Origin of the sequence: Nitrospina sp. 32_T5 (assembly GCF_052156635.1) — a bacterium.
Lineage (GTDB): Bacteria > Nitrospinota > Nitrospinia > Nitrospinales > Nitrospinaceae > Nitrospina.
This window is the reverse complement of the sequence record NZ_JBQKUO010000004.1, coordinates 56,437-287,122: the sequence shown is the minus strand read 5'-3', so window position 1 is coordinate 287,122 and position 230,686 is coordinate 56,437. Positions and strand designations below refer to the sequence as shown.

Genomic DNA, 230,686 nt, shown 5'->3' with positions numbered 1-230,686 from the left:
TCGATATTGAGTCCTGCCCGGACCAGTCCTTCGAACTGTCCTTTATCGTCGATGACTTTTTTAGAAACCGTCAGGATGTACCCGTTGGAGCTTTTGTCGTAGTGAATATCCTCGAAGGAAAGACTGTCCTGACTTTGGATAGCCTTTTGATACCAGGTTTCATCCCCCTGGTAGAAATCGGTGGTGCGCGGGTAGGTCCCCATGATGACTCCGTACCGGTTGACGGCAAAAATCTCGCTGAACACGAAAAACTTGAATTTATTGTTCAGGAACCGGATCTTGTTTTCGAATTCGCGGGAAAGGGGATTGAGCAGGATGTTGCGGATTTCCGGGGTGCCCAGTCCCTTTTTCCAGCTTTCATCAACCCTTTGGATGAAGGCTTCCCGGTCCGGCATGGAGGCGTATTCCTGGTTCGACCGTTCGAACAGGCGGTCGAGAAACATGTCGAGTGGTTGCAGCTCCACTTCCTCGACCCGCAAAAAGAGACTGCGGTCAAGGGTGTCCATGGCTTCTTCAACCAGGTCGTGAAGCTCGGTGCCGATGCGGTTCTGCAGGACAACTTCAAACCGCTGGAGGAGGGAATAAACAGACAGGCCGATGGCAAAGCTGATACCGATGGCAAACAGGTATATCTTGTTTTTCAATTTCATAACTCAACGTGCTTGAAAACGTAAAACAATCTAAAACGATTCCCCACAGCCGTATCGCTTCGCTATTATATGAGTAAGTTAAATGGTGCGCCGACTTCGGGTCAATCTAAAAAAGCTGTAAATGAAAACGACTTTAAATATAGAATTTGGTATAACCGATACTAAAAAATTGATTGAATCAGGAGGGGGTGAAATTTTTTTCAAATTGGTTGGATTTAATTTCAGGAATTCGGAATGCCTTGGGAATATGCTACCTAATAAAGTTATTTTATTAGGAGGAATTTCCTACATTATGTACACAAACTTTTCAACCAGGGGTTGGATCGAGGAGCAACCTTGAGCCGTCACGATGCGATCGTCGGCTAGAACCGGCACTTCTTCGCAGGGGATGCCCTGGTTTTCGAGTTCCGATCGGGCGGCGGAATCCCCGGGGCAGGCCGCCCGGCCCGGTAACAGGCCGGCTTTTCCCACGACCACAATGGAGGTACCGATGGCAGCAATGATGCTGCCGGCGCGGTGATGGTCGACCAGGATCTGCGGCACAATGGGGTCGTTCCACAGGGATTTGGCCGCCCCCTTGCCTCCGGTCAGCACGATGGCGTGGTATTTTCCGGAAACCCCTTCCTGCTTGTTCCAGTCGATGATCGTGCCGTCGGGGGTGAACCGCTCCTTCTTCATGCCGGTTGCCTCCCGTCCCGATTTGGACAGGACCACGACCCGCGCTCCTGTGGGTTTCAGGGCTTCGAGCAAACCCAGAAGTTCGTCTCCATCGAACTGGTTATTGGGCATGATGATAAGGATGTTTTTTCCATCAATTGACATAGGCTATCCAAAACAATTGAATTTATATAAATTTTGTATAAAATGAGGCGTTGCCGATTGGAAAATGGTGATTTAAAATGCCTCTTTCTTTTCGTGATGCCGAAATTATTTGAGTCCGTTATTTCCGAGGTCAGAATGATTCAAAAGAACCTGATACTGGTAGTGGACGATGATCCCGACAGCTGCCAGATTTTAAATGAATTCTTTCATTCCCTGGATTACAGGGTGGAAACGGCTGAAGATGGACAGGCCGGCTTGAAGAAATTTTTCGATAGCAAGCCCTGCCTCGTGGTTCTCGATGTACGCATGCCCATCATGGATGGTTACCAGATGTTGAAACGAATCCGGGAAATCGATTCCGACACTCCGGTGATCATCGTATCCGCCCAATCCTACCTGGACGGTGTTGAAGAATGCATGAAGCAGGGGGCAACCGATGTTCTTCACAAACCCATTGAGCTGGTTCAACTTGAAGAAAAGGTGACCCGTTACCTCAAGAAGTAGCCCTGCCCCTTGTAGATGTCACTCCCTAAAAGAGGTTGTCTCAGGTATATGAAAGAGGAACCAGGTAAACCTGTTCTGTATCTTCCTGTTTGATAAAGGATTTTGTGGTGGGGCATTGAAACGGGTTGGCCAGCACATTTTTGACATCCGTCGGAAGGTCCTTCCCCTCCCAGAATTCTTCCACACTTTGCGTATTGTCCGGGCCGTTTTCAAGCAACACGTGGTGGCGGGTGGGGTGCACGTCCCCGCAGGCATCGCACACGCTGTGAACTTCATACTTTTTCATTATCCACTCCCTACCAGAGAAAAAAGATTTCCTGAAAAGACAGGCATTCGAATTGTTTCCTTTATTTGCCCTCTTTGTCAAGAGGACCCAATCTTCTATTTCGGGGGATTGAACGGGATCTCCCGGGTGAATACGGGAGGGTGACGCGAATCGAAATGAGCCTCGGCCACCAGCACGCCGCGCCGGTCGTCGCCCTTGATCACCAGTTGGCGTCCGGCTTTGTTCAGGTGGGGTTGTCCCGGAACGATCAATGTGTCCTTAGGGATGAGGGGGATGCGGAGGGATTTGGCGGCCTCGACTTCATCTCCGTGACCATTCTCCGAAGGCGGCCAGTTGGCCTTGCCAACCGTGGAAAACATCCATTTCACAAATTCGGTCGGGCGCTGGTCGGGGAACATCGCGGAAAACGAGGAGCGGGAGACCTGCCGCGGAGAGGACAGGTATCGCACCACCTTCACCGCCTGCTCCAGTCTTGGATAGGCAGGGGGATTCGTCCAGTCAATGAACAAAAGGGGAACGACCAGCAAAAACCCCAGCGCACCCCAGATGGCAAACGCCTTCGCTCCCTCACCTGCAGATCTCATCTTCCCCTCCAACCCGGTTCATTCGACAAAATTCAGTTTCGCAGAATCTGTAAAAGAATCAATATGGATTTATAAGGAAGAAGAGAGGGGCCGCCAATCAATCCATGTCCTGCTTGAGAACCTGGAGCAGTTCTTTCTGTGCCAGAGGATTGGTGGACAACTGGTCCAGGAACCGCAACTCGAAAATCACCTGCCTGTCCTTGATCCAGATCTTGGGGAAGGGCGTTTCGATTTCGTTGAACACGTATTCCCGCTTGCCTACCTTCATGATGGCCCGGGGGGAAGGGGGTTCGAAACCGAATGCGCTGGTAAAAGGAATTTCCTGTTCCTTCAGGAAGGCTTCCAGCTTGCCCTCGCTGTCGGCCACCATCAGCTTGTGGTCCCTCGCCCATTCACGAAACGATTTGAACATGTCCCGGGGAAAGGCGGTAATGGGAATGGTGTCGAGGTGTTCCCAGCGCTCTCCCTTGTTCACTTCAATGACCAGGTCGAAGTGCTGCAGGGTCTCGTGCACGTCGGGCAGGGTCACCTCGATGTCTGACTCGCACGCGCTTTCCGCAACCTGGGTAACGGGAACCGAGTTGGTATTCTGCTTGTGAAAAAGCTGACTGCGGACCTGGGTGCAGTTCGACGTTTTGTATTCGTTGGGAACACTCAGGGTGGCACCACCGAATTGATGATACTCGCTTTGCTGAGGCAAAGCAGAGAGGACAGGGGCAGGAAGAACCAGGATTGCAAACAGCCAGGGAAGAAGGCTTGTTGTACGGGAATGGGGTGGACCGGAACCGGGTGAAATAGGAAAACGAGCGGGCATGATCCTTACCTGGAAAGCGGTTGTTTCTGGCAATCATATCGAAATCAGGTTTCTGCGCATAGCGCAAAAATGGGGCAGAATCGGCTTTTCAAAGCGAAAACTTTGAAATTATTTTCCTAATGCATTTTGTAATAAGCGTCCTTTTAAGACGGAAAGGAATGAAGAAAAACTCCTTTCAAAGTGTCTGCGGAATAATTCGAACAAACTTATAAAAATATTACAGAAGCGAACCGAAGTTCCAGCGAGGTGAAGGCCGTTCCAACGTCTCAAAGAAGGTGACCCTGTCAGGTTGCTTCTGTTAAAATCGAAACCTTTATATTGGCTTTCAAGCCGACACCACAATTCGTTTTCATGTTGTTCTTCGACCTGCTCTCTTTCTCTGAGTTCTTTTCGAAATGAAACTTTTTTCTGTTTCCTTCAAGGCGCTGGTGTTGTTCCTGTTTTCCGTGACAACGGTGCTTGGCGGACAGGCCAATCCGGAAGTGATCGTCTCTCCTTCCACCGGAATCGAGCTGGTGCGCATACCGGGCAGCTGTTACATGATGGGCGATGACCGGGGTAACGATTACGAACGCCCGGCTCACGAGGTGTGTGTCGGTGACTTCTACATCGGGCGCTACGAGGTGACGCAGGAGCAGTACGAAAAGTTGATGGGCAGGAATCCATCGAAGTACAAAGGACCCCGCCGCCCGGTGGAGCGCATCTCGTGGAACGATGCTGAGGAGTTCATCCAAAAGCTCAACGAAACGGAAAGCACGGATGTGTACCGCCTGCCCACGGAAGCGGAATGGGAACGGGCCGCACGGGGCGGCACCACCACGCGTTATTACTGGGGAGACGAAATCGACAACGACTTCGTCTGGTATTACGGTTCGGCCGAGTTCCAGACGCATCCCGTTGGAACGCGCAAGCCGAACCCCTTCGGATTGTATGACATGCTGGGGAACGTGTGGGAGTGGGTGAACGACTGGTACGATCCGGAGTATTATTCCAAAAGTCCGCGTGACAATCCCAAAGGACCCGAAACCGGACGTTTCAAAACCCGCCGCGGCGGAGCCGTGACCAACCTCGTCACCTATGTGCGCTCAGCCACCCGCTACCGGGGTCCCCCCGGTCATCGGCATTACATACTGGGCTTTCGTGTTGCCCGCTCCGTGGAGGGAGAGGGCGGTCGTTAAAATCCAGTTTGAGGTTTCGATTTCACATCAAATGGTGTACGGTTTGGGGCATACCGTCATCGATAATCAATGGAGAGAAAGGGTTATGCCTTCCGAACACCAACGCCGATTTTCACTGGACAAGGTCGAGATCGATCCCGTCATCAAAAACCGCATCATGTCCGCCGATGGAGACGACCATGTCGGCGACTGGGATGGCGAACACATCGAGGACCTGGTCAAGGAACTGGACCGCATCGAGGAGAGGGTGGATCCCAGCTATTCCACTCTGCCGCACCGTGAAAACATCCCAAAGGACTTGCAGGACAAGGTGGAAAAGGATTATCCCGTCTGGGCCTGTGACCGTCACGGAAAGTGCCTGGTCGGGGAAAACTCCGACACCATTGAAACCGTCGAATCCATCCGTGCCCACTACGAAAAAGAATATGGTGGCGTGGACAAATTCCTCGAGAAGCTTCGTATCGAGCGGGAAAAATTCGAAGCGGAACTGCGCGCAAAAAATAAAGATATATAACCTTACCCCAAACGGGCTATAAAGTTGTCGTTGAAATTTAACGGCTTTTTGGCCCGGTCCCGGCTGGCTTCATCAATCCCCCCTGGTTGGCCAGTTTCCGATAACGGATAAGTCTTGACAGCCTTTGAATACCTGATATAAGGGAATTGGATTTAAAGATTTTCAGGGGGGGTTGTTATGCCGATCGGAAAAGTTAAGTGGTTCAGCAACAAAAAAGGTTATGGCTTCATCCAGTCAGAAGAAGGAAAAGACATTTTTGTTCACTACTCAGCGATTCAAGAGGAAGGTTATCGGTCACTCACTCAGGGGCAGGATGTGCAGTTTGAAATCAGCGACGGTCCCAAAGGCCCACAGGCTTCGAATGTGTTGAAGAAGGAAATCTAGTCCACCGGCCACAGCAAATCTGCAGGCGGGGCTTTGGCCCCGCCTTTTTTTATGCCCGGTTGTTTTGAAAGCATCGCACTCCCAAGGCGGCAACAAACAACACCCCGAAGGTGGCAACAATCATCGCACCGGTCGGCACATCCAGTGAAAAAGACAATGCCAGTCCGGCCAGGCTTCCCACCACACCAATCACCGATCCCAAAACGAATTGACGGTACAGGGTATTGGCAAACAACGTGGCACAAACCGCCGGTATGATGAGTAGGGTGAACACCAGGAAGATGCCTGCGGTTTTGATCGACACGGCAATCACCAAACCGAGCAGGGCGTAAAACACGAAATCCCACAAGGCACGGCGGTAGGACCCGGCGTCGGCGGTTTTTCGGTCGAACCAGGTTTCAATCGACTTCCTCCATTTCCAGGCGAGCAGGCCGACGATGCCGGCGGTTGCTGTCAGGGTGAGGACTCCTGTCCAGGTGATCCATAGAATGGAGCCGTTCAGCATGAACTGGATGTGTTCCGCGGCATGCGGCGCACGGTCGGCAATGATGATGGCGAGCGACGCGCCGACAACATACACAATACCGATCACCGCTTCCTGGGACACTTCGGGAAAGCGGTACTCGACCAGTGCAAAAAACAAGGCCCCCATGAGAATGAACAGCAGGGAGAGTCCTTGCGCCCCCCATGAGTGGGCATCCCATTCCAGTGCAAAACCCAGTGTCGCCCCCAGCGCCGCCAGTTGGGCGAGAGACAAATCGACAAAGATCACCTCGCGTTTCAGCACATGCAAACCGAAGTAAGTGAAGACAAGGGCGAGAATGATGCATCCGGCGGCAGGTGCGGCCATGAAAGTGAAGAATCCGGTCATGGTTGAAGGGCTCCGTTTATCTGGCGAACCAGAAAGTCGAAAAAATCGATTGTGCTCCGGGCTTCAGGCACGCCCCCAACCCCCGGAGGCAGGCTGAGGATACGCGCTCCGGTTTTTCCTGCAAGCAGCTCTGAAAAACGAAGACGGTAATAACTGGCCTGTAAAATGATCGTCACTTTTTGCGATTTCATTTTCTCCGCCAGTTGGGCGAGGTGAGCGGGAGTGGGCTGGACCCCGGGTTTCACCTCGACGGTACCGATCGATTCGATACCGAACCGCTGAAGAAAGTAATCCCATGTACGGTGGTAGGTGACGAGCCGTGCCCCTTTAACCGGGTCCATGATTCGCTTCCATTGGTTGAGTTTTTCCTTGAAGCGCTTCACAAACCGGTCGCGGTTGGATTCGAATTCGCTTTCGTGTTCCGGGTCGAGTTTGGCAAGGTGATCTGCAAGCAGGAACACCATGGGTTTTATGTTTTCCGGATCCAGCGTGTAGTGTGGGTTGCCGAAGGGATGGACATCGCCCATCGACCTGTCCACCGGACCTGTGGGTATCTGGATGGGATCGACAGCCAGCGACATGTCGAGCAGGCCCGGTTCGCCGAACCGGATTTTTGAATTGCGCGCTCCCTGGATCAACAGGGGCAACCAGCCCACCTCCAGATCGAGCCCCTGGTAAATCAGGAGATCCGCATCGTGCAGGGTGACCATGAGGCTCGGTTTGGCCTGCACGAAGTGCGCGTCCTGATAGCCGCGTGTGAGACTGGCGACTTCCACACGGTTTCCACCCACCTCGCGGACAAGCGATGCAATGTCCTCGGTGGTGGTGACGACCTTCATCGCGGCGTGGGCCGGGACCGCGCTCAGCAAAAGCAGGAGCGCGATCCCGAAAACCGCCACTGGAAGCCGATATTTGTACGATTGTGAGTTGCCGTCTCCTCTCATCGTATTCTTCCTCAATACGTGTGTGCGGGATGGGAACCCATCGAGAAGTTCAACTGCAACAGTACCTGTTGTTCCTCCGAGAATCCCTGGTCGAGATAATTGTACTGCAGGCGGATGGCGGAGAACTCGCTCGGCACGTAACCGACGAGCGCGGACCAGCGGTACGAGTCGTCAAAGTGTTGCGGCTGATGGAAGCCGACGTAGTCGTAACGGCCCTGCACCCACCAGCGTTCCAGAAACTGGTACTGCACCATGCTGTACATGCCGCCCCGGTTGAGGTCCGGGTTGGCGACGTTGGTGACGGGATTGGTGCCGGTCTGCTGAAAGGAGCCGATGTACTCCGTCTGCCAGATGAGTGTTTTGTAACGCGACCGCTTGGCGGGATTCCATTTGACCGTCATGTTGCCTCCCACCAGGTTGGTGCGGCCGCGCCCGGAACCGGCCTGGGCTCCCGCCTGGTTGCGTCCGGTGGCGAAGGAGCCTCCCAATTCCAGCGTGGTTTCCTCGTCCAGGTCCCACAGGTTTTTCAGGTGTGCCAGATAGAGAAAATCGTTATTCAATGGACCATTGAATTGAAGTTCATTGTCTCCCTGGACCACTTGAAATATGGCTTCCGAGTACCAGGGCACCGGTACAAGATAACTGGTTCCCACGCCGACCTCAAGCAGGCCTTCGTCCCCAAACAGGGTTTCATTGACCAGGGGCTGGTCAATGAATGGAAACTGATGGGTGTGAAGCAGGTTGTGCTTGCCAAAGCTGGTATAAAATTTTCCAGCACGAAGAGCCAGCCTGTCCATCAGCAACGCATCAATGAAGGATTCCTCGATTCCCACTTCGTCGCCTTCGAAAGTGGCACGGAAATTGGCGCGGAGATAGGTGTCTACGTTGGCGGTGAATTGAAGTTCCATCTCCTGGATTTTGAAGCCGGTCGAGTTTTCGTTGTTGGGATCGGCGTTTCCAATGGACCTGTACTGTCCGAGAAACAGGCCGTTGACGGATATGGCCGGGTTGAAAAACCTCGACAACCCTGTGGCGGTGGAGAATGAGGAGTCGGCGGAACTGCCGGTTCCTTTTGGCAGATTCTTGTAAATATCCGGCGTGGTGGTGCCGGATGGCTGGGTGCCGGGGGCCTGTTGCGGCGCGGTGGGCCCGGATGGCTGGGTCTCCAGCTTTTTGATGCGCCGTTCCAGTCGTTTGATCTGTTGTTCGAGTTTGTACGTTTCCGTATCGGTGGTTGCTTCCTGGGCCCAGGCGGAACTCGCCAGCAGGCAGGCACTCCACACCATAACGGAGAGCTTGAGCGGATTCATGCAAAACTCCTGAATTTGTTTGCAACACGCAGGGAATGCCACGCGTCCGGAAATGCCGGTCGCAGCACGGGCGTTGCGGTGAATGATCGTGGATCAAAAACCTTGAATGTTCAGGAGTGAAGGGGAGGGCTTCTTCCGGAGTGGCGGGTGGAGATTAGCTTGGAATGCGTTTCCTGGTAGAAAATGATCTGGGAAACGGTACCAAAATCCACATTCAACGGTGCGAGGGTGGGGATCAGCCCCGCATTGGAATGTGAAAAGTGGCAGGGAGAGCAATCCTGATGCAGGTCTTTCAGGTCAAATTCATGACTGTGCAGGTAGGGAGAAAAGCCCACCATGGTCGCAAAGCACAAGGTGAACAGTGCGGTCCATAGAAACTTCTGGTTTCGAATGAGGCTTTTTGTCGTCATGAGAATGTCCTTTACCGGACTATCCGGGTTGCGCTTAAGATGCACGCCCTCGTACAAGGATTCGGCTTAAATGAAAAAAAGATAATGGAGACGGTGCAGGGGAAGGGGCCTGAAAAGAGAAACCCCCCTCTTCCTGTGGAAGAGAGGGGCCTGACCTCTGGGGAGGAGTGAGCCCTGTCCTTGGCAGGATTGGACTCTGGAGAAAATCAATCTTCGCTGTAAAAGTGGTCTTCGTATTCCAGCCCACCGTACATTTCGTTCAGTAGTTTGCGATTTACGTCTTTCGGCTTGATCTGGAGGTTTTTCTTTTCCGGATCGAAAAAGCTTTCCCAGTATTTTTTGCTGAGGGCCTGCGTGGATACTTCTTTTTTTAATTTACCGTTGCGACCGAAGACTTTAACCGGATATAGCATGATTACCTCCTTCAGCTTAGGTGGGCGGAGCCTGATTTATTTGTTACCGGCAGTCGGGGCCGGGTACTTTATGATTTAAATGATTGCGCGGGACAGAATATGAAGTCCCCCCTTTATCTATTGTCATAATAAGAATTGAGAATTAAATAAGGGTTAAAGGAATATTAAAAAATTTTAATTTTAAATCAGCCATCCGCTTTGCGGGGAAGCGGGGGAGGGGGACTAAAAAATTTGCCGAAATGCTTGATTTGGGCGAAACAAACGGTTATTTTTTGAATCTAAATCTATGAATCTAGGCGGAATCTCAACCGGAATTTTTAAAAATTTATGACCTCGAAATCTCCAAAACCCCTTTGGGATAAAGCTTTTTGGGCCAAACCGCTTAGCCTGGCGGAATCCCTGAAAATCCGGGACGGCCTTTCTTCTCCACCACCGCAGCAGGTGCCGTCCCCTGTTTTGCAGGCCATCCAGTCCCGAATGAACCGAAACCGAATTCGTGGTATTTGCCTGAATTGACCGGGTTTTTTCCTCGTGAAATCCGGATTTGAATGGGGAAGGGGGGCGGTCGCCAAAAGGAATAGTTGTCTTCCAGGCAATAAAAAAAACCCCTGCCGGTTGAACCCGGCAGGGGGTTTTTGTTTTCGGGCCTATTTTTGTTTCATGGGAAGGGTCAGGGTGACTGTGGTTCCCTTTCCAGTTTCACTGCGAATGTCGATATCTCCTCCGTGATTTTTGACCACACCAAGCACCATCATTAAGCCCAGGCCGGCCCGCTTGCCGGCTTTCTTGGTGGTGAAGAAGGGGTCAAAAATACGATCACGGATCTCTTCCGGAATACCGCAACCCGTATCCTGGATATGGACTTTGACCTTGTCTTCCAGCTGTTCGGTGGCAAGGACAATTTTCCCGTTTTCGCCAGAAGTTGCCTCCACGGCGTTGCGGAACAGGTGTTCGAATGCAAGCTTCAATTGCGCCGCATTACCCTGGACCGTTCTCAAATTTGAAAAGGATTGCTCTTCAAGACGGATGGAGCCGTCCTGAGGAACGATGTTGGGTTCCTTCAAAATCTCTCTCAACAATTCATGAAGGTCAATTGCCTCCGGTTCCCCAAGCGGAGGGATTTCGCATCGCTGTAACCGTTCGCTGAAATCCGCAATGCGGCGGCATTCGTTGAGAGCAACCATCATGAGCCCTTTATGTATTTCCTCCATTGCGGCCCGGTCACTGAGCTGTTCCAGAATATTCTGAATTCCCTGGATTGGGTTGGTGATCTGGTTTGCAAGTCCAAGAAGAACCTGGGTGGCGGCCGCAGAGCGTTCTGAAGCAATTTGCTTTTCGTGGTGCTGGTTCATGGACTGGAGGTAGTAATCCATTCTTTCCTGAAACTCGGTTTTCATGCGGGCCAGTTCTGACTCCAGTCGATTCCGATTGGTGTTGTCGTTCAAAACACCGCAAACCCCGTAAAGGATGCCGGACGAATTTCGCATGGGATGCTTGATCATTGTGTAATTGTGGATTCCATCATCGTGCAGAATGGAATCCTGTGATTCGACATTCTGTCCTTTGTCCAGTGCTTGCCGATCGGATTCGGAGAGTATATCGGCAATATCTGCAGGAAAAATTTCATGGTCGGATTTCCCTATTAACTGGTCGCGCCGGACATGGAAGAGTTTCTGAAACGCCGTATTGGCAAGCAGGTAACGCCCGTTCATATCCTTGATGTAAATGGGCAGGGAAGCCTGGTTCAGAATATCGTTCAAGTGTCGCTCACTTTCCTGAATGGTTTCCTCTGCACGAATCTGCGGTGTGACGTCTCTTATAATATTCAGGCTCAGCTTTTCGTTTTGAACAAGGAAGGAACTTATGACCACCTGTGCAGAAAAAACGGTACCGTCTCTTTTTGTAAAGTGGGCGAGATTGCTTTTTTTCCGCGGATGCAGGCCCAATGCGCTTCCCTGGGTTCCCCCGGAAAATTCTGAACTGGACCCGTTGACCACGAGGTCGGTGTATTTCAGTTTACCCAGCTCACCCCGGCCGTATCCGAAAAGCTTGGTTGCGGCTTCATTGCCGTCCAGTAACTGGTTGTCCGAAAGGTTGACAAGCAGAATAGCGTCGGTCTCTGCTTCCATCAGCTTGCGGAACTTTTCCTCGTTCTCCATGGAAGCGATTTCAAATTCCTTACGTTTGCGGACGTCGTGAATGATCCCTACGAACATGCGGCGGTAACCCTGATAAATTTCGCGTACTGCGATCTCCATAGGGAAAGTCGAGCCATCCTTGTGTTGACCCAGAAATTCCCTGGGCTCTTTTCCGACCAAATTGCTTTTGCCCGTTTGCAAATAACGGGAAAGATAATTTCCATGTTCGCTTCGGTAAGGTTCCGGCATCAGGATACTGACATTGTGGCCGATAACTTCCGCGCTGCTGTAACCGAACATCGTTTCTGCCGTGCTGTTGATTGACTGGATGATTCCGCTTTCGTCAATGGTGACAAAGCCATCCACCGCCTGGTCGATAATGGATGAAAGGAGAGCTTCTCTTTGTTTGATATTGTTTTCGCGTTCGCGCATTTCGTGGATGTCCTGCGCGATGGCGATGATGGGGGCGTTCTCCTTTCCTCCCTCCTTCTCAAATATCAGGTTCCAAAGGAGAGTTCGTTTCTCAGAATCGTGTGCGGGGGTAAGATTTTCAAACTGATAAATCCCCTTATCTTTTAGCGTTTCCTGCGCCGTACTCTCCATCGCTTTCCAATCTTTACCTGGCATGATGTGCTCAAAGAAATTACGGTTTTCAACCTCCTGCCTGTTCCAACCCAGATTGGATTCCCCATCCGGGCCGACTTGGAGGATCTTGAAGTCTGTAGAAAGGATGATGGGAACCAGCCCGGACTTTTTCAGGATGGAGTCATAATAATTTTTGACTTCCTGTTTTTCCGTTTCCGCAAATTCCTTCAAGCTTTGCAATTCCCCTTCCAGTTTTGCGCGCAATTGCTTGATTTCTTCATCGGCTTTTGGATCATGAGAAATGTCAACTAGAACTCCAAACGCTTCCTTGGCTTCATTTCCGTTTTTAAAGAGAGCCAGGCTGATCAACCCTTTCTGGCAGTTTTCCTGCAAACCATTACCAAACGTCAGGGGAAGAATCAAAGTCGCCGAACCCTTCTCCTGGAGGGGATCAAGCACATCTCTCTTCAATTCAATTTCCTCACCCGGGGGGAACAGGAAGCTCAAGGATTGCCCTTGGGCGGCCTCTTCCAGGTAACCAGTCAATTCCTGGGCCCCCTGGTTCCACGACATGATGGTCCCCTGTGTGTTCATGGTGAAAAGTGGCAGATCCACTTTGTCCAGTCGCTGGTTCTGGTATTGGAGATCTTCTATCAGGTAATTCTTCTCTTCCAGGTCTTTTAGCATTTGCTGGTTTGCTATTTCCAAATTGCCCATGTCATGCTTCAGTTCCTTGAGTTCACCTGATTGCAAATCCAGTTTGTCCTGGATTCCTCGGAGTTCCTCCAGATCCGATTCCAACAGGGTCCGGGAAGCTTCCAGTACTTCCAGGTTTTCCTTGTATTTTTCCAAGTCCTTTTTAAGCTGGGTATATTCGGTTTCCACCCAGTTTTTAGCAACATGGGCCTCGTCCAGAGACTCTTGAATCTGCTGTATTTCCAGATCTTTGGAATCCACCAGAGACTGGAGGTTTTCCAGTTCTTCCTCGGATGGGGCATTTTCCCTGAATTCCTCGTAATCTTTTTGAAGACTCTGCAATTGGACGGTTTTTTCTTCCAAAAGAGCTTTCAAATTTTCGATTTCTTTCTTAAAGCTTTGAGCTTCGTTCTTATTTTCTACTTCAGGGGTTTTCTGGGTGAGTGTCTTTGAAGCTTTATAATTTTTTTCCGATATGGAATTTTGCGTTGATTCCAATTGCGATTTTAATTCTGCAATTTCCGCTTCTCTGTCTGCAATTTTCTTCTCCAAAACCGTGTGCTCAATTTTTACCTTTTCTTCCAGTTTTTCTTTGGTACGTAACTCGTTTTCAAGTTGAGCCTGAACCTTTTGCAGTTCGATGGATTTGTTGGAAAGCTGTTTTTCCAGGTTTGTGGCGAGTGCGGATTTCGCTTCGCCCGGTTTTTGACTTTGCAGGGCCTCTCGAAGTTTCTTTTCATCTTGCAGAGCCTGTTTTAGTTTTTGAAGTTCCTGGGTCTTGGAGGCGAGTTCTTTGTGGGCGGACTCTTCTTTGTTTGATATTTGGGACTCAAGTTCTTCTTTCGCTTTTTTAGTTTCCTCCAGTTTCGCCTGAAGGGCTTCAAGCTGCTCATCGTTCCCAATGGTATTGTTTTCGTTTTCCTGTAAAGCCTTTATCTGCTCTTCAAGGTTCTGCTTTGTCAGCTTTTCCTGTTCAAGAAGGTTATTCAGCTTTTTCAGCTCCAGGGTTTTGGTCTGGAGTTTTTCTTCCATTTCGGTTTGGGCCGATTTCAAATTGGCTTCGCTGGCTTTACTGAGTTTCAGCTTGTTCTCAAGTTCGGTTTTTACGGTTTCAAGACTGGTAATTCGTTCTTTGATCTCTTCACCCACTCGGCCCTGTAGTTCCAGGATGTCATCATCCTTAAGAGGCTCGTCAAAGCCAAGGCCCAGCTCTTCTTCATTCCAGTCCAAATCCGGGTCGCCGAAACTATTATCGATAGTGGGCGCACCACCGGAGGCCCCTTGGGGAGGGTGTAATAGATTGGACATTTGCCGGGCGATGATTTTCAGTATTTCGACCTCATCCGAGTCCCAAGATTTTTGTTCATGTATGGTTTCGAAACCAATGCATCCCAAAATGCTTTCATCTGAAACCAGTGGGACGAGGAGCAGGGATTTCGCTCCCTGTTTATTCAGAAATTTCTTTTCAGCGCCTGCTTCCTTGGGCAGTTCCCCTACGTTTGGTATGTGCAAGGCTTCCCTGTCGTTTAGTTTCTGGTTCAACCAGGGAAGTGTTGACAATTTGATTGGGTCCGAATCAGGTTCCATGTCAGGTTCGTCTGAAACCCAGATGTGCGTGTTGTTCATTGTTTGACCGTCTTCGGAAATCAAATTGATGAAACCATGGTCCACATTGGATAGAGTTCCGTAATCTTCAAGGACCTGATTCATTTTTTGGTTGAAATAATCCTGATTGGATAAATCGCTTGGTTTCAACGAAAGCAGGTTTTTTTCCAGGTCAAACCAGAACTTGAAACGAGCTTTTGCATGAGCGGTTTTGATCGCTTCCTGGTGGTATTTCTGCTTGTTTTCATTCAACTCGTTTGTCAGTTTTTTGATCTGTGGATCATATTTGGATTTGATCGTTTCCAAATCCTTTGTCAGGGATGTCTGTGCCGTTACGTCCTGCCCGGAAATGATGGTTCCATACACCTGATCCCGCTCATCCTTCAGCATGGCGGCTTGCCATTCGACCCTATGCTCCTTGTTTGATTTATCATGCACGGGGGTGGTGAACATTTTAAATTGTTTCGACGGGTCGTTTACAAAAGCAATGAATTCGCGCCGCAATACCTCACGCTCCTTGTTGCGGATGAGAAATGCCATCCAGTCTTTTCCAAGCAAATCCTCTTCTTTATAGCCAAGAAACTTGAGAGCTTTTTTATTGACCTGCATAATCTGGTTTGCGGTGTCCACGACAATCAAGATGGAATTGTCCACACTAAAGAATATGCGGGAGAGGGTTTTTTCCCCTGCCAAAGATTCTTCTACCAGCTTGACTTCTTCATGGAGTTGCCGAATTTTTCGAAAAGGAATGATCAGGGAAAGGCAGACGATCACCAGGCACGCGGTTATGAATTCCCACCGCTGGAAGACCGAATAATTCCCCGATTGGGAAAGGGTAGCCCCAAAGAGGAGTGGCTTGAGAAAATACTCCCAAGCTAACAAAAGGATAAGGGCAACGATCAGGGTGACCCCGACCTGCGCTCCAATTTGCTCATTCTTCTTCGACATGGAGGTTTCCTTAAATTATAGGACTTTGTCCATTGTGCACAGGGCTAACGGGTTGAAGCGTTTTCCCGGCCAATGTCCAAGGTTCCCTTTAAGGCATTTCACATCCCCTCCTTCTTAAGATCAAGAAAGATGCCGAAAAGGAACTCTTTTCACAGGGGCGGTGGCGAGCCGCTCCAAATGAAAAGTGAGATCACTTTTTATTTTAGGGTACCCTGAGTATAGCTAATAACACTTTGAAAAGCAACAAATTAGCCGGGTTCGGAAAAAATTTGGAAAGGGTTGGAGGAAGTTTTGTCAGACCGGGCCTTGCGGCACCCTTAGCTATAACATAAATCCTTTTATTATATGGAGTTAATGGAATTGGGGAGGGGCGATTCGGGTGTCGGTCGGTTTGGAAAATGGATAATGAACCGCCCGCGAGGGAAGGAAATTATTGAAAGTTCTATACTTAGCCTCACTCTGTGGGGGCGGGGACCGGTTCGTGGTGTGCGTAAAAAACACTTTTGGGGCTGACCCTCAGAATGAACCGCTCATCGGTCTGTGCCGGCACGATGACATTCAGCGAAAAACGCCATTGGGCTACCTTGTCGGATTGGTGGGGGCCGCCTTCAACCAGAATGGCGGATTGATGGGGATTGTTTACAAGCTGGAAATCGGTGGCCTCCTCAGGCCCTTCATTATACCGGTACACCCAGCCAAAGAGATGGCTGATGGTTTTTTCCCCGTCATTCCGGATTTTGAAGAGGATGAAATTCCGGGCCTCATCCAATTTGTAATCCCTGTCGTATGAAACCAGGCCCTGGGAAACGAATGGGTCCGATTTAGATTCGGGTGGCTGGGCAGACAGGGAGGTGGGGAGTAAGGTAAAAAGAATCCCTGCTGTCAGAAATTTTGCCATGCAAAATCGGTTTTGAATCGTCCGTTCTCTCTTTTCACCCTGGTGTGTCACCATGTGATCAAAAAAAAAGTTGTTGTTCGGGAAGCATCCCTTACACTAAAAATACTAAAACGACAGACCGGATCGAATCAAGAAATTATGAATCAGGGGACGACCCAAAATCAGAAATACAAAATTCTCTTTGTCGATACAGAAAGGAAGGTATTGGCGACGGCGAAAAAAATTTTCAGCCAGAGTGGATACCAGATTGAAGTGTGCGACGGCGCCATGCGAGCGGCGGATATGGTGGCAAACAATGGTCCCATCGCGGTCGTTTTCACGGATGAACGCATGCGGGGAATGCGTGGAACGGAACTTCTTGAAATTGTGAAGCGTGTCTCTCCCAACACTGTCAGGGTGCTCACCGCCGCACAGGTCGAAGATCACGTTGTAGAAGACATCATCAATAAAGCGGAAGTTTACCGATTCATAAGGAAGCCCGTCGATTTCAACGTCGCCCTCAAGGTGGCGAAGCAGGGGGTTTCGTTGTATGAACAGGCGGTGAGAAACGAGCAACTGGATCTGGCTCTTCACGAAATGGAAGCCGAGAAAGACAAGGTTGTCCGTGAGGCGGCCGGTCTTACGGCGCGAATCAACAAGCTTAAGCGGTCCACCCTCTACTGGTTCGCAGGTATCCTCCTCGTTATCGGGCTTGGGTTTGGTTTCAATTTTTATCAGGAATACCTCCGCCAGCAGGACCTTCAGGCCTCGAGCAACAATATGGGCAATTGGATTGCCTATAAAAATCATACGGCGCTGGACACGGTTAACAACCTGATGTGGATGACGCGCGATTTCCGCAATATTGAAAAACGGTACCCCACTTCCTGGCAGGAAGCGATGGATTGGGCGCAAAAAATGAATGCCCGGAACTACGCGGGTTATTCCGATTGGCGGGTACCAACGGTGGCGGAATATAAAAGCATTTTCGATCCGGACCGGACCAAACTGGCCTTCGACGGGAACCAGGAGTATCCCGTTGGATACCCGAAGCCCTTTGAAGGCGGCGGGGGATATGGATTCTGGACGAGCGAACGGGTCGGCGAGGACTCGGCCAAGTATTTCTTTTTTGTGGGGGGTTACGGCCGCACCGAGGCTCTCAATTATGGTGGGCCCACAATGAGCGTCCGGCTCGTTCGGAATTTGAAATAAACATTTCTAGCGGGAATGTCACCCGCCATGCTGCGCCAGCAATTGTTGCCAGCGCGGTCCTTCCACCAGTCGGCGCACCGTCAGCATGGCTTCCGGACCGAGATCCTTGCGCTGAAACAACACCCCGGGTGACTCCGGAGTGTGCGCCTGCCAATCGCCGGACTGCCACTGCTTCAATACCCCTTCCATAAGTTCCACTCCCAGCTTGATGGTTTTTCCGATCAGGGACTGTTCGTCATCGCCGGGGTCGATGTTCACCGTGTCCTTTGCGAGGATGGCGCCGGTGTCGATGCCAGGATCGATTTTCAATATGGTCGCCCCCAGGCAGTCCAGGCGTTCATCGTGAATGGGCCAGAAATTGCAGGATGAACCACGATACTCCTCAGTAAGTCCGACATGCAGGTTGAGGATGCGGCCGGGAAAAGCGTTTATGATTGGTTCGCCGACAAGCCCGCAGTCGAACAGAAGAATCAGGTCAGGGGCAGTGCATTGCAATTTTTCTAAAAATCCCTCCCTTTTCAATCCGTCTGGTTGCAGAGGTTCATAAACGGGACGATTGACGCCGGGCCAATTGCGGGCGGGGGCAAACTCGCGCTCTTCGTATTCCTTTCGCCGCTGGAAAAACCAGTCCCACGCTTTTTCGGCTTCGGTGGTGGTGGACGGAAGGGGGGGATAGTTTTTACTTTCGATAAAAACAGATTGCACAGGGTGACGGGCGTTGATGCGGCGTATAAAATATTCGTGCCGCAGGTCGTTGCCAGTGATCAGTGTGAGCCGGGGTGACTGCATGCGCGTTCCTTTGTTTCTCTATGAATCTCAGTCCGTGCAATTATAACAGAGGCGGTGGGGCTTCCAATCCGGGAATGGTACAATGATTCCGGTTTGTCGCGCCACCCTCCCCAATCCCGAGCGGAGCCGTCCTGTTGCTGAACATTCTCTGGGTTTCATTCTTTCTGGTCGCCTTCCTGGTTGCCCTCTTGAAATGGATCATGTGGGGTCAGGGGGACGTCTTTGTCTCCATCATGGGGGCGACCTTCGAGATGTCCCGTGTGGCATTCGAGATCGCGCTGGGCCTTGTGGGCATCATGAGTTTCTGGATGGGGGTCATGCGCATCGGCGAGCGAGCCGGAGTGCTCGACCTGTTCGTCCGCATCCTCCATCCTGTTCTCCACAAATTGTTTCCGGATGTACCCGAGCGTCACCCGGCCTTCGGCGCGATGGTCATGAATTTTTCCGCCAACATCCTGGGTTTGGACAATGCCGCTACACCGCTCGGACTCAAGGCGATGGACGAATTGCAGGAACTGAATCCGGAAAAGAATTCCGCCACCAACGCGCAGATTCTGTTTCTCGTTCTCAACACCTCGTCGGTCACGCTGTTTCCCGTTACTGTTTTCGTATACCGGGCCCAACAGGGCGCAGCCGATCCCACTGACGTGTTTCTGCCCATTCTGCTGGCCACATTCTGTTCTACTTTGGTTGGCTTGCTTTCCGTCGCGGCGGTTCAAAAAATCAACCTGAAAGATCCGGTCCTGCTGGCCTATCTGGGTGGACTGGTTGCAATGATGGGGGGACTGGTGCTGTATTTTTCACAACTCGACCAGGTTGCCATGCAGGAACAGTCGGCCCGTCTCAGCAATTTCCTTTTATTTACGGTGATCGTGGCATTCATGGTCTCGGCCCTGTGGAAGAAACAGAACGTGTTCGATATTTTCATTGATGGTGCGAAGGAAGGTTTTGAGGTAGCGATCAAGATCGTTCCTTATCTCGTGGCCATGCTGGTGGGGATCGCCGTGTTCCGGGCCAGTGGTGCACTGGAGATGTTGCTGGACGGCATCCGCTGGCTGGTGCTGGGCGTGGGTGGAGACACGCGCTTCGTCGATGCCCTGCCAACAGCGTTCATGAAACCATTGAGCGGCAGTGGCGCGCGGGGCATGATGATCGAGACCATGCAGACCTTCGGTGCTGATTCCTTTGCCGGGCGCATGGCTTCGGTGATGCAGGGGAGTACCGAGACCACCTTTTATGTTCTGGCTTTGTATTTTGGAGCGGTGCGGGTACGCCGGACACGCCACGCCCTGCCGTGTGCCCTGTTGGCCGATGCGGCGGGTATCCTTGCCGCCATTGTGATCAGCTACTGGTTTTTTGGCTGAGGCTCACTTCAATTCATCTCAACGCGTCGCAGGTTTCGAAAAACAGCCGCAGTGCCTCGCCCATGCCATTTCGCAGAAACCGAAGCCTTTCCGGGTCGACTGATAATTCTCTCTCATCAAACCACGGCTCTTTCAGGTACAGCTTGCGGTTCATCTCAATCTGAATCCAGGGAATCGGCCGATTGCCGTAGGTGCGGGTGATGTACCCTCCGGCGAACGGCTGGTTCAAGGTGACTTCCGTGGCTGGCAGCTGGAATACCTTCCTCAAACAATCCGCCAGAACGTTGGCAATGGCGTCCGGGCAGGTCTCGCCAAACCGGTTGCCGAGACAGAAGGTCGGGCGCGGTTTGCCCGCATCGGGTGAAATGGGGGGCGCAAACTCCGACATGGTATGGCAATCGAAAGCGATTTGCAGCTCCTTCTGCGTTGTCAACGTGTCTTCAATGAATCCGTGAAACGGCCGATGGAATGTTGCGATCAAATTTTCGGCCAGCGCGTCGTCCAGAGGCTGTGCGGGATCGTATACCGGAACACCAAAACAGGTGTGGGTTTTGACGACGCCATCCGGATTGGCAGGTGGACGGTCGCCTGAATCGCGGTTGAGGTCGACCACCGGCCGTGCGATGTCCGTGTCTTTCCAAACGCTCACCCGTTCGGACAACGCATAGATGTCGCGGGTGCAGGCATCGATGTCGTCGAACAGGTCTTTGGTAGAAAGGATGAAGCGGCCTGCAAGAAAATCAGGGACGCTGGTGCCGCCGTGGGGAACGGTGACCAGGCAGGGCAGGGTATCCATAAGATCAGTCAATGCCCGCGGCGCTACCATCGCGGCGGATTTCGGCAACACCCTGGAACGCATCGCACGTCTGCATTTTGACCACCGCGTGCACCGCGCCCAGATAAAATGCGTAAGGATCTTTGGGTGCCATTTTGTAGCCGGCTTTCTTGAGATACTTGACGACCTTGGAGGGAAAGCGCTCGGTTTCGTAACTGAGTGTGCCGCCCAGAGTGCAGTGCATGCGCGGGCGGATCATGGCCTGGTCGATGGGCAGGTTTCCGTCAATGATGTGAGTGAGGAACTGGCTCATGGTGGAGAAGATGCGGTCGCTTCCCGGACTGCCCGCCACCATCCACGGTTGTTTTTTGTAAAAGACGATCACCGGCGCAATGCTGCTCCACGGCACCGCACCGGGCCGCAGGTAATACGGGTGGCTGGGATCATGAACTTCCAGAGCGCTCATGTAATTGTTGTAAAGAAAACCCAGTCCCTTCGCCGCCGAGTGGCAACCATAAACGCGCTCGATCGATTGCGTGATGCCCACGGCGTTTCCATCCGCATCCATTGCAGAGAGGTGCGTCGTGTCCTGCCCGGTTTCGTACGGCTCGGCCAAAGGCAGGCTGGGGTCGATGACGTTGCGGATGGTGGAAGACAAACGATGAGCGTAGTCTTTACTGAGTATGCTCTTGTCGTCCGGGAGCTGCGGGTAGATGTTCGGATCGTACGGCCGTTCTTTGTGGTTCATCAACGCCTTGCGGAATGTTTCTGCGATGAAATGGAATGATTCCGGTGAACGGTCCCGCAGGAACTTGGACGGCAGGTTGTTGAGCATCTGCAACGTCAAAAGCAGGGTGCGGCCCGAGGTTGGCGGCGGACAGGTGAAAATCTGAGTTTTGCGATACCTGCGTTTGAGGGGTTTTCTCTCCACGGGCCACGGAATGTATGCGAGGTCCTCTTTGCGCAGAAACCCGTCGAAGGCGCGCATATCGGCATCGATCTGTTCCGCAATCTCGCCCTGGTAAAACGATTTGGGTCCGTTGTACGCCAGGTGTTCGAGCAGGTTGGCCAGGTCATTCTGCACAAACATTTCCCCGGGAACGTAGGGAGTCTTTCCATCTTTCAAAAAATACCGGGCTCCCCATTCGCAGACCGGTTTTTGAAACGTTTCCAGTTCGCGTTCCTGAAGCTGGCTTTGAAGGGGGGTGATGCGGTATCCCTGGCGGGCGATTCGGATGGCGGGTGCGCACACCTGTCGCCAGCTCAGGCGTCCGTAGCGGAAATTGAGATAGCCGAGGAAAGCAACGGTACTGGGCACCGTGGTGGCGCGGTGGCCGACCAGCAGGTTGTCGTCCTTGAAATGGTCGATGTGGGCGAGCGACGGCGCGCGGCTGGAGCCATCGACATAGATGACCTTGCCATTCAGGTGCAGTATGCCCGAGGACTGCCCGCCAATACCGCTTCCTTGCGGTTCGCAAACACCCAATGCGAGTGCGGAGGCCACTGCCGCGTCCACCGCGTTGCCGCCGGCCCCCAGCATGTCCACGCCGGCCTGCGTCGCGTCCGGAAATGCCGTGGCAACCATGCCTTTCCTGGCGATGGCGCTTTTACCGTCTGCCCGGGCCTCAAATCGTGTTTCGATTCGGTCGAGTTTCATTCCTTAAAGTCATTCGCGGAAAGGTAGATCAGGTATGCCAGGAGGATGGACCGGTCGAGCAGGCTGTCACGTACGACGTATTCGTTTCGCGTGCCCATGCCTCCGGAGATCGGTCCCATATTGCCCAGAACCGGTTTGTCCGGTGGAACGTGACAGAGGGATGTGGAAGAGGTGCCGTGCTCCTTCTGCAATCGAATTTCCAGATTCTTGGCGACTTTGCTGACCTGCTCGTAAAAGCTGGAGGTCGCTTCCGATTCCATCAAGGGCAGACGCAAAAGCGTGCGCGAGATATTGACCTTGATCGGACTGGTGGCGCTGACTTCGAAAGTTTTGTAAATCTGGTCCTTGAGTTGCTGGCTGAGGTCGGGCGACCGGAACCGGATGCGGAAATTGAGATTGGCAAAATCCGGGGTCGCTTCATCGAGCCCCTGGGTATTGATCGAAGTGATGGCAACAGACACATCCTCGTCCTTCGTGGTCATCTTGCGAAGAGCGTTGATCTTCTGTGTGAGGAATGAGATCAGGTCGGTCTGTTCCCCTTTGGTCTTGGATAATTTTCCCGGAGCGTACTTGATCTCCACGTTGTATTTCATGACGCCGGAGAACGATGTGGTTGCCTGACCGGAAAGGCCCGCCCCCTGTAAACCAATCACGTATTTCGATTTGTTGGACAGGTCTCCGATGAGACTTTTGGAAGTGCGCCCGCCGGCGGTTTCGTCGGAGATCAGCAGGATGCCGCATTTGACCTTTTTAAGCGACCGCGTGTAGCGTAAGGCCTGCAGGGCGCCGAGAAGGATGGCGAGTCCTCCTTTGCCGTAGTAGACGCCGGAACCGTAAAGTTTGCCGCGTTCTTCCTGGTAGGCAACGAAATCCTGGCTTGGAATGGGGTTGTCCAGCTGGCCGATCAACAAAACGTCGTTTTCTTCCCCGGTGTGATTGGAGAAGTATAAAACGTTGCCGAACTCCGCCTTGGTGTGCACTTCACGCTGGAATCCCATGCGGCCCAGATGGTTGGACACCCACTTACCAAGGGAATTGACTCCGTCCAGGTTGCGGGCGTAGGAATTGATTTCCACCATGTGCGCAAGGAAGTCTTCCATGGTGCTCACGTGGCCGCGAAGGTGACTGCGCAGGCGTACCGGCAAAGAAGTGGTCTGGCTCTTTAAAAGACTTTTAAAGAAAGACTCCTTTTCAGGAACTTCATTCATGTCCTTTTCGCCGAAATACCGCTCCACGGCGACATCAAGCATGCGGTTGATGAGGGTTTCGTAGGTATAACCCGCCACCTTGGCGGCATGGACATAAGACCCGGTGAGCCCGAGGCTCGCCATCGAGTTCAGTTCCAGCACGTACAGGTTGCCTTTGTCGTCCATGCGAAAATCCGCGCGGCAGAAATCGTACAGGCCTAGAGCGCGGGAGGCCGCTTTCGTGAGTTCGCCCATCTTCTCGGCGGTGGCGTCGTCCACCTTGGCGGGGCACACTTTTTCCTTCGGCTTTTTCATTTTCTCGTCGTAGGTCTGGATGGCGTTGGGATCGCCTTCCATATCGAATTCGACGATGGGCAGGACTTCCGGGTCGCCGTTGCCAAGCAGCCCGACGGCAAACTCGCGTCCCGGAATGAATTCCTCCACCAGCACCTGCTGGCTGTATTCCTTGACCAGGGTTTTGACCGTTTCTCGCAGGCGTTCGATATCGTGGACCACCTCGATACCCATCGACACCGCTTCCATTTTGGGTTTGACGATGACGGGGAAGGGGATGTCTCCCGGTATCTGGTCTTCACTGAAGAAAGACCAGTAGCGTGGGGTTGCCACGCCGTTGGCCTGAAACAAAACCTTGGATGTGATCTTGTCCAGGGCGATGCCGTGCCCCGCCGGACTGGATCCGACGTAAGGGATGCCCACCATTTCCAGCAGGGCAGGGACGTGGGTGTAGCGGCTGACCCCCTGTATGCCGTATGCCATGTTGAACACCATGCCGGGTTGCTCGCCGTGCATCACCTTGGGCATGAATTCATTGAGCTTTTCAATGAGATGAATGTTACCGTCGATGACACGGACGTTGTGTCCGCCTTTTTCCAGAGAACTCGCAACCCGCTCCACGGTTTTGGGGTTGTAAATTTCACGGTTCTGGGCACCGAAGACATTGATGACTTCCGACTGGTTTTTGTTGTAAATGACCGCTACTTTCATTGGACGTTCCCCGAAAAAGTGATATTTTGGGCAAAAGCTTCCAATGCACCCGTTCCAAGAATTTGAAACCTATTGTAACGCTATTCAGGTATTTTTGATGGTTGAATTTATTAATTCAATGAGGTGAATGGGTTATGGAGATCCTGCGTGAATGGATGAGCCAAAACTCGGGACCGGTCTGGGTGGAAGGCGGGTTCTGGGCCCTTCTGACATTTATCCTGTTGCTCTTTGTGCGGGGCCGCCTGCGCAGCATTTTTAAAAACAGGTACCAAAGGACCAAGGCACTGGGAGACCGCCTGGTCAAACGCCTTTCGGATAAAACCCACTGGCTTTTCCTGCTTGTGATCGCGCTCTATGTCGGAAGCCAAAAATGGCCCATCCCGGATGATCTGGCTGATCAGTGGACGCAGACCTCGTTTCTGCTGGGTCTCGTTCTGGTGGGGGTGTGGGGTCACAACGCCATCCTGCTCTGGGCGGAACAGGCGTACGAAAAAAAGAAGGATAAAGACGCATCCTTTGCCACAGCCCTGGGGGTGATCAAGTTCATCATCCTTCTCGGATTTTATGTGGTGCTGGCGCTGGTCGCGCTGGAAAACGTCGGGGTGGATATCGCGGCCCTGGTTGCCGGGCTGGGTATCGGCGGCATCGCCATCGCACTGGCGGTGCAGAAAATCCTGGGCGACCTGTTTGCCTCGCTCACCATCGTCATGGACAAGCCGTTCGTCATCGGCGACTTCATCATCGCCGGAACGGACATGGGCACGGTCCAGCACATCGGGCTCAAGTCCACCCAGCTCAAGAGCATTGACGGGGAGCGGCTGGTGATTCCCAATTCCGACCTGCTGGACAGCCGGATTCGGAATTTCCGCAAGATTCCGGAGCGCCGGCAGTTGTTTTTGATTGGTGTCACCTACGACACCACGGCAGACAAACTGGAGCGCATTCCGGGAATGATCCGGGAAATCATCAAGGCCCAGCCGGACACACGGGTGGACCGCATTCATTTCAAGGAATTCGGGCCGTACTCGCTGGATTTTGAAGTTGTCTACTGGTTGTTGAAGGGAGATTTCGAATTCAAGATGGACACCCAGCAGGCCATCAATCTGGCGCTGTGCCGAAAATTTCAGGCGGAAGGCATCGAGTTTGCCTTTCCCACGCAGACCATCCAACTGGACCCGGGCGAGAATCCGCCAACCGGGTTGCCCCCGGTTTGACAGTCTCCGGATTTCCCCGTATGATCCCGTTCTGAATTTTTCGAGAGAGGGGTTTATTTTTCGCATGCCGTCTGCGTCCAGCCCGAAACCCTTCAAGCAGTTTTGCACCCTGATTCTAACAACCTTTCTGGTGTCCATGCTTACCGCCTGCGCCAACCTGGGTGCGAACCGCATTGAAGGCGAGCGGTCCAATTACAATGTCGCCATCCAGCGCACCAACGATCAGCAATTGTTGCTGAACCTGGTCCGCCTGAAGTACCGCGATACCCCCTATTTCCTTGAAGTGAGCAGTGTGGCGGCGCAATTCACACTGACTACCAGCGCCAACGCCAGTGCGTCAGTGCCGGAAGCGGGCCTTTCCACCTTTGGATTCGGCGCGGGGGCGCAGATGCAGGAAAAGCCCACCATCACCTACTCCCCTTTGCAGGGGGACAAGTTCATACAACGGGTGCTCTCGCCCATCACCATGCAGACCATCACCCTTTTGTACCATTCCGGCTGGCGGGTGGACCGCCTGTTCCGCCTCTGTTTCCAACGCATGAACCGGATTAAAAACGCGCCCGGCGCTTCCGGACCCACGCCCGGCCGCGCACCGGAATTCGAGATGTTCACACGGGTGGTGTCCATCCTGCGTACTTTCCAGAAGAACGACATGATGGAATTGCAGTACATCGAGGAAAACGATGTTCCAATGATCATCATCAAGCTGGATCAGGACGCTCAGGAAACGGAAGACGCCCGCCTGCTGGCCGAGCTTTTGGAGGTGAACCCGGTACAGGGACGTTATTACCTGACCGCGGTGGACGATCCCCGGTACATCCGGGTGCAGACGCGGTCTTTGCTGGGCGTGATGTATTACCTGTCACAGGGGGTGGAGGTGCCGCCCGACCACGTCGATGAGGGCAAGGTGACCGTGACCTACAATGACGATGGAAGCCGCTTCGACTGGCAGAGGTTGACGGGCACGCTCCTGCGGGTGCGCCATGGGGAGGACTTCGATCCAAATGCGTTTGCGGTGGCCATCCTGCACCGCGGCACCTGGTTTTACATCGACGATTCCGACCTCAATTCAAAATCGACGTTCTCCCTGCTTTCGCAGATATTCTCATTGCAGGCGGGCAAGGTTCCGTCTTCGGCGCCGCTATTGACCCTGCCGATAGGACAGTAGACGCGGCGGGGTCAGTCTTCCCAGTTGCAGGACCGGGCCCAGGCTTCGTAACCACCCATCAGGCTGTGCACGTCCTGAAACCCCTGTTGACTGAAAAACATGGCGGCCTCGATGCTGGAAATACCGTGGTAACAGCAGACCACAAGGGTTTTGTCTTTTTCGAATTTTTCCAGACACTGCTCCACCGGCGTTCGGCTCAAGGGGACGGCATTCGGCACGTGCCCGGCATCGAACGAGGCTTCATCGCGGATGTCGAGCACGTTGACCGACGACCCTTCCTCAAGCAGGTCCTGCAGTTGCTGAACGGTCATTTGCTTGATTTCGGACATGGTTCGCTCCGTTGTTTACAGTGCTCCATTTGCCAGGGGTCCGGTTCGATTTGATACGGAGGGCGAACCGTTTTCTGGTAAGATTGGGGCATTTTCAAAACCGATTTTCGTTGCACTTTGCGTTTTTACACCGCCTGAAGTTGCAATTCAAGTTTTATCCGGAGGACTGACGAACATGGCCAATCAGCAACACGTGGATTTGATCAAAAAAGGAGTCGAAGGCTGGAACAACTGGCGGGAGGCAAATCCCGGCGAGGCAGTGGATCTTTCTGAGTCGGACCTGCGCGGCACCAATCTGTCGAAGGCCAACTTGAAGGACGCCAACCTGCAGGGCGCGAAGCTCCAGTTCGCCAACCTGAGCGGAGCCAATCTGGAAAACGCCAACCTCAACCAGGCGCGCATGCAGGAGGTGAACCTGAACGGAGCCCAGTTGCAGGGCGCCCAGGTCAAGGGATGCAACCTGATGGAGTCCTCGCTCATGCAGGCGAACATGGAAAACGCCGACTTGCAGGGATGCCAGTTCAACGAAGACGTGGAGTTCCACCAGGCCAACCTGAAAGGCACCAACCTGGTCGAGGCGTCGGGACTCAGCATCGGGCAGATCAAGGCAGCGCAGTACGACGCCAACACCAAACTGCCGGAATACCTGAGCGATGATACCGACGACGAAGACTTTTTGAATTCCTTTTTATGAGTGCGCTCTCAAAAGGGGAGCGTTCCGATGACTCGTTACCGAACATTCAGGAGAGGGCTATGAAAGCAAACGAAGGTGGAACGGTGTACCCGCACAACCTGTTGCGGACGGGAAACGATGAAGGCGACCTCAATTACATTTCCACCGGCATCTCCCGCCGGGACTGGCTGGCGGGGCTGGCCATGCAGGGACTGCTGGCATCGGAGGGAATGAGCGCGGACCCCACCCGCGTCACCGAACACGCCTACGAGATCGCCGACATCATGATCGCCAAAAGCATAGAGGACAAAAAGGAAAAGTGAGGGTAGGAAGGCAAGGAAACCACGTGGTTTTTACCTGCTAGTAAATGTCCTCGCGGTCGTCCGGCTCCAGGAACTTCCACTTGATCTCCGGAAACCGTTCGCCGATGCGGTCCTCGATCTGGTTGAACGCCTCGATCAGGTCCGTCACTTTCTGAATCTTTCCGGGATGGATCTTGATACTCAGCATCACTTCGTTGTCGCCGGTCTTGAGCGCAATGAAGTTCAGGATTTTCGCGCCGGGCAGGTATTCGCGGGTGATGGTCTCCACCTCGTGCCGGTAATCCTTGGCGGGAGCCTCACCGATGATCAGGCTCTTCACCTCCACCGACAGCACCACCGCGAGAATCACCAGCAACGCGCCGATGAGAATCGAGCCCAGTGCGTCCCACATGGGATCGTGCAACGCCCACGACAGACTGATGCACCCCGCCGCCAGCGTCAATCCCACCAGCGCCCCCAGGTCTTCCGTGAAAATCACCAGCAAGCCCGCCCGCGTGGTGCGCCGGTACCAGTGCCAGATAGGCATGCCGGGGTCGCGCTTACGCACTTCCTTGATGCATGCCAGAAAGGAATACCCCTCCAGCAGAATACCGAAAACAAGGATGCCGACGGCCAGGCCGGGGTTCGTCACCTCGTGCGGGTCCGCGATCTTGTGCGCGCCTTCGTAAATGGCGAACAGCCCGCCCATCGAGAACAGCAGGATCGCCACCACGAACGACCAGAAAAACGACTCGCGGCCGTAACCGAGGGGATGCGATGCCGTCGGCCGTTTGCGCGAACGTTTTTCGCCGATCAGGAGCAAAACCTGGTTGGTGCAATCGACGACGCTGTGGATGCCTTCCGCAAGCAGGGCCGCACTGCCGGAGATGGACGCGCCGACGAACTTGGCGACGGCGATGCCGAGGTTGGCGCCCAGCGCGATGACGATGACTTTTGTGGAACCGGATGCAGACATGCGACTTCAGTTAGAATGGGGACAGGACGACCAAAATGTGGCGGACACTATAACATGGCCAGCCGGGCGAAAAGAATTAAGGGGTTGAAAAGCAAAGCCTCACGAAACAAGAAAAGGTTACGGACCATTCCGTAACCTTTTTATGAAAAACTGGTCGGGGCGAGAGGATTTGAACCTCCGACCCCCTCAACCCCATTGAGGTGCGCTAGCCAGGCTGCGCTACGCCCCGACCCTTTTGATTTGGTGTGCGGTGTCCGGCCCCGCCCGTCCCGGTGGGAGGCCGTTCGAGCCCCTCTTGCTCCGGAAACTGCGCGCATTGCGCGGTAGCTTCGAGGGACCGCAGTGTGGTCTCAAAATAGTGGATGTCCCCAGATAAGTCAACACATTATCCCCCCTCGGCCTGACCGTGTCGGAATGGCTCCTACAATTTTGCTTGAAGCCGCCGGGTTCTGTGGTAGAATCCCCCAAACTTCGCAATTTCAATGGGCTTGGGGCCTTCCCCCCGGCTTTTTAAAATGAAAAAGAGGTGGGCATGAAAGTTCTCAAGGTTCGGGACCAGGCGGCCTTCAAAGCTGAGAAGATGAGCAAGGTCAGCCTGTTCGACACGGATCGGTTTTTCTGTGATGTCTATTGCCTGGAACCGGGCCAGGCGCAAAAAGTTCATGCGCACGAGGGCTCGGACAAGATATACTATGTCCTTGAAGGCAAGGGCCGGGTGACCGTCGGCGCGGAGGAGAAGGAAATGTCCGCGGATGAAATCACCCTCGCCCCCTCGGGAGAAGAACACGGGGTCGTCAACCACACCGACCGGCGGCTGGTGATGCTGGTCTTCATGGCTCCCAAACCGCAATAACGCGCCCGGCTTTGCGGCCCGCGGTACGGAATGTTTGAAACATGATCTACCTGGTTTTTCCATCGTCATGGCATCCTTCCCAGCCCTACCTGAGCCTGCCTGCGCTCAAGGGTTTTCTGCACCACAACGGCATCGATGACGTCGTCCAGCGCGACCTTGCCATCGAACTGCTCGACCACCTGTGCACGTGGGAAAAAACAAAACCGCTCTACGACCGCATCCTGAAACAGGCGCGCGAGCTGGGTTCCAAACCCTACCACACCGACCTCGAACGCGAAAAATACGAAAAGCTGATGGAAGCGCAGGAGATCATCCCGGCGCTCTGCGACCAGATCGACGCGGCGAAGGCATCCCTGCGTTGTGAGGAGTTCTACGAAATCGACCGCTACATGGAGTCGCTCAAAATCATCGACGTGTGGCTGGACAGCATCCTCGCTCCGTACTACCCGTCGCAGTTGACGGTCATCGGCAGTCAGCTTCGCTACTCGCCGTATTCCACCGAGGAGATTCTGCAATCGTTTCAGGACCCGAACGAAAACTTCTTCCTCGACCTTTACCGCGAACACTATTTGCCGGGAATCATAAAAGAAGACATCGACATCTTCGGCATCTCCATCACCTCCGTCGAGCAGGTGATCTCCGGGCTCACGCTGGCTTACCTGGTCAAGCAGGCGCGGCCGGAAATCCACATCACCGTCGGCGGCAGTATCTTCACCAAGCTGGTGGACGTGCTGGAAAAGGGATCGCCGCTGTTCGACTTCGTCGACAGCTTCATCGTGCACGAAGGCGAGACGCCTCTCCTGAAACTGGTTCAACAACTGCGCGGCGACAAGGACCTCACCCAGGTGCCCAACCTGGTTTATAAGGATAAGGAAGGAACCGTTCAGGTCAACCGCCCGTTCGGCAAGGAGGAGCTGAACGCCTTGCCGACGCCGGATTTCGACGGCCTTCCGTTCGACCTGTACCTTTCCCCGGAGCGGGTTCTGCCGGTCATGGGTTCGCGCGGCTGTTACTGGGAACGCTGTGCGTTCTGCTCGATTCCGTTCGACCACATCGATTTCCACGTACGCTACGCGGAGACGGTGGTGCAGGACTTCAAGAAGCTGAAAGAAAAATACAACTGCCGCTACTTCTTCTTCACCGACGAAGCCCTGCCGATCAATTTCCTGCGCACCTTCGCACAGAAGCTGGTGGAGGAAGAGGTCGATGTGCAGTGGACGGGAGAGTTGAAGTTCGAAAAGAGCTTGTTGCGCGACAACCGGCTGGAATTGCTATACAAATCCGGTTGCCGCAAACTGATCTTCGGCATGGAGTCGTACAACCAGCGCGTGCTGGATTTCATGCAGAAAGGTTGCCCGAAGGAAGTCATCGACCAGACGGTGGAAGAGTGCATCCGCATCGGCATGGGAATGCATTTCTACATCCTCGTCGGCTTCCCTACCGAAACGCGGGAAGAGGTGATGGATTCGGTCAACTTCGTCATGGACAACCGGCGCATTCTGGAATCGCCTGGTTTCTCCTGCATCGCGTCGCAGTTCGACCTGGAGAAGGGCACCCCCATCGCCAAGGATCCGGAAGCGTTCAAGGTGTACGGCCTTTCCAACCCGCCACACCACGATCTCGCCCTGGGTTTCAACCACAAGGTGCGCGAGGGATTGACGCCGGAGCAGGCGACCGAGTTGTACCAGGAGATCGTTCAGAAGATCAGCCGCGAGGTGATGACCTTCCCCCACAACTACTCGCTGGCCGACGGTTTGCTATACCTCGGTTACCACGACAAGGAAATCATCCAGGAACGGCTGGCATCGCTGGTCGTCTGATTTTCCACTCCCTCAGAAAAAAGCCAGAATCCCGAACGGCAACCCGAACAGCAACAGCATCACGATGGCGTTCGCCGCCTGCAGGATCATGATGTTATCGTGAATCGTGGACAGCAGAAACTCCACCCCCACACGGCGCACGGCGCTTTCGATGTCGGCGCGCGTCACCTCCTCGCCGGGTTTCTTCTTGATCTCCTCCATCATGTCGTCGAGAAAGAAAAACTTCAGCGCCTTTAAAATGATTCGGAAGATGAGCCCCTTGATGTAACTGATGGGACCGCCCTTGAGCTTGAGGTCTTCCAGGAACTTGTGGCCGATCTGGTCGAACTTTTCACCAAGCTCTTTTTTGGAGATGTTTTTGCTGAGGTTGGGGTAATAGGAAAAGACGCCCTTGACCAGGATGTCCAAAAGATCGTGCAGCCCGTTGACCGCTTCCTTCAGTTTTTTACCGACGGTGGCAAGCGCGCTCGCCACCAGTCCATGAAACAGGCCCAGAGGCAACAGCCAGACCAGTGTCAGGATCAACACCAGCCATTGGATGGCCATACTCCAGCCGGTCGGGTCCAGGAGCCACGTGTCCAGTCCCCAACCAGCAAGTCCGGCAAGGAACATCCCGGCCATAGAGAACAGGAAAAGGCTTTTAAAGGTACCGACCAGGAGGTCGCTGAAAAAGTTGCGCCAGTAGGTAACAAGTTGGGTTCGATCCATAACGCGTTTCAAATCACATGCGGGTGGGTGTGGGTTGCGGCGACGGCTGGCTGCTTTGCGGGCGCACGCGGGTTTCTGGCTCCATCGGTTCCGGCGGTTCACCCTGGCGCAGACTGGAGCTCAGGTTCATGAGACTGGGTATGAGAAACAGGGTGAACAGAGCACTGAAAAACAGTCCCGACAAAATGACGACACCGATGCCCCTGTAAATTTCGCTGCCCGCGCCGGGAAACACGACGAGCGGCATGAGCCCGAAGATGCTGGTGAACGTGCTCATGAAGATCGGCCGGATGCGATTGCTCACACTTTCCAGGATGGCGTCGCGATAGTGCATGCCGTCTTCACGAATGTGCAACAGCGCCTGGTAGATGATCAGGATGGCGTTGTTCACCACGACGCCAATCAGAATGATGAAGCCCAGCATGGTGAGAACGTCCAGCGGTTGCAGAATGAACTTGTTGAGCGCCCACAGGCCGAACACGCCGCCGACCGCCGCCATCGGTACGCTGAGCATGATGATCAGCGGAAAACCCCAATGCTGGAACAGGACTGAAAGCAACAGGTAGGTGATGACCAGAGCCAGGATGAAGTTGCCTCCCATCGCTTCCCGCGTTTTTTCCAGCTTGTCCGCGTTTCCGGTCAGCGTAATGGCGTAACCACCGGTCAGGATTCCCTGATCCTTCAGAGGCTGGATGATTTTCTCTTTAACCATGGCGATGGCATCCTCCAGCGCGATAGTCAGTGGCGGGGTGATTTCCAGCGTCACTGCCCGCTGACGCTCGAAGTGGCGGATCGTTTCGGTGCTGACGGTCTCCACCATGTCGGTGATGCTGCTCAGCGGGACCGCCTGTCCAAGGGGAGTGCGGATGATGAGGTTCGGGATGTCCTGGGTTTTGCGCAGTTCCATGTCCCGGCTCATGAGAATGAGGTCGATGCCGTCACGCGGCAAGTAGGGCGTCGCCACTTTGTCGGCATCCAGGTAAACTTCGTCAGCGAACACGCCATCCACCAGGGCCGCCACGGAGTAACCCAGTTCAGATGCATCGACGCCCATCTCCGCGGCCTGTTTCCAGCGGGGTCGAATCTGGATTTGCGGTTGACCCAGCTCGATGCCGGGATTGGGTCGAACCTGCGCGTCAGGCATGATCTCCTGCACCTTGAAAAACGAGTTGCGTGCGATTTCCGTGATGCGTACCAGGTCCGGCCCCATGATGTTCATCTCGATGCCGCGCGACCCTGTGAATGCGCTTGAGAATAAGGAAAGTTGTTTTGAAACGGCGATCATGCCCGGAACTTTTTTCAGTTCTTCCCGGAGCACGGGAATGAGGTCTTTAGCGCGTTCCGGGTCCTTGGCCTTGACTACGGTGAACAGGCGGCCGCGGCTGCCGATGAACAAAAAGTTGCGTACGGCCGGACCTTTCAGTTTCGCTTCCTCCGGGCTTCCCGGTTCCACCTGCCAGTATGGCGCGTAGTTTTGCTCCATTTCATTACCGATGCGGGTCATTTCCTGGATGTTGTACCCTTGAGGCGGAATCATCATGCCGATGATGACGTTCTGGTCGCCCTCCGGAAGGTATTCGGTTTTCGGCAACATCATCCATGCGAGGTAAGCTGGGACAGCCGTCAAGACAAGGATCACCACGGCCTGGCGCATTTTGGATTGAAAGATGAAGCGCAAAATGCGGACCACGCCTTCATTGAACCGGGTTGCCAGGGGCACCAGGCCGAACAGGTTGCGGAAGGAGGAGATGAAACGGCTGTTCGACGGGGCATGAATATTTTCGAAATTGAGCAGTTTGCGGCTCAACGCCGGGATCACAAGAATACTGACAATCATCGACAGGGTGACGGCGGCGCTGATTGCGACAGCGATGTCCTGGAACAACTGCCCGACTTCTTCTTCGATGAACAGGATCGGGATGAACACCGCGAGGGTTGTGAGGGTGCTGGCGAAAATCGCGCCCCACACCTCGCGCGCGCCATCGTGCGCGGCGTCGAAAGTGTCCTTGCCTTTCTGGCGGTGACGGTAAATGTTTTCGAGCACGATGATCGAGGCGTCCACCACCATGCCCACGGCGAAGGCCATGCCGGCCAGCATGATGACGTTGATGGTCTTGCCCATCAGGGTGACGACCAGGAATGAACCGATGACGCTGATGGGAATGGCTACAGCAACCACCAGGGTGCTGAAAAAGCTGCGAAGGAACACGAGCAGGATGATGATTGCGAACGAACCGCCCACCACCAGGTTGAACATGACCATATCGATGGAACGCGAAATGTACTCGGTTTTGTCCGCGGTCTGGTGCAGATGCATGCCCATCGGGTTCAGCACGTTGTCATTGAGGTCCTTCACCACCGCCTTGAGTTCCCCCATCACCTGCAGGATGTTGGAACCGATCTCCCGGCGTGCGTTTAACGAAATACCCGGAAGGCCGTTGTGGCGCACATAGTCGCGTAGTTCGTCATGCGCGAGCCGGACCTCGGCCACGTCCTTCACGTACACAGGCGTTCCATTGACATGGGTGAGGATGGTGTTTTCGACTTCTTCCTCGGATTGGAATTCTCCCGTGGTTCGAACGATGTAACGCCGTTTGCCTTCATCGAAATCGCCGCCGCTGATATTGCGGTTCTTTTTGCGCAACTCTTCACGGAGTTGGAAGATGGTGATTCCGCGTTCCGCCAGTGCTTCCGGATCGAAGACGACCTGCAGCTCGAGGGGACTGCCTCCGTACACCTCGCTGTCGGAAATCCCCGGGACGCGCTGAAAGCGGGTCTGGATCACGTCCTCCGCGAAGTCGCGGTAATCGTAAACGTTGATCTCTTTTTCCTTGCCGGGGAGTGGTTGCAGAACGAACCAGCCGATGGGCCGGTCGGAGATGTTGCTGGTCTTGATGATGGGCTGGTCCACGTCTTCCGGGTAGGTCTCGACCTGGTCGAGGGCGTTGGCGGTACGGACGAGGGCCATTTGCAGGTTCGTGCCCACCTGGAATGTCAGGTAGACTTCCGCGACGCCTGTCTTCGCCGTGCTTTCCATTTCCACCAGCCCGACGATGGATTTGAGCTGGGTTTCCTGCTCGTCGATGATCTCGCGTTCGATTTCTTCCGGGCTGGCCCCGGGCCATGTTGTGCGGATGCTCAGTTCCGGTTCGCTGATTTCAGGAATCAGCTGGACGGGGATGCGAAGGAGGGACATGATGCCGAACATGAGGATGAGGATCACCCCCACGGCCACGGTGACACCATATCTGAGGGATTGTTCGACCAGCTTCATGGCACATCAATTGATATGTTTGTTGATGATGCGGACTTCGGTGTCGGGTTTCAAACGCTCGTTACCATCTACCACCACCCATTCACCGGGCTCGATTTTGCCTTCAATGAATTCCACGGCAATCATGCTGTCTACCAGTTTACCCGTTTTAACCGTCACCTTGTAAGCCATCATTTTCTTTTCTTCGTTTTCCCGCACCACCCAGACGTTTGCCCCTTTGGGGGTGCGCACGATCGAGTCCTTGGGTACAAACAAGCGTTTCTCAAGGTCTTTCTGGTCGGGGGTGAAACGGACTTTCACCAGCATGCCGGGTGCGAGGGTGGGATTGGTTCCGGAAACCTTGATCCGGATTGGAAACGTGCGGGAAACCGGATCGCCCTGCGGTACTTTTTCAATGACGTTACCCGAAAAAATGAGGGATTTGCCGTTGGTGTCGCGGTTTTCCAAAATGATTTCGGCGGCGGAGCCTACCCGGATTTCGTTGAATTGAAATTGCGGAATATTGACTTCCACCTTAAGTGGACTGGCAGCGATCATGGCAACCGCCTGGTCACCCTTTTCCAGCCACTGACCGACTTCGGTGAGTTTTTTTGTGATGTATCCATCGAATGGCGCATAAATGGTGCCCTGCTGGATGTTGTCTTCGATCAAATGAATGCGCGCGTTGGCAGCCTCCAGGTTGGCTTTTTCCTGCTGGATGCGTTCGATGCGCGGTCCGGCGACCAGTTCTTCCAGCACCGAACTTTTTTCCTGCAGGAACGCCGCCGCCTGGTCGGCCTCCGCTGCGGCTTTGTCATAGGCATCGAGACTGAGGACGCCTTCATGGTACAGCTTTTGAATTCGCCGCAATTCATTTTCCGCCAGTGTAAGCCGGGCCTTGGCCTGTTGCACCGCATGCTGCGCCGCCTCTATGGTTTCCTGACGCGTTCCGGTCTCCAATTCCTGTAAAAAAGTTTCGATGCGGCGCTTTTCGGCGACAGCCAGATCACGTTCCAGAAGCAGGGGCCGGATACGCAACTTCACCAGCGGGTCGCCTTTTTTCACCCGGTCCCCTTCATTGAATAAAATGCGCTCGACGCGGCCGTCGATTTCCGCCGAAAGCTGGGTGGTGGCCCAGGGAAACACCGTGCCCGGAAGTTCGATTTTCTCACGTACGGACCGCTTGACCGCCTTGGCCACTCCGACGGGGACGGTGAAGTTGAACTGGCTCCAGCCTTGCGTGGGCAACAGGATCAGGCTGGATATCAATACAAGCGCCAAAAGGAGGAAACGGTTTCTACTACGAAGATTCGATTGTGAGCGGATGGATGAATTGATTAATGGATCGGTCACGGATATTTGGAGGATCGGTAGAAGTTTGAATGATCGATGGCTAAAATTGGATTTAAAACCATGAGCTTACAAGCATACCGCATTTGAGGCCGGGCTTGCATCAACGATTTTAATGTGCCTGTGAGGCCACCCGATAAACAGAAAATGGCCGTCAGGCCGTGACGTCAACGGTCAGGATCACATCCCCGCGTCGGTCTCCTTGTTTTCGGCCCTTATTGCGGATGCGGAGGCGGCCGCCTGGCTGAATGCCGGGCGGGATGGCTACCATCAGGTGCTCGATATTCTCGTCCACCTTGTAAGTCAGTTCCTTTTTCGTGCCTTTCCGAGCTTCATCAGAAGGGATGGCGATTTTGAAATGGAGGTTCAGCGCATTCTGGTGAGTGTCGGTCTCGGGTTTGACGAACAGGCCCTTTACCTTCTGGAACAGGCCAGGCTGGCCGGTGTCCTCTCTCCCCTCGGCCTGGCCCTGCGCTTTTCGGCGGCGGTTCATGGTGTACAGAGCGGTGCCGACCGATTGCAGGACCCACAATCCGGTTCCGATCCGGCCGATGGGACCGGGAATCATGCGGAGCATGCGGGCCAGGGTTCCTGCGGCGCCGGTGAACAACATGGTTTCGAAAAAACCGGTCCCGTGGCGAAACCCGGACTGCTGAAAATCGCGGTTCAGGTTGTTGAACATGTCGCGGCCGAAAGCCTGCCGGAACATGTTTTCGAAAATTTCCTGCTGGGTATAGTTGAATTGCTGACCCGACTGGCCACCGCCCAGGCGGCGGAACATATCGTACTCCTGGCGTTTTTTGGGATCCATCAGGACCCCGTAAGCTTCCGTAATGTCTTTGAACCGTTCTTCGGCTTTCGGGTCGTTGGGATTTCTGTCGGGGTGGGTTTCCACCGCGAGCTTCCGGTAGGCCTTTTTGATCTCTTCAGACGAGGCGGTTTCCGCGACGCCCAGAATCTGGTAATAATCTTTGGTTTGGGTTTTCATGGCTTCCGGAAAAGCCGGATCACATTCCCAATTGCTGTGGATACACCGCCTCGGCTACGGCCGGCCCTTCCAGCTGGGTGTTTCCCTGGACGGTTGCCAGGTGAAACGTTTCATCCTTGTGAAGCCTCTGTTTCATGTTCTCGAAATGAATCAGGACGGGTTTCGATTCGATGGTCCCCTCTGGCGACTGGGGCGCGATGATGAAATCCTCCTTCGCCAGAACATCCCGGTATTTCCGTTTCATGTTCATGGAGTAGGCGACGTAGCCAGGTATGGTTTCCGTTCCCAGGTAAGGCTCCTTGTTGATGACCTTGTAGTTTTCCGGTATGTACACGTTGGCGAAGTAGTCCTTGCCCAGCGAATGGTGGACGACGGTCTCGACTTTCAAAATACTCAAGGGACCTTCGACATCGGTCAAATTCATTTTGACGAAATACGTACGGTCGTGAAAATTCAGGTTTTCGAGAAAGACTATGCCGTACAGGATGTTGAATTTGAATTGCAGGAAAATGCCGAGACATATCCACCCAAAGATGGCCCAGAATTTTTTCAATTTTCCGCCCTTCGCTAAATGGTTCTATGATAAGGTTTAAAGACCGACTTGGAGCAGAAAACGGCTTGGTGGAAACGCGTTCCGCCCGCTTGGATTGGCTTTTTTTAATAATTATGAAATAAAAAAAAGCCAAAAGCAACTGTCCGGAAACGCCATTGCGGGACCGGAATTTTCCTATGGATACTGGGAACGATATGGAGTTGGACCGGGGTTATCTGATTGCGCTGGAGGGCATTGACGGCACGGGTAAGACCACGCAGGGAAACCTGCTGGCCGATTATCTGGAGCAGCGCGGTCTGCCTGTCGTGCGCCTTCGTGAACCGACGCAGGGGACGTGGGGGCAGAAAATCCGCAGAATTTTAACGGAAGGTCGGGGCGGCACAACCCCGGAAGAAGAATTGCAGTGGTTTTTGAATGACCGCAAAGAAGATGTGGAGCAGAACATCCGGCCCGCACTCGACACGAACAAGGTTGTGGTGATCGACCGTTATTATCACTCCACCGCCGCCTATCAGGGGGCGCTGGGGTTTGACCCGGTAAAAATATGTGCGGACAACGAAGTTTTTGCTCCGCGTCCCGACCGGGTTCTAATTTTTTCCGGTTTACTGGATACCAGCTTTGAACGCATCGCAAAAGGTCGGGATGGATTCAGTTCCTTTGAAAAAAAGGATTATCTTCAAAAAGTGCAGGCTATTTTTGACTCTTTCGAGGGTCCCCATATCCGCCGCATTGACAGTGATGGTTCGGTCGAGGCGGTGCACCGTCAGGTGGTGACTGTGGTGGATGATCTGCTCGGTATCGGGGAACCGCGATGAAGCGATTCATTATTGCCATTACCGGCGCCAGCGGGGTGTGTTACGCCAAGCGACTGTTCGATGTCCTGCAACCGATGGCGGAACTGCATGTGGTCCTTTCCGAGCGCGGGGTGGAACTGCTCAAACTGGAACTGGACCTCCTGCCGTCGTATTTCAAAAAAGAAAACGCGACAGTCTATAAGAATTCGAAGATCAACACATCCATCGCCAGCGGTTCGTTCAAAACCGACGGCATGGTCATCGTTCCCGCCAGCATGGGTACGGTGGGGCGCATCGCCGCAGGGATCTCGAGCAGCCTGGTGGAACGCGCGGCGGATGTGGTGTTGAAGGAAAAGGGGAAATTGATCCTGGTGCCGAGGGAGGCGCCGTTCAGCACAATCCACCTCAAAAACATGTTGGCGCTCGACCAGGCGGGCGCACTGATCCTCCCGGCCAATCCGGGATTTTACAACAACCCGAAATCGGTTGAGGATATCGTCGATTTCGTGGTCGCCCGCATCCTCGATCAATTGGGCGTCGATCAAGGCATTGTGCCGCCTTATTCGACCTGACAGGAAACAAGAACGAAATGATTTATCTGGACAACGCCGCCACCACACCGATGGATCCGGAAGTGATCGAGGTGATGACGAAGTCAATGCAGGAAGACTTCGGCAACTCCGGGGCGGTGTACCGCCTTGGCCACGACGCCAAACAGAAAATTCAGGAGGCGGAGGACCGGATCCGCGAAAGTTTGTGCATTCCGATGCGGTTCCGCATCATTTTCACCAGCGGCGGCAGTGAATCCAACAATCTCTTCATTAAAGGAACATGTTTTCCCGATAAGAAAGCGGCGTATCTGGGGCTGGAGCATCCCAGCGTAAAACAAACGCTGGACGCTTTAAAGGAATACGATAACGAACCGGTGTCTTTGCTGGAATACCAGAAGGACGGCAGGCTGGATACGGCTTCGATTCCCGAACTCAAAAAACAAAAGGTGCGCTGGTTGTTTTTATCGCACGTCAACAACGAACTGGGCAGCATCAACGATCCACAGATTATCACTCCTCTTTTAAAGGAACACGCACCGCAGACCCGGCTGTTCATGGACGGCGTGCAGGCGGTGGGCAAACTGCCGATCACCGAGGCCATGTGGGAAGGCCTTTCGGGCTATTCGGTATCGGCGCACAAGTTCCACGGGCCGAAGGGCATCGGTCTGCTGGTGGTCGATTCCCGTCTGAGTCTCAAGCCGCAGATCCACGGCGGCAAGCAACAGCACGGCATGCGCTCCGGGACTTTGCCGGTGCCGTTGATCGTGGGTCTTGCATGCGCGGTTCAATTGGCCGCCAACCGTGCATCATCCGTGAATAAAACATTTTCCATTTTGCGGGAACGGCTGGTGACGGGACTGAATGCGCTTGCATCCAGCAACTCCAACCTGAACTTGAAATTCAATTCTTCCATCGATCCGGACAATTCGTTTCAATCACCGGCCATTGTCAATTTCAGTTTCGCCCCGGTCGAGGGCGAAGTGGTCCTGCATCATCTGGAAGAGCAGGGCATTTATGTGGGCCTCGGTTCGGCGTGCAGTGCCCATTCGAAAGAGCCGTCTAAAATTTTAACGGGCATTGGGTGCACGCGGGAAGAAGCGCGGTGCAGTCTTCGCATCTCCTTCAACCACAGCAACACGGTGGAAGACGTGGACCGCTTTCTCGCGGCTTTCGCCCATGCACACGAAACTCTTTACCCCTCCTTTTCTCGTCGATTCGCCAACTCATGACACAAAATTGCACGATCCTGGTCCGGTACGATGAAATCGGGCTCAAGGGAAAAAACCGAAGTATGTTCATCAACCGGCTGGCCGACAACATTCGGCACGCACTGAAAGGATTGGACGGGGTCACGATTCAAAAACCGCACGGTCGCATCCGCGTGGACTGTCCTATGGAGGCGGCGGATACGGCGGCGCAACGCCTTGCGTGTGTTCCCGGTGCCGCTTCGTTCAGTCTGGGCGTGGCAATGGAGCCGGATTTCGAGAAAATGGCGGAGCTCGGTGTGCAGTGGATCGAACCCCTCCTGAATTCTGGAAAACATCTCAAGTTCTGCGTGAAGACAAAACGTGCGGACAAACGATTTCCTCAAACCTCAACGGAGGTCAATTACGAAGTGGGTTCGCGTATCCTCGGCCGGCTTCACGAACGCGGCCTGGAAGTCGATATCGACAACGCCGAGTTTACGCTGGAAATTGAAATCGGCCAGGAACATACCGTGGTGTTCAAGAACCGAATCGCGGGCCTGCGCGGATTGCCGGTCGGCAGTTCCGGGGAGGTTCTGGGGTTGATCTCCGGCGGCATCGACAGCCCGGTCGCATTGTTTCGCATCATGAAACGCGGATGCCGGGTGCATGGCATCTTCTTTGACAACCAGCCTTACATGGGACGCGGCGGATACGACAAGGTGAAGCGGCTGTGTCGGCAACTGAACCGTTTCCAGAGCCGGGCCCGTTTGTATGTGGTGCCGTTTGAAACTATCCAGGAAGCGATTCGCGACCACTGCCGCGCGCCGAATCGCGTGGTTCTGTACCGTCGCATGATGTACCGCATCGCACAGGCCGTGGCTGAACAGCATGGTTATCTTGGGCTGGTGACCGGCGAATCTCTGGGACAGGTTGCGTCGCAGACGCTGGAGAATCTCAACGCGGTGTCAGGGCTGGTGTCGCTCAGCGTATTTCGTCCACTCATCGGTACCGATAAAAACGAGATCATCCGCCAGGCGAAGGAACTGGGGACGTACGAAATAAGCATCGAGCCTCAACCCGATTGTTGTTCCGTGTTCATGCCTCCGAATCCAACGACGAAAAGCAAAATTCACGAACTGGAAGAGGATGAAAAACGTTATCCGTGGCAGGAGTTGATGCAGGGGGCCATCAGGAAAATGGAAATCATCGAGGTCGATGAACTAGGCTGATTTTGTGATGCGCTCCACTTGCAGGTCGTCCCGAGTTTCAGCAAGCAGGTCCTGGATTGTTTTATTCAACGTGGGATGAACCAGGTCCGGTGAGATTTCCGCCAAGGGTTCCAGCACAAACCGCCGCTCGGCGATGCCCGGATGCGGCACTTGCAGGTTTTCTTCCTTTATTGTGTCCTCATCGTACAGCAACAGGTCGAGGTCGATCTTGCGGGGCCCCCATTTTTCCCGCCGTTCCCGCCCCATTTCCTTTTCCATGTTCAATAGAACTTGCAGAAGATCCGCAGGGGAGAGGTCCGTTACCACCTGAGCCACGGCGTTGATGAACCAGTTCTGGTCGGTTTTTCCGTAGGGTTGGGTTTTATAAAGGGAGGAAGCAGTGTGGAGGTTCAACGCCGGGTGTGTCCGCAAGCGGTGAATCGCTTCCCGGCAGTGACCGGGAGCGTCTCCCATATTGGAACCGATGCCGATAAAAGCGGTGTGGGACATAACGGGTCCCTTAAATAAAACCGTCGCTAGAACTCAAACTTCACTGTGGACAAGCGCATTTTGATTTCCTGCATGATGCGCACTTCGTCGGCTTCATCCTTGGCGGCGAAAGTGGCGGAGAATCGGACGAAATTGCCGACGTCATCCCACGGCACGGTGGAGATGAGGTGTTCGGTGATCATATACTGTGAAAACGCTTCGGCGTTTTCGAATTTCGGCCCGCCCTGAATACCTTTCGGCGCTTTAACGTAAAGGAAGAAGGATCCACCCGGCATGGTGGCTTTGAAGCCGACTGAATTCAGACTGTCCACCAGAAGACGCAGGCGACGCTGGTATTTTTCCACTATGCGCTTTGTGATTTCAGGATGTTCCAGTGCGTAGATGCCGGCTTTCTGGATGGCCGCGAACTGGCCACTGTCGATATTGTCCTTGATGTTGGCGAAGCCTTTGACCACCAGCTCGTTGCCGACAATGAAGGCGATGCGCCACCCGGTCATGTTGTACGCTTTGGAATGTGAATGGAATTCCACGCCTACGTCCATTGCACCGGGAATCGAAAGGAAGCTGAGCGGTTCTGTGTCGTACGTGAGTGTCGCATACGCTGCGTCCTGCACCACCACGATGTCGTTTCCCCTGGCGAATTCCACCACCTCTTCATAAAATTTGCGGGTGGCGTTAGCCCCGGTCGGGTTGTTCGGATAGTTGATGCAAAGCAGTTTGGCGCGTTTCGCCGTCTCGGAGTCGATGCTTTTGAGATCGGGCAGAAAGTTGTTGTCCTCCGTTAGAGGAAGGTTCACCACCTCACCGCCGAGAAACTGCGTGTGTGTGCCCATTACCGGATAACCGGGAGTTGTCATCAATGTCACGTCACCGGGGTTGATGAAGATCAGCGGCATCATGGCCAGGCCGGGTTTGGAGCCGATGCTGTGGTTGACGTGTTTTTTAGGATCGAGCCCTGTCACGCCGAACGTTTTTTCCATATACCGCACTGCCGCTTCCTTGAATGCGTCGATGCCGTTGTCGGTGTAGCCGCGGTTTTCCGGTTTGCGCGCTTCCTGTTCCAGCGCGGCGATCACTCCGTTGTCGGCCATCTCATCCGGTTCGCCCACACCCATGTCGAACAGTTCCTTACCGGGGTTGGCCTCCAGTGCCGCGCGTTTGGCGCGCTTGATTTTCTCGAACTTGTAAATTTTGGTGTCTTTTCCGAATTGCGCCCCGCCGATGCGGTTTGCGAACTGGGACTGTATATAACTTTCCGACATGAATTGGGCTCCGGTATGTCTGTTTGAGTAGAGGTATGGCCTTCAAGAACGGCACAATTTAGCCAAATTTACGGAGGGTGTCAAGGCGGGGAAGGGCGCGTCACCCTTCCTCCAATTCCTCTTCCTCTATGGGGTCCTCCGCCGGAAGGGGAGCGTCAAAAAACTCATCCATCGCTTCCGCATCCATCACCAGGTTGGCTTCTTTCTGGCTGTAGCGCAGGTATTTGATGATTTCGGTGATCTCCTCATCTGAAAACTTTCCCTTCTGCGAAGGCATCTTGCCGGAACCGTTGTTGATGGTGTGGCGGATTTCCTGGTCGGAAAATTCACTTTTCACAAACACTGCATCGATCAGGTTGGGTGCCTTGGTGTGTCCACCCAGCGCGTCGGAACCGTGACAGTTGGAACAGACCGCGTGGAACAGTTCCTGGCCGCGTTTGTATTCCGCCGGAACGGTTTTGGTGGGTTGGGGAGCGCACGCCGCCAGCAGAAGGCCGCACAAGAAAACATTCAATGAAGTTCGGGTCCAGTCCATTCCTGCCTCCAATAGTAATGATCGGTTTTGGTGAACCGGTTCAATCGAGAGTGAACGCGATGGGCAGTTGGATCGTCATCGAGTCGCGGTTGAGCGCATGCGGGATGACGGGAAAAGGCGCGCCTTTTTTCACCGATTCCAGTGCAGCTTCATCCAGGATGCCGCTTCCGGAAGAAAGCGCCACGTGCAGATCCTGAACGGTGCCCCTGCGGGTGACCCTGAAATGTACCACGGGTTTCCCTTCCAACCCCCGCCGCCTGGCCAAACGGGGATAAAACTTGTATTTTGCGATCCGGTTTCGGATTTCCAGAATGAAACCGTTTTTCAGCGCTTCCAGGTCCTCTCCACCGGAGTGGGAGCTTGTGAATCTTTTGGATGCAAATTGGTGGGAAGCGGATTCGATATTTTCGGAATTAATCGTATCCGGTTGTTCTACCGGGGGAGGTGCCTTGCCGGATCCGTTTTCTGGAACCGTTCCCTTCGGGGGCTTTTTTGACCCCGTTTTCGGGCCGGTCCACGAGGCCGTGGGGATGTCAAGAAACGTTTTTTTATCGATTATTTCCGTGGTTCCTTCATGCGAGATGTGCCTTTGCCCGGTTTGTGTTGTCGGCTTGATGCCGGCAATGGTGTGAGTGGGTTGCACGGCATCGGTGTGACTGTCTCCCGCAGGTGCTTTCCAACCGTGTGACTGCGCGAGTGTGGGTTGTACCTGCAAGGGCGGGATGTAGTTCATTGGGGACTTTGGAAAAATTTCTTTTTTGTAAGCGATTCGGGCCTGGGTCTTGGGCCGAACGGAATTTATGGTGCTCACGGTCACGGGTTGGGGAGCCATCTGAACAATGGAATTGGCTATTGGAGAGTGGGGGGGCAAGAGCTCCGCCGGGTTCTTTTGTAATGTCGATGGCGAGAATGAATGGAGGGGTCGCATCTTGTCTGCCTTGTGTTTCGTTTTGAAATGCGGCGAGCGCATTTTTGCGGGGACCCCTTTGACGGGAAATTCTTTCGATTCAATGGAGAGGGGCTCCTTTTGCAGGGTTTCCTGTTGGTGATTTGTGCGGGAATCGGAGGGTGACGAGGTCACAAGCCGGACCTTCTGGACCATGAAGTTTTTATTTTCAACCTCACTTTTCCGGGATTTCGGCCAGAAGGTGAGACCCGCAAAAACCAGTCCATGCAAGACAAGAGAACAGGCCAGCGCCGACAGGAAAGCCCGCCTTAATTGAATGTGACCGTGGGTGGAAAACATGGCCTTCCTGTCAGTGAAAAGAATATTCGAATCCGGCATAACCGGAAATTCCCGCTGTTCCGAAGAAAAGCGACTCCTCGTATTTTTTATTGAGCAGGTTTTCTCCTCGAGCCGTCAGTTTGAGCTGTTTTGTCAACTGGTATCCCAAAGCTGCGCGCACGATGGTGCGCCCTCCGACGCGTCCGGTGCCGGACACCATGGCGCTCCGATACTGCGCCGTCACCAGCCAGTCGAGCAGGTTACGCCAGGTGTGGTGCAATGTGGCGGAAGCGGTATGACGCGGCCGCCTGACCAAAAGGGCGCCGGTGCTGGAGTCCACCGCCTGGTTCCACGTGTAGGCGGCGTTCACATCGACGTCATCCAGCACCTGCCAGCGGATGCTGGTCTCGATGCCCTGTGAACGCGCGCGGCCGATGTTCTCCGCGATGAACGTCGCCTGGTTGGGCTGGATCTGGTTTTTCAGATCCATGTTGAAGTACGTCACAGCCACAGCCACGCGATCGGACAGCAGGGCCTGCTCCACTCCGATCTCGAAACTTTCCGTTTCTTCCGGCTGGATACTGGGGTTGCCAAAAAAGGGAAACAGGATTTCATTGACCGACGGGGCGCGGAAGCCGGTGGCAAAGCCCCCCCGCAGACGGGTATCGGTCTCCAAAAAGCGGTAAGCCGCCTCGATTTTGTAGGTGAACTTGTTGGCGAAACGGGTGTTGATGTCTTCCCGCACGCCGGCGTTCAGCAGAAACCGGTCGTTGTGATTGAACTGAAATTGCAGGTAATAACCCTGGTTCTCATTTTGCAGGGCGATACCCTGGCTGGCATTGGCGGCATTGGTGGCCTGGTGCTCGAATCCGAAAACGGTCGAGATGTTTTCATTGATATACACGTTGTTCTGGACGTCCACCGTGTACGTTCTGTTGATAATGAACGAATCGCCGAAGGTGGGATCGATGGTATCCAGTTCGTCCACAAACACGCTGGGAGTGACTTTCAGGTCCCAGTTTTCGGTGAGCGCTTTCTGCAGGGGCAACGCGCCGTAAACGGTATCGTTGTTGATGTGATGCGGCAGGGTGTCGGAGAAGGTGAAGGTGAGGGGATTGAATCCGTCAAAGTGACTGCGCGCGCGGATGTAGCGTCCAATGAATTCGACCCGTCCGTCTTTAAGGAAGTTGTAACCCAGCCGGGTGGAGAATGTGCGGTTGGAATAACGGTCATTTTCCGTACCGCCGCGCCGTTCGTTGAATGCAGAAAAGCCCTCGCTGTCCGTGTTCGATGCGCTCAGTGAGTAATCGAAATTTTCATGGGACCCCGAACTGGTGAGCGTTTCCTTGAACGTCTCAAAACTGCCACCCTCGAACGACAGCGTGTGCGTTGGCTTCCCCTTGCCTTTGCGGGTGACGATGTTGATGACCCCACCGACGGCATCGGCGCCCCATAAGGTGCTTTGGGGCCCACGCAGGATCTCAATACGCTCGATGTTGTCCAACTGCAAATGGGCAAAACTGAAACTGCCGGTGGAGTTGGCCTTCACCTGAACCCCGTCGATCATCACCAGGGTCGATTGGGAATTGGCCCCGCGCATGAAAAGAGTGGTTGAACTGCCCAGCGGTCCCGTCTGCACGACATTGACACCCAGTTGCTCCTGAATGAGATCCTTCACCTGCATGTGTTTTTTCTTTTCTATTTCCTCACGCGTGATCACCGTATAGGACGCGGTCTGGTTTTCCGGTTTGGTCTGCGAACGGGTGGCGTGGATTTCGATCGGGTCCAGCATTTCCAGTTGCTTATCTTTTTCTTCGGCGATCGCGTAACCGGAAACCAACGGCACAAATAGGGAGATTCCTATTATGGATAATAGTTTCTTCATATTCTTATTCTGGTTCCTCTTAGTTTTTAATCAGTGCTTCAATTTGTTTCATGTCGATCGAGGTGTTCAGCCACCCAGCCAGCCGGTCCCATTGCCGTTCACGGAATAGTTGATAGTCGAACGGTTCTTTCACAGGGGGGATATTCCGTAAATGGCGGACTCGATTCAACAGCGCGTGGCGCAGGAGATCGTTGTCCAGAATGCCGTGCAGGTACGTACCGATCAGCGTACCGGTGCTGTCGCAGGCTCCCAGCGCATCCGTATTTTCTTCACCTTTTTTTTCGAACAGTGGGGCGCAGGTACCCGAAATCTCCGAGATGCCGTTATGGATTTCGTAACCCCACGCCGTGAGTCCGTGGTCGAACGCCGGTGAGTGGTTGGTGGTCAACCTCACCTGGCGCGTTATTTTTTCCGCCTGCATCGTGGTGGTGACAGGCAACAGGTCCAGACCATCGACCTTTCCCGCATTGCTTTCAATTTTTTCGGGATCGGTGAGCTCTTTACCCATCATCTGAAAGCCACCACAGATACCCAGCACCACGGTTCCATGGGCATGACAGCGATGAATGGCGCGGTCGAGTCCCTGCGTTTTTAGAAACCGCATGTCCTCCAGCGTGTTCTTGGTGCCGGGCAGGATAATGAGGTCCGGGGATCCCAATTGCGCCTCGGTCCACACATAGCGCACTGCCACTGTCGGGTCCTCCATCAAGGGGGAGAAATCGGTGAAGTTGGCAATGCGCGGCACACGCAGGATGGCGACGTCCAGCAACCCTGCGTCGGTTTTCATTTCCCCGTGCGTGCCGAATGGCAGGGAGTCTTCCTCGTCCACGAACAGGTTGTGGTCGAATGGAATCACCCCCAGCACGGGTTTGCCGACCAGGTCCTCGAACTGCTTGAGGCCGGGCTTTAAAAGTTCGACGTCGCCGCGAAACTTGTTGATGAGGAATCCGGCGACGTGGTCCTGTTCATCTTCACTCAACAGGTCGTAGGTGCCCTTCATCCAGGCGAACACGCCGCCGCGGTCGATGTCCCCTACCAGCAGCACCTTCGAATCCGCTTCCTTCGCCATCGCCATGTTGACGAAATCCATCTCGCGCAGATTGATTTCGGCAGGCGACCCCGCACCTTCGAGGATCACGAGATCGTGACACTGGCGCAGTGCGTTCAGCGCGTCGGTGACTTGTTGCAGGTACGCGGGTTTGCCCCGGTAATACTCTTTGGCGTTGCGCGTGTGCGCCGGGCGGCCCATAACGATGACCTGAGACAGGTTGTCCCCCGCCGGTTTCAACAGGACCGGGTTCATCTGGACGGTGGGGGCGATGCCGCAGGCCTCGGCCTGAAACGCCTGCGCGCGGCCGATTTCGCCGCCGTCCTCGCAGACGTAGGCGTTGAGCGACATGTTCTGCGCCTTGAACGGCGCGACCCTGTAACCTTTTTTGTAAAACCAGCGACACAGGGCCGCGGTGATGACGCTTTTGCCCACTCCCGATCCGGTTCCCTGTACCATCAAGGTTTTTGCGGTCATGATCGAATCACCTCTGCCGTTTTAAAAGCCAGACGAAGAACGGTCCGCCGAGAAGTGCCGTGATGACGCCGACGGGAATCTCCACCGGCGCAATGAAGGTACGGCCGAACGAATCGCACAGGATCAGAAAACTCGCGCCGAAGAAAAACGACGCCGGGATCAGCAGGCGCAGGTCGGGTCCGATCACCAGGCGCACCATGTGGGGAACGATGAGCCCGACGAAGCCGATGGGTCCGCTGGTCGCCACCACCGTGCCTGTAGTCAGAGAGGCCATCACAAATGCCAGCTTCTGAGTGCGTTTCACATCCACCCCCCGGCTCTGCGCCGAATGAACGCCGGCGCTGATGAGGTTGAGGTCGCGCGCGATGTAAAGCAGTCCGCCAAAACCGATCAGCACCAGTGGCAGAATCGACCACACCGTTTCGTAACTGGTGATGTCGAGGCCGCCCATCATCCAGCGCACGATCTGGAAGGACTGCGTGAAGTCGGACAGGTAATGGATGAACATGACCAGCGACGCGAAGAAGAAGTTCGCCGTAACTCCGGCGAGTAGAAGAACGCCCGTGGGGAAATCGCCGTGCCGCGTTTTGACCAGGCTGAATACCAGCAACATCGCCCCCAAGGCCCCCAGAAACGCGGCAATGGGAACCGACGAGAATCCGAGGAACACGAAGTTGAGATTGAGCGCGATGGCGATGACTGCACCCAGCGACGCACCGCTGGAAATGCCGAGGGTGAACGGCGCGGCGAGATCGTTGCGCAGTAACGCCTGCAGGACCGCGCCGGAGATGGCCAGCGCCCCGCCTGTGAGCGCGCCCAAAAGGATGCGCGGAAAGCGGGCGACGAATAATATGTTCGCGTCCACGTTTTCTGCGAACGGGATGTCGCGCGACAACGCCTTCATCAAGTTGACGCTGGTTGGGCCAATCAGCGGCGCGATTCCAAGGATCAAAAGAAAGAGCAGGAAGAACGCGGTGACCACCTGCACGTAGCGGCGCGGGGTGAGTCCGTGGGTGTGAGTCCACATCACGCATCCCCCGGAGAAATCAGGAAACTTCCATCGGCTTCATCACGATAGATGTTGACGCCGATCTCGTAAACTTCTTCCAGTATGGATTTCTGCAGGACTTCCTCCGGCGCGCCGTCTTTCACCACACGGCCCTGTTTCAGTAATACGAGTCGGCGGCAGTATTTCGAGGCGAGGTGCAGGTCGTGCATGGCGACGACGATGGTGACGTTCTGATTCTGGTTGAGGTCGTCCAGAATCCGTAACAGTTCCACCTGGTACTTGAGATCGAGCGCGGAGGTCGGTTCGTCCAATAGCATTGCCTCGGGTTCCTGCGCGATGGCGCTGGCCAGCATGACGCGCTGTTTTTCGCCACCGCTGATTTCGTTGAACAGCCGCTCGGCGAACACCGAGGTCTGCGTCTGTTCCAGCGCGCGGCGGACGATTTCGAAATCGGTTTCCCCCTCGAAGGTGAACGCGGAGAGATACGGATGCCGTCCCATCATCACCACCTCGCTGACCTTGAACGGAAACGGCATGTGGTGTTCCTGAGGAATCCACGCGATGGACTGCGCCAGTTGCTTGCGGTTGCAGGACTGGATATCGCGGCCGGAGAACAGGACGTGCTGACGGTCCGGTTCCAGAATGCCCGCCATGAGTTTGAGAAGGGTGGATTTGCCGGATCCGTTGGGACCGATGATGCCGACGAATTCGCCCGACGCAATGTCCAGCGACACCTCGTGCACGACGGGGTCTTTGTCGTAGGCGAACGAAATGCCCTCGGCGCGCAGGAGTGGTTGTGCGATTGCGGCGGTCATCCCTGTCCTCCCTGTGAGGTGGATTTCGGCAGTCGTCCGAATAATTCCGGGTGCAGGGCGCGGGCGAAGTCGTCGAGTATTTTCAGCAAGCGTGGCCCGGGAATGAGGATGTAGTCGGCTCCGATGAAATGGATGTTATTAACGGAAACCGCGCGGATGGTGGAAAAACGCCCCCACTCTTTAAGCCGTGCCGCTTTTTCTTTTGCGGTCATGTTCATGGCCGGTCCGGCTTCGATGATGACCTGCGGCGACTGTTGGATAATGTATTCCTTATTGATCTTCGGGTAGGGAGCGATGGTGTCGGTGACGATGTTCTCTGCCCCTGCGAGGGCGAACAGTTCGCCCAGAAAGGAACTGGGCCCGACTGCATACAGACTGCGTCCCGGCTCGTTGCTGTCGCCCAGTATCAGCAGGGCGGGTCTGGGAGCGTGTCCCTTCAGCTTACCCCGGTAGTCATCGATTCCGGACTGGAGGCGGTGGACCAACTTTTCCGCACGATCTTCAATCTGCAAAACCTCCCCCATCTTGCGCACCGACTCATAAATTTGCTGGAGGGTCTGCATTTCCACCCCGAGGGTGCGGATGCCGAGATTGAGGGCGTTTTTTCTGAGCGTGTGGCTGGTGGCCTGGTGGATGACAAGGTCCGGGTTCAGCGTGATCCAGCGTTCTAGACTGGGATGAAGAAGACTGCCGATTTTCGTGCGGGTGCAGGCCTCCGGTGGGTATTTGCAGAAGTTGGTGACGCCGACGACGCGGTCGCCCACACCCAGCTCGAACAAAAACTCAGTGATGGACGGCGACATCGAAATGATGCGTTGCGGCGCTTTCGGGGGGGAATCCGCAAGTGCGGACCCGGCATAAGCCAGCAACGCAAGCAGGCACACCACTGCCAACGCATTTCGGAAATTCGTTCCTGATGCGGAGAGCGATGAAAACAGCGATGGCTTGGGAAAGCGATTGATTGCCGGGCGCTCGGTCATATCCGGTTCCATACCGGAAACCTGGAAGGCCCAAACAAAAAATCCCTTTCCGGGTGGAAAGGGAAACAGGTCATGTCACCTTCACCTCTCAGGTCCCGGAGAGTGTGTGAAGCATATCCAGACAGGCTTTCTGGCTTCCGGATCGTCCTACTCCCCGCGCCTTCCCGTTCCCTGGAACAGTGGCAAGATGCGGGTGTCGTCCCCGGTTACAGCGGCGGCACCGCGACGGATTCGCACCGTCTTTCCTACATCTGAATACAGCGATTCAATTTGCGATCAGCATAGCAAAACGTTGGGGCAAGTCAACGAAATTCCCAGAAAGGGGGGAAGAGGTCAGGCTTCGAGGAACCGGATCAGGTCCTGGATGTTCTCGGCGCTCACTTCGTGCCCCTGCGGGGTTTCTTTGATGGTCAGGTTGTGACCGTGGCTTTGCATCTCGTCCAGTGCGTGCTCGGCCAGGAACGAAGGCACCACATCGTCGTTGGCGCCGAAAATGCCGAGAATCTGCGACGCGGCGTTTTTGGTGGTGATCTCGGGCAACTCCGGCAGGAAGCCGCAAATGGACGCCACCTTGTGCACGGGATGTTTGCCCATCAATGCGTACACCAGCGACGCCGCGCCGCCCTGGGAAAAACCCCACAGGCAGGTGTGGAATCCGTTGGCGACGTTCTGTTCCTTCATGAAGCGGTGGGTTTCGTCGACCATGCCCGCAGTGAAGTCGAGAAACTGGCTGACCGCTTCCTTCTGGCGGGGACCGTCCAGCCACCAGCTCCACACGCTGTTGCCTGCATCTACTGGGCCTTCCGGATAGACGGTGACGGTGTTGGTCAATTGCAGACGGTTGCCGTGGATCAGCATGTTCTCCGGAGTCGATTCCGCCCCGTGAAACCCGATGAGCACGTTCACCGGTTGGGCAGGATCGATTCCGGTCTGCCCGATGATGACTTTCTTTCCAAGCCAGGTCTGGTTCTGATATTGCATGTTCATGTGTCCCGTTTGATTTGAAGTTGCTGAATGAGATCGGCGGCCAACGCTTCGGCTTCCCCGCGCGTGGCGATGGTCCCCAGAACGCGAGCTTCCTCCACGCGGTCGAGTATGGTTTTGTAGGCTGGCGATGGAGACAGGTGAAACTTGCGAGTCAGCGTTTTCCCGTTCAACAGCGCGGGATGCTTTTGCGCGGGCCGGTAGGTGTTCAGGTAAAACTCCAGGATCCGGTTGAGCGCCAGCAGAAACGATTGAAGATCGTCGCCGGTCTCCATCTTAACAGCCGTGGCCAGAATCGCACCGGAAAAAATATCGTCGCCTGCCTGCCTGCACAGATTATAAATGCCGGAAAGATTCTCTCCCCTGATGTCACCCGCCAGCGTTTCGGTGTGCTCGACCAGATGGGCATGCACCGCGAGCGCCCGGTCGGTGAAGAGGATGTGGTCATTGCTGAGCCGCAGGTCTTTCAAAATGCGGACAGGAATGGTGTCGTTCCGGGCTTTCGTTCCGGTGATAAAGGTTTTCTGAATCGTATCCAGCGGACGCAGCAGAAGCGCAAGCTTGAGCAGAGCGCGTCGCGGCGAGATTTCCAAATGGTCGCGGAAGTAGCCGCGGTGTTTCGGAGAAATCTTTTCGGTCTCGGTGAGCAAAATCTCCAGCCGGTCCAGAATGCGGAGCTCCTCAAGTCCACTCTCAGGCAGGGGCCCACCGGGTTCGTTGCCGAAATGCAGGGCCAGCTCCGGGATGAGCGCGGACAGCAGGCCCGTATCGACCATTCGTTCGATATGCGAGTTGGGAGTGCCGAGCAGGATCAGCAACTCGTAGGACAATCGCTCTTCGGCGACGGTGCGGATGCGACCGCGGGTTTCGGTGATGCGCCGTGCGGTGGTTTCATCGATGTCGAAACCCAGCGTGTTGGCGAACCGGAACGCGCGGAGCAGGCGCAGGGGATCGTCTTCGAACACCGGACCCGGCAGGGCACGCACGTTACGGCTTGCGATGTCCGCCAGGCCGCCGAAGGGATCGAGCACCGTATCCTTTTTTTCGATGAAGTCTTCCAGCGGCTGGCCGAGGGCGTTGATGGTGAAGTCGCGGTGGACGAGGTCGTCTTCCAGCGTTTCTCCCTGCAGGGTGGAAAAATCGAAATACACGTCGCGTTCAATCACCACGCGATGCGTCTCGCGGTCAAGTGTGGAATCCAGGGGCACCAGGGTCAGCGAATGCGCTTCGGCGAAGCGCCGCGCCAGTTCCGGTGCGTTTTGGCAGGCGAAATCGAAATCGGCGCCGGCCTTGCCCATCACCCGGTCACGAAGAGTGCCGCCCACCACGTAAAGCGGGTGACCCGACTCGCGGCTCAGACGCAACAGGTTTTCAAGCTGGTTCTGGTAATCTCTGGACATGCGACCCTGAAGGAAATATCTGCGGGATATCTTAACAGATTCGAAAACGAAGGACAGGCAGGGGCGGGAGGGGAGCTGATTATTGAAGAGAGCCGGTCCTCAGCGGTCCCAACCGGATTTCAGCTTGATCTCGAGCGACACGAACATCGAGCCGTTTTTCTTGACCATGTGCAGGTCTGTGTGGGTCAGGTTGCTCATTACCTGGCGGATGTTTTCCGAGGGCTTGCTGGCCGGGTCTTTAACGAGGAAGGGCACCATGTCATCGATGGAATCGCGCACCTCTTCGCTGTCCACCACGTAGCCCAGGTATTTTGCGTCCACGTCGAGGTATTTCTTGACGAGTTTGCAGAGGGTGTCGCCTACCATGATGTCGCGTTTGCCGCGCACGCGGTTGATGACCAGTCCCGGAGAGAAGGTGCGGATGATGTCGTTGACCGCTTCCAGCGAATCCGGGTCGGTCTGCTTGATTTTGGCGCGAAGCTGGTCGATCTCGAAACAGTCCTCGCTCACCTCCGGGTTCCTGGAGAAATCGAGTGCGTGCTGGATTTCGGCGTTGGCCTTGAACTCCTGGCTGATGCGGCGGAACAGCACCGACTTGATGTAATTGAACGTGTTGGTGATGGATGTCATCTCCGGCGTGGACACCACCACCTGCCGGTCGGCGAGGTTGAAGAAGTCCACCGTGTGGAATCCCGTACCCGGACCGAGGTCGATGCACACCGCATCCGCTTTCAGGTTGCGTAGTACGTTGATGACCCGGTTCTGGTGTTTCTGGTTGATGTCCGCACTGCCCGGCAGGCTGCCTGACGTGCTCAGGAATTTCAGGTTCACCAGTCCGGTTTCCTGAAGCAGGGGAGAGGGGTCGTCCTCAATGCCGTCGTGCACGAAGAAGTCGCGGAAGCCGTAGCGCGGATTGCTGATGCCCACCAGCGCGTGCAGATTGGAGGCGCCGAAGTCGCCGTCCACCAGCACCACCTTCTGCCCGGTGAGCGCCATGGCCACCGCCAGGTTGGTGGCGATCACGCTTTTGCCGACGCCGCCCTTGCCGCCGCCGACGGCGATGATTTGACTGGAATGCTTCGTGGACAAAACGCTCACCTGCTTTCGTTAAAAGGGCTTGCCGACCCACGCCGGGCGGGCCGGGGCGTCCCGATGTTTCGTGAATGCGGATCGTTTCATTGTCACGCAACGGCAGAGTGAATTCAACCGAATGTGACCCGCCGCCCTTCTCATAACGGCCAAAAACCCAAAGGCTTGAGGACAGGGACGCAATTTATGTGAAGAAACACGCAAGCTGTATAAAATTTGAGAAGGGGGATTTAAATGAGCTAAAATTCAGTTAAGAGCGCAATTACGCGTATTTGGGTCAAACTCCTACCGGATCGTTCCCCCGCCGGCCGGGAGAATTCCCGGCAGTCCTTTGCCACTCGAGGTAATTTCTTGGAAAGCTTGCAGTTTTACCTGTTTTTTACCGTCATCATCCTGTTTTCGTTGACGGTGCATGAATACTCCCACGGCCGGGTGGCCTACATTCTGGGTGACAACACGGCGAAGCGGCTGGGCCGGCTCACCTTCAATCCCATCAAGCACCTGGACTTCTTCGGCGTCATCTGCTTCTACTTCCTCGGTTTCGGCTGGGCCAAGCCGGTGCCCGTAAATGGACGTAATTTCGAGAACCCGCACCGCGACATGATGTACGTGGCGGCGGCGGGTCCGGCGTCCAACCTGATCCTCGCCCTCATTTTCGGGTTCCTGGTGCGTGTCACGCCGCCGGAGCAGAACCTGTTTCTGTTCGCCATGCTGTGCTACGCGCTCTACATCAATGTGGCGCTGGCGATCTTCAACCTCCTGCCCATCTTTCCGCTGGACGGCGCCAGCGTGCTCAAGGGCCTGGTCTCGCAGGAGATGGCGGCGAAGCTGGCGGTGTTCGACCGCTACAGCGGATTCGTCCTGCTCGGCATCTTCCTTTTGGATTATTTTGCACAGACCGGGATAATTTTGGGTATTCTTAGACTCCCCATGGGGTTTATGGTAGAGTTTTTTACCCAAGAGGCGTTTCCCTATGTAAAACAGATCATTCGCTTCCTTTAATCCTTATCAAATTTCCGATTGATGTCGAAAAAACGCATTTTGAGCGGCATGCAGCCTTCCGGCCTGCTTCACCTGGGCAATTACTTCGGCGCGTTGAAAAACTGGGTGTCCCTGCAGGACGATTACGAGTGCTTTTACTTCATCGCCGACTGGCATTCGCTGACCACGCTGCATGAAAGCCCCGGCGAGATCCCCAGGTTCACGCGCGAGGTGGCGATCGACTGGCTGGCGGCGGGACTGGATCCGGAAAAGTGCACGCTGTTCGTGCAGTCGCGCATTCCGGAGCATGCGGAACTGCACCTGATTTTATCGATGATCGTGCCGGTGTCGTGGCTGGAGCGCAATCCCACTTATAAAGAAAAGCAGCAGGAAGTGAAGACCGTGGACATGAGTTCCTACGGCTTCCTCGGTTACCCGGTACTGCAGACGGCGGACATCGTGCTGTACAACGCGCACTTCGTGCCGGTGGGCATCGACCAGGCGCCGCACCTGGAGCTGTCGCGCGAGATCGTGCGTCGCTTCCAGCATTTCTATAAAAAGAAGGTGTTGATCGAACCGGAAGCGAAGATCAGTGAGGTGCCGAAGCTGAACGGAATCGACGGCAGGAAGATGAGCAAAAGCTACAATAATGCCATCTACCTGTCCGACTCGGAAAAGGAGATCACCAAGAAAATCCAGTCCATGCTCACCGACCCGCAACGGCTGCGGCGCAACGATCCCGGCGATCCGGACGTGTGCAACCTGTTCCCGTTTCACAAGCTGTTCTCGTCGGAGGAGAAGCAGGCGTACGTCGATGAGAACTGCCGGACGGCGGGCATCGGGTGCGGCGACTGCAAGGCCCTGCTGGCGGAGTCCATGCTGGCGGGGATGCGTCCCCTCATGGAGCGGCGGGCGGAGCTGGTGGCCAAACCGAAGGAAGTGGATGAAATTCTAGATGAAGGCACCGAGCGTGCCCGCAAGGTGGCGCAAAACACCATGCGAAAAGTGAAGGAAGCGATGAAACTGAAATGAAGACGGAAAACGGCGACACGAAAATGGATTACAAGGACACCCTGAACCTGCCGCAAACGGATTTCCCCATGAAGGCCAACCTCGTGCAGAGGGAGCCGGAAGTGCTGGCGGCATGGGAGGCGGAGGACATTTACCAGCGTATCCGCGAGGCGTCGAAGGGCCGCCCGAAATACGTCTTCCACGACGGCCCGCCCTACGCCAATGGCCACATCCACATGGGCCACGCGCTCAACAAGGTGCTGAAGGATTTCATCGTGCGCATCATGACGATGAAAGGATTCGACGCGACCTTCGTGCCGGGCTGGGACTGCCACGGCCTGCCCATCGAGCACCAGGTTGGCAAGGAGCTCAAAAGCAAAAAACAGGACCTGGCTAAGAATGAAGTACGCAAGCTGTGCCGGGAGTACGCCGCGCGTTTCGTGGAGGTGCAGAAGGAAGAGTTCAAGCGGCTGGGCGTGTTCGCCGACTGGGACAAACCGTACCTCACCATGAGCTTCGGCTACGAAGGCACCATCGTCCGCGAGTTTCTGAAATTCCTCGAATCCGGCATGGTGTACAAGGGACTGAAGCCTGTGCACTGGTGCACGCACTGCCGTACGGCTCTGGCCGAGGCGGAAGTCGAGTACGCCGATCACAATTCTCCGTCCATCTACGTAAAATTTGCTGTGAAGTCGGGGTGGAACAACCAGATCGAAGGCGTGGATGCGAAGAAGGCATCGTTCGTTATCTGGACCACCACGCCATGGACGCTTCCCGCCAACCTCGCCGTGTGCCTGCACCCGGACTTCGAGTACACCGCCGTTGAGATCGCGGGCGAGCAGTACGTCGTGGCGGCGGAGCGGCTCTCGGCTCTGATCCTCGAATGGGACGTCACCGATTACAAAGTCCTCGGTAAATGCGCGGGCAAGGAACTGGAAGGCGTCGTCTGCCAACACCCGTTCATCGACCGCGAGTCGCCGGTGATCCTGGGCGACCACGTCACGCTGGAGCAGGGAACAGGTTGCGTTCACACCGCACCGGGGCACGGTCAGGAGGACTACATCGTCGGCCTCAAGTACGGGCTCGACACATACAACCCGGTGGACGACGGCGGCGTGTTCAAACAGGAGGTCGAGTTTTTCGGCGGTCAGTTCGTGATGAAGGCCAACCCGGAGATCATCAAGAAGCTGGAAGAACTGGGCAAGCTGATCCGCCAGGACCGGGTCGATCATTCTTACCCGCACTGCTGGCGGTGCCGCACGCCGATTATCTTCCGCGCCACGGCGCAGTGGTTCATTTCGATGGACGACAAGGGCTTGCGCCAGAAAGCGCTGGCGGAGATTGACAAGACCCGTTGGGTGCCGCACTGGGGACGCGACCGCATTTACGGCATGATCGAGAATCGTCCGGACTGGTGCGTGTCGCGTCAGCGCGCGTGGGGTGTACCGATCACGGTGTTCACCTGTGTGCAGTGCGACACCACGCTCGCCGACATGGCGGTTTACGAACCCGTCATTGAGGCGGTGGAAAAAGAAGGCGCGGACTGCTGGTTCGAGAAAGACGTGAAGGACCTCCTGCCTGCGGGTACAAAGTGCGCCTGCGGGTCTGCCGAGTTCAAAAAGGAAATGGATATTCTGGATGTGTGGTTCGACTCCGGCGTCAGCCACGCGGCGGTGCTGGAACCGGACCCGAACCTGCAATGGCCGGCCGACCTGTATCTGGAAGGCAGTGACCAGCATCGTGGCTGGTTCCACAGTTCCCTGCTGGAAGCCGTGGCCACGCGCGGTGCGGCTCCGTACAAAACCGTTCTCACGCACGGTTACGTGGTGGACGGCAAGGGCAAGAAGATGTCGAAGTCGGCGGGCAATGTCATCGCCCCGCAGAAGATCATCGACCAGTACGGCGCGGAAATCCTGCGATTGTGGGTGGCGTCGGAGAACTACCGCGAGGATATCCGCATCTCCCACGAAATTTTAAAGAGGCTTACCGAGGCCTACCGGAAAATCCGCAACACGTTCCGGTTTCTGCTCGGTAACCTGAGCGACTTCGATCCGAAAACCGACCGTGTGCCCGTCGGCGAGATGGAGGAGATCGATCACTACATCCTGCACCGCTTCAAGAAGGTGAACGAACGCATTCAGAAAGCGTTCGAGGGGTACGAGTTCCACGTGTTCTACCACACGTTTTACAACTTCTGCATCGTGGACCTGAGCGCGTTCTACCTGGACATCCTGAAAGACCGGATTTACACCTACCCAAAAACCTCGCAGGGTCGCCGGTCGGGTCAGACAGCCATATACGATCTGTTGAAGGGCATGGCGCAGATGATGGCGCCGATCCTGAGTTTTACCGCCGATGAGGTGTGGAAGTACATGCCCGACGACGGCAGTAAAACGGAAAGCGTTCACCTGAGCGTGTTCCCGGATCTGTCCGGCGTCACATTTTCCGACGAACTGGCTACCAAGTGGGAGCGCATCAAGGAGCTCAAGGGCGAAGTCAGCAAGGCACTGGAGTTGCGCCGCCGGGAAAAGGTAATCGGGCATTCGCTGGACGCTTCGGTCTCCCTCGCTGCGCCTGAATCCATGCAGCCGTTGCTGGAAAGCGAACGTGAATCGCTCAAATATATTTTTATCGTGTCAGAGGTCGAGATGGTTCCGCAACTGGATGGCGACGCCTACCAGAGCGATGTGATCGAGGGGTTGAAGATCGGGGTCAAACCGGCTCCCGGAAAGAAATGCGAACGTTGCTGGAACTATTTTGTCGAGGCCGAAGCATCCGGAGACCATCCCGGAATCTGTCAACGGTGCGCGACCCATCTGGAAGCCGCCAAAGCCTGAGTTTCTTTTGAAGAACAAATACCTTCAGCTGTTTTTGATTTCCAACATTCTGATCATCCTCGATCAGTTCACGAAGTACCTCGTGGCTCTGCACATTCCGCAGAACATGTCGATCCGCATCATCGACAACTTTTTCAATTTGACGCACATCCGCAACCCGGGGGTGGCGTTTGGCCTGTTCGCCGAAAGCGAGTTGGAAATGAAGGCGACTCTGTTCATCATCTTTTCCGGGATCGCCATCATCGCCATTCTGGTGTTCTTTCACGAAACCCCGAGTCATAAAAAAATCGCGCTCCGGGGCCTGATCCTGATTTTTGCCGGGGCTATCGGCAACCTCATCGACCGCATTTTGTACAAGGAAGTGATCGATTTTCTCGATTTTCATTTTGGAAGTTACCACTGGCCCGCCTTCAACGTGGCGGATTCCTGCATTACCATTGGCGTGCTGTTCATGTTCATTGATATAATCAAGGATGGAACCGCACCGCAAAAACGGCAAGAGGACCCCACCTCTGAATCTGCCTGACAGGGAGAGCTCACGTGCATCCCATTCTGCTTGAGTTTGGTATTGTCAAAATCTTCACCTACGGCCTGCTGGTGGCGACGGGTTTCTTCGTCGGCATCGTTCTGGCGGCCCGTCAGGGGCAAAAGGAAGGGCTCGATTCCGGTCGAATCCTTGATCTGTGTTTTTACCTGCTGATCGCATCCATTCTGGGTGGGCGGTTGTTGTACGTGATCGTCGAGTACCGCTACTTTGCCTCGAATCCCCTGGAGATGTTGAAGTTCTGGAAGGGGGGGCTCGTGTATTACGGTGGATTGATGGCGGCGGTGGCGACGGCGTGGTACTTCATGCGCAAGTTCGATCTGCCTTTCTGGAAAACGGCGGATGTGCTGGCGCCTTCGATCGCCATCGGGCAGGCCATCGGCCGCTGGGGATGTTTTTTCGCGGGGTGCTGTTACGGCGTGCGCACCGACGCGCCGTGGGCCATCACGTTCACCAACCTGGATTCCCTGGCACCGCTCAATGTGCCGCTTCACCCCACTCAGATATACCTGTCACTCAATGCGCTCGTCATTTTTTTCGTCCTGCTGTGGGTGCAGAAGAAGAAACGCTTTGACGGACAGGTGCTCCTCACCTACGGAATCCTGTATTCCATCGGCCGCTTCATCATCGAGTTTTACCGCGGCGACGACCGCGGCTACGCGGTTCCGGAGATGCTGTCCACCTCGCAATTCATCGGGATATTCATATTCGGGTTGTCGCTGGTGCTTTGGGCCAAAAGGCGTGGTCAGGTTGCAAAACCCCTGTGAAGCGGAATGAGAATAGCGAGCGACCAGGATCGACTTGACTGGCATTTTAATGGAAAAATGAAGTAAAAAAATAAATGGTGCAGCCAATCACCAGGGCGGGTCCGCCCCAGATTTTCAGAGCGGCCATCTTTCCAACATGCGAGACCAGGTCTTCTTCGTGGCGGTTGCTGATCACAAAGGGGTAGTTGTATTCTTTTTTAAAAACCATTTTGGTTTTGGAGGCCAGTTCCTCCAGCTTCTTTTCGCTGTATTTGGTCGCAAGCTTTTTTGCAAGCAACTGTGCGCCTCGTTCCAGTTCGTAGTAATCCAGTTTGCCATCCCTGTTGGAATCCAGCTTATTCTGCAGATCCTTATTTTTGCGGATCATTTTCTTTGCTTCCACGAAAAAACGCGCACCGGGTTTTTTGGGACGAAGGGCTTTTAGATTGGAAGAAGCGTAACCCAAAACATACAACTCTTCACCGGGAACAAAACACCATTCCCGGAAATGGTAATCTTTGGAAAACAGGTAGGTAGTGTCCTTTAATTTGAATGACCCTATTTTTTTTCTGCTTTTTTTTAAGGACTGGTACAACTCCGCATCCATACCTGAAAATTGGTGGGAGGAGCATTCATAGTTTACTGTGTCACCGTCCCGGTGTACTTTCGCCCCTTCCACCAAAACCATGGCGTTGGCACCGCTGTCGTCGTCGATATAAAACCCGTCATCAGAAAAATAGCTGCCAATGGTCACCCACCGGCCACGTCTCCAGGTATGCTTTTTCAAAGGATCGAAAGAAATGGAACTGGGGCGCGAATCGGCTTCCCCGTCCTTGTCCCATTTTTGGATTTCAATGTGGTAAATGGCGCAGGGTTTGCCGCTGATAGGCCCGCGGACCAACTTGTCTTTTTCGGCGATGACTCGGCCTTTGACCTCGACATTAGTTCCAACCGCACCGGTATTTATCTTCGAAGTAGGTGTGTTTTGAATGGTCCGCTTGACTTTCAACTCCCGAAAACCAGTGCAAAAAAGGTATAACCCGATAGCGGCTCCCAATATACAAATTACAATGATTTCCAGTTCATCCCCGGAAAGACTGGACACCCCTCATCCTCCAAATGATGGTTAAAATTTTCAATCAAAACTGGGGAGCTTGATGTTGACCTTTACGTCGCGGCGTTCCTCTTCGGCCACTTCAAACATCTCTTCCTGCCGGTAATTCAGCATGCCGGCCACGAACACATCCGGGATTTGCTGGATGCGGATGTTGTAGTTGTTGACGCTGTCGTTGAAAAACTCGCGTCGGTCGGCCAGGGTTTCCTCCAGGTGCGAAATGCGATTCTGCAATTGCATGAAATTCTCGTTGGCCTTGAGCTCGGGATAATTTTCAGCCAGGGCAAAAACACTGCGAAGCGCCTCGCTGATCTGGTTGCTGGCCTTGGATTTTGCTTTCACTCCATCCGCGCGGACATAGCGTTCGCGCGCTTTCAGCAGGCGGTCGAGCATGCCTTTTTCGAACTGGGCGTAGCTTTCGCAGACAGAAATCAGTTTCGGGATTTCGTCGTAACGCTGCTTCAGGATGACATCGATGTTGGCCCAGGATTTCTTGATGTTTTCCTTAAGGGAAATGAGGCCGTTGTAGATCATGATGAAGTAACCGATGATCCCCAGCAGGCCGAAACCCAGGATTCCCAAAATCACGATTGTGGTCGTTGACATTCCACCCCTCCGATTAATTTTGATAATGAAATGGGAAATGGAAAGGATTCCTTCCGTGTTTTCAGGTTAAGGGAAGGGGGATGGTAAATCAAATAATTGGGGAAAAAATATACGATGTGTCTGGAGCTGCCGGAAACAAATACGTGATGAGAGGGAGGGGAATGGCGGAAAAACCGCTATTTATTTGGAAAAGGAAAGGTCGAACAGGTCGGCGATGGCCTTCTTGCCTGCGGCGTTTAAAAAACGGGTGCCCGTTCCGGCAAAATTTTTATCCCGAATTTTCGGGGTTGCTTTCTTCCAGGCGTCCCCCGTCCATTTGAACCACTGTTCCTGGTCCTGATCGAACACATAGAGTGGTTTGTTGAACAGCTTGGCCAGTTCGGCGCCCCAGCCGGTGCCGCCTTTCACCGTTTTGTCTTCAAGGATATGGCCCACCACGAACACTTCGCCCGCGTGGTTGACCATGTGCCAGATGCTTTGCAGGACTTTCCGAAACAGGGGGCCGTCCGTGTACTTGCGGTGCATGAGTTTGGAGACGTAAACCAGGCTGACGTCACCGTGTTTGAGTTCCTCCTGGGTGAGGAAGCGCGTCCCGCGTTTTCGGACGATCTTGTGGCCCTCAAAAGTGAAATGCACTTCCTCCAGGCCGAGGCGTTCGGCATTGGCACCGAACTCCGCCTCCGCGCCTTTCACACCCCCACTGAATAATGTGAAATCTTCCGGCTTCATAAACGACCAAAGGGCAAGAAAAAGAGGTGGAAACCGATTTGGACCGGTTTCCGCAAGCCAAAACAATGTATGCGAATCCACCTAAACTCTCAAGGATTTTCTTGGTTTGAGCGGATATAATGAGCAAAGGGGAGACGCTGCGGTCCACCCGGACGCCACAAAAGGAGCGATTATGAGCCACTTGTATATACCCCCCGACTGGAATGAAAATTCCCGAAGCATCACTCCGCAAACCCTGTTTTTCAATCGCCGCGATTTTCTCCAGGCGATGGCGGCCGCCGGTCTGATGGTTGGCGGAGCCATTTTTCCCGGCACTGCGCAGGCGCAGTCCAACTGGCTGGACCGCCTTCTGGGTGAGCCCGATCGAAAGCTCCAAACCGACTTCATTCCCATCCCTGGTTTGAAACGCAATCCGGCCTATACCGTTTCGCGGCCCATGACCCAGGAGACCGTAGCGCTCCAGTACAACAATTTTTACGAATTCACCTCGGTGAAAGAAGGCGTGTGGAAATTGATCGACGCTTTCAAGCCTCGCCCATGGCAGGTGGAGGTTTCCGGTCTTGTCAACAATCCCAAAACGTATGATGTGGATGACCTCATCAAGACCATGCCGCTGGAGGAACGGGTTTACCGCCATCGTTGCGTGGAGACGTGGGCGATGGTGGTGCCGTGGAATGGGTTTCCGTTAAGGGAACTGATTCGTCGTGCCGATCCCAAACCCGGGGCGCGGTTTGTGAAATTCACCAGTTTCCTCAATCCGCAAGTGGCCCCGGGACAGGAGCAGAGCCACCTGCCATGGCCCTACACCGAGGGACTGACAATCGCCGAGGCGATGAACGAATTGACGATCATGGCTACCGGGGTGTACGGTCATGTGCTGCCCAACCAGCACGGAGCGGGTATCCGGCTGGTGACGCCATGGAAGTACGGTTACAAAAGTATCAAGTCGGTGGTCAAAATCGAGCTTGTGAGCAAACAACCGGCGACCTTCTGGAATACACTGGTTCCCCACGAATACGGGTTCGTTTCCAATGTCGACCCGGAGGTTCCGCACCCGCGTTGGTCTCAGAAGAAGGAGAAGATGATCGGCACCGGCGATATTTATCCGACCGAAAAGTTCAACGGCTATGGAAAGTGGGTGGCCTCCCTCTACGCCTGACCGGGGCAGGGGATGGCGAAATCAAACCAGAAACCGGGCCAGAAAGGGATGGGGCTACTGGAAGTCCCGGAGGTCCTCTTCGTCGAGGATGCTTTCGTTGACCCCGTCTTCAATGATGGCGTCGGCCAGTTCGCCGAAACCACCGGGTTCGTAATTTTCCACATTTTCGTTGTCGAAGTCATCAAAATAGACTTTATGCTCATTTTCACACCATTCACGAATGGTGTTGCTGAAACGGAGGACCCGTTGCACGGCTTCCAGTTTATCCATATCCTAGTTCCTGCTGAGATCGGGGTTCAGTAATTTCAGTGTCGAGTGAAGAAATTTTTGGGGATCGATACCAGAATAATTATAATACGAAGTTTAGTGGTTCAAATTAACAGCATCCATATCGTAATTCAACCTGCGTTGAAAACGAAAAGGGGGGGACTTGGCGACCAAAATCAAAGACATGATCGGTTCCTGGGCGGCCTCGCCGCCTGTCTTGTATTATCAATTGAAGCAGGCCATGGACGATCCGGAGAGCAGTTTTAATGATTATTCCCGGATCATCAGTGCCGACCCCGCACTGACAGCGCGCCTTCTGAAAATCGTGAACAGCCCCTTTTATGGTTTTTCCTCTACGGTGGAAACCATCGACCATGCCCTCAACATCATCGGTACAGACCAACTGATGGACCTCGCTCTGGCAACGGTGGTTGTGAGCAAGTTCAAAGGGATCCCGCGAGACCTGATTAACATGGAGACGTTCTGGATGCACAGCATTGCCACCGGCATTGCGGCGCGTAAAATGGCAATAGCCGTGGGTATCGAGAACCCGGAACGTTTTTACCTGGCCGGGATGTTGCACGACATCGGCACCCTCCTTCCGCTCAAACAGCAGACCGAGGTGGCAAAGGGTGTGCTGGAACAGTGCAGGGAAACCAAAAAACACCTGTTCCTCGTGGAAAAGGAAACATACGGGTTCAGCCACGCCGAGGTTTGCCAGCTGTTGCTTATGGAATGGCAGCTTCCTCAGCGCCTTGTGGACATGGTGACTTACCACCACTTCCCCCTTGAAGTCAGTGACCCCGAAGTGAGGCGGGATTGCTGTATTCTCAACATGTCAGACATCATGGTTTACTTTTTGAAGATCGGCAACAGTGGCGAGCCCGCCGTGCCGCAATTGCTCCCCGATGTGCCGAAGCATGCCGGTGTGCCGAAGGATGTCATTGATAAAATCCGTGAAGAAGTCCCCAATGAGGTCGATGAAACTGTCAAAATGTTCATCTGAATTTTAGAACGGGCTGAGTGGGGGCGTGGGCTGGGCTCACGCCCCCTTTTGATTTTTATACAAACTCCTCCAAGTGTGATTCCGCCCTTTTCTCTCTCTTTGATTTTCAGTATATTTTTAATAGAACCATCCACTGACCGGGGAGCGCCATGAAACAATCCCAACCCAAATATTGCATCGGCCAGATGATCCACCACAAGCTTTACGATTATTACGGGGTGGTCCTCGGTGTCGACCCGGAATTCCAGCTTTCAGAGGAGTGGTACGAGAAAATGGCCCGCAGCCGCCCCCCGAAGAACCAGCCCTGGTATCACATAAAAGTGCACGGTGAGGACAGCCTGCGCTATGTGGCCGAACGCCACTTGGAATTGGACAAGAACGTCTTCAACTAGGCCCTTCGGGGCCCGCTCTGCCCGGGAGGGCCATTGCCCGCTTCTCCTTCATTATTTCTTTGGATTGTTGCATTGGGCCTGCTGGCATTGTTTGTGTGGGTGGGGGTGGGGTTGGTACTGGATCATCTCCCCTGGACTCTCATTGATACCTCGTCCCCCGGCAAAAAACAGGTGATTGCTGTGGTCTTGATTGTGCTGGGGGGGCTGAGCTATCTGTCCTTGCGGGAGGTCTTGAGGTATGTCTGGTGGGGGATTCGTTACTTGGTTGGGATGGAGTTCGAAGGCTTGTAGGCAAAAAAATGGCCCCTGCATCTGGGGATGCAGGGGCCTTAAATTTCGGCTGGATTACTGTTCCAGATGTGCGTTTTTGCGGTCCGGATTGCGGAACAGGGAGGTCTCTGCGCTCAACTCGTCGAGCGCCGGAAACGTCTGGTCCGGGTGGATCTGCTGAGCACGATCAAGCAGAAGCTCTTCGGATTCACGGCGGTCCGGATCCGGGATGCAGCAGTCTACCGGGCAAACTTCCTGGCAGGCTTCCTCACCATGGAAACCAACGCATTCGGTACACAGTTCCGGATCGATGTAGTAGAAATCGATCCCTCCCTTGGTACCATCGTCAATGGCGGCGTTTGGGCATTCCGGCTCACACACACCGCAGTTAATGCATTCATCAGTAATGATTGTTGCCATCGGCTGTCTTCCTCTAATGAATTAGTTAGATAGAAAAAATTTATAACCGAAGATTAATCCCTGTGAAAGGAGGAATTGAGTATTTTCTGTTTGGGCAGTGGGTTCGGGCTTACTTCAGAAACGCAGGCCTTACCTTAAACCGCTGAAATTGAAATTTCAATCCCTTTTATATATTTTTTTGCAGGGAAACCCCGGATTCGAAAAACAGGAAGCACCCCAACCTGCTTTCGCAACTGGGCTTCCTCAGAAAAATACTGATAACGTTTTTAGATATGGGAAGTTATCAGTATTTCAAGGGACCGTCAAGCCCCAAAAAATGGCCCCTTTTTCCCAAAGTTTGGAAACAGGCCGGTAATTACATTCATTTCCACCCACCCTAAAAACACCCGGCGGTTCCCATACTCAGATGCAGAAACCAACCCGGTGATTTTTCAAGGTCCGGTGGGTAAAAAATAAAGGAGCAAGGAAGCCTTCCTTGCTCCTTTTCTATTTGGTAGCGGGGACAGGATTTGAACCTGCGACCTTTGGGTTATGAGCCCAACGAGCTACCGGACTGCTCCACCCCGCAATAATACAAAAGGACACTCCGGAAAATACCGGAGGGTATTGAGTGAATATACCGATTCTTAAACTTTGTCAAGTGGGAAGCCGGACAGTATGCGCGGGAACCACAGGGATCCGGTTTTGTATTTCGGAAGCACTCAACGGCCATTGTATAAGAAAGATCCGGGAATAGCCACCCCTCATTTTTGCAGCGTGAACATTTGAGTGCCAACAACGCCCATTGTGTATTGACCGAGGCCGCCTATCACCGCAACCGTCCGCTCGCAGAAAAACCCGATATGGGTGGGATCATCCTTGTACCACCAGTTCCCGAAGTGGGATGTAGCGTCCGCTCGTTCGACGAATTCCGTGGTCATCGCTGTTGAAAATACCGCCACACCTCCGGGAACCATGACGTTCACAATCTCGCGGATTTCTTCCAGAGGGTTGGGCAAATGCTCTATGACCTCCACCGCAACCACCGCGTCGAAGGGACGAGGGTAGTTCTGCTCTTTCAGGAAGCCGTGCTCCATCGGGTCCAGAGCGGTGACATCGTAGCCCCGGATTTGCAGTTCCCGCGTCAACGCTCCCGACCCCGATCCGAAATCAAGCAAACGTTGATGAGGGATGCCCATTTCTCGCAGAATCTGTAACACTCCATCCGCCTGGTTTTTGAACAAATCCTCTGTCTGATCGTCCCATTGCATCTTGTAATGCCCCTCAGTCAGCTCGTTTGAAGGCAGGTGATTGGTAAAGATGTACCAGCATTGGGGACATTTATGGAAAACCCGTTCATCCCGGTAAAACTCGGGAGAGGGGGCCTGGCAAATCCGGCATTCTGGAGCGGAGGACGATTCAAGCACAGGTGGATTTTAACACCGGCAAGGATAAAGGCAAGGCGTTACAGGGAGGGCGCGGGTTCCTTCAACCCAAACGAAAACCGCGAGCCAGCACTCAACAAACAATCCGGTTTTGAAATTTCCGGACGCTGTGTATTATTGTAAAGATAAGGATTTGTGAATATTTATTCTTCCTTTGAGCCGGCCTCATGTGGACCAAACGCATTCTAATTTTTCTTCCCCTGCTGGTCGTCCTCCTCCTGCTTCAGTCGTATTTCTGGGTGCCCACTTATGACAAACAGGCGGCCGGCAACCCGGAACGCCTGCGCCAGTTCATCGAGACATCGATCGGCGACGCGGAAATCCTGAACCCCATTCTCAGCGCCGACACGGCCAGCAGTCGTATCAACGGCTTCGTGTTTGACGGGTTGATCGATTACGACGACCAGCTCAACCTGCGAGGCCGGCTGGCAACGGACTGGGTTATATTTGAAAACGCCTACCTGCAGATCCTTCCCGGTTTTCGTGTGGGAAGGCAAACGCTCGACACGCCGCAAGACTGGATTCAATTCATCCGCGAAAGCACCAAAGAAAAAAAAGCGTGGTGGGAGAACATCAAGTCGGTCACCGTTCAACCCGCCCGGCGTATCGACGATGCGCTTTCCCTGCCGGAACTGGGAGCGGACGGCAATCCGGTCATGAAAAACGGATTCCCCAAAATGACCGATGTGCGTTATCAGATCAAACGACCGGCGCGCATTCACTTCCAATTGAAAAACGTGGACCAGCATTTTTTCGTCCCGCTGGAAAAACTGTTTGGCGACAGTCTGTTCGCGGAGTACCCCCACGAGCGTTTTGTGAAAGCGGGTGATACGAAAGAAGCGGAGCGGCTGGCACGGCGTCACGCGGAAATCATGCCGGTTAAGGAGCACAACCCTGTCATCCGTTTTAACTTGAGGAAGGGAGTTCGTTTTCATGATGGACATGAATTCGATTCCGGGGATGTCCTGTTCACCTACCGGGCGCTGATGAACCCGAATAACGCCTCACCGCGAACCTCAGATTACGAACCGGTCAAAACCGCCGAGGTGCTGGGTCCGTACGAAATTCAATTCGTGTACAAGCGGTTGTTCTCACCCGCCATCACATCCTGGATGATGGGCATTTTGCCTGAGCACCTGTTGAACGCGGAAGTCCTCAAAAAAGAAGCGGAGGCGGCGGGGAAAACCCCCGAGGAAATCAAAAACCTGTCCATGCGGGACAGCGCTTTCAACCGGCATCCCATCGGCACCGGGCCGTTCCAGTTCGAACACTGGGAAGGGGACGTGGAGATTCGCCTGACGCGCAACGACGACTATTGGGAGGGCCCGCCGGAGTATGGCGAGTATGTCATGCGCATCATCCCCGATGCCATCACGCAGGAGATGGAGTTCTATGCCGGAGCGGCGGACAACTACAACGTCCAGCCGCACCAGGTGGTCCGGCTGAAGGATGATCCCAAGTTCCACAGCATCTCCACGGTGGGCAACAATTACTCCTACATCGGTTACAACCTGCGAAAGCCGCTGTTCGCCGACCCCGAAGTGCGGAAGGCTCTCGGCATGGCCATCGACGTGGACAAGATCATCCAACACGTCATGTACAACCAGGCGGAGCGGGTGACGGGACCGTTTGCCAAAGGCACGCAATGGTATGACGAATCGGTGAACCCGATTCCGTACGACCCGGAAGGCGCGCTGAAAATATTGAATGGCCTGGGCTGGAGGAAAAACGCCGACGGCTGGCTGGAGAAGGATGGCAAGGTGTTCGAGTTCAACCTCATCACCAATCACGGCAACCCCATCCGCAAAAACATCATGACCATCGTGCAGAACAACTGGCGCAAGCTCGGCATCAAGTGCAACACGCAGCTGTTCGAATGGGCGGTGTTCCTGAAAGATTTCGTCAACGCGCTCAAGTTCGATGCGCTGATCCTGGGATGGAGCATGGGATTCGATCCCGACCTGTATCAACTGTGGCATTCCAGCCAGACGCACCCGCGGCAGCTCAACTTCGTCGGTTATAAAAACGACGAAGCCGATCGCCTGATCGTCGCCATCCGCCGCGAGTACGACCAGCAGGTGCAGGAACAGATGACGCACCGGTTGCACCGCCTCATTGCCGCTGACCAACCCTACACGTTTTTGTTTGCGGGAAAATCCACGCTCCTGCTGGACAAGAAAATCGTCATTGTCGAGAAACAGCCCGACGGCAGCGAGGAATACAAAAAGATCCGTCCGGTGAAAGGCGGGCTGGTCTATTACCATTTCAACGACTGGCGCAAGCTCGCCGCGGTTCCCAGTTTCTCGCAGTGAGATGCCGTGTTCATTTCATGACGCCGCGCCCCAGAAAGATATCCACCGTCCCCTCCGTGTTGCTGACAACGGCGACGTCGTCCAACCCGTCGTTGTTGAAATCGGTGCTGATGATCGCCAGCGGCGTGCCTCCGGTGACGTAGTCGCGTACCGGAAAGCGGAACGCGCCGTTCGGGTGGCGCGTGATCAGGGAAAAGGAACTGCTCCTGGAATTGGCCACCACAACGTCTTTATGATGGTCGCCATCGAAGTCACCGATGGCGAGGGAGACGGGTCCGCCGCCGCCTGAAAAGGACACCGGGCGGCCAAACTTGCCGTTGGTGCCCATCGGAATGTAATACAGGTTGTCGCCCTTGGCGGAGGTGGCGACCAGGTCATACAGGCCGTCCCCGTTCATGTCTTCTTTCACCAGGGTGAGACAACGCAGTCCCTGGGCAATCCGCTCGCTTTGCCGGAAGGTGCCGCCGGAACTGCCGGTGAAAATGCGGATGGAGCTGGCGTTGCTGGACTGCACGGCCAGCAGGATGTCCTCGATCCCGTCGTCGTTGAAGTCCCCCGACACCCCGGAGCTGGAGCGCGATCCGGTCTCGTAAGTCTCTCCGCGTTTGAAGCGTCCGTCCCCGGTACCGAAGTGCAGTTCCAGTTTGCTGAATGTCAGGGTCACCGCCACGTCCTTGTGGCCGTCGCCGTTGTAGTCCCCGACGATGAGAGCCAATGGAACCGGACCCGTCGGCACCGACTGCATCGGATAAAATGTCCCCCCGCCTTTGCCGAGAAGGACCTGGAACGCTTCGCCGCCTTCGCTGTTGAAAAGCAGGTCCGGCGTATTGTCATGGTTGATGTCGGTGATGACAATGTGAGACGGCTCCACGGGCACCTGGAGGGTCTGGGGCGATTCGAAGGTACCGTCGCCCCTGCCGAACAGGAAGGTGAGGGTGTGGTCCTTGGAGTTGGCCACCACGAGATCCTGGTTGCCGTCGCGGTTGAGATCGCCGTGAGCCAGAAAGACAGGTCCCCAGCCCACTTTCACCGTGTTGTACGGGCTGAGGGCATCGGGGGGAGGTTCAGGCAGGGAAAGGTCGCAGCCGCTCCAAAAACCCACCAACCCCAGAATGAGGCCCAGCCAGAGGGTGGCAATCCGGTTAACGGTCCATTTCATGATGTGCCCTCCGGGGCCGGAAACGGGGGTTTTCCCCTTGCTTTTAAGGCCTTGTTGTGACAGTATTTACCAAATTTTATCTTACCCACATCCTCGCTCCGGCCGACGCGCCGGGGCTATAACTCATGAGGAGGTCTCAATTGCGAAGCTATCAGTCTGTCCTGATTCTGAAACCTGATCTCGACGAAGGCCATGTCGATCAGGCCGTCGAAAAAATCACCGCCCTCATCCAGAAACACAGCGGGGAAGTGCTGAGGCTGGAAAAATGGGGCAAAAAACGCCTCGCGTACAAAGTCAAAAAGAACAAATTCGGTTATTACCTCAATATTTACCACACCTGCGGCGCCGGGGAAATTCCCGCTCTTGAAAAAGAGTACAAGCTGATGGATGTGCTCATCAAGTTTCTTGTGATCGTGCTTGATGAAAAGGAACTCGAGCGGGCCATGAGCCGGGGAACGGAATCCGGCGAAGAGGGCGAGGAGTCCAAGGCATCCAGCGGGGAAGGGGAAAAGGAACCCAAAAAGGAAGCCGCTCCAGCCGCATCCTGATCCGGACGCCGGCACCGTCTTGAATCGTTTGGAAGGACATCACCTATGGCCAGTGTGAATAAAGTATTCCTGTTGGGCAACCTGACCCGCGACCCGGAACTGCGTTATACCCCAAGTGGAGCCGGCGTTGCCAGCTTTGGCCTGGCGGTCAACCGCCGGTACAAGGTCGGCAACGAAAACAAGGAAGAAGTTTGCTTCGTGGACATCACCGTTTGGGGCAAGCAGGGTGAAAACTGCGTCGAGTACCTCAGCAAGGGCAGCCAGGTCATGATCGAAGGCCGCCTTCAGTTCCGATCCTGGGAAACGGATGACGGCCAGAAGCGCAACAAGCTGGACGTGGTGGCCAACAACGTGCAATTCCTTGGAAAACCGGGCGGCGGCGGGGGCCGCAGCATGGACAGCTATGAGGAAGAAGACGGCATGGGTGTGAAAGACGATATCCCGTTCTGAACAACGACATTCGAATAAATTGAAAACAAAGGTAGCCAGAAAATCATGAACAAACCAAAAAAACGCGCATTCTTTTCACAGAAAATCTGTCGGTTCTGCGCCGAGAAAATCCAGCACATCGACTTCTACGACATCAAACTGTTGAAGCCGCTGATCTCGGAGCGGGGCAAGATCGTGCCGTCCCGCATCTCTGGCAACTGTGCCCGGCACCAGCGACAACTGACCACCGCCATCAAGCGGGCGCGCAATATCGCGCTGTTACCGTTCACGGTCGAGCATTGATTTGTGAATGACCCGCTGACACCCAGGGATCTGTTCCTGCCCTTCGGGATTCTGCTGGTCATTCTGCTCCTGGGAACCCTGGTGCCGCCGCTGGGTGTGGTTGGAGGCATTTTTGTACCGGTGCCACTGATCCTCATTTACCTGCGTTACGGCAAACAGGTGGGGCTGGTCTCCATCGCGCTTGTGTTCGTCGCGGTGCTGATGATGATGGGGATGAAGCAGGCGATCCTGTTCGTCACGGAATACGCCGTGGTCGCGGCCATTCTCGGTGAGACGGTGCGGCTGGGTTTCCCCTTTCAGCGCAGTGTGCTGTTTGCGGCGCTGGGATCGATCGCCCTGTCGGCAATGATGATCCTCGTGATCTCTGCGGGCCAGGAGTTGTCTCTGACCCAGCTGTTCGAGCAGGAATTCCGGAAGGGTGCGGACCAGTACATCAAGTCCCTCGAAGGGTCGGACGGAAAACCGGAAAACAAACAGATGCTGGAGGAGATGGCCGACCGGGTGGTCCACATGTTCGCGCTGTCGTTCCCGGCATTGCTGGCGATCGGTTCGCTGTTCGCCACCACGCTCAATTACCTGGCGGTGCGCTGGGTGTGGCTCCGGTTTTACAGGCTGGGCGGGCTGTTTGAAAATGCCGATCTCACCCGGCTGATGATCCCGGACAACTGGGTCTGGTTCTTCATCATCGGTACCGGATGCGCGGTTCTGGGAGAGGGGTACCTGCAGGCACTGGGACTGAATTTGTTCATTGTGCTGGGCGGGCTGTATTTTTTGCAGGGACTGGCCATCTTCCTGCATATATTGAAAGAGAAAAGCATCCCGAAGTTTTTCTGGTACCTGGCTTTTTTGCTGATTTTCACCCAGCCGCTGTTGATCGGGCTGGTCGGTGGACTGGGGTTGTTCGACATCTGGGTGGATTTCCGAAAAATCCGCACCCCACTGCCGGAACCGGAATCCGATGAGGACGACGACATCGGGCCGCTGGGATGAGACCATTTGAAACCGAAATCTGTAGTGCAAATTTGTTATTATTGCGTTGTGTCAATCAGGGAGTGTGAATCAAACGATGAAACTTTTACTTTTGGAAGAAGTCGACAAGCTGGGCCACCTCGGCGATGAGGTGGAAGTGCGCGACGGTTACGGCCGCAATTACCTCATCCCGCAGGGCAAGGCGATTCTGGCAACGGCCAACAACGTCAAGGAATTCCAACACCACAAGGGAATCATCCAGCGCAAACTGAAAAAGCTGAAAGGGGAGGCGGAAACCCAGGCGGAAGCCATCGGCAAACTGCGCATCCAGGTCAGCAAGAAAGTGGGCGACCAGGGCAAGCTGTTCGGTTCCGTCACGTCACAGGAAATCGCGGACCTTGTGGAAGCGCAGGGCATGCAGATCGACCGGCGCAAGATTCAGTTGAGCGACCCGATCAAGGCGCTGGGAGAGTTTGAGGTCCCCCTGAAATTGCACCCGGAAGTGACGGCGAAGATTCACGTCACCGTATCCGCGGAAGAAGAGCCCAAGGCGGATACGGAAGAAGAAACCGCCACGTCTGAACAGGCCGAAACCGAATCCGCCTGAAGCGGCGTTTTGCCGCCCCGGCGGGCCTTCACCCAACACTCGAACCGGAACCGCCCATGCCGGATGTCTCTGATATTTCCCTGAGGCGCCTTCCTCCTTACAGCGAGGAGGCGGAGCAGTATGTGCTTGCCGCCTGCTTCGGTTCCAATGACGTCTTCGCCCGCGCCCTGGAAATCATCGGGCAGGACGATTTCTACAAGGCCGCGCACCGGAAAATCTTCGGTGGCATGCAGGGCCTGTTCGAGGACAACGAACCCATCGACATTCTCACCTTGGCCGATCGCCTGCGGCGGGACCATGCCCTGGACCAGGTGGGCGGCCTCGATTACCTCGACTTTCTCGAGAACCTGGTACCGACGGCGGAAGCCATGGGCTACCATGCGCGCATCATCCGTGAAAAGAAAATCCTGCGCGATCTCATCGAAACCGCGACTGAAATCGTCACCCACAGTTACGAGGATTCCGACGGCGCGGAAGTGATTCTCGACCGCGCGGAACAATCGATTTTCCAGATTTCCGAGCGCCGCACCCGCAGGACGTTTTTCGGCATCAGCGAAATCATCAAGAGCAGTTTCGATTCCATCGAGAAGCTGTTTGAAAGCCCGGGGATGATCACCGGTATCGAGACCGGGTTCAAAGATCTCGATCACATGACCTCCGGTCTGCAGCGGTCGGATCTCATCATCATCGCGGGACGGCCCAGCATGGGAAAAACAAGCTTCGCGCTGGACATCGCCCGTTTTGCCGCCAGCAAACGAAAAGTGCCAACGGCCATTTTCAGTCTTGAGATGTCCAAGGAACAGCTGGGCATGCGCATGCTGTGCTCCGAAGCGCGCGTCAGTTCCGTGAAACTGCGCACCGGGTTTCTGGCGCGCGAGGACTGGCCGAATCTCACCGCCGCGGCGGGGCGCATCTCGGAGGCTCCCATTTTTATCGACGACAGTCCGCAGGTCAGCACACTGGATGTGCGCGCCCGCGCCCGGCGCTTGAAGGCCGAACACAACCTGGGGCTGGTCATAGTGGATTATCTGCAACTCATGCATGGCATCCAGAAGACAGAGAGCCGTCAACTTGAAATCTCCGAAATCAGCCGTGGCTTGAAAGGACTGGCCAAGGAGTTGGACGTTCCCATCATCGCGCTTTCCCAGTTGAGCCGCGCAGTGGAAAGCCGGACGGATAAGCGGCCCTTATTGTCCGACCTCCGCGAATCAGGTTCCATTGAGCAGGATGCCGATGTCGTGGCCTTCATATATCGGGATGAAGTTTATAATGAGAGTTCGGAAGATGCAGGCAAGGCTGAAATATTAATCCGCAAACAACGAAACGGCCCTATCGGAGAAGTCAAGCTTGCCTTCCTGAAAGAATTCACCCGCTTTGAAAACCTGGCCCATCATGAATTCGAGGCCCCCATGGTTGAAGCCTGATTCGGAACCTTTCATGAATCCATCCCACCCACGTCGCCTTTTATTGCCCGCACTCGCATTTCTTCTCACTGCAATTTTTGTATGGACCGTCCCGATTGAAGCCCAGGCGCCGCATATGGAGTGGGACCGGTTGTCCCCCTTGCAGAAAGGAGAGATCTATCTTCTAAGAAAAAAACCGGCGCAGGCTCTCGAAACCTTTCGCAATATCTGGCGGCAGGAACCGCACAACCATTATGCGGTGCGGGGCATTGTTCGTGCTTACCAGGTTGGGGACCAACTTGACGAGTCGCAGGTGTTCTTTCAGAAATTCGTGAATGACAATCCCGAAGCCGCACCGGCGTGGTATGGGCTGGGTTACACCTATTACCAGATGGGAAGGTATTCGGAATCGCAAGGCCCCCTGGAACGCGCGGTGGAACTGGACCCGAAACTCGCACTGGCCTGGAACGCTCTGGGCGCGGCGTTGACGCAGTTGAAAGATTACGAAACCGCTGTGAAATACGTGAAACGTGCGATCGATCTGCATCCTTCTGAAGTCATGTTTTTCCGCAACCTCAAAATGATTTATCAGCGCAAGGGAACACCCCGGGAATTTGAAAACGAATACCGGTATCATCTTAAGTCCGGCAATACAGCGGTGGCGAAGCAGTACGGTTTGGTCATGGCGCAAAACTTTCGTCAAAAAAGTTTTAGCGAATACGCTGGCGGGAACAAAAATAAGGCCATTGGACTGACCCGTGAAATGCTACAGGTTTACATGGAAATCAACCACATCACCGGGGTGGTCGCGGCGCACTTCAGCCTGGGGCTGCTTCTGGAGGAGACCGGGGCCTTTGAGGAAGCCCACTCGGAATACCGGGAGGTCTTAAAAATCAATCCGAACCACCTGCAGGCACGGGAAAAAATCCGGGCTTTGGAAGAAAAAAATAACTGATCCCATATTTTTGATAAGTTTTTGAATTTATGTTTGTTAGGTTTTATCCGCTAAGGATTAAGGATCGCCGATATTCAAAAACCATTGACAACAAAGGAAGTAAGCAATTAACCTTGAGACGATTTCGTCCGCAGAGGGGCTTTCTGCGCTTAAGGGCTTGAAAAGTAAAAATAAAAAGGAGGTATGGTGGATAAAGAAGTTTACACCATAGTGGTTTTTCCCGAAGCCACCGAAAAACCCAAGCGATTCCAGATTCCCAAAAAATTTGCCAGAGTTGCCTTGTACACGAGCCTGGTGTTGGCAGTGGGGTTTGGGGGTGCGTTCGCGTATCTGACCCAGCAGTTTCTTCAGTTCCGCGAAGATAAGGTGGAACTGGCCGAACTGAAGCGCAAAAGCAAAATCCAGAAAGTGCAGATAGAAAAATTCGGGAAGCGGGTGCGAACGTTTGAAACCGAAATGTCCCGGCTCGAAAACTTTGAGAAAAAGCTTCGCATCATCACGGCTCTCGACAAGGATTCCAAGCCCAGAGATGAAAACTGGGGTGTCGGTGGACCCCACGGTCTCTCCAATCACAGCATACGCACTGCTTTGGATAAGGAAGTGCAGGCCATGCTTGACAGTCTGGAAGGGGACCTGAATATCCTTACCAGCCAGGCGAAACTGCGCCAGGTTAGCTTCCAGGAATTGGACGAATTTTTCAAGAACCAGCGGTCGCTGTTGGCATCCACCCCGTCCATCTGGCCGACACGCGGTTGGGTGACTTCCGGTTTTGGATATCGAAAATCCCCGTTTACCGGCCTTCCCGAAAAACATGAAGGACTGGATATTGCTTCCCGCAAGGGTTCCGAAATCCGTGCGACTGCCGACGGCAAGGTCATTACGGCCGGGCGGCAATACGGTTACGGAAACCTGATCGAGATCGATCACGGTTATGGCGTGATCACCCGCTACGGACACAACTCCAAGAACCTTGTTAAAGTGGGTGACAAGATTGAGCGCGGCGACCTGGTCGCGTTGGTAGGCAACACCGGCCGCAGCACGGGGCCCCACGTCCATTATGAAATCATTGTGGACGGGATTCCGGTAAACCCGCGGAACTATATTCTGGAAGACTGATCCGGCTGACCCGTCTTCCGGCTCCACTCGTCTCATTTCCTCTTGGTGTGACGCACCCCGTGCAGCCTGCACAGGAGTCCACCTTATTTTATGACAGGCATTTCCCGCCGCTGGCCCCGCGCAGTCGAAAGACTGAGGAAGTCCGTGGGCCTTTTATGTTAATCTGTTCATCAAAATTCGAACCCGAACAGGACGAAAACGCCAATGGTATTAGGACTTATAAAAAAAATTGTCGGTACCCGCAATGACAGGGAATTAAAACGGATCCAGTCTTACGTGGACCAGATCAATGAACTGGAGCCAAGCATCCAGGACCTGTCCGACGACCAGTTAAAGGCGAAAACCCAGGAATTCAAGGAACGTCTCAAAGGCGGCGAGGATTTGAATGAAATTCTTCCCGAAGCATTTGCCGTAGTCAGAGAGGCCAGCAAGCGCACCCTCAAGATGCGTCATTTTGATGTTCAGTTGATTGGGGGCGTCGCCCTGCACGAGGGCAAAATCGCCGAAATGAAAACGGGTGAGGGGAAAACCCTGGTTGCGACGCTTCCGGTTTATCTCAACGCACTCACCGGGCGCGGGGTTCATGTTGTTACGGTCAACGATTACCTGGCCAAGCGCGACGCGGAGTGGATGGGCACCATCTACCGCTGGCTGGGTCTGGAAGTGGGCGTGATCTACCATGACATGTCCGAGGAGGACCGCAAAAAAGCCTATGCGTCGGATGTCACCTACGGGACCAACAATGAGTTCGGGTTCGATTACCTGCGCGACAACATGAAGTTTGCGGCGGAGGACTACGTTCAGCGGGAACTGAATTTCGCTATCGTGGACGAGGTGGACAGCATCCTTATTGACGAGGCGCGCACGCCGCTCATCATCTCGGGTCCCGGCGAGGAATCCACCGACAAGTATTACGTTATCAACAGTGTCATCCCCAAACTTCAAAAAGAAACTCACTACACGGTTGACGAAAAAGCCCGTTCCGTTGCGCTCAACGACGACGGCATCTCACTGGTTGAGAAGCAGTTGAACATTGACAACCTTTACGATCCGTCACACATCGACATCCTGCACCATGTTAACCAGGGATTGAAGGCTCACGCACTGTTCAAGAATGAGGTCGATTACGTTGTCAAGGACGGGAAGGTCGTCATCATCGACGAATTCACCGGACGCATGATGCCGGGACGGCGTTACAGCGACGGCCTGCATCAGGCCCTGGAGGCGAAAGAAGGGGTCGAGATAGAAAATGAAAACCAGACTCTCGCCACCATCACATTCCAGAATTACTTCCGCATGTACGACAAGCTGGCAGGCATGACCGGCACCGCCGACACGGAAGCCGAAGAATTCAACTCCACCTACGGCATTGAGGTTCTCGTGATTCCCACCAATCAACCCATGGTGCGCGACGATCAGGCTGACCTCATCTATCGCACCGAAAAGGAAAAGTTCGATGCCGTTATTGAGGAAATCCAGGAATGTTACGAAATAGGACGTCCTGCCCTGGTGGGCACCATTTCTATTGAGAAATCCGAACTGTTGAGCAAGCACTTGAAGCGTTGTGGTGTGCCGCACAATGTTCTGAACGCCAAGCACCACGAACAGGAGGCGGAAATCATTGCGCAGGCGGGACAACAGAAAGCGGTGACGATTGCCACCAACATGGCCGGCCGCGGTACCGATATTGTTCTTGGGGAAGGCGTGCCGGGTCTGGGGGGACTGCACATCATCGGCACCGAACGCCACGAAAGCCGCCGTATTGACAACCAGCTTCGCGGCCGCTCCGGCCGACAAGGGGATCCCGGTTCCTCGCGTTTTTATCTTTCCCTGGAAGACGATCTCCTTCGCATCTTCGGTTCAGACCGCATTTCCGGTTTGATGGGCAAACTCGGTATGGAGAACGGTCAGCCCATTGAGCACGCCATGGTCTCGCGGGCGGTCGAAAATGCACAGCGCAAGGTGGAGGCCCACAACTTCGAAATTCGCAAGCATCTTTTACAGTACGACGATGTCATGAACAAACAGCGCGAGGTGATCTACACCTTGAGGCGGGAGATCCTCACTTCGGCCAACCAGAAGGAGCTTCTGTTTGACATGGCCGATGAGGTGCTGGGCGAACGCATCGACGAGATGTGCCCGGAGGGGGTGTATCCGGAAGAATGGGACATCGAGCAGGTCCACAATTATACCGACCGGGTTTTCGGCGTGGGAATCACCAAAGCCAGCGATCAGGAACTGGAAGTCTGCGGCAAGACCCGGCTGGAGCTGGAGCATTGTACTGCCGCTCAACTGCAGGAAACCGTCCTCAATATGGCCATCGAGCGTTACGAAGCCAAGGAAGCGCAGGTGGGTGGGGAATACATGCGCTACCCGGAACGGATGATCATGCTTCAGGTTCTGGATAATTTGTGGCGCGAACACCTCCTTGGCATGGATCACCTCAAAGAAGCCATCGCCTTCCGTGGTTATGCACAGAAAAATCCGCTCAATGAATACAAGAAGGAAGGGTTTCAGTTATTCAGCGAAACCACCTTTCGCCTCAAGGAAGAAATCTGTGAGTTCCTGTTCAAGGCCCAGATCACCAAGGAGACGGTTTCCACGCTGGAAGAAAATCAGGAACGGGAAGCCCAGAAAGTCCGCGAACACCGCGGTGAGGGGGAAGGGGAAAGTAAAACCGAACCGGTTCGGCGGGATGATAAAAAAGTCGGCCGGAACGATCCCTGTCCCTGTGGAAGCGGAAAGAAATACAAAAAGTGCCATGGCCAGTGACGGCTGGACCGAGAGCAGGACTCAGGAGACTTCCAGGTTTTCCTGGCACTCGATACAAAGCGGCGTCAGCGGCATGATCTGAAGGCGCTTGACCGGAATGTTTTTCGAACACCCCTCGCACACCCCGTAGGTTCCCTTTGCCATCTTGAATAATGCCTCTTCAATCAGCTTCAACTCGTTGCGCTCGCGACTGGAAAGCTGAAACGCCATCTCCCGGCCTTCCAGGCTGGAAGCCAGGTCGATCTCATTGCTGAACGTGATCTCGCCGATGTTTCGCTCTACCTCCTGAGACGACTTGATCATCGTCATCAGTTCATTGCGCTGTTGGATTAATTGGGAGCGGATTTTGAGGATGATTGGATCGAGGTTTCGCGGCGGCGGCTCCTTGTGAACCGGCTTTTCCACGGGTTCTTCCACAACAGGAGCGGGTCTCGGTTTAGCCGGTGATTTCACTTTCCTTTGGGTCGGTGTGGGTACGGAGGCGGCTGCTTTTTTGGGAGCGACTTTTTTCTTTACCGGAGCGGCCTTTTTGGTGGTTGTTTTTTTGGCTTTGGTGGATGCTTTTTTTACCTTGGCTCTGGTTTTTTTCGTGGCTTTGGTGGTTGTCTTTTTTGCCGCTGTCTTCTTTTTTGCGGTTTTCTTTTTTGGTGTCGATTTTTTCTTAGCCTTGGACTTGGCCTTGGACTTGACCTTGGTTTTGGCTTTGGTTTTGGCCCGGGCTTTCGACCCTGAGGACTTTTTCTTCACCACTGCCTTCCTTGGGCTTGCAGATTTTTTCTTTTTAACAGCCACCGCGCAGTCTCCTGTTTCAGTAGAGGTGTGGGTACGTGTTTTGAAAAAGAAATCCTTTTGACACGTGGTTCCGCTTTAGAAATTGCCTATTTAACTCTGATTGCCTTGCAAACTCAAACTTTTTCTTACAGCCTGGCTTGCTGATTAACAGTAAATGTGTATAGAAAAGCCAAAAAAGAGTATCACTGGAGGCCTCAAAGTACAAGATTTTATTTACCTTATACGGATTTTCCGGTTTTCCGCCATGTGGTGGGATTTTTTCAAATTTCATAATCCACGACAACCGTGGGATGGCAGAGCTCCCGCGCAAGTTGAATGACCGGTTGGTGCACCGGGTGCCGGGCGTAGGACTCAAGCCCCTTCCTGTCGTCAAAGTGAGTTGTCAGAACCACGTCAAAGGACCGTTCCGACTCTTTAAAGTCACGTCCGACCTCTATGAACCGCAGGGTATCAATTTGGCCCTGCATGCCATTCAGCGCCTCGACCAGAGCGTCCACGTTCTCTGGGGTTTTTTCTTTCAGTTTGAACATGACGATGTGTTTGACCATCCGCATTCTCCATTTGGTGGGGATTGAGTTTTAAAGAAGGACAAGGGTACCCGTATCCCCTGTCTCAATCAAGCCTTCCGCGTTTTGAAGTGAAAATGGAAGGCGGGTTATTGTATGGTGATACAGGGCCTGAAGTTCAATCGATCGATTTATGGGTGAAACGATTCTATGTCGTGGTTGTTTGGTGCCGGATTGGGATTTTTGCGGGGTGGGCCGCTGGGAGCAGTGGTGGGCGGCGTGGCCCAGCATTTCCTGTCCAGAAAATTTCAGAAACTGGTTCGGAAAAGCCTGCCGGGGGTGAAGAACGAGCCGGTGTTCGTGGGTTGCATCATTGTGGTGATGACGAAGATTGCCATGATCAAGGGCGCTCTTCTACCACGCGAGGTTGAAACCATTTACCGGTTTTTTGTGCGCAACCTCAATTACCGCGAAGGGGACTTCGACGGCATCAATCGTGTTATCCGCGAAACTTACGAAAAAAATCCCGACCTGCAGCCGATCGTCGAGCAGTACAAGCAATCTTCTGAATCCAAATACCGCGCACTTCTTTTAACGCTTGCCTACCAGGTGGCGCTGGTGGAAAACTCCCTCTCCGAAGAAACTCAAAAGGAGATCAACGGATTGGCCCGCCTGCTGGAGGTATCTCACGAACGGCACAACGGCATCCGGGAGCAGTTTTCACTGGACAGTCTGGTGACGCCGTACGGCATCCTGGGCGTTCCGGTTTCCGCAACCGATGAGGAAATCAAAAGGGCGTACCGCCGAATGGCCGCGCAGTATCATCCCGATCGCGTCGCCCACCTGGGAGGGGAGGAGGTGGAGCTGGCGCACATCCGGTTTTTGCAGTTGCAGGAAGCGTACAAGGAAATCCGACGGATGCGGCGGTTCTGAGTTCAGGAACGGGACGAGGAAAAAAACGATTTCTTCGGCTTGCTTTGTTTGGGAGGGGTGTCGTTTTCCATGGAAGCCGTATCGGCTGGGGGAACGGGATCCGAAACGGCTGCGGAATTTTCTTTGGAAGCGGTCGATCCTGATTGGCCGTTGCCCGTCTTTTCGCCGTTCTGCGTTTCGGCATCGAAATCCGGCGGCAGTTTGCGCAGAATGACGGAATTGATTTTGCGCTTGCTCGCCTCTTTTACAGTCAAACGGCAGTCCTGAACGATCACCTGGTCGCCCGCGACGGGAATTTTCTCCAGCCTGTCGATCATCAGTCCCGCCACCGTTTCGTAATTGCCTTCGGGCAGATCCAGGTCCAGTTCCTCGTTGAGCATGGCGATCTCAATGTCTCCCTGCACCAGGTAACCGTCTTCATCGTATTTTTCATAATATTTCGGCGGCTCGTCGTACTCGTCCTCGATTTCTCCGACGATCTGTTCCAGCAGGTCCTCAATGGTGATGATGCCCACACACCCGCCGTGTTCGTCCACAACAATAGCCAGGTGAAGGCCGCGTTGTTGCAGTTCCTTCAACAGGTCGTCGAGTTTTTTGTTGGGTGGGATGTAGTACGCCGGGCGGATCAGGTCGGTGATGGGACTGTTGTCCGGCGGGATCGTTAACAGGTCGAAGGTATTGAGGATACCGATCAGGTTGAACATTCGTTCGTGAAATACGGGCAGGCGTGAAAAACCCGATTCCATGGCCAGCTTGTTGGCTTCCTCCACCGTCGCTGTGTCCGAAATAGCGTAGAGCTGGATCAACGGCACCATGCACTGCTCCACCGTAAGCTCGCTGAAATTGAAAATCCGGTGAATCATCACCCGTTCTTCCGGTTCCAGCTCGGAGGTGTTCGACTCCGGATGCGAGATGTGGCGGATCTGTTCGCGGCTCACCCTCGTGTAGCTGGGAACATCCGATTGCCGGAGGATTTTTTTATAGATGAACGCATTGAGGTGAGTGAACATCGCGTTGAACGGTGCCAGGATTTTGCCGACGATGTTGAGCGGATACACCATCGCCGACATGATGGCGTCGGAACGACTCTGGAAAATGAGCTTCGGGATGATTTCCCCGGCGAACAGGATGAACGGGGAGATGATGAGCATCGAAAGAAAATCCCCCCAGCTTCCAAATGTCGTGACCAGGTAGCTCGTGAAGACGGCGGTGGAACTGACCACGCAGACATTGGTTCCGAGCGAGGTGATGGCGAACAGTTGTTCGGGTGTTTGCAGGAGCTTGTTGATGAGGCGGGCGGATCGCACCCCTTCGCCGGCGAGCTGTTCCATGCGAATGCGGTTGACGGAGATCATGCCGATCTCGCAACCGGAGAAAAAACCTTCCAGCAAAATGAACACGCCCACCAGAAGCAGTGTGGTTCCCAGGTCCATCAGCCTGCGGCCTCCTCTTCAACCGTATTCGGTTCGGGCTTTTTCGTGGCGGTCACGGTGAGGTGAAGGCTCAAAATACGCGCTCCTTTCATCTTCTCCACGCGGAATTTGAAACGCTCGAAACTGATGGTTTCCGCAGAGCGGGGAACGCGGCCGAACAGGCCAAATACAAAACCGCCAATGGTGTTGAACTGTTCATCGGGCAACGAGGTGGTGAAGTAATTATTGAACTCCTCGATACTCAGCATGGCATTCAGGCGGTACCGTTTTTCCGTGATCTTGTGTATGAAGCTTTCCTCCCGGCGCATTTCGCTGTCAATCTCACCCACCAGCTCCTCCAGAACGTCCTCCAGTGTGACCAGCCCGTCGATGCTTCCGTATTCGTCCAGCACGATGGCCATGTGGCGTTGCGACTTGCGGAAATTCTTCAGCATGTCTTTCAGGTTCTTGGACGCGGGCACGGTGAGTGCCGGCTTGGCGATGTTTTTGAGATTGAATTTTTCCGGCGGCAGTTGCCGGAAGTTGGCCAAATCCTTGGTCAACAGCACACCGACCAGGGTTTCTTCGTCCTCTTCGAAAACCGGAACGCGGGAATAAAAGTTTTCGATGATCTGGGGCAGGATCTCGTCCATCTTCTGGTTCACCGTGATGTAGAACATGTCGATCTTGGGCGTCATGATCTCCCCCACGGTCTTCTGCCCGAATTCGATGACGTTGTGAATCAGTTCGCCTTCCTCGGCGTCGATGATGCCCTCGCCCTCGCCGATCTTCACCATGGCGCGAAAATCCGCATCGGTGATGATGCCTTCTTCTTCAAAGGTCGGGACGCCCAGGTAGGTGATGACTTTCTGGGCAAAGCGCACGAAAGGCTTCTGGATGGGTTGGACCAGGTAAGCGAACACTTTGAGGGGAAACGCCGCGAGCAGGGCGAACCGCTCCGCAAAGTTGAGGGCCATGGATTTCGGCAGGATTTCACCGAACAGCAGGATGAGGAAGGTGCCGATCCCGATGGCGATGGCGACACCCATGTCGCCAAAAATCGTCAGGGCAATGGAGGTGGCCAGTGCGGACACACCGATGTTGACCAGCTCATTGCCGATGTAAATGGTGATAAGCAGTTCGCGGGGCGTTTGCAGCAAGTCGCTGACCAGGTTCCCTGTCCGTCCGTGTTGGTCTTTGAGAGAGGCGACTTGAGCGGTGTTGAGGGAAAAGAAAGCCGCTTCGCACGCCGCGAAGAATCCGGAAAGCCCCAGTAAAGTGATCAGTATGACGGACCGGGGTAATATCGATGACTCGTCCAAAAGTTTTTTTATGCCCCCAAAAGGCCGGAACTCATTGCCTGAGCCCGGGAGATGCGTTCCCGCAAGGGATGAGGCCGTGGTTCAACCATTTTCTTTAAAGTGATTGAATCCCGCAGGCTTTCGGAGAGTTTGGCGGCGTCCGTTGGTGCGGACCCAAGTGACCCCTTGGCGGGCCGTGATCTCTCCGATTTGAGTCACAGGCGTTCCGTAATTAACAAACGACCCCATCAATTTTTTAACATCTTCAGATTTTAATGTAAATAACAATTCATAGTCCTCCCCACCCCCGAGAGCCAGTTCTCCAGCCTCCAAACCGTTTTTAATGCATGTTTTTTCAAAGGGTTTACTGAGTGGCAGAGCGGTCTCCCAAAGCTCCCCCCCGACTTCGGAGGCGCTAAGCAGGTGGCCCAGGTCCTGCGCCAGTCCGTCACTCACGTCGATCATCGACGTCACCCGCAACCTGGATTTCGCCAGTCTGGTGGCTTCCTTCACGCGGGCTGTGGGCTCGAGGTGCCGTTTGATGAGGTGTTTGCGGTCAGCGGTGCTCCCGGACCATTTTTTATCCGGGGATTGCAGGATCTGAAGGCCAAGAGCGGAGTCGCCGACGGTGCCGGTCATCACGATGGCATCGCCTGGTTTGGCCCCCTTGCGGGTGAACAGACGCTTTTTGTGGGTTTCCCCCACCATCGTCAAACTCAACATCCAGTGTTCGGGTGTGGACACCGTATCTCCGCCCAGGAGGTCCAGCCCGAACGCCTCACAGGCGCGGCCGAGTCCCTTGTAAAGCCGGTCGAGGAAGTTCACCTTTGTGGCTTTGGGAATACCCAGGGTGAGGACGGCAAAGCGTGGCGCCGCGCCCATCGCCGCCACATCGCTGGCGTTGACCGCGACCGTTTTCCAGCCCAGTTGCTCGGGTGTGGTGGTGTTGAGGTCGAAATGAACGGTTTCGATCAGCGCATCGGCGGTCACCACCAGGTAGTTGCCCCCGGGTTGGGAATACACCGCGCAGTCGTCGCCGATGCCTTTCACAACACGTCGCGACCGATGGGGTATGTGGGAGGCCAGCCGGGCGATCAGCCCGAACTCGCCCAAGCGATCGAGGTCCATTGCCTGCCCCGGGTACGGGTATCCGCTGTCACTGGTTTTCCTTGAAAAAGTCGCGGGCGAGGGAATCGAAATCCGCCTGCTTCTCGATTTTGATGGTCAGCTTGTCGCCCACCTGGAACCCGTTCTTCTGGAACGTATTCAAATCCAGCGTGATTTCGAATTCGTTGCTGGTCTCGTCGATCCAGATCTCGAGGTCCCTCTCATACTCCGCCTTATTGGGCGGAACCTTGATATGTGTGATCTCACCTTCAAACATGAGCATACAGTGAATCCTTTCTTGCAACGGCCCTGCAATGCCGCGCGGATAGAACGCTGATCGATGTGAAATGGTTTCGCGGGCCTCACGCGGAACAGCTGACCTGCATGCCGAGGTAAGGTTCCGGTGTGTCGCTTGCGTAGTGTTCGGGATCGATGCCCCATTCCCGGAACAACTCCGGCTGGTCCCCGAAGGGGTGCTTCAGGATAACCCGAAGCCGTTCGATTTCCGAATAATCATTTTCCTTGAGGGCCCGGTCGATGGCCTGCTGTGCAAGGTAGTTGCGCAGGATGAATTTGGGGTTGACGGCGTCCATCTCTTCCCTCTGCTCTTCGGGGGAGATGTCCTCCCGCTCCAGCAGGCGCGTGTACCGATCCAGCCACCCGTCAAGTTCGTCGGGGTTGTTGGGGAAATACGTGCGCAGGGCGTCGAGGGTGCCGCAACGGAACCCTGAAAGGGCTCGGAAAAAGTTGGTGTGGTCCGGTTTGTGCCGGGAGAGGAGCTGGATCAATCCACTGACCAGGTTGTCGAACTCGGAGTCGAGCACACTCAATCCCAGTTTCCGTCCCATCATCGTACGGTTGTAGTGGTTGAAGCGGGCGGCGTACTGTTCCAGCTCTTTCTGCAATCGTTCGGGCTCGACCAGGTGAGTCAGCGTTTCGCCCAGCTTGGCCAGGTTCCAGTGGCCGATCTGCGGTTGCTGGGCATAAGCGTATCGTCCGTGGATGTCCGAGTGATTGGGGATGAACATCGGGTTGTAGCGGTCCATGAAACCAAAGGGGCCGTAGTCGAACGTCTCGCCCAGGATCGACATGTTGTCCGTGTTCATGACACCGTGGGCGAAGCCGACGGACTGCCAGCACGCGATCATCCAGGCTGTTTTGTCCACCACCTGTCCGAACAGTTGGGCGTATTTGTCCGGGGCCGGTTTCAGCTGCGGAAAATAATGGTGGATGACGTGATCGGCGAGTTCGGTGACCTTTTCCGGCCGGTTGGTGTAGTGGAAGTAATCGAAGTTGCCGAAGCGAATGTGCGTCCGGGCGACGCGCACCAGCACCGCGGCGGGTTCCGGCAATTCGCGCTGGACCAGCTCTTGAATGCCGACCAACGCAAGGGCGCGGGTGGTGGGGATGCCGAGGCCGGCCATGGCCTCCCCGCACAGGTATTCGCGGATGGAGGAGCGCAAGGTGGCGCGTCCGTCAAAGCCGCGGCAAAACCGCGTCTGACCACACCCCTTGAGGTACACATCCCAGAACTCGTCCTGTTGGTTCTGGACTTCCCCCAGCAAAAGCCCGCGTCCGTCGCCCAGTTGCGGATTGTAGCTGCCGAACTGGAAACCCGAATACACCATCGCCAGAGGCTGGGCTCCGGGCAACATCCGGTTGCCGCCGAAGTGCTGCCAGAATTCAGGCCGTTCGAATTCCTGAATATCGAGGTCCAGCAGACCGGCGACGTCCGGATTTTTGGCCACGGGAAACGGGTTCGACACAGGAGTGGGGGGCTTGTACTGGTAAAACTCCCCGCCCAGGCGGACGAACCGGTTTTGAAAATTCAGTGTCTCCAGAGTCTGCAACAGCTTTCCTTAATAATCTTCCCGGACCTTGAAATCTTTCGAATAGTAGCCAACCAGATCCTTGATGGAAAGGATGCCCACAATCTTGTCGTCATCCGTGATTCCCAGGTGCCGGATTTTATTTTTCTGCATGTACCGGTTGGCCTCTTCGATCGGCATGAAGCGGTCCATGCTTTTGATCGGCGAACTCATGATCTCGGCGGCCTTGATTTCTTCCGGATTTTTTCCCTTCGACAGAACCTTCTGGGTGAAATCCCTCTCGGTCAGAATACCGATGTCTTCTCCATACTGTTCGATTATCAGACTGCCGACGTGGCTCTGTTCCATCAGTATCGCCGCGTCCTGAACCGAGGCATCCGAATCGATGCGCAGTACCGGGGACGACATGAAGTTTCCGACTTCTTCAAGAATATCTGTCATGGGATCCTCCTTTGCAAAAGTTGAAGGAGCGATGAACCCTGCGCTGGTGTTTAAGATGTGCCGTATTCAGGCAGGGTTTTTTGTATGACTGAAAACGTTGAATGAAATACAGGTTTTGATTAAGGGGGAGGGCGGGAAACGATACAACAGGAACGGATCTTCCCGGGGTCGAAAGCAAGCCCGTCTGAGAAGGGGAGGGACTATTCGTTATTTCGGACCAGCCACACATAATAGTTTTTGGCGGTGGTGTGGTGCCAGAAAATAGCACCGATATTAAAATGGATCAACCATGCGCCTTGTTCACCCTGCTGGCACATTTTTTTCTGATACCGGTCTTCCACCACGGATACTTTCTCGCAGGTGGTGGAGGTCCAGTAATAGTGCCCGCGTCCATCATCGAATATGGGGTTGATCCATGCCTTTTGTCCACTGACGTTTGCGACTCTCTCATTATACAACAGAGTTTTGAGCTCTGGTAAAGTCGGAACCCGCCACCCGGTCTTGCCCGACTGCTGTGCAGTCAATGCCAGGTCTTCCGCTTCCTTCAGGGAGTACTTTTTGTCGCGGATTCCGGCTTGCAGCCATTCCAGATTGTTGACCGTGTCCTTGACCGTGCCATCCCCGTTTTCTACAAACTTGGGAGTCGGGAGTTCCTCCAATCGGGTTTCGGACACCTTTTTGCACTCGACCAGCAACGGGGCGGCATTCGGGCATTGATTCAATATGTCAAAATGGCCCATGGTTTTCATCATGGAACACACTTCCTCCTTGGTGCAATCCGCCCAGACCAAAGACACCATGGAAAACCAGAGAATCAATCCGATTGCCAGAATACGCATTGTGCCAACTCCTTGAGGGAATGAAACGATTATTCAGGGTGATTCATCGAATTTGGCAAAGAATACTATATTTTCCGACATGAAGATACGCCAAAATTTCCCATTCCGGACCCCCGTAATTTGAGGATGTTCTTTCTATTTTTTATTTAGCCCGCGCAATGGAGAGAAATCAGTTTCTCAAAGAGGCGATGGCCTGATCGAGCGCCTCCAATGCAGCTTTACCGGGCATCTCCAGCATGAATTCTGTGCGCAACAGGGCATTGGCGGAAGGGTCGAGATTGATGTTGACCACCGGCGCACCCTGGTCGCGGAAATGCATGGCCAGGTAATCGTTGGTGGGCACTGCACCGGAACTTCCAATCAACAGCACTGCGTCCACCGGGTTTTTAATGAAGCGCGAAAAATTGACATCCTGCTCCGGGTGCCCGGTGTACTGCGCGTCGCCGAACATGAGGATGTGCGGACGCGCCACCGCGCCGCATTGAGGACACAGCGGAAAGTTCGACGCCTTCATGGTGTCATAATCGAGCCCGCAAAGCGGCACCGCGGGTTCGTCCCAGAAATCGTCACAGCACGGGCGCGTGCACTGCAGTCGCCACATGGAACCGTGGACTTCCTTCACCTTGTCGACCGGGGCTCCGGAGCGGAGATGATACCCGTCGGTGTTGGTGGTGTGGATGAAAGCGTTTTCAAACACCTCGTCCACCCAGCGGTTGAGAATGTGGTAACCGGGGTGCGGCCGGTTTTCATCGGCGTTGCGCCGTCGCCATTCATAAAATGCCCAGGCGTGTTCCAGCTCGTGTTCGAACGCCCACGGGTTGGCCAGGTCCTGCGCTTCCAGTCCCTTGGATTTGAACGGAGGAAAATTCTTCCAGTACCCCTCCTTGTCTCGAAAGGTGGGGATGTTGGAGTCGGCACTCATGCCGGCGCTTGTCAGGATCAAAATCGAGTTGGCCATCGAAAGCACTTTGGCACAACGAAGGAGTTGGCTAGAGGTTTCCATCCCATTCTCCGAAAAACTGTTGCAGATACTGTTCCATAAAGCGATGCCGCTCCTCGGCCAGGGCACGGGCCGTCGCGGTGTTCATGCGGTCCTTGAGCAGCAGCAGTTTTTCATAAAAGTGATTGATCGAGGGTCCCTTGTTTTTTTTGTATTCGCCGAAGCTCTGATGAAGCACCGGCTCCTGCGCCGGGTCGTGGATCAGCCGGTTCCTGTTTCCCCCGTAGGCAAAGGCGCGGGCGATGCCCACAGCGCCGATGGCGTCCAGACGGTCCGCATCCTGCACGCACTGACCTTCCAGGCAATCCACGGGCGTCGTCACCCCGGCTCCTTTGTAGGAGACTTTGGAGATGATGTCGCACACCCGTTCCACTGTCTCCTCAGGCAGATCGTCCTTGAGAAGGTTGCGGATGGTTTCGTAACCCTGCTGTTCTTCGCCGTTTCCCAGTTTCCAGTCGGCGACATCGTGCAGGAGGGCGGCGATCTCCACAACCGTACGGTCGGCGCCCTCGGCGTCGGCCAGTTTGCAGGCCATCTGCCACACCCGGTGGACGTGCCACCAATCGTGACCGGAGCCGTCGTCCGCGAAAAACGATTGTGCAAACTTCCGGGTTTTTTCAATGACGGCGGAGGACATCAGGCCACTCTTTCGGTTGGGGGTGGTGTATTTTGCGGAATCTTAATATACTCATTCACAATTTCAACATCTAATCGGCCAATTGGAAAGGAACCGGCAACGCATGGTGGGCCACACCCCTTTATCGAAAAGTATTCTTGAAAGCCGTTACCAGAAGGGCGACTCCTTTTTTCATAAGTTGAGCCCGGGCTGGAAGATCCTTACGGTGCTGGGTCTCCTTGGTTGGATTGCCCTTGCGGACCTGACGGTGCTGGTCGGTCTCACGATACTGGTCGTGCTTTGCACCATCAGCGCGGGCATCCCCCTTGCCACGTTGCTCAGGCTGCTCCGGTCATTGAGATGGTTGCTTCTGGTGATCGGGGTGTTCCCGATGCTGTTCACACCCGGCACCGTGATTCCGGCTTTGAGTTTCCTTCCGGTTCCCATTACATGGGAGGGTATTTATGGAGGGACCATGGCCTGCATGAAACTGACTGTGATGTTTGCGCTGTCGATCCTGCTCACCCGCACCACTCCGCCGATGAGTCTCATTGAATGCCTGCAAAGGTGGGTGATCCTTCCCTCGCCCGTTTGGAGACAGAAAATTCTGGACGTGTTCACGGTGGGATTGTGGTCGATTCAATTGATCCCGATTCTGTGCGTTGAAGCGGAGCGGTTCATTCTGGGCGAAATGGAACGGCGGCGGGAAGCGAACGCAGAAACGCAAAAGAAAATGGGTCTGCGTGATGCATGGTCGGCGGCGTTGCTTCTGGGACCGTTGGTCACGCACCTGTTTGGTCAGGTGGACCGTTTTGCGTTGGAGTTGCAGCAGGGAGGCGAAACCGTGCCAGAGCAGGGAGCGGCTTGAATGGAGCGGAGAATCAGCGGGGTCGGTGCAGACCGCATTCCTTGTGCTCGGGATTTTCCCACCACCAGCGTCCGGCCCGGATATCCTCGCCCGGTTCGATCGGCCGTGTGCACGGCGCACAGCCGATGCTCGGGTAATTCCTCGCGTGCAGGGCGTTGACCGGAATCTTGTTGTCCTGGATATACTGGTTCACCTGTGCCTCGGTCCAGTCCGCAAGCGGATTGAACTTGACGAGCGGGGGGTGGTCTGCATCCTCATGCGCTTTTTGAATGTCGCTACGCGTCACACTCTGCTCCCGGCGCACGCCCGTAACCCAGGCGTCTAGTTCGTTCAGGGCACGTCCGAGCGGTTCTACCTTGCGGATGCGACAACATTCCTTACGGTTTTCCAGGCTTTCGCGGAACGAGAACAGGCCTTTTTCCCGTTCCAGGGTTTCCACGGCGGTTGCGTCCGGGAAGTAAGCGCGAATGGGGATGCCGTACCTGGCGCGCGTTTTTTCCATAATTTCGTACGTTTCCTCGTGCAGGCGACCCGTGTCCAGCGTGAACACGGTGAAAGGTTTGCCAGAGCGGTGTGCGAGGTCGATCAATACCATGTCCTCCAAACCGAAGCTGGAAGCGATGCCAGCCCGCTCGCCGAAACGGTCCAGCGCCTCGTTCATGATCTCAGAGGCTGATTTTTGCTCAAATTCCTGCCAGTTCATACTTAAACTCCCGAATCGACGAACGATTATGTAAGACAGTGTACTACACTGCCGGGCGGGGAAAAAGAAACTGTATTATTTACCAAGGTTTACACCGGATTGCAAGGAACGCTTTTTCCCTTGACACCCTCATCAAATCTGTATATATAAGGTGATTCGAAGGGCTCCAAAGCCTTTATTTTTTCAGGGTCTAGGCGTATCCGGGCAGGGTATAAGACCTTGAAAATAATGGGCTTTTGGGGTACCCATTGCGCCAATGGGGACCGCAGTAGGAAGAGAAATAGTGGTAGATAGTTTGGCTGTGAGGCGACCTGTTCGTTGCAAGACCTGTTTCGGTCCACCCCAAACGGAGTGATCCCTCCATTTTCTTTTCTTTCCGGGTTTCTGGATAAGGAGCACCACCGCTAGTAGGCGGAAAACTGGCAGGGTTGAAACATGAAAAGCCGGTTGGTTACCAACATATATTTCCTGTTGGCGTTTGTCGCGTGTTTGATGTTCGGTTCAAGCGCGTTGGCCGGGCATTCATTGGGCAATGGTTTGCGTGTTCTGGAAGAGGTGGAATCGGGCCTTGTTGGGCTCGCGGAGCATACGTTGCCTTCCGTGGTCAGTATTTCGCCTTTCGTTCCGGAGGCGTCGGTGGGCACGCCGGAATCCCTGCGCAAGCGGCCGAACAATGCCGGCGCCGGTGTCATTGTTGACGGGCGAAACGGATACCTGATCACCAACGCGCATGTGGTGAGGAAGGCTGAAAAGATTAGGGTGACTCTTTACGACGGTCAGGAATATGTCGGAACCGTATTGGGGACCGACGAAGAAACGGACCTGGCGGTCGTTCATATCGATAGCGACGAGATCCTGCCGCAGGTGAGCCTGGGGGATTCGTCAAAATTGAAAATTGGCCAACTGGTTGTCGCCATCGGCAACCCCTATGGATTGAAAGAAACCTTGAGTCTTGGCGTGATCAGCGGTCTCAACCGGGAGAACATCAACCTTTCCCGTTACGAAGATTTCATTCAAACGGATGCCTCCATCAATCCGGGCAACAGTGGGGGGCCTCTCCTCAATATCCGTGGCGAAGTGATCGGAATCAATACAGCCATCATCAACTATGCGCAGAGCATCGGCTTTGCCATTCCCTCCAATGTCGTCAAAAACGTTTCACGCCAGATCATTGAGCACGGTGAGGTCAATCGCGGCTGGTTGGGTGTGGGTATTGAGAACGTTCCTGAAGACGTTGCCGCCCAGGTCAACCTCGCCAAAGGGCGGGGTGTGATGATCAACTCCGTTTTCGAGGGTCAGCCCGCCCACATGGCGGGACTCAAGGTGGGTGACATTATTTTGAAAATAGGGGGTTCCAATGTGGATTCCCCCAACGGGATGATCCGTCTCATCGGCAACGTTTCCCCCGGCCAGTTTATCAACCTCGATATCCTCCGCGATGGCGAGGAGCGAACGTATTCGATTCGATTGGGGCAACGCAAAGACCAGATGGAAATGGCGTCTCTGCAGCAAAACCCACTTCCCGAGCTTGGTTTCGAGTGGACGGAGCATGAAGCCGGAACCATGACGGGGGATCATGAAGATTCAGATAAGAAAAAAGAGGGCGTCCTTGTGACCCGGGTGGAACCGGGTGGGTCCGCGGACCGGGGCGGCCTGATGGTAGGCGACCTGATCACCGGCCTGAACGGCCAGGATGTGATCAATCGCGGTCATTTTGAAAGCATACTCCGGCAGAATCATGTGCGGGGGTCCATTTCGGTAACCGTTCAACGGGCCGATGAAGAAGTGAGCCTGACATTGAGCAGGAGCGAATAACCCGATGGGTTTTTCAATATAGGTTCCAAGATTCATTTATTATTTTTTAGCGGAAGAATCTTAGGAGGTAACTAATGGCAATCGCTAAATCAACAAAGTGGGTGGGGCAGCTTCTGGTTGTCCTGCTGGCCGCGCTGAGCCTGGGTATCACTCCGGCTCTCGCGAATCCCAAGCATGAGGGGCACGACGGCGCCGATCGTCCCGACTGGTTGAAGAAGCTCGAAGAGCAAGTCGACTACGAGGAGATGATGGAAGGCCTGGAAGGCAACCAGCAAAAGCTGGACAAAACCTTCCGCACCCTCATGGACAACCTGAAGGGCAAACTCCTGGAGCACGCCGTTCCCGCATCCTCAAGCGGTATGTTCCATGAGTCGTGGGCCGCGCATCAGTTGCAACAGGGCTACCTGTTGGGGCCGACGAAAGCTGCCAACAAGGTGTACCGGGGTGCACATTGTCCGGCAGGAGTGCCCACCAAGCACTACGATGTCAGCGCCATCAACGTGGAGATCACGTTGAACCAGTGGGGCGACTATTATCCTGGTTACATGTACGTGCTGTCCAAGGACATCGACAAGGTGCGTGCTGAGGAAGAAAAAAACGCCGCGGCGCGGGAAGAAGCCCTGGACCCAGGTGCGGTTCGGACCGGTCATCAGGGTGACGCCATCACCCCCATGGCCATTCGTGCCAACCAGGGTGACTGTGTGCGCATCACCTTCCACAACAAACTGGAGTATGAGTCTGCCGGTTTTCAGATCAACGGTTCTGCAATGATCATCAGCGAAACCGGCGAGCCGAACACGGCAGCGACCAAAGGTGCCATCATCGCCCCGGGTAAAACCCAGGAGTACGAGTGGTACATTCCGATCGACGAGCAGGAGGGCGGTCGCATGATCGTCAGCCACGCCGGCCGGGATCCCGCTTCTCTTGGTCTGGTGGGTGCGTTCATGGTTGAGCCGCGCGGTTCCGAGTACCTGAACCCGTGGACCGGTGAGCCTCTGGAAAACGGCTGGATGGCGATGATCACCAACAAGGACGCCAAAGACTTCCGTGAGTTTGTTATTTTCTACCACGAAGTCGGTGACGAGTCTTTCCGCCCGCTCAACCGCCACGGTGAGATGATCCCGCAGCGTGATCCGCAGACCGACTCGTATCGGCCCTCGGCGCGTGCGATCAACTACCGCAGTGAGCCGTTCGGTATCAACAACCTGGCAGTTCAGGAGAAGATGTTCCACTTTGAGGACGAATCCCTGGGCTACAGCTCGTACACCTTTGGGGACGCCCCGACCACGATTCCGCGGTCGTACCTCGGTGACCCGGCGAAATACCGCCTGGTGCACGGCGGTGGTGAGGTGTTCCACTCGCATCATCCGCACGGCGGCACCATCCGCTGGACGCGTTCCCCGAAACGGGAGCCGGGCCTCGAAAACCTGGTTACCGCAGCCTGGGACGGTCCCGTGAAATACCCGGTTGTCCGCACCACCACCGACCGCGTTGACGTGCAAGTCATTGGCCCGGCCGAAGTGGTGGACCTGGAGACCGAGTGTGGTTCCGGTTTGTGTCAGCGCCTGGCTGGTGACTTCCTGTTCCACTGCCACGTGGCGCACCATTACGTGGCCGGAATGTGGGGATACTGGCGTGTGTACAACACCCTGCAGGAGGGCAATTATCCGCTCGGTTCCACCGACGTGATGCCCCCTCTGCAGGAGCTGCCGGATCGCAAAGGCCGCATCCCTAGAGGTGTGACCTCGGACCAGCTGGTCGGCAAGACCATGGACTGGTTCGGCAAGCATTTCCAGATTGTTGATAAAGGCAATAGCGACTGGAACCGGGAATCCCCGGTCGTCAACGTGAAGGACTGGGTCAAGTACATGCTGCCGCCTCAGGGCAACCCGGGCCATACCGACGACGAGAAGGGTCAAATCCTGTCGTACGACGGTTCCGTACTGGGCTGGTCCTGGAAAGGCAATCAGGCTTTGTCCGAGAAGGAATCCACGTACAAGGTTCCCAAGTACATTTCTCCGCGCCCTGGCAAGCGGCACCCGCTTCAGTTCAGCCCGTTGACGGGCAAGCTGGCGTGGCCGCACCTGACGCCGCATTTTGGCAAACGCGTACCGTTTGCGCGGCATCATGGTGGTGCTCCGTGGCTCGAACCGTTCCACATGCTCCCCGATCCGAAGATTCTGCATTCCGAGTCGGGAAGTGGCCGGTCCGGTCCCAACGTGGAGAACTCGTCTCCCGCCAAACCCGGTGCGCACGGACGTTGGAGTCTGTGCCCGGAAGGTGCGGGACGCAAGCAGTACAATTTGCACTTCATCAACACGCCGATCGAAGTGTCGGGCGCCTATGGCAACACGCCTCCGGTTCTCGATAAGTACGGTCTGATCTACGTGATCGATGAAGATATGGCAGGGGTGAAAGCGGATCCGAAGAAAGCGATCCCGCTGGTCATCCGCGCCAACGTGTACGATTGTGTGGACGTGCTGTTGACGAGCGAATGGAATGACGATGACTTCACGAACTTCCAGATGTCGAAGGTGAACATCCATCCGCATTTCTTCCAGTTCGACAACCAGGCATCGGACGGCGTTATCACCGGTTTCAGTTACGACCAGTCGATGCGTCCGTACACGCAGTTCACCAAGAAAGAGAAGAAAGGGCATCATGTCGGTTTGCCGGTGCCCATGAACGCGAAGGTTTTGGAGGATACGAAACCGGGCGACAACACCGTGAAAATCAAGATGGCGGAGGGCGCGACCCCCTACCATGTTGGTGCGGACATCATTGTTGGCATCGAAGTGCCCAACAAGAAGGATGCGCGGTGGATCAAGAAAATCAGCCCGGATCCGAGCAAAGGCTTTGCTAAAGACGGTGTGTATACGATCACCTTCTCGGAGGGCATGAGCCATCCGCACAAGAAGGGTCAGATTGTTTCCACCGAATATGTGCGGTACCGCTGGTGGGTGGATGCGGACGTCGGACTGGTGTTCTGGCATGACCATGCCTTCGGTGCGACGACCTGGCCGCATGGCGGTATTGGATCGACGATCGTAGAGCCCTGGGGTTCGACGTATCACGATCCGAAAACCGGCAAGGAAGTACGCAGTGGCCCGGTTGTGGATATCCACGGCACCGAGCCGGTCGCGTACTCCCGAAGCGGTGCGTTCCGCGAAATCGTGGTTCAGTTGCACGATACGGTTCCGCACACGGCACAGCTGGTAAGTAAGGGCAACCCCCCGGGACTGTCGCGTGAGAACGCGATCGCCGCGGGTCAGTCGGTTTCCTTCCAGATGCCGAAAGACATGTTGGAAGTGGCGTTTCCGCATCTGAACGGCGGTACCCACACCACCGGCTCCGGTTTCAACTTCCGGGCGGCGTCCCTGACGTCCCGCCTGAGGGCGAACCCGAAAGCCGAATGGCTGTTCAGCAGTCTTAAACACCGCGATCCGGATACCCCGCAGGTTCGGGCGTATTTGGGTGACAGCGTTGTTTTCCGCCTGTTGCACGGCTTGATGAACGAGACCCATACGTTCGTTGTGTCGGGTCACGGCTACCGCCCCGAGCGGTACGACGGTGATTCCCGTGTGACGAACACGATCCATATCGGTATCGCAGAGCGGTACGATTTGGCCACGACGGCAGGCGGTTACCAGCAGATGGCTGGCGACTACCTGTTCTACAATGGCCGGACGTCCAAACTGTCGGAAGGCAGCTGGGGTATTCTCCGGGTCTACGATGAACTGCAGAAAGACCTGAAACTGTTGAACCCGCATGCACCAATTCCGAAATCGAAAACGGAATTGTGCCCGGCGGGCGCACCGGTGAAAAAGTTCAACGTGGTTGCTGTCAACAAGGAGCTCAAGTTCAACCCCAATGCGGATGACTACCTTGAGGTGGATTTCGAGCGCAAGCTGTTGCTGGCGAACCCGGAGGGCAAGGTGTTCATGCTGGAAGACGAAGTGAGCAAGGCTTCGGACGACGATGTGATGCCGCATCCGCTGACGTTGCGTGTCAACATCGGCGACTGTGTGAAAATCAAACTCACCAATCGTCTGGAGAAAAGCAACACTTCGTTGCATGTCAACAACATTGCGTTTGATCCCAAAGATTCCCAGGGGATCAACGTGGGCAACAACCCGGGAGACCAGACGGTCGCCCCAGGCAAGTCGAAGAATTATACCTTCTACGCGCATCCGGGATTCAAGATCAACGGATCGCTGATTTGGGACTTCGGCAACCTGGTTAGCAACATCCGGGATGGCCTGTACGGCGGTATCATTGTCGGCCCGCGGGGTTCCGTTTACCGGGATCCTGAAACCGGCAAGGACATCTCCCTGGGTAATTCCTGGAAAGCGGACGTCATCATCGATAAATCCTATCCGGAAAACGCGGATCTGGAGAACTATCGTGATTTCGCCCTGTACTTCCAGGACGAAGACAACATCATCGGTACGTCTTTCATGCCTTACCTGCAGAACGTAGCGGGCCTGACGGGCGTCAACTACCGGCTGGAGCCCTGGCTGTATCGGGAGTTCGAAGGTTGTGACTTCGGCAATATGTTCACGCCCTGCGTGGCTGCGGAAGGCGACCCGGCGACCCCGGTGCTCAAAGCTCATGCCGGAGACAAGGTGATGATCAACGTCTTCGGTGCCCACAACGAGCAGAACCAGATGTTCAACCTGGATGGCCACCAGTGGCGCCGTCATATGGACCAGGAAGGTTCCGATATGATCGACGTCGAGCAATTTGGTGGCGGTGAGTATATCCAGGCCCACCTGCGCAACGGTGCAGGCGGCACGTATCATAACCCGGGTACCTACCTGTGGTTGAATGCGCGGACGCCTTACCAGCAGGCGGGGCAATGGGGGTATTTCAAGGTCTTGCCGCAAGGCGACCGGTCGATCCTTCCCCTGGATGGAGCGACCCCCCAGGGCTTGAAATCAGCTCAAAATGTGGATGACAACAAACTGTCCATGCGATAGCATCGCTTGAGACATAAAAAACGAGGGGCCTCCTACCCGGAGGCCCCTTTGTTTTAAGTTTTTTCCATTTTGTGTTATGATTTCGGCTTTCGGTTTGAATCGAGCTGTAAGTTTTTGTGGGTTTCTGTTTCAGTTTTCAGTTAGTTTTTATTGCTTGAATGTTCAAGTATTAAGGAGAGAGAAGGAATGATTAAAAAAAGTTTGTTCCAGATTCTGGCAGTATCGACGGTGCTGGTCTTCTCGGCTTCGATGTCCATGGCAAAAAAGGGCGACTATGAGGAGGGCAGTGTCAGCAACGGTGGATCCATCAGTGGTGTGGTCAATTTCAAGGGAACGGTTCCCGATCCCATCATGGAAGACCTCAATAAAGGTAAAAACGTTGAGTTTTGTTCCACGCATCCTGACACCCAGGATGGCAACATCCGCCCTCGCCATAAAGTGGTTGTCAGCGGTGGCAAGCTGAAGGACACCGTGGTTTTCATCGAAGACATCTCCAAGGGCAAAGCTTGGGGTGGGACCATCAACTTCGATTTTGCCAAGTGCGACATTGAGCCGAAAGTAACGGCTGTACGCCGCGCTCCTCGTGGTGTTCGTGAAGGTATCATCCAGGTCACCAACCAGGACCCGGATATCCTCCACAACCCGCATGGCTATTCCGTAATGGGTGCCCGCCGCAAGACCCTGTTCAACAAGCCTCTGCCCAGCAAAGGCGACATTGCGGACGTCACCAAGAACCTGATGCGGATGCGCCCGGGTAAAGACCAGCATTTCTTCCTGCAGTGCGACCAGCACAACTTCATGGAAGCGGATGCTCGCGTTGTCTGGAATCCGTACTACGCTGTCAGCGGTGCTGATGGATCTTTCAAGATCGACCAGATTCCGGCCGGCAAGTACAAGGTAACCGCCTGGCACCCTTATGTAGGTGAGGTGACCCAGGAAGTGACCGTCAGCGGTGGTGCAGATGCGAAAGCGGACTTTACGTTGGAGAAGAAGTAAGCATTTCGCACGAGTAAAAATTAACAGCACCGGACATTGTCCGGTGCTGTTTTTTTTTTGACCCTTTTTTAATTTGTTTCCGGTTTCAGATGGTACGCCCAATTCCAACGAGGTGCACTCGGACCAGTGTTGAGCCTCAATGAGTCCGGGCCAAACCGCTTCTTTTTTGATTAACAAAAGAGCGGGAATAGGATATCCTCTGACCAGAAAGTCCTGAATTTGCACTGAGTTCGGTTTGTGGAACCCTTTGGATTTGTGAAGTGCACCAGAGCCGGGATGTCCAATCAGAAATTCCTATGTGATTTTTCATGCTACGAATTCTGAAATCACTCTTCCTCACAATTTTTATTTTGGCGGTTTTGCCATTTTCTGTAGGTGCCCAAGGCGAAATCGAACGAATCAAAAATAAATTCGATACCCTCATTAAAAAAGGCCGGCCCCTGTATCTGCACTACTGTGCGCACTGCCATGGCCTTTCTGGAAACGGCGATGGTTACAATGCCGAGCAACTGGAAAAATGGCCAGCCGAACTCTCCGACCCTGAATTTGTCCAGAAGAAGTCCAATGAGCAGCTTTTTCGAGCCATCAAACTTGGAGGGGAGGGCACACGCAAATCCCACCTGATGCCCGTATTCGGCCGCACGCTCTCCGAAGAGGAAATCTGGAGCCTCGTGGCTTACGTGCGGTATCTGGCCGGGGACCGTTCACAGCCGGTCAACCTTCCGGAGAATGTGAAAACCCAAAGGCCTCATGTTCCGTCCCTGGATTCCAAAGAAGTTGATGGATTCCGTTCGTGGTTTAAAAAGCATGGTAATGACCCCAAAGTGATTGGAGACGGGCGCTGGCTGTTTCGTGAAAAGAAGAGTTGTTTTGCCTGCCATACGGTCAATGAAGAAGGCGGGGTGGTGGGTCCGGATCTTTCCCGCGCCGGCTTCATGTACACACCGGAATGGATTTATGGCTGGATTCGCAGTCCGCAGCTGGTCAAACCCGAAACGAAAATGCCAACCATTGGTCTGGATAAACAAGAAGACCGTCTTATCACGGCATTTCTTTCCAGCCTCAGTGGAACGGAAATTCCCAAAGAGTGGAAAACCTATTTGGATAAAAAGGGGGATGCCGCCCGGGGGGAAAAGCTGTTTTACGATTCCAAAGGCAACGCCTATTGTTCCAAGTGCCACAGCATAGACGGCAAGGGCGGGAAGGTAGGGCCCGACTTGAGTTACGTGGGCGTCAGCCGGACGCGTCCCTTTATTCTGGAATCGATTCTCAACCCCCGGGAAGTGATCACCGTGGGTTATTCATCTGTGCTTATTCTTACCAAGAAAGGCCAGTTCCTGACCGGCGTTAAAATCAATGAAGACGACAAGTCGATCTATATCGTTGACAAGGAAGGGAACAGCATTCAAGTTGAGAAGAACGATATCAAAAAATATAAAACTCAGGATATCTCCATAATGCCCGGCAACTTTGGTGATATCCTCTCCCAGCAGGATATCCTCGATATTCTTGCATACCTGTCCACTCTGGAACCGCCCCAATCTCCGCCGGGAAAGAGCAACGTTTCGGTCGTCAACCGCTGATCAATCCAGTATCAGTTTGTACCAGCTTGAGACCGCTTTCCTGCTTCCCGATTCACCCTCGTTTCCATCCCAGGCGTTGAAAGCAATCGGCACTTCCTGTCCCGGTTGAAACTGAATGTCACGGTTCCTGTCGGACGTGGTGAGGGTGCGCTTCAGTACCAGCTGGTATTGCCCAAAGCGGAATGCCGCCTTGCCCTTCACTTCCTGGCTCATTCCCTTGCGGGACCATTGTGAAATGCTTTGCGCTGACCATTCCGTGACCTGATTCGGGTACGAAGTCCATTTCCAGAGCGTCACCGGATGGCCTGGCTCGCCGTTCAAAAAATGGGGCAGGATGTCGGAGTTCAGCGAAGCCGGAAACTGCAGTGCAAACCCATCCGGGATTTTTTGCGGCTCGGGCTTGGGAGGAGGCGGTTGGTCCGCCGGGTCCGCCTGCAGGTGAGCGGGCAGGGGAGGTGGAGGCGACTCCAGGACCTTTGCCGTTTCTTTTAGAATGGGGTCAAAGGTCGGGTCATCCCACCGGATGCGGAACGCGATTTCGCGTCCGTTGTGGACCGCCTGGACCCACAGGCTGTCCGTGGTGGTGAAGTAGGATTTGGGTTCTTCTTCCAGTTGACCCCCTAGCGGGAAATAGTAGGCCGTAACCGATTTCCACGCGGGGTCCTCCGGATCGTCGGGCAATGGACCCTCCACCCGTTCGGCGTGCATCTCATCCAGCACCTCCGGCTGAACCGCGGGCGAAAGAGTATATATGTAGTTGACGAGATCCCATACGGTCTCATCGGAATGTACGCGCGGTGACAGGCGTGGCATGGCGGTCAGTGACAATCCCGTCCGCAGAGTCTGGAAAAGGTCCCTGCGGGTGTGGCTCCGGCGGAAAAGCCAGGACTTGGTCAGGTTCCGCGGGCGCAACTGGTCCTTGGCGATGTTGACGATCTTGTGCGTGGAGGCGCCGTCGCTCCTGCCTTCCACCCCATGACAGCCGGAGCAGTTTTTAATAAACAATTTGCGCCCGCGCTCCTTGCTTTCCAGCGTAAAGGGTGCGGGTTCCGGAACCGGGATCACCTTGTGCGACTTTCCGCGTTTCTTGAATTTTTCAAATTTGCGTCCCAGGGATTTCAGGTAAAGCACCAGGCTTTCGCGGTCCACCTCCGGCAGGTGCTTCCATGAAGGCATGGTGGTGCCGGGCATGCCTGTAACCAGCATTTCGCGCAGGTCTTCATCCGTGGGGATTTTGCCGAAGGCGGTGGAGCGGAACTTGTAGTGACCCTTGGTGAAGTTGCGTGGCTGCGGGCTGGAAAAAGGGGCCGCGATACCTTTGCCGTCCCCTTTTGCTCCGTGGCAGTGGAGGCAATGCTTTTCGTAGACCTCGGTGCCCCGTTCCACGCTGGCTTTTTGGGGCTCATTGGGCACAAAGGGATACCGAACCGAATCGAAGAGATAGAGAACCACCTGCCAGATTTCCTCGGGTGTCAGTTTGCCTCCCCATGCCGGCATGGCGGACTCCCAGGGTTGATGCTCTTCAGGCAGTCCGCGGCCCCCTTTTGCGATCCGCCAGAAGGCGTAGTTCTCTCCCTTGTCCGGGTCGGCCACGAGCTTTCTCAGGTTGGCTGGAGCCGGACGGAACCGGTCCCCAAACACGCCCTGTCCGTCTTTCAGGTCGCCGTGGCACAGAAAGCAGTGGGTGAAGTACAGCTTGGCCCCGGCCTTTTTATGGTCCTTCAGTTTGGTTTTGTCGGCCCGGAGCGGGTTGTCCAGGTTGTGCAGGGAATAGGTGGTGGCCCCGACCGTGATGGTTTCCGGCAGGTCGGCACTCGTCGGGCTGGTGAACGCAAAAACCGGGCTGACGAGCAGGCTCACAAGCAAGGCGAGCCCCCCCAGCCCGGGCAGATACGTCCGTTGAAGTTTAACGATAACGGATGCAATCAACGGGTTACCCAGCGGAAAGTATGGTTCCGGATTGATTCCTCAACCCCTCAATGAATCGTTCCCGGCAATCGGGCGTCTTTCTTGATGCGTCCGGACTTGATCGTCTCGTAATAAGGCCGTTCGATTTCGTCTCCATTGAAATGGAAATCGATCTTCACGTCCTCATTCGGTCCGATCTTGATTTTCTGGGTCCGCACCTTCATCAGGTAATGCCAGGCATTGACGGTGTATTCCCCGGGGGGAATGTTTTCGATTTTGAAAGTACCATCGGCGCCGGTTTTGAAGAAGTAGGGATTCTGTACGCGGTAGCCCCAGGTCTGCATGAACTCGTGCATGCCGCAGATCATCTGAAAGATTTTATAGTGCTTCTGGAAATGCACCTTGCCTTCGGAGATTTCCTCTGCGGGAATGGGGATGTTCAGAATGATCTTGCCGCGTTCCTTCTGGTAAACCTGGCTGTTGTGCATCACCGCATCCTGGTTGTCCACGAAAAACGTCTCTCCCTGCCGGATCACGTTCACGTCCGGGTAGAATTTGCAATTCTCGGACAGGATGTTGATGGGCTTGGGCTCGAACGGTTTGCCCGCATCCACGTGCTCCAGCGTGATGACCACATCGCGCATTCCGCGGTTTTCATCCACGATGAAGTCGTAGAGAACGCGGTTCATTTCATCATCGGTTTCCACTTCGGCGCAGATGTCGAGGTTGGGGAACAGCACCAGGTGATAAACGCGGGGCTGGGGAATGGGGCCGTCCAGAATGGCCTTTCCGGAAACCGAGCCGCCGTTGTTCACTTCAATTTCCTGATAAGCCCAGGCAGAGGGGCCGAAACCCAGCATGAGGATAAACAGGGCGGTGAACGCGCAACTCATTTTAACGGAAAAATGTTTAATCCAATTTTCAAACATGGTAACGACTCAGGAAAGCTTAAGGTTATTGGTTCTGTGATACCTGTTCGGCCAACTCGGGAAAATCGAAATGAATTTCCTGATTGGCGCTGGAAACTTCAACTTCCCGACTCTGCGTTCCCAGAACTTCGTGCCAGACATTCAGGGTGTAATTTCCCGCAGGCACATTGGGGATGGTGAACGCGCCGGATTCCACGGTGGTGGAATAATAAGGGTTCGGGGTCACCACAATCCATGCCTGCATCCAGGAATGCAGGTCGCACTCGACTTTCACGATCTCCGCTTCTTCAAATTCCTGGATGTGTTCCTGCCCCGGAATGAACATCAGGTTGATCGGGTCGTTGTCGAAGGAATAGGTATGAATGTTGTGGTTGATCGGATCACTGGACAGGATCGTCAACTCGCTGCCCCGCGGCATGGCGACCACATGCGGTTCGTAGCGGCACTTCGTCTGATCCAGAACGAATTCGCCCGAGGCAGCTTTGCCTTTGAGGGCATGGCCTTTTTTCTCCGTCAGCCAGACCACGGCGTTCCGTACGTTTTTTCCTTTTAAAAGAAGGGTCTGACCGGCAAACTCAGCACCACACGCCTTGCTGTATCTTCCGGTTTTATGGATGGTCGCAGGGGGCGGCGTTCCGCTGAATGTGACCGTCCCTTTGAGCTCGGACGCGGACGCGGTTCCGACCAACGCAAACAGGCTGAGTGTGAGAAAAAAACCTTTAAACATATCGACTTAAGCCCTACAAAGGAGTATTACTAACGAATCATATCTCAATCCCCAGGCAAGTGCAAGGGGGGACTTGATTGGCGGCATTTCCTGATTTTCAGGCGCTTTTGTCAGGTTCGCGCGGCCCATCCCACTCCTAAAGTCTAACCTGTCTGCATTAAACGATTCTTAACCGGAGATGAAAAACACTTAATGGAAGACGGACCGGATTTGGCTTTGATTCAGCCTCTCCGTATTTTAAAATGATGAAAAAGGTGCCCATTTAAAGTGCAAATCCGGGCTCTCAACCGTAGCGTAAGGAAGGAATGAGGACACCATGAAAAAATGCGCCATTTTCGTCACAGCGTTGTTGTTGATCTGGCAGACTGCCTGGGCGGCGGTACCCAAAGCGGGAGACCCGGCCCCGGGTTTTTCCCTGACCTCTGTGGACGGCCAGCAGGTTTCGCTGGGCGACTTCAAGGGGAAGGTGGTTCTGGTAGGCATGTTCCACATATGCGTTCCCTGCATGAACCAGGCTATGGAATTTGAAAAAGTCCGTAAAGAACTTGGTGATAAGGTGGCCATCATTGGTATTAACACCAGTGGCGATTCCAAGGAAAAGGTCGTGGATTACCTTTCCCAGTTCCCGAGCCAGGTGGACTTTCCCTATCTGCTGGATCCCAACCACACCGTCCACCAGAAATATGTCCAGCGGGACATGCCGACCGTGCTGGTCATCGACTCCAAAGGTGTCATCCAGGCACGCAGCCCCGGGGTGGGTGCGGATCAGTTGATCCCATTTATTAAGAAATTACTTTAAATAAGTATTTTTAAATTTTTAATATTAAATGAAATAATTGATACCATGTTGTCCGGTGCGGTGCCCCGGCTCCCTTATCTTTGCCTTGTTTCTGGTCCTCATTCAGGGCGGGTGGTTGCTTTTACCTTCCGCTGCAGGTGCTTTCGACTGGCGCTATGAGGGGCGGTTTCTGGCCGCCTCGGAGTACCTGTGGGACGCGCCCCCTCTCTCCAACGACTTCAACCACCAGGTCCAGCTGAGAAACGGCCTCGTGGGCGATATCTGGAGCGACGACACCTCGCTCCTCGACTTTGAATTCACCTTCCAATCCGAATATCGCGGCGGAGCCATCGAGCAGGTGGGCCTGGTGGACGAATGGGACCTGGACGTGTTCCGCGGCTGGCTCCGCTTCGAAAAAGACCAGTTTCGTCTGCGGGGGGGACGTCAGGCCATCCTGTTCGGTCCGGGCCAGTTGTTCCGTCCCCTCGGTGTGTTCGACGACCGCCTCATATCCGGCGTCATTCCACAGACCACCGGCGTGGACGGCCTCCGCGCCACTTACTTCACCGGCCCCACCTCCAAAGTGGAAGGATGGGCCATTCCCGCACGTTTCAACGAACGCATCATTTGGGGACTGCGCGGCGAGCGCCAGATTGGTATTCTGGAGACGGGCCTCTTGCTTCAATACAAGCCGGTCACCGATCTTGAGTTTCTGCCCAGCCACAATTTGGAGTTGTTCCAGTTCGGGTACCATTTAAAAGGGACGCAGGTGATTGGATTCTGGAACGAGGGCCGGGTGGACATCGAGCAGAACAAGCCGGGGAAGCCGCTCCGCTTCGACATGGTCGCGGGGGTCGACTACACCTTTGACATCGGGCAGGGGCTGCACGTCCTGCTGGAATATTTTTTCCGTACGCAGGAACCCGGGTTCACCGTCGAAGACGTCAAGCGGGAACGCACCCTTCACGAGTTGGGATTGCTGATCGATCAGCCCGTCGGCATTGCCACCGTCTGGCGCTTCTTCGCGTTCTACGATATGCGGGACCGCAGTTTCCAGATCGCACCGCAGATCGAGCACAATGTGTTCGGCCAGGTCTATCTGTACCTCACCGCGTTGATCGGCGGCAGTGTGGAAGGCGACAACCGCACCGGCCGCCTGTTCCGGCAGACCCCGGTGTTCAACGGCACCGAGTCGCGGGTCGGGCTCACGCTGGTGTGGTTTCATTAACATTTCAATGGGAGTGCGTGCATGTTCTTGATGCAGGACGTGACCAAGGTGTACCGGGTGGGCGAGCAGGATTTCACCGCCCTGCACGGCATCTCCCTCGAAATCGAAAACGGTTCCTTCATGTCGTTCGTCGGGCCGTCCGGCTCCGGCAAGACCACCATCCTGAACCTGCTTGGCGGGCTGGACAGTCCCACCTCCGGCGAGGTGCGGTTTCAGGGCAGGGCGCTCAGTTCCATGTCCCGCGACGAGTTGGCCGCCTTCCGACGGGACCATGTCGGTTTCATATTCCAGTCTTACAACCTGCTTCCTGTCTACGATGTGTACGAAAACGTCCTGTTCCCCCTCCTCCTCATGGGTAAGGACGAAAACGAAGTGAGGCAGAAAGTGAGGGACCTGGTAGACCGGGTGGGCCTGTCGGAGCAGATCAACAAGAAACCGGCAACGCTTTCCGGAGGCCAATGCCAGCGCGTTGCCATCGCCCGGGCCCTGGTGAAGGAACCGGCGGTGGTGCTGGCAGACGAACCCACCGCAAACCTCGACGCTGAGAACTCGTACCACGTCCTTGAACTGATGCAAAAGCTCAACCGTGAGCTCGGTGCCGGCTTTGTGTTCAGCACTCACGACGAGAAAGTGACGCAGTACGTTCGCCGGGAAATCCGTCTCGAGGACGGATACGTAAAAACGGATGAGGTGCGCCAGGTGGGAGGCGAGGCGGCATGATCTACGACATGGCGTTCAAGAATTTCATTCGGCAGGGCATGCGCGCCTGGCTGAACGTGCTGGTTACCGCACTCATACTGATTGCCGTCATATTCTCGCTTTCCCTCCTCAACGGCTTCCAGGCACAGGCGTTGCGCAACATGTCCAGCACCGATGTTGCCGGGGGCCATTACCGCGTGCCCGGCTTCGACATCCTGGAGCCGACGGAGTGGGAGGACCAGACCCTGCAGGTCCCGGAACAGCTCGCGGACCTCCCACACTCGGAAAAAGCCGAGGTGCTCGTTCAGCAGGGGCAGTTGTTCCCCAACCGGCGCCTGTTCCCGGTGCAGTTGCGCGGCGTGGAAATGGAACAGGCCCTGCTTGAGCTGCCGCTGGAACCCCTCCGGCGTGAAAGTCCGGAGGTGGGATCGATCATCCCCGTCATTCTCGGAAACAAAATGGCGGAAAAATCACACCTGGCGGTGGGCGACGTGGTGGTGCTCAAGTGGCGCGACCGCCACGGTGCAGTGGATGCGCTGGACGTGCGGGTGGTCGATGTTGTGCCGCTCATCAATCCACGCATCGACGAAGGCGTGGTGTGGATGCGGCTGGATCACCTGCGCAAAATCACCGACCGGCCGGGCGAGGTCACCTGGGTGGCGGTGAAGGAGCCGATGGGCGTCATCGAGGGATTCGAGTTCCAGTCAGTGGAAATGCTGATGCACGATCTCATGACGCTTCTTCGTCATGACCGGAGAAACACGCGCATTCTGTGGTTCATCCTCATCTCGCTTGCCGCCATCAGTGTGTTCAATACACAGATTCTCAGCGTGTTCAAACGGCAGAAAGAAATCGGCACCCTCATGGCATTGGGCATGACGCCGCAGTGGGTGGTGCGACTGTTCACTCTGGAGGGAAGTTTCGCCGCGCTTCTCGCGGTGGTGGTTGCGGTTCTGCTCGGCGTTCCATTTTTCATCTGGTTTCAAGGTGTCGGTTTTGACGTATCGCACCTGAGCGAGACCGGGTTCCCGGTGCGCGAAAAAATATTTCTCGACATCAATCTCTGGGAAGTGATCACCTCCACCCTCATAACTGTCGCAATTGTCATTGCTGTTTCCTGGGCGCCGGTGAAAAAAATAGTACGGTTGGACCCGACGCAGGCGTTGCGCGGGAGGGCCATCACGTGATCCATTTCATCTTCAAAGGCATCCTGCGCGACAAAAGTCGTTCTCTGTTTCCGTTTCTCATCGTCACCGTCGGTGTGGCACTCATGGTGGGTCTCCTCGGGTTCATGGACGGAATTTTCATGGGGATGCTGGACATGTCGGCGAAACTGGACACCGGCCACCTGCGCTTCGTCAACAAGCCGTTTTATAAAGAAGAGCATCTCGTGCCCTTGGACCGGGCTCTGGCCGACCAGCAGGAAACCCGCGAGTGGCTGGAAGCCAACAGCGATCCGCGTATCGAGTGGACCCCGCGCATCCGCTGGGGAGCGTTGATGGATGTGCCTGACGAGGAAGGGAACACCGTGAGCCAGACGCCGATCACCGGCATGGCGGTTCAGCTTTTGAACCCGACTTCATCCGAGCGGGAGCGGCTCGATTTGAAGGCCTCCGTCATAACGGGGCGCGTTCCCGAAAACCCGCATGAGATGCTGGTGGGGTTTCAGTTGGCTGAATCTCTGGGGCTGAAACCCGGATCCATGGTGACCCTGCTGGGCCAGACCTTCGACGGCGGGCTCGCCACCGACAACTATTCGGTGACAGGACTCATTCAATTCGGTGTCACCGCCATGGACAAGAAGATGGCGCTCATCGATCTGGCCGACGCCCAGCACACGTTTTACATGGAGAACATGGTGACCGACTGGCTGGGGTACCTTCCCGCTTCGGTGCCGTATGATGAGTTTGTGGACATCAAGCAGGCCATCGAGGGAAAACTGCCGGACCTGCGGCAGAATCCGCCGGAACAGTGGGCGAAGGATGATTTTCCCATCGCACTCACCATCCTCGACCAGAGAAACATCGGTGAGATCGCCCGCAAGTTCGAACTCATCCGCGGCGTCATCGTGCTCATCTTCACCTTCCTCATGGTGCTGGTGTTGTGGAACGCGGGCCTGTTGAACGGCATTCATCGTTACGGCGAGATGGGCCTGCGTCTGGCGATGGGCGAGACGCACAAGCATCTGGTGGCGTCGATCACGCTGGAAGCGTTTGCGGTGGGGGTGCTGGGTTCCATTGCCGGGTGCGTGGTCGGGGGTCTCGTGGTGTTCTACCTGCAGGAGGTGGGGGTGGACATGGGCGATGCCATGGCCAAATCGGGTTTGATGATCAACGACATTGCACGCGGCCGGATCACGGTGGAGGGATTTGTGCGGGGCATCGTTCCGGGCATGACGGCAAGTGTGGCGGGCAGTCTGTTCGCCAGCCTCGCCATCTTCAAACGTTCCGAGGCCAATCTGTTCCGCGAATTGGAAGTGGGGTGACGATGAGCTGGAAATGCTGGATCACAAATACTTCGTTGGGGTGGGTCATGGTTTTAACATTGGTTTCCACGGCTGCGGGGCAAAACGGGATTCCCGAGGAATGGAAGAATCTCGATCCACAGAAGCTGGTCGAAGCCATCGATGCCAACCTGTGGTCTCCCACCAAATACGTCGAAGGACGGCTGATTGTGGACAACGGCCGCCGCGTGCGTACGCTTGAGATGAACACGTGGATGGAGGGCATCGTCAAATCGTTCAGTCATTACAAGTCTCCCCCGCGCGAGCGCGACACCAAGATGCTCAAGATAGACCGTAAGCTGTGGCTGTATACCCCGCAGACCGACCGCATCATACTCATTGCCGGTCACCTTCTGCGCCAGTCGATGATGGGAAGCGACCTGTCGTATGAAGACATGCTTGAGGATGAAAAGCTAAGCGATGCTTACATTCCCAAAATTGCGAAGGTGGAGGAATTCGAAGGGGTGAAAACTCTGGTGCTGGACCTCACTGCGAAGGACCCGGAAAAAACCTACCAGTTTCGAAAGGTGTGGACCGATCCGGAACGCAAGATCGTTCTGCGCGAACAGCGTTTTGCCAAGAGTGGAAAACTTCTCAAGATGATCGACTTCAAAGGCTACCGCATTATTGACGGCCGTCTGTTCCCGCGCAAGATGGTGTTCCGCGACATGTTGAAAGACAACACCAGGACCACCTACATGTTCGACCACATCGAGTTCAATTTGGACATCCCTGCAAAGTATTTTTCCAAACGGATTCTCAAACGGTGAGGATCAGTCGAACCAGTTCGGCTCCAGACTGCGCACGGCGGCGATGACATCGTCGGGCGAGTCCACCACCCGGGCCTCCGTACGTTTGAATTCTTCCCAGATGTGATCCTTGTTGAGGAGAACGATCGGTTTTCTGTATTCCAGCGCCAGTTGAACCTCCGAACGCGTACCGGGTCCACCGGGAAAGCCGATCACCACGTCTGACGTCAGCACGATGATGTGGTTCCTGCTGGCCACGCCTTTTCCCTGGATGCCCGACATGTGCAGGTGAGTGTAGATGGGAATGTCCACGAAGTCATTGGGGTATCCCGGAGGCGTTTTGTAGTGGCTGCGCATTGCCGCACGGTCGCAGGCGATCCCGGAGGGCAGGATGCCGATGACCTTTCCCTTGCGGTGCGACACCTGGCAGAAAGCCTGCGCGGTGGATTCCATCACGCCGCCCCCGCCGCCCGTCACCAGGTTGAATCCCTGTTCGGCGATCCACCGCCCGATGGGCCACGTCAGTTTGGCGTATTGATTGGTGCCGGAACCGATGATTCCGACCTGAACGTTCTTTTTAGCCATTCGTTTCTTTAATTTGCGAATCGTACCCAACCAGTGCGAGATAGGTGAGGAGCGATTCCAGATGCGCTTCCGAATTGCCCGATGCCGATTCGTAGTCGTGGGTTTTGAGCCGTACCTCGTCGCCGCGCCGCATCAAATGATACGCCAGTGAGGCCGTTTCCGAGACGCGTTGCTCCAGCACGCTGGAAGCCACCATCCTTTGCGTTTCCGGATCGATGATATTCAAAAACAGGGTGAAGCTGTGAAACCCTCCATGCGCGAACTCCTTGACGCGCAGGTTTCCGGTTTTGGCGCTGGATTTCCAGTGGACCGCGCTCAAGGTGTCCCCCGGGCGGAACTCGCGCAAGGCGTAAAGGTCGTCCCCACTCTGGCTGATCACCCCTTCACCTTCCTCCGCGATGTCTGTTGGGTCCGGCAGTTCCACCGGTTTGATCACCGGATACACCAGTGTTTCGACATCAACCGGAACCAGCTTGGTTTTCATGAAGAAGCCGAAGGGAAACCGCGTCCGAACCTGAGCGAACCGGATTTTCAGCGGGCCCCGTTTTTTTGCGGTCACCAGAGCTGTTTTCTCCAGCATATCTCCGGGAGGAATCTGGAAAAAATACAGGGGGGGAGCCACCGAGTACCGACCCAGAGAGTCTGCCGGGAATTCCACGTAACAGGAATACGACGATAATCGTTTTTTGCAATTCTGGACTTTGATTGGGACCGGGTAGGCGTCACCAGGGTAGATCGATCTGGGCAGACTGGCCCAAACCCGGATATCCCGCAACGTGTGCTCGGAAAGGATACCCGAAACCACGATGAAACTGCAACACATGGCAAGGATCAGGTACAGAAGGTTGTTGCCGGTGTTGATTGCCCCCAGCCCGACACCGAACACGAGGAAGATGAATCCACCACCCTCGCGGGTAAGGTGGAGCGTCCGGTTGTAAAACGAGACGGTGAAAACCGGTTTGTGCTCATTGGGCTGGTTCATGGAATCACCCCGCCGGGGAAGATGCCGGATGGTAGAAATGATGGTTTGATTTTAAACCGGAATTTCCATTTTATCGACGATTTCCATGATGACCGCGGAGGTGTCCGCCGCCGTGCGCTTGTTCATGCCGTGGTGGTTCTGCGGGATGACGCGGTGGCACAGGACGGGAATGGCGAGTTGCTTGATGTCGTCGGGAATGCAGTAAGTGCGACCGTGCACCAGGGCACGGGCGCGGGCGGCCTGTTGCAGAATCAATCCGCCGCGAGGACTGACACCCAGCGACAGGTGCTTCGATTCGCGGGTGGCCGTCACCACGTTCATGATGTAGTCGATCAGTACCGGTTCCATGGTCACCGCCTCCGCCTGCTTTTGCAGGTTCAACACATCCTCACGCGAGAGGATGGCCTTCACATCCTTGATATTGCGCGATGGAGACTGAGTACCGAGCAGTTTGCGTTCTTCTTCCGGATCGGGATACCCCATCGACAGGTACATCATGAAGCGGTCGAGTTGCGATTCCGGAAGCGGATGCGCCCCATGGCTTTCGATGGGGTTCTGCGTGGCGATCACCATGAACGGGTCTTCCAGGTCGTAGGTACGATTGTCCACCGATACCTGCTTTTCATTCATGGCTTCAAGCAAAGCACTCTGTGTGCGCGGCGATGAGCGATTGATCTCGTCCGCCAGCACCAGGTTGGCGAAAATCGGGCCACGGTTGAACTCGAATGTGTTTTCCTTCTGATTGTAAATGGAGACGCCGACGATGTCCGAAGGCAGGATGTCGTTGGTGAACTGGATCCTGCGGAACTCGAGGCCCAGGGATTTCGCGAGTGCGAAGGCCAGCGAGCTTTTGCCGACACCGGGGACGTCTTCGATCAACAGATGTCCCCCGGCAATCAGGGTGATGATGGTGTTTTCAATGACATCGGATTTGCCGATGATGACGCTTTCGATATTGGACTGGAGGCGGGCGATCGCCGCGGTCGTGGGACTCATGAGTTCAGCACCTCAAGAACTTTCTGCATGTCTTCCATCACCGCCCGCCGGTTTTCCAGAGTGTAAAAGCGGAGCAGGTATGCCGGATGAAACGTGAGCATCAGCTTGATGCCGTCGAATTCGTGCCAGGTGCCGCGTTCCTTGGTGATGGCCACCGACCGGCCCAGCAGGGTGGAGGCGGCGGGTTTGCCCAGCGCCACGATCACCCTGGGCCGGATGGCCCGGACCTGCTCAACCAGAAACGGTTTGCAGGCGTTGATCTCGTCGATCTCCGGATCGCGGTTGCCGGGAGGACGGCACTTGACGATGTTGCAGATATAGGTGTCTTTTTCGCGGTCGAGCTTCATGCCCTTTTCAATTATCTCGGTCAGCTTCTTTCCCGCCCGACCAACAAACGGAAGGCCCTGCGCGTCCTCATCCGCTCCCGGGCCCTCGCCGATGAACAGCAGTTTCGCGTTGGGATTTCCGGACCCGAAAACGATGTTCGTGCGTGTTTCCGACAGTTTGCAACGCGTGCATTCGCCCAGCTCGTTGCGTACTTCGGTCAGGCGGGTCATGGCATCGGGCTGGATCATGGTATTGCCGGCAGTGCGGGATTGAGGAACGGGAACGGAAGACGCGGGCATGGATGCGGGTGGCGCGGAAGCCCTCAAGGGGCCCACGGCAGAGGTCCGGAAAGAGGTTTCCAGTGCCTCCAGCAGGGGGACGCGGTCCATGCCCTGGTCCTTCAAAAAAACCAGGTAATCCTTCAGTTGTCGCAATAAAACGGCTCTTTCGGCTTCAACCCCCATAATAAAAAAGGATAGCAGAAGATGGAAGGCAGTCAACCGCTAAGGGCGGGGCCGGAACTTGCCCGGCGATTTATAATTGTTTTGGTTTCACGCTTTATTTATAATTTCCTCATCTCGAACAGGAGGCGACGATGTCCGGTCTCAAAAGCGCATGGGAACTCAGTCTGGAAAAATCCGACAAAATGGTCCCGGGGCTCAAAAACAAGAAAAAGCTGACCGACAAGCAAAAACAGGAAATTGACGCCATCCGCAAGGAACACAAGGCCCGGATTGCGGATAAGGAAGTGATGCTTCAGCACCAGCTGGACCGGCTTTCGGAGCGAACACGGCCCGAGGACCTGCATGCGGCCTCCGAGGAACTCAAACGGGAATTTGCGACAGAAAAGGAACGCCTGGAAAAAGAAATGGAGCAAAAAGTAGAGGCGATCCACGAGTCCCGTAAATGATCAAAGGGCCCGCCATTCCCCCCTTTTTCACCCTTAAAACCAGGAAACCTGAAATCGCACCCGGCTGCCCGGTGCGATGGTATTCAATATGAGAACGGAAAGCATGAAAGATATTGTCAAATACCTGGTGGTGCAGGCTCTCAACCGGGTCAAGGAACAGGGCGGGCTCACTTTGGACACGGTGCCGGACCTCGTCATCGAGGAGCCGAAGGACGAGTCGATGGGCGATTTCGCCACCACCATCGCCATGCAACTGGCCAAGCCGGAAAAGAAAAATCCCAGAGAGATCGCCCAGAAAATCTGCGAAGAAATCAGCACCGATGGCGGGCAGGTGGAGTCGGCAAACGTTGCAGGCCCGGGCTTCATCAACCTGAAGATGACGCAGGATTTTTTCCGCGACCAATTGAAGGAAGCCGCAGGAAAAGGCAAAGAGTTTGGACGCTGCTACGTTGGGGAAAACAAAAAGGTGCTGGTTGAGTTCGTGAGCGCCAACCCGACCGGTCCGCTCCACGTAGGGCACGGACGTGGTGCCGCGGTCGGCCATGCGTTGTCCTGCATCCTGAAAATGGCTGGATTTGTAGTGTCCACCGAATACTACATCAACGACGTCGGAAACCAAATGAACACGCTCGGCCGCTCCACATGGATCCGCTACCGGCAACTGCTTGGTGAAGACGTCGCATTTCCGGAGGAGGGGTATCAGGGCGACTACATTAAGGACATCGCCAAGGAGATTATCGAGCGCGACGGCAAAGCCCATCTCGAGAAAAAGGACGAAGACGCCCTGACTTTTTTCCGCCTTCATGCAACCGGCTCCATTCTCGAAGGGATCAAGGAGGACCTGAAAGAGTTTCGCGTCGAGTACGACCGGTGGTTCAGCGAGCAGATCCTGCACGAGGACAAGTCTGTGGACCAGTCCCTCGAGTGGCTGAAGGATAAAGGTTACATCTATGAAAAGGATGGAGCGACGTGGCTCAAGACGGCGGAGTTCGACGACGATTCCGACCGTGTCGTCATAAAAAACGACGGCGAGAGGACCTATTTCTGTGCCGACATCGCCTACCACAAAAACAAGATCGACCGTGGCTTCGACATGATCCTGGACCTGTGGGGGGCCGATCACCACGGCTACGTACCGCGCATGCAGTCGGTGCTCAAGATGATGGGTTTCGATGAAAACGTTTTCAAGGTTCTTCTCGTGCAGTTCGTCACCCTGCGGCGCGGTGGCGAGAAGGTGTCGATGTCCACACGCTCCGGCGAGTTCGTCACCCTGGCGGACGTGGTGAAGGAGGTGGGTGTGGACGCGACGCGTTTTTTCTTTCTCATGCGCAGTTCGGACAGTCATCTCGATTTCGACCTCGAACTGGCGAAAAAGGAAACTCCTGAAAACCCGGTGTATTACATCCAGTATGCGCATGCGCGCATTTGCAACGTGTTCCGCACCGCGGAAGAGCAGGGTTTCCGCCCCGAGGACTGGGCTGAAGGGGAGTTGTCACCTCTCACGGAAAACGCCGAGATCGCACTCATCAAGAAAATACTTGCTTATCCTGAGGTCATCGAAAAAAGTGCGGTGGCCCAGGAAGTACACCGCATCCCGTTTTACCTTCATGAACTGGTGGCGATTTTCCACAATTATTACGCCCACCACCGCATCGTGACCGACAATGCGGAGCTCACCCGAGCCCGGCTGTTTCTGATCCACGTTCTGCGCAACGTCATTGTCAGCGGGCTGACCCTCATGGGCGTCACCGCCCCAGAGAAGATGTAGCCCGGTTCCAGTAATACCGCTCCCCTTCGCAATCAGCGACCCGCAGGCATCAGGGGTCCATGGTTTTTAATAAAATTTGTTTAAATTTTAAAAAATCATGTTATACTTGTTCCACATTTAATCACATAAAATCAAAGACTTATAGGGCAAACCCGCGGTGGACCGCCAATGTGAGGGGCTGTCATGCATCTGAAAACCCGCTTCATCCTGATCCTGTTTTTCATCGCCATCGGTGCCGGTACCGGTTATGCCTGGCGCAGTGATATTTTTGCACCCTCCCTGGAAAGCGAGAATCTTTCTGAAGCAGTGAAGAAAGTACGGGCCATCAAACCCGATAACTTTAAAAGTAAATTGCAGGATGTGGTGCCTGGTCCCGAGGTCAAAAACGACTTCACGTTTTTCGACACGCTCACGGACGTCAGCCAGAACCGGTTTATTGACCTGGATGGAAACATTATCCAAATGGAAGGCTACGTACAGGAATCGCCGGTCGACGAGCTGGAAGTGGAAGCCGGGAAATCGATTTTAGGGCCGGAGGAGCCGGTAATAGCCTTACCCGAATCGGAACCGGTGCAGGTGGTGCAGAAGGAAACGGAGTTCAGCCTGGAAGAGAAAATCAGGGCACTCGAAGCGCTGGTTGAAGAAGAGCCTGAAACAACGCAGCAGAATAAACAATCCACCCAGAACGTAGAACTGGAAGCTGCGAAAAAAGAAAATACAGCCCGTTCATCCAGTGACGCGCGGTTCCAGGTTCAGGTCAGTTCATTCCGGGAAGTGGAGCGTGCCCGTGCGTTTAAAGAAGAGCTGCAGAATAAAGGCTATCCCGCGTTTTACACACAGGTGGCTTTGCCTGGTAAAGGGGTCTGGTACCGGGTGTTTTTAGGTGAGTTTGAAAGGCGTGGTGCGGCAGAGGATGCGGCGCGTCTGGCCCGCATGCGGGATTCTCTCCAAACCATGATCCTCACTCTTCAGTAGGAGAGTCCCCCACGTCGATGTATCGGTCGGTGTTGTTGAACTGCTGAAGAACCTCGACCGGGTCCATTTCCCGTTTGCCCCCGTAAAATCCTTCCTCATTCTCAAATACCGTGTTGAAGCGGTACCCCTTGGTGTCGTTCTGGTACAGTTTACGGCGTTCTTCCTCGCCCTCGAACGTGAAATCCAGTTTTGCGGTTTTCCCCTTTTCAATGGTGATGGTTCCGGTCTGGGTCGGGATGAATGGATGCCACGCCATCACTTCGTAGGTTCCGGGAGGGATATCGTGGATTTCAAAGTTGCCTTCTGTGTCCGTCACCGCGTAGTAGGGATTTGCCACCATAAGGCCCCGCGTCTGAATGAAGGGGTGCAGGTTGCATTTCAAAATCAACTCCGGCGCTCCCGGCTTCATGAACAGTGACCGCACCTGAGACGAGTGGGGCATGGTGTTTTTGTTCGACACCTGGTACTTGTACACACCATTGACCTCATAGAGCGCCATCTCGTGCTTGATGGGGTCTGTGTTTTCAAGCAGAAGGTCCTCGCCGTTTTTGAATCCGATCACATATTGGTCCGCCTGGCAACGGCTGATGGTGACATTGGTCATCTTGCGGGGAAACGGTTTTCCCTTTTCCACATTGAGGATCGCGATGACCGTGTCTTTCAAAGCCCCTGTGTCGTTCACCACGAAATCATGAAGGATGCGATGACCCTGGCCGTCTGAAATGCGGGAACAGTATTTTATGTTGGGGATGTTGATCAGGTGGAACACCCGGGGTTTGGGAATGGAGCCATTCATGCGCACCTTGCCCTTCAACGAGCCGCCGTCATCCACCGCCGCGATTTTGTATTCCGGTGTCAGCTCGAAGTAAAGTTTCCGTGCCAGCGTGTTGTTCCGGCGGTAGAGTTTGGTGACCTGGGCCAGTGCCTTGTCATGGGCGCCCATGTGTTCGTAGATGAGGCCCAGGTCGTAATCCGCAAACTTGAGCTGGGAATCCATTTCGAGCGCCAGTTCGATTTCTTTCGCGGCATCGGCCAGCAGATTGACCTTGACAAACGTCAAGCCACGAAGGTAACGGAATTCCGCATTGTCGTATCCCATTTGCAGGGCTTTTTCAAAAGCCAGCAGGGCTTCCATGTTGCGTTCCGAGCGGCTTAAAGCGACACCCAGATTGGCCTGAATCCAGTTGTTGTCCGGTTGCTCCTTCAGTGCTTTTTGGAATTCCTCCACCGCTTCCGGCCATTTTCCAAGCAGGCTCATTTCCTGAGCTCTTTTCAGGTGAGGGGTGGAATCGAAGTCACCGGCGAAACTGCCCGCGGGCAGGACCAGGCTGAACGCCAAAACCAGAATACAAACTTTCAAACGGAACATAAAACCAGGCCAACCAAATAAAAGTTATGGGTCTTCCAGTACCGCCCGCCAATCCAAGCCAACAATGGCAATAGGCTTGCCAAGCAGGTATCCGGTAACGGTATAATACCCTAAACCACGAATCAGTTTAAATGGGGAACCCCCATTGAATTCCCTTTTATTTAGAGAAGGAACACCTGTGAAGCAAACCCCGACTCCTGGTAAGAACGGAGGCGACAGTGGAATCGATCCATTCTGGATGCCCTTCAAACCCCATGTTTTGATTCCCGGACCCGTGGCTCAAACCATTGTAAGTTCCCAATGGACCGGGGACACGCGCATTGCTTCCCGAACGCTCCACAAAATCCGGCTGGAGGAAAACGCCGTGCTGGCGCTGCTGGAACTGAAACCGCAGGCTCCGGGTCGCCCGCTTGTATTAATGATGCACGGCATGGGCGGGTGCAGTGAGTCGGCTTACATCCGGCGGATCGCAAACAAGCTGGGGCAGGAGGGGTACGGCGTGTTCATGATGAATCACCGGGGAAGCGGGCCCGGTCTGGGCTTGTGCGACCGCCTGTTTAATGGCGGCTCCAGTGGCGACCTGAAAGCCGTCCTGCAGTTCATCACAGACCGTTATCCGGATTCGCCCCTGCTCGCGATCGGGTTTTCCCTGAGTGGAAATATCCTGCTTAAATACCTGGGAGAGGGGCACGATCCCATCCCGCAATTGCGCGCCGCTTTCGCAGTGAATCCTCCCGTCGATTTGAAAGCGGCCAGCCGCGCCATCAGTCACGGACCATTCGCCCGCACGTTCAACCGTTACTATCTGGGGCTCATGTACAACCAGTTGGATGCATTGCGTGAATGTTTTCCCAATGCCTTTGCCCCTGCGAAACGGGCGCGGTCCATCTGGGAATTTGATGAGCTTTATACCGCTCCCGTGGCAGGGTACGCTACGGTGGAGGACTACTACGACACGTGCAGTTCGCGTCAGTTTCTGGACCGAATCCGCACCCCCACGACCCTCCTGTGTTCGCAGGACGATCCCTTCATTCCGCCCTCGGTATTCGAAGGCATCGAATCCGCCACGCATGTGCGATTTGTGAATCCAAAGGGGGGCGGCCACATGGGATACATCGCTCGCAAATGCACTCCCTTCGGGGACCGGCGGTGGATGGACTACGTCTGCGTCGAATGGGTGCGGGCCCACACACCCAAAACGGAAAGGTAAGGGAATGGAAACGATTCAACCGTGGTGGGTGAACATGCGAAGTTTGTCGGCGGTGCGGTTGAAGTTCATGAAAAATCATTTTGGCCGGCCCAACAGGGACAAAGTTACCCGCTGGCTGCTGATCGGTACCCTGGGCACGCTGTTTCTCATTGCCGACTACGTTTTCTTCTACCGTATGGTGGCTTACCTCGACGGACTGCCCTTGCGCGTCGGGGAGGAACTGATCGTTCAGTTACTGAACGTGGTTTTCCTCACCTTGTTCGCCATGCTGTTGTTCTCGACCATCATAGCCGCACTGGCCATCTTTTACGTTTCCTCCGATCTGGAATTTCTGCATTCCCTTCCCATGGTGCCGGATGCGATCATTCACGTGCGGTTCGTGCAGACCCTTATCAACGCATCGTGGGTGGTGCTGGTGTTTTCACTTCCCATGTTCATCGCCTACGGATATTACTTCAAGGTCACCGCGTCCTATTACGTTTATCTGATTGCGTCGTTTCTACCGTTTGTGGTGTTGCCCTGCGCGTTGGGTGTGCTGGGCATCATGGTGTTGATGCGGTTTTTCCCTACCGACAAGGCGCATCAGATCCTTTCGTTTCTGGGCCTGTTTTTTGTCGCCGGACTGGTGGCCTTCCTCCGTTTCCTGTCGCCGGAAAAATTTTTCGACAAGAAAGTGTCGGATGAAGTCATCATCGACTTTGTCGAGAGTCTGCGCGTGCCGGAGTTTCCGTATCTGCCTTCCAGCTGGATCACGCGGGGACTGACGGCATGGACCGAAGGCAATATTGAAATCAGTTTTGGGCGTTTGGGTTTTCTGTATGCCGCCGCCGGGGTGGGGCTGGTCCTGTTTGCGGGGATCAGCCGCCGGATTTACTTTTCCGGCTGGCGCAGTTACCAGGAGGTGAAAAACGCCCCACGCACCAGGAAAAAAAACAACGGCCACCGGAAGCCTCTTCTTGCATACCTGCCCATCGGACCGATGAAGCAGGCGCTGATCTCAAAGGATCTCAAAGTGTTCGCCCGCGATCCGGCTCACTGGTCGCAAATATTCATTTTGCTGGTTCTGGTGATCGTGTACATCTTCAATATCATGAACCTGCCGCTCGATAACCTGGTTCTCAAGAACGTGGTTTCGGTGCTGAATATCGGGTTGATCGGCTTTGTGCTATCTGCACTGATTGCGCGCTTCGTCTTTTCGTCGATCAGTATTGAAGGAAAGAAAATGTGGACGCTCTACACCGCGCCGGTGGACATGCGCCATTTCCTCGTTGCCAAGTTCTGGATGTACTGGCCCCCGTTGCTGGTGGTGGCGGAAATTTTGACCGTGGCCTCCAATTACCTTTTGCAGGTGGATGCCTATGTGATGAAGATGTCAATTATAGGCGTGATGCTCATCACCACCGGGCTGGTTGGAATGGGTGTTGGCATGGGGGCGATGTATCCCCGGTTCGATCACGAAAACATGTCGGAGATTTCCACCGGCACCGGCGGCATCCTGTTCATGATCTCCAGCCTGGCCTACGTGATGCTGGTTCTGGTATTGAGCGCTCGTCCCATGTACGTTCACTTCAACGAAAAATTTTTGTTCAAGTTCGTGGGCGGCATCGAGGTTCCGGTTTTTTACGGCATGATCGTGGCGGTCACCGTACTGGTCACGTGGATTCCGATGAAACGGGGCATCCGCGCCCTGCGCACCATGGATATATAAAAGGTGAATCACTAGGTGTTGAATGGAACTGTTTCCTGAACTGGAAAACGAAAACAGCCGCCTGCCGCAGGCACCGCTGGCGGACCGCATGCGCCCTGCGGACTGGCAGGAATTGTTCGGCCATGAGCACCTGGTGGGAGAGAGCAGTCCCCTGCGCCGCCTCATCGAAAAGGACACAGGGCTGTCGTTCATCCTGTGGGGACCGCCGGGTTGCGGCAAGACCACCATCGCTCGCATCGTGGCCCGCGTCACTCAGAGCCAGTTTTTCGAGATCAGTGCCGTCAACGCCGGAGTGAAGGACATCCGCGACATCATCGAGACCGCGCAGAAATTGTGGAAAAGCCAGAAACGCCGAACCGTTTTGTTCATTGACGAAATCCACCGCTTCAACAAGGCCCAGCAGGACGCCGTTCTGCCCTACGTCGAGAACGGCACCATCCGCATGATCGGTTCCACCACCGAGAACCCGTCGTTCGAGGTGATCCCGGCGCTCCGCTCCCGATGCCAGGTGTTCCGGCTGGGTTACCTGAGTGCGGACGACGTGCGCGGCATCCTGGAGCGGGCGATGAAGGACCGCGACCACGGATTGGGTCGTTATCTGGTCGCTTTCGACGACGGCGCCCTGCACCTGATTGTCAGCCACGCCAACGGCGACGCCCGGCGGGCACTGAATGTGCTGGATTCCGCCGTCAGCTACCATCTGCAGAAAGACCCGCAAGCGGCGACCCCCGTGGACCGGGAGATGATCGAGAGCATCATCCAGCGCTGTGCCGTGCTTTACGACAAGGATGGGACCGAGCATTACGACCACGCCTCGGCGTTCCAGAAAAGTTTACGTGGATCGGACCCCGACGCGGCGATATACTGGCTGGCCAAAATGATCGCCGGAGGCGAGGACCCGAAGTTCATCGCCCGCAGGCTGGTGGTGACCGCCGCTGAGGATGTGGGCAACGCCGACCCGATGGCGCTGGTCGTGGCCAATGCTGCCGCCGATGCGGTGGAGCGAATCGGCCTGCCTGAAGCGCGGATTCCGCTGGCGCAGGCGGTCATTTATGTGGCGCGGGCTCCCAAGGACAACTCCGCCATCACCGCCATCGACAGCGCGCTCAGCGACATCGAAAACAAGGGGCTGGCCTACCCGGTGCCGGATCACCTGAAAGACGCGCATTACCGGGACGCTAAAAAATACGGGTATGGGGTGGACTACAAGTACCCCCACGATTACCCGGATGGCAAGGTCGATCAACAATACCTGCCCACCGAATTGCGGGGAAAAAAGTATCTCCCGGATGACAAACGGGACGAAACTTGATATATCAGATGGGTTTATCCGAATCACGGAAAGGTTTTTCAGCAGGATGACATCGCGAACCAAATTCAACACGGTAGAGGACATTTTCGAAGGCCGCCTGCGCGGCAACCAGGCCATGTTCAGCGGTCTCGGCCTGTCGGCGGAAGAGGCGCGCCTGTTATGGCAGTCGGAGCGCATGAAGGAGGTCAACTGGCTGGACCTGGACGACAACGATCTGGGTGACGAAGGCGTGCGCGAGCTTGCGGAATGCGGCCTTCTTGCCAACGTTCAGTACCTCAACCTCAATAAAAACGGTCTCACCGACCAGGGACTCCAGTATTTGGCCGAATCGAAATGCCTGCCTTTACTCAAGCGGCTGCATTTGAAGGACAACCCCATCGAAGGCAAAGGCGTGGTGGCGCTGTTCGAGTCGCAGACGCTGGACAATCTTTCGACCTTCCAAATCAATTCCGGCTGGACCTGCAGAAAACGTGAAGGCTGGCGGTACAACCCCCAGTTCTGAGTCTATGCTGGAACTCCCACACAGGTATCAGGTACACGTCCATATTGCGGGGGAGGACCGTCCCGGCATCCTTGCCAAAGCGCTGGAGTCCGTCGTGGAGTGCGAAGCGCTGGTGGTGGACATCAAGCAGTTCGTGTTCAGCGGACTGTTGAACCTCTCCCTCCTGCTTGAAAGCAGTGACAGTGAAATCCTTTTGCAGCTGGAAGAGAAATTTGCGGCTTACAGCAAACGATCCGGCCTCAAGATCAACGTCTATCCGTGGCGGCCGGGTTACCGTCCGGAAGCGCCGTATTGCCACCGGCTGGTGATCACCGTCCTGGGACGGCGCATCGGCACCATTGCCTTTCTCGAACTGACCCGCACCATCGCCGAACTCGACATCAACATCCCGCGCATCGAGCAACTGGATTACGGCGATCACCACGTGCTCGAAATCGTGGTGGGGGGAAAGCAGTTGCTGACCAACGTGGATGTGCTCAACGCGCTCCTCAAGTTCAAGGAAAACTTCGACGTGGACATTGCGGTGCAGGAGGACACCCTGTTCCGCCGCAACAAACGGCTGATCGTCTTCGACGCGGACATGACCTTCCTGCAATGCGAGGTGATCGACGAGTTGGGCAAGCTGGCGGGGGTGGGGGACCAGCTCGCGGCCATCACCCACAAGGCGATGAGCGGAGAACTGGATTTCACGGAGGCTCTTCGCGAACGCGTGCAGTTGCTGAAAGGCCTGCCGGTGGAAAAGCTGGAGGAATTGTTCGAGCGCATTCCACTGACGCCGGGAGCGGAGGACCTCGTCCGCATCGTCAAGCACCTGGGTTACAAGGTGGCGATCGTCAGCGGAGGATTCCAGTTTTTTATCGATAAACTGAAATCAAAATACGGCCTCGATTACGGCTTCGCCAACCAGCTTCAGATCAGGGACGGCAGGGTGACGGGAGAACTGGAGGGCGACATCGTCGATGCCCGCGCCAAGGAACGCATCCTGGAATCGGTGGCGGAAAAAGAAGGCCTGCTGGTCCAGCAATGCGTGGCCGTGGGCGACGGCGCCAACGACATCCACATGCTCGCCCGCGCCGGTCTCGGCATTGCCTTCAACGCCAAACCCATCGTGCAGAAACACGCGCAAGCCATCATCAGCACTTCCAACCTGGAACTGATCCTCTACTTTCTCGGAATCAGCGGCAACGAATTGCAGGAACTCCGGCAGGTCGTAAAGAGAAAGCCCGGCTGAAGAACAATTCATGTCTCCCGGTAATTCGGGTCGTTCAGGTTTTTCCGGGTGGAAAGCCGGACACTCTCTTCAGCCTCCAAAAAGTTCAAAAAGGTCCCGTTACAGACCGAAACTTCCAGCCTCACTCAACTTCCTTTTTACTGCAAATATGGAAAGAACTATATCTGGAGAAACCATTTCCCGGCAGTTGGGTCAGAATTCAGTTGCAATTTGGAGAAGCGGGATTATTCTGAGTGTATAATAAACTTCACGAGAGCATCATGGAATTGCACAAAAACGCACGTTTCTCCGAGCGCGGCTTCACACTGATCGAATTATTGATCGTGATCGCCATCATTTCCATACTGGCCGCCATCGCCATTCCCCAATTTGCTCAGTATAAGGAACGGGCGTACGACTCCGATTCCAAGGCCACTTTGCGGAACCTGTTCTTATCCTGCCGGGTGTACTGGGATGACAATGGGGGATCCAATTCCTGCGATCCCACCGTGGCCGCCGGACCTGAATATGGTTTTGTTAATCCGAGCGACATCACCTTGACCGCTTCCGGAACGGAAACCACCTTTGCCGGCACCGCGCAGCATAACGACAGCACCAATACCTACAACATAGACAGTAACGGCAGTATTAGTTGAAGCCCGAAACCCGGGAACAACGCTCCTCTTACCCTTTTGCAATGCACCCCGGCCACATTGCATTTCTTGCAGGGCCTGTCCTTGCGAAAAAAGGGGCATTGCGATCAAAAACCGGACCCTCCATCCCCCTTGATGATTTCCAGAAATTATCGGATAAGCTAATAGTTTATTCGCTCAACCACTTATTTTAATGCAGAATTTGTTTGCATCCCGTTGGAGGGGCCTTAATCTGGAAGTAGGAATAATGATTTCCGGGGCTTCGTGTATTCTTACCGAAAACGGGTTTTCAGCCAACGCGGCTTTACCTTGATCGAGGTTTTGATCACCATTGCCATCGTGGCGGTCCTTGCCGCTATAGCGATTCCCCAGTTCACTCAATACAAGGAACGGGCGTACGACTCGGATTCCAAATCCACCTTGCGGCATCTTTTCATTTCATGCCGGGTCTATTGGGATGACCAGGGAGGCACCAATACCTGTGACCCCGCCGTGGCCGCCAATCCCGCCTATGGATTCATCGACCCTCCCGACGTCACGGTGAATGGGTCCGGAGATGAAACCAGTTTTTCCGCCACCGCACAGCATCTCAGCAGTTCCAATACCTTCACCATCAATAATGATGGTGCCATCAACTGACAGGTTGGAGCCCCGCACTCCCATTTCTTGCTCAAGGCATTCTTTTTTTCTTAAAAGAGCCTCCTTGCCGATCGAGCCCCTGATAGTTTCAATCCATACCCTCCAGATTGCACATTCCCGAAAATTTTCAGTGGCCTGCCACCTGCTATTTCCCTTTTGTTAAAGACCATCGGAGGGACTCCATTACGTTGAGATGATTTTTATTGACCCATCATTTTAATTTTGATATTTCTAGAAATATGGAAATTTTAAATGCAGTAGCATCTTTGGCGGCCTTGGCACAGGAGAGCCGCCTCCAGATTTTCCGACTTTTGATCCAAGCGGGAAAAACCGGTCTTCCCGCTGGGAAGTTGAGCGAGGAACTGGATTTACCGCCTTCCACGCTGTCCTTTCACTTAAGCCAGTTGAAGAAGGGAGATCTGGCTCGGTGCCGCCGGGAGGGGCGAACCCTGTTCTACTCCGCAAATTTTGAAGCCATGAACGGGTTGATGGCGTACCTCACCGAAAATTGCTGTCAAGGGAACCCGGAAGACTGTGTCCTGCCGCCGACGTGCGAAGAAACGGACTAAGAAAAATGCAGTGCCCCCCGGTATCCAGAAAGCCCTGCTATAACATTTTGTTCCTATGTACGGGCAATTCCGCACGGAGCATCATGGCCGAGGCCATTTTGAACAACTGGGGCGAATGTTGTTTCTGCGCTTACAGCGCCGGGAGTCATCCCGCCGGAACCATTCATCCGCTTGCTTTTGAATTGCTCGTTCAACAGGGACATTTGATGAGCGCCCTGCGCAGTAAAAGCTGGGAGGAGTTCACCCGTCCCGGTGCGCCTGTCTTCGATGTGGTGGTCACGGTTTGTGACAATGCCGCTGGAGAGGTGTGCCCCGTTTGGCCGGGAAGTCCGTTGACCGCCCATTGGAGCCTGCCGGATCCGGCTGGATTCGAGGGGTCATATGCGGAACGCATGGACGTGACGGAACGGATTTATGAAGAATTGGAGCGCAGGATTGAAGTTTTGCTGGAGCCCTGCTTTGAAACGCTGGACACCGCACAACTGGTGGAACGGTTGAAAAAATCCGAAGCCGAATGCCTGGGGAGACGGGAATGAACGTTGTGCAAAATTCCACCGCTGTTTACAGTAAGAAAGCCCTTTCGATGGGATTTTTTGAGAAGTATCTGACCATTTGGGTGTTTCTCTGCATTGTGGCGGGCATCGTTCTCGGTCACTGGTTGCCGGGACCGTTTCAGTCCATCGGCCGGATGGAGGTATTCCGCGTCAACATTCCGGTTGCGGCGCTGATCTGGCTCATGATCATTCCCATGCTCCTTAAAGTGAACTTCAAGGCCCTGCATGAAGTGGGGGATCATTGGAAAGGCGTCGGGGTCACGGTTTTTATCAATTGGGCCGTCAAACCGTTTTCCATGGCGCTTATGGGCTGGTTGTTCATCGGACATCTGTTTGCCCCGTATTTGCCCGCGGGGCAGATTGAATCCTACATTGCGGGCCTGATCATCCTGGCGGCGGCGCCCTGCACGGCGATGGTTTTTGTGTGGAGCCATCTTGCCAATGGCGAACCGCATTTCACGCTGACCCAGGTGGCGCTCAACGATGTGATCATGATTTTCGCCTTCGCCCCCATCGTCGGTTTGCTTTTAGGATTGTCTTCGATCACCGTCCCGTGGGAAACCCTGACCCTGTCGGTAATTTTGTATATCGTCGTGCCTGTCATCGTGGCTCATTTCTGGAGAATGCATTTGTTACGGAAGGGAGGTGAAAGTGCGCTGAAACGGACGCTGGACACTCTGCATCCTTTTTCCCTGTCGGCGTTGCTGGCAACTCTGGTCTTGTTGTTCGGATTTCAGGGAAATCAGATTTTAGCGCAACCCATGATCATCGGTATTCTCGCGATTCCCATTCTGATTCAGGTTTATTTCAATTCCGGGCTGGCCTACATACTGAACCGGTACTTCGGCGTGGCCCACTGTGTGGCGGCGCCTTCGGCCCTCATCGGCGCCAGCAACTTTTTTGAGCTTGCGGTGGCGACGGCCATCAGCCTGTTCGGGTTTCATTCCGGTGCGGCGCTGGCGACGGTGGTGGGGGTTCTGGTCGAGGTGCCGGTCATGCTCTCCGTGGTGCGGATCACCAACGCCACCCGAACCTGGTACGACAAGCCGGTCAAAGCCCCGGTTTGATGGTCAGGAGAACTGACTGCCTGTCCCGGTGTGTGTCTGGATTGGTTTTTCAGGGGGTTACGGTTTTACGCAGTTCCCATCCCCGTTTCTCTATTTCCCGGTCAAAGGTTTCACCGCTGAGCGCCGAATCCACCGGCACCGCACCGCGTGGCAGTTGACCCTGGGCCGCCAGAATGGCGATGAGGGAGGCGTGCCAGCCGGTCAGCTTTTCCATGGCGGTGAACCCGGTATCCAGATCGGCTGTCTCCACCAGGTCCAGTGTGCAGGATGCCATCTTGTTGTTGGAGGTCCCTGTGCACTGCACCCGGATCAGGCAGATGTCCTGCACGTTTTCCGTATGAATTTTCTTTTCCAGAAGTTTATGGTAGAGGTCGCGCGGCGCAATCCGTCGCGCGTTCACGGATACCGGTTCCTCGCTGAACAGCCCCAGTTCCTGAAACGTGCGGAAATGTTCCCAGTGACCCAGATAACGGAGCGTCCTGTTTTCCAGCCGGCGCAGCTTGCCTTCAAATGTCCACGGCATGGTGCTCAATCCTCCGGCGGTGACCGCCGCTTCCAGCGTACCCAGCGGTTCGAACTCGATCAACTCCAGTTCGGTCAGGCAGGGCACTTCCGTCACCTGCCCGTTGCGAAGAAAGTGAGCGTGGCCGTCGTATTCATTGGTCAGGCCGTTGATGTGAAATAAAAGAGTGTAGTTGTATGGCGGCTGCGGGTTCAGCGGCAGGCCGCCGTCCCAGATGTGCAGTTCTTCCGGCTCCTCCACCAGTTCCATGGCGCGCACGCCCATGTTGATATTGAGGCCGGGCGCCATCCCGCAATCGGGTATGATGGAAACGCCCTGCGCCTCAGCACGGTCGCCCATCGCCAACTGCTTGCGCACGATTTCCGTATTTCCACCCATGTCCACCAGGCTGGACCCGGCTTCAATGGCCGCTTCGGTGATGCCGGGATTGTACTGAAACGGCACCGCGCTCACCGTGGCATGGATTCCTGTTAAGGCCTTGGACAGTGCCTTCCGGTCGGTAACATTCAGGGTGTTTGCATGAACGCATCGAGTGCTCAGTAAGGAGTTGATGCGTTCGGCGCCCTGCCGGGCGGACTGGGAATTGGAATCGAAGAGGGTAATGCCTGCCGCATCGCCAAAGCGGGCCAGGTCGTAGGCCGCGGCGATGCCCTGGCGTCCGGCGCCGAGGACGGCGTACCGATAGCTCATGGGATAAGAACATTCCTGGAAAATTTCGGGGACTCAGTCCAGAAGCACCATACCTATTTTGTGACCTTCCGTACAAGGTTGGAATTTTACCGCAAAATCCCAGCCGATATTCAACAAAGTTTGGGAAACGTCGATGCCGCAGGCCTGCAGGGTGGGGCGGGCTCGATCGGGATACTTGCAATTCGATTCGATGTTGCACACCTCGCACAAATTACAAGGCAGGGCGCCCATACCAAATGCCTTGAAAAACCCCTTCTCCCGCAATCGGGCTTCCAGGCTGAGTACCAGTGTGTGCACACCCTCCGAGTTCGATGCTTCGACTACCATTGCCCGGCCGTAATTCAAAAGAATGTCCGCCATTTCGTCACTCGTGGGAGTGAACGTGGGGCACGTATGGCGCTGGTTGAAACAGGAGCACCCGAACTGACATCGCAGGCGCACCCAGTGGCCCAGAGCGATTTCATGGACCGGGATCACCTTCGCGCGAGCACTGCCCAAAGCTTGCGCTTCCTGAATCATTTGTGATGCAGACACTCGGTCCGTGGGCAGGTTCTTGACGTTCGGCAAATCTGAAATCATGGAACTCCCTTGCAGGTGAGATGTCGAAGTGTGATGAAGGCGTGAATTGTATCAAAAAAGTATATGATATATTACAACATGGTTCACCGTAAGTGGGCCAGAACTTATTCTCCTTCTGGTGAGGTCCGGTGACTGCAGACCGGTCGATTGACTCCATTTGCCATTCCTCATTGACCCCGTCCAATAAATCTTCTGTTTTTAGAACGATTATTGCAGAATGAAATCAGAACGGACAAAACCACCTTTGATGTACCAAACACGTTATACAATGAATTCCGACAAGCCATGAGTCAATCCTGCGAAGCCGTGTTGTTCGATTGGGCGTATACCCTGGTCGACCTTGTTGATGAAGACGACCGTGTTCCTCTTAAAAAAGTTTTCGATCACCTGGCCAAAAAGGGGATCGTCCTTCCAGACTTCGAAAAAGCTTACCGCATCTGCCACGACCTCTTCTACAGCATGATCGCGGTGTCTCGTGAGTGTGGGCTCGAAGCGCGCTTCGAGATCGCCCTGCAAACCCTGTTCTTTCGCCACGGCATTACGCTGAACGGCACCACCATGCAGGAACTCATGACCTTGTACTATGAAGACATCTATTCCCGGCGCAAGGTGTATCCGGAAACGGTCGCGGTGCTCGAAGGCCTGAAACAACGGGGCATTCGCATGGGCGTTGTATCCAACACAACCAACCCCGGGTACATGAAGGACCGTGAGCAAGAAATGCTGGGCCTTCGCGATTACTTTGAATTTTCCATCTATTCGTCGGAAGTCCCCTTCAGAAAACCCCACCCGACCATATTCCAACTGGCCATCGACCGGCTCGGCCTGTCCCCCGAACGCATCCTGTTCGTCGGTGACAATCCGGTGGCGGACATTACCGGGGCTCATGCTGTGGGCATGCAGACCGCGTGGATCAACCGAGACCGCGAACCGGTGCCGCCGGGATTGAAACCGGATCATGTCCTTTCCACCCTGCACGATGTACCGAAGATCGTGTGTGCCGATTGAGCCATGCATCGATTCTTCGTTCCGGCAGACCAGATCGACGAAAAGCGTGTGGTTGTACGTGGCTCTGATGTCAACCACATCCGCAAGGTATTGCGCCTGGGTGAAGGCGACCACATTTTCGTTGTGGATGATGAAGGACGGCAGTGGCAGGTGAGGCTCACCGGCCTCGGTGCGAAAGAAGTGGAAGGGGAGGTGGTGACCGAGGTCAGCGTGGCTACAGAATCACCGGTGAAAATCGTGATGGGGCAGGCGCTCATCAAGGGCAACCGCTTCGACCATCTGGTCCGCAAGGCGGTGGAACTGGGCGTTCACCAGGTACTGCCGCTGGAAACCAGTCGGTGCGTAGCGCGGATCAAAAAACAGGAAGTGGAAAAAAAGCTGGAACGCTGGCAACGCATCGCCGAGGAAGCGGCCAAGCAGTGCGGTCGATCCAAAATCCCGCAGGTCGGACCCAACATCCCCGATCTGGAAAATTTTTGCGATCAGGTTGAGACCTGCGACCTGAAACTCCTGTTCTGGGAAGACGAGACCCGGGCGCGCCTGCGCGACGTTGACAATGGGGACAAGGCATTTGCGTCGATTGCCTTTGTGGCCGGCCCTGAAGGGGGTTGGGAGCCACAGGAAGTCGAGTTCCTGAAAAAACGCGGCTTCCAAACGGTGGGACTGGGTCCCCGCACCCTGCGCGCCGATTCGGTCTCCCTCGTCATCCTCTCCCTCCTGCAACAGCGGTGGGGGGATTTATGAACTCCGGTTTTCGTTTTGCCTCGCCCCGCGATGGTGGTACATTGCTCACGATGCCAACCTGTTCGCCCACGCAACCATGAGTTACCAGTTCAAGCTTCCCATTTTTGAAGGCCCGCTGGATCTGCTTCTGCACCTCATCAAGGAGCAGAAGATGGATATCCACGACATCCCCATCAACGAGATCACCAAACAGTACCTGGAATACCTCGACCTCATGCAGGATCTCAATCTGGAGGTGGCAGGGGAGTACCTGGTGATGGCGGCAGAGCTGACCCGCATCAAATCCAAAATCCTGCTCCCGGTGCAGAAACGTCCCCATGAGGAAGAAGATGACGAGGGCACCGATCCGCGCTCGGAACTGGCACGGCGGCTGCTCGATTACCGCCGGTTCAAGGATGCGGCCTTCAAACTGCGGCAGATGGAACACGAACGCCAGCAGATCTTCACCCGCCATGCTCCGGTGGAAATTGCGGAGCAGGATGAGGAAGAGACGGAGGAAACGCTGGTCGATGCCACGGTGTTCGACCTGTTCAGCGCGTTCAAAAAAGTCCTCGACCAGAAATCCTTCCACAAAGACTACGAAATCGAGATCACCACGCTGTCGGTCACCGACCGCATCCGCGGGGTGCTGGGCCGGTTGAACCAGGTGGAAAGCCTTTCCTTCGAGGCGTTGTTCGACGAAGCCACCACCAAGCAGGAGGTCATCGTCACGTTCCTCGCCATCCTGGAATTGATGCGCATGAAGCTGGCACGCTGTCAGCAGAGCAAGCATTTCGAAACCATCCGCCTGTACCTCGACTCCGACCGGGAAAAGCAGGAAGCGGCGCTTAAGGATTTCAAAGACCCGGAACCGCACACAACCCCGCCCGTCACAGACGAAGCCTCCTGACAAGAAAGAAAACCATGCCGGACGCCACGTGGGAACACTTTCCGCACGATGCGGACATGGGTGTGCGCGGCATCGGTCCCACGCTGGAATCGGCATTTGAGCAGGGTGCGCTGGCGTTGACGGCGGTCGTCACCGACCCGAAAGACGTCGCCGAAACAGAAGAAGTTCCCATCGCCTGCGAAGCCCCGGACCCGGAATACCTGTTTGTCGATTGGTTGAACGCACTCATCTACGAAATGTCGACGCGTCGCCTGTTGTTTTCCCGCTTTGAGGTGAGTATCTTGAACGGAATCCGGCTCACGGCCACGGCCTGGGGCGAGCCGGTGGACCGTGCCCGGCATCAACCTGCCGTCGAAGTGAAAGGGGCGACCTTCACCGCCCTCAGGGTCGAGAAGGAAACCCCGGAACTCTGGGTCGCCCAGTGCGTTGTCGATGTGTGAAATGAGAATCCCGTGCAGAAAAAACGTCTGAACAAAATAAGCGAAACCGAATGGTGGATCGAGCCCACCGGACCGATGCGCGTACCGGGGATCATCTATGGCACGGAAGACCTGGTCGAAGGCATGGACGACAAGGTCCACGAGCAGGTGAGCAACGTTGCCGCTCTTCCCGGCATTCAGAAGGCGTCGTACGCCATGCCTGACGCGCACTGGGGTTACGGTTTTCCTATCGGCGGCGTGGCGGCGTTCGACCCCGACGAAGGCGGCGTCATCTCCGCCGGCGGTGTGGGATTCGACATCTCCTGCGGTGTGCGCACCCTGCACACGGGGCTGGTGCGTGACGACATCGAACGCGTGAAAGAGACGCTTGCCGATTTGTTATACACCAATATTCCGGCGGGGGTGGGGAGCCGCGGGGCGATCTCGCTCGATCCCGAACAAATGGACGCCATGCTCGAAGGCGGTGCGCAGTGGGCCGTTGGCCTTGGCTGGGGCCGCGCCGAAGACCTGAAGGCCATCGAAGAGGAAGGCTGCATGCAGGGTGCCGATGCGAATTGCGTTTCACCGCAGGCCAAGAAGCGGCAGAAAGACGAGATGGGGACGCTCGGCTCCGGCAACCATTACCTCGAATTGCAGGAAGTCATCGATGTGTATGACGCCGACGCGGCAAAAGCCTTCGGTCTGCGGGAAGGCGACATTGTCATTTCCATCCACTGCGGTTCGCGCGGGCTGGGTCACCAGATAGGCACCGAGTTTCTGAAATCCATGGCCATCGCCGCACCCGGACACGGCATCCAACTGCCGGACCGCGAACTGGCCTGCGCGCCCATCAATTCCGAACTGGGCCAGCAGTACCTGGGGGCCATGCGTTCGGCGATGAACTGCGCCATGGCCAACCGGCAGATCATCACCCACCTCGTGCGTGAAACCTTCGAACATGTTCTGCCCAAAGCCGAGCTCGACCTGCTCTACGACGTCTCGCACAACACCTGCAAAATGGAACAACACCAGATCGACGGCAAAACCAAAACCGTTTTCGTTCACCGCAAGGGGGCGACGCGATCCTTCGGTCCGGGGCACCCTGATATTTCTGAAGCCTTCCGAAAGGTGGGCCAGCCGGTACTGATCGGCGGCACCATGGGCACGGCGTCTTACGTTCTTTGCGGCACCGACCGGACCATGGGGCTGTCGTTCGGCTCGGCGGTACACGGTGCCGGACGGCAAATGAGCCGGCGTCAGGCCACGAAGCTATGGAAGGGGCGGGCGGTGATCGACGACCTCGCCATGCGCGGCATCCTCATCCGCAGTCCGTCGCAACGCGGCGTGGCGGAGGAAGCCCCCGGTGCCTACAAGGATGTCAGCCAGGTGGTGGAGGCGGCGCATACAGCGGGACTGGCCCGCAAGGTGGCACGCGTGGAGCCCATTGTCTGTGTGAAGGGTTGAATTTGGCTTTTCTAGGGTCTTCAGGCTTTTTCCAGTAGAGTGGTTTTAAGTTATTGAAAATTTTGATATAATTTTTGGATGTTGAACTATCGAGGATCTTCCCGCCCCGTGACCAAAGTTTTCATTCCTTTCCTGATCCTGAGTTTCATCGTTTCCGGTTGCGCCAGTTACGGCAGTTACAAACCGGTGATCGATCCCAAAACCGGTTCTTCCCCACAGACGCTGGAAGTGGATTTAAAAGAGTGCAAGGCAATCGCCTCCCAGGCCGCGGAGACGGTGGAGGAAGCTGGCAAAGGTTCGGTTGTGGGTGGCGCCATTGGCGCATTTTTTGGCGGGCTGCTGGGCTTCATCACAGGCAACCCGGTTCGGGGTGCTTCGACCGGCGCGGTGATCGGAGGCGGTGTCGGGGGAGTGCAAGGCGGCGTGAGCGCCGAGGAAAAGTACAAGCGAGTGTACCGCAACTGCATGCGTAACCGCGGGCACACGGTCCTGGATTGACCCACCCCGAAAGCCGGTCGTTGTCTTATAAAACCTCCCGTCATGATGCCGCCATCCGGCGATTTCTATGGTGTCCTCCTGTTGTCCGGGATATAATGATTTTTGCTTGAAAACCGCTATAAAAGGCCCTGAATGGGGATGTTCCGACAAATTCGAGAAGATATCCAGGTAGCGATCGAAAAGGATCCCGCCGCGCGCAACACCTTTGAAGTGCTGGTGTGTTATCCCGGCGTGCATGCCCTCATTGCGTACCGCGTCAATCACTGGTTGTGGACGCACGGCATGAAGCTCCTTGCGCGGGTGACTTCTTATATCGCGCGCTGGTTGACGGGCATTGAAATTCACCCGGCGGCAAAGATCGGCAGGGGGTTCTTCATTGACCACGGCATGGGGGTGGTGATCGGCGAGACCTCCGAGATCGGTGACAACGTTTTCATGTACCACGGCGTGACTCTGGGCGGCCTCAGCATGAAAAAGGGCAAGCGACATCCGACCATTCAGGACAACGTGGTCATCGGCGCCGGAGCGCAGGTGCTGGGCCCCATCTCCGTCGGCAAGAACAGCAAGATCGGTTCCGGTTCCGTGGTGGTGCAGAGCGTGCCCGCGTATTCGACGGTCATCGGCGTGCCTGCTCGGGTGGTGTTCTCCGGTATCTCGGCCGATCAGGAAGACCCGGAGGAAATTTTCCGCGATCCCATGTCGCAGGCCATCGAGTACGTTCTGGACCGGCTTCCGCAGATGGAGCGAGACATCCGTGCCCTGCGGGATGCAGTCAACCTGGAGCACCCCGACCCCGAACCCGCGCCACCTCCTCAACCGGTACCGCTTTCGACGAAATCGAAAATCAAAAAAGCCTCCAACGAATCCTGACCCAAGAAGGTATGACCCGAGTGAGTCCCGGGGTGAAGGCAGGGCTTGCACCTCGCTTGCAACATTCCAAACGGTTCGTTCCATGAACGCTATTTATCTCGACCATAACGCCACGACACCTGTTCATCCGGATGTATTGGAAGCCATGTTGCCTCTTCTGAAAGAGGATTTTGGCAACCCTTCCAGCACCCATTCCCGCGGTCGTTCGGCACGCGTCAAGATGGACGAAGCCCGCGAGCAGGTCGCGGCACTCATTCACGCCGATGCTCGGGAGATCGTATTCACCAGCGGCGGCACCGAGTCCGACAACCTCGCCATTCTGGGCGCGGCACGGGCATTGAGAGACAAAGGGCGTCGCATCGTCACGGCCCGGGTGGAGCATCCGGCGGTACTCAATGCCTGTCTGGAATTGCAGAAAGAGGGCTTCGTCATCGACTACGCCCCCGTGGATGAATTCGGACGTGTCCGGTTGGATGGCCTGGAGGCGCTGATTTCGAATGAAACCATCCTCATCACCCTCCAGTCTGCAAACAGCGAAGTCGGCACCCTGCAACCCATCGAGGGCATAGGGGAAATCGCGCGCGACCGGGGAATCCTGTTTCATACCGACGCCGTACAAAGTGCGGGGAAAGTTCCATTGGACGTGAAGGAGGTGCCTGTCGACCTTCTTTCCATGTCGTCACACAAGCTGTATGGTCCGAAGGGCGTGGGAGCGTTGTACGTGCGGCGGGGACTTCCTCAGCTGGCGCCGCTGATTGTCGGCGGGGGGCAGGAAAAGAAGCGCCGCGGCGGGACCGAAAATTTGCCGGGTATTGCGGGGTTCGGCAGGGCGGCCGAACTCGCGGCAGGCGATTTGGAACAGGAAGGTGAACGGTTGCGTCAGTTGAAGCGGTGTCTGCGTGACGGGGTTTCGGTCTTGCCGGGGGTGCGGTTCTTTGGTCATCCCGATGAGTCCCTCCCCAACACGCTCAACTTGGGATTCGAGGGCGTCGATGGGCAGACGTTGATGATACGGCTCGACCTGGATCAAATATACGTGTCCACAGGCACTGCGTGCAGTTCCGGTTCCATCCTCCCCTCCGACGTCTTGACAGCGATGGGCGTGCCGGAAGAGCAAATGCGGCAGTCCATTCGCATCAGTTTCGGACGCAGCAACCGAATGGAAGATGTGGACCGGGTGGTGAAAGCGATAATCCGGGTTGTGACCGATATTCGTAAAAAGCAGAAGGTGGCCTCCTGATTCCTGGCACCTTCACGGAACCCATTTCCATTAGGGCATCCGTTGCGTTTCGTGATAAGATGCTGGGCAATTTAAAAGGTTGTTTTTATGGGTTTTATCCAACCAACTTTTCCGGGACCAAAACTTGGGAGTTCATCTATGCCTGACACGCTTACCACACCCCGCCTCATAGGCAGTTTTGCATTGGCCGCCGTCGTGTTTCTGACGGGCTGTCAATCCATGCCCTGGAACCAGAAAACCGAAGACGAACTGGCCTTGGAACAGGAGTTCGAACAGGACCTCGGTGGAACATTGGAGGACAGTTCGGCTGTGAACAAGAAAGAAGACCAGCTTTTTCCGGATTCCGGCAGCAACGAATCCACCCTGTCGCAGGAAGAAGAAGACTTTTTCGGCAAAAGTGCCGGCACCCAGGAAGTGAGCGGCCAGACGCCTGTGGAATCGCCGCAAACGGAGACCGCCTCCAATGAAGGGTTCGGCGGATTTTTTGGCGAAGAACCCAGCCAGCCGCAAGAGGACAATCTGGAAGATTACCTGCTGGAGGACAAGGATGAAGCGCTGGGTACCGAAAAGACCGTGGTGGCGCAAAACCCCGTCACCGAAACACCTTCAAACGAAGGGGTGAACCCGGGATTCGACAGCATCGACCAGAAAACAGACATTGAGGAAATGAAGGTAGACATCCAGATACTGCAAAGCCAGCAGGAAGCGCTCATCCAGCGCGTGAAGGAATTGCAGACCGTAATCCAGGACATGGAGCCTCGTCTTACGGCGACCCAGGAACGGCTGGAGACCAACCTCAACATGACCGCACAACAGACGATGGGGTTGGCTCCTGCCATTGAGACCTTGAAACAGCAGATTGACGCCCTGGGGACGGAAATCCAATCGATGAAAGATGCGGGCCCCATGACGCAGGCCAAACTCACTCCTCGCAAGGGCCCGGCCACCATGAAGAAAGCCACCGCCTACAAAATTCCGCAGGAATACACACAGGCGCTCAACGCTTATCGCAGTGGCCAGTACGACGAGTCGATCATGATGTTCCAGGAATACCGGCTGAAGAACCCACCCGCCGACCTGCAGGACAATATCATTTTCTGGCTGGGTAACAATTATTACCAGCTGGGCCGCTTTGACGAGGCCATTTCACACTTTGAAATCGTGCTCACCCAATATCCGCAAGGCAACAAAGTTCATGATAGCCGTTTTATGATGGGGGTCACCCTGCACAAGATGGGCGATACGGGCCGCGCTCTCGATACGCTGGAAAAAGCATTGCAGATGAATCCGCCTTCCGAGGTACGGGATAAAATTGAGCGGCATTTGATGGAAATCAAATGAATTCCGTTTGAATTACGGTCGTGCCAACACGGTTGATTTCCGGGAGAAGGGCACGGCACTGCGTCGGAATTTGCTGTTGAAGCGGTCTGGCTTTTAAGCTATTCTTTCGATTGTTCCGGCGTGGTTGCCGTTAGAAGGCCCAATCATTCCGGCATATCCGATGGCCCCGGGGTTATAAGACTCCGGACCCCTTCTCGCGGGGTTCGGCAACTCCACTGCACCTTTCACGCAACGACCACCCCGGCCGGGTCACCGAGCAGATCCAGACATTCTGTTATTCCAAGAGGGTTTTCAGGACTATTCCATTGCGGAAATGGGCGTCCGGGCTCCTTTTGTTTTGAGTGCTGAAGGACGGATTTCATTCCTTTTATTGGGATCGACAGCCTCCGGTATGCAAGGTATTCAGGGAATCCTCGTTTGAAATGGGTGGACACATGTCAGCGAAGCCGAGAGTTGTTGCGGTCATTCCGGCCCGCTGGGCTTCCACCCGGTTTCCCGGCAAACCCCTGGCACCGCTTTCCGGACGTCCCATGATCCAATGGGTTGTGGAACGCGCCCGGTCGGCTCCCTCCATTAATGATGTCATTGTGGCCACCGACGATGAACGCATTGTCAAGGCGGTTGAGGAATTTGGGGGCAACGCAGTCATGACCTCTGTTGATCATCCCTCCGGGTCAGATCGCATTGCCGAGGTGGTTTTAAAACATTCCTGCGACGTTGTGGTGAACGTGCAGGGAGACGAGCCCCTCATCCCACCGGAGGACATCGAACAGGTGGTTCAGATATTAATAAAAGACAAACAGGCGGCAGCCGCAACCTTGATGTCAGCCATTGATAACTACGAAGACGTGTTTGATCCCAACGTGGTGAAAGTGGTGACGGGCAGCGAGGGTCGTGCCCTATATTTTTCCCGTTCGCCGGTTCCCTATTTTCGGGATACCTGGCAAAGTCCGTCCCCTGACCGGATGAAAGACCAGCCGGTTCCGGAGCGCACGTGGTTCCGGCACATCGGCCTGTATGCCTACCGCCGCGATTTTCTTCTGGAATACACACGAATGGCTCCAACCCCGTTGGAACAGCGTGAGAAGCTGGAACAATTGCGGATCCTGGAGAACGGGTATTGTATAAAGGTGGGGGAGACGGACCGGGTTTCTATGGGTGTGGATTGCGAGGAGGATTTGGTTAAAGTGGAAAACTGGATCAAAGTGCACGAAAAGGATGGACTGGAACCGCAACCGGGGAGACGCTCTTGAGGAAAAAAACAAACGGCAAAAAAACCAAATACATTTTTGTAACCGGGGGCGTGTTGTCTTCCCTGGGCAAGGGCATCGCCGCCGCCAGCATCGGCAGTCTGCTGGAGTGCTGCGGTTACACCATCACCCTGCTGAAACTCGACCCCTACATCAATGTCGATCCCGGCACCATGAACCCGTTCCAGCACGGCGAGGTGTTCGTAACCCACGACGGAGCGGAAACCGACCTGGATCTCGGTCACTACGAACGCTTCACCCACGCCCGCATGACCCGTTTCAATAATGTCACCGCAGGCCGCATTTACAATGACGTCATCCAGAAAGAAAGGCGCGGCGAATACCTGGGAACGACAGTTCAGGTGATCCCCCATATCACCGATGAAATCAAGAGCCGCATCCGCGCGGTGAGCGAGGATGTGGATGTGGTGATTTGCGAAATCGGCGGTACGGTGGGCGACATTGAAAGCCTTCCGTTCCTGGAGGCCATTCGCCAGTTCCGGTTCGACCAAAGTCCGCGCCATGTCATCTATGTCCACCTCACCCTGCTTCCCTATGTGAAAACCGCTGATGAGCTTAAAACCAAACCCACCCAGCACAGCGTGCAGAAACTGAGGGAAATCGGTATTCAGCCGGATATCCTGTTGTGCCGCACCGAACGTCAGCTCACTGAAGATGTAAAAAAGAAAATCGCATTGTTCTGCAACCTCGAGGTGGAAGCGGTGGTTCCGGCGATGGATGCGGAATCCATTTACCAGGTGCCGCTCAATTTTCATAAAGAGGGGTTGGATAAGATCGTTCTCGAAAAGCTGGGACTCGCTGTGCATGAGCCGGACCTCAAGGAATGGCAGGTGATCAATGAATACCTTCAGAAGCCGGAAGGGGAGGTCATTATTGGCATCGTTGGAAAATACGTCGATCTCAAGGAATCGTACAAAAGTTTGATCGAAGCCTTAATTCACGCCGGAGTCAGCAACCGCGTGCACATTCGTATGAAATGGGTGTCGGCTGAAGACCTGGAAGTCGAAGGTGGCGGGGAACACCTGCGGGAGTGCGACGGCATTCTGGTTCCAGGCGGTTTCGGGGATCGGGGTTTTGAGGGCAAGGTGCAGTCGGCCCGGTTTGCACGTGAAAACAAAATTCCGTACTTCGGCATCTGTCTCGGCATGCATTCGGCGGTGGTCGAGTTTGCACGCAGTGTGGCGCGGCTTGAAAATGCGAACAGTGCGGAGTTCGTTCCTGAAACCCCTCATCCCATTATTGACCTCATGCCTGACCAGGAGTTGAACGGTGATAAGGGCGGAACCATGCGGCTGGGAGAATATCCCTGCCAACTTCGCAAGGGGTCATTTGCCTTCAAAGCTTACGGCAAGCGTGAAATTTCAGAACGTCACCGCCACCGTTATGAGTTCAACAACAAATACCGGTTTCAACTGGAAGAGGCGGGAATGCGCATCAGCGGCATTTCTCCCAACGGCAACCTGGTGGAGATCATAGAACTCAACGATCACCCGTGGTTCCTGGCCGGTCAGTTTCACCCCGAGTTCAAATCTTCTCCCCGCGAACCGCATCCGCTGTTCAACGAGTTTATTGCCCAGGCCCTGAAACGGCGGAAATCCCGTCAATCGTGATCCAGTGGAACGCTCAACACCACCCCGCCCATCACGTCATACAGTTTGAAATCATGCTTCGGGCTGTGGGGGTGGGCATTGTGGCACTCCACACAGGATGGCGTCACCGCCAGGTCCGGGTACACTGCCTGAAAGTACTTTTGTTCGCCCACGTGGGTGGTGCGGATGTAGGGCCGTAACGGGTAGGAAGCGACTGATTCGAGTCCCGCCCGTTCAAATCTGTTTGCCGCCCCGTTTTGAGGATTGATTGGCCACAGGCTGATCAACCTGTAATCCACCCCCAGCCGCAAGTTACGGATGAGATCCGACGCGTTCAGCATGAATTGGGCAGGAAGCAGCAGGGTGTTTTCCTCCCACCAGTTTTCGGACGCGTAGATCACATTTTCCTTCTGCAGGTGGTTCACCACGTGCCGGGCGTACACTGTGCGGTCCGCCTCCAGAATGGCATGGATGTAATCGGTCACCACCTCCGGTGGCACGTGATAGATCGTTTCGTTGTTTTCGCCCAGTGTCTGGTCGATTGGAAAGGCCAGCAGGATGCCCCCCATCACGTCGTTCAGCTTGAAGTCGCGCTTGGAGCTTTTCGGGTGACTGTTGTGACAACTGACACACCTTTTTGCGACGGCTTTATCCGGATAGACCGCATTGTAAATGAGCTTGTTGTCTTTTTGCTGGAGCCAGGTGTATGGCTTGTCCGGATTTTTGAAAACTTCCTCTAACCCTTTTTTCTCCTGGTTGTTTCTTGGTTTGTTTTTGGGATTGATGGGCCAGAGGCTCATCAAACGGAAATCCAATCCCACATTTTTGGAACGCACCCGTTCCGATGCCATCAGAAGAAATTGGGCGGGGAGGGGCAGGGTTTTGTCTTTTTGCCAGTTTTCCGTGGAATCCAGATTGACCGTTTCCTTCAAACGGTCCACCAGGTATTGGGAATAAATGGTACGGTCTGCCTCAATGACGCCGTGGATGAAATATGCGGCTTTCTCAGGGGAGATGCCAAGAGGCGTTTTGAGGACCACTGCGGAAGAATTTGGGAGTGGAAGGGCAGTGAGCACCCCCAACAGCAAGAAAAAAGAAAGAATTCGTACCCGCATGCGCATGGAGCCACCTCCTTAAGAGGCAGGGTAACTTGCCGTGAATTTATATCTCAATTATGACTGGAATCGGGGGGAATGAAAAGACCAATTTTGGCGGTTCAGAATTCACTCATGCATTTGATCACGTCGACCTTGCCGATCACGCCGACCAGCTTTCCGTCCTCGACAACGGGGAGTGTGTGGATGTCGTGGTTGGCCATTAGGGTGGCCACCTCATTCATATCCGTATCGGGCTCCACGGTAAGTACATCCTGCTGAAATATATCTTCCACCCGGGTGCCGGTGAATCGTTTGACCTCTTTTTCAAACTTTTCATCACTTTCCAGGTAGATGACTGCGTCGAACAGGGCGATGACGGTGGGTATGTGAAGGTTTTTGTTCTGTTCGATGAGATCTTTTTCGGTGACCACACCGATCAAAGTGCCGTCGTCGTCCACCACCGGGAATCCGTTGACCCGGTGTGCGAGAAACAGGTTGGACAGTTCGCGGAGGGTCAGGTCTTTTTTTACGGTCACCACCTTGCTGGTCATGACGTCGCGGGCTTTGAGCATTTTCCACCTCCGGTCAACGGAAAACCATCGTATCCGCGTTCACAGGTTTGGTGTGGAGTGGCGGGATTCGGCTTCGGACGTTCCCGGTTTCAGTCGCCTGAATACATCGAGCAACGTCAGGTAGGCATCGTTTACCCGGTCCACCAGTGTGAACGGAATTTCTCTATGCACTTTATATAATACATACGTTGTGAAGAAAAATAAAACGATGTTGGGTATCCAGACGGAAAGGAGTGCAGGGATTTCACCACCCTTTCCAAGGTTTTGACCAGATATGAGACCGACGTAATAAATCAGGATGATCGCCACGGCAACGACGAATCCGCCGGACTTGCCGGACCGGCTGGATTTGATGCCCAAGGGACCGCCGATCAAACCGAACAGGAGGCAGGTGAAGGGGATCGAAAATTTTTTACTCAGCTCCACTTCTTCAAACTGAGTGGGTTGCCCCGCTTTTTTCTTTTCCTGGATCAATTGCCATAGGTCGGCGACGGATTTGTCCTTGTGTTTGAAAATCCCGCTCTCCCGCATTTTGCCCGCGGTGGGCAGGTCCAGGTTCAGGTCATAGCGCTGGAATTTGATAATCTGGTACCGTGTACCGGGTTTATTGGCGTCGTGAATGGAACCGTTTCGCAGTTGCAGGTGGATGCGGTAGTTTTTCGGGTCGGAAACGATGGTTCCCTCGTCAGCGAGGATGATTTTGGCGTCGTTTTCGGCTGCATTGTGAGAAATGAAAATACCTCGCAGCTCGTGACTGCCTTCCTTGTCATTCACGAATACGGTGAGGCCCTCAAAGTCCTTGTTGAACACGTTGGGCTTGATATCGATATTGGCACGGGTGCGGACGATGTCGTACACCATCTTCTGAAACTGCTGGCCACCCCACGGCAGAAAATAAAACATGTTGAGGTTGGTGATGATGTAGGCAGCAAGGGAAAAATAAAAGACAGGACGAAGCAGGTAAAGAAAGCTCCAGCCGGATGCTTTCATCACCACATACTCATTGTCCGTGGACAATTGGTTGAACACCACGATTGCCGCCACCAGCACGCTGATGGGAATGGTCAGTCCCAGAAACCCCGGTGTGATATAAAAAATCATCCGCACCACTTCCGGCAGAGTCACCCCGCGGTTGAACACGAGATCGGTGATGAACAAGACCTTGTCCATAAACAGCACCATGGTCAACGCCAGTGTGCTGATAACAAAGATTTTGAGCATCTCGGTAAAAATGTAGCGGTGGATGATTTTCATGTTTGCTGGTAGAATCGGAATTAAATGGAAAGCTTTGTGGACGAAGTGGGCTTGTATGTTGTCCGTGGACCCCACTGAATTTCGATTATACTATCGATTCCTTTCCCGTGAACCAAAAACACATCCGAACTTTTTGAATTAATTTAGTTTATGCGCCTCCCGGACTGGCTGAAAACGCCGCTGCCCAAAAATCCGAAATTCTTCCACCTCAAATCGCTGGTGCGGCAACACGGTCTGCACACCGTGTGTGAGTCCGCTTCCTGCCCGAATATCGGCAAGTGCTGGGACCGCGGCACGCTGACCATCATGATTCTTGGCAACACCTGCACCCGCGCCTGCCGTTTCTGTGATGTGGACACCGGCCACCTGCAACCACCACGTATGGAAGAGCCGGAAGAAGTCGCTCTCATGCTGTCGAAACTCAACCTGCGTTATGTTGTGATCACGTCCGTGGACCGGGACGATCTGAAAGACGGGGGTTCGGCATTGTGGGCGGAAACCATCCGGCAAGTACGAAAACATTGTCCGGAACTCAAGGTCGAGGCGCTGATTCCGGATTTTCAGGGCGACAAAAGCGCCATTCAAACCGTATGCGACGCGACGCCCGATGTTCTCGCGCACAACCTCGAAACCGTGGCATCCCTGCAGAAAATGGTGCGGCCGCAGTGCCGCTACGAGTGGTCGCTCGACACGCTGTCCGTGGCGCGGCGTTCCGGCCTGATCGCCAAGAGCAGCCTCATGCTGGGAATGGGGGAGACGCACGATGAGATCGTTCAAACGATGAAAGACCTTCTCCATGCGGGTTGCCAGATCCTCACCCTCGGCCAGTACCTGCGGCCGACGCGAGATCATCTGGAAGTTAAAGAGTTCATCCATCCCGACCGGTTTGCGGAATACAAACGGATTGGCGAGGACATGGGATTTGACCACGTGGAGAGCGGTCCGCTGGTGCGGAGTTCATACGAGGCCGATCGTCAGGCCGGCGCCCTGGGCCTGGTCTGATTCCTACTTTCCCAGCTTGCCCAACCCCAGCGTTTCGCGCACCAGGCTTTTGACCACGAACAGGATGTTTTCCTTCCGCTCCGCCAGCCGCCTGAGGGTGTAAGGCAGCCACGCACTCCCGTACGGCACGTAAATCCGCACCCGGTAACCGAGATCAAGCAGGTGCTGTTGCAGATCCCGCCGTACCCCGTAAAGCAACTCAAAGTAAAACTGTTCAGGCTGGATGTTTTCCTTTTTGATGAATTTCAGCACTTCCCGGATCAGCGTTTCGTCGTGGGTGGCGATGGCGGGCAGGTACCCCTCTTTCAACAATACGCACGCAAGCTTCAGGAAATTCTCCCGGATGTCCTCCATGTCCTGGTAGGCGATGTCCTCAGGTTCCTTGTAAGCCCCCTTGCACAGACGGACGGAGATCTGTTTGTCGACCATGGTGGCGACGTCTTTCTCCGTACGGTGCAAATAGGCCTGCACCACGATACCCAGGCTGGGATGCGTTTCGTGCAGGTCCAGGCACATGTCGAGAATGCCCTGCGTCAGGTTGGAACCTTCCATGTCAAAGCGCACCGTGTTCTGGCCCGAGGCATCGATAACCGCTTCTACATTCTGCTTGCACAGGTTGTAGTCGAAGGCGAGACCCATCTGGCTTAGTTTCACCGACAGGTCCTGTGGGGTGGGGTGGGTCTCGATGGCTCGCAGGAGCGCGATGTATTCGTCCCGGGCATTGGCTGCCTGTTCGGGACTGTGGGTGTCTTCCCCCAGCACGTCGATGGTACAAAGGTACCCGTCCTCGTTGAGCCTGCAAATGTTCCTGAGAGCGGTGGCGAGGTCTTCCCCGGCAATGAACCGCCTGGCGAATGGATAGAGAATGCGCATGAGCTGCCTCCCTTAAAAGGAGATGGTGGATGCCCTCACTATTTAGATTCGCCAGAAACGGCAGGGGATTTCAAGTACTGGTTTTGCAGGGGGGTGGGAGGGGCAAACCCAAATTCAAAGGTCCAAACCAGCCAAATGCTTTCGACAAAAGGGGTTGAAACCTCCGAGAGGACAAAAAAGCTTGCGGGAAGTTCCGGAAAAATGTATTTTTAATCCTTTTTGGACCCGGTTTATCGCCGGGAACGCGTAACTCTTTCTACCTTTTGCGAGGACCGAATCATGGTGGTGGACTCCCTCAATTGCCTGCTGGTATGGGGTCTGGTCGGCGTGGCCGTACTGGGCTGTCTGTTTTACTACATCTCCGAGAAAAACAAAGCCAACAACGCCTGAATCCGTTTTCCCTTCCGGGATGCCTTCACCCCGGCCCCAACCTCATCTCCAGCTTTCACCCCACGGCGTGACACGCGGCATACGCGTTGCCTTTGACCTTCTGTTCCGGGTACTGTTCCAGACATTTTTTGCGCAGAGGCGATCCCTCGGGTTCGCTCTGGAAAATCGGACAGCGTGGATGGAAATGACAGCCCTGCGGCGGGTTGAGCGGCGAGGGCACATCTCCCACCACCGCTTCAAATGGCTTGCGCTCGCCCAGCGTCGGCACCGCTTTCAGCAAAGTCTGCGTGTAGGGGTGGAGCGGGTTGTCGAAAAGGTCTTTGGCCGGGGCGTATTCCACGATCCGCCCGAGGTACATGATCGCCACCACGTCCGCCATATACTGCACCACGCTCAAGTTGTGGGTGATGAACAGGTAAGTCAGTTTGTGCGCTGCCTGCAACTCCCTCAGCAGATTCAACACCTGCGCCTGAACAGAAACATCGAGCGCGCTCGTCGGTTCATCCAGAACGAGGAACTCGGGTTCCAGTATGAGACTGCGCGCGATGCTGATGCGTTGCCTCTGGCCGCCGGAAAATTCGTGCGGGTACCGCTCCATGGCCGAGGCCCCGAGCCCCACTTCCTTCAGCACCTTCGCAATACGATCCTTCCGTTCCTGCTCGGTCAGGTGAGGGAAGTGCACTTCCAACCCCTCGCCAACGATGTCTTCAATGCGCATGCGCGGCGAGAGAGACCCGAACGGGTCCTGAAAAATAACCTGCAGGGACTTTCGCATTTTTTTCATGTCGGCGTTGGAGAGCGCCATCAGGTCCTGTTCACGAAACCGCACCGTGCCCCGAACTTCGCGGTTGAGACGCAGGATCGATTCGCCCAGCGTCGTCTTGCCGCACCCGGACTCACCAACCAGTGCCACGGTCGAACCGCGCTGGATGTCGAGATCGACATGGTCCACCGCCTTCACATGCGCCGACACTGTGCGGAACACGCCCTTGCGCACGGGAAACCAGGTCTTGAGTGCCTTGATGGATACCAGTGTTTCCGGGGTGATGGGTTTCGGCGGTGCCGGGATGCGGGCCTTGTCTTCTTCCACGGCGGTGCCGGTTTTTGATTCGAACAGGTGGCAACGCACCGTGTGGCCGCGTTCTAGGGTGTAAATCGGGCTGTCCACGCGGCGGCAGACGTCCATGACGAACGAGCAACGGTCGGCGAACAGGCAGCCCTCGCCGTATTCGGTGGCGGGGGGCACCATACCGGGAATGGTGTTCAATAGATAAGGCTGGTCGCCTGCCTTGGGAATCGAGTCGAACAACCGCCGCGTGTACGGGTGCGACATGTTCGAAAAAACCTGCTCGCGTGTTCCGTGCTCAACGATGCGCCCGGCATACATGATGCAGATATCATCGGCCATCTGGTTGACGATGCCCATGTCGTGGGTGATGAGCAGGATGGCCATGCCCATCTTCTTTTGCAGATCGGCCATCAGTTTCAGCACCTGCGCCTGGATGGTGACGTCGAGCGCCGTCGTCGGCTCGTCGGCGATAAGCAGTTTCGGTTCACAGGCGAGGGCCATGGCGATCATCACTCTCTGCTTCATGCCGCCGGAGAGCTGGTGCGGATAGTCGTCGATGCGTTTCTCCGGGTCGGGGATGCCCACCTGCTCAAGGAGTTCGATGGACCGTCGGCGCGCGTCGCCTTTCTGCATTTCACGGTGGATGCGCAGGGCTTCCTCCAGTTGGTTGCTGATGCGGTAGAGCGGATTGAGCGACGTCATCGGTTCCTGGAAGATCATTCCGATGTCGTTGCCGCGGATGCCGCGCATGGTTTCTTCGTCGAGCTGAGTGAGTTCACGACGATCGAGATAGATATGGCCGTCGGGATGGAACCCGTTTTCGGCAATGAGACGCATGATGGAAAATGCGGTCTGGCTTTTGCCGCAACCCGATTCCCCGACCAGTGCGAGGGTTTTGCCGCGCTCCAGACCGAAGCTGATGCCGTCCACCGCTTTCGCCACCTGGCCGTTGACCACGCGGAAATAAGTTTTCAGGTCTTTGACTTCGAGCATCATGGGAGGGTCATTCCGCCTTTCTCGGGTCGAAGGCGTTGCGGATGCCGTCGCCGACAAACGTCAACAGGGTGAGCGTGGTGGTGAGCAGGAGAAACGTCGGGAGCAGGATCCAGATAGCCTGCAGGTTGTTTTTCCCCTGCGCCAGCAGTTCACCGATGCTGGGGGCGGGGCTGGGCACGCCCAGGTTCAGGTAATCGAGGCTCACCAGCGCCAGGATGCCTGCCGTCACTTCAAAAGGAAAAAACGTGATCACCGGAGTCAGTGAGTTGGGCAGGATGTGCCGGCGCATGATGGACGGATTCGACACACCCAGGGCGCGCGCGGCTTTCACGTATTCCAGGTTGCGTCCTTTCAGGAATTCGGCGCGGATGTAGGCGGCGATGCCCATCCACGCGGTGAGATTGAGGATGGCGAACAGCAGTAACGTGTTCGGGACCAGAAACGCGCTCAGGATGATGAGGATGTAGAGTCGCGGGATGGAGCCCCAGATTTCCGTCATGCGCTGGCCGATGAGATCGATCCAGCCGCCGAAGAATCCCTGAACACCGCCCAGAAGACAACCGATGATGGTGCCGGTCACTGCGAGCGACAGGCCGAATATCATGGAGATGCGGAATCCGTAGATGAGCCGCGCCAGCACATCGCGTCCGCGGTCATCCGTTCCAAGATAATGCCCGTCTTCCCAGGATGAGGCCAGGGTGCGGGAGCCGTCGGCGGACTGCACCTTGTACGGCGCGGCCAGCGCCACGCGCCCGGTCCGGCTTTCCGTCGGAATGTACTTGTAGTCGTAGCGCACCGGAGGCCAGATGGCCCACACGTTGTGTGGTTCACGGGATGGCGGCAGGGTGCTTTGTGTTGTTTCGGGTTTGGACTCCGATTGCGAAACAGGAGGCGAGGCCGCGTTGTTTTCTTCAAAGTCGCCGAGATCGAGGCTCAACGATCCGCCCGACTCTTCTTCAAAATCTTCCAGACCCAGCCCAGCCCCCCCGTCTTCCTCAAAGTCGTCGAGACCCAATCCCATTCCACTGTCCTTCCCGCGGATTTCGCTGAGCGTGCGGAACAGTTCCGGATCGAACGCCTGTTCTTCAAAATCGTCCATCGACAGCGCCAGTCCCTGTGTGTCCTGCTCCATCAATCGCGTGGAAGGTGTTGGTCGTGACATCGCTTCCGGTTCAGATGGAGGCTCGCCTCTCAGCCAGTTCATGAACGCTTTCGATTTGTAGTCCGGTTCCACCGGACGCGTACCACCGAAATCCTGTTCCGTGTACGTGATGAAAATCGGGAAATGTGGTTTGCCGTCCACCACCAAAAGGATCGGCCGAACATTGCACAACAGTTCCGCGGGAAGGGTGATGAGAAACGCAACCAGCAAGACCAGCATGCTGTAATAAGCGCGCTTGTCGTTTCGAAATTTGCGCAGTTTGGTTTGCAGGTCTTTGTTGATGCGGATCATGCCTCAGCCTTGCGTGTCTTCGAACGTGATGCGGCGGTCGATGATTACGTACGAGATGTCGGTCAGCAATTGACCCACTAGCGCCAGCAGGGAAAAGATGAACAGCGTGCCCAGTACGATGGGATAGTCGCGTTGGATGACCGCCTCATAAGACAGCCGGCCCAGGCCGTCGAGCGTGAATATCTGCTCGATCAACAGCGAACCGGTAAAAAACATGGCGAGGAAGCCGATGGGAAACCCGGTGATGAGTGGGATCAATGCGTTTTTCAGGATGTGCTTGTACAGCACGCGCTGTTCGGTGGATCCCTTGGCGCGGGCGGTGATGACGTATTGCTTCCGCATTTCCTCAATGATCGAGTTTTTGGTCAGGATGGTGAGCGTGGCAAAACTGCCCACCATGAAGCACAACAGCGGCGCGGCCAGGTGGTGCAGGTAATCGATCAGCTTCTCCCAGAAACTCCAGTCGGCATAACCCGGCACATCGGAGGACGTCAGTTTTCCGGACGGAATGAGATGCATGATGGCGCTGTCACCCGGCCCGAAAAATACGATTAGGAAAATACCCAGTACGAAACCGGGCGTGCTGTAACCGATCAGCACCACCAGGCTGGTCCATGTATCAAACGCCTGACCGTTTTTCACCGCCTTGGCGATCCCCAGCATGATGCAAACGATGTAGCTGACAAAGAAGCTGATGATGCCCAGCGATGCAGATACGGGAAGTTTTTCCTTGATGAGTTCCAGCACCGACTTGTTGCGGTAAAACGAGTCGCCGAACTGGAAAACCAGAAATCCGTCCCAGTTGGCGCGGGTGAAGAACCGGTCGGTGAATGGCGCTTCAGGGTTTTCGGGGTCGTACCAGATGAACGTGCGGAGATAGCGTTCCCATAACGGCCGGTCGAGATGATATATTTTCTTGAGCTGCTCCATGTGGCGCGGATCGAGCTCCTGCGCCTTGAGACTGCGGTTGTCCAGTGCCGCTCCTCCCGCTTCCCCAAGCACCCCGGCGTGGCCGCGCAGAAGGGATTTGACCTGGTCTATGGGCCCGCCCGGCACGAACTGCACAACGATAAATGAGATGGTGACAATGCCCACCAGGGTGGGGAACATCAGAAGAAGGCGACGGATGATGTAACTGAACATATTTGGTCAGGCCGGTTGGGAATTGGGATTCGTTACGGATGGCCCGCAAGCCTTTTCTGGAATTGCGGGACCGTGAAAAGTATATCAAGCCCGGATGGAGGGAACAACGCGGATTGGCGCGCTATTTATCGTCGCTGGAGGGAAGGGAGTCAGTTGACCGGAGTGCCTGCCTTGCGGGCGGCTTTCAGTTTTTCCGCTTTCGACTCGTCCCACCACCACCATTCGATCATGTTGTTCAGGATGGATGCCTGCGATGGGTTTTTCTTTGGGCGGGAGTATTTGTTCCAGTACACAAAGCGGTCGGCGCCGATGTACCAGTGGTGGACCAGGTAAAATTGATGAACCAGGACACGGTCGAGGGCCTGCACATGGTCCACGAGTTGTTTCCGGGTTTTGGCCTCGACGATGAGGTCGATCAACTCGTCGATGGCGGGGTTCTTGATGCCCGCGAAGTTGCGCGTACCGGGAATGTCCGCCGCCTCACTGCTCCACATACTGCGCTGCTCGTTGCCCGGCGAGCGGCTCTGCGCGTAGCCCATGACGATCATGTCGAATTTGAAGTCGCGCAGGATTTCCTCGTACTGTGCCACCTGAACCACCTTGAACGACATGTCGGCGCCGATTTTTTTCAGGTTGTTTTTGTAGGGCTCGACGATGCGCTCGAATCCCGGGCTGGCGAGGTGAAGCGTCCAGCGGAGGGCCTTTCCGTCTTTCATGCGCACCCCGCCGGGCCCGAGTTTCCAGCCCTCGGCATCGAGAAGTTTATTGGCGAGCGCCACGTTTTTCTCAAAGGGGATTCCCTGTCCCGGGGCGCCGACGGGTTTGGTGAACACGGTTTTGGGAACTTGCTCCGCTCCGTGTTTTTTTCTCAATTTCAGCAGCAATTCCAGTACCTGGCCTTTGGGCAGGCCGTGGGCTTTCATTTCCGGGTTGTTGTCGAAGTAGCAGTCGTTCCTCGTGTACTGGCCGTAAAACAGGTTCTTGTTGGCCCAGTCGAAATCGTACACCATGGCGATGGCGGCACGCACACGGCGGGATTTAAATATATCGTTGCGCATGTTCATGACGAATCCCTGCATGCCCGCCACCCTCTTGTGCGGCACCATCTCGCGAAGGTAATATCCCTTTTTCACGAAATCGCCCTGGTAGTCCAGTGCCCAGTCGCGTGAACTGGAAATCAGGTGCGCATCGAACTCTCCGCCCTTGAAGGCCTCACGCATGGCCACCGGATCGAGATAGATTTTCCATGTGATGCGGTCGAAATTATAACGTCCCCGGTTTTTGGGCAGGTCCTTCGCCCACCAGTCGGGATTGCGTTTGAAAGTGATGAATTTGCCGTACTCGTATTTCTCCACCACGTAAGGACCGGTTCCCACGGCAATTTCGTCGAAGTCCTCGCCAAATTTCTTGCCCGCTTTGCCGTAAATGTGTTTTGGGAAGATCAGCATCTGCCCGGTGATGAGCGGAAGTTCCTGGTTGAAGATGGCGAAGGTGTATTTGACCCGGTGTGTGTCCAGCTTTTCCACCTTTTCAATGTCATGGAAATACTGTTTGTAGAACGGGTGGTATTGCGGGTCCTTGATGAGCTCGAATGAAAATACGAAATCGTCCGCGGTCACAGGATGGCCGTCGGAGAAGGCGGCCTTTTTATGGATGTGGTAGATCATCGACATGCGGTCGTCGGCCAGTTCGACCTTTTCCACCAGGCTCCCGTACTGGGAAAAGGGCTCGTCGTCATCGTTCGAGCTGTCCATCGGGGTCTGGAAAACGAGATTGACCCCGGGAGCGGGAACCCCTTTCAGTGAAGCCGGGTTGAGCTTGGTGAAAGCCCCCTCGTCGCTCAGAATCAGGTGACCTCCCTTGGGCGCATGGATGCGGGCGTGGTCGTAGGGCTGGTCAGCCTTGTATTTCAATCCCTCAGGACCGTACAACGACAGCCCGTGCAGGGCTTCCGCCAGCGACTGGCCGGGCAAGGCCAGCAAGGCGGCCAAAACCAGTAAAAAACCGGTAAAATGAGGGCGCCGTGGGACGGGTTTTTTCGTGCGGGGAAGGCTTGGATTGGGCTGGTCTGGACTCATGGGTGTTCACTATAATGGATAAAGCAAGCGTTGCCAAGAGGACCCTTCGGAAGTCCGGATCGACTGGGGGTTCCGGCGAAGGAATTCGTTGAGAAGCCGGGCCGTTTTTGCTATCTTGGTTGGAATTTACCTGTCTAACCCATTCTAATGAAAGAGAATCCACTCAGTGAGTGCAAACATAAAACCTCGAACCACCCGTAAAATTAAAGTCGGTACCCTGACCCTGGGCGGCGACTCTCCGATTGCCGTGCAGAGCATGACCGCCACCCGCACACAGGACCTGGAAGCGACGGGCCGTCAAATCGAAATCCTCGAAAAAGCCGGCGCGGACATCATCCGCATCGCCGTGGACAGCAAGGAAGACGTGGAAGCGCTGAAAATTCTGCGCAAGGGATCGAAGGCGATCTTTTCCGTGGACCTGCAGGAAAACTACCGGCTGGCTCCCATCGTGGCGCCCTACGTCAACAAGATCCGTTACAATCCCGGCCACCTGTGGCACCTGGACAAAGACAAAACCATTAAGGAAAAAGTGGAGTTCATCGTCAACGCCGCCCGCGAGCACGACCTTGCCATCCGCATCGGCGTCAACTGCGGTTCCGTTGATCCCGATTACAAGGCGCGCTACCCGGAGGACAGCATCGAGGCCATGGTGCGCTCGGCGGTGGATCACTGCGCCATGATGGACGAGCTGGGCTTCGAAAACTACTGCGTGTCGCTCAAGGATTCCGACAGCAGCAAGGTGATCGAGGGCAACAAGCGCTTCGCCGAATTGCGGCCGGACGTGCCATTGCACCTGGGGGTGACGGAGGCGGGAATGCCGCCGGAAGGCATCATCAAAACCCGGATTGCGTTCGAACAGCTGATCCCGGCGGGCATTGGCGACACCATTCGCGTTTCCCTCACTGTGCCCGACGACGACAAGGGGCAGGAGATCGACGTCGGCCGCTCGATTTTGGATGACATCGAAAACGGCCGGTTCCGTTCGGTGCCGGAAAACTTTCTGGAGGGACTCAACATCATCGCCTGTCCGAGTTGCTCTCGCGTGGAGAACGGCAAGTTCGTCGACCTGGCTCAGGATGTGCGCCGCATGACGGAATACGCGGAGAAGTACAAGATCACCATCGCCGTGATGGGGTGCCGCGTGAACGGTCCGGGGGAAACCGACGACGCCGACCTCGGTCTGTGGTGCGGCCCGGCGCACGTCAATTTGAAGAAGAAAACGGAGACCGTGGGTGCTTTCGGCTACGATGAAATCCTGGGCAAGCTGAAAGAGGAACTGGACAAACTGATTGAGGACCGTTACGGCGCGAAGGAACCGAGCATTTCGTAAGGCCGGAGGAACTGAGACAAACTATGGATTACCAACTGGAAGAACTGGAAGGCCTTCGCCGCAAGATCAAGATCAAGGTGCCGCAGAACATCGTGTCCCAGAAGATCGACGGCGCTTACCGCGAACTGAACAAGCAGATCAGCATGCCGGGGTTCCGGCCCGGTAAAATCCCACAGAAAATCCTGGAGAAGCAGGTGCCCCTGCAGGCGATGACACAGATGTGGCAGGACCTGATGCAGGAGTACTACAACAAGGCGCTCACTGAGTCGGGCATCATTCCCGCCGGGCCGCCGGAGATCGACCACTCCGACATTGAGGCTATCGACCGTGACAAGCCGTTCACCTTCAGCGTGACGCTGGACGTCAAACCCCAACTGCAGTTCAAAAACTACAAGGGCCTCAAGTTCCCGCGCACCGAGTTCAAGGTCACCGACGCGGAAGTCGATACGGAAATCCGCAAGCAGTTGGAGCCGTTCGGGACGATGGAAATCATGCCGAACGACTACGAGGTCGGGTACGGCGACTTTCTGGTCATGGATTTTGAAGGAACGCATAATGGCGAGGTGCTGGAGGGCGGCACGGCAAACGGGTACGAGGTGCGTGTCGGGCAGAAAAAAATGATCGCCGGATTCGAGGATCAGTTGATCGGACACAAGAAGGACGATCCTTTCGACGTGAAGGTCCAGCTTCCTGCGGACTGGAACAAAAAGATGCGCCGCATCAGCATGCCGATTCCGGGGAAGGACGGTGAAGAACTTCCGGACACGGCCACTTTCCGCGTACACATCAAGCAGGTCAAAAAGCTCAATCTACCGGAGTTGACCGACGAGTTTGTGCAGGCGCAGGGCGAAGAATCGGTGGAGTCTTTTCGCCGCAAGATCAAAACCGGACTGCAGGCGCAGAAGGAACACCTGGAGGAAATGCACATCAAGCAGGACATCTTCGATTACCTGGTCAAGGAACACGATGTGGAAGCCCCGACATCCCTGGTTGACCAGGAGGTGGGGTTCATGATCGACGGAATGAAATTTCAGATTCAACAGTCGGGCATGAGCCTGGAGGATTCCGGTTTTGATGAGGAGCGGGCCAAAGAGGAGTGGCGCGAACGCGCGGTGTACAACACCAAGGGTTACGTCATTTTGGACGCCATTGCCAAACAGGAAAAGCTGAACGTCAAGCAATCCGACCTGGAAGCCGAATACCAGCGGCTGGCCGAGCAGACGGGTAAATCGATGGAAGAGGTGCGAAAAACCCTGATGAGCAATCAGGAGCATCTGAACCAGACCACCAGCCGCCTTCTGGGACAGAAAGCGCTGAACTTCATTTATTCCCAGTGCGAGTTCGAGTACCTGAGCGAAGAAGAAGCCCGCAAGCGTGCCGCCGAACGCAAACAGGAAGAAGAAAAGAAATGACCGCCCGCTCTGCCGCATGAAGGCGGACGGAACTTGAAAAGGCAGTCATGAAACTCTATATCAAAGTCATGAAGGACGGCGACCTGCCGCCGGGGAAATCCGCGATCGTTACAGTACGGGACCAGGAAATCGCCCTGTTCAATTACAAGGGCAAGTACTTTGCGGTGTCGAACAAATGCCCTCACAAAGGTGCGCCGCTGGGAGAAGGACGGATCGAGGAAGGCGTCATCATCTGCCCCAATCACGAATGGCGGTTCAGCCTGGAGACGGGCGGATGCCCGCAGAACCCCGAACTGAAAACGACGGTGTTTCCGGTGCGCGTGCACAAGGGCGTGGTCCGGATCGGCATCGACGCTGAAGAGGACAGGAAGGCAGTGGGCAAGGAAAAGAACGCCGTGCCCGAAGCCCTGAAATTCAAAATTCCCACCATCCAGAAACCGATCAATCCGGACGAAACGCTTTAACCCAGGCACAAGGGAAGGAGGGCGGCCCGGTCAGTCGTCGTCGGGGATCTCAACCCATTTGGGATCGCCGTGGGTTTTGTAGTTTTCGGTCCCGGCGAAGGTGCCTTCGTGGTAGATATTCACCTTGAACTTGCCGCCGCCGTAGGTCTCGCCGATGAAGGGGACGGGATCTTCCAGATGCATCAGGTCTTCCGAGCGGTACTTGCCGATCAGCTTGAACTCCATGCCCATGCCCACCGGGACCAGCGCGAAAAACTTCAGCTTGGTTTCGTGCAGGAAGCCCATCATGTCCACTTCCATATCGTTTTTGGTATAGTCGTCGCCCAGGCGGTGTTTGCAGCGTCGTTTCAGGTAGTCTTCGAGGAGGTTGAAGAACCACCAGTTCTGCCCTTTTCGCGTGTCGTGCAAAAACGGGTATTCGACAAATCCGTATTTATTGATGAATGGTTTTTTCGCCATCTTGTGTTCTCCGTGTAACGGGTCTTTCAGAATGCATTATTATATTGAGTTCTTAAATTTCCGGCAAGTTGCAGATGAAAGTTTTTGAAACCCTGTTCAAGGGGTACTGGCAGTTCGGGTTCAAAACCCGGTTGTACGATGGGCTTTGCCCGCAGGCCTATCACGATTCCATAAAAGCCGCGGCGGATAAAGTTGCCCCTGTTGAGGGTTTGGCCGTTCTGGATCTGGGATGCGGTTCCGGACTCCTGGTGAACCACCTTGGGGCAAACCGGAATGGAGGCCTGAAATACGTGGGCACCGATATCCTTCCATCCGGCCTGCAACAGCTCCGGCAGAAGGCATCGCTTCTTCCGTCGTTTCCTCCCGTGCGCACGTATCAGGCGGACATGCTGGCTGAGTGGCCGTTGAAAGCGGAAACCTTCGACTGTGTCGTCGCCCATTTTTCCGTGTATACGCTGGCCCGGGCCGAAGACCGGATGCAGGTGTACCGGCGTATTGCCGGGGTTTTGAAGACCGGCGGGCGTGCCATCATCTCCAATCCATCCGAGACCTACAATGCCCACCGAATCATCAAGCACAGTGTACGTTCGCAGAAAGGAAGGATGTCTTTGCTGGAACACCGGGTGAAACGCTTTCTGTTCTATCCCCTCACGCTCTTGCTCGGGCTGCGCCACATCCAGCATCAATTGGAAGCGGGAGTGTGGCATGCATACAATCGAGACGATTTTCGCCGGGAGGTTGAATCGGCGGGCCTTTCCGTGGAGGAGATCAAGCCGGTTTATGCGGACTCCGGTTACCTGCTGGTGGCGCGTAAACCCTGACCCTCTTTTCGAACACGGTTGACCAGGTTGTGCGCGAGCCGTGTCGGCTCCGGGATGCGGTAACGCGGCGAGACGTGGAGAACCCATTCGAGGGCCGAGGCAAGATCGATTTTGTGCCCCACCGAGACGAAAATGGGTTTGCAGTTTTCACGTGTTCGCAGGACCGCCCCCAGCGTTTCCCCGTTTTTTCCTTTCAATGGTGTGTGCGACCCCTTCTTTGTTCCGGGTTCGCGGTGTTCCCCGACCAGGCGACTTTTGGCACAACCCACTGCCGGGCAATCCAGAAACAATCCAAGATGCGAGGCCAGTCCCAAACCGCGCTGATGCGCGATGCCCTGTCCGTCCAGCATGATCAGATCCGGCGGGGGATCGATCTGCTCGAACACCTTAAGCAACAGCGGCGCTTCGCGGAATGACAGGAGGCCCGGAACGTAAGGAAAATCAATCACCCCTTTCTGTGTGTATTCCGCCACCACTTCCAGCGAGTTTGCATCCAGCACCACCACGCCCGCGTAAGCCGGGCCACGTGAGTGCGACAGGCTGATATCCGCTCCGGCGATGAGTTGCGGACGTTGTTTCAAATTGGCTGATGTGTTTATGCGGCGGGCGAGGGCTTTCTGGATGCTGATGGCCTTTTTGGGGGTGACATCCCAGCGGTGAAGTGAATGGATCTTCATGGGAGGCGATCCGGAATAGAAAGGGACGGGTCCGCCGGCCGTTGTTCTGGAAACCGGATTTCACGGGAAATGAGTGACTGTGTAAAAAGAAAGCCCCGCCAAAACGGCGGGGCGCTCTATTTTTACAGCCGTGCGGCTTTTTTCAATGCCGCAGCCTTGTCCGTCTTTTCCCAGGTGAACTCCTTCTCGGTACGACCAAAGTGACCGTACGCGGCAGAAGCCCGGAACCGGGGTTTCCTCAAGTCCAGCGTTTTGATGATGCCCGCCGGGCGCAGATCGAAATGTTCGCGGATGAGTTTTTCGATGCGATTGAGGTCGATCTTGTGGGTGCCGAAGGCATCGACAAACACGGATACAGGTTCGGCCACGCCGATAGCATATGCCAACTGCACTTCGCAGCGCTCCGCCAGCTTGGCGGCGACGATGTTCTTGGCGATGTAACGGCCCATGTAGGCTGCGGAGCGGTCGACCTTGGACGGGTCCTTGCCGGAAAACGCGCCCCCGCCGTGGCGGGAATAACCGCCGTAGGTGTCGACAATGATTTTGCGTCCGGTCAAACCACAATCGCCCTGCGGACCGCCGATCACAAAGCGGCCGGTGGGGTTGATGTGGATTTTCATTTTCTTGGCACGCAATTTTTCCGGAATGATGGGGTTGATCACGTGCTTGATCAGGTCTTCCTTGATCTTTTTGTTGCTGACCTTCGGCGCGTGCTGGGTGGAGATGACAACGGTTTCCACCCCGACCGGCTTCCATTCATCATAGCGGACCGAGACTTGGGATTTGCTGTCCGGCCGCAGGTAGGGCAGTTTTCCGTTTTTGCGAAGTTCGGCCATTTTCTTCACCAGTTTGTGCGAAAACAGAATCGGCGACGGCATCAACTCGGGAGTTTCATTGGTGGCGAAACCGAACATCATGCCCTGGTCGCCCGCACCCTGTTCTTTCTTGTCGTCGTCCACGCCTTGCGCGATGTCCTGGGACTGCTTGTCCACGGTGACGAGCACGCCGCAGGATTTATAATCGAAACCCATCTCGGAATCGTTGTAACCGATTTCCTCAATCGTTTTGCGGGCGATGGCTTGGAAATCGAGCTGGGCGTTGGTGGTGATTTCTCCAGCGATGACCACCAGACCGGTGGTCACCATGGTTTCACAGGCAACCCGTGACAGTGGGTCCACCTTCAGGCATTCGTCGAGAATGGCGTCGGAAATCTGGTCAGAGATTTTGTCGGGGTGTCCCTCGGACACCGATTCGGAAGTAAACAGGTAATTTCCTATGCTCATATTGAATCCTTATGTTCAATGGTTCATATCAAAACTAAAAACAACTGTGTACCGGATTTCTGATGGAATCAGCTAATGGGGAGGGGGAGTTTCAAGATATTTTTTCACCAAACGCGAGATCCCGGTCGAAATCCGACGGAAAGCGGGTACGCATTTCGTTGGTGATAAACTGGTTGACCTCCTCAGCAGTGGACAGGCTCAACGCGTGGTCCGCGATTTTCCGGGCCTCGTCCAATGTGACCTTCCTCAGAATTTTTTTCACCTTGGGTATCGAATGGGGTTCCATGCTCAATTCATGGACCGTCCCCAACCCAAGGAGAAGGAATGTGGCCATGGGGTCGCCGCCCATCTCTCCACAAATGGCAACATGCTTGCCTTTTTCTGCAGCGGTCTCAAAAACCTGTCGAAGAATTTTAAGGACCGAGGGATGGTAGGGCTGATACAGATGGGCCACATTCTCATTTACCCGATCAACGGCGAGCACGTATTGTATCAGATCATTGGTACCAATACTGATAAAATCCACTACGCCGAGGATCGAATCGACCGTGAGGGCGGCGGAAGGTGTTTCAATCATTGCCCCTACGGGGATTTTTTCATCAAAAGGAATTTGTGCCCGTTTCAATTCTTTTTTTGCCTGTTCGAGGCAGTGGTTGGCCTCCCGCACTTCATCCACGCTTGTGATCATAGGGTATAGGATTTTAACGCGCCCGTAAAGGCTGGCTCTTAGAATCCCTTTGATCTGCCGGATAAACACGTCCGGTTTTTTGAGGGATAGACGGATTCCGCGCAGGCCCAGGGCCGGGTTGGCCTCGGTTTCGTGATCGAGATGGTATAACTGCTTGTCCGCACCGATATCCAGCGTACGAATGACCACGGTGTAGGGTTCCATGGCCTGCACGACGCTCTTGAAATTGGCGTACAGGTCGTTTTCCGTGGGCAGGGAATTGGCACCGAGATACAGGAACTCGGTCCGGTACAGGCCGATGCCTTCGCCGCCGTATTTCCGAACCGCCCTGGCTTCGTGCGCCGATTCTATATTGCCCATCAATTGAACCGGGTTTCCGTCCATCGTCTCCGATTTGAGAGTGATGTTGTCGAGCAGTTTCTTTTCGTAACGCAGGTAGTTTTTTTGTTTTGTCCTGAAATGGTTGAGGGTGTTTTCATCGGGATTGACGATCACCTCGCCCTCGATACCGTCGATAATGACCATGTCTCCGGAGTTAACGTACTCGGTGATGTTGGGGACGCCGACGACAGCGGGTATTCCGAGAGCCGAGGCGAATATCCCGACATGCGAGGTTTTGCCTCCGACCTCTGTCGCCATCCCTAGAATAAAAGCCCGGTTCATCACAATCGTGTCTGAAGGACTGAGGGCATGGGTGACGATGATCACGGGTTCATCGATATCCACCAGGCTTTCCTGATGATGGCCGATGAGGTTCTTGATAACGCCATGAACAACAAGATCCAGGTCGTCGCGCTTGCCTTTCAGGTAATCGTCGTTGATGTTGTTGAACAGGCTGGTGAATTTGTCGAGAGTGCGGCTCAGGGCCCATTCTGCGTTGATTTTGTCCTGTTTGATGTTGTCAATGGTTTCATTGACCAGAAGGTCGTCTTCAAGCAGGAGGGTGTAGGTGTCCAGGATGATGGCGTATTTTTCGGCTACCGAACTCGTGCGTTGTTTGATGTCGCGAAGCTGGTCCTTGGACATTTGAATGGCTTCGCGAAGGCGCGTGATCTCCGCCGAGACTTCATTATCGGCGAGACTGCGCTTGACCACGCAGACTTTGGATCGGTCCAGCAAATATGCCTTTCCGATGGACACTCCGTTTGAAACCGGGATACCGGGGTATTTGCTCATAAGTTCTTTTTAAAAGGGGTTGGCCTTTCAATCATATAAATTTCGCGTCTTCCTCTTCGATCAGGGAGTAAATTTCCGTGGTGTCATGAGCTTTCAATATCGCTTCGCGCAGGGATTCGATTTTGAACAGCCGTGCGATTTTTGCCAGGGCCTTCAGGTGCAGCCCGGTTGACGACTCGGGTGCCAGAAGCAGGCATATAAAATGCACTGGCTTCTGATCCAGTGACTCGAAATCGATACCATTCACTGACCGGGCGAAAACCGCTACGATCCTATCCAGGTTTTTGACCTTGGCATGAGGCAGGGCAACATTTTCTCCTATCCCGGTACTGCCCAGTTTTTCGCGTTCGATCAATGCAGTGAGAAGATCGTTACCGTCTTCCACTGCGCCTCTTTTTTTCAAAAACTCAACCAACTCAGCCAAGACCCCCTTTTTGTCGGAAGCGGACACGCTGGAGAGAACGAAGTCTTCTGTTATTATTTCGCTGATTTTCATGAGAATGTCAGAGTCCGGTATACAGGTCAGGGGGAGATATTCATTCCAGCTGCTTGTCTTTTTCTTCCTGGCTTTTCTTTATTTTTTTACTTTTTATTTTTTCCCTGTGTTTGTTTACTTGTTTTTCAATTTTTTCGATAGCCTGATCGATTGCCTGGTACAGGTCGTCGGTCTCTGATTCGCTGTGTGCGGTTACGCCTTTCTCCTTTAAGGTGATTTCAGCAAAATGGCGATGCTTTTCGACAGCTAGAGCAACATGGACGTCGGCAGAGTCATCGAGGTTTCTCAAGGTCTTGTTCAATTTTTGGGTCAAATGGTCTTCCATTGCCTGCGTGATTTTCAACTGGCGCCCTGAAACCGTGAGTTTCATGGATCGATTCTCCTGCAAAAGGCCGAGTGAATAAAAGGTAACGAATTTAGCCTCAACTCCTCAAAATATCAAGCAGGGTGGGGGCCTTCAATAAAATTTTTTCCGTTTGCTTGCTGCTGGAATATTCAATTCTTTCCGGTACTTGGTCACCGTCCGGCGGGCAATCTTGGCGTTTTTCTTCATGAGGATTTCCACCATCTCGTCGTCTGTATAAGGTTTTTTCTCATCTTCTTCCTGGATGATTTCCTTGATCATGGTTTTCACCCGGATGGAAGATAGATTGTTGTCACCGGTATAAGACTTGATGCCACTGTGGAAGAAAAACTTGAGTTCGAAGATTCCCTGCGGGGTGTCGATGTATTTGTTCGTGGTGATGCGGCTTACAGTGGATTCATGCATCTCAATGTCCTGCGCGACATCGCGGAGCACCATGGGCCGCAGGTGTGCGAGGCCTTCATCCAGAAATTCTTTCTGCAGCTTGATAATGCTTTTACCCACCTTGTAGATGGTCTGCCGCCTCTGGTCGATGCTTTTGATCAACCACATGGCTGAGCGGTATTTGTTTTCCAGGTATTCTTTTGTCTGGCTTTCCTTTGAGCTTTGGAGGAGGGTCTGATAATACGGGCTGATGGTGATTCGCGGAATGCCCTCGTCGTTGAGGGCCACGTCGTATTCGCCGTTTTCATTTTTGACGACCACCAGGTCCGGAATGACGTAATCCGTTCCCTCCGAACTGAAATTGTATCCCGGCTTGGGGTCCAGGCTGCGAAGCACCTTCACTGCTTCGATGATTTCCTCTACCGGTAACTTCAGATCGTTGGAGATTTTCTGGTAGTACCGCTCGTCAATTTTTTCCAGGTATTTGTCAATAAGGGTTTCCAGGGTTTCGGAGCGTTCGGGAAGGGCCTGCGCCTGGATCATCAGGCACTCCTTCAAGTTTCGGGCGCAGACGCCCGCCGGTTCGAACGTCTGGATTATTTTCATGATGCGTTCGACGTCTTCCAGCGTGCTGTTGCTTATCTCAGCCAGTTCGGCGGGTTCCGCCGTGCAATAACCATCATTCTGGATGTTGCCTATGATGCAGGCTCCGATGAACTTATCCTCGTCGGTATCGACAGCCAGGCTCAATTGCCAGTGCAGATGATCGGTGAGGGACGGCTCTTTCTTGTAAGTGGCTTCAATGGAGGGGCGTTCCGGGGCGGCTTCGGCAGTGGGGCTGGGACCGTATTCGTAGTTATCCTGTAAAAAACTTTCCCAGTCCACCTCCTGTTCGACCGGGTCGTTCTCCTCTTTCTTGTCACCATCAATGGGTGTTTCACCAAGAGAATCGAGGAGATTGTCTTCCGGGGTGGTTTCGGGGTCGTTTTCGTCGTCTTCCAGAAAGGATTCTTCTTCAATGATTTCTTCCAGAACCGGATTGTCCACCAGTTCCTGCCGGACCAGTTGGGCGAGTTCCAGGCGCGCGAGCGGCAACAGCTTGATGGCCTGCTGAAGCATGGGAGTCATCACCAGCTTCTGGGCCATCTTCAGATTCAATTTCATTTCCATGGCCATAAGCGCTACCGTATCTCTGTTTTAAAAGGTGAACTTCTCTCCCAGATAGACTTCTTTCACCTTCTGGTCCTGGGCCACCTTGTGTGGTGGGCCCGAGGCGATGATTTTTCCTTCGCTGATGATATAGGCGCGGTCCGTGATACGGAGTGTTTCCCGCACGTTGTGATCCGTGATCAACACGCCGATGCCGCGCTGCTTCAGTTTTTCCACAATCAATTGAATGTCGGCCACCGCAATCGGGTCAATCCCCGCAAACGGTTCATCGAGCAGAATGAATACAGGGGAGGTTGCCAGAGCGCGGCTGATCTCCACCCGCCGACGTTCTCCGCCGGACAATGAATACGCCATGGCATTGCGAATGTGCAGGATGTTGAACTCTTTCAGTAACGCTTCCGCTTTGCGCTGGCGTTCCCGTACCGGCAGGTTCATGGATTCCAGGACCGCAAGCAGATTCTCTTCCACAGTGAGCTTGCGGAATATGGAAGGTTCCTGCGGCAGATAACTGATGCCCCGTTTCGCCCGGGCGAACATCGGCTGGGCGGTGAGATCCTCTTTATCCAGCAAAACCCTGCCGCGGTCCGGCCGCGTCAACCCCACCACCATGTAGAACGTGGTGGTTTTGCCCGCTCCATTGGGGCCGAGGAGCCCGACGATTTCTCCCTGCCTGAGTTCGATGCTGATTTCGTTGACCACCTGCCGTTTGCGATAGGCCTTGACCAGGTTGACCGTGCTGAGGGTCTTCACGGCGGTCCGTCTTGGGGGCGTCTGTGTCGGTTTCAATTTTTTTTGTCGACCTTTTTCAGTTCGGAATCCTTGGGGAACAGGATCAACTTGACGCCGTTGGTGACTTCGAAACGGTCTTCGTTCATGTAGAAAATCATCTCCGGTCCTTCCAGGATGTTTTCGTTTTCCCATGCAGTAGCGTGAGGCGTGCCGGTCAGGATCATCTTCTGGTCTTTGTCGTAATAAACCGCTTTATCGCCGCGGGCTTTTTTGGTGCCTTTCACCACGTCCACATTTTCCAGCGCGATGATTTTCTCCAGTTCCTGGCCTTGACCGGGATCCTCTTTGCCGGGGGAGGAGCCGGACTGGGTAGTGTCCCGCGGCTTGGTGTATACCTCCAGGATCTTCGATGTCAGTACCACGTCCTCCCAGGTGCCCCGTACGTTTCCGATGAAAATGATCTTTCGGCCGTTTTCTTCAGTCCGCATTTTCTCCGAGGTGATCTCCAGCCGTTTCGGTTCCTCCTTTTTCGGAGCTTCTTTCTGTGCCCAGGAGGGCCCCCCGGCTATCAGCAAAAATCCGATCGCCACAAAGGCGAGATTGTAAAAAAGTTTTTTGAAATAAAAGTTCACGATCCGTTGACCGAGGTCTGGGTTCCGGACCGTTTCCGGTCCATGTATTTCTGGACAAAGTCGCCCAGTTCGGCAGTGAACCGGACATCCCCTTCCAGGTAGATGTCATTCGTTTCCTGGTTCATGCGGCCGGTCCGGGCGGATATATGCGATTCGTGGTCTTCGTCCAGAAAATAGGTTACATTCACGTCCTTGAGCTTGACGACCTGCTGCTCATTATTGATCGTTGCTTTTTCTGCCTTTAAAATCCAATCTTTACGACCATTATACTCATTTTCTACCTTAAAGTTTTGGATCTGGACGTCGATGCCATTTTCGGTTTTTTCGATGGAGATGGGGAGAGGGTTGTTTTCCAGGCTGGAATAATAGTTAGCGCCAAAAGAAAACACCAGAGCGAGGATGGAGACAAACAATAATTTCCTGATTTTATTGGTCATTTTTGGCTGAGCGCCCCTCTATGCAAAGGATATACCAACCTGAAAAATATGCCACACGAGCCGTTCATTGTAAAGCAAAAAGGGGGTGGCTGGCCGGGGTCTCCGGATGGGGAGTCAGGATGAGGGTGCGGTCGTTTTCCTCCTCGATTTGCAGTCGGACATCGACCCGATGGCCAATCGGAATAATGGGTGGCTGGTCCGTTTTCTGATCGGGAAACAACTTTTCGCCCCACTCGATAAGCGTGACGCCCTCCCCGAAAAGGTAGTCTTCCAGCCCGAGGTCGGCCAATTCTCCCTCGGATTCGATACGGTACAGGTCGATGTGGTAAATGGGCATGCGGCCCCGGTATTCGTTGATGAGGGTGAAGGACGGACTGCGGACATACTGGTCCGGGGGGACCTCCATTCCATGTGCAATGCCCTGAACCAGGGTGGTTTTGCCTGTTCCCAAATCGCCGAACAGGAGAAGAATATCCCCCGGCTTCAAAAGGCGGCCCATGCGTTGTCCCAGGTTTTTCGTGTCTTCAGGGGATCTGGAAGAAAATCGCATATTACGACTGGACCTGTTGCAGGGTTTGCGGCAGGGCTTTCAACAGGTCCCCGGCGATGAGGCTGGTCTCGCTCATCTCAGCGGCCACGCGATCTCCCGCCAGTCCATGGAGATACGCTCCGGCGATGGCGGCATCGGGTCCGCTCAAGCCCTGGGCCAGGAAACCGGCAATCATGCCGGTCAGCACGTCTCCGGTGCCACCGGTTGCCATGCCGGGGTTGCCGGTCGGGTTGATACGGATTCGCCCGTCGGCCAGTGCCACCAGTGTAGGGGCACCTTTCAGCAGGACCGTCACACCGTGGGTCTGGGCGAATTCGCGGGCGGTGTCGATGCGCCGCGACTGCACGGTTTTTGTGGTGGCGTTGATGAGCCGGGCCATTTCCTTGGGGTGCGGCGTCAAAACCGCTTCGGTTTGGATACGGTCGAGAACACCCGGCAGTTTGGCCAGGCCGTTCAGGCCGTCTGCATCGATGACCACCGGGCAGGCGATTTGTGGCAGGAGGGCTTCCAGAAACGCCAGCGCTCCCTTGTGCGTGGAAAGACCGGGCCCGATCGCCAGCGCCGATTTGTTTTTGAGATGGGAAAGGCACAAGTCCACCGCCTCCGGTGCCACTGAGCCGGAGGGCGTTTCCGGCAGGGGCAGGGTCATGGCCTCCAGCGGATGAAACTCCAGCGCGGCGTTGCAGGATTCAGGAATGGCGAGGGTGACGAGTCCGGCTCCCGCCCGGAGGGCGGCCAGGGCCGTCAAACCAGCAGCGCCTCCCTTGCCCCTGGACCCGCCGATGACCAGCCCATGGCCATAAGTTCCCTTGTGGGTGTTGCGCTTGCGTTTGGGCAGGAGTGAGGCGATATCGGTTTCCTCCACCAGTTCCACTGTGATGTTCTGTTCCTCCACCGCCTGCCGGGGAATGCCAATGTCGAATTGCACAATTTCTCCCATCACCTCCGCCGCGGGATAAAGCAGGTGACTGCGTTTGAACAGAGCCAGGGCCGCGGTGAGGTCCGCCTGCACGCAGGGCCCGTTGATCTGCCCGGAGTCGGCGTCGATGCCGGAAGGAAAGTCCACCGCCACCACGTATTTTCTCGCGGAGTTGATCTTTTGGATCAGTTTTGCGTAGAGGCCGCCTGCGGGTTTGGACAGGCCGGTGCCGAACAGGGCGTCCACCAGGATGTGGGAATGGCGGAGGGAATGGTTCTGTGAGTTGAGGTTGCGTTCGTTCATCTCGGTAACGGGTATCCCGATGGCGACGGCGATGTCTGCATTGGTTCTGGCGTCGCCTTTGAGATCGCCTACCTTGCCCGCGAGAAGAACCCGAACACTCACGCCCGCCTGGTGCAGGTGCCGGGCGATGACGAATCCGTCCCCGCCGTTGTTGCCCTTGCCGGCCAGCACTGCTACCTTTTTGTCGGCGAGATCCGGAATGCGCGTGAACATGAGGTCCACCACACTGCGTCCGGCGTTTTCCATGAGAACCAGGCCGGGGATCTTGAATCGCTCGATTGCCGTTCGGTCTGCCGCCTGCATTTCCAGAGCTGTCGCAACTTTCTGCAATGGCCGAATCCTTTTTTACATTTCAGGAAAGGGGTGGGTCCACCCGTCTCGGCATATTGTATCTAATTTGGCGGGCAAGACGGAGATCAGACGTATACGGGGTAAGGATAATCCTTGGCGATCTGCAACTCCATTTCTTCCTGGCAGGGCATGAGACCGTTGATGGCCCCAAACTGGCACGGGCAGGTGTAACCCAGATCCTGCTTTTCCTTGCCTGATAGGCGGTTGTAGGCATCTTCCGTCAGCAGAAAGACGGTATTGAAAAAGTAATCGTCCACAAACTGTTCGAAATAGATGGGCTTGCCCTGCATTTCAGGGAGCGACTTCAGCTTTTCCTGTGGACTGTCGTGATTGTAGTTGTAGGCGAATCGATTGAGCCCGTCATACAGAAGGCTGAAATGATAGGTGTTCATGTGGTACCAGTGATCGTGGTCCTCCAGCCCTTCAATGAGGATTTCCAGAAGTTTGCGGAGCACGGGCATTTCTGCAAAACGATGGGACCGCGGATAAAATCCGGCAAGGTCGTCACGCCAGAATTCCTGCGGGTGGCCCTCGATCAGGTTCAGGAGCTCCACCTCCTCGTCCAGACAGGCTTTGACAAAGTGGTAGGGATCGAATTCTGTGGAGAAATCCTGCACGGTGGAGAGGGCCAGCAGTTCTCCCTGTTGTTTCCGGTAAATGTTGTTTTTGAAAATCAGCATGGATTTCCCCGCACCTTGTTTTTGTTTAATTTAGCATAGCTTGGAAAGGCAGAAAAGGGGAGCTTTTTAAAGACTGAGCGCACCGGAAGCGTATGGATTTCCCGGGTGTGGCGTGAGGGAAATCTCTTCCGGCCCGGGCGGCTGGGCGTTGATCACCATTCCCATCGTCGGGTCTTCCGGTCGTTCCGGGTCATCCTTGGGGACGACCGCGCCAAAGTAGGCGTGGTCCAGTTTTCCGAGTTGACGCCGCTCCTGCGAGGTCATTCCGTTGTAGCGTTTTGCGGAGATGAGAAAGGCGGTGTTGAAAAAAAACTGGTTGAGGAAATGGTTGAAGTTGATGGCTTCTCCTCCTAACTCCGGAATCATTTCCTGGCGCCTTTTGGGGTCGCTGTAACTGTAGTCCTCGACGATCTCCTGAAGGGCGTCGTACAGGTAGCAAAGATGATAGCAGTTCATTAAATACCAGGTGCGGGTGTCGAGCAATCCGTCCAGAAGTATTTTAGACAGTGGATCCATTACCGACAGCCGGCCAAAGCGGGTGGCATGGGGGAACAGCACCCTGAGCTTCTCAAAGCTGGTAGATTCCTCGTAGCCGGTGAGTTCTTCAATTACTTCCCGCCCGGCAGTGAGGGCCTTGTGGATCAGGTGAAACGCGATCGGCTGGGGCTCTTCATCCCTGCCATAGGGCCTGAACTCCCCATTGGGCAGTGCATCAAGCGGATGAAAATATATATTTTTTTTGAAAACCAGCATATCCCGGAAGGGGGGCTTGTGCGTTCAAGGTATTGTCTTATTTTGGAAGCGGATGGACGTTCCAGATTTTTTCGCAGTATTGACGGATGGCACGGTCACTCGAAAACAGACCCATCCCGGCGGCGTTGAGTATGGACTTCCGCGTCCATTCATTGGGTTGGAGAAACAAGGTCTCCACCTCTTTTTGCGTTTCAATGTAACTTGCAAAATCGGCCAGCACCATGAACCGATCCCCCTGGACCAGCAAGGATTCGATGAGGGGTTGAAACAGGTGCGGGTGATCCGGAGAAAAGTAGCCGTCCCGGATCATGTCCAGGGCCCGCTTCAATTCCCCGTTTTTTTCATAATAATCGTGTGGATTGTAGCCCCGGGTCTTGAGCTCGTCAACCTGTTCGGCGGTGAGTCCGAATATGAAGATGTTGTCCTCGCCCACTTCGTTTTTGATTTCGATGTTGGCCCCGTCGAGGGTCCCGATGGTGAGTGCGCCATTGAGAGCGAGCTTCATGTTTCCCGTACCCGAGGCCTCCATGCCTGCGGTGGAAATCTGTTCTGAAAGATCGGCTCCGGGGATGATGCCTTCCGCCTTGTTCACGCTGTAATTGGGAATGAACACGATGCGGAGTTTGTCCGCCGTTTGTACATCATCGTTCACCCTTTTGGCGACGCTGGTGATGAGTTTGATGATGAGTTTGGCCATGTGGTAACCCGGCGCGGCCTTACCCGCAAACAACACGGTGCGGGGGACGTGGCTGCAGTTCGGGTTTTCCTTGAAGCGGTTGTACAACACAATGACATGCAGGAGGCAGAGAAGCTGGCGTTTGTATTCATGAATGCGCTTCACCTGAATGTCCAGCAAGTGATTGGGATTGACCTCCATGCGGAGGGCCTTGTCTTCGCGGATGTACTTCGACAGCCGTATTTTGTTGAGCATCTTCACGTCGCGCCAGCGTTTTTGAAAATTCACGTCCTCCGCGAAGTCCCTCAGCTTCTTCATCTGGTTGAGATCGGTCACCCATCCGTCGCCGATGGTGTCGTTCAGAAGGTCTGCCAGCGCGGGGTTGCAGGACTTGAGCCACAGCCGTTGGGTGATGCCATTGGTGACGTTGATGAACCTGCCCGGAAAAAGCTTGTTGAATTCGGGAAAGACCCTGTTTTTCAAAATATCGCTATGCAGGGCGGCGACGCCGTTAACGGAATGACTGCCGACGATGGCAAGGTTGGACATGCGAATGCTTTTGACCGGTTTTTCCTCCACAATGGACACCTTTTCCAGCATGGTGTTGTCGCCCGGGTGCGAAACCTGCACACGGTTTAAAAAGTCCTGGTTGATGTGGTAAATGATTTCCAGATGCCGGGGCAGAACCCTTTGCAGGAGATCGACCGACCATTTTTCCAGCGCCTCAGGAAGGACGGTGTGGTTGGTGTAGGCAAAGGTTTTGATGGTGATTTCCCACGCTTCATCCCAGGGGCGGTGTTCGCGGTCCATCAGCAAGCGAATCAGTTCCGGAATCGCGAGGGCGGGGTGCGTATCATTTAACTGGATTGCCACTTTATTGGGGAATTGTTCGAAGGTGGAGTGGTTGCGCTTGTACCGGCGCAGGATGTCCTGCAGGGAAGCGGAGACGAAAAAGTATTCCTGCTTCAGGCGCAATTCTTTGCCCTGCATGTTGCTGTCGTTCGGGTAAAGCACCTTGGAGAGGGTTTCGGATTCGTGTTTATGAGTGACGGCCTGTACGTAATCTCCTTCGTTGAAGCTTCCCAGGTCGAACTCCCGGGTGGAACGCGCGCTCCATAAACGCAGGTTGTTCACCGTCTGGTTGTGGTACCCGGGGATCGGAATGTCATAGGCCATTGCCATCACGTCATCGTGCGAATCCACCCAGTGGCAGATTCCACGGCCCTCCTTATTGGAGGTGTGCTGGACATGGCCGTAAAAACGAATGGGGTACAGGTAATCAGGGCGGGGCAGTTCCCAGGGATAGCCTTTTCGCAGCCAGTTGTCCGCCGTTTCGACCTGGAAGCCGTCAATGATTTTCTGATAAAAAATCCCGTATTCATAGCGCATGCCATAACCGCCCGCGGGAATACCCAGGGTGGCCAGTGAATCCATGTAGCAGGCGGCGAGACGACCCAGACCTCCGTTGCCAAGCCCGGCTTCGATGTCAGACTGCTCAATCTGCTCCAATTCGAGCCCCAGCTTTTCAATGGCCCGGCACACCTCCTTTTTGAAATCAAGATTGACCAGGTAATTGCTGAGGGCGCGGCCCACAAGGTATTCCATGGACAGGTAGTAAATGCGCTTGGGGTCTTTGGTAAAATAACGGTTCTGTGTCTCGATCCATTTTTCCACGAGACGGTCGCGCACGGTCAGGGCGATGCTGTTGTAGTAATCCATGATCGTCGCCGTTCGGGGCGATTTCGCCTGCGAGTATTTCAGATGCTGGGAAATGGAGTCTTTGATCACGTCCATGCCGTTCTTTTCCGACGGACTGCTGGATTTGGTTTCTGGCACGCTATCGTTCATAATCAGCTGTCCAAAGATGGAAGATGGTGGAGTCATACGGACGAGACAAGTTTCCGATCCGTATCAACCCGGAATTGGTTCTGAAAGAGGGGTTGATGAATCTAATTTAAGGCTGTTCACGGGATAAACCAATGGAAATTTCGGAGTGGAACCGGGTTTTGCAGGAGGTGGACATGACTCCAAGTGCTCGCCGGGCTTTTTTGCAGTTGGTGGAACGGTACCGGAAAGGGCCCGACCCTTCTCTGGACTGGGATGAGATTCGATCTCCGCGGACGGACAAGCTGGTGCCCTATGAAAAACTGGAACCTCCGGGCGAGGACGGGGGCAGGGAAGGATTGTCCCGCCTCGTGGTTTGCAAACTGAACGGCGGGCTTGGGACCAGCATGGGGTGCTCCGGGCCAAAGTCGCTGATTCCCATTCGCGAGGGACGCACCTTCCTCAATTTCATCGTGGACCAGTTGCAGGAGCTGGAGCAAACCTGGGCGGTGCGCGTGCCGCTGATTTTGATGAACAGTTTTTATACTGAAGAGCAAACGAAGGCGGCCCTTTCCGGTTGTCCGCCGTCACAGCCGATCGAGTGTTTCACGCAAAACCGGCTTCCCCGGCTGGATAAGGAAACGGGGCAGCTTCTTGGTGTGGAAGAGTTTGGACAGGAGGCGTGGTACCCGCCGGGGCATGGCGATCTCTATACCTGCCTTGGGGATCAGGGTCTTCTCGATCGCCTGCTTGCCGACGGCAAAAAGCTTTTGTTTGTATCCAACGCCGATAACCTGGGGGCGACGCCCGATCCCGCCATCGCCCACCATATGCTGAAGCACAACATTCCTTTTCTTATGGAGATGACAGCGAAGACCCCCGCGGATGTCAAGGGAGGGACGTTGTATGAGGATAATGACGGACGGCTTCACCTGCTGGAGGTGGCTCAAGTGCCTGCGGAGCATATGGAATCGTTTTGCAGCACTGAAAAGTTCAAGGTGTTCAACACCAACAACATCTGGATTCACCTCGAGCATTTGAAACGCCGGTTGGATGAGGGACCGATGGATCTCAAATTGATCGTCAACGAAAAACCGGTAAACGGCCGATCCATCATTCAACTGGAGACCGCAATGGGGGCGGCTCTTGAGCATTTCGAGCACGCTGTCGGGTTGGTGGTCAACCGCGACCGGTTTTTACCGGTAAAAAAAACCACCGATTTATTGATGATCCAATCCGACCTGTTTGTGCAGGAAGGGTCTCAATTGCGTCGGAATCCCGTGAGGAAGCAGGCGGACCTGCCAAAGATCACCTGGAAGGGGCCGCTGGAAAATTTCGACGAGTACAGCCGCCGCATTCCGCAGGCTCCCGGCCTGCTGAGTTTGGAGTCTTTGGAGGTGGAGGGCAATGTGTGGTTCCGGGGAGAAGCGACACTGAAAGGAAAAGTGCGTTTGATCAGCCACGGAAATCCGCTGGCTGTGCCGGGGGGTGTGGTGATCGAAAACCAGACCCTGGAGAACTGAATCGGCGGCTTATTGCGTGGCTTCCAGTTCCCGCGCCCGTTTGCGTTTGGTGCGGTACCGAAGGAACAGGCTGATGAGGGCCAACACGATCAGGATGATGAGTGCGACCCGGAATTCGGTCGAACCGATATCCAGAAGGGTGCTTCCGAAAAACCCGTAAGCGTACGCACGCGGCGTCAAACCCAGCACATGGGCAAGGATGTAATGCCGGAACGGCATGGTCGACAGCCCCGCGCCGTAGTTGATCACCGTCACAGGCATGATGGGGATGAGGCTCAACAACCACACCATCGAGAAGCTGAAACGCGTGTCGTCAATCATGTCAGCGCCCAGTTTCAGCTTGCTCTTCACATAGTCATGGCCCATGGTGCGGGCGATCCAGAACCCCAGCGTGCCCCCAGCCGCTGCACCGACCGATGCATACAACGGACCCACCACCGGTCCGAATGCCAGACCCCCGGCAATGAACAGGGCGATGGAAGGAATCAGGAACAGAGGCCGGATGACAAACACGCCGATGTAAAGCACCGGGCCCCAGACTCCCATCGACAGCACAAAGGCCTGGAACGATTCCGGGGTCAGTTTCACCCCATGCCGGGAAAAGTAAAACCCGGTTCCGAAACCAACCAGAATCAAAATAATGAACTTGATGAAGCGCCGACGCACGGAGGCGGGAATGGTGGATTTGCTTTCTTCCTGACCCGTGGCATCCATAGGTTCTCTTTTCAGGCGTTGTCCGCGACTGGACTTCTACTGCAAAAAGGCTATTAAAACTCGATACAACCATTCTAAAGGAAATCAGGTTTCTTAAAAATAATTAAAAAATAAAGCTTTATATAACTTCGTGGGTGGTAGGAAAATAGGATTGAGCCTTATAGGAATTGGTATTATCAATTGTAGTAGAAATTCTAATTTTTTATTGACTTGCACCTTAATCCAAGTATACTGGCCACAATTAAGTGTAAGGGGCGAAATGGGTTGCAGGCGGGCCCCTCTGAAAAGGGTACTAAGCGACCGGCACGGTCCGGTTGATAGAAGTTTTGGGGCAATTGGATCCACAGGGGCAGATTGAGTGATCCAAATTTAAATGGGGCAATGTTCAATTTTATTGGGTAAGGGAGGTCCGTTATGAAAAAAGTCCTGTTCGTAGCTGTTATCGCTGTGCTCGCGCTCTGCTTTTCCGCTTCCGCATTTGCTGGAACCCTGAAACCGGGCGACAAGACATCCTGCGTGGATGCCAACCAGATCACTCTGCAAGCCGCAGGTAATTCTTCACATGGGGACGGGGTAAGTGCCAATGCGGTTATCTGGAAATCTTCCAATGCCACCACCATTCCCATCACCTTGGGACCGGGTCAGAACCATGGTCTGGAAGGCGACCGGGGTGTGGGCATGGCCAACAAGCACAGCATGGGTCGTCAGTCGGTTACCTTGACACACGAACCCAATTTCAGCCGTGGTGATTCGCTGGGCGATATCAGTGGCGAAGTCCGCATCACCAATAATGGAACGGTTGACCTGATGGTCGAATGCAAATAACGCGTTAGTCAGCAAAGAGAGCCGGGCCGCCAAATGGCGGTCCGGCTTTTTTTGTTTCAGTACAGCGCCAGGATCAATCCCCCGAGAAGGATCCGGTAAATGACGAATGGAATCAGCCCGACACGGCTCACCACGGCGAGCAACAGTTTGATTGCGAGGTAACCGGACAGAAAGGCGATCCCGAAAGCCATCGCCATTTGCCCGCTGGTGAACATCAATGCTTCCCCGGGTTGTGTGATTACCGAGACGGTTTTGTGCAGGCCTGCGGCCAGTATGGCGGGAGTCCCAAGCAGAAAGGCGAAACGCGCCGCGGCGGGTTGGGACAGATTCATAAAAAGCCCGGCGGCGATGGTGATGCCGGACCGCGACGTGCCCGGAAACAAGGCCACGGCCTGAGCACATCCGATCAACAGAACCTGCCTGAAGGACAATCCGGTCAGTTCCGCTTCTCCCCGGTCAGTGCGGGATGCCCCCCGGTCCGCCCACCAGAAAACGAATGACCAGAATATAAGATTGCCTCCGACGAATGTCGGGCTTCGAAGGTTCCCCTCGATCCAGTCACCGAGCGACAACCCGACCACGCCTGCCGGTACGGTTGCCACGATGATACCCCATGCAAGACGATGCCGTGCGGGCTGGTTCTTTTTGTCAAACAGCGCACACAGCAGTTGCCAGATCTCTCTTCGGAAGAATATGATGATGGCGAGCAGGGTGGCCAGGTGCAGGATGGCATCCATAGCCAGCCCCTGGTCCTCGAATTCAAACAGGATGGGCACCAGGATCAAATGCCCGGAGCTGGAAACGGGTAAAAACTCGGTCAGGCCCTGGATCAGGCCCAGTAGAATTGCCTGGAGGTCTTCCATTCGCACCTATGCGTTCCGATACAAGAAAAATTAAAGGCTGGATCGTATTTTTTGTCGTGCTCGGGGTCGTTGCCCTCAGTAATCAGAGGCTGGCGATGACTGACCCGGAAAACACCTACCCGAAGCGCATCAAGCGGGCGGTGCGCCTGTTTTTCAATCCCCCGGCAAACGAGCTCGACCGCCACCTCATCGGCAAGGATATCGAATGCCGGACACCGCACCGGCTGTATGGTCAGGTGGCCGGGGCTACGGTTGTGGTCAAGGCGGATCATTCGGTCGGCGCCGGGGTGTTCATCGGTCCGCGCCTCATTGCGACAGCGCGGCACGTGGTGGATGGAAAATCGATCGAAGTGGTGCTTCCGGAGGTCCCAGGTGACGATTTGGCCCGGCCGGGGAGAACGATCGAAGTCGATTCCGTGCATCGGGTGCGGAACCTGGATCTGGCGTTCATCCAAACCCGGGGTTCTTACCCCTCCTACCTGGATCTGAAGGTGAACCCGGATGGTGAGGGCGATCTGATGATCGTCGGGCATCCCAATCGGAAATACTACTCTCTGCAAAAAGCCCGGATCAAGAAAAAAGATGTGCTGGAGGAATCCGAGTTCATCCTGTTCAAGGACAACGAAGTGTTTTTTGGCAATTCCGGCGGCGCCATCGTGGCCTGCGACGGGGGGCTGATGGGGGTGGTGAGCATGATGAGCAATTACCAGAATTCGGCATTCAAACAAGGCATCGGCATCAATGCCCGCACCATCCTGGACCATGCGCGCAAACTCAATCTTATTTAGGGTTTCCGGACATTCGAAGGGGCCTAAACCCCCATTTATAAAATTGATACGGCGGGTTAAAATATGCTATCTTTACGCTGGCTTGGGAGGACGTTGGTATATTATAAGGGTTAAGGCCGAATGCCATTCCGGGCGCCTGCCTGAAGGTTTTGCCCACCCCCTCTGTATCTCGCACTGAGTCCGCCGGACCTGCTTTTTATAACATCTGATAAAAAAAGAATTTGAAGGATGAATGAATTTCCACGCATTCAGCGTTTGCCCCCTTATGTGTTCAACATCGTCGGTGAGTTGAAACTGCAGGCCCGCCGCCGCGGAGAGGACATCATCGATTTTGGCATGGGCAACCCGGACCAGGCCACGCCCCAGCACATCGTGGACAAGCTGGTGGAGGCCATCCAGAAACCGCAGAATCACCGTTACTCGCTTTCCCGTGGCATACCCAAGCTGCGGCACGCGATCGCGGATTGGTATCAGCGGGAGCATGGGGTGTACATTGATCCGGAGACCGAAGCCATCGCCACCATCGGCTCGAAAGAAGGTATTTCATCCCTGGCGCTCGCTATCACCGGGCCCGGTGACAGTGTGCTGGTGCCAACGCCGACGTACCCGATTCACACCTACGCCTTTATCCTGGCAAATGCGGACATCACTTCCGTACCCCTTAATAAAGACGTCGATTTTTTTGAAGCCCTGCTGAAAGCGTTCAAACAGAGCTGGCCGCGGCCCAAAGCCCTCATCATCAATTTTCCGCACAACCCGACTACGCAGGTGGTGGACCTCGATTTCTTCGTCAAGGTGGTGGACTTCGCCCGCGAGCACAAGTTGATCGTGATCCATGATTACGCTTACGCCGATCTTGTTTTCGACGACTACCGCGCACCCAGCCTGCTCCAGGTGCCCGGCGCCAAGGACGTGGGCGTGGAATGCTTCACGCTGTCTAAAAGCTACAACATGCCCGGCTGGCGGGTGGGTTTCATGGTCGGCAACCGTGAGATCATCCACGCGCTGTCCCGCATCAAGAGTTATCAGGACTACGGCATGTTCCAGCCGATCCAGATCGCGTCCATCATTGCGCTCAACGGGCCCCGCGATTGTGTGAATGAGATCCGCGACATGTACAAGGCCCGGCGGGACGTGTTGTGCTCCGGGCTCAACCGCATCGGATGGCCGGTGGAGCCGCCCAGGGCCACCATGTTTGTCTGGGCGGAAATCCCCGACCAGTTCAAGCAGATGGGGTCGCTGGAGTTTTCCAAACTGCTTCTCGATAAAGCCAAGGTGGCGGTCTCGCCGGGCATCGGATTCGGCGACGGCGGCGATCATTTTGTCCGTTTTTCCCTGGTGGAAAACGAGCACCGCATCCGCCAGGCTGTTCGGGGCATCCGTGAAATCTTCTAATTCAACCTACTTCGCTTCTTTATGAAACCTGTAAAAATAGGCTTGATCGGATTCGGTACCATCGGCGCCGGCGTGGTGCGCATCCTGCAAAAAAACCGGCAGAACATTTTGGACCGTTTGGGAACATCGGTGGAGGTGGTTTGTGTTGCCGACCTCGATATCAAGACCCCGCGTGGTGTGGAAGTGGACCAGAACATCCTCACCACCAATGCGTACGATGTGGTCAACCATCCTGAAGTGGATGTGGTGGTGGAGTTGATCGGGGGGTACGAACCCGCCCGCGACCTCATCCTGAAAGCCTTCGAGCACGGCAAGCATGTGGTCACCGCCAACAAGGCCCTGTTGGCCAAGCACGGCGATGAACTGTTCGCTGCGGCGGAAAAGCACAAGGTGAACCTCGGTTTCGAAGCGGCCGTCGGGGGAGCGATCCCCATCATTCGTTCCATCCGCGAGGCATTCGTCGCCAACCGCATCGAGGCGATTGAAGGCATCGTCAACGGCACCGCCAACTACATCCTCAGTAAAATGTCCGACGAGGATCTGGATTTCGAACTCGTGCTGAAGGAGGCGCAGGAGAAGGGGTTTGCCGAAGCAGACCCGACCTTCGACGTCGAAGGCATCGACTCCGCCCACAAGATAGCCATTTTAAGCCGCTTGTCTTTCGGCACCTCCGTCAATTTCGATGACATCTACATCCAGGGCATCAGCCGCATCACCCCGGTCGATATCAAGTGCGCCCGCGAGTTCGGTTTCCGGATCAAGCTGTTGGCGGTTTCCAAGTTTGATGGAAAAGAGTTGGACATCCGCGTGCACCCGGCTATGATCCCGGAGGCCAAACCGATGGCCAACGTCAACGGGGTGCTGAACGCCATCATGGTCCGCGACGACCTGATGGAGGAAAACGTGCTGGTGGGGCACGGTGCGGGGTCCCTGCCGACGGGCAGTGCGGTGGTAGGCGACATCGTGGAGATCGCCCGGAACATCCTTTCCGGGGCCTCCGGCCGGGTGCCGGCACAGTCGTTCCAGACCCACAGCGTTAAAAAAATCCCGCTCAAACCCACCCGGGAAATCGAGGGAGAATATTTTCTACGCTTTCTCGTGAAGGACAAACCGGGTGTATTGTCCAAAATTTCTGGTATTCTTGGGCAACATGAGATCAGTATCGAGTCCATGATCCAGCGGGGACGGGATATGGACGGCAAGGGCGTTCCCCTCGTGATGATGACACACCAGGCAAAAGAGAAAAACATTCAACAGGCTTTAAAAGAAATCGAACAATTGGACGTGGTATGCGAGAAAACGGTTCTCATAAGAGTGGAGAGGTAGCTCTCGAATTCGACGCCTGGTTTCAGTGCATCAATGGCTGTTCCGGCCGGTATGAATTGAATGAGGTGATTTACAACTGCCCGCATTGCGGCGATTTGTTGGAAGTCACGCACGACCTCGAACGGCTGAAAAAACGCTCGGCGGAAGAATGGAAAAACCTGTTTGACGAACGATACCGTCGTCACGACTGGCCGTATGGCAGTTCCGTTTGGGGCAAAAAGGAACTGGTCTGTCCGAACGTGGATAACGACAACATCGTCTCCACCTATGAAGGGGGAAGCAACCTGTTCTGGGCGGAGCGGCTGGGCCAACAGTTGGGCCTTGAAGAATTGTGGGTCAAGCAGTGCGGCATGGCGCATTCGGGTTCGTTCAAGGACCTCGGTATGACGGTGCTGGTTTCGATGGTCAAACAGATGCGAACCGAAGGGCAGGACATCAAGGCCGTTGCCTGTGCTTCCACCGGCGATACCTCCGCCTCGCTGGCCGCCTATTGCGCGGTCGCGGGCATTCCGGCCATCGTGTTCCTGCCGCGCAACAAGATTTCCATGACCCAGCTCATTCAACCCATCACCCATGGGGTGATGACGTTTTCGCTGGATACCGACTTCGACGGCTGCATGAAGATCGTCAAGAGCATCTGCCAGGAAAAGGAAATTTACCTCGCCAACTCGATGAATTCGCTTCGCCTCGAAGGGCAGAAGACCATCAGTTTCGAGTTGACCCAGCAGTTCGACCAGGAGGTGCCGGACTTCATCATCGTTCCCGGCGGGAACCTGGGCAACGTCAGCGCCATCGGCAAAGGGTACGAGATGATGTACGAACTGGGCATCATCAACAAGCTTCCACGGCTGGTTTGTGCGCAGGCGGAACGGGCCAATCCGCTGGTACGCAGTTTCAAACGCGGATTCAAATCCTTTAAATCGATCCAGGCGCGCAAGACCCTTGCCAGCGCCATTCAGATCGGGGCGCCGGTCAGCGTGAAAAAAGCCATCCGTGCTTTGCAGAAGTTCGACGGCATTGTCGAGGAGGCCACTGAAAACGAACTGGCCAATGCCGCGGGGCGCGCCAACAAGACAGGTCTGTTGTGCTGCCCGCACACCGGGGTGGCCCTGGCGGTCATGGAAAAACTGCTCAAGCGCGGGGTGATCAAAAAGAACCACCGGGTGGTCGTCATTTCAACGGCCAACGGATTGAAGTTCACCGACTTTCTTGTTAAATACCATTCCAATACCCTTCGAGGGGTCGAACCGGAATGCCTGTTCAAACCATTTGAACTTCCGGCTGACGAGACCCGCATCAGGCATACCATCAACGAAGCGTTGAACGGCAACCTGACAGTTTGACCGGAAGGGGCCTTTCCGTATGAAACCTTTTGGTTTGGAACTCATCGAATACCAATAACCGGATATGCTGACGGGTGTCGTCATAATGGATGGCTCCCCTTGTTGAGTCAGAAAGGATAGAGACATGGCGGAGGATGTAAAGAAAGTAGCGATCATCGGGTCGGGTCCGGCGGGTCACACCGCGGCCATTTACGCCGCACGGGCCAACCTGGAACCGTTCATGTATGAGGGATACGTGGTCGGCGGCTCCGCAGGCGGCCAGTTGACCACCACCACCGACGTCGAAAACTATCCCGGGTTTCCTGATGGCATCAACGGACCTGAATTGATGCAATTGTTCCGTCGCCAGTCGGAACGCTTCGGTACGCAAATGGTTCAGGAGGATGTGCACGAAGTGGATTTCTCCAAACGTCCTTTCCGTATCAAGGGCGACAAGACCGAAGTGCTCGCCCATTCCGTCATTATTTCCACCGGCGCCACTGCCAAACGCATGGGGGTTCCAAACGAAGAGAAGTTGTGGAACCAGGGCATGTCTGCCTGTGCGGTGTGCGACGGGGCGCTCCCGTTTTTCCGCAATCAGCCGCTCATGGTGATCGGTGGCGGCGACACAGCAGTGGAAGAGGCCACCTACCTCACCAAGTTCGGCACCGTGGTGTATCTGGTGCATCGCCGAGATGAGTTACGTGCTTCCAAAATCATGCAGGAGCGTGCGCTCAAAAACGAAAAGATCGAAATGGTGTGGGACACGGTGCTGGATGACGCCATCGGAGACCAGTATGTTACCGGCGCGCGTGTGCGCAATGTCAAAACCAGCGAAACACGGGACATCGAGGTTGCGGGTATCTTTTACGCCATCGGTCACACGCCGAACACCCAACCCTTCCAGGGTCAGATCGATCTCGATGAAACCGGTTACATCAAGATCAAACCCGGTTCCCAGGAAACCAGTGTGGAAGGCGTTTTTGCCGCCGGAGACGTGCACGATCACAAATACCGGCAGGCGGTGACCGCCGCGGGAGCCGGATGTGCCGCTGCCCTGGAAGCCGAGCGCTGGCTGGGTGAACAGGGCCTCGCCTGACCCTTCCTGAAAACCGTTCCCATTTTAACCGGCGGTAAATACCCGTCCCCTGCCTTGACCCTCCCGGTCGCGCATCTTATTAAATTCTCAGTATGGCTTTCAGGCAAGGAGAATAAAGATGCGTTTCGACAAAATGACCATTAAATTGCAGAACGCCGTGATGGAGGCTCAGTCGCTTTGCGAAGGGGAGCGCCAGCAGGCCATTGAATGCGAACATCTGCTCGTGCCGCTGTTGAATGATGCCCAAGGCATTGCGCCTGTTTTGATCGGCAAAGTCGGCGCGGACAAGGCGCGACTGGTGGCCGATCTGGAAGAACAAATCAACAAATACCCCCGCGTCGAAGGGGCCGGTGGCCAGGTTTATCTTTCGCCCGACCTCAAAGGCATCCTGGACAAGGCCTTTGAAGAAGCCCGGCAAATCAAGGACGAATTTTTGAATGCCGAACACGTCCTGCTTGCAGTAGCGGGGGACAGCAAATCCCGCGCGGGCAAATTGTTCAAGTCCCACAGCATCAAACGTGAAGAACTCCTGCAGGCGCTCACCACCCTCCGAGGTTCGCAGCGGGTCACCGACCAGAATCCCGAAGCCAAATACCAGGTGCTTGAAAAATACTGCATCGATCTCACCCAGAAAGCCAGTTCCGGAAAACTCGATCCCGTGATCGGCCGTGATGCGGAAATCCGCCGCGTGGTGCAGGTGTTGTCGCGCCGCACCAAGAACAATCCGGTGCTGATCGGGGAGCCGGGCGTGGGCAAGACCGCCATTGTGGAGGGGCTGGCCCAGCGCATTTATCATGGTGACGTGCCGGAAGGCCTCAAGGAAAAACGCATCATCGCGTTGGACCTCGCCGCGTTGGTAGCGGGGACCAAGTACCGCGGCGAGTTTGAAGATCGCCTGAAAGCGGTGCTCAAGGAAATCAACAGCAGTGAAGGGGAGATCATCCTGTTCATCGACGAATTGCACACGCTCATTGGTGCAGGTTCGGCCGAAGGTTCGATGGACGCCTCCAACATGCTGAAACCCGCACTGGCACGGGGGGAACTGCATTGTGTTGGGGCCACCACCCTGCGCGAATACCGCAAATACATTGAAAAAGACGCAGCGCTGGAACGACGGTTTCAACCCGTCCTGGTGGGCGAACCTTCGGTGGAAGACACTATTTCCATCCTGCGCGGTCTCAAGGAAAAATATGAAGTGCATCATGGGGTGCGCATCCAGGATGCGGCGATCCTCGCCGCGGCGCGGTTGTCCCATCGTTACATCTCTGACCGCTTTCTGCCTGACAAGGCAATCGATTTGATCGACGAGGCGGCTTCGAGCCTGCGCATGCAGATCGATTCGCTGCCGGCAGAGATCGACGAATACCAGCGCAAGATGATGCAGCTGGAAATTGAGCGCGAGGCTTTGAAAAAGGAGTCGGATCCGCAGTCCAGGGACCGCCTTCAGAAAATTGAAAAGGAAATCGCCAAACTGGGTGATGCCTGTAATGCGATGAAGGAGCAATGGGAAAGTGAGAAGAAAGTCATCGCCGAGAAACGCGAATTGAAGGAAAAAATCGAGCAGGCCCGGCGCGAGTGTGAAATGGCTGAACGGGAAGGGCGCCTGGGTCAGGCCGCTGAATTGAAGTATGGAAGCCTGCCAAGACTTGAAAAAGAGTTGCAGGACCTGGAGTCCCATCTTTCCCAGGTTCAGACCGAAAAGAAAATCCTGAATGAAGAGGTGGGTGAGGAAGAGATCGCCAGCATTGTTTCACGCTGGACAGGTGTTCCCGTTGAAAAGATGATGCAGTCGGAGAAGAAACGGCTACTGGCCATGGAATCGCAACTGCACCGCAAGGTGGTGGGACAGGACGAAGCGGTCACCGCCGTGTCCAACGCGATCCGCCGAAGCCGGTCCGGCATCCAGGATCCGAACCGACCCATCGGCACGTTCCTGTTTCTCGGACCCACGGGTGTGGGAAAGACCCAATTGGCACGAACCCTCGCTGAGTTTCTGTTCGACGACGAACAGGCAATGATCCGCGTCGATATGTCCGAGTACATGGAAAAACACTCGACCGCCCGGCTCATCGGAGCGCCTCCGGGGTACGTCGGTTACGAGGAAGGCGGGTACCTGACGGAACACGTCCGCCGCCGCCCTTACTCCGTGGTGCTTTTCGACGAAATCGAAAAAGCGCACCCGGATGTATTCAATCTGTTTCTTCAGGTTCTGGACGAAGGACGCCTGACCGATGGGCACGGCAAGACGGTGGATTTCAGGAACACCGTGGTGCTCATGACGTCCAATATTGCCGGCAAGATGATCCAGGAAACCGGAATGCAGATGGGTCAGTTGGAAAAGGCTGGAAAGGCGGACTGGGACCAGGAGTACGAGAGAGTTCAGGAAGCGGTACGACAGGAGTTGCGTCAGCACTTTCGCCCGGAATTTTTGAACCGCATCGACGACATCGTGATCTTCCGCAACCTGTCACGCGAGCAGATAAAGGACATCGTCGATATTCAGGTCGAAGACCTGCGCAAGCGGCTTGCCGACCGGAGCATGTCGCTTGAACTGAGCGAGGACGCCAAGGCATGGCTGGCTGAGAAGGGTTACGATCCGGTATTCGGCGCGCGGCCGCTCAAACGGGTTATTCAGAAGTACGTGCAGGACCCGTTGTCTCTGGAATTGCTGGATGAAAAGATTCACGAAGGCGACACCATCCGCGTGGAAAAAGAGAACGACGGCCTGGTGTTTCGCAAAGCCTGACGATTTGCACCGCTACCTCACCCGTCGCCGTTTATGTCGGGGACTTCCACCATACGGCGGTGAAGGGGATAGTACAAGGCCAGTCTGATGGGCCTTTGTTCCCCTCGTGCCTTCAGGATTTCTGCATACGCCTGCAATTGTGTTTTGTATCGCTCTCTTTCCGCTTCGAAGAAAGCATCCAGTTCGCTTCCCTCGTGTTCGCCGGTTTTGTAATCTATAATCCAACGTACCCCTTGTTCATCCACAAATGTCCGATCGAGAATGCGGTTGGAATAAATCGAGTCTTTAGCATAGGTGAGGGCGAATTCGCTTTTTGCATCTACGTGAGCGGATAAAATCCAGCGCCCCACTTTCTCATCTGCCAATATGTTCTGAAGGGCCCGCACCCCCTTTTCAGCCACGGCCTCTGCCCGGTCAAATGGCAGGCCTTCGTTCAGCAGGGCGGTCTTGAACGCGGTTTTCATGGATTCCGGTTTTTTTGCATCCCATGCAGCGAGTCCCTGATCCGCGATGTCCTTGAAGCACCGGTGCAGTACGTTGCCGAGAAACCGCGCCTCATTGCCCGCCCAGTAGTAAGGAGGCCGGTCCTCGCGTTCCTCGCGAATGTCCAACGGCCGTCCGGTCTCGATATCGGGCGGCGGTGTGGGTGGCTGGAACTCCCTGGCCAGCCGGCGCAGATGCGGCGGCTTCGGTTTGGGGCGGTATTGGGAGGACCCTCCGGTCGAACTCATCCTCAACTTTTCCGCCCATCCGGTTTGTACATGGGGCCACAGGTGCCCCAGCATGGAGTTGGTGGGCGGATTCTTGATTTCACCGGCTTCATTGTCCAAGGTCACGTTCCCGAACAAATGCAGTTGCTGTTTCGCGCGGGTGACGGAGACGTAGAGCAGGCGGCGCATCTCATGCTGATCGCGAGCTTTATTGAGAGTGTTTAAAAATTTATAGATGGCGGAATCTTTTTCGCCGGTTTCCTGAATGGGGGCGAATAGCATGTGTTTTTGGTGGGTCAGCCAGAAAATCAATTGCTTTTCGTCCTTGCCCGTTTTCTTGCCGAGACCCGGTAACAACACGAAATCGAACTCCAGCCCCTTGGCCTGATGCATGGTCATGATCCGCACAGGACTGCCTTCCAACGCCGGTGGGCTGGCGTACAACCTTTCGAGCACGCGATCGAAACGGTACAGCGTGTCGTAGTCGCCTATGTCGAGCGTCTTGGAAACCTCTCCGAAAAACACCTCGATGTCCGGCCACTGGCTGCGCTCGACGCAGGCGGGTCCGCCGAGATCGATCCAGCAACCTTCCAACAGATCGCGAAAGTTTTCGCCGGGCAGGGCGTCGATAACCGGCATTAACTTTTTCAACATGCGTGCCAGCCGGGCCTGTCCGTCGGTGGTTAAAGTCTGTTGCCGCGACGGTTCGCTCATCAATTTCCATAAGGGAGTGCTGGTGTCAAGCAGGCACAACCGTTGCAGATCTTCCAGATGGAGGCCGCACCAGGGGGCGCGGAGGATCGACAGCCAGGCGATGCGGTCGTGTGGATCGAGCAGGGCGCGCATGAGCGACCACAGGTCGAGGATGGCGGAACGGTCGGTGATCTTGTCGATGTTCTCGGCGCGGAGAGGGATGCCCGCCTCCTGCAGGTGCGGCATGAGCGATTCCAGATGGGTGCGCGATCGCACCAGAATCGCGGTCGTGGCGTCGGGATGGTCGGTTTGCAGACCGCGGATCACATCCACAAGCTGAAACGCTTCCTGTTCGGCTTCGGTTTTTATAAAAGGATGATACACCACCGCCTGTTCGGTGGTGGCGGCACGCTCCGCATGCGAAGGCTCGTAGCCGATGGCGCCTTCCAGATCGGCGGTGCCCCCGGACTCTGTCTCCCGCTCCAACGTTTCGAAACAGGCATTGACCCAGTGGACGAGGTGCGCCTGCGATCGAAAATTGGAACTCAATTGCAACGGCACCAGGCTGACGGGACCGATTCCATTCTGCTTCACTTTGTTGAAGAAAGAGACCTCCGCATCACGAAAGCGATAGATGGACTGCATGGGGTCGCCGACGATGAACAGCGTGCGTCCATCGTCCGGCGTCCAGCCCTCGGTGAGCAGGGACAGCAGCTTGTATTGTTTGTAGGACGTGTCCTGAAATTCATCGACCAGAATGTGGTGCAGCTTGACGTCGTATTTCAACAACAGTTCCGTCGGCGTCATCTCCCCACCCAGCGAAGTCAATGCAGACAGGGACAGCTCCGAGTAGTCGGTGTTGCCGCTCTGGATGAACACCTGCCTTAAGGCTTTCTCGATTTCCGGAAGCAGGTGGAACATGGACTCGAGAAATTCCCAGTCGGAATCTTCGAAGCGTGGCTCCGGTAGGGATTTGATGTCATTCAAAACCGCGATCAACCCTGAGTCCGAACCAAGTGATTCCAATATATTTTGATACCCCTGCTTCAGGTCCTGATTGCCGCCATCGGTTTTAGAGGGGAATCCCATCCGCTTGTCCATTTTCTTTCTAACCGTACCGCCATCCGTAACCAGCATGCTGGCGATGGTTTTCCAGATCGACAAACGAGAGGAAAGAGGTTCTGGGAATTCCGTAAGGTCTTTCAGAGTGGCCAGGTCGCTTTCAGGTTGGTTGGCATGGATGTTTTCCCCCGCATAACGGAAAAAGGGCAGGAGCTGGGCTTTCAGTGCATCGGATAACAGGGCGTCCGCTGCCTGCAAACGGGCCTCCACCAGTTCGCTCAACGCCTGCTCCTGATCGTCGCGGCTTTCCGTGGAGGAAGGGGTTTCGAGGCGATTTTCGAAAAAGGTCAGCATCCAGCGATCGCGTTTTTGCAGCAGTTGGATCATCCGGTCCAGAAATTTGCTTTTGTTGTTGTCGAGGCGTTTCAGTAGCCGGCGCACCGCGTCCCCTGTTGGCGACGCCTCTTCCAATCGTGCCAGCATGCGCTGCGCCGTTTGCCGGTACAAGTTGTCGGCATTTTCTTCGATGGAGAGCAGGGAACCGATGCCGGAGAGCACGGGCGTTTGTTTGATCAGGGACATGCAGAAGGAATCGATGGTCTGGATTTTGAGGCGGATAGGGTTGTCGAGAAGGTTCCATTCGTGACGGGCGTCCTGCTTCAACACTTCCAGCGCCAGCCGATAGGTTTGTCGGCTGTGTTCGGATTCCGGCGGTTCGCCCTGCGCCGCCGTGATCAATGCCTGAACGATGCGCGTCTGCATTTCACCCGCGGCCTTGCGGGTGAACGTCATGGCGAGGATGTGCTCCGGTTTTTCCACCCGTGCCAGCAATTTCAGAAAACGCTGGATCAGCAACTCGGTTTTGCCAGAGCCTGCCGGGGCCTGTACGATGAAGGACTGCGTGGCATCGAGGGCGCGGTCGCGCTGGTCCTGATCGTGAATGCGTCCGCTCATGAATCGTCCCCTTCGTCTTCGATAGATGCTGCAATCAGCAGTTCGGCTTTGCGGCACAACGTACTCAACTCGCAACGGTCGCAGGGGCTGGGGGAGGGCACCGGATCGACCTGAACCTTTCCTTCCAGAAATTGTGTGGCAAGCTCCTGCATGCGATCCCGCCATACTGATACGGCATGGTCCCAGTCATTGAACCCGCCCTTGTCTGGAGGTTTATTGTTGATTCCGGGTAAGTCGAGGCCGTCGCGTCCTATACCTTTAAACGCACATCCCCCCTTATTGACCTTGGCGAACAGGATGGCGTCGGCAGGGTGCGCCAGGCAGTACAGCGGCAGTTGCGGTTCCAGAATACGCTCGTCGTACCAGCCATCGGCGGGAAGCTTGTTCCCTGTCTTGTAGTCGATGAGCACGAGCTGCTGGTCATCCGTGCGGTCGATGCGGTCGATCTGGAGCCGCAGCCGCAGGTCACCCAAGGTGAACTCAATCCGGGTTTCCGCGCCAAGCACTTCAAAATCATCGCGTGCCTGCTCGACGGCAAGCCACTCCAACGTCAGGTCGCAGAGCCGTTCCCGTTCCAGTTTTTTGAATTCCATTTGTCCAAAAAAAAGAAAGGGTTTTTCCGCAAGCACCGCATTGACCTGCGCCTCGACCGTTGCAGCGAGCGTTCCATTGGCAACCAAAGTATTCAGAGTGGCTTTGGTTTTAACCTGTTTCCAGAATAGTTCCAGGGTTCGATGCACGAGTTTGCCACGTTCGAGCGCATCCATCTCGAAATCTGCCCCCTGTAGGGCCTCGGCCTTGAGGCGGTGCAGGGCAAAAGCGCGAAACGGGCATTCCGCCTGATGTTTCAGCAGGGAATGGCCGCCGCTTAGAAAATCCAATTCTTTTGCTGTGACCGGAATGTGTGGTCGATCTTCAAGGTCTTCCAGTAGGGTGTGATCGTGGAATTGGTCGATGAGGCGGTGCGAGGGCAGTGCGGTGGCATCCGGCTCCACCGGTTCCATCGATTTCAATAAAGGACTGACCAGTAGCTCGCGGTCGTTCATCATTTTTGGGACACTCAGTTGAACGTCCGGTGCGGCATTCAACAGGCGCGCCAGGATGGTTTCGTAAAAACGGAGTGTGCGGTTGGGTGTGCAATGCGGCAACTGGTGTTGACGTTGCAAGGTGAATGGAATGAATGGATTCGGATCGTTGGGCGCGGGCAGATTCTCAGCGTTTCCCCCTAAGACCCACACATGATCGAACTGCATGCCCGCCGATTCCAGAAGGCCGACCACCTGAATCGGTTCCTCCCGCGTTTTGGGCTGAAAGATTTTGTCGCGGACAATGTGCGTGAGTGTAGTCATGACCGTGACACGGTCGATGTTGCCCGACACGCCATCCAGCGTGGCCAGTTCATCCAGGCATTCATTCCATGCGTCGTGAATCTGAAATTCCCGGCTGGAAAGACCCCTTCCACCGCGCGGCCAGTTCATCTCGTGCAACAGCCGGGCGATCGCCTTGCCCCATTCACTCGGGCGGCGTGTTCCTTTTGAATCCAGCCAGTTTTTCCATTTATCAAGAAATGAGGAAAATCCGGGATTGTCCTGCAGGTTTTTCAATTTAAACAACTGATTCAAAGTCACCCGGACGGGGTGATGCCGGCGCAGGATGAGATCCCAATTCAGGCGCGCGGACTCTTCCTTCACCCAATCTGCAAAATAAGGCGAGCGGAGAATCTGCGAAACCATGAGGGTGGAAAAGACGTGATGAGGACAGGCGAGCAGTTGCAGTGCCAGGTCCACCATGCGTTCCTGAGTGAGCGATGTGCCGAGCGAGATATTGAACGGCGCTTCCTTGCCCTGCCAGCAGTAAACCGATTCAGGAGCGAGTTCTGCTTTCAGTTCACGCACCAGCATTTCACGGTAGTCGTCCATTTCGGTGACAACAATGCCGATGGTTTTTCCGGGTTGCATGACCGAGCGAATCCAGCGGGCGCATTGAATGACTTCCGTTTTCGGGTCGGGGTAACGCCGCACTTCACCCTTCCATTGATCCTTCTTTGTAGAGAGGACTTTTTCGGAAGAAGGCGGTTCATCCGGATACCAGAAAAATTTCACGTTGCGTGTTTTTAAAAAATTGATGAAGCGTTGCAGTTGCGGGGTGATTTCGTCGAATCCGGCTAAGGTGATGGAGAGCGGGACCGGGATGGTTCCTCCCTGCATGCTTTTTTGCACAGCGGGCAGGAGTTCTGCTGCATCGAGTGCGTCCCACCGTCTCAATCGGTCGCGGTACTGCGTCTGCCAGCGATAATACGCGGTGGCCTCGTCAGAAAGGTTGAAAAGATCCGGTTTGTCGGCTACTTCGTATTGCTGGATCAGTTCATAGGCTTTCGCCGCATCCTGAGCTGCACCCTGAAGGTGCATGATGTCGAGCCGTTCGGATTGCACGTCATCCTGAATGATGCGTTCCCAAAGCTTTTGGGCTTGGAGGGACGAAAGAACGTGTTGGCGTGGCCAGGAGGCGATCCAGGTTTCTTTCAACCAGGCATCGAAGGGTATGATACTGGGTGTATCCCAGACTTTTTGAGATGCGGATTGATTGCGGTTGTGTTGAAGGGTCAGCCAACGGGCAAGTCGAACATTGACTGTGAGGATCAGTGTATTTGGATCCACAGGCGCGGGCATCGACGGTTTGAGTTATGTAGAAATGGAGAAAGGTTTTACCGGGAAAACGCATTGTCCCGGCGAACGTGGATCGAATACGGTGGCGTTCGATCGATATTCAGCGGCCGCCCTTTAAATTGCTTGGGAATGTTACGGGGTGGCCTGAACCCAGACTTCGCCTTTGGAAGTGGTTTCACGTTTCCAGATGGGCGTGGTTCGCTTGAGTTCGGCAATCGCCCACTCGCAGGCTTTGAACGTTTCCTGACGGTGTTCGCCGCAGGCGATGATGAGCACGATGTTTTCACCGATGTCAATGTGCCCGATGCGGTGGATGATGCTCATGTCAATGATGCCGAAATCCTTTATAGCTTTCTCGCGGATTTCCTCCAGTTTTTTTTCCGCCATCTGGGGGTAATGCTCGAAATTGAGTTCGGTGATGTTTTCGCCCTTGTTCAACTCCCGGCCCGTGCCCAGAAAGGTGGTGATGCCGCCGATGTTGCGCGACGACTTCTTCATCATTTCGATTTCTTCATGGATGTTGAAGTCTTCTTTCTGAATGCGGACTTTGGATTCTGTTGCCGTGCTCATGAAATGTTCCTCACCAAAAGATCAAAGGCCGCCGGAGAAGGGCGGAAGGAGCGCGATTTCGTCACCGTCCTTCACAACCGTGTCCAGAGGCACCACGTCGTAGTTGATAGAGATCATGATTTTTTTTTGACGCACCATCTCGCCGATCTGCGGCAGGGATTTGCCGATCATGTGCGTGAGACCTTCGAGAGTGACTTCTCCCTCCAGCTCGAACCGGTCTTCCTCCTTGCCCGCCATCTGCCGGAGATTGGCGAAATACTTGACGGTCACCATGTCTTACGCCTCCGAAACCTGTTCGCGGGTGAAGGTGCCGGACTTGCCGCCGGCCTTGTAGGTCAACCCGATTTCATTGAAAAACATGTCGCGGTCCACTGCCTTGCACATGTCGTAGATGGTGAGCGCCGCCATGGAGACGGCGGTCAATGCTTCCATCTCCACTCCGGTTTTGCCGGTGACTTTCACCGTCGCCGTGATGTGGATGGAGCACAGGCCGCTGGCGTCCGGTTCCGGCTGTTCCTTGAACTGGATGTCCACCCCGTTCAGCATGAGCGGGTGGCACATGGGGATGACGTCAGACGTCTTTTTCGCTCCCTGGATGCCTGCCACCTGCGCCACAGCCAGCACGTCGCCTTTTTTGATCTGCCCTTCCTGGATGAGCCGCAGGGTTTCCGGCTGCATGAACACCGTTCCCTGGGCGGTGGCGACCCGCTCGGTGACCTGTTTTTCGGAAACGTCCACCATGCGGGCGCGGCCTTCTTCGTTGAAATGCGTCAGCGGATTGCTCATGGTATGTATCTTACAATAAAACCCATTGAACTTTAACCAGTCACGCCGGTTTTTTTTCTTCCGGAGGCTCGTACAGACCGATCCGGTTGCCATCCGGATCGAGGAACGTCGCCAGTTTTCCGTAGGGGTATTCCTCGATATCGTGGGCAAACGCAACCCCCTTGTTTTTCAATACCTCCACCACCAGTTCGATGGGACGGGCTTCCAGGTGCACCCTGGCCCCGGCCTTCGCTTCGGGGTCCCACCGGTTCACGCGGCGAAGCGCCAGGCGCTGGCCGTTGAGGTCGAATTCCGCCCAGTCGTTCTCTTTGAACATCAGTTTCATGCCGAGCACGTTCTGATAAAATGCTACGGCCCGGTCGAGGTCCAGAGTGCCGTAGTGGACAAAGGCAATTTTCAGAGTCAGGGGATGGTCCAAAGTGGATCTCTCAAAAGGGGAATAGAGTGGGATTTCTGTCTACCATATAGTAGGAGTCCTGAGTATGAGATTCAATGGTCTTGTCAAATCAAATTGGCCGTTGAGTTCCTGGTTGTGGATTCTGGGTCTCACGTTGATGGTCGGCGAACCGGAACCTGCCTGGTGTGTAGAAAAACAGTGTGTGGTCCTGTTGCATGGCATTGCCCGTACCAGTGCGTCCATGGCCCCGCTGGCCGAATTCCTTGAGGAAGATGGTTATTCCACAATCAATATCGATTACCCGTCCACCGACCATTCCATCGACGAACTGGTGGAACGTGTGCATGAAAAATTGTACGCCTCATCCTGGATGCCGGGATGCACCACGCACTATGTGGGATACTCGATGGGGGCATTGATTGCGCGGGGACTCATTCACAAACATCGTCCGGAAAAGATGGGGCGCGTGGTGCTGTTGGCGCCGCCCAATCGGGGCAGTGAGGTGGCCGATTTCTGGAAGAACAATTTCCTGTACGAATGGCTGTACGGTCCGGCGGGCCAGGAATTGGGCACGCAGAAAAATGCATATCGCGACCGCTTCGGAGAAGTTGATTTCGAGGTCGGGGTGATCGCAGGAGACCGTTCGATCGACCCGCTGTCTTCAGCCATCATCCCGGGACCGGACGACGGCAAGGTGGCGATTCCGCGCACCCGGCTTCCCGGCATGAAGGACCACATTGTGGTGCATGCCACGCACACCTTCATCATGAAAAATGAAGAGGTGATGAAGCAGACCCTGTTTTTTCTCAAGCACGGCGCTTTTATGAAAGAGAAATGAGTATGAGTCATAAAACCCGGGTGGGCATTCTGCTTGCTATGACGGTCCTCAGCGTGCTGGCGGTATTTTCGTTTCCGCCGGTGGGGCAGGACCCGGACTATCACAGCTTCGCCGATACGTATTCGCTTCTGGGCATCCCCAATTTCGGGAATGTTGTTTCCAACCTGGCATTCGTTGTGGTGGGACTGATGGGCCTGACGGTGTTGAGGAAAGTGTCCCAAAGGCCCGGTAGTTTTTATTTGCCGCAGGAAAAATGGATGTTTTTTATCGCGTTCGTTGGCACGATCCTCATTGGCTTCGGCTCCATGTACTATCACTGGTCCCCCGGGGACTCCACTCTTCTGTGGGACCGGCTGCCGATGACCGTGGTGTTCATGTCGGTGTTTGCCGGGGTGCTTGCCGACCGGATGGGCCCGCGGGTGGGGCTGGCGGCGTTGGGTCCGCTGGTGTTTGTCGGTCTTGCGTCGGTGCTGTACTGGGACCACACGGAAACGCTGGGGCAGGGCGATCTGCGTCTTTACGTGCTGGTGCAGTTTCTGCCGATGATTCTCATTCCCCTGTTGTTTTTACTGTTTCCGCCACGCTACGGCGGTTCGGTGGCGTTTGTGAAAATCCTGGCGTGGTATGTGGTGGCGAAGTTCTTCGAACACTTTGATGTGTGGATCTACAGCGGTACGGCGGGGATAATGAGCGGCCATACCATGAAACACCTCCTGGCGGGCGCAGCGTTGTTTTTTCTGATCCCCTACCTGCAGGAAAGAAGGCGGGTGGAAGGAGCGGGGACCTGACGGCGTTTTCACGCCCCGTGATTGCTGTTTACCAGTTCCTGCGTTTTGACGTAATCGATCTTGCCCGTGGCCAGCAGCGGGACTTCATCGACCACCATGATCTTCTTCGGAATGCTGAGTTCCCCCAGCCCGTTGGCTTTGACGTGCTGGACGATGGCATCGCGGGCGGCGTCTTTGTTGGTCGTCACCAGCACCATCTGCTCGCCTTTTTTCTCATCCGGAAGCGTCACCACGGCATGGCTGTGGTCCGGCCACAGGTTGGACAGGTACGATTCCACGGCGGTCAGTGAAATCATCTCGCCGCCGATCTTGGCGAAACGCTTGGCGCGGCCCTTGATGGTGATGAAGCCTTCTTCATCGATCTCGACGATGTCGCCGGTGTCGTACCAGCGGTCTTCCGGCGGTTCCAGCACGCCCGGGTTGGTGTGGCGCAGGTAGCCCGCCATGATGTTGGGTCCGGTGACCCACAACCGACCGCCTTCCTCGATGCCGGGAATGGTTTCCAGTTTGTGCTCGATCGCGGGCAGGAAGCATCCGACGCTGCCCGGCTTGTTGAGCATGGGTGTGTTGAGTGACAGGATGGGGGCGGTTTCGGTGGCGCCGTAACCTTCGAAGATGCGGATGCCGAATTTCTCCGCCCACAATTTCCGTGTTTCTTCCTTAAGTTTTTCCGCTCCGGCGAACATGTAACGCAGGTTGTAGAAGTCGTAAGGGTGCCCGTAGTGGGCATACCCGGCGAGAAACGTGTCGGTGCCGAACATGATGGTGGCGTTGGTGTCGTAAATGAGCTCGGGTATCTGCCGGTAGTGCAGGGGCGACGGGTAAAAGAAAATCTTGAGTCCGCACAGCGCCGGCAGAAGCGTGCCGCCGGTGAGGCCGAAGGAATGAAACACCGGAAGGGAGTTGAATACGATGTCGGTGGGACCGAGATCGATGCGCGCGTTCAGTTGATTGACGTTGGAGACGATGTTGGCATGAGTCAGCACCACGCCCTTGGGCACGCCTTCGGAACCGGAAGTGAACAGAACGACGCAGGGGTTGTCCGGGTCCGTCTCTCCCCGGCATGCCTTGCGGTAGGCGCGTTCCGGGAACAGGCTGGACAGCACGCCGCGCAGTTTGGCGAACAGCCCGATTTCTTTCCTCAGGTCCTCCAGATAGACGATGTTTGTTTTCGCGTTTTCGAGCGCGTCGGTGACGTCGTGCAGTTTTCCTTTCTCGATGAACAGGCGCGATGTGTAAACCGTTTTGATCTTCGCGGCGTCGCAGGAAGCGAGCATGTTCTTGGTGCCGACAGAGAAATTGAGCATCGCCGGGATGCGGCCGAAAGCCTGCAGGCCGAAAAACGTGACCAGCGCGCCGTTGGCGTTTGGCAACAGCACGCCGACGTATTCTTTCGGCTGGGTGCCTTTGGCGATGTGCCTGCCGAGAATAAAACAACGCAGGATCAGCTGACGGTAGTTGATGGGTTTGCGTTCGATGTCCTCCGCCACCGCATGCCCTCCGCCGTGGGCACGGCATGCCTCCAGCAGGGCTTCGAACAGGGTTTTCCGTGAATCACTGCTTTCGAACAGCATGTTCGACATCAGCTGGTACAACTGGCTGGCGGCGAGTTTGCGGCGTTTGCGGCCTTTCACCTCATCCGGAATATGGAAAGTACGCGGTTCCAGGAAGGTGAGGGTGATTTTGGGAAACCAGCGCATCGGCACCTTGCCTCGCATGCGCGAGAACGGCGTGTGCTGCGCGCCATCAATGCGTACAGGCAAAACCGGCGCACCGGATTTGTCGGCGATCATGCCGGGTCCCTCGTAGACCTTCATCAGCGATCCCGTAACCGTGATGCGGCCTTCCGGGAAGATCATCACCCGCGCGCCGTTGCGGATGGCCTCGATGAGTCCGCGCGTGGCAATGGGGCTGGTCGGGTCCATGGCGAAGGTGTCCACCAAGGACAGGAACGGCCTCACCATCCAGGACCTTGCGATGTAGGTGTTGATGGCGAAGGTCAGTTTTACCGGGGTGTAGGCGGCGATGAGCGCGGCGTCCAGGAACGACAGGTGGTTGGCGATGATGATGAACTTGCCGTCCGACACCTTTTTGTAATTCTCGAAACCTTTTACTTCCACTTTGTAAAACGTATGAAACAGCCAGATCAGGATCGATTTGACGAGGGCGTCGGGTAGAAGCTGGCAGGTGTAAAGCGCAACGAAGGTGTTGAGGATGGCCAGCGTCAAAAACACGCGGGTGACGTCGAAGCCCATCTTAAGCATTACGGCGGTGCCGACGGCCGAAACCACCATGAACAGGGCATTCAGCACGTTGTTGCTGGCAATGGTGCGGGAACGGTGGGTGATCTCAGACCGCGATTGAAGGATTGCGTAAAGGGGAACGATGTAGAGCCCGCCACAAAGCGAGATCATGAACATGTCGAACAGGATGCGCCAGCTGGAGAAATGAGTGAGGAACGCTCCGGCGCCGATCAACTCCGTTTCGGTTGAGATGAATGTGCTCTGGCTGGCGAAGTACAGGTCGATGATGAACACCGTCATGCCCAGCATTCCGAGCGGCACGTAGGTGGCGACGATCTCGCCTTTCAGCAGGCGGTTGCAGAGCAGGGAGCCGACGCCGATGCCGACCGAGAACACGGTGAGGAACAGGGTCACCAGTTCCTCGTTGCCGCCGATGATGTCCTTGCCGTACGTCGGGAACTGGGCGAGGAAGGTGGCGCCGATCAGCCAGAACCAGGAGATGCCCAGAATCGACAGGAACACGTCACGGTTTCCATAGGAATAAAGGACGATGTTCCATGTTTCCCTGAAAAAATTATAATCGACCTTGAGCTTGGGTGCGGCGGCCTGACGTTTTGGTATATAGAGGCTGCCGACGAAGCCGACTGCGGCCAGCAGGACGACGAGTCCGGTGACCATCCACACCCCGCCGTCACGCAGGATCAACAAACCGCCGACGATGGTGCCGACGAGGATGGAGACGAAGGTGCCGGCCTCGATCAGTGCGTTGCCGCCAATCAGTTCGTCCTCAACCAGCAGTTCCGGCAGGATTCCGTATTTGATGGGTCCGAAGAAAGCCGACTGGGTGCCCATGAGAAACAGGATGGTCAGGAGCAGGTTGACGCTTTCTATGTAGAACCCGTAGCCCGCGCCGATCATGAGCAGTATTTCGACAAACTTGATTACCCGGACCAGCCGCGATTTCTCGTATTTGTCGGCGAGTTGGCCGGCTGTGGCCGAAAACAGGAAGAAGGGGAGAATGAAGATACCCGCGGCGGCGGTGATCATCAACTGCGCGTTCAGTCCGGCCTTTTCCGCGGCGACGTAAGTAATGAGGATGACCAGCGCGTTCTTGAACAGGTTGTCGTTGAAGGCGCCGAGGAACTGGGTGACAAACAGGGGCAGAAACCGCCGGGACCAGAGAAGATTGAGTTGGTTTTTAAGCATCCGGTTCAGGAGTCAGGAGTTTTGGGGGATGGGTTGACAACAAAATCTCCACATTCAAAAGCGGCATATTGTATCATTATACCTTTTCGAATTTTCGTACAGATTTGAAATAAATTCCTTTACCCGTTCAATGCCGCCCTTTTTAGAGAGAACTCCTTGGCCTCCACCAGCATAGGACTGATCCTGCTATCCTGCCTGTTTCATGCATTGTGGAACATCCTCACGCAGACCAGTAAAAATTCCAATTACCTGTCCGGGCTGAAAGGGGTGCTCATTATGGTGGGCGCGCTCCTGTTTCTCGCCACCTCCGGCTCCACCACGGTTCCCGATGAATTGTGGGTGTGGATCGTTGCGTCCGGCGTGTTGCACGGGGTTTATATTCTCAGCCTGTCGAAGGCCTACCAGACACAGGACATTTCGTATGTCTATCCCATTGCCCGCTCCGCACCGGTGTTCGTGCCGGTGTTTGCGTGGTTCCTGTTGGCGGAGCGATTGAGTTTCTCCGCCATGACGGCGATCGTGCTTATTCTGCTGGCCATTTATATCCTGCATTTCGACGGTCACCTGATCCGGGGATTCCGTAACCTGTGGGACGCCGTTCTGCACAAAGACATGCGCTGGGCATTCATCACGCTGGGTCTGGTGGTTGCGTACAGCCTGGTGGACAAGCGCGGCATGGAACTGTTCATTGCCGCCCGGCCGGACCACGCAATGCTAAACGGATTTGTGTTTTTCTTTATGGAGGCGTTGATCGGTTTCACTCTCTGCAACCTGTACCTGTTCTCGGTCCATTCTCCACGAGAGATCGTCTCGGTATGGAAAGCCGAGTGGGGGCGGGGACTGGTGGCCGCCGTGGCGACGGTGGGCTCCTACGGCCTGATCTGTGTTGTGCTTCAGTTTGAAGATGTCAGCCAGGTGGTCGCGGTACGCCAGGTCAGTGTTCTGATGGTGGTTCTTTGGGGCGTTTTGAAATTGAAAGAATCCTTCGGATCGCAACGTATTCTCGCCGGGCTGCTGGTGGTATTTGGAGTGGGCTTGATGGGGTGGGAACCTTGACCCGGGTCCTTAGATTAAAAAGATTTAATCCCACCGCCGCTTTTCGGTTTGTTAAGATAAAAGCGTCGAACATTTTTGTTCTTCCCGTTTGATTACAAACGGATTCTTTCCCCCAACGGGTTCTCCGGAGGTGTTTTGTGATGATGCAACGTGTCAAAATCCTTTTTGGAATTTTGATGTCCCTGCTCGTTTTTCTTTCCACCGTTTCCGCGTTTGCAGGAATGGACAACCGGGTGACCAAAACCCTGGTGTTGAAAAACAACCTTGAAGTGCTGTTGATGAGCGACCCGGATGTGGATCGGAGTGCGGCGGCGCTTTCCATCGGGGTGGGACACCTCTACGACCCGAAGGACAAGCAGGGTCTTGCACATTATCTGGAGCACATGCTGTTTCTGGGTACGGAAAAATACCCGGAGGTGGGGTCTTTCAAGGATTTTCTGACCGCGCATTCCGGCGGAAGCAACGCGTACACCGGCGATAACATCACCAATTACTTTTTCCAGGTCAGCCACGACGGATTTTCCGAAGCGCTTGACCGTTTCGCCGATTTTTTCAGGGCCCCCCTGTTCGACAAGACCTACGCCGAGCGCGAAGTGCAGGCGGTGAACAACGAGTTTGAAAAGAACAAATTGCAGGATGGCTGGCGGGCCAGCCACCTGACCAACCAGATCGCGAAGGAAGGCCACCCGATGAGGCACTTCGGCATCGGCAATGCGGAGACCCTCGCCGGGGACAATCGACCGGCTCTCCTGGAATTTCATAAAAAATATTATGCCGCGCGCATCATGCGTCTGGCGGTGCTTTCCAAGCTCACCCTGGTGGAACAGGAACGCCTGATCAGGAAACTTTTCTCGGACATTCCGGATCATCCGGTAACCCTGCCGGAGGTCCCGGCAGATTACCGTCCTCCCCTTGACGGCAAATATCGTCTGTTGAAAATCAAAACCATCAAGGACATCCGTTCGCTCAGCCTGGAGTTTCCGACAATCAATCTGGCCGAGCATAAAGAAAGCAAACCCGCTTCCATCGTGGCCACGGTGATCGGGCACGAGGGGGAAGGCTCGCTGCTTTCGAAATTGAAGAAGGAAGGGCTGGCCCTGGGGCTGTCGGCGGGTGGCGGGTACTCGCATCCCAACCTGTCGAGCTTTGGCATCAGCGTTTCCCTGACGCCGAAAGGGCTGGTGCAATACGAGCGGGTCCTGGAATTGGTGTTCTCCTACATAGAGATGCTCAAAAAGACCGGGTTCGAAAAATACACGTTCGATGAAACGCAGGCGATGGCGGAGATCGACTTCGAATGGAAGAGTCCGCAGGAAGGCATGGGATTCATGGCGGGCAAGGCGGCACTCATGCAGGACTATAAACTGGAAGAAGTGGAGGAATTGCCGCACCTCTTCAAGAAACACGATCCGGATGCCTACCGGGCTGTGTTGAATACATTGACACCCGAAAACATGCTGGTGGTGCTCAAAAGCCAGGACGTGGAAACGGGCAAGGTTGAAAAGTATTTCGGTACGGAATACACATTGACCGAGGTCGCGGGTGAAAGATATGACCGGCTGGCGCATCCTCCTGAACCGAAGGGGATGGGTTACCCGGAGAAAAACGATTTCGTTCCCTACAATCTGGAGATGGTGGAGGAAACCCCGTCCCTCGTTCGCGATGACGAGTTCGCCAAGGTGTGGTTCCAGTACGATCACAAATTCAAACAGCCTAAAGTTTATATCCGCTACAAAATCGAAACGCCGTACGTGTACGACTCGGTGGAAAACCTGGCGTTGTCCAAATTGTACAATCTCGCCATCCACGAAGGGTTGAACGAACTGACATATCCCATCAGCCTGGCAGGATTGGTTTACAGCCTGGATATAGAAAAGTCCGGAATGGTGCTTTCGGTGGGCGGGTACACGGAGCGTATCAACGACCTGATCAAGCTGGTTGCGAAAAATATGAAGACCATCAAGATCAGCAAACAGAAGTTCGAAAACATCAAGGAAGCGGTTTTGCGGGATCTCCGCAACCGTCAGCTGGGCCAAGCTTACATGCGGGCCTCGTACTTCCATCGCCAGTTGTGGCAGTTAAAGCAATACACGGAAGAGGAAATGCTGGCGGCAATGGAGTCGGTGACGCTGGAAGACGTGCGCGCCTATTCTAAGAAACTGTATGAGCGGGTGTATGTGACCGGGATGATTCACGGTAACTGGACCGAGGATTATGTCAAAAGCAGTGTGAACATTTTGCTTGCGGAATTGTCCGGTCTGCCGTTGCCGGAAGACCAGCGTTATAAGGAAGAAGTGGCTGTGCTTCGGCCGGGGGAAACGGTGCGCTTCTCCAAACAGGTTCAGGACAACAACAACGCACTGTATTACACCCTGCAGGTCGGGGAACGCGACATGAAACGGCAGGCCAAGCTGTCGCTGGTGGCGTCTATCGTGGAAAGCGATTTTTACACACAGATGCGGACCAACCAGCAATTGGGATACATTGTCTGGAGTTTCGATAACCGCTTGGAGGAACGGCTCTTCTTTAAGATGATCATACAGTCCTCCAACTACAGCCCGTTTGAATTGCAGAAACGTGTTGAAGAGTGGATGAAAAAGGCCGACGGCCTTCTCGATAACCTTTCCGATGACGAATTCGAAAGGCACCGCAAAAGCATGATCGTGTCTTTGCAGAAGAAAGGGGACAGCATCAGCGCGGTGGCGAATGATCTGTATTACTTTGCCACGGAAGAGGATGGGGATTTTCTCTTCAAGGAAAAACTGCTGCAAGCGGTCAAGGGGTTGAGCAAGTCGGAAGTGGTGGAGGCGGGCAAGACCCTGTTTGGAAACCCGCGCATCGCCCGGTCGATCATCCTGGTGCGGTCGAGCGACAACACGGAATCCGTTCCTGACGATGTGTTGACCACCATCGATCAGATCAAGAACCGCCAGGCTACGCCGGTCAGCGTGATTTCGCAGTAATCGGCAACCGGAAAAATCCAAAAAAGAAAAACCCCCTTCCGATCCAAAAGGCCGGAAGGGGGTTTTTGTTTGATTCAATGGGTCAGGCGAATTTCAACTCATCATCCAGTTTCGGTTCGGGTGCGGTGGGGGTGACCGAATCCTTCACATACTGCTGGGTGTTTTTGGCGTTGAGCTTGTCGAACAGGAAATGGAATTTTTCTTCCAGTTCGTCGCCGATCTTCGTCTTGATGTCTTCCGAAAGGTTCCAGAACCGTTCCTTGTAGGGGTTGCCGAAACCCTTTTTACGCGTCTTGTAAATGAACTGTTCGTCGGTCCAGTTCGATTTCTTTTCCTCGGCAAACTGCTTCCGCAGGTATTCATAGATTTCCTGTTTCAGGTCCTGCGGAAAGTGCGCGCTGTCGTAGATCATGTTCTGGAAGTTGGTGGCGAGGTGGATCTCCGCGGTTTCCAGTTCCGGAAATTTGTGAAACATTTCTGCCGGGAGGGTGGAGGCGCCGTGCTGAACCGCTCCCGCCAGATGATAATCTTCCCGCGCGATCCGCGAAAGATTCTCCAGGGTCTCGAAATCCAGCTGCACATCTGCGACTGAGCCGTCGGCCAGGGGCACACCCCCGTGCTCGGTTCCGGTCTGGATGGAGATTTTACTGATGGTCCTGTAATTCGGGTTGGCTTTCGCCAGATTTTCGTTGAAGTTGTCCATGTAGGCGCGGAGTTCGTTTTCGTTGCTGTTCTCCTTGCCGACTTCGCCGATTTCCCCGCCCACGGACACCGTCACCCCTTCAGGCTCCAGATCACGAATGAACTTGGTGAGTTCTACCCCGACTTCAAAATTGAGCCGTTGCTGCTCCTTCACATCCTCCGGTTCCAATGTCACCAGGGTCGAGGTATCGATGTCGATGTTGTAAAAGCCGGCCAAAAGGGCTTCTTCAATCAGGCACTTGAGGCCGTTGATCTCCTTGTTGGGATTTTCATGGTATTTCTGGGCGTTCACCTGAAAATGATCACCCTGGATGAAAACCGGGCCCTGGTATTTTTCACGGATGGCGGCCGCCAGGACCACGGAAGCGTACTCGTGGGGCCGCTGGTGGGTGTAGCCAATTTCAGATTTGGCGATTTCAAAGATGAAAGCTCCCGAGTTGCAAGCCTGGGCAGTACGGAAAATGGCCCGGCAGGTTTCGTAGGTCAAACCCCGGATGTTGATGGCGGGAACCGTGTAACCTTTGTTTTTACCGGCACCCCGGGCTTCGTACAGTCCCTGAATGGAGGCGGGTACGATTTCGAGCTGGCGGGCCAGGCTTTTAATGGCGAACCGGGACAGGGCTTTCAACTCCGGATTGGGGTTGAGTACGGCATTGTGAACCAGACGGTCGAGGCATTGGCCCCGCAACCGGTCATCGTTTTCCAGATGAATGAGGCCATTGTTGACAGAGGCTGCTCCCTGCATGTGGCGGACAAGATCCTCTTTGGTGGAAAACAGCATCGAATTTTCCTCCTGCACACCTCGCGCCTGCGGGTCGGGTCCCGGAACGCGGGTAATCGTTTGAAAAGTGGTCAGTTAGGGCGGTTCCAAATGAGGGGAATCTGGGTGGCATCACCGGTCATTCTACCGGTGTCGTAACCATCGGTGGCCAGCGATCACACCACACCCCGGTCGATTTTTCGATTATATACCATATCCCTTTGCCTTTGCAGAACGAAAAATTGGAACCCGGCCGGGATTCAGGGGTTTCTTCTGCGTCGTGGAGGGGTAAAATAAAAAATAAAACCGGGAGAAAGATCAGGATTTCGGCTACCCTAAAACAAGGTGATTTCCGACCCCCCTCTGAGACTCTTCCAATGACTCCGGAGCTTTTAAAAACATTGGGGTTTTTCAGTTGACAGTCCCTGTTTTTTTGTTAGAATTTGCACTAATTTTTGATCCGCGCTGTGCAGGTATGACTCGCATTGGTTGGGACTCTAAGCCAAGACAGAATAAGTCCTTATCTATATAAATTTCCGTAGCCAAATTTGCCACACAGGTAATTTCAGGGAGAAAAGAACCCCATGTTTAAAAATATCTACGTTCCGGTCGACAATTCCGACTATTCGAACGAATGTATCGACCTGGCGCTGGAATTCGCCAAGGATACCGATGCCACCATCATCTCCAGCCATGTTTATGCGGCAAAGATGCATGACGTCCGTTTCCGCCAGATGGAAAGCGGCCTGCCGGAAGAATATCAGGACGAGCAGGAGCTTGAAAAGCAGCGGGCGATCCATGACCAGTTGATTACCAAGGGTATGGAGGTCATCACGGATTCTTATCTCGATGTGCCTAAATTCAAGTCCAAGGCTCGCAATATTCCGTTCATTGGCAAGTCTCTGGAAGGCCGTAACTGGATCGAGCTGGTGCGTGACATCAAGGAATCCAAGTATGACCTGGTTATCATGGGAGCTCTGGGGTTGGGCGCCATCAAGGACAGCCAGATCGGAACGGTGGCTGAGCGCGTGATCCGGCGGGTCAATACTGACACCCTGATCGTGAAAAATGTGCCTGCAATTCATGGCGAGAAGCCGTCGAGCGGCAAGATCGTCGTTGCGGTGGACGGCAGTGGCCATGCTTTCGGTGGATTGAAAACGGGCATCGATCTGGCCAAAAAGACCGGTCGCCCGCTGGAAGTCATTTCGACCTTCGATCCGTACTTCCACTACGCCATGTTCAACAGCCTCACCGGCGTTCTCTCCAAAGACGCCGCCAAGGTGTTCAAATTCGAGCAGCAGGAAAAACTTCACGAGGACATCATCGACAAGGGACTGGCCAAGATTTATCAGTCGCATCTCGAGGTTTCCCGCAAGATCGTAGAGGACGAAGGTCTGGAATGCACCGCCCGTCTGCTGGATGGCAAGGTGTTCGAGAAAGTTCTCCAGTATGCCCGCGAAGAGAATCCCTGGATGCTCATCCTGGGCCGCATCGGCGTTCACAGCTCCGAGGACATGGATATCGGCGGAAACACTGAAAACCTCCTGCGCCTTGTTCCGTGTAACGTCCTGCTCTCCAGCAAGGTGTACAAGCCGCCGGTGGACATGCAGGCGGAGGAAAGCATCGAGTGGACCGCCGAGGCAAAAGAGCGCCTCAAGAAAATTCCGGGCTTCGTTCGCCCGATGGCCACCGCCGCGATTCTCCGTTACGCCCTCGAGCGGGGTCACAGCATGATCACCTCCAGCGTCATTACTGAAGCGTGTGAAACCATCCTCCCCGCCGGCGCCATGCAGGCGATGTACAACATCGGCGACCAGATGCGCGACAAAATGGCTCGGGGTGAGGATCCGCTGGAAGGCATGATTGAAGACCGCCAGCGCGACCTCGAAAAGAAATACGCGGAAGAGGTCGCCAAGGTCCAGGCTGAAGAAGGCGCACAGGTTGATGAGACCAAGACCCTCAAGTGTTCCAGTTGCTCTACTTACCTGGGTGTCGGTACCGTAAAGTGTAGCGTCTGCGGTGCTGAAGGCAGCGCCCTGGTCCCGGTGGATATGTCCGGTTTCAAGGCAGATGAGGAAGAGCAGAACGAGTCCACCACGGTGACCACTTTCGATTCCACGCAGGTTACATGGACGAAGGAAGCGCAGGATCTGGTGGAAACGTTTCCGCAAGGTCATGTGCGCCGCCGGGCTCATGCGCGCATCGAGAAAAACGCGCGTATCCAGAAAGTCGATACGATCACCAGGGCATTTGCTGAAAAAATCCTCAACGAGAAAGCCGACGGTCGGAAAGAAGCCGCCGTTGCCGACGCGCCCGCCAACGGGAAAAACGGGAATGGCAATGGAAACGGAAATGGCAACGGTAACCTAAAAACCTATGGTGACCACCATCCGTTTGAAGGCAAAAACTTTTCCAAGGGCACGGTCGATCCCAGCCGGTTTGTCTGGACCGAAGAGGCCATCCAGCGGATCGAACAGGTTCCGCAGGGCTTCATGCGCGAAAACACCCGCGAACGGGTTCTTGACTACGCCAATCATTTCAACCTGACTGAGATTGATCTTGAAACCTGCCAGAAAGGCATCGAAGAGTCTATCAAGGTCATGACCGAGATGATCAACAGCGGGGCGACTCTGGATGACTTTCTGCCGCAAAAGAAATAGAAACTGAAATTCTCAGGTTTTATTTCGAAAGGCGTTGCACCGAGTTGCAATCGTTGAATCCACGCAGACAAAGCCCCTGTCCGTTGATGACACGTCAACGGCCAGGGGTTTTTTTATGATCCCGGTATAAGGAATTTTCCTTCCTCCATCCTCCTGATCATGGAAAAGGTAAGTATTTACAAGCGACTGGCTCACTACCTCACTCCCTACAAGGGCAAAGTGATATTGACTTTGCTGACGTCCATCTGCGTCGGTGCGCTGTCAACCTCACCGGTCCCCCTTGTTCAGCAGACATTCGACAGAATCTTTGTCGAAAAAGATTACTTCATGCTGAAGATGTTGCCGCTGATCGTCATCGCCCTCTATGTCGCGAAAGGTGGACTGCGCTACCTGCAAAGTGTCATCATTTACCAGATCGGTTGGGAACTGGTGGCGCGCATACGACAGGAAATGTTTGAACACGTTCACAGGTTGCCCTATGGTTTTTTTGAAAAAGACACCACAGGGCAATTGATGTCGCGGCTGGTCAACGATGTCAATGCCATGTTGCTGTCGCTCACCAAATACATCAAGGACACGATCCAAAACGTGGTCATGTTCTTCGGCCTGTTGTTCTGGGTTTTCTGGTTGAAGTGGGACTGGGCTTTGATTGCAATCTTTATCATTCCCATTGCCATACTTCCCACGGCCACCGTGGCAAGAAAGCTTAGAAAGCTGGGGAGGCGCGGGCAGGAACTGCTGGCGGATATCAACTCCACCATGCTTGAATCAATTTCCGGCATCAAGGTCGTGAGGGCTTTCGGACTGGAGGACCAGGAAAACAAGAAACTCAACAAGCACAACGAGGATTTCCTGGAAATCATGAAAAAGGATGTGCGCTATACCGAGTTCACATCGCCAATGATGGAGGTGCTGGCGGTACTGGGCGGCGCCGCGGTGCTCTGGCTCGGAGGGCTCCAGGTGCTGGAAGGGGAAATAACCCAGGGTGCATTCTTCGCGTTCGTGCTTGGTATGTTCATGATGTACGATCCCATGCGTATCCTGTTCAAAACCTACACCGATTCTCAAAAGGCAGTGGCCGCAGCGGAACGTGTGTTTTCCGTGCTGGACACGGAGGAAGAAAAGGCCAAAGACGGGACCATCGAGCTTAAGGAATTTACGGATCGCATCGAGTACCGCAATGTTGGATTCAAGTATCCGACCCGGGACACGATGGTATTGAAGGATATCAACCTGACTGTGAAAAAGTCCGAGGTGCTGGCCATTGTCGGAATGAGCGGTGCGGGTAAGACCACGCTGGTGGATCTGCTGTTCAAATTTTTCGCTGTGACTAAGGGCGAAATCCTGATTGACGGCGTCAATATCAACGACATCACCGCCCACTCCCTCCGTCGCAACCTGGCCTTGGTGACGCAGGAAACGTTTCTGTTTAACGACACCATCTGGGCGAACATCGGGTACGGAAACCCGGAAGCAACGCGGGAGGACATTGTCCGTGCTGCACAGGCCGCGCATGTGGACACCTACGTGCAGGCTTTGGATGACGGCTATGACACCATCATCGGAGAGCGTGGATTGAAGCTTTCCGGGGGACAACGCCAGCGCATCGCCATCGCGCGCGCCATTGTGCGCAACGCTCCGATCCTGGTTCTGGACGAAGCGACTTCGGCGCTTGATTCCGAATCGGAAAAACTGGTTCAGGACGCACTCAACAACCTGATGGAACACCGCACCACGTTCGTCATCGCCCATCGCTTCTCAACCATCAAACACGCCGACCGAATCATCGTCCTCGAACACGGTGAGATGGTGGGGCAGGGAAACCACGAACAGCTTCTGGAACAATGTCCGCAATACCAGAAATATTACGAGATGCAGATCATCGGATCCGCATGAAGGGTTGAGTTATGCGATTTGAAAACGTTTGCATCGAGTCGATCGGGTACCACCTTCCGGAAAACATTGTGCGTTCCGACGAACTGGAACACCGCCTGCAACCGCTTTATGACCGGTTCAAGTTGAACGTCGGGCGGCTGGAACTGATGAGCGGCATCCGGGAAAGGCGATTCTGGGACAAGGGAACGTTTCCCAGCGCCGTCGCCTCCAGGGCTGGGGAGGATGCACTCGCACGCACGCCTTTGGACCGGAAGAAAATCGACGCCCTCATTTGTGGCTCGGTGAGCCGGGACTTTCTGGAACCCGCAACAGCTTCCGTCGTGCACCACAATCTCAAACTGAATCCCGATTCCATTTTCTACGACGTGTCGAACGCCTGCCTCGGTGTGTTGAATGGCATGGTGCAGGTAGCGAACATGATCGACCGCGGACAAATCCGGGCCGGATTGATCGTCTCCGGGGAAAACGGCGGTCCGCTTGTGGATCACACCATCGAGACATTGCTGGCCGACCCCAACCCCACACGCAGCAAGATCAAGACCGCCTTTGCGTCGCTCACCATCGGGTCCGCCGCCGTTGCTGTTCTTCTCGCTCACAAGGACCTTGCGACCACCGGGCACCGCCTGACCGGGGGCGCTTACCGGTCGGCGACGCAGTTCAATCACCTCTGCCAGGGCAATCAGGATTCCGGCATGGGAGGCGATGCGGCTCCGCTCATGCAGACCGATTCTGAAACGCTCATGCGTGAAGGATGCGAACTGGCCCGCGAAACGTGGGAGGTGTTTAAAGGCAATCTCGGATGGACCAATGACAATGTGGATCGCATCTTCTGTCACCAGGTCGGTCATCTCCACCGCAAGCTCCTTTACGAAACACTTTCACTGGATCTGGAAAAGGACTTTTCAACCCTTGAATTCCTTGGCAACACCGGATCGGCGGCCCTGCCTGTGACCCTGGCTTTGGGAATTGAAGAGAAGGTGATTCAACCCGGGAATAAAATCGGCCTTCTTGGAATCGGCAGTGGATTGAGTTGCGTCATGCTGGGGGCGGAATGGTGACGGAAGTCTCCATCGATGGATTCCAAAGAATTTATCCCTTCGAGTCGCATAACCTGGACCTGAACGGTCTTCGATATCATTATCTGGACGAAGGGCAGGGCGAGGTCCTGCTCATGCTTCATGGTAATCCCACCTGGTCGTTTTATTATCGAAACCTGGTTCGTGCCTTACGCAGTCAATACCGTTGTGTGGTGCCCGACCACATGGGTTGCGGTCTGTCCGACAAACCTCAGGATTACAATTACACATTGAACCAGCACATCGATAATGTGGAGCGGCTGGTGGAGCACCTGCAACTCGATAACATCACGCTGGTTCTGCATGACTGGGGCGGGGCGATCGGGATGGGCCTGGCGGTGCGCCACCCCGATAAAATTAAACGTCTGGTCGTGTTCAACACCGCCGCCTTTCTGGCGGACCGCATTCCCTTCAGCATCAATTTGTGCCGAAAGCCCTTCATTGGAGAGGTTGCCATACTGCAATGGAACCTTTTCGCCAGGATGGGGCTGGTTTGGGCATCCAGGCAACGCCACCGATTGACGCCCGAAGTGAGGAAAGGCTACCTGGCTCCTTACAACAGTCCGGAGAATCGGATTGCCAACCTCCGGTTTGTTCACGACATCCCAATGGACCCTTCCGTCCCGAGTTATTCCGTGGTGGAACACATTGAATCAAGGCTGGGTTATTTTCGGGATCGTCCGGTGTTGATTGTGTGGGGCATGAAGGACTTTTGCTTTAATGAATACTTTCTGGACCGGTGGAAAGGCTACTTTCCGAACGCCGAAGTTCATGAAGTGGAAGAGGCGGGGCACTATATTGTGGAAGATGCTTATGAAGACATCATTCCGTGGATGCTCAATTTTTTCAAAAGGAACGAGGCATAAAGGGGGCTAAATTACCTAGTTAATGGTAGAGCAAATGAAAAAAGTTTGACCCAGTTTCAGGGTACAGGGCCTATATTCAGAATAGAAGGAGGGCCCTCTATGGACACCTTTACCCGTAGTGAACTGGCCAAAATGGTGGGTGTGAATAAGGAAACCCTTCGCTACTATGAGACCCGCAATCTGATCGATCCGCCCCTGCGGTCGCGATCCGGTTACCGTTTATACAGTAACGAAGACGCCCGTCGTATCCTGTTTATCAAAAACGCCCAGAAGCTCGGTTTTTCATTGGATGAAATCCACGAAATTCTGAACTTGCAGGCTACGCGTAAAAATCCCCGCCAGAATGCTGTTGAGAAAGCCCAGACCAAAAGAAAAATCATCGATAAGCGGATTGAGAAACTAAACCATTTGCGGAAAGCGATTGATCGAATGATAGAAGCGAGTGGAACGGATCCATCGCAGATCCCTCTTTCTATTCTTGCCTATCTTGAGGAAGGAACGTTTTTCTCCGAAGATTTATGAAAATTGAATTACTGTATTTTGAAAACTGCCCCAACTCCCAACCCGCGTTGGAGCTTTTGCAGGATGTCATGCGCCAGGAGGGGGTGGACATCCCCATCCAGTCGATTGCCGTCCAAACGCTGGATGATGCCGAGAAACACCGGTTCCCCGGGTCACCGACTATCCGGATAGACGGTCTGGATGTCGAGGGCGAGGTTCGTTATCCGTTCGGACTTGGGTGCCGCATTTATTTGGTCGATGGCAATACCCATTACTGGCCGCCCCGCCAATGGATAGAAGAAGCCATTCGTAAAAAAAGGGAATCCCTGTAAACAGGGCAAGGGGAAATTTGATTTAGAAATAAAAAACGGCGTCCCGGTTTGGGACGCCGTTTCTATTTGGAACTCTGTGAGGCTCAGTAGCGGTAATGATCCGGCTTGTACGGACCCTCTACCGGGATGCCCAGGTAGTCGGCCTGCTTCTGCGTCAGCCGGGTCATTTTGACTCCCAGCTTTTCGAGGTGCAGACGTGCCACTTCCTCATCCAGATGCTTGGGCAGGGTGTACACGCCCAGCTCGTACTTCTTCTGGTACAGCTCGATCTGCGCCAGCACCTGGTTGGTGAAGGATGCGGACATGACGAACGACGGATGGCCGGTTGCGCAACCCAGGTTCACCAGCCGTCCCTCGGCCAGCAGGATGATGCAGTGCCCGTCCGGGAAGGTGTACTTGTCCACCTGCGGCTTGATCTCTTCCTTCTTGATGCCTTTGAAGTTGTTCAATTCGTCCACCTGGATTTCACAGTCGAAGTGGCCGATGTTGCACACGATTGCCGTGTCCTTCATCTTTTCCATGTGGTCGATGCGGATGATGTCTTCACAACCCGTGGTGGTGATGTAGATGTCCGCTTCCGACAGGGACTCTTCCACCGTGGTCACCTCATAACCTTCCATCGCCGCCTGCAGGGCGCAGATGGGGTCGATTTCCGTTACCAGCACGCGGGCGCCGTAGGCGCGCATGGACTGCGCACAGCCCTTGCCCACGTCGCCGTATCCGGCAACCACAACCACCTTGCCTGCCACCATCACGTCGGTGGCGCGCTTGATGCCGTCCGCCAGGGACTCGCGGCAACCGTACAGGTTGTCGAACTTGGATTTGGTGACGGAATCGTTGACGTTGATGGCCGGCGATTTCAGCGTGCCGTCTTTCAGCATTTTGTACAGCTTGTGAACGCCGGTCGTCGTTTCCTCGGAGATGCCCTTGATGTTCGGCAGCATTTCCGGATGTTTTTCGTGAACGTAACCCGTCAGGTCGCCGCCATCATCGAGGATCATGTTGGGACCTTCGTCGAACAGCAGGGTCTGGGCGGTGCACCACCAGTATTCCTCCTCCGTCTCCCCCTTCCATGCGAAAACGGGAATGCCGGCCTTGGCGATGGCCGCGGCGGCGTGGTCCTGCGTGGAGAAAATATTACAGGAGGCCCAACGGATCTCAGCCCCCAGCTCGACCAGCGTTTCAATCAGAACCGCCGTCTGAATGGTCATGTGCAGGGACCCTGCAATCCGAGCTCCTTTCAGGGGTTTGTCTTTGCCGTACTTCTCGCGGAGGGCCATCAATCCCGGCATTTCTTTTTCGGCGAGAATGATTTCGCGCCGACCCCAATCCGCCAGGGAGAGGTCTTTCACTTTATAGTTTTCCGCGTCAACCACTGTGGAACTCATGTATAACTCCTTGATAGTTTATGAATAGTTTTAAAAGGACTTAAAATCGAAATCGTGATAAACGGCGTCGTGCCGTGAATACGGGGTGCACCGAAGCTCGTAAAAAGCTGATTTGTAGGTATTCAGAAGAAATGCGGTGCGTCAATAGGTGCCATATTGTAACAAAACGAGCAGGCGAGATCAAATCGTCACAGGAAAAATCCCATGACCATCACCAAAACGATTATCTATCCGTTCGAACCGGGCACGCCATACAAGGATTTGAAAGCCTATGCGGAGGTGACGCTGGAAGGTGTGCTGACCATAAAGGGTATTCAGGTTTACAGGAAACCGAGCGGCGCGATGTACATCCGCCTGCCCAGCCAGTTGGGAAAGAACGGCGAGTACAAGGAACTGGTTGTCGCCGAAACCCCCGACTTCCAAAAACACCTTCGCGACACCATCGTGGAGGCGTATAAGGTTGAAATGGGGGAGGGGTAAAAGCTGTAAAAAAATTATCCCTTTCTAATTCGTGGAAATCTTCACGGTCTTGTATAAAAAGTTTTTGAAGCTCATGAACTTCTTGCTTTCCTCCGAGTCGGTGCGGAAGCGGTCCGTGCACACGCCCAGCTTCACCGCCAGCCCCGGCAGGTTGGTCTGATACTTCGTCTTCGCCGTCTCGATCACCGTCTTCACCGTGTCGCGCGTCATCTGCTTGGTCTTGAACGGCTCGTAGATGTGCGTCCAGAAGTTGCCACGCTCCGCTTCGATTTCCTCCAGCAGGTTCGTCACCTGACCCACGGGAGCCGCATCGAACGTCGCCGTCTCCACCATGTTTTCCTGGTCCGCCGCGGAGAGGTGGTCGCGGGTGATGACGCCGCTTTTGTTGAACATGAGCGCGCGCAACAAAATGTTTTTCAACTCGCGCACGTTGCCGCGGTAACTGCGGTGCTTCAAATACTCCAGTGCATCGGGAGCCAGCATCGGTGGCGGGCCGGTCTGGTCGCCTCCCTTGTATGTCGTGTACAGGCGACCGAGAAAATGCGTCGCCAGATCCGGAATGTCCTCCCGCCGGTCGTTGAGCGACGGAATCCGGAAGCTGAGCGCGTTCAAGCGGTGAAACAAATCCTCGCGGAAACGTCCCGCCTCGATTTCCTTTAAAAGATTTTTGTTGGTGGCGGCGATGAGGAAGATGCGCGAATAGCAGGGCTGGTTCTCACCCAGCCGCACGAACACGCCGGTGTCGAGGAAGCGCAGCAACTGCACCTGGGTTTTGGGATCGATGTCGCCGATCTCGTCCAGGAACACGATGCCGCCGTTGGCTTCTTCCAGAATGCCCTGCCGGTTGGAGTCGGCGCTGGTGAACGCGCCTTTCTTATGCCCGAACAGTTCGCTGTAGGTCAATTCGCCACTGTAGGCGGCGATGTTGGTTTTCCGGAGAGGCAGTTCGAAATCCGGGCGTTTTTTCTGCCGGAACGTCTCCGACACGCGCGAATAAATGTTGTTGAAGAAGAATTCCTTGCCTGCCCCGGTTTCGCCTGTGATCAACAGCGACGGCAGTCCCATGAAGGCTTCCGTCTGAGGCGAGCGTTCCCAGTTCAGCATGCGGTTGCAGATGGAGTCCACCACCACGTCGATCTGCTTGACCAGTGTGTGGATTTTTTTGCTGCGTCCAATGACGTTGCCGAGGTAATACGACGACACGTTCGGGTCGCGGTATTCGATCTCGTGTTTGAGCACGGTCATGTCCTTACGCAGCGCCTCCATCTGTAACAGGTGGTTCACCTTCTGGCTGATGAGGCTGGCGATGATCTGCAGAATCTTTTTGTGCTCGTCGGTGAAGTAATTGAGGCGGAAGCTGTCCTGGTTGAGCACGCCCAGCACCTGGTTCTGGTAAATGATCGGCACCGCGAGTTCCGACCGGATATCCGGCGACAGGTTTTTGTAAAAGCCCTGCGTGTGCTTGTGGTTGTTGACGTCGTTGACCAGTACCGGACGCGCCGTGTGAGCGCAATACCCGTTCATCGACCTCTGGTCGCCGGGCAGGTCGTTTCCCCCGACGGGAAGCGGCAGGATTTTGTTCTTCTTCCAGCCGCGCGACTTCGCACCCATCAGGTCGCCGTCCTCATCTTCCACCAGCAACCAGGGTTTGCCGTCGATCACCTGCAGGATGGCAATGGTGCCGCAGTCCGCGCCGATCAGCTCCGACGTCTTGGCCAGGATGCTGTCGAGGAATCCCTGCAGGGAGGTGTCGGTGTCCGACAGCAGTTCCTCGATCTCGCTCAGCACCTGGATTTCGATATGCGTCGGGCTTTCTTCCAGGATGATGGTCTCCACCATCGACGCGTGTTCCTGCAGAAGGTTTTTCTCGAACGGTGTGAACTCGTAGGGTTCTCCGGTGTAGTAGTTGACCGCACAGACGAAACGTCCGGTTTTCTTGTCGTATTTCGGCACCTGGTAGAGCGACACCAGGTTGATCTCGCTTGCGATCTCCTTGCGCGGGAACTGCTCCTCCATCACGTTGGCGTGATACACCGAGCCCTGGTTGGGGTCGTTCATCACCAGGCCTTTTTTGTCCTTGTACTTCACGATGCGGTTGATGAGGTGGCGGCCTTCCAGCACGTGGATCTGGTCGCGGGTGTTGTATATGTCCGCGTGCTCGATGTTTTTGGAATAGACCGCGAGGATTTCGACGATGTCCGCGGTTTTCGAGCCGCGCGTTTTTAAATTCTGTTCCGTTGCCGGCACCAGCACCGAAGCGAGCGTGAGTTTTTCTATCAGGTTGACGGCGGAACGCATCATCATCCACGCGCCTTCCTTTTTGCGCGCCGTGTCGAGGTACTTGGAAAACGAGATGTTCTGGTGAAAGCGCTTGGCGCGCTCCACCACCGCGCTGTTTTCGGTGATGAATGAACTGATCTGCTCGATCTGCTTCTCTGTTAAAAACTCACCTTCCTTGTTCCAGTCGAGGTTGATGGTGCCGATGGGCCGCATCTGGTAGGTGATGGGGAACACCGCCGTGGCCTGGATGCCGGAAAGCGATTCGTAGGGATTGCGGAAGTTGGCGACACCCCCCGGATGCGTCCAGGACGCCACCACGGCGTTTTCATAAAACGATTTGGAAGTGATCGATTCCTTGGGCGAGATGTACTTGGTAATGCGATGGCGGTCCGGGTGGCTTTCGTTGGAGACGTAATGGCAGATCAGCATGCCCTCGTACAGGTCTTCCAGATACACGCGTACCGAGTCGCATTGAAAGGCGCTTTTCAGGCCTCCAGCCATGACGTGCAGGATGTCGGACAGGTTTTCCTTCTGGAAACCCTTGAGCCGGGTGGTGAAGGCGTTCAAATTCTGGGACATAAATAGACGTTCCAAATGAGTAATAAATTTACACACATTATACATAAAGCCGGGGAGGGCCGAAACGTCAGGATTTTCGACACTCCCGGCAGAAATTTCCCGGAAAGCGCCAAACTTCCCTTTGTTTTCCGGCAATTATCATAAGTCGTCGAATGGTGCTGATTTCATAACCTGTTTAAATATAATAACTTATGATTAATCCCGGATCTGGCACCGGTTTTGCTTGTAATAAAGGCAAAAGGAGTGTGATTTATGCTGATCGACCGCTTATTGTTTTCAGACCCTGTGCCGTTACTGATGAGCAAGTCGCTGGACTTCCAGTCGCAGCGGCAATTGCTCGTATCGAGTAATATCAGCAACATGGACACCCCCGGCTACAAGGCAAAAGATATTGATTTTAAAAGCACCTTGCAGGATGCGCTGGGATCCGGCGGGCTCAACCTGAAAAAGACCCAGTCCGGTCACATGGGCCCGGATCTCGATACCCTGCGCCGGCTCCAGCCGCAGGTGCACGAGGAGCCGGATGCGGCCCGTTCCAATGGCAATAACGTCAATGTTGACAAGGAAATGACCAAGCTGGCGGAAACTCAGATTGCGTACTCCGCCACTGTGCAATTGATGAGCAAACGCGGCTCCATCATCCGTTCCGCTATCCGTGAAAACACGCAGGCATGACGCCCCGGGACGGGTGAATAAGCATTGACAAACCAGCGGGATAAGCATAACTTGGAAAGAGGATTTCCGGAGTTAAGAGATGGATGACAACACCCTCAAAACCAATCTGAAAACGATTCTCGGCCCGGGTCTCAACCCGGCACAGGGCAAGGGTGCGCCGCAGAAGATCGATCCCAACGCTCCGTCGTTCAAAGAGACGTTGTCCGAATCCATCAAGCAGGTGGACAACCTTCAGAAGGAAGCCGACCAGGCGATCGAAAAGCTCGTGTCCGGTGAATCCCAGAACGTCCACGGTGCCATGCTGGCCGTCAGCAAGGCCGACCTCGCATTCCAGATGACCATGCAGGTGCGCAACAAAATGGTTGAAGCCTACCAGGAAGTGATGCGCATGCAGGTCTGACAGTCCCTTTAAATGAGTGTTTGAATGGTATCCCGCCGTGTTTTCGGCGGGTTTTTTTTTGCCTGCGGCCTGGCGGGTTTGTGCGTTGACAAGGCTGGACGATTGGGGGATATTTAGAGGATAAATGGGCAAAACACAGTCGGCAGGGGTGTTTTGCAATCGTGAGCGAATCCTTTTGGGGGTCAGTATGAAGCGCCTCGTCAGTAAGACATTTTCCATGGTGATGGTAGCGGCGGTTTTGGGGATGGTTTCTTTTACGCCTGTTTGGGCGCAATCGGGAGGCCACGCCAGCGTCGGCCTGGGGCATGGAGAGGAAGGTTACCTGCACCTGCAGGAGATGATCAAGCACCTCGAGTTCAGTCTGAAGATGGACGACGCCTCCCAGCAGGTGAAAACGCATGCGCCGGAAGCGTTGAAGCATGCCCAGGAAGCTCTGCGGCATTACAACGAAGCCCTGGTGCACGCGTCGGAATCCCTGGGGCGCCCGGCCCGCAACCCCATGATGGGCGGGGGGTCACAGCATGAGCATGAAGGCTCCGACCATTCGCACGAGGAAGGGTCGCAAATGGGTCCCCCGATGGGCAATCCCTACAGCGGCCCGCCCATGGGATACCCGGAAGGCTCGATGCCCGAAGGCTCTCACTGATCGATCCGGTAAGGGAAGGGCGCTCCTTCGGGAGCGTCAGGATTCCACCGGCAGTTGGGGGTTGCGGCTCCAGTCCCACCACGAGCCGTCGTAATTGCGCACGTTGTAACCCAGGTAGCGGAAAACAAAGTAGGCCATTCCCGAGCGCACCCCTCCGGTGCAGTAGACAACAACCTCTTTATCCTTCGTGATATTCCATTTGGCCAGAAGGGATTCCAAAGTATCCAGGGGCTTCAACCGGCCCCGTGCGTCGTAAAACTCCCGCCAGTCGATATGAACCGCTCCCGGAATGTGTCCCCCGCGAGACGACCCGTAGGGGGTTGCCCCGTTGTATTCATTTTGTTCGCGGTTATCGATCAAAGCCAGATTCGGCGAGTGGAGCCGGTCGGCGATCCATTTCTGGTCGGCATATACCTCCCAGTTGAACTGGATGTCCTGTGCTGTCAGGTTCGATGCGGCAGGGGAGGAGGCGGGCCCGCGTTCCATTGGCAAACCTTGCTTTTCCCATGAATCCACGCCGCCCTCCAGCAGGGCGGTTCGGGTGAACCCGTAAAACTCCAGCATCCAGAAAAAGCGACCGTCGGTGCGCCATTTGTCTTCGGGATCCCCATACAGGACCAGGGTTTTCCCACGGTCCACCCCCATGGCTTTCAATTTTTGGGCAATGGCGGCAGGATCCTGGTCTATGAAACCGGGAACACCGTCCCGGCGAACGGAATAATCCTGCCAGTCGCCGGTGGGCTGGGCACCCGGAATGTGTCCCAGCAGGTAGCGCCAGGTGGAACGGGTGTCAAGAAGAACGACCTCGTTTTGAGGCAGGGCACGGAACTCTTTTATGGTCAAAAGAGGCGCAAAACCATCAGCCGCCCAGGCTGTCGCCGAAGCCCCGCAAATCAGCCAGATAGCAAGGGCGGGGAAGACGGCGAGGGCCTTTATTTTCCTTGACAAAAAGTCTTTTAGACTTGTAATATCATGCTTCATTTTTTGTGTAACAGCCTTTCATGCTCCGGATAAGCAAGCGTTAGGATCACCAGCCTCTTTCACCATTGTATCTGTTTATGTTTTGTAACGACAATCGTTTTGTGAAGTGAGAGGGGATTGTCCGGGGCGGTCGATCCAATAATTTGACCCCCAGAATACCGGACCTGCCGGCTGGATGCGACCGAAGGACACAATACAGAAAAGTTCAATAAGACCGTTATTTTGGAGGATCAATGGCCACGAATGATCAGGATAGCAACCGGGATAACCCGTCCGGTGGGCAGAGCCCCGAGGATCGTCTTGAAAAAATAAAGCAGGAGGAAAAGGAAGACGCGAGCTCTTTTTACGCCCAGGGCGACAAGGAAGAGGCGGGCAACGCGGCGGATGATTTCGAAAAACCCGTGCCTCCGGTCGATCCCGAGAAAGAGGAAATGAGCCTGCTCAAGGCCGTGGCTTTTCTGGGTTTTGGAATGGCGGCCCTGGCTATCATTTTCATCCTGTTTTTCATTCGCGATTTGGGCAACAAGGTGGGAGATGTGGATGCTGCCGTCCATACCCTCGAGCAGAAATTTGGACCTCTCCGGCAGGAAGTGGACGAACAACTCTCCAAAGTCAATGCGGATGTCACCGACCTCAAAACCCGTTTCGGCAGCTATGAGCGGCAGGTGGTGGTGACCGAGCTCAAACGCGCACTGGTTTCCATCCAGGGAATTACCGGTAACGCTCCGGCTGATGTGCAGAACAAATCCGGTCAGGTGGTTGCCAGCATTGAAAGTCTTCTGCAGGAACTGGAAGGCAACAACACCGGTGCCCCCATGGCTCCCATGACCAATGCGGCTCCGCAAACGGAGACCGCCCCCGCGCCGGCTGTGGAGGAGACCACCGAAAGCGGGTCGGCTGAGGAAACGGTGGCCGCTTCCGAAGAAACGGCACCTGTCGGCCAGATTGAACTCGAGTCTGAATCTTCCGAGGAATCCAGCGATGATTCTGAAGAAGAAGCCGCCGAAGAAGGTGGTGACGAGGAAGATGAGGATGAGTTTGCCGATGATGAGTAGTATCCTGTAATTCAAAGCACGGCTTGGGGTCTCTTTGCCGGGCCCCAGGCCGTTTTTAATTTCCTTTCCTATTCTCCGGACGCTATGCCTGCGATCAAGATAGTCATTTTCGTTTTGCTGGCATTGATCATTTCCATTTTCGCTGTCAAAAATCTCGATCTGGTGGAAGTGAGCTTTTATGATTTCGGGCTCAACTCCGTCAATGTCAAGGTTCCCCTGCTGATCGTCATTCTCGCCTCTCTGGGACTGGGGTTTCTGCTGGCCTGGGTGGAAAGTGTTTTTTCCAAAATGAAACTCAAGGCCACCATTCACAGCAAACAGAAAACCATTGATTCCCTGAACCGGGAAATCGCGGAATTGAAATCGAAATCCCTTCCGGAACTCACGGAAAAAAACGACCCCTGATTGTCAACGAGGTAGTATGAGCAAGGTTTTGACTCCGCAACAGGTTGCGGACTTTAAACGGGATGGATACCTGTCCCTTTCGAACCCGTTTTCGGAATCGGTGCTCGACGACCTTCTTGACTGGACCTGCGAGGTGCAGAACTGGCCTGAAACACCCGGCCAGCACATGATGTACTTCGAGGACAGCCTCAAGGAACCTGGCCAGCGCATTCTGCAACGGGTCGAAAACCTGTATCCCTACCACGCTGGTTTTCGGGAATTGTTCGACAGCGACGGGCTGAAAGGTGCGGTGGGCGACCTGTTTGGCGAATCCGCCATCCTGTTCAAGGACAAAATCAATTTCAAGCTACCCGGTGGAGACGGATTTAAATGGCACCAGGACCAGCAGGCAGGCTGGTGGGATTACACGGAAATCTTCATTACTGCGCTGATATGCATTGATCCCATGACTCCGGAAAACGGTCCCCTTCAAATTGCGGGAGGGCATCACCGCAAGGGGCTGATCGGCAAACAATGGGAACCGCTTACCGATGGGCAAATGGAGGGGATGAAGTTCGAAACCCTGCCGCTTCAACCTGGCGACATGGTGTTCTTTGATTCCTTCGTGCCGCACGGATCCGGTCCCAACCTGACTGACTTTCCTCGCCGCGTTCTATACGTGACCTACAACAAGGCATCGGCGGGAGATCACCGCGAAAAGTATTACGCGGACAAAAGGAAAAGCTTCCCCCCCGACTGCGAGCGTGACCCCGGCAAGGAATACAAATTCCGGGTTTAGGTTTTTGCGGAGGGTTGCTGTTGCGTGACGCAATGGATGGCGCCCAGTCCCAGCACGAACTCGTTGCAAAGGACCGGCACCACCTTCCGATGCGGAAACAGGTCTTTTAAAATTCCTTCGGCTTTCTTGTCGCTTGAGCCTCCAAAAACCGGCAACAGCACACTTTGGTCGCCAATATAAAAATTGGCGTGACTGGCTGGAAGGCGGTCACCGTTGAATTCCACCCGTTCCGGCATGGGCAGTGCAATGGCTTCGAGCTTGTTTCCGTTTTGGTCGGTTGCCGCTTGAAGGGTTTCGTGATTTGCCGCCAGGCAGGCGTGATTGGGATCATCCTGGTTTTCATCAAAAGCATAGACCACGGTGGTTTCATCGACGAAGCGCACCAGGTTGTCGATGTGGCCGTCGGTGTCATCGCCTTCCAGGTCCCCCTCGAACCACAGGACGTGCGACGCGCCGAGGTACTCCATTAAATAACGCTCCATTTCTTCCTGTGTCATTCCCGCATTGCGGTTTTCGTCAAGCAGGCATCGGCGGGTGGTGAGACAGGTGCCGCGCCCGTTGACTTCAATGGCCCCGCCTTCCAATACAAGTCCGGGTTCGAATACGGGGATGCCGAGACGGCGTGTGATGTCCAGTCCGGCACGGTCGTCGAGTTCCCATTCGTACTTGCCACCCCAGGAGTTGAACCGCCACACATTGGCGGCGACATCGCGAAGGGAATTGTTTTCCCGTATCAGAAAATTGGGACCGTAGTCGCGAATCCATGAATCGTTGGTGGGCAGGCAATGAATCTGGACGTCTTTGCCCAGAACGTGGTGTTCCTTCATGCGTTTTTCCACGTAGATGCGGCTTTCGGGGTCCTTGACGAGAACGTGCACGGTTTCGCCTTCGATCAGGGTGGCAATCATTTGCAGGTACACGTCTTCGATGGGGCGCAGGTCGAGTCCGGGCCAGGTTTCAGGATTGTGGGGCCAGGTCAGCCAGGTGGCGGCGTGGGATTCCCACTCCGCGGGCATGCGAAAGCCGGACTGCGCCGGAGTGGGGGAATCAGCGGCCATTCGAATCAAGAAAGAGTCGGGTCAGGTTCTGGTAGGCGTCCACCCGCCGGTCACGCAGAAAGGGCCAGCCCTGGCGGGTTTCTTCAATGAGAGCGAGGTCGCAGTCCACCACCAGCACTTCAGGGCATTCGTCAGACGCCTGGGCCAGGACCTCACCCAGTGGCCCACATACGAACGAGCGGCCCCAGAACTGAATATTGTGTTCCCGGCCGACGCGGTTCACCGCAACGGTGAACACCCCGTTGGCGATGGAATGCGATTTCTGGATCGTCTCCCAGGCATTCGCCTGTTTGGAGGCGACTTCGGAGTCGAAGTCCTGAAACCCGATGGCCGTGGGGTAAAACAAAATTTGCGCGCCCGCCAGAGCCGTCAACCGAGCTCCCTCCGGGAACCACTGGTCCCAGCAGATGAGCACGCCGATTTTTCCGTAGCGGGTGTCGATGGCCTGGAACCCGTTGTCGCCGGGTGCGAAGTAAAACTTTTCGTAGAAGCCGGGATCGTCCGGTATGTGCATTTTGCGGTAATGCCCGGCCACCGAACCGTCGGCGTCAAACACGATAGCGCTGTTGTGGTACAGTCCGGCGGAGCGTTTTTCGAACAGCGGCACGATGAGCACAATCGACAACTCCCTGGCAAGAGGACCAAAAGCCTCGGTGGAGGGGCCGGGAATGGGTTCCGCCAGCCGAAACCGGTCGGTATCCTCCACCTGACAGAAATATTGCGAGCGGTAGAGTTCCTGCAGACAGACGATCTGCGCCCCGTTTTCCGCAGCCTTTCGGATGCCCCGGACAGCCTCTCTAAGGTTGTCATCCGGATTCTCGTTGCAGGACATCTGCACGAGACCGACCCGGACGATTTCTGTCTTGGTATTTGTGCTCATAATTGATTAAAATTAAACTGGTTTTTCGTTTTGTTTCCCCTCAGGGGAGTATAAGAAATGTTTTGCCTCACGGCAACGACTTTTGATCAACCCCAACAACTATCAGAATCTGAATCATGTGGGTCAAAAAGGCTTTTCGAGATTACTACAAACCCAAGCTGAAACGGGAACTCAAGCGGGACCCCACCTCCGAAGAATGCGACCAGCGTTTCGAAGAGATTTACCAGCGGATCAACCTCACCCTGCTCGTGGGCGTGTATGAAGGCGTCTCGATTTATTTTTACGAGATCGCCAAATTCACCCTCGAAGAATTCAATGGCTTCCGCGACAACTGTGAAGAGTATCTGTTCGAACGGTTTGGCGGCGGCAACTACAAGTTGAATTTTTACGAAGGCACGTCTTTCATCGTCACTGTTAATTTCAAGATCAAGGGAGAGTCGAAGTGGGAACACCTGCTCCCTGAAAATGCGAAGTCCTGATCCCCTGGCAGTCAATCCATTCATGAACAGTTCCGCCAATACGTTGAATGCAGTCATGCCCCCGACCCAAAGTGGGTGGGACGAATTGTTCCATTCGCTGGAAGAGGGCGCCGGTGCGTCCACGGTCGAGGGCTTGACCGGGGCTTCGCGCGCCTGGTTTCTGGCTCGAATGTGGAAAGCCCTTCGGCGTCCGCTGGTCATCGTCACCGCCGACCAGAACAGTGGGGAAGCCCTGCTTGGCGACCTGCGGTTTTTCCTGAAATATGAAAACCTGCGGCCCGTTCCGCAATTCTTTCCTACCTGGGAGTTGTTGCCCTACGAACCGCTGTCTCCGCTGAGCGAGGTTTCGGGCGAGCGACTGGATGTGCTCGACAAGCTGGGAGAGAACAAATGCCCCATCCTCGTCGTGCCGATTGAGGCGGCGATGCAGTACGTCATGCCGCGGAACGTGTTGAGCAACCTCACCTATCCGGTCAAGCGGGGTGAGTCGGTGGATCGCGAACTGCTGGAGCTGTGTCTTGTTGATAATGGTTTCCGGCGTTCCAAGATGGTGGAGGAACCGGGCGAGTTCAGTTCGCGCGGCGACATCCTGGACCTCTACCTGCCTTCGTCGGTGAACCCCATCCGTGTCGAGTTTTTTGGTGATGAGGTTGAGTCGATCCGTCACTTCGATGTCACCTCCCAGATTTCGGTGGAAGAGATCGACGCGTTCAAGGTGCTACCGGTGCGCGAGATCTGTCTCACCCAGAAAGAATGCGAAGAAGGGGTCGGGCGCATCCTCGACCATGCCCGCGAGCAGGCCGTGGACCGGGGCAAGCTGAATGAGCTTCTGGAAAAACTGCGCCATCTGCAAACCTTTTCCGGGATCGAGTTTCTATCACCGTTTTTTTATGATCAGACCGAAAGCCTTTTTGATCATCTGCCGGCCGATGCCCTGCTGGTGCTGGATGAAAAGGATGCGCTTGAGGAAAAAGCCGACCGGTATGAGTCCTTGATCCACGATGAGTATGTCCGTTGCCAGGAGCGGGAGGAAGTCGCTCCGCAACCGGACAAACTGTATCTCGATAAAGAGGGCCTGTTTCAAACCATGCAGTCCCGCCGTCATGTTGTGTTGAATACGCTAAAGTTGACGGAGGGCGCGAGCCATTCATTTGACGTCAAATCCATCCCCGGTTTTCAGGGACGGTTCGACGGATTTGCCGACGCCGCGCGCGACTGGCAGAAGGAACGGTTTGAGGTTACCGTGGTCGCCCCCACGAAAGGGCACGTCCGCCGTGTCAATGAACTCCTTCTGGAAAAGGAATTGAATCTTCCGGTGATGACCGGGCAGATCAGCAACGGATTTCAACTTCCCGAAAGCGGTCATGTGTTCGTCGCCGAACATGAAATCTTCGGTCGCACCCACAAACACCGCTTTCGACGGAAACCCAAATCGGCCAGCTTCCAGCGGGGATTCAAGGATCTCAAGGTGGGCGACCTGCTGGTACACGTTGATTACGGTATCGGCAAATACCTGGGTACCCGCGAGCTGAAGACCAGCATTGGCGGCGGAGAGTTCATGGAAATCCTCTACGCCAATGATCAGAAATTGTATCTGCCGATGGACGGGCTCGCCTACGTGCAGAAGTATCAGGGCGCGGGCGAGGACAATCCCCCGCTCAGTCAACTCGGCGGAGCCCAGTGGAAACGGCAGAAAAAGAAAGTGAAGGATTCCCTGCGCGAAATGGCGGGCGATCTTCTTAAGATTTACGCCGCTCGCGAGGTGGCGGAGGGCAACGCGTACTCCACCGATCCTGTTTTGATGCAGGAGTTTTCCGACAGTTTCGAGTACGTCGAAACCGACGACCAGTTGAAAGCCATCGAAGAAATTCACGAAGACATGGAAAAGTCGAAGCCGATGGACCGCCTCATCTGCGGGGACGTCGGCTACGGCAAAACGGAAGTCGCCATGCGCGCCGCCTTCCGTGCGGTCCTCGACAAAAAACAGGTTGCGGTGCTGGTGCCCACCACCATCCTGGCGCAACAGCATCTCAATACCTTCCGCGAGCGGTTTCACATGTACCCGGTGAGCATCGACATGGTCAGCCGCTTCCGCACCGCCAGAGAACAGAAGGAAGTGTTGCGCCGGTTGAAAGAGGGCAAACTGGATATCATCATCGGCACGCACCGCCTGTTGTCGAAAGACGTACAGTTCCACAACCTGGGCCTGATGATCATCGACGAGGAACAGCGTTTCGGGGTGAAACACAAGGAGCAGTTGAAAAAACTGCGCGCCTCACTGGATATCCTGACGCTCTCCGCCACACCCATTCCCCGCACCCTGCATTTTTCGCTGATGGGTGTGCGCGACCTGAGTGTGATCGAAACCCCGCCCAGCGACCGGCTGGCGATCAAAACCTACATCCGCAAGTTCGACGACAAGACCATACGCGACGCCATCATGCGCGAGATGGACCGGGGCGGACAGATTTTTTTCGTCCACAACAAAGTGCACAGCATCCATTCCGTGGCCGCATTGATCAAGAAGATCGTTCCCGAGGTGCGTATCGGGATCGCCCATGGCCAGCTGCAGGAACGGATGCTGGAAAAAGTGATGAAGCAGTTCATCGACAAGGAAATCGATCTTCTCTTGTGTACGTCCATCGTCGAGTCCGGTCTCGATATTCCATCGGCCAATACCATCATCATCAACCGCGCCGACCAGTTCGGACTGGCCCAGCTCTACCAGTTGCGCGGCCGGGTGGGCCGGTACAAACATCAGGCCTACGCGTACATGTTGATACCCGGTACCATGGTGGTGTCTGAGGACGCGCGCAAACGCCTGATGGCGCTGGAGGAAATGAGTGACCTCGGCGCGGGGTTTCAGTTGGCCGCGCGCGATATGGAAATCCGCGGAACGGGCAACATGCTTGGCAAAAACCAGTCCGGCCACATCTCTACCGTCGGCTTCGATCTGTATTGCAAACTTCTGGAAGAAACCATCCGCGAATCGCAGGGCGAGAAAGTTGAAGAGAAGGTGGAAACCGAGATGGATTTCCAGATTCGCGGGTACATTCCCAAGGATTACATTGCCGATCTGAACCAGCGCCTGGAATCCTATCAGCGCCTTCAACTGGTGGGCGACCTCGATGGCCTTGAGGCATTCCGCAAGGAATTGAACGACCGTTTCGGCGCGATTCCCTCCGAAACCGGGAAACTTCTGGCTTTGATGGAGGTGAAGATTTTGTGTCAGCGGCTGCACATCACCAGGGCCCAGCGGTCCGGTGAATACGTATATTTGAAAATCGCTCCAACCACGCCGATGAAGTCCGAGTCACTGACCGCGCTCCTGGATTTACGTCTGAGCCTGGTGTCTGAATACGAAATTCGCGTTAAGGTAGACAATGCGGGATGGAAAAAAGATATCGAACGGGTGACGGAATACCTCCGGCAGCTGGTGAGGCCACTGGATGAAGAATAAACGTGATTCCGCATTTTTCGCCCGGTGTGCGGGCCTTTTAGGGCTTGTGCTTGTGTTGTCGGCGTGCGGAGAAAAAAAAGAAGGCCCGAAATTTGAAAATCCGGAGGTGGTTGCCCACGTGAATGGAGAGCAACTGGATAAGAAGGTATTGGTCAAGGAATTCGAACGCAACCGGAAAAAATACCGGGTCGAGGATGAACAGCCGCTTTCAAGGGAAAAGCTGGTATGGCTTCGCATGGACGCGCTCAATCAGATGATTCAGGAAAGGATCCTTCTACAGGAAGTGAAGAAGCAGGGTATTGAGTTGGAGCCGGATACCCTGGAGATCGAGTACCACAATATCCGGCAAGGATATGAAAAGGGGGCGTTTAAAAAGATTTTGGATTTTCAGGAAAATACCGAAGAGGAATGGAAGGAAAAACTGAAAAGGCGTCTGCTTATAAAAAAACTGATTCAGGAGAGCGTAAACAGCCGAGTCTCAGTTAAGGAAGAGGAATTGCAGAAGTACTTTGACGAGCATCAGGGTGAATTCCAAAAAGGCGAACAGTTGCGCGCTCTTCACATCATGGTGGAAAATGAAGATTCGGCCCGCGATATTCTCAAGCTCCTGCGCAAGGGGAAAAAGTTCGAGGATCTGGCGCGGGAGCACTCGCTGGGGCTGGAAAGTGAAAGCGGCGGTGACATGGGTTACTTCGAGGCGGGCCAGATGCCGGAGGAATTCGATGAGGTGTTCGAGCTCAAGGTGAACAAGGTCAGTGACATCATCCGGACGCCTTATGGTTACCACGTATTCAAGGTGGTGGACAAAAAACCCGAGCGCAAGATGAGTTTTGAAGAATCAAGGGATGCGATCCACAAAAAGCTGTTGCGTGAAGCGCAAGAGAAAGCCTTTCAGGCCTGGCTTCTCAAGTTGAAGAACCAGGCGAAAATCGAAATCAATTATGACGCTCTGGAAAACATTCATTAACGTAGTCCTTTTTTCCACCCTGCTCCTGCTTTGGGGAGGGCCGGGTGTGCATGCCAAGGTGCTGGACCGGGTGGTGGCCAAGGTCAATAACGAGATCATCACCTTAAGTGCCCTTGATGAACGCGCCCGGGTGGACATGGCCCGCTATTCGGGAATGGGCGTAGAGGCCTTGCCTCCCTTCGAACAGGTGCGCCTGCAAACCCTTGAGCAGATGATTGATGAAATCCTGATGATTGGTGTGGCCGAGCGATTGAACATGATTGTGGAAGAAAGTCAGATGCAGAGTGCGCTGGATGACATTCGGGCCCGTGGCAACCTGACTGAGGAACAGTTGGCAGAAATGTTGGAGCAGGAAGGGCGCACAATGGAGGAATACAAAAAGCGCATCCGTGAACAAATCCTGCTGAGCCGCGTCATAAACCTGGAAGTCCGTTCCCGTATCAAAATCAGTAAAGAGGAAATTGCGGAATATTACGACGCCCACCGGAAAGATTTCTGGACCACCCCCAAGGTGCACGCCAGGCACATCTTGTTTATTCTGGATAACAGTCTCACCCAGGACGAGGTGGAACTTAAAAAGAAGAAGGCGCGAATGGCCCTTGAAGAGATTCAAAGTGGTCGCGAATTCGTGGACGTGGCAAAGGAGTATTCCGAGGACGTAACCGCATCGAATGGCGGAGATTTGGGAGTGCTTGAAAAGGGTAAAATGATTTCCGAATTCGAAGATGCTGCGTTTTCCCTGAAGTCGGGGCAGGTGAGCAATATTATAACCTCCCCGTATGGACTCCACATTATCAAAGTGGAAGAAATCCTCCACGGAGCTCCCGTCCCCATGGAGGATGTGGAAGGTCGCATTGAGGCTCAATTGAAACACGAACGCTTTGAGTCTGTATTTAAAGAATACATTGAGGATCTTCGCGCCAGATCATTCATTGAAAAACGGCTGGGTTCGTTGAAACCTTCCGGCGAACATAATAATAAGCCGGTGGTTGCGGGTAAAATGCCTGGGTCGTCCATAAACAAAATGGAAACCACTCCGGTCAAGAAAAAGGTTCCGCGCCAGGAGGAAGTATTGCCTCCTTTGCAAATCGGGAAAAAGGAAACTCTTCAAAAGGAAACCCCGGTTGCCAGGGAATTTGAACCATTGGAGAAAAAACTGAAATATTATAAAAACCTGAGAGACATGGACCTGATCACCGAGCAGGAATACAACCGCCGTAAGAAATCCCTGCTGGAAAACCTGTAATTCACGCGCCGATCCCGTAACCGGATTCCTGCCCCCAACGCCCCGGTCTCTCCACCCCTCAGGGGCCGTATGCTCCCTTTTATCGAAAAAATTCAGCGTACCCTCGCTATCCATAATATGGTGACGCCCGGTGACCATCTGGTTGTCGCCGTTTCCGGGGGTCCCGATTCCGTGGCTCTCCTGTACGCGCTGGACCGGTTGCGGTCCGAAATGGAATTGCGGCTCACGGTAGCCCATCTGGATCATGGCACCCGTGAAGGAGCATCAGAGGAAGATGCCGAGTTTGTTCGCCAGGCTGCAGTCCGGCTTGGCATTCCTGTTGTGGTTGAACGGGAAGATGTGCCCGGAGCGTCCGCCAAAAGCGGCATGTCATTTCAGGAAACTGCGCGCACCATCCGGCTAAAGTTTCTGGAGTCGGTACGGGAACAGGTGTCGGCGCAGAGGGTGGCACTGGGCCACACTGCGGACGATCAGGCGGAAACGGTGCTCATCAACCTGTTGCGGGGAGGCGGTCCGCGCGGGCTGAGTGGAATGCGGCCGGTTCGCGGCAACCTCATTCGCCCTTTGATCGACTGCACGCGCGAGGATGTGATGGAATTCCTGAAAAAGGAGAAAATTGAATTCCGCGAAGATGCCACCAATCGCGACG

General features: G+C 54.9%; 208 protein-coding genes, 2 tRNA genes and 1 riboswitch (2 of these 211 running past the window's edge). Of the genes, 107 read left to right on the top strand and 103 right to left on the bottom strand.

Annotated features, from left to right (window positions below):
* Both ACTRW9_RS12635 and ACTRW9_RS12630 read right to left on the bottom strand, forming a co-directional pair.
* Positions 1-650, bottom strand: partial view of an ATP-binding protein gene (locus ACTRW9_RS12635; RefSeq protein WP_442429622.1) — the start only. Its footprint begins 2,059 nt before the window's first position; the window shows 650 of its 2,709 coding nt (coding positions 1-650); the start codon lies at positions 648-650; its stop codon lies beyond the left edge, outside the window.
* A 285-nt stretch (positions 651-935) separates the two neighbouring features.
* The gene (locus tag ACTRW9_RS12630) at positions 936-1,472 is read right to left on the bottom strand and encodes a DJ-1/PfpI family protein (RefSeq protein WP_442429621.1); all 537 of its coding nucleotides are present in this window, start codon (positions 1,470-1,472) and stop codon (positions 936-938) included.
* 135 nt (positions 1,473-1,607) lie between these two features.
* Here ACTRW9_RS12630 and ACTRW9_RS12625 point away from each other — a divergent pair, with 135 nt between their 5' ends.
* On the top strand, positions 1,608-1,976 hold the full coding sequence (locus ACTRW9_RS12625; RefSeq protein WP_442429620.1) for a response regulator: 369 nt from the start codon (positions 1,608-1,610) through the stop codon (positions 1,974-1,976).
* A gap of 40 nt (positions 1,977-2,016) precedes the next feature.
* Here the strand turns inward: ACTRW9_RS12625 and ACTRW9_RS12620 are convergent, their stop codons facing one another.
* From ACTRW9_RS12620 to ACTRW9_RS12610, 3 genes are all read right to left on the bottom strand, one after another.
* Positions 2,017-2,262, bottom strand: a complete 246-nt coding sequence (locus tag ACTRW9_RS12620) for a hypothetical protein (protein WP_442425232.1) — start codon at positions 2,260-2,262, stop codon at positions 2,017-2,019.
* A gap of 95 nt (positions 2,263-2,357) precedes the next feature.
* Entirely contained in the window at positions 2,358-2,846 is a 489-nt protein-coding gene (locus tag ACTRW9_RS12615) for a hypothetical protein (protein WP_442429619.1), read from the bottom strand.
* 97 nt (positions 2,847-2,943) lie between these two features.
* On the bottom strand, positions 2,944-3,546 hold the full coding sequence (locus tag ACTRW9_RS12610) for a hypothetical protein (RefSeq protein ID WP_442429618.1): 603 nt from the start codon (positions 3,544-3,546) through the stop codon (positions 2,944-2,946).
* 509 nt (positions 3,547-4,055) lie between these two features.
* On the opposite strand from ACTRW9_RS12610, the gene ACTRW9_RS12605 reads away from it, so the two are divergent.
* The 3 genes from ACTRW9_RS12605 (at position 4,056) to ACTRW9_RS12595 (ending at position 5,736) form a co-directional block, all read left to right on the top strand.
* Positions 4,056-4,838: a formylglycine-generating enzyme family protein gene (locus ACTRW9_RS12605; RefSeq protein ID WP_442429617.1), complete on the top strand. Its 783-nt coding sequence runs from the start codon at positions 4,056-4,058 to the stop codon at positions 4,836-4,838.
* Between the two features lie 85 nt (positions 4,839-4,923).
* A complete protein-coding gene (locus tag ACTRW9_RS12600; protein WP_442429616.1) occupies positions 4,924-5,352 on the top strand; it encodes a hypothetical protein in 429 nt (142 codons plus the stop codon).
* Between the two features lie 177 nt (positions 5,353-5,529).
* Positions 5,530-5,736: a cold-shock protein gene (locus ACTRW9_RS12595; RefSeq protein ID WP_442425237.1), complete on the top strand. Its 207-nt coding sequence runs from the start codon at positions 5,530-5,532 to the stop codon at positions 5,734-5,736.
* A 49-nt stretch (positions 5,737-5,785) separates the two neighbouring features.
* On the opposite strand, the gene ACTRW9_RS12590 is transcribed toward ACTRW9_RS12595, so the two are convergent.
* The 6 genes from ACTRW9_RS12590 to ACTRW9_RS12565 form a co-directional block, all read right to left on the bottom strand.
* Entirely contained in the window at positions 5,786-6,607 is an 822-nt protein-coding gene (locus ACTRW9_RS12590) for a metal ABC transporter permease (RefSeq protein WP_442429615.1), read from the bottom strand.
* Positions 6,604-7,551, bottom strand: a complete 948-nt coding sequence (locus tag ACTRW9_RS12585; protein WP_442429614.1) for a metal ABC transporter substrate-binding protein — start codon at positions 7,549-7,551, stop codon at positions 6,604-6,606. The genes ACTRW9_RS12590 and ACTRW9_RS12585 overlap by 4 nt, the downstream gene beginning before the upstream one ends.
* Positions 7,552-7,562: 11 nt before the next feature.
* A complete protein-coding gene (locus ACTRW9_RS12580) occupies positions 7,563-8,861 on the bottom strand; it encodes a porin (protein ID WP_442429613.1) in 1,299 nt (432 codons plus the stop codon).
* A gap of 110 nt (positions 8,862-8,971) precedes the next feature.
* Complete coding sequence (locus ACTRW9_RS12575) at positions 8,972-9,271, bottom strand: hypothetical protein (RefSeq protein WP_442429612.1); 300 nt, start codon at positions 9,269-9,271, stop codon at positions 8,972-8,974.
* A gap of 206 nt (positions 9,272-9,477) precedes the next feature.
* Complete coding sequence (locus ACTRW9_RS12570; RefSeq protein WP_442425242.1) at positions 9,478-9,684, bottom strand: hypothetical protein; 207 nt, start codon at positions 9,682-9,684, stop codon at positions 9,478-9,480.
* A gap of 647 nt (positions 9,685-10,331) precedes the next feature.
* A complete protein-coding gene (locus ACTRW9_RS12565; RefSeq protein ID WP_442429611.1) occupies positions 10,332-15,656 on the bottom strand; it encodes a PAS domain S-box protein in 5,325 nt (1,774 codons plus the stop codon).
* A gap of 481 nt (positions 15,657-16,137) precedes the next feature.
* On the opposite strand from ACTRW9_RS12565, the gene ACTRW9_RS12560 reads away from it, so the two are divergent.
* Positions 16,138-16,446: a hypothetical protein gene (locus ACTRW9_RS12560; protein ID WP_442429610.1), complete on the top strand. Its 309-nt coding sequence runs from the start codon at positions 16,138-16,140 to the stop codon at positions 16,444-16,446.
* Between the two features lie 246 nt (positions 16,447-16,692).
* Positions 16,693-17,745: an Lcl domain-containing protein gene (locus ACTRW9_RS12555; protein ID WP_442429609.1), complete on the top strand. Its 1,053-nt coding sequence runs from the start codon at positions 16,693-16,695 to the stop codon at positions 17,743-17,745.
* A gap of 18 nt (positions 17,746-17,763) precedes the next feature.
* On the opposite strand, the gene ACTRW9_RS12550 is transcribed toward ACTRW9_RS12555, so the two are convergent.
* Entirely contained in the window at positions 17,764-18,534 is a 771-nt protein-coding gene (locus ACTRW9_RS12550) for a formyltransferase family protein (RefSeq protein ID WP_442429608.1), read from the bottom strand.
* A gap of 134 nt (positions 18,535-18,668) precedes the next feature.
* On the opposite strand from ACTRW9_RS12550, the gene ACTRW9_RS12545 reads away from it, so the two are divergent.
* On the top strand, positions 18,669-19,898 hold the full coding sequence (locus ACTRW9_RS12545; protein ID WP_442429607.1) for a nucleoside recognition domain-containing protein: 1,230 nt from the start codon (positions 18,669-18,671) through the stop codon (positions 19,896-19,898).
* A gap of 13 nt (positions 19,899-19,911) precedes the next feature.
* On the opposite strand, the gene ACTRW9_RS12540 is transcribed toward ACTRW9_RS12545, so the two are convergent.
* Genes ACTRW9_RS12540 through ACTRW9_RS12530 form a run of 3 tightly spaced genes read right to left on the bottom strand, consistent with a single transcriptional unit; the run spans position 19,912 to position 24,522 of the window.
* Positions 19,912-20,694, bottom strand: a complete 783-nt coding sequence (locus ACTRW9_RS12540; protein WP_442429606.1) for an N-formylglutamate amidohydrolase — start codon at positions 20,692-20,694, stop codon at positions 19,912-19,914.
* A 4-nt stretch (positions 20,695-20,698) separates the two neighbouring features.
* Positions 20,699-22,330, bottom strand: coding sequence for a gamma-glutamyltransferase (gene ggt, locus ACTRW9_RS12535; RefSeq protein ID WP_442429605.1), 1,632 nt, complete (start codon positions 22,328-22,330; stop codon positions 20,699-20,701).
* Complete coding sequence (locus ACTRW9_RS12530; RefSeq protein WP_442429604.1) at positions 22,327-24,522, bottom strand: M20/M25/M40 family metallo-hydrolase; 2,196 nt, start codon at positions 24,520-24,522, stop codon at positions 22,327-22,329. Before ACTRW9_RS12530 ends, ggt begins: the two co-directional genes overlap by 4 nt.
* 155 nt (positions 24,523-24,677) lie before the next feature.
* Here ACTRW9_RS12530 and ACTRW9_RS12525 point away from each other — a divergent pair, with 155 nt between their 5' ends.
* Positions 24,678-25,736: a mechanosensitive ion channel family protein gene (locus tag ACTRW9_RS12525; protein WP_442429603.1), complete on the top strand. Its 1,059-nt coding sequence runs from the start codon at positions 24,678-24,680 to the stop codon at positions 25,734-25,736.
* 64 nt (positions 25,737-25,800) lie between these two features.
* The gene (locus ACTRW9_RS12520; protein WP_442425252.1) at positions 25,801-26,904 is read left to right on the top strand and encodes a hypothetical protein; all 1,104 of its coding nucleotides are present in this window, start codon (positions 25,801-25,803) and stop codon (positions 26,902-26,904) included.
* An 11-nt stretch (positions 26,905-26,915) separates the two neighbouring features.
* Here the strand turns inward: ACTRW9_RS12520 and ACTRW9_RS12515 are convergent, their stop codons facing one another.
* Positions 26,916-27,233: a rhodanese-like domain-containing protein gene (locus ACTRW9_RS12515; RefSeq protein ID WP_442425253.1), complete on the bottom strand. Its 318-nt coding sequence runs from the start codon at positions 27,231-27,233 to the stop codon at positions 26,916-26,918.
* Positions 27,234-27,408: 175 nt separating this feature from the next.
* On the opposite strand from ACTRW9_RS12515, the gene ACTRW9_RS12510 reads away from it, so the two are divergent.
* Complete coding sequence (locus ACTRW9_RS12510) at positions 27,409-27,927, top strand: pentapeptide repeat-containing protein (protein ID WP_442429602.1); 519 nt, start codon at positions 27,409-27,411, stop codon at positions 27,925-27,927.
* Between the two features lie 59 nt (positions 27,928-27,986).
* Positions 27,987-28,229 (top strand): hypothetical protein, encoded by a 243-nt coding sequence (locus tag ACTRW9_RS12505; RefSeq protein ID WP_442425255.1) that lies wholly within the window; start codon positions 27,987-27,989, stop codon positions 28,227-28,229.
* 37 nt (positions 28,230-28,266) lie between these two features.
* Here ACTRW9_RS12505 and ACTRW9_RS12500 read toward each other — a convergent pair whose 3' ends face one another.
* The gene (locus ACTRW9_RS12500; RefSeq protein WP_442429601.1) at positions 28,267-29,184 is read right to left on the bottom strand and encodes a cation diffusion facilitator family transporter; all 918 of its coding nucleotides are present in this window, start codon (positions 29,182-29,184) and stop codon (positions 28,267-28,269) included.
* A 151-nt stretch (positions 29,185-29,335) separates the two neighbouring features.
* Positions 29,336-29,413, bottom strand: a tRNA-Pro gene (locus ACTRW9_RS12495).
* Positions 29,414-29,716: 303 nt separating this feature from the next.
* On the opposite strand from ACTRW9_RS12495, the gene ACTRW9_RS12490 reads away from it, so the two are divergent.
* Both ACTRW9_RS12490 and ACTRW9_RS12485 read left to right on the top strand, forming a co-directional pair.
* Complete coding sequence (locus ACTRW9_RS12490; RefSeq protein WP_442429600.1) at positions 29,717-30,037, top strand: cupin domain-containing protein; 321 nt, start codon at positions 29,717-29,719, stop codon at positions 30,035-30,037.
* A gap of 41 nt (positions 30,038-30,078) precedes the next feature.
* A complete protein-coding gene (locus tag ACTRW9_RS12485) occupies positions 30,079-31,857 on the top strand; it encodes a B12-binding domain-containing radical SAM protein (protein WP_442425258.1) in 1,779 nt (592 codons plus the stop codon).
* Positions 31,858-31,869: 12 nt separating this feature from the next.
* On the opposite strand, the gene ACTRW9_RS12480 is transcribed toward ACTRW9_RS12485, so the two are convergent.
* The 5 genes from ACTRW9_RS12480 to ACTRW9_RS12460 form a co-directional block, all read right to left on the bottom strand.
* A complete protein-coding gene (locus ACTRW9_RS12480; RefSeq protein WP_442425259.1) occupies positions 31,870-32,565 on the bottom strand; it encodes a hypothetical protein in 696 nt (231 codons plus the stop codon).
* 13 nt (positions 32,566-32,578) lie between these two features.
* The gene (locus tag ACTRW9_RS12475) at positions 32,579-35,839 is read right to left on the bottom strand and encodes an efflux RND transporter permease subunit (protein WP_442429599.1); all 3,261 of its coding nucleotides are present in this window, start codon (positions 35,837-35,839) and stop codon (positions 32,579-32,581) included.
* A gap of 6 nt (positions 35,840-35,845) precedes the next feature.
* Positions 35,846-37,171 carry an efflux RND transporter periplasmic adaptor subunit gene (locus ACTRW9_RS12470; protein ID WP_442429598.1) on the bottom strand — a complete coding sequence of 442 codons (1,326 nt, stop codon included), beginning with the start codon at positions 37,169-37,171 and terminating at the stop codon, positions 35,846-35,848.
* A 151-nt stretch (positions 37,172-37,322) separates the two neighbouring features.
* The gene (locus ACTRW9_RS12465; protein WP_442429597.1) at positions 37,323-38,156 is read right to left on the bottom strand and encodes a DnaJ domain-containing protein; all 834 of its coding nucleotides are present in this window, start codon (positions 38,154-38,156) and stop codon (positions 37,323-37,325) included.
* 19 nt (positions 38,157-38,175) lie between these two features.
* Entirely contained in the window at positions 38,176-38,709 is a 534-nt protein-coding gene (locus ACTRW9_RS12460) for a hypothetical protein (protein ID WP_442425263.1), read from the bottom strand.
* Between the two features lie 176 nt (positions 38,710-38,885).
* On the opposite strand from ACTRW9_RS12460, the gene tmk reads away from it, so the two are divergent.
* From tmk to thiI, 4 genes are read left to right on the top strand one after another with little or no spacing between them, the layout of a single operon-like run.
* Complete coding sequence (gene tmk, locus ACTRW9_RS12455) at positions 38,886-39,524, top strand: dTMP kinase (RefSeq protein WP_442429596.1); 639 nt, start codon at positions 38,886-38,888, stop codon at positions 39,522-39,524.
* Positions 39,521-40,075, top strand: a complete 555-nt coding sequence (locus ACTRW9_RS12450; RefSeq protein ID WP_442429595.1) for a UbiX family flavin prenyltransferase — start codon at positions 39,521-39,523, stop codon at positions 40,073-40,075. Before tmk ends, ACTRW9_RS12450 begins: the two co-directional genes overlap by 4 nt.
* 17 nt (positions 40,076-40,092) lie before the next feature.
* Positions 40,093-41,283, top strand: coding sequence for a cysteine desulfurase family protein (locus ACTRW9_RS12445; RefSeq protein ID WP_442429594.1), 1,191 nt, complete (start codon positions 40,093-40,095; stop codon positions 41,281-41,283).
* Positions 41,280-42,470: a tRNA uracil 4-sulfurtransferase ThiI gene (gene thiI, locus ACTRW9_RS12440; RefSeq protein WP_442429593.1), complete on the top strand. Its 1,191-nt coding sequence runs from the start codon at positions 41,280-41,282 to the stop codon at positions 42,468-42,470. The genes ACTRW9_RS12445 and thiI overlap by 4 nt, the downstream gene beginning before the upstream one ends.
* Here thiI and folK read toward each other — a convergent pair.
* The 12 genes from folK to ACTRW9_RS12380 form a co-directional block, all read right to left on the bottom strand.
* Complete coding sequence (gene folK / locus ACTRW9_RS12435) at positions 42,462-42,959, bottom strand: 2-amino-4-hydroxy-6-hydroxymethyldihydropteridine diphosphokinase (protein WP_442429592.1); 498 nt, start codon at positions 42,957-42,959, stop codon at positions 42,462-42,464. The two genes, thiI and folK, sit on opposite strands and share 9 nt — an antisense overlap.
* Positions 42,960-42,985: 26 nt before the next feature.
* Positions 42,986-44,221, bottom strand: coding sequence for an LL-diaminopimelate aminotransferase (locus ACTRW9_RS12430; protein WP_442425269.1), 1,236 nt, complete (start codon positions 44,219-44,221; stop codon positions 42,986-42,988).
* A gap of 100 nt (positions 44,222-44,321) precedes the next feature.
* Entirely contained in the window at positions 44,322-44,756 is a 435-nt protein-coding gene (locus tag ACTRW9_RS12425; RefSeq protein WP_442425270.1) for a c-type cytochrome, read from the bottom strand.
* Positions 44,757-44,796: 40 nt separating this feature from the next.
* Positions 44,797-45,489, bottom strand: coding sequence for an energy transducer TonB (locus ACTRW9_RS12420; protein ID WP_442429591.1), 693 nt, complete (start codon positions 45,487-45,489; stop codon positions 44,797-44,799).
* 523 nt (positions 45,490-46,012) lie between these two features.
* Positions 46,013-47,827, bottom strand: a complete 1,815-nt coding sequence (locus ACTRW9_RS12415; RefSeq protein ID WP_442429590.1) for a TonB-dependent receptor plug domain-containing protein — start codon at positions 47,825-47,827, stop codon at positions 46,013-46,015.
* Between the two features lie 58 nt (positions 47,828-47,885).
* Positions 47,886-49,391: a cobyric acid synthase gene (locus tag ACTRW9_RS12410; protein ID WP_442429589.1), complete on the bottom strand. Its 1,506-nt coding sequence runs from the start codon at positions 49,389-49,391 to the stop codon at positions 47,886-47,888.
* Positions 49,392-49,398: 7 nt separating this feature from the next.
* Positions 49,399-50,418, bottom strand: a complete 1,020-nt coding sequence (locus ACTRW9_RS12405; RefSeq protein WP_442429588.1) for a FecCD family ABC transporter permease — start codon at positions 50,416-50,418, stop codon at positions 49,399-49,401.
* The gene (locus ACTRW9_RS12400) at positions 50,418-51,215 is read right to left on the bottom strand and encodes a heme ABC transporter ATP-binding protein (RefSeq protein ID WP_442429587.1); all 798 of its coding nucleotides are present in this window, start codon (positions 51,213-51,215) and stop codon (positions 50,418-50,420) included. The genes ACTRW9_RS12405 and ACTRW9_RS12400 overlap by 1 nt, the downstream gene beginning before the upstream one ends.
* Positions 51,212-52,195, bottom strand: coding sequence for an ABC transporter substrate-binding protein (locus ACTRW9_RS12395; RefSeq protein ID WP_442429586.1), 984 nt, complete (start codon positions 52,193-52,195; stop codon positions 51,212-51,214). Before ACTRW9_RS12395 ends, ACTRW9_RS12400 begins: the two co-directional genes overlap by 4 nt.
* Positions 52,196-52,298: 103 nt before the next feature.
* Positions 52,299-52,465: riboswitch (cobalamin riboswitch) on the bottom strand.
* Positions 52,466-52,528: 63 nt separating this feature from the next.
* Positions 52,529-53,182: an alpha/beta hydrolase gene (locus ACTRW9_RS12390; protein WP_442429585.1), complete on the bottom strand. Its 654-nt coding sequence runs from the start codon at positions 53,180-53,182 to the stop codon at positions 52,529-52,531.
* The gene (locus ACTRW9_RS12385) at positions 53,179-54,579 is read right to left on the bottom strand and encodes a hypothetical protein (RefSeq protein WP_442429584.1); all 1,401 of its coding nucleotides are present in this window, start codon (positions 54,577-54,579) and stop codon (positions 53,179-53,181) included. Before ACTRW9_RS12385 ends, ACTRW9_RS12390 begins: the two co-directional genes overlap by 4 nt.
* A gap of 99 nt (positions 54,580-54,678) precedes the next feature.
* The gene (locus ACTRW9_RS12380; RefSeq protein ID WP_442429583.1) at positions 54,679-55,677 is read right to left on the bottom strand and encodes a P-loop NTPase; all 999 of its coding nucleotides are present in this window, start codon (positions 55,675-55,677) and stop codon (positions 54,679-54,681) included.
* A 342-nt stretch (positions 55,678-56,019) separates the two neighbouring features.
* On the opposite strand from ACTRW9_RS12380, the gene ACTRW9_RS12375 reads away from it, so the two are divergent.
* From ACTRW9_RS12375 to lgt, 5 genes are read left to right on the top strand one after another with little or no spacing between them, the layout of a single operon-like run.
* Positions 56,020-56,670 carry a site-2 protease family protein gene (locus ACTRW9_RS12375; RefSeq protein WP_442425280.1) on the top strand — a complete coding sequence of 217 codons (651 nt, stop codon included), beginning with the start codon at positions 56,020-56,022 and terminating at the stop codon, positions 56,668-56,670.
* 21 nt (positions 56,671-56,691) lie between these two features.
* The gene (gene trpS / locus ACTRW9_RS12370) at positions 56,692-57,681 is read left to right on the top strand and encodes a tryptophan--tRNA ligase (protein ID WP_442425281.1); all 990 of its coding nucleotides are present in this window, start codon (positions 56,692-56,694) and stop codon (positions 57,679-57,681) included.
* 23 nt (positions 57,682-57,704) lie between these two features.
* Positions 57,705-60,497, top strand: coding sequence for an isoleucine--tRNA ligase (ileS, locus tag ACTRW9_RS12365; protein WP_442429673.1), 2,793 nt, complete (start codon positions 57,705-57,707; stop codon positions 60,495-60,497).
* A gap of 7 nt (positions 60,498-60,504) precedes the next feature.
* Positions 60,505-61,023 (top strand): signal peptidase II, encoded by a 519-nt coding sequence (lspA, locus tag ACTRW9_RS12360; RefSeq protein WP_442429582.1) that lies wholly within the window; start codon positions 60,505-60,507, stop codon positions 61,021-61,023.
* Positions 61,024-61,037: 14 nt separating this feature from the next.
* Complete coding sequence (gene lgt / locus ACTRW9_RS12355; RefSeq protein ID WP_442429581.1) at positions 61,038-61,808, top strand: prolipoprotein diacylglyceryl transferase; 771 nt, start codon at positions 61,038-61,040, stop codon at positions 61,806-61,808.
* A 46-nt stretch (positions 61,809-61,854) separates the two neighbouring features.
* On the opposite strand, the gene ACTRW9_RS12350 is transcribed toward lgt, so the two are convergent.
* From ACTRW9_RS12350 to ACTRW9_RS12340, 3 genes are all read right to left on the bottom strand, one after another.
* Complete coding sequence (locus ACTRW9_RS12350; RefSeq protein WP_442429580.1) at positions 61,855-62,688, bottom strand: hypothetical protein; 834 nt, start codon at positions 62,686-62,688, stop codon at positions 61,855-61,857.
* Positions 62,689-62,922: 234 nt separating this feature from the next.
* Complete coding sequence (locus ACTRW9_RS12345; RefSeq protein ID WP_442425285.1) at positions 62,923-63,507, bottom strand: LemA family protein; 585 nt, start codon at positions 63,505-63,507, stop codon at positions 62,923-62,925.
* Between the two features lie 180 nt (positions 63,508-63,687).
* A complete protein-coding gene (locus ACTRW9_RS12340) occupies positions 63,688-64,236 on the bottom strand; it encodes a hypothetical protein (RefSeq protein WP_442425286.1) in 549 nt (182 codons plus the stop codon).
* Between the two features lie 172 nt (positions 64,237-64,408).
* Between ACTRW9_RS12340 and msrP the strand changes: the two genes are divergently transcribed.
* Positions 64,409-65,395, top strand: coding sequence for a protein-methionine-sulfoxide reductase catalytic subunit MsrP (msrP, locus tag ACTRW9_RS12335; RefSeq protein ID WP_442429579.1), 987 nt, complete (start codon positions 64,409-64,411; stop codon positions 65,393-65,395).
* A 54-nt stretch (positions 65,396-65,449) separates the two neighbouring features.
* Here msrP and ACTRW9_RS12330 read toward each other — a convergent pair whose 3' ends face one another.
* Complete coding sequence (locus ACTRW9_RS12330) at positions 65,450-65,665, bottom strand: hypothetical protein (RefSeq protein ID WP_442425288.1); 216 nt, start codon at positions 65,663-65,665, stop codon at positions 65,450-65,452.
* A gap of 160 nt (positions 65,666-65,825) precedes the next feature.
* On the opposite strand from ACTRW9_RS12330, the gene ACTRW9_RS12325 reads away from it, so the two are divergent.
* Together ACTRW9_RS12325 and hspQ are read left to right on the top strand one after the other, a co-directional pair.
* Positions 65,826-66,668, top strand: coding sequence for an HDOD domain-containing protein (locus ACTRW9_RS12325; RefSeq protein ID WP_005009834.1), 843 nt, complete (start codon positions 65,826-65,828; stop codon positions 66,666-66,668).
* A 149-nt stretch (positions 66,669-66,817) separates the two neighbouring features.
* Positions 66,818-67,060 (top strand): heat shock protein HspQ, encoded by a 243-nt coding sequence (hspQ, locus tag ACTRW9_RS12320; protein ID WP_442425289.1) that lies wholly within the window; start codon positions 66,818-66,820, stop codon positions 67,058-67,060.
* Between the two features lie 345 nt (positions 67,061-67,405).
* On the opposite strand, the gene ACTRW9_RS12315 is transcribed toward hspQ, so the two are convergent.
* From ACTRW9_RS12315 to ACTRW9_RS12305, 3 genes are all read right to left on the bottom strand, one after another.
* Entirely contained in the window at positions 67,406-67,750 is a 345-nt protein-coding gene (locus ACTRW9_RS12315) for a YfhL family 4Fe-4S dicluster ferredoxin (RefSeq protein ID WP_442425290.1), read from the bottom strand.
* A 491-nt stretch (positions 67,751-68,241) separates the two neighbouring features.
* Positions 68,242-68,318 (bottom strand) — tRNA-Met (locus ACTRW9_RS12310).
* A 175-nt stretch (positions 68,319-68,493) separates the two neighbouring features.
* Complete coding sequence (locus ACTRW9_RS12305; protein ID WP_442429578.1) at positions 68,494-69,000, bottom strand: class I SAM-dependent methyltransferase; 507 nt, start codon at positions 68,998-69,000, stop codon at positions 68,494-68,496.
* 341 nt (positions 69,001-69,341) lie between these two features.
* Here ACTRW9_RS12305 and ACTRW9_RS12300 point away from each other — a divergent pair, with 341 nt between their 5' ends.
* Positions 69,342-71,486 (top strand): ABC transporter substrate-binding protein, encoded by a 2,145-nt coding sequence (locus ACTRW9_RS12300; protein ID WP_442429577.1) that lies wholly within the window; start codon positions 69,342-69,344, stop codon positions 71,484-71,486.
* A gap of 10 nt (positions 71,487-71,496) precedes the next feature.
* On the opposite strand, the gene ACTRW9_RS12295 is transcribed toward ACTRW9_RS12300, so the two are convergent.
* Positions 71,497-72,645, bottom strand: a complete 1,149-nt coding sequence (locus ACTRW9_RS12295) for an FG-GAP repeat domain-containing protein (RefSeq protein ID WP_442429576.1) — start codon at positions 72,643-72,645, stop codon at positions 71,497-71,499.
* 140 nt (positions 72,646-72,785) lie between these two features.
* Here ACTRW9_RS12295 and rpsF point away from each other — a divergent pair, with 140 nt between their 5' ends.
* The 9 genes from rpsF to secA all read left to right on the top strand — a co-directional run bounded on the left by rpsF (position 72,786) and on the right by secA (position 81,747).
* Positions 72,786-73,193 carry a 30S ribosomal protein S6 gene (gene rpsF, locus ACTRW9_RS12290; protein ID WP_442429575.1) on the top strand — a complete coding sequence of 136 codons (408 nt, stop codon included), beginning with the start codon at positions 72,786-72,788 and terminating at the stop codon, positions 73,191-73,193.
* A gap of 45 nt (positions 73,194-73,238) precedes the next feature.
* Complete coding sequence (locus ACTRW9_RS12285) at positions 73,239-73,643, top strand: single-stranded DNA-binding protein (RefSeq protein WP_442425295.1); 405 nt, start codon at positions 73,239-73,241, stop codon at positions 73,641-73,643.
* Positions 73,644-73,688: 45 nt separating this feature from the next.
* The gene (gene rpsR, locus ACTRW9_RS12280; RefSeq protein WP_442425296.1) at positions 73,689-73,925 is read left to right on the top strand and encodes a 30S ribosomal protein S18; all 237 of its coding nucleotides are present in this window, start codon (positions 73,689-73,691) and stop codon (positions 73,923-73,925) included.
* Positions 73,926-73,928: 3 nt separating this feature from the next.
* Complete coding sequence (locus ACTRW9_RS12275) at positions 73,929-74,915, top strand: DUF2232 domain-containing protein (protein ID WP_442429574.1); 987 nt, start codon at positions 73,929-73,931, stop codon at positions 74,913-74,915.
* Positions 74,916-74,991: 76 nt separating this feature from the next.
* Positions 74,992-75,501 (top strand): 50S ribosomal protein L9, encoded by a 510-nt coding sequence (rplI, locus tag ACTRW9_RS12270; protein WP_442429573.1) that lies wholly within the window; start codon positions 74,992-74,994, stop codon positions 75,499-75,501.
* Positions 75,502-75,557: 56 nt separating this feature from the next.
* Entirely contained in the window at positions 75,558-76,925 is a 1,368-nt protein-coding gene (gene dnaB / locus ACTRW9_RS12265; protein ID WP_442425299.1) for a replicative DNA helicase, read from the top strand.
* A 13-nt stretch (positions 76,926-76,938) separates the two neighbouring features.
* Entirely contained in the window at positions 76,939-77,859 is a 921-nt protein-coding gene (locus tag ACTRW9_RS12260; RefSeq protein WP_442429572.1) for a tetratricopeptide repeat protein, read from the top strand.
* A 183-nt stretch (positions 77,860-78,042) separates the two neighbouring features.
* Complete coding sequence (locus ACTRW9_RS12255) at positions 78,043-78,975, top strand: M23 family metallopeptidase (protein WP_442425301.1); 933 nt, start codon at positions 78,043-78,045, stop codon at positions 78,973-78,975.
* Between the two features lie 204 nt (positions 78,976-79,179).
* The gene (gene secA / locus ACTRW9_RS12250; protein ID WP_442429571.1) at positions 79,180-81,747 is read left to right on the top strand and encodes a preprotein translocase subunit SecA; all 2,568 of its coding nucleotides are present in this window, start codon (positions 79,180-79,182) and stop codon (positions 81,745-81,747) included.
* 21 nt (positions 81,748-81,768) lie between these two features.
* On the opposite strand, the gene ACTRW9_RS12245 is transcribed toward secA, so the two are convergent.
* Positions 81,769-82,152, bottom strand: a complete 384-nt coding sequence (locus ACTRW9_RS12245; RefSeq protein WP_442425303.1) for a TraR/DksA family transcriptional regulator — start codon at positions 82,150-82,152, stop codon at positions 81,769-81,771.
* A 64-nt stretch (positions 82,153-82,216) separates the two neighbouring features.
* Here ACTRW9_RS12245 and ACTRW9_RS12240 point away from each other — a divergent pair, with 64 nt between their 5' ends.
* Positions 82,217-82,600 (top strand): hypothetical protein, encoded by a 384-nt coding sequence (locus ACTRW9_RS12240; RefSeq protein ID WP_442429570.1) that lies wholly within the window; start codon positions 82,217-82,219, stop codon positions 82,598-82,600.
* 199 nt (positions 82,601-82,799) lie between these two features.
* Here ACTRW9_RS12240 and ACTRW9_RS12235 read toward each other — a convergent pair whose 3' ends face one another.
* Complete coding sequence (locus ACTRW9_RS12235) at positions 82,800-83,093, bottom strand: Dabb family protein (RefSeq protein ID WP_442425305.1); 294 nt, start codon at positions 83,091-83,093, stop codon at positions 82,800-82,802.
* A gap of 162 nt (positions 83,094-83,255) precedes the next feature.
* Between ACTRW9_RS12235 and ACTRW9_RS12230 the strand changes: the two genes are divergently transcribed.
* The gene (locus ACTRW9_RS12230; RefSeq protein WP_442429569.1) at positions 83,256-83,978 is read left to right on the top strand and encodes a DnaJ domain-containing protein; all 723 of its coding nucleotides are present in this window, start codon (positions 83,256-83,258) and stop codon (positions 83,976-83,978) included.
* A 2-nt stretch (positions 83,979-83,980) separates the two neighbouring features.
* On the opposite strand, the gene ACTRW9_RS12225 is transcribed toward ACTRW9_RS12230, so the two are convergent.
* The 9 genes from ACTRW9_RS12225 to ACTRW9_RS12185 all read right to left on the bottom strand — a co-directional run bounded on the left by ACTRW9_RS12225 (position 83,981) and on the right by ACTRW9_RS12185 (position 92,544).
* On the bottom strand, positions 83,981-85,411 hold the full coding sequence (locus tag ACTRW9_RS12225) for a hemolysin family protein (RefSeq protein WP_442429568.1): 1,431 nt from the start codon (positions 85,409-85,411) through the stop codon (positions 83,981-83,983).
* Positions 85,411-86,712, bottom strand: coding sequence for a hemolysin family protein (locus ACTRW9_RS12220; protein ID WP_442425308.1), 1,302 nt, complete (start codon positions 86,710-86,712; stop codon positions 85,411-85,413). The genes ACTRW9_RS12225 and ACTRW9_RS12220 overlap by 1 nt, the downstream gene beginning before the upstream one ends.
* Positions 86,713-86,793: 81 nt before the next feature.
* Positions 86,794-87,819, bottom strand: coding sequence for a thiamine-phosphate kinase (gene thiL, locus ACTRW9_RS12215; protein ID WP_442429567.1), 1,026 nt, complete (start codon positions 87,817-87,819; stop codon positions 86,794-86,796).
* A gap of 28 nt (positions 87,820-87,847) precedes the next feature.
* Positions 87,848-88,081 (bottom strand): hypothetical protein, encoded by a 234-nt coding sequence (locus tag ACTRW9_RS12210; RefSeq protein WP_005009883.1) that lies wholly within the window; start codon positions 88,079-88,081, stop codon positions 87,848-87,850.
* A 79-nt stretch (positions 88,082-88,160) separates the two neighbouring features.
* Positions 88,161-89,648 (bottom strand): protein adenylyltransferase SelO, encoded by a 1,488-nt coding sequence (locus ACTRW9_RS12205; RefSeq protein ID WP_442429566.1) that lies wholly within the window; start codon positions 89,646-89,648, stop codon positions 88,161-88,163.
* A 9-nt stretch (positions 89,649-89,657) separates the two neighbouring features.
* Positions 89,658-90,068 carry a CBS domain-containing protein gene (locus tag ACTRW9_RS12200; protein WP_442429565.1) on the bottom strand — a complete coding sequence of 137 codons (411 nt, stop codon included), beginning with the start codon at positions 90,066-90,068 and terminating at the stop codon, positions 89,658-89,660.
* Between the two features lie 200 nt (positions 90,069-90,268).
* A complete protein-coding gene (locus ACTRW9_RS12195) occupies positions 90,269-90,907 on the bottom strand; it encodes a DUF1566 domain-containing protein (protein WP_442429564.1) in 639 nt (212 codons plus the stop codon).
* 169 nt (positions 90,908-91,076) lie between these two features.
* Entirely contained in the window at positions 91,077-91,910 is an 834-nt protein-coding gene (locus ACTRW9_RS12190; RefSeq protein WP_442429563.1) for an SIR2 family NAD-dependent protein deacylase, read from the bottom strand.
* The gene (locus ACTRW9_RS12185) at positions 91,897-92,544 is read right to left on the bottom strand and encodes an HD domain-containing protein (protein WP_442425314.1); all 648 of its coding nucleotides are present in this window, start codon (positions 92,542-92,544) and stop codon (positions 91,897-91,899) included. The genes ACTRW9_RS12190 and ACTRW9_RS12185 overlap by 14 nt, the downstream gene beginning before the upstream one ends.
* A 103-nt stretch (positions 92,545-92,647) precedes the next feature.
* Between ACTRW9_RS12185 and ACTRW9_RS12180 the strand changes: the two genes are divergently transcribed.
* Positions 92,648-93,391, top strand: coding sequence for an energy-coupling factor transporter transmembrane component T family protein (locus ACTRW9_RS12180; protein ID WP_442429562.1), 744 nt, complete (start codon positions 92,648-92,650; stop codon positions 93,389-93,391).
* Positions 93,392-93,404: 13 nt separating this feature from the next.
* On the opposite strand, the gene ACTRW9_RS12175 is transcribed toward ACTRW9_RS12180, so the two are convergent.
* Positions 93,405-94,094, bottom strand: a complete 690-nt coding sequence (locus ACTRW9_RS12175; protein WP_442429561.1) for a phosphoadenylyl-sulfate reductase — start codon at positions 94,092-94,094, stop codon at positions 93,405-93,407.
* 435 nt (positions 94,095-94,529) lie between these two features.
* Here ACTRW9_RS12175 and ACTRW9_RS12170 point away from each other — a divergent pair, with 435 nt between their 5' ends.
* The 4 genes from ACTRW9_RS12170 (at position 94,530) to ACTRW9_RS12155 (ending at position 103,467) form a co-directional block, all read left to right on the top strand.
* The gene (locus tag ACTRW9_RS12170; RefSeq protein ID WP_442429560.1) at positions 94,530-95,909 is read left to right on the top strand and encodes a trypsin-like peptidase domain-containing protein; all 1,380 of its coding nucleotides are present in this window, start codon (positions 94,530-94,532) and stop codon (positions 95,907-95,909) included.
* Positions 95,910-95,983: 74 nt separating this feature from the next.
* Positions 95,984-100,888, top strand: a complete 4,905-nt coding sequence (locus ACTRW9_RS12165) for a multicopper oxidase domain-containing protein (RefSeq protein ID WP_442429559.1) — start codon at positions 95,984-95,986, stop codon at positions 100,886-100,888.
* A 186-nt stretch (positions 100,889-101,074) separates the two neighbouring features.
* Positions 101,075-101,884: a carboxypeptidase-like regulatory domain-containing protein gene (locus tag ACTRW9_RS12160; RefSeq protein ID WP_442429558.1), complete on the top strand. Its 810-nt coding sequence runs from the start codon at positions 101,075-101,077 to the stop codon at positions 101,882-101,884.
* Between the two features lie 308 nt (positions 101,885-102,192).
* Positions 102,193-103,467 (top strand): c-type cytochrome, encoded by a 1,275-nt coding sequence (locus ACTRW9_RS12155; RefSeq protein ID WP_442429557.1) that lies wholly within the window; start codon positions 102,193-102,195, stop codon positions 103,465-103,467.
* Here the strand turns inward: ACTRW9_RS12155 and ACTRW9_RS12150 are convergent, their stop codons facing one another.
* The 3 genes from ACTRW9_RS12150 to ACTRW9_RS12140 are packed head-to-tail and all read right to left on the bottom strand — an operon-like array spanning position 103,468 to position 107,031.
* Positions 103,468-105,396: a c-type cytochrome gene (locus tag ACTRW9_RS12150; protein ID WP_442429556.1), complete on the bottom strand. Its 1,929-nt coding sequence runs from the start codon at positions 105,394-105,396 to the stop codon at positions 103,468-103,470.
* Between the two features lie 47 nt (positions 105,397-105,443).
* Entirely contained in the window at positions 105,444-106,304 is an 861-nt protein-coding gene (locus tag ACTRW9_RS12145; protein WP_442429555.1) for a hypothetical protein, read from the bottom strand.
* A 25-nt stretch (positions 106,305-106,329) separates the two neighbouring features.
* Positions 106,330-107,031, bottom strand: coding sequence for a hypothetical protein (locus ACTRW9_RS12140; protein ID WP_442429554.1), 702 nt, complete (start codon positions 107,029-107,031; stop codon positions 106,330-106,332).
* A 316-nt stretch (positions 107,032-107,347) separates the two neighbouring features.
* Here ACTRW9_RS12140 and ACTRW9_RS12135 point away from each other — a divergent pair, with 316 nt between their 5' ends.
* The 6 genes from ACTRW9_RS12135 to ACTRW9_RS12110 all read left to right on the top strand — a co-directional run bounded on the left by ACTRW9_RS12135 (position 107,348) and on the right by ACTRW9_RS12110 (position 113,009).
* A complete protein-coding gene (locus ACTRW9_RS12135; RefSeq protein ID WP_442425324.1) occupies positions 107,348-107,830 on the top strand; it encodes a peroxiredoxin family protein in 483 nt (160 codons plus the stop codon).
* Positions 107,831-107,945: 115 nt separating this feature from the next.
* Complete coding sequence (locus ACTRW9_RS12130; RefSeq protein ID WP_442429553.1) at positions 107,946-109,037, top strand: hypothetical protein; 1,092 nt, start codon at positions 107,946-107,948, stop codon at positions 109,035-109,037.
* Between the two features lie 21 nt (positions 109,038-109,058).
* Positions 109,059-109,757, top strand: coding sequence for an ABC transporter ATP-binding protein (locus ACTRW9_RS12125; RefSeq protein WP_442429552.1), 699 nt, complete (start codon positions 109,059-109,061; stop codon positions 109,755-109,757).
* Positions 109,754-110,923 (top strand): ABC transporter permease, encoded by a 1,170-nt coding sequence (locus tag ACTRW9_RS12120; protein WP_442429551.1) that lies wholly within the window; start codon positions 109,754-109,756, stop codon positions 110,921-110,923. The genes ACTRW9_RS12125 and ACTRW9_RS12120 overlap by 4 nt, the downstream gene beginning before the upstream one ends.
* Positions 110,920-112,221 carry an ABC transporter permease gene (locus tag ACTRW9_RS12115; RefSeq protein ID WP_442429550.1) on the top strand — a complete coding sequence of 434 codons (1,302 nt, stop codon included), beginning with the start codon at positions 110,920-110,922 and terminating at the stop codon, positions 112,219-112,221. The genes ACTRW9_RS12120 and ACTRW9_RS12115 overlap by 4 nt, the downstream gene beginning before the upstream one ends.
* A 47-nt stretch (positions 112,222-112,268) precedes the next feature.
* Positions 112,269-113,009, top strand: a complete 741-nt coding sequence (locus tag ACTRW9_RS12110; RefSeq protein WP_442429549.1) for an outer membrane lipoprotein-sorting protein — start codon at positions 112,269-112,271, stop codon at positions 113,007-113,009.
* A gap of 3 nt (positions 113,010-113,012) precedes the next feature.
* Here ACTRW9_RS12110 and ACTRW9_RS12105 read toward each other — a convergent pair whose 3' ends face one another.
* From ACTRW9_RS12105 to ACTRW9_RS12090, 4 genes are read right to left on the bottom strand one after another with little or no spacing between them, the layout of a single operon-like run.
* On the bottom strand, positions 113,013-113,573 hold the full coding sequence (locus ACTRW9_RS12105) for an LOG family protein (RefSeq protein WP_442429548.1): 561 nt from the start codon (positions 113,571-113,573) through the stop codon (positions 113,013-113,015).
* Positions 113,566-114,555, bottom strand: coding sequence for a DUF58 domain-containing protein (locus tag ACTRW9_RS12100; RefSeq protein ID WP_442429547.1), 990 nt, complete (start codon positions 114,553-114,555; stop codon positions 113,566-113,568). Before ACTRW9_RS12100 ends, ACTRW9_RS12105 begins: the two co-directional genes overlap by 8 nt.
* A 51-nt stretch (positions 114,556-114,606) precedes the next feature.
* Positions 114,607-115,551 (bottom strand): AAA family ATPase, encoded by a 945-nt coding sequence (locus ACTRW9_RS12095; RefSeq protein WP_442429546.1) that lies wholly within the window; start codon positions 115,549-115,551, stop codon positions 114,607-114,609.
* Positions 115,548-116,312 carry a uracil-DNA glycosylase gene (locus ACTRW9_RS12090; protein WP_442429545.1) on the bottom strand — a complete coding sequence of 255 codons (765 nt, stop codon included), beginning with the start codon at positions 116,310-116,312 and terminating at the stop codon, positions 115,548-115,550. The genes ACTRW9_RS12095 and ACTRW9_RS12090 overlap by 4 nt, the downstream gene beginning before the upstream one ends.
* 161 nt (positions 116,313-116,473) lie before the next feature.
* On the opposite strand from ACTRW9_RS12090, the gene ACTRW9_RS12085 reads away from it, so the two are divergent.
* From ACTRW9_RS12085 to ACTRW9_RS12075, 3 genes are all read left to right on the top strand, one after another.
* On the top strand, positions 116,474-116,788 hold the full coding sequence (locus ACTRW9_RS12085) for a hypothetical protein (protein ID WP_442429544.1): 315 nt from the start codon (positions 116,474-116,476) through the stop codon (positions 116,786-116,788).
* Positions 116,789-116,891: 103 nt separating this feature from the next.
* Entirely contained in the window at positions 116,892-118,556 is a 1,665-nt protein-coding gene (gene argS / locus ACTRW9_RS12080; protein WP_442429543.1) for an arginine--tRNA ligase, read from the top strand.
* Between the two features lie 183 nt (positions 118,557-118,739).
* Positions 118,740-119,531, top strand: a complete 792-nt coding sequence (locus ACTRW9_RS12075) for an SPOR domain-containing protein (RefSeq protein WP_442429542.1) — start codon at positions 118,740-118,742, stop codon at positions 119,529-119,531.
* Here ACTRW9_RS12075 and ACTRW9_RS12070 read toward each other — a convergent pair.
* A complete protein-coding gene (locus ACTRW9_RS12070; RefSeq protein ID WP_442429541.1) occupies positions 119,518-120,900 on the bottom strand; it encodes a tetratricopeptide repeat protein in 1,383 nt (460 codons plus the stop codon). The genes ACTRW9_RS12075 and ACTRW9_RS12070 overlap by 14 nt on opposite strands.
* A gap of 178 nt (positions 120,901-121,078) precedes the next feature.
* On the opposite strand from ACTRW9_RS12070, the gene ACTRW9_RS12065 reads away from it, so the two are divergent.
* The 10 genes from ACTRW9_RS12065 (at position 121,079) to arsB (ending at position 130,324) form a co-directional block, all read left to right on the top strand.
* The gene (locus ACTRW9_RS12065; RefSeq protein ID WP_442429540.1) at positions 121,079-122,110 is read left to right on the top strand and encodes a YheT family hydrolase; all 1,032 of its coding nucleotides are present in this window, start codon (positions 121,079-121,081) and stop codon (positions 122,108-122,110) included.
* Positions 122,111-122,114: 4 nt separating this feature from the next.
* A complete protein-coding gene (locus tag ACTRW9_RS12060; protein WP_442429539.1) occupies positions 122,115-123,818 on the top strand; it encodes a putative ABC transporter permease subunit in 1,704 nt (567 codons plus the stop codon).
* A gap of 22 nt (positions 123,819-123,840) precedes the next feature.
* Positions 123,841-125,130 carry a replication-associated recombination protein A gene (locus ACTRW9_RS12055; RefSeq protein WP_442429538.1) on the top strand — a complete coding sequence of 430 codons (1,290 nt, stop codon included), beginning with the start codon at positions 123,841-123,843 and terminating at the stop codon, positions 125,128-125,130.
* Positions 125,131-125,176: 46 nt separating this feature from the next.
* Positions 125,177-125,632 carry a hypothetical protein gene (locus tag ACTRW9_RS12050; RefSeq protein WP_442425341.1) on the top strand — a complete coding sequence of 152 codons (456 nt, stop codon included), beginning with the start codon at positions 125,177-125,179 and terminating at the stop codon, positions 125,630-125,632.
* A gap of 4 nt (positions 125,633-125,636) precedes the next feature.
* Positions 125,637-126,863 (top strand): phosphoserine phosphatase SerB, encoded by a 1,227-nt coding sequence (serB, locus tag ACTRW9_RS12045; protein ID WP_442425342.1) that lies wholly within the window; start codon positions 125,637-125,639, stop codon positions 126,861-126,863.
* Positions 126,864-127,123: 260 nt separating this feature from the next.
* Complete coding sequence (locus ACTRW9_RS12040; protein ID WP_442429537.1) at positions 127,124-127,498, top strand: prepilin-type N-terminal cleavage/methylation domain-containing protein; 375 nt, start codon at positions 127,124-127,126, stop codon at positions 127,496-127,498.
* Positions 127,499-127,759: 261 nt separating this feature from the next.
* Complete coding sequence (locus ACTRW9_RS12035) at positions 127,760-128,134, top strand: type IV pilin protein (RefSeq protein WP_442429536.1); 375 nt, start codon at positions 127,760-127,762, stop codon at positions 128,132-128,134.
* A 239-nt stretch (positions 128,135-128,373) separates the two neighbouring features.
* Positions 128,374-128,703 carry an ArsR/SmtB family transcription factor gene (locus ACTRW9_RS12030; RefSeq protein ID WP_442425852.1) on the top strand — a complete coding sequence of 110 codons (330 nt, stop codon included), beginning with the start codon at positions 128,374-128,376 and terminating at the stop codon, positions 128,701-128,703.
* A 5-nt stretch (positions 128,704-128,708) separates the two neighbouring features.
* Positions 128,709-129,239: an arsenate reductase ArsC gene (locus ACTRW9_RS12025; RefSeq protein WP_442429535.1), complete on the top strand. Its 531-nt coding sequence runs from the start codon at positions 128,709-128,711 to the stop codon at positions 129,237-129,239.
* A 47-nt stretch (positions 129,240-129,286) separates the two neighbouring features.
* Positions 129,287-130,324 (top strand): ACR3 family arsenite efflux transporter, encoded by a 1,038-nt coding sequence (gene arsB / locus ACTRW9_RS12020; protein ID WP_442429672.1) that lies wholly within the window; start codon positions 129,287-129,289, stop codon positions 130,322-130,324.
* Between the two features lie 49 nt (positions 130,325-130,373).
* On the opposite strand, the gene ACTRW9_RS12015 is transcribed toward arsB, so the two are convergent.
* Both ACTRW9_RS12015 and ACTRW9_RS12010 read right to left on the bottom strand, forming a co-directional pair.
* Positions 130,374-131,537, bottom strand: coding sequence for a saccharopine dehydrogenase family protein (locus ACTRW9_RS12015; RefSeq protein ID WP_442429534.1), 1,164 nt, complete (start codon positions 131,535-131,537; stop codon positions 130,374-130,376).
* Between the two features lie 33 nt (positions 131,538-131,570).
* Complete coding sequence (locus tag ACTRW9_RS12010; RefSeq protein WP_442429533.1) at positions 131,571-132,116, bottom strand: DUF2284 domain-containing protein; 546 nt, start codon at positions 132,114-132,116, stop codon at positions 131,571-131,573.
* 285 nt (positions 132,117-132,401) lie between these two features.
* On the opposite strand from ACTRW9_RS12010, the gene ACTRW9_RS12005 reads away from it, so the two are divergent.
* The 11 genes from ACTRW9_RS12005 to ACTRW9_RS11955 all read left to right on the top strand — a co-directional run bounded on the left by ACTRW9_RS12005 (position 132,402) and on the right by ACTRW9_RS11955 (position 143,470).
* Positions 132,402-133,124 (top strand): HAD family hydrolase, encoded by a 723-nt coding sequence (locus tag ACTRW9_RS12005; protein WP_442429532.1) that lies wholly within the window; start codon positions 132,402-132,404, stop codon positions 133,122-133,124.
* A 3-nt stretch (positions 133,125-133,127) separates the two neighbouring features.
* Positions 133,128-133,868, top strand: a complete 741-nt coding sequence (locus ACTRW9_RS12000) for a 16S rRNA (uracil(1498)-N(3))-methyltransferase (RefSeq protein ID WP_442429531.1) — start codon at positions 133,128-133,130, stop codon at positions 133,866-133,868.
* A 76-nt stretch (positions 133,869-133,944) separates the two neighbouring features.
* Positions 133,945-134,757 (top strand): segregation and condensation protein A, encoded by an 813-nt coding sequence (locus ACTRW9_RS11995; RefSeq protein ID WP_442429530.1) that lies wholly within the window; start codon positions 133,945-133,947, stop codon positions 134,755-134,757.
* A gap of 14 nt (positions 134,758-134,771) precedes the next feature.
* Positions 134,772-135,197, top strand: coding sequence for an archease (locus tag ACTRW9_RS11990; protein ID WP_442429529.1), 426 nt, complete (start codon positions 134,772-134,774; stop codon positions 135,195-135,197).
* Between the two features lie 12 nt (positions 135,198-135,209).
* Complete coding sequence (locus tag ACTRW9_RS11985) at positions 135,210-136,640, top strand: RtcB family protein (protein ID WP_442429528.1); 1,431 nt, start codon at positions 135,210-135,212, stop codon at positions 136,638-136,640.
* Between the two features lie 108 nt (positions 136,641-136,748).
* Positions 136,749-137,138 (top strand): hypothetical protein, encoded by a 390-nt coding sequence (locus ACTRW9_RS11980; protein ID WP_442429527.1) that lies wholly within the window; start codon positions 136,749-136,751, stop codon positions 137,136-137,138.
* A 138-nt stretch (positions 137,139-137,276) separates the two neighbouring features.
* Positions 137,277-138,008, top strand: coding sequence for a serine O-acetyltransferase (gene cysE / locus ACTRW9_RS11975; RefSeq protein ID WP_442425354.1), 732 nt, complete (start codon positions 137,277-137,279; stop codon positions 138,006-138,008).
* 82 nt (positions 138,009-138,090) lie between these two features.
* Complete coding sequence (locus tag ACTRW9_RS11970) at positions 138,091-139,248, top strand: cysteine desulfurase family protein (protein ID WP_442429526.1); 1,158 nt, start codon at positions 138,091-138,093, stop codon at positions 139,246-139,248.
* 138 nt (positions 139,249-139,386) lie between these two features.
* Positions 139,387-140,589, top strand: coding sequence for a tetratricopeptide repeat protein (locus ACTRW9_RS11965; RefSeq protein WP_442429525.1), 1,203 nt, complete (start codon positions 139,387-139,389; stop codon positions 140,587-140,589).
* A 434-nt stretch (positions 140,590-141,023) separates the two neighbouring features.
* Positions 141,024-141,842 (top strand): 3-deoxy-manno-octulosonate cytidylyltransferase, encoded by an 819-nt coding sequence (gene kdsB / locus ACTRW9_RS11960; protein WP_442429524.1) that lies wholly within the window; start codon positions 141,024-141,026, stop codon positions 141,840-141,842.
* On the top strand, positions 141,839-143,470 hold the full coding sequence (locus ACTRW9_RS11955) for a CTP synthase (protein WP_442425358.1): 1,632 nt from the start codon (positions 141,839-141,841) through the stop codon (positions 143,468-143,470). The genes kdsB and ACTRW9_RS11955 overlap by 4 nt, the downstream gene beginning before the upstream one ends.
* Here ACTRW9_RS11955 and ACTRW9_RS11950 read toward each other — a convergent pair.
* The 3 genes from ACTRW9_RS11950 to lptF form a co-directional block, all read right to left on the bottom strand.
* Positions 143,461-144,564, bottom strand: a complete 1,104-nt coding sequence (locus tag ACTRW9_RS11950) for a Tll0287-like domain-containing protein (protein ID WP_442429523.1) — start codon at positions 144,562-144,564, stop codon at positions 143,461-143,463. The genes ACTRW9_RS11955 and ACTRW9_RS11950 overlap by 10 nt on opposite strands.
* Before the next feature lie 101 nt (positions 144,565-144,665).
* Complete coding sequence (locus ACTRW9_RS11945) at positions 144,666-145,118, bottom strand: CBS domain-containing protein (RefSeq protein ID WP_442425360.1); 453 nt, start codon at positions 145,116-145,118, stop codon at positions 144,666-144,668.
* A gap of 39 nt (positions 145,119-145,157) precedes the next feature.
* Positions 145,158-146,372, bottom strand: coding sequence for an LPS export ABC transporter permease LptF (gene lptF / locus ACTRW9_RS11940; RefSeq protein ID WP_442429522.1), 1,215 nt, complete (start codon positions 146,370-146,372; stop codon positions 145,158-145,160).
* 150 nt (positions 146,373-146,522) lie between these two features.
* On the opposite strand from lptF, the gene lipA reads away from it, so the two are divergent.
* Positions 146,523-147,374: a lipoyl synthase gene (gene lipA, locus ACTRW9_RS11935; RefSeq protein WP_442429521.1), complete on the top strand. Its 852-nt coding sequence runs from the start codon at positions 146,523-146,525 to the stop codon at positions 147,372-147,374.
* Positions 147,375-147,377: 3 nt separating this feature from the next.
* Here the strand turns inward: lipA and ACTRW9_RS11930 are convergent, their stop codons facing one another.
* The 5 genes from ACTRW9_RS11930 to ACTRW9_RS11910 form a co-directional block, all read right to left on the bottom strand.
* Positions 147,378-148,247, bottom strand: coding sequence for a proline dehydrogenase family protein (locus ACTRW9_RS11930; RefSeq protein ID WP_442429520.1), 870 nt, complete (start codon positions 148,245-148,247; stop codon positions 147,378-147,380).
* Between the two features lie 445 nt (positions 148,248-148,692).
* Positions 148,693-150,702: an ABC transporter ATP-binding protein gene (locus ACTRW9_RS11925; protein ID WP_442429519.1), complete on the bottom strand. Its 2,010-nt coding sequence runs from the start codon at positions 150,700-150,702 to the stop codon at positions 148,693-148,695.
* 7 nt (positions 150,703-150,709) lie between these two features.
* Entirely contained in the window at positions 150,710-152,155 is a 1,446-nt protein-coding gene (locus ACTRW9_RS11920) for an ABC transporter permease subunit (RefSeq protein WP_442429518.1), read from the bottom strand.
* A gap of 3 nt (positions 152,156-152,158) precedes the next feature.
* Positions 152,159-153,298 (bottom strand): ABC transporter permease subunit, encoded by a 1,140-nt coding sequence (locus tag ACTRW9_RS11915; RefSeq protein ID WP_442429517.1) that lies wholly within the window; start codon positions 153,296-153,298, stop codon positions 152,159-152,161.
* 149 nt (positions 153,299-153,447) lie between these two features.
* On the bottom strand, positions 153,448-155,376 hold the full coding sequence (locus tag ACTRW9_RS11910; protein ID WP_442429516.1) for an extracellular solute-binding protein: 1,929 nt from the start codon (positions 155,374-155,376) through the stop codon (positions 153,448-153,450).
* Between the two features lie 166 nt (positions 155,377-155,542).
* Between ACTRW9_RS11910 and ispG the strand changes: the two genes are divergently transcribed.
* The 3 genes from ispG to ACTRW9_RS11895 are packed head-to-tail and all read left to right on the top strand — an operon-like array spanning position 155,543 to position 158,582.
* Positions 155,543-156,706: a (E)-4-hydroxy-3-methylbut-2-enyl-diphosphate synthase gene (gene ispG / locus ACTRW9_RS11905; protein WP_442429515.1), complete on the top strand. Its 1,164-nt coding sequence runs from the start codon at positions 155,543-155,545 to the stop codon at positions 156,704-156,706.
* A gap of 23 nt (positions 156,707-156,729) precedes the next feature.
* A complete protein-coding gene (tig, locus tag ACTRW9_RS11900) occupies positions 156,730-158,118 on the top strand; it encodes a trigger factor (protein WP_442429514.1) in 1,389 nt (462 codons plus the stop codon).
* 47 nt (positions 158,119-158,165) lie between these two features.
* The gene (locus tag ACTRW9_RS11895) at positions 158,166-158,582 is read left to right on the top strand and encodes a Rieske (2Fe-2S) protein (protein WP_442425370.1); all 417 of its coding nucleotides are present in this window, start codon (positions 158,166-158,168) and stop codon (positions 158,580-158,582) included.
* 30 nt (positions 158,583-158,612) lie between these two features.
* Here ACTRW9_RS11895 and ACTRW9_RS11890 read toward each other — a convergent pair whose 3' ends face one another.
* The gene (locus ACTRW9_RS11890; protein WP_442425371.1) at positions 158,613-159,041 is read right to left on the bottom strand and encodes a hypothetical protein; all 429 of its coding nucleotides are present in this window, start codon (positions 159,039-159,041) and stop codon (positions 158,613-158,615) included.
* Positions 159,042-159,115: 74 nt separating this feature from the next.
* Between ACTRW9_RS11890 and ACTRW9_RS11885 the strand changes: the two genes are divergently transcribed.
* Positions 159,116-159,862: a class I SAM-dependent methyltransferase gene (locus ACTRW9_RS11885; protein ID WP_442429513.1), complete on the top strand. Its 747-nt coding sequence runs from the start codon at positions 159,116-159,118 to the stop codon at positions 159,860-159,862.
* Here the strand turns inward: ACTRW9_RS11885 and nfi are convergent.
* The 14 genes from nfi to ACTRW9_RS11815 all read right to left on the bottom strand — a co-directional run bounded on the left by nfi (position 159,835) and on the right by ACTRW9_RS11815 (position 173,978).
* Entirely contained in the window at positions 159,835-160,539 is a 705-nt protein-coding gene (gene nfi / locus ACTRW9_RS11880) for a deoxyribonuclease V (protein ID WP_442429512.1), read from the bottom strand. The genes ACTRW9_RS11885 and nfi overlap by 28 nt on opposite strands.
* 122 nt (positions 160,540-160,661) lie before the next feature.
* A complete protein-coding gene (gene metK, locus ACTRW9_RS11875) occupies positions 160,662-161,822 on the bottom strand; it encodes a methionine adenosyltransferase (protein WP_442425374.1) in 1,161 nt (386 codons plus the stop codon).
* 91 nt (positions 161,823-161,913) lie between these two features.
* Positions 161,914-163,686 carry a phosphoenolpyruvate--protein phosphotransferase gene (ptsP, locus tag ACTRW9_RS11870; RefSeq protein ID WP_442429511.1) on the bottom strand — a complete coding sequence of 591 codons (1,773 nt, stop codon included), beginning with the start codon at positions 163,684-163,686 and terminating at the stop codon, positions 161,914-161,916.
* 31 nt (positions 163,687-163,717) lie between these two features.
* The gene (locus ACTRW9_RS11865) at positions 163,718-164,182 is read right to left on the bottom strand and encodes a PTS sugar transporter subunit IIA (protein ID WP_442429510.1); all 465 of its coding nucleotides are present in this window, start codon (positions 164,180-164,182) and stop codon (positions 163,718-163,720) included.
* Between the two features lie 40 nt (positions 164,183-164,222).
* Positions 164,223-164,552 (bottom strand): ribosome hibernation-promoting factor, HPF/YfiA family, encoded by a 330-nt coding sequence (hpf, locus tag ACTRW9_RS11860; protein WP_442425377.1) that lies wholly within the window; start codon positions 164,550-164,552, stop codon positions 164,223-164,225.
* An 87-nt stretch (positions 164,553-164,639) separates the two neighbouring features.
* Positions 164,640-166,106, bottom strand: a complete 1,467-nt coding sequence (gene rpoN / locus ACTRW9_RS11855) for an RNA polymerase factor sigma-54 (RefSeq protein WP_442429509.1) — start codon at positions 166,104-166,106, stop codon at positions 164,640-164,642.
* Between the two features lie 21 nt (positions 166,107-166,127).
* Positions 166,128-166,850 (bottom strand): LPS export ABC transporter ATP-binding protein, encoded by a 723-nt coding sequence (lptB, locus tag ACTRW9_RS11850; RefSeq protein ID WP_442429508.1) that lies wholly within the window; start codon positions 166,848-166,850, stop codon positions 166,128-166,130.
* Positions 166,851-166,882: 32 nt separating this feature from the next.
* Entirely contained in the window at positions 166,883-167,461 is a 579-nt protein-coding gene (locus ACTRW9_RS11845) for an LptA/OstA family protein (protein ID WP_442429507.1), read from the bottom strand.
* Positions 167,458-167,898, bottom strand: coding sequence for an LPS export ABC transporter periplasmic protein LptC (gene lptC, locus ACTRW9_RS11840; RefSeq protein ID WP_442425381.1), 441 nt, complete (start codon positions 167,896-167,898; stop codon positions 167,458-167,460). Before lptC ends, ACTRW9_RS11845 begins: the two co-directional genes overlap by 4 nt.
* Positions 167,899-167,962: 64 nt before the next feature.
* A complete protein-coding gene (gene tsaE, locus ACTRW9_RS11835; protein ID WP_442429506.1) occupies positions 167,963-168,448 on the bottom strand; it encodes a tRNA (adenosine(37)-N6)-threonylcarbamoyltransferase complex ATPase subunit type 1 TsaE in 486 nt (161 codons plus the stop codon).
* A 1-nt stretch (position 168,449) separates the two neighbouring features.
* On the bottom strand, positions 168,450-170,000 hold the full coding sequence (locus ACTRW9_RS11830; protein ID WP_442429505.1) for an NAD(P)H-hydrate dehydratase: 1,551 nt from the start codon (positions 169,998-170,000) through the stop codon (positions 168,450-168,452).
* Positions 170,001-170,086: 86 nt separating this feature from the next.
* Positions 170,087-170,701, bottom strand: coding sequence for a hypothetical protein (locus ACTRW9_RS11825; RefSeq protein WP_442425384.1), 615 nt, complete (start codon positions 170,699-170,701; stop codon positions 170,087-170,089).
* A 66-nt stretch (positions 170,702-170,767) separates the two neighbouring features.
* On the bottom strand, positions 170,768-171,454 hold the full coding sequence (locus ACTRW9_RS11820) for a hypothetical protein (RefSeq protein ID WP_442429504.1): 687 nt from the start codon (positions 171,452-171,454) through the stop codon (positions 170,768-170,770).
* 37 nt (positions 171,455-171,491) lie between these two features.
* Entirely contained in the window at positions 171,492-173,978 is a 2,487-nt protein-coding gene (locus tag ACTRW9_RS11815; protein ID WP_442429503.1) for a glycogen/starch/alpha-glucan phosphorylase, read from the bottom strand.
* Between the two features lie 173 nt (positions 173,979-174,151).
* Here ACTRW9_RS11815 and ACTRW9_RS11810 point away from each other — a divergent pair, with 173 nt between their 5' ends.
* Positions 174,152-175,477 (top strand): UTP--glucose-1-phosphate uridylyltransferase, encoded by a 1,326-nt coding sequence (locus ACTRW9_RS11810; protein WP_442429502.1) that lies wholly within the window; start codon positions 174,152-174,154, stop codon positions 175,475-175,477.
* A 9-nt stretch (positions 175,478-175,486) separates the two neighbouring features.
* Here the strand turns inward: ACTRW9_RS11810 and ACTRW9_RS11805 are convergent, their stop codons facing one another.
* Positions 175,487-176,191, bottom strand: a complete 705-nt coding sequence (locus ACTRW9_RS11805) for a TVP38/TMEM64 family protein (protein ID WP_442425388.1) — start codon at positions 176,189-176,191, stop codon at positions 175,487-175,489.
* 414 nt (positions 176,192-176,605) lie between these two features.
* Between ACTRW9_RS11805 and ACTRW9_RS11800 the strand changes: the two genes are divergently transcribed.
* Complete coding sequence (locus ACTRW9_RS11800; protein ID WP_442425389.1) at positions 176,606-177,016, top strand: hypothetical protein; 411 nt, start codon at positions 176,606-176,608, stop codon at positions 177,014-177,016.
* A gap of 56 nt (positions 177,017-177,072) precedes the next feature.
* Here ACTRW9_RS11800 and ACTRW9_RS11795 read toward each other — a convergent pair whose 3' ends face one another.
* Positions 177,073-177,879, bottom strand: coding sequence for an undecaprenyl-diphosphate phosphatase (locus ACTRW9_RS11795; protein ID WP_442429501.1), 807 nt, complete (start codon positions 177,877-177,879; stop codon positions 177,073-177,075).
* Between the two features lie 95 nt (positions 177,880-177,974).
* On the opposite strand from ACTRW9_RS11795, the gene ACTRW9_RS11790 reads away from it, so the two are divergent.
* The 6 genes from ACTRW9_RS11790 (at position 177,975) to clpB (ending at position 186,555) form a co-directional block, all read left to right on the top strand.
* Positions 177,975-178,667 carry a S1 family peptidase gene (locus ACTRW9_RS11790; RefSeq protein ID WP_442429500.1) on the top strand — a complete coding sequence of 231 codons (693 nt, stop codon included), beginning with the start codon at positions 177,975-177,977 and terminating at the stop codon, positions 178,665-178,667.
* A 228-nt stretch (positions 178,668-178,895) separates the two neighbouring features.
* The gene (gene alaC, locus ACTRW9_RS11785) at positions 178,896-180,062 is read left to right on the top strand and encodes an alanine transaminase (RefSeq protein WP_442425392.1); all 1,167 of its coding nucleotides are present in this window, start codon (positions 178,896-178,898) and stop codon (positions 180,060-180,062) included.
* Positions 180,063-180,083: 21 nt separating this feature from the next.
* Entirely contained in the window at positions 180,084-181,388 is a 1,305-nt protein-coding gene (locus ACTRW9_RS11780; protein ID WP_442429499.1) for a homoserine dehydrogenase, read from the top strand.
* Positions 181,352-182,731, top strand: a complete 1,380-nt coding sequence (gene thrC / locus ACTRW9_RS11775; protein WP_442425394.1) for a threonine synthase — start codon at positions 181,352-181,354, stop codon at positions 182,729-182,731. Before ACTRW9_RS11780 ends, thrC begins: the two co-directional genes overlap by 37 nt.
* Before the next feature lie 124 nt (positions 182,732-182,855).
* Positions 182,856-183,809 (top strand): thioredoxin-disulfide reductase, encoded by a 954-nt coding sequence (gene trxB / locus ACTRW9_RS11770; RefSeq protein WP_442429498.1) that lies wholly within the window; start codon positions 182,856-182,858, stop codon positions 183,807-183,809.
* Positions 183,810-183,927: 118 nt separating this feature from the next.
* The gene (gene clpB / locus ACTRW9_RS11765; protein WP_442429497.1) at positions 183,928-186,555 is read left to right on the top strand and encodes an ATP-dependent chaperone ClpB; all 2,628 of its coding nucleotides are present in this window, start codon (positions 183,928-183,930) and stop codon (positions 186,553-186,555) included.
* 17 nt (positions 186,556-186,572) lie between these two features.
* On the opposite strand, the gene ACTRW9_RS11760 is transcribed toward clpB, so the two are convergent.
* The 6 genes from ACTRW9_RS11760 to ACTRW9_RS11735 all read right to left on the bottom strand — a co-directional run bounded on the left by ACTRW9_RS11760 (position 186,573) and on the right by ACTRW9_RS11735 (position 194,414).
* A complete protein-coding gene (locus ACTRW9_RS11760; protein ID WP_442429496.1) occupies positions 186,573-189,974 on the bottom strand; it encodes a UvrD-helicase domain-containing protein in 3,402 nt (1,133 codons plus the stop codon).
* Complete coding sequence (locus ACTRW9_RS11755) at positions 189,971-192,643, bottom strand: PD-(D/E)XK nuclease family protein (RefSeq protein WP_442429495.1); 2,673 nt, start codon at positions 192,641-192,643, stop codon at positions 189,971-189,973. The genes ACTRW9_RS11760 and ACTRW9_RS11755 overlap by 4 nt, the downstream gene beginning before the upstream one ends.
* Positions 192,644-192,772: 129 nt before the next feature.
* Positions 192,773-193,210, bottom strand: coding sequence for a molybdenum cofactor biosynthesis protein MoaE (locus ACTRW9_RS11750; RefSeq protein ID WP_442425399.1), 438 nt, complete (start codon positions 193,208-193,210; stop codon positions 192,773-192,775).
* A 21-nt stretch (positions 193,211-193,231) separates the two neighbouring features.
* Positions 193,232-193,483 (bottom strand): MoaD/ThiS family protein, encoded by a 252-nt coding sequence (locus tag ACTRW9_RS11745; RefSeq protein WP_442425400.1) that lies wholly within the window; start codon positions 193,481-193,483, stop codon positions 193,232-193,234.
* Between the two features lie 3 nt (positions 193,484-193,486).
* Positions 193,487-193,996: a cyclic pyranopterin monophosphate synthase MoaC gene (gene moaC / locus ACTRW9_RS11740; protein WP_442429494.1), complete on the bottom strand. Its 510-nt coding sequence runs from the start codon at positions 193,994-193,996 to the stop codon at positions 193,487-193,489.
* A 40-nt stretch (positions 193,997-194,036) separates the two neighbouring features.
* Positions 194,037-194,414 (bottom strand): VOC family protein, encoded by a 378-nt coding sequence (locus ACTRW9_RS11735; protein WP_442429493.1) that lies wholly within the window; start codon positions 194,412-194,414, stop codon positions 194,037-194,039.
* A gap of 64 nt (positions 194,415-194,478) precedes the next feature.
* Here ACTRW9_RS11735 and ACTRW9_RS11730 point away from each other — a divergent pair, with 64 nt between their 5' ends.
* Positions 194,479-195,231: an esterase/lipase family protein gene (locus tag ACTRW9_RS11730; protein ID WP_442429492.1), complete on the top strand. Its 753-nt coding sequence runs from the start codon at positions 194,479-194,481 to the stop codon at positions 195,229-195,231.
* Between the two features lie 2 nt (positions 195,232-195,233).
* On the top strand, positions 195,234-196,019 hold the full coding sequence (locus ACTRW9_RS11725; RefSeq protein WP_442429491.1) for a ceramidase domain-containing protein: 786 nt from the start codon (positions 195,234-195,236) through the stop codon (positions 196,017-196,019).
* 8 nt (positions 196,020-196,027) lie between these two features.
* On the opposite strand, the gene ACTRW9_RS11720 is transcribed toward ACTRW9_RS11725, so the two are convergent.
* Positions 196,028-199,468: an acyl-[ACP]--phospholipid O-acyltransferase gene (locus tag ACTRW9_RS11720; RefSeq protein WP_442429490.1), complete on the bottom strand. Its 3,441-nt coding sequence runs from the start codon at positions 199,466-199,468 to the stop codon at positions 196,028-196,030.
* A 156-nt stretch (positions 199,469-199,624) separates the two neighbouring features.
* Here ACTRW9_RS11720 and ACTRW9_RS11715 point away from each other — a divergent pair, with 156 nt between their 5' ends.
* Positions 199,625-200,524, top strand: a complete 900-nt coding sequence (locus ACTRW9_RS11715; RefSeq protein ID WP_442429489.1) for an EamA family transporter — start codon at positions 199,625-199,627, stop codon at positions 200,522-200,524.
* Between the two features lie 176 nt (positions 200,525-200,700).
* Complete coding sequence (locus ACTRW9_RS11710) at positions 200,701-203,487, top strand: insulinase family protein (RefSeq protein WP_442429488.1); 2,787 nt, start codon at positions 200,701-200,703, stop codon at positions 203,485-203,487.
* A gap of 82 nt (positions 203,488-203,569) precedes the next feature.
* On the opposite strand, the gene ACTRW9_RS11705 is transcribed toward ACTRW9_RS11710, so the two are convergent.
* The gene (locus tag ACTRW9_RS11705) at positions 203,570-204,970 is read right to left on the bottom strand and encodes a class II fructose-bisphosphate aldolase (protein WP_442429487.1); all 1,401 of its coding nucleotides are present in this window, start codon (positions 204,968-204,970) and stop codon (positions 203,570-203,572) included.
* A gap of 563 nt (positions 204,971-205,533) precedes the next feature.
* On the opposite strand from ACTRW9_RS11705, the gene ACTRW9_RS11700 reads away from it, so the two are divergent.
* The 6 genes from ACTRW9_RS11700 to ACTRW9_RS11675 all read left to right on the top strand — a co-directional run bounded on the left by ACTRW9_RS11700 (position 205,534) and on the right by ACTRW9_RS11675 (position 212,280).
* Positions 205,534-207,609 (top strand): universal stress protein, encoded by a 2,076-nt coding sequence (locus ACTRW9_RS11700; protein WP_442429486.1) that lies wholly within the window; start codon positions 205,534-205,536, stop codon positions 207,607-207,609.
* Positions 207,610-207,768: 159 nt separating this feature from the next.
* Positions 207,769-209,505 (top strand): ABC transporter ATP-binding protein, encoded by a 1,737-nt coding sequence (locus tag ACTRW9_RS11695; RefSeq protein ID WP_442429485.1) that lies wholly within the window; start codon positions 207,769-207,771, stop codon positions 209,503-209,505.
* A gap of 11 nt (positions 209,506-209,516) precedes the next feature.
* Entirely contained in the window at positions 209,517-210,563 is a 1,047-nt protein-coding gene (locus tag ACTRW9_RS11690) for a 3-oxoacyl-ACP synthase III (RefSeq protein ID WP_442429484.1), read from the top strand.
* A complete protein-coding gene (locus tag ACTRW9_RS11685) occupies positions 210,557-211,447 on the top strand; it encodes an alpha/beta fold hydrolase (protein WP_442429483.1) in 891 nt (296 codons plus the stop codon). Before ACTRW9_RS11690 ends, ACTRW9_RS11685 begins: the two co-directional genes overlap by 7 nt.
* A gap of 99 nt (positions 211,448-211,546) precedes the next feature.
* Entirely contained in the window at positions 211,547-211,969 is a 423-nt protein-coding gene (locus tag ACTRW9_RS11680) for a MerR family transcriptional regulator (RefSeq protein ID WP_442429482.1), read from the top strand.
* Complete coding sequence (locus ACTRW9_RS11675) at positions 211,966-212,280, top strand: DF family (seleno)protein (protein WP_442429481.1); 315 nt, start codon at positions 211,966-211,968, stop codon at positions 212,278-212,280. The genes ACTRW9_RS11680 and ACTRW9_RS11675 overlap by 4 nt, the downstream gene beginning before the upstream one ends.
* Before the next feature lie 83 nt (positions 212,281-212,363).
* Here ACTRW9_RS11675 and ahcY read toward each other — a convergent pair whose 3' ends face one another.
* Positions 212,364-213,668, bottom strand: a complete 1,305-nt coding sequence (ahcY, locus tag ACTRW9_RS11670) for an adenosylhomocysteinase (RefSeq protein WP_442429480.1) — start codon at positions 213,666-213,668, stop codon at positions 212,364-212,366.
* Positions 213,669-213,872: 204 nt separating this feature from the next.
* Here ahcY and ACTRW9_RS11665 point away from each other — a divergent pair, with 204 nt between their 5' ends.
* Positions 213,873-214,148, top strand: a complete 276-nt coding sequence (locus ACTRW9_RS11665; protein ID WP_442429479.1) for a septation protein SpoVG family protein — start codon at positions 213,873-213,875, stop codon at positions 214,146-214,148.
* A 24-nt stretch (positions 214,149-214,172) separates the two neighbouring features.
* On the opposite strand, the gene ACTRW9_RS11660 is transcribed toward ACTRW9_RS11665, so the two are convergent.
* Positions 214,173-217,007 (bottom strand): sigma 54-interacting transcriptional regulator, encoded by a 2,835-nt coding sequence (locus tag ACTRW9_RS11660; protein ID WP_442429478.1) that lies wholly within the window; start codon positions 217,005-217,007, stop codon positions 214,173-214,175.
* A gap of 252 nt (positions 217,008-217,259) precedes the next feature.
* Here ACTRW9_RS11660 and flgB point away from each other — a divergent pair, with 252 nt between their 5' ends.
* From flgB to ACTRW9_RS11645, 3 genes are all read left to right on the top strand, one after another.
* A complete protein-coding gene (flgB, locus tag ACTRW9_RS11655; RefSeq protein WP_442425418.1) occupies positions 217,260-217,682 on the top strand; it encodes a flagellar basal body rod protein FlgB in 423 nt (140 codons plus the stop codon).
* Positions 217,683-217,761: 79 nt separating this feature from the next.
* A complete protein-coding gene (gene fliE / locus ACTRW9_RS11650; RefSeq protein WP_442425419.1) occupies positions 217,762-218,082 on the top strand; it encodes a flagellar hook-basal body complex protein FliE in 321 nt (106 codons plus the stop codon).
* A gap of 187 nt (positions 218,083-218,269) precedes the next feature.
* On the top strand, positions 218,270-218,728 hold the full coding sequence (locus tag ACTRW9_RS11645; protein WP_442425420.1) for a hypothetical protein: 459 nt from the start codon (positions 218,270-218,272) through the stop codon (positions 218,726-218,728).
* A 36-nt stretch (positions 218,729-218,764) separates the two neighbouring features.
* Here the strand turns inward: ACTRW9_RS11645 and ACTRW9_RS11640 are convergent, their stop codons facing one another.
* Entirely contained in the window at positions 218,765-219,571 is an 807-nt protein-coding gene (locus tag ACTRW9_RS11640) for a sulfurtransferase (RefSeq protein WP_442429477.1), read from the bottom strand.
* A 371-nt stretch (positions 219,572-219,942) separates the two neighbouring features.
* Between ACTRW9_RS11640 and ACTRW9_RS11635 the strand changes: the two genes are divergently transcribed.
* The 3 genes from ACTRW9_RS11635 (at position 219,943) to ACTRW9_RS11625 (ending at position 221,947) form a co-directional block, all read left to right on the top strand.
* Complete coding sequence (locus ACTRW9_RS11635; RefSeq protein ID WP_442425422.1) at positions 219,943-220,764, top strand: hypothetical protein; 822 nt, start codon at positions 219,943-219,945, stop codon at positions 220,762-220,764.
* A gap of 84 nt (positions 220,765-220,848) precedes the next feature.
* Positions 220,849-221,169: a LapA family protein gene (locus ACTRW9_RS11630; protein ID WP_442425423.1), complete on the top strand. Its 321-nt coding sequence runs from the start codon at positions 220,849-220,851 to the stop codon at positions 221,167-221,169.
* Positions 221,170-221,185: 16 nt separating this feature from the next.
* Positions 221,186-221,947: a phytanoyl-CoA dioxygenase family protein gene (locus tag ACTRW9_RS11625; protein WP_442429476.1), complete on the top strand. Its 762-nt coding sequence runs from the start codon at positions 221,186-221,188 to the stop codon at positions 221,945-221,947.
* On the opposite strand, the gene ACTRW9_RS11620 is transcribed toward ACTRW9_RS11625, so the two are convergent.
* Positions 221,944-223,005 (bottom strand): agmatine deiminase family protein, encoded by a 1,062-nt coding sequence (locus ACTRW9_RS11620; RefSeq protein ID WP_442429475.1) that lies wholly within the window; start codon positions 223,003-223,005, stop codon positions 221,944-221,946. The genes ACTRW9_RS11625 and ACTRW9_RS11620 overlap by 4 nt on opposite strands.
* Entirely contained in the window at positions 222,995-223,885 is an 891-nt protein-coding gene (locus ACTRW9_RS11615) for a carbon-nitrogen hydrolase (protein ID WP_442429474.1), read from the bottom strand. The genes ACTRW9_RS11620 and ACTRW9_RS11615 overlap by 11 nt, the downstream gene beginning before the upstream one ends.
* A 116-nt stretch (positions 223,886-224,001) precedes the next feature.
* Here ACTRW9_RS11615 and ACTRW9_RS11610 point away from each other — a divergent pair, with 116 nt between their 5' ends.
* The 5 genes from ACTRW9_RS11610 to tilS all read left to right on the top strand — a co-directional run.
* Positions 224,002-224,364, top strand: a complete 363-nt coding sequence (locus ACTRW9_RS11610; RefSeq protein ID WP_442425427.1) for a hypothetical protein — start codon at positions 224,002-224,004, stop codon at positions 224,362-224,364.
* Positions 224,365-224,419: 55 nt separating this feature from the next.
* Positions 224,420-227,824 carry a transcription-repair coupling factor gene (gene mfd, locus ACTRW9_RS11605; RefSeq protein WP_442429473.1) on the top strand — a complete coding sequence of 1,135 codons (3,405 nt, stop codon included), beginning with the start codon at positions 224,420-224,422 and terminating at the stop codon, positions 227,822-227,824.
* Positions 227,814-228,791 carry a peptidylprolyl isomerase gene (locus tag ACTRW9_RS11600; protein WP_442429472.1) on the top strand — a complete coding sequence of 326 codons (978 nt, stop codon included), beginning with the start codon at positions 227,814-227,816 and terminating at the stop codon, positions 228,789-228,791. The genes mfd and ACTRW9_RS11600 overlap by 11 nt, the downstream gene beginning before the upstream one ends.
* Entirely contained in the window at positions 228,766-230,037 is a 1,272-nt protein-coding gene (locus ACTRW9_RS11595) for a peptidylprolyl isomerase (RefSeq protein WP_442429471.1), read from the top strand. The genes ACTRW9_RS11600 and ACTRW9_RS11595 overlap by 26 nt, the downstream gene beginning before the upstream one ends.
* 69 nt (positions 230,038-230,106) lie before the next feature.
* Positions 230,107-230,686, top strand: partial view of a tRNA lysidine(34) synthetase TilS gene (gene tilS, locus ACTRW9_RS11590; protein WP_442429470.1) — the start only. Its footprint extends 839 nt past the window's final position; the window shows 580 of its 1,419 coding nt (coding positions 1-580); it begins with the start codon at positions 230,107-230,109; its stop codon lies off the right edge, out of view.

Excerpts from the sequence above, each read along its gene's own strand:
- ACTRW9_RS12630 (WP_442429621.1), bottom strand. The coding sequence starts at position 1,472 with ATGTCAATTGATGGAAAAAACATCCTTATCATCATGCCCAATAACCAG.
- ACTRW9_RS12625 (WP_442429620.1), top strand. The coding sequence starts at position 1,608 with ATGATTCAAAAGAACCTGATACTGGTAGTGGACGATGATCCCGACAGC.
- ACTRW9_RS12620 (WP_442425232.1), bottom strand. The coding sequence starts at position 2,262 with ATGAAAAAGTATGAAGTTCACAGCGTGTGCGATGCCTGCGGGGACGTG.
- ACTRW9_RS12615 (WP_442429619.1), bottom strand. The coding sequence starts at position 2,846 with ATGAGATCTGCAGGTGAGGGAGCGAAGGCGTTTGCCATCTGGGGTGCG.
- ACTRW9_RS12605 (WP_442429617.1), top strand. The coding sequence starts at position 4,056 with ATGAAACTTTTTTCTGTTTCCTTCAAGGCGCTGGTGTTGTTCCTGTTT.
- ACTRW9_RS12600 (WP_442429616.1), top strand. The coding sequence starts at position 4,924 with ATGCCTTCCGAACACCAACGCCGATTTTCACTGGACAAGGTCGAGATC.
- ACTRW9_RS12595 (WP_442425237.1), top strand. The coding sequence starts at position 5,530 with ATGCCGATCGGAAAAGTTAAGTGGTTCAGCAACAAAAAAGGTTATGGC.
- ACTRW9_RS12590 (WP_442429615.1), bottom strand. The coding sequence starts at position 6,607 with ATGACCGGATTCTTCACTTTCATGGCCGCACCTGCCGCCGGATGCATC.
- ACTRW9_RS12585 (WP_442429614.1), bottom strand. The coding sequence starts at position 7,551 with ATGAGAGGAGACGGCAACTCACAATCGTACAAATATCGGCTTCCAGTG.
- ACTRW9_RS12580 (WP_442429613.1), bottom strand. The coding sequence starts at position 8,861 with ATGAATCCGCTCAAGCTCTCCGTTATGGTGTGGAGTGCCTGCCTGCTG.
- ACTRW9_RS12575 (WP_442429612.1), bottom strand. The coding sequence starts at position 9,271 with ATGACGACAAAAAGCCTCATTCGAAACCAGAAGTTTCTATGGACCGCA.
- ACTRW9_RS12570 (WP_442425242.1), bottom strand. The coding sequence starts at position 9,684 with ATGCTATATCCGGTTAAAGTCTTCGGTCGCAACGGTAAATTAAAAAAA.
- ACTRW9_RS12565 (WP_442429611.1), bottom strand. The coding sequence starts at position 15,656 with ATGTCGAAGAAGAATGAGCAAATTGGAGCGCAGGTCGGGGTCACCCTG.
- ACTRW9_RS12555 (WP_442429609.1), top strand. The coding sequence starts at position 16,693 with ATGAATCAGGGGACGACCCAAAATCAGAAATACAAAATTCTCTTTGTC.
- ACTRW9_RS12550 (WP_442429608.1), bottom strand. The coding sequence starts at position 18,534 with ATGCAGTCACCCCGGCTCACACTGATCACTGGCAACGACCTGCGGCAC.
- ACTRW9_RS12540 (WP_442429606.1), bottom strand. The coding sequence starts at position 20,694 with ATGGATACCCTGCCCTGCCTGGTCACCGTTCCCCACGGCGGCACCAGC.
- ggt (WP_442429605.1), bottom strand. The coding sequence starts at position 22,330 with ATGAAACTCGACCGAATCGAAACACGATTTGAGGCCCGGGCAGACGGT.
- ACTRW9_RS12530 (WP_442429604.1), bottom strand. The coding sequence starts at position 24,522 with ATGAAAGTAGCGGTCATTTACAACAAAAACCAGTCGGAAGTCATCAAT.
- ACTRW9_RS12525 (WP_442429603.1), top strand. The coding sequence starts at position 24,678 with ATGAGCCAAAACTCGGGACCGGTCTGGGTGGAAGGCGGGTTCTGGGCC.
- ACTRW9_RS12520 (WP_442425252.1), top strand. The coding sequence starts at position 25,801 with ATGCCGTCTGCGTCCAGCCCGAAACCCTTCAAGCAGTTTTGCACCCTG.
- ACTRW9_RS12515 (WP_442425253.1), bottom strand. The coding sequence starts at position 27,233 with ATGTCCGAAATCAAGCAAATGACCGTTCAGCAACTGCAGGACCTGCTT.
- ACTRW9_RS12510 (WP_442429602.1), top strand. The coding sequence starts at position 27,409 with ATGGCCAATCAGCAACACGTGGATTTGATCAAAAAAGGAGTCGAAGGC.
- ACTRW9_RS12505 (WP_442425255.1), top strand. The coding sequence starts at position 27,987 with ATGAAAGCAAACGAAGGTGGAACGGTGTACCCGCACAACCTGTTGCGG.
- ACTRW9_RS12500 (WP_442429601.1), bottom strand. The coding sequence starts at position 29,184 with ATGTCTGCATCCGGTTCCACAAAAGTCATCGTCATCGCGCTGGGCGCC.
- ACTRW9_RS12490 (WP_442429600.1), top strand. The coding sequence starts at position 29,717 with ATGAAAGTTCTCAAGGTTCGGGACCAGGCGGCCTTCAAAGCTGAGAAG.
- ACTRW9_RS12485 (WP_442425258.1), top strand. The coding sequence starts at position 30,079 with ATGATCTACCTGGTTTTTCCATCGTCATGGCATCCTTCCCAGCCCTAC.
- ACTRW9_RS12480 (WP_442425259.1), bottom strand. The coding sequence starts at position 32,565 with ATGGATCGAACCCAACTTGTTACCTACTGGCGCAACTTTTTCAGCGAC.
- ACTRW9_RS12475 (WP_442429599.1), bottom strand. The coding sequence starts at position 35,839 with ATGAAGCTGGTCGAACAATCCCTCAGATATGGTGTCACCGTGGCCGTG.
- ACTRW9_RS12465 (WP_442429597.1), bottom strand. The coding sequence starts at position 38,156 with ATGAAAACCCAAACCAAAGATTATTACCAGATTCTGGGCGTCGCGGAA.
- tmk (WP_442429596.1), top strand. The coding sequence starts at position 38,886 with ATGGATACTGGGAACGATATGGAGTTGGACCGGGGTTATCTGATTGCG.
- ACTRW9_RS12450 (WP_442429595.1), top strand. The coding sequence starts at position 39,521 with ATGAAGCGATTCATTATTGCCATTACCGGCGCCAGCGGGGTGTGTTAC.
- ACTRW9_RS12445 (WP_442429594.1), top strand. The coding sequence starts at position 40,093 with ATGATTTATCTGGACAACGCCGCCACCACACCGATGGATCCGGAAGTG.
- thiI (WP_442429593.1), top strand. The coding sequence starts at position 41,280 with ATGACACAAAATTGCACGATCCTGGTCCGGTACGATGAAATCGGGCTC.
- folK (WP_442429592.1), bottom strand. The coding sequence starts at position 42,959 with ATGTCCCACACCGCTTTTATCGGCATCGGTTCCAATATGGGAGACGCT.
- ACTRW9_RS12430 (WP_442425269.1), bottom strand. The coding sequence starts at position 44,221 with ATGTCGGAAAGTTATATACAGTCCCAGTTCGCAAACCGCATCGGCGGG.
- ACTRW9_RS12425 (WP_442425270.1), bottom strand. The coding sequence starts at position 44,756 with ATGGACTGGACCCGAACTTCATTGAATGTTTTCTTGTGCGGCCTTCTG.
- ACTRW9_RS12420 (WP_442429591.1), bottom strand. The coding sequence starts at position 45,489 with ATGAACTACATCCCGCCCTTGCAGGTACAACCCACACTCGCGCAGTCA.
- ACTRW9_RS12410 (WP_442429589.1), bottom strand. The coding sequence starts at position 49,391 with ATGACCGCAAAAACCTTGATGGTACAGGGAACCGGATCGGGAGTGGGC.
- ACTRW9_RS12405 (WP_442429588.1), bottom strand. The coding sequence starts at position 50,418 with ATGTGGACTCACACCCACGGACTCACCCCGCGCCGCTACGTGCAGGTG.
- ACTRW9_RS12400 (WP_442429587.1), bottom strand. The coding sequence starts at position 51,215 with ATGACCGCCGCAATCGCACAACCACTCCTGCGCGCCGAGGGCATTTCG.
- ACTRW9_RS12395 (WP_442429586.1), bottom strand. The coding sequence starts at position 52,195 with ATGACCGAGCGCCCGGCAATCAATCGCTTTCCCAAGCCATCGCTGTTT.
- ACTRW9_RS12390 (WP_442429585.1), bottom strand. The coding sequence starts at position 53,182 with ATGAACATGCAATATCAGAACCAGACCTGGCTTGGAAAGAAAGTCATC.
- ACTRW9_RS12385 (WP_442429584.1), bottom strand. The coding sequence starts at position 54,579 with ATGTCCAGAGATTACCAGAACCAGCTTGAAAACCTGTTGCGTCTGAGC.
- trpS (WP_442425281.1), top strand. The coding sequence starts at position 56,692 with ATGTCGAAAAAACGCATTTTGAGCGGCATGCAGCCTTCCGGCCTGCTT.
- ileS (WP_442429673.1), top strand. The coding sequence starts at position 57,705 with ATGGATTACAAGGACACCCTGAACCTGCCGCAAACGGATTTCCCCATG.
- ACTRW9_RS12345 (WP_442425285.1), bottom strand. The coding sequence starts at position 63,507 with ATGTCAACGACCACAATCGTGATTTTGGGAATCCTGGGTTTCGGCCTG.
- ACTRW9_RS12340 (WP_442425286.1), bottom strand. The coding sequence starts at position 64,236 with ATGAAGCCGGAAGATTTCACATTATTCAGTGGGGGTGTGAAAGGCGCG.
- msrP (WP_442429579.1), top strand. The coding sequence starts at position 64,409 with ATGAGCCACTTGTATATACCCCCCGACTGGAATGAAAATTCCCGAAGC.
- ACTRW9_RS12330 (WP_442425288.1), bottom strand. The coding sequence starts at position 65,665 with ATGGATAAACTGGAAGCCGTGCAACGGGTCCTCCGTTTCAGCAACACC.
- hspQ (WP_442425289.1), top strand. The coding sequence starts at position 66,818 with ATGAAACAATCCCAACCCAAATATTGCATCGGCCAGATGATCCACCAC.
- ACTRW9_RS12315 (WP_442425290.1), bottom strand. The coding sequence starts at position 67,750 with ATGGCAACAATCATTACTGATGAATGCATTAACTGCGGTGTGTGTGAG.
- ACTRW9_RS12305 (WP_442429578.1), bottom strand. The coding sequence starts at position 69,000 with ATGCAATGGGACGATCAGACAGAGGATTTGTTCAAAAACCAGGCGGAT.
- ACTRW9_RS12300 (WP_442429577.1), top strand. The coding sequence starts at position 69,342 with ATGTGGACCAAACGCATTCTAATTTTTCTTCCCCTGCTGGTCGTCCTC.
- ACTRW9_RS12295 (WP_442429576.1), bottom strand. The coding sequence starts at position 72,645 with ATGAAATGGACCGTTAACCGGATTGCCACCCTCTGGCTGGGCCTCATT.
- ACTRW9_RS12285 (WP_442425295.1), top strand. The coding sequence starts at position 73,239 with ATGGCCAGTGTGAATAAAGTATTCCTGTTGGGCAACCTGACCCGCGAC.
- rpsR (WP_442425296.1), top strand. The coding sequence starts at position 73,689 with ATGAACAAACCAAAAAAACGCGCATTCTTTTCACAGAAAATCTGTCGG.
- rplI (WP_442429573.1), top strand. The coding sequence starts at position 74,992 with ATGAAACTTTTACTTTTGGAAGAAGTCGACAAGCTGGGCCACCTCGGC.
- dnaB (WP_442425299.1), top strand. The coding sequence starts at position 75,558 with ATGCCGGATGTCTCTGATATTTCCCTGAGGCGCCTTCCTCCTTACAGC.
- ACTRW9_RS12260 (WP_442429572.1), top strand. The coding sequence starts at position 76,939 with ATGAATCCATCCCACCCACGTCGCCTTTTATTGCCCGCACTCGCATTT.
- ACTRW9_RS12255 (WP_442425301.1), top strand. The coding sequence starts at position 78,043 with ATGGTGGATAAAGAAGTTTACACCATAGTGGTTTTTCCCGAAGCCACC.
- secA (WP_442429571.1), top strand. The coding sequence starts at position 79,180 with ATGGTATTAGGACTTATAAAAAAAATTGTCGGTACCCGCAATGACAGG.
- ACTRW9_RS12235 (WP_442425305.1), bottom strand. The coding sequence starts at position 83,093 with ATGCGGATGGTCAAACACATCGTCATGTTCAAACTGAAAGAAAAAACC.
- ACTRW9_RS12230 (WP_442429569.1), top strand. The coding sequence starts at position 83,256 with ATGTCGTGGTTGTTTGGTGCCGGATTGGGATTTTTGCGGGGTGGGCCG.
- ACTRW9_RS12225 (WP_442429568.1), bottom strand. The coding sequence starts at position 85,411 with ATGGACCTGGGAACCACACTGCTTCTGGTGGGCGTGTTCATTTTGCTG.
- thiL (WP_442429567.1), bottom strand. The coding sequence starts at position 87,819 with ATGGACCTCGATCGCTTGGGCGAGTTCGGGCTGATCGCCCGGCTGGCC.
- ACTRW9_RS12210 (WP_005009883.1), bottom strand. The coding sequence starts at position 88,081 with ATGCTCATGTTTGAAGGTGAGATCACACATATCAAGGTTCCGCCCAAT.
- ACTRW9_RS12200 (WP_442429565.1), bottom strand. The coding sequence starts at position 90,068 with ATGACAGATATTCTTGAAGAAGTCGGAAACTTCATGTCGTCCCCGGTA.
- ACTRW9_RS12195 (WP_442429564.1), bottom strand. The coding sequence starts at position 90,907 with ATGCGTATTCTGGCAATCGGATTGATTCTCTGGTTTTCCATGGTGTCT.
- ACTRW9_RS12190 (WP_442429563.1), bottom strand. The coding sequence starts at position 91,910 with ATGGAAACCTCTAGCCAACTCCTTCGTTGTGCCAAAGTGCTTTCGATG.
- ACTRW9_RS12185 (WP_442425314.1), bottom strand. The coding sequence starts at position 92,544 with ATGTCCTCCGCCGTCATTGAAAAAACCCGGAAGTTTGCACAATCGTTT.
- ACTRW9_RS12180 (WP_442429562.1), top strand. The coding sequence starts at position 92,648 with ATGGTGGGCCACACCCCTTTATCGAAAAGTATTCTTGAAAGCCGTTAC.
- ACTRW9_RS12175 (WP_442429561.1), bottom strand. The coding sequence starts at position 94,094 with ATGAACTGGCAGGAATTTGAGCAAAAATCAGCCTCTGAGATCATGAAC.
- ACTRW9_RS12170 (WP_442429560.1), top strand. The coding sequence starts at position 94,530 with ATGAAAAGCCGGTTGGTTACCAACATATATTTCCTGTTGGCGTTTGTC.
- ACTRW9_RS12165 (WP_442429559.1), top strand. The coding sequence starts at position 95,984 with ATGGCAATCGCTAAATCAACAAAGTGGGTGGGGCAGCTTCTGGTTGTC.
- ACTRW9_RS12160 (WP_442429558.1), top strand. The coding sequence starts at position 101,075 with ATGATTAAAAAAAGTTTGTTCCAGATTCTGGCAGTATCGACGGTGCTG.
- ACTRW9_RS12155 (WP_442429557.1), top strand. The coding sequence starts at position 102,193 with ATGCTACGAATTCTGAAATCACTCTTCCTCACAATTTTTATTTTGGCG.
- ACTRW9_RS12145 (WP_442429555.1), bottom strand. The coding sequence starts at position 106,304 with ATGTTTGAAAATTGGATTAAACATTTTTCCGTTAAAATGAGTTGCGCG.
- ACTRW9_RS12140 (WP_442429554.1), bottom strand. The coding sequence starts at position 107,031 with ATGTTTAAAGGTTTTTTTCTCACACTCAGCCTGTTTGCGTTGGTCGGA.
- ACTRW9_RS12135 (WP_442425324.1), top strand. The coding sequence starts at position 107,348 with ATGAAAAAATGCGCCATTTTCGTCACAGCGTTGTTGTTGATCTGGCAG.
- ACTRW9_RS12125 (WP_442429552.1), top strand. The coding sequence starts at position 109,059 with ATGTTCTTGATGCAGGACGTGACCAAGGTGTACCGGGTGGGCGAGCAG.
- ACTRW9_RS12120 (WP_442429551.1), top strand. The coding sequence starts at position 109,754 with ATGATCTACGACATGGCGTTCAAGAATTTCATTCGGCAGGGCATGCGC.
- ACTRW9_RS12110 (WP_442429549.1), top strand. The coding sequence starts at position 112,269 with ATGGTTTTAACATTGGTTTCCACGGCTGCGGGGCAAAACGGGATTCCC.
- ACTRW9_RS12105 (WP_442429548.1), bottom strand. The coding sequence starts at position 113,573 with ATGGCTAAAAAGAACGTTCAGGTCGGAATCATCGGTTCCGGCACCAAT.
- ACTRW9_RS12100 (WP_442429547.1), bottom strand. The coding sequence starts at position 114,555 with ATGAACCAGCCCAATGAGCACAAACCGGTTTTCACCGTCTCGTTTTAC.
- ACTRW9_RS12095 (WP_442429546.1), bottom strand. The coding sequence starts at position 115,551 with ATGAGTCCCACGACCGCGGCGATCGCCCGCCTCCAGTCCAATATCGAA.
- ACTRW9_RS12085 (WP_442429544.1), top strand. The coding sequence starts at position 116,474 with ATGTCCGGTCTCAAAAGCGCATGGGAACTCAGTCTGGAAAAATCCGAC.
- argS (WP_442429543.1), top strand. The coding sequence starts at position 116,892 with ATGAAAGATATTGTCAAATACCTGGTGGTGCAGGCTCTCAACCGGGTC.
- ACTRW9_RS12075 (WP_442429542.1), top strand. The coding sequence starts at position 118,740 with ATGCATCTGAAAACCCGCTTCATCCTGATCCTGTTTTTCATCGCCATC.
- ACTRW9_RS12070 (WP_442429541.1), bottom strand. The coding sequence starts at position 120,900 with ATGTTCCGTTTGAAAGTTTGTATTCTGGTTTTGGCGTTCAGCCTGGTC.
- ACTRW9_RS12060 (WP_442429539.1), top strand. The coding sequence starts at position 122,115 with ATGGAAACGATTCAACCGTGGTGGGTGAACATGCGAAGTTTGTCGGCG.
- ACTRW9_RS12055 (WP_442429538.1), top strand. The coding sequence starts at position 123,841 with ATGGAACTGTTTCCTGAACTGGAAAACGAAAACAGCCGCCTGCCGCAG.
- ACTRW9_RS12050 (WP_442425341.1), top strand. The coding sequence starts at position 125,177 with ATGACATCGCGAACCAAATTCAACACGGTAGAGGACATTTTCGAAGGC.
- serB (WP_442425342.1), top strand. The coding sequence starts at position 125,637 with ATGCTGGAACTCCCACACAGGTATCAGGTACACGTCCATATTGCGGGG.
- ACTRW9_RS12040 (WP_442429537.1), top strand. The coding sequence starts at position 127,124 with ATGGAATTGCACAAAAACGCACGTTTCTCCGAGCGCGGCTTCACACTG.
- ACTRW9_RS12030 (WP_442425852.1), top strand. The coding sequence starts at position 128,374 with ATGGAAATTTTAAATGCAGTAGCATCTTTGGCGGCCTTGGCACAGGAG.
- ACTRW9_RS12025 (WP_442429535.1), top strand. The coding sequence starts at position 128,709 with ATGCAGTGCCCCCCGGTATCCAGAAAGCCCTGCTATAACATTTTGTTC.
- arsB (WP_442429672.1), top strand. The coding sequence starts at position 129,287 with ATGGGATTTTTTGAGAAGTATCTGACCATTTGGGTGTTTCTCTGCATT.
- ACTRW9_RS12015 (WP_442429534.1), bottom strand. The coding sequence starts at position 131,537 with ATGAGCTATCGGTACGCCGTCCTCGGCGCCGGACGCCAGGGCATCGCC.
- ACTRW9_RS12010 (WP_442429533.1), bottom strand. The coding sequence starts at position 132,116 with ATGATTTCAGATTTGCCGAACGTCAAGAACCTGCCCACGGACCGAGTG.
- ACTRW9_RS12005 (WP_442429532.1), top strand. The coding sequence starts at position 132,402 with ATGAGTCAATCCTGCGAAGCCGTGTTGTTCGATTGGGCGTATACCCTG.
- ACTRW9_RS12000 (WP_442429531.1), top strand. The coding sequence starts at position 133,128 with ATGCATCGATTCTTCGTTCCGGCAGACCAGATCGACGAAAAGCGTGTG.
- ACTRW9_RS11995 (WP_442429530.1), top strand. The coding sequence starts at position 133,945 with ATGAGTTACCAGTTCAAGCTTCCCATTTTTGAAGGCCCGCTGGATCTG.
- ACTRW9_RS11990 (WP_442429529.1), top strand. The coding sequence starts at position 134,772 with ATGCCGGACGCCACGTGGGAACACTTTCCGCACGATGCGGACATGGGT.
- cysE (WP_442425354.1), top strand. The coding sequence starts at position 137,277 with ATGTTCCGACAAATTCGAGAAGATATCCAGGTAGCGATCGAAAAGGAT.
- ACTRW9_RS11970 (WP_442429526.1), top strand. The coding sequence starts at position 138,091 with ATGAACGCTATTTATCTCGACCATAACGCCACGACACCTGTTCATCCG.
- ACTRW9_RS11965 (WP_442429525.1), top strand. The coding sequence starts at position 139,387 with ATGCCTGACACGCTTACCACACCCCGCCTCATAGGCAGTTTTGCATTG.
- kdsB (WP_442429524.1), top strand. The coding sequence starts at position 141,024 with ATGTCAGCGAAGCCGAGAGTTGTTGCGGTCATTCCGGCCCGCTGGGCT.
- ACTRW9_RS11950 (WP_442429523.1), bottom strand. The coding sequence starts at position 144,564 with ATGCGGGTACGAATTCTTTCTTTTTTCTTGCTGTTGGGGGTGCTCACT.
- ACTRW9_RS11945 (WP_442425360.1), bottom strand. The coding sequence starts at position 145,118 with ATGCTCAAAGCCCGCGACGTCATGACCAGCAAGGTGGTGACCGTAAAA.
- lptF (WP_442429522.1), bottom strand. The coding sequence starts at position 146,372 with ATGAAAATCATCCACCGCTACATTTTTACCGAGATGCTCAAAATCTTT.
- lipA (WP_442429521.1), top strand. The coding sequence starts at position 146,523 with ATGCGCCTCCCGGACTGGCTGAAAACGCCGCTGCCCAAAAATCCGAAA.
- ACTRW9_RS11930 (WP_442429520.1), bottom strand. The coding sequence starts at position 148,247 with ATGCGCATTCTCTATCCATTCGCCAGGCGGTTCATTGCCGGGGAAGAC.
- ACTRW9_RS11925 (WP_442429519.1), bottom strand. The coding sequence starts at position 150,702 with ATGATGCTCGAAGTCAAAGACCTGAAAACTTATTTCCGCGTGGTCAAC.
- ACTRW9_RS11920 (WP_442429518.1), bottom strand. The coding sequence starts at position 152,155 with ATGATCCGCATCAACAAAGACCTGCAAACCAAACTGCGCAAATTTCGA.
- ACTRW9_RS11915 (WP_442429517.1), bottom strand. The coding sequence starts at position 153,298 with ATGTTCAGTTACATCATCCGTCGCCTTCTTCTGATGTTCCCCACCCTG.
- ACTRW9_RS11910 (WP_442429516.1), bottom strand. The coding sequence starts at position 155,376 with ATGAGTCCAGACCAGCCCAATCCAAGCCTTCCCCGCACGAAAAAACCC.
- tig (WP_442429514.1), top strand. The coding sequence starts at position 156,730 with ATGGATTACCAACTGGAAGAACTGGAAGGCCTTCGCCGCAAGATCAAG.
- ACTRW9_RS11895 (WP_442425370.1), top strand. The coding sequence starts at position 158,166 with ATGAAACTCTATATCAAAGTCATGAAGGACGGCGACCTGCCGCCGGGG.
- ACTRW9_RS11890 (WP_442425371.1), bottom strand. The coding sequence starts at position 159,041 with ATGGCGAAAAAACCATTCATCAATAAATACGGATTTGTCGAATACCCG.
- ACTRW9_RS11885 (WP_442429513.1), top strand. The coding sequence starts at position 159,116 with ATGAAAGTTTTTGAAACCCTGTTCAAGGGGTACTGGCAGTTCGGGTTC.
- nfi (WP_442429512.1), bottom strand. The coding sequence starts at position 160,539 with ATGAAGATCCATTCACTTCACCGCTGGGATGTCACCCCCAAAAAGGCC.
- metK (WP_442425374.1), bottom strand. The coding sequence starts at position 161,822 with ATGAGCATAGGAAATTACCTGTTTACTTCCGAATCGGTGTCCGAGGGA.
- ptsP (WP_442429511.1), bottom strand. The coding sequence starts at position 163,686 with ATGAGCAAATACCCCGGTATCCCGGTTTCAAACGGAGTGTCCATCGGA.
- ACTRW9_RS11865 (WP_442429510.1), bottom strand. The coding sequence starts at position 164,182 with ATGAAAATCAGCGAAATAATAACAGAAGACTTCGTTCTCTCCAGCGTG.
- hpf (WP_442425377.1), bottom strand. The coding sequence starts at position 164,552 with ATGAAACTCACGGTTTCAGGGCGCCAGTTGAAAATCACGCAGGCAATG.
- rpoN (WP_442429509.1), bottom strand. The coding sequence starts at position 166,106 with ATGGCCATGGAAATGAAATTGAATCTGAAGATGGCCCAGAAGCTGGTG.
- lptC (WP_442425381.1), bottom strand. The coding sequence starts at position 167,898 with ATGACCAATAAAATCAGGAAATTATTGTTTGTCTCCATCCTCGCTCTG.
- tsaE (WP_442429506.1), bottom strand. The coding sequence starts at position 168,448 with ATGCGATTTTCTTCCAGATCCCCTGAAGACACGAAAAACCTGGGACAA.
- ACTRW9_RS11825 (WP_442425384.1), bottom strand. The coding sequence starts at position 170,701 with ATGCTGATTTTCAAAAACAACATTTACCGGAAACAACAGGGAGAACTG.
- ACTRW9_RS11820 (WP_442429504.1), bottom strand. The coding sequence starts at position 171,454 with ATGCTGGTTTTCAAAAAAAATATATATTTTCATCCGCTTGATGCACTG.
- ACTRW9_RS11815 (WP_442429503.1), bottom strand. The coding sequence starts at position 173,978 with ATGAACGATAGCGTGCCAGAAACCAAATCCAGCAGTCCGTCGGAAAAG.
- ACTRW9_RS11810 (WP_442429502.1), top strand. The coding sequence starts at position 174,152 with ATGACTCCAAGTGCTCGCCGGGCTTTTTTGCAGTTGGTGGAACGGTAC.
- ACTRW9_RS11805 (WP_442425388.1), bottom strand. The coding sequence starts at position 176,191 with ATGGATGCCACGGGTCAGGAAGAAAGCAAATCCACCATTCCCGCCTCC.
- ACTRW9_RS11800 (WP_442425389.1), top strand. The coding sequence starts at position 176,606 with ATGAAAAAAGTCCTGTTCGTAGCTGTTATCGCTGTGCTCGCGCTCTGC.
- ACTRW9_RS11795 (WP_442429501.1), bottom strand. The coding sequence starts at position 177,879 with ATGGAAGACCTCCAGGCAATTCTACTGGGCCTGATCCAGGGCCTGACC.
- ACTRW9_RS11790 (WP_442429500.1), top strand. The coding sequence starts at position 177,975 with ATGACTGACCCGGAAAACACCTACCCGAAGCGCATCAAGCGGGCGGTG.
- alaC (WP_442425392.1), top strand. The coding sequence starts at position 178,896 with ATGAATGAATTTCCACGCATTCAGCGTTTGCCCCCTTATGTGTTCAAC.
- ACTRW9_RS11780 (WP_442429499.1), top strand. The coding sequence starts at position 180,084 with ATGAAACCTGTAAAAATAGGCTTGATCGGATTCGGTACCATCGGCGCC.
- thrC (WP_442425394.1), top strand. The coding sequence starts at position 181,352 with ATGCGAGAAAACGGTTCTCATAAGAGTGGAGAGGTAGCTCTCGAATTC.
- trxB (WP_442429498.1), top strand. The coding sequence starts at position 182,856 with ATGGCGGAGGATGTAAAGAAAGTAGCGATCATCGGGTCGGGTCCGGCG.
- clpB (WP_442429497.1), top strand. The coding sequence starts at position 183,928 with ATGCGTTTCGACAAAATGACCATTAAATTGCAGAACGCCGTGATGGAG.
- ACTRW9_RS11760 (WP_442429496.1), bottom strand. The coding sequence starts at position 189,974 with ATGAGCGGACGCATTCACGATCAGGACCAGCGCGACCGCGCCCTCGAT.
- ACTRW9_RS11755 (WP_442429495.1), bottom strand. The coding sequence starts at position 192,643 with ATGCCCGCGCCTGTGGATCCAAATACACTGATCCTCACAGTCAATGTT.
- ACTRW9_RS11750 (WP_442425399.1), bottom strand. The coding sequence starts at position 193,210 with ATGAGCACGGCAACAGAATCCAAAGTCCGCATTCAGAAAGAAGACTTC.
- ACTRW9_RS11745 (WP_442425400.1), bottom strand. The coding sequence starts at position 193,483 with ATGGTGACCGTCAAGTATTTCGCCAATCTCCGGCAGATGGCGGGCAAG.
- moaC (WP_442429494.1), bottom strand. The coding sequence starts at position 193,996 with ATGAGCAATCCGCTGACGCATTTCAACGAAGAAGGCCGCGCCCGCATG.
- ACTRW9_RS11730 (WP_442429492.1), top strand. The coding sequence starts at position 194,479 with ATGAGATTCAATGGTCTTGTCAAATCAAATTGGCCGTTGAGTTCCTGG.
- ACTRW9_RS11725 (WP_442429491.1), top strand. The coding sequence starts at position 195,234 with ATGAGTCATAAAACCCGGGTGGGCATTCTGCTTGCTATGACGGTCCTC.
- ACTRW9_RS11720 (WP_442429490.1), bottom strand. The coding sequence starts at position 199,468 with ATGCTTAAAAACCAACTCAATCTTCTCTGGTCCCGGCGGTTTCTGCCC.
- ACTRW9_RS11710 (WP_442429488.1), top strand. The coding sequence starts at position 200,701 with ATGTCCCTGCTCGTTTTTCTTTCCACCGTTTCCGCGTTTGCAGGAATG.
- ACTRW9_RS11705 (WP_442429487.1), bottom strand. The coding sequence starts at position 204,970 with ATGCTGTTTTCCACCAAAGAGGATCTTGTCCGCCACATGCAGGGAGCA.
- ACTRW9_RS11700 (WP_442429486.1), top strand. The coding sequence starts at position 205,534 with ATGTTTAAAAATATCTACGTTCCGGTCGACAATTCCGACTATTCGAAC.
- ACTRW9_RS11695 (WP_442429485.1), top strand. The coding sequence starts at position 207,769 with ATGGAAAAGGTAAGTATTTACAAGCGACTGGCTCACTACCTCACTCCC.
- ACTRW9_RS11690 (WP_442429484.1), top strand. The coding sequence starts at position 209,517 with ATGCGATTTGAAAACGTTTGCATCGAGTCGATCGGGTACCACCTTCCG.
- ACTRW9_RS11685 (WP_442429483.1), top strand. The coding sequence starts at position 210,557 with ATGGTGACGGAAGTCTCCATCGATGGATTCCAAAGAATTTATCCCTTC.
- ACTRW9_RS11680 (WP_442429482.1), top strand. The coding sequence starts at position 211,547 with ATGGACACCTTTACCCGTAGTGAACTGGCCAAAATGGTGGGTGTGAAT.
- ACTRW9_RS11675 (WP_442429481.1), top strand. The coding sequence starts at position 211,966 with ATGAAAATTGAATTACTGTATTTTGAAAACTGCCCCAACTCCCAACCC.
- ahcY (WP_442429480.1), bottom strand. The coding sequence starts at position 213,668 with ATGAGTTCCACAGTGGTTGACGCGGAAAACTATAAAGTGAAAGACCTC.
- ACTRW9_RS11665 (WP_442429479.1), top strand. The coding sequence starts at position 213,873 with ATGACCATCACCAAAACGATTATCTATCCGTTCGAACCGGGCACGCCA.
- ACTRW9_RS11660 (WP_442429478.1), bottom strand. The coding sequence starts at position 217,007 with ATGTCCCAGAATTTGAACGCCTTCACCACCCGGCTCAAGGGTTTCCAG.
- flgB (WP_442425418.1), top strand. The coding sequence starts at position 217,260 with ATGCTGATCGACCGCTTATTGTTTTCAGACCCTGTGCCGTTACTGATG.
- fliE (WP_442425419.1), top strand. The coding sequence starts at position 217,762 with ATGGATGACAACACCCTCAAAACCAATCTGAAAACGATTCTCGGCCCG.
- ACTRW9_RS11645 (WP_442425420.1), top strand. The coding sequence starts at position 218,270 with ATGAAGCGCCTCGTCAGTAAGACATTTTCCATGGTGATGGTAGCGGCG.
- ACTRW9_RS11635 (WP_442425422.1), top strand. The coding sequence starts at position 219,943 with ATGGCCACGAATGATCAGGATAGCAACCGGGATAACCCGTCCGGTGGG.
- ACTRW9_RS11630 (WP_442425423.1), top strand. The coding sequence starts at position 220,849 with ATGCCTGCGATCAAGATAGTCATTTTCGTTTTGCTGGCATTGATCATT.
- ACTRW9_RS11625 (WP_442429476.1), top strand. The coding sequence starts at position 221,186 with ATGAGCAAGGTTTTGACTCCGCAACAGGTTGCGGACTTTAAACGGGAT.
- ACTRW9_RS11620 (WP_442429475.1), bottom strand. The coding sequence starts at position 223,005 with ATGGCCGCTGATTCCCCCACTCCGGCGCAGTCCGGCTTTCGCATGCCC.
- ACTRW9_RS11615 (WP_442429474.1), bottom strand. The coding sequence starts at position 223,885 with ATGAGCACAAATACCAAGACAGAAATCGTCCGGGTCGGTCTCGTGCAG.
- ACTRW9_RS11610 (WP_442425427.1), top strand. The coding sequence starts at position 224,002 with ATGTGGGTCAAAAAGGCTTTTCGAGATTACTACAAACCCAAGCTGAAA.
- mfd (WP_442429473.1), top strand. The coding sequence starts at position 224,420 with ATGCCCCCGACCCAAAGTGGGTGGGACGAATTGTTCCATTCGCTGGAA.
- ACTRW9_RS11600 (WP_442429472.1), top strand. The coding sequence starts at position 227,814 with ATGAAGAATAAACGTGATTCCGCATTTTTCGCCCGGTGTGCGGGCCTT.
- ACTRW9_RS11595 (WP_442429471.1), top strand. The coding sequence starts at position 228,766 with ATGACGCTCTGGAAAACATTCATTAACGTAGTCCTTTTTTCCACCCTG.